This window comes from Streptomyces cellostaticus, from assembly GCF_023630175.1.
Taxonomy (GTDB): domain Bacteria; phylum Actinomycetota; class Actinomycetes; order Streptomycetales; family Streptomycetaceae; genus Streptomyces; species Streptomyces cellostaticus_A.
Map to the genome: position 1 here is coordinate 1 of NZ_JALLIN010000001.1, position 230,686 is coordinate 230,686.

Below are 230,686 nucleotides of genomic sequence, written 5' to 3' on the forward strand. Positions count from 1 at the left end.
GCATCCCGATCGTCACCCTGCTCGACGTGCCCGGCTTCCTCCCGGGCGTCGGGCAGGAGCACGGCGGCATCATCCGGCACGGCGCGAAGCTCCTGTACGCCTACTGCGACGCCACCGTGCCGCGGATCTCGCTGATCCTGCGCAAGGCGTACGGAGGTGCGTACATCGTCATGGACTCCCAGTCGATCGGCGCCGACCTCACCTACGCCTGGCCCACCAACGAGATCGCCGTGATGGGCGCCGAGGGCGCGGCGGGCGTCATCTTCCGCCGCCAGATCGCCGAGGCCGACGACCCGGAGGCCCGACGGGCGGAGCTGGTCAAGGAGTACAAGGCCGAGCTGATGCACCCCTACTACGCGGCCGAGCGCGGCCTGGTCGACGACGTGATCGACCCCGCCGACACCCGCCACGTCCTGATCGGCGCCCTGGCGATGCTGCGCACCAAGCACGCCGAGCGCCCCGCCCGCAAGCACGGCAACCCGCCCCAGTGACGCAGGTCCTCCGACTGCCGCCCCCCTTCCGCGGGAGGGGGGTTCGATCCCTCTCGCCCCGAGGGGCGGGTTTCCCGGAATGGAGATCAGATGAGCGCGTCGTCCCCCACTCCCCCCATCCGCGTCGAGAAGGGCCAGGCCACCGACGAGGAGCTGGCCGCCCTCGCGGTCCTGCTGCTCAGCCGCACCGCCCTGGCCGGGGCCGGCACCGAGCCGGGCTCCCCGGGCACCACCTCCTGGCGTCCGCACGCCTACCACGCGCCGCACAGTTGGCAGCGTGCCTGAGCCGGCGGCCACCTCGTCCCCCGGCGGCCCGGTGCGCCCGGGCCGCACGGGCGCGCTCAGTCCCTGACGAGCTCGATGTCCTGCTGCCGGACGGCGTGGAAGTGGGGCACCGGCAGCAGGCCCACGGGCCGCAGCTCCAGAAGGGTGGCCTCGACATGCGCCGGACCGGCCCGGAGCGGCTCGGCGCCGGCCTTGCGCGACGCCCTGCCCGCGTGGCCGGCCGCGCGGGACGTCCGCCCGGCCCCGGCCGGCTTCTTCCCGCCCTTCCCGGTCGCCGTCCCGGTCGCCTTCCCGGCCCTGGACGACGTCTTCGCCGCCTCGGCCGCCGTCTCCACGGCCGTGCGCGTCTCCCGGCCGCTCCCGAGCGCCCGCGGGCCGGCCTTGCCGCTGTTCGACCAGCGGTGGTCCGCGCCGTCGCAGACGGCACTGGTGCCGCCGACGGCGTACTTGACGCCGGGGTCGGTCCGGGTGACCGAGGAGCTGACGAACACCGGTCCGCTGCTGCCGACGCAGCGATAGGTGCCGGAGAGGGTGATGGTGCCGTCGGCGGCGATCCGGCCGACGGAGTCGACGGTGAGGCGCTCGGTCGGGTCGGCGCCGGCGGCCGGCGTGGCGACGGCGCACAGCAGCGCGGCGGCGCCGAGGCCGGCGCCGAGGGCGGGGCGTACGGGCACGGGTGTACCTCCCGGTCACGGGGTGTGGGGGCTCCACTCGTACCGGGCGCTCCGGGGACCAGCCATGATCGTCACCCCATCGGTGGCGCGTCCCCCGGCAGCACCGCGAACCCGTCCAGCTCGACCAGCGCCCGCTCGTCCCACAGCCGCACGACCTCGACGACCGCCATCGCCGGGTAGTCCCGGCCCGCCGACTCCCGCCAGATCCGGCCCAGTCGACGGGCGTGGGCGCGGTAGCCGGCGACATCCGTGGTGTAGACGGTGACACGGGCGAGGTCGCCCGGGGTGCCGCCGGCCGCGCGCAGGGCGGTGAGCAGATTGGCGAGCGCCCGCTCGAACTGCTCGACCAGCGTGTCGCCGGTGACCTCGCCGTCCCCGTCGAGAGCGGTCTGGCCGGCCAGGAACACCAGCCGGGTGCCGGTCGCGACGACGGCGTGCGAGAAGCCCGTGGGCGGGGACAACTCGGGCGGATTGACGCGCTCGGTGCTCACCGGGCCTCCCTCTCGGAGCGGTCGGCGTACAGTTCCTTGGCGATGATGCCCCGCTGCACCTCGCTGGCGCCCTCGTAGATCCGCGGCGCGCGCACCTCGCGGTAGAGGTGTTCCAGCAGGTGGCCGCGGCGCAGCGCGCGGGCGCCATGCAGTTGGACGGCGGTGTCGACGACGTACTGCGCGGTCTCGGTGGCCAGCAGTTTGGCCATCGCGGCCCGCCCCGGCACATCGGCGGCGCCCTCGTCGTACGCCGTCGCCGCCGCGTACACCATCAGCCGGGCGGCCTCGGTGCGCAGGGCCATCTCGGCGACCTGGTGGGAGACCGCCTGCAGGTCCCGCAGCCTGCCGCCGAAGGCCTCGCGTGCGGCGGTGTGTTCGAGCGTGGCGTCGAGCGCCGCCTGGGCCATGCCCACGGCGAAGGCGCCGACGCTGGGCCGGAAGAGGTTGAGGGTGCCCATGGCGACGGCGAAGCCTCGGTCGGGCTCGCCCAGCACGTCGTCCGCGGTGACGGGGACGGCGTCCAGGTGCAGGGCGCCGATCGGGTGCGGGGACAGCATCTCCAGCGCGGAACCGGTGAGGCCGGGCCGGTCGGCGGGGAGCAGGAAGGCGGTGACCCCGCGGGCTCTGGCGCCGGGCGTGGTGCGGGCGAAGACGGTGTAGAAGTCGGCCTCGGGGGCGTTGGAGATCCAGCACTTCTCACCGGTGAGCCGCCAGCCCGAGCCGCGGTCCGGTTCGGCCGTGAGGGCCAGGGCGGCCGCGTCGGAGCCGGCCCCGGGCTCGCTCAGCGCGAACGCGGCCACCACGCCGCCCTCGGCCACGCCGGGCAGCCAGCGCTCGCGCTGCGCGGCGGTGCCGTGGGCGTGCACCGGGTGGGCGCCCAGGCCCTGGAGGGCCAGGGCGGTCTCGGCCGCGGTGCAGGCCTGCGCCAGCGACTCGCGCATCAGGCACAGGTCCAGGGCGCCGGAGGTGAACAGGCGGGCGAGCAGGCCGAGTCGGCCGAGTTCGGCGAGGAGGGCCCGGTCGACCCGGCCCGGCACCCCCTTGCCGGCGATCGGGCGCAGCCGTTCGGCGGCCAGGGTGCGCAGCTCGGCGCGCCAGGCGGTCCGCTCCGGTCCGAGTGAGAATGCGGGCACTGCCGGTCCTCCCTCCGGGGCGGGCCGGCGATGACCCTCCCGTCTTCCCGTGACGGTATCGCGGACAGTTGACTGTCGTCACCAACACGATACGCTCCAGATGCGAGCGCAGTCAGGACGCCCGTCTCGAGGCCGTCAGGCAAGGGGGCGCACCGCCATGAACGTCTCCGCCCACGTCGACACCTTCACGCGCGACCGTCTTCCGCCGCCGGACGAGTGGCCCGAGCTGCGCTTCGACCTGGCGGAGCTGCGCTATCCCGAACGGCTCAACTGCGCCGCCGAACTGCTCGGCCGCGGCGCCCCGGACCGGCCGGTCTTCCACACCCCGGACGGCCCCCCGTGGACGTACGGCGCCCTGCGCGCCCGCGTCGACCGGATCGCCCATGTCCTCACCCGCGAACTGGGCGTCGTCCCCGGCAACCGGGTCCTGCTGCGCGGGCCGACCACGCCCTGGCTCGCCGCGTGCTGGCTCGCGGTGCTGAAGGCCGGCGCGGTGGCGGTCACGGTGCTGGCCCAGCAGCGGCCGCACGAGCTGGCCACGATGTGCGAGATCGCCCGGGTCCGGCATGCGCTGTGCGACATACGGTCCGTGGACGACCTGGTCAAGGCCGGCATACCGGACCTGCGCGTCCTCACCTACGGCGGCGAGGGGTCCGACGACCTGCTGCGCCGTCCGGCGCCGGACACGCCCTTCCCGGCGGTCGGCACCGCCGCCGACGACGTCGCCCTGATCGCCTTCACCTCGGGCACCACGGGCCGCCCGAAGGGGTGCATGCACTTCCACCGGGACGTACTGGCCGTCGCCGACACCTTCTCGGCGCATGTGCTGCGCCCGCGGCCCGACGACGTGTTCACCGGCAGTCCGCCGCTCGGATTCACGTTCGGGCTGGGCGGCCTGGTCATCTTCCCCATGCGGGCGGGCGCCAGCGCGCTGCTCCTCGAACAGGCGGGACCGCGCCAGTTGCTGCCGGCCATCGCCGGGCACCGGGTCTCGGTGCTGTTCACCGCGCCCACCGCGTACCGCGCGATGCTCGAGACACTGGACGGCCACGACGTCTCGTCGCTGCGGCGCTGCGTGTCGGCCGGCGAGAACCTGCCCGCGGCCACCTGGCGGGCGTGGCACGAGCGCACGGGGCTGCGCATCATCAACGGCATCGGCGCCACCGAGCTGCTGCACATCTTCGTCTCCGCCGCCGACGAGCGGATCAGACCCGGCACCACGGGGGTCCCGGTCCCGGGCTGGCAGGCGCGGGTCCAGGACGCGGACGGCGAGCCGGTGCCGGACGGCGAGCCGGGGCTGCTGGCCGTGCGCGGCCCGGTCGGCTGCCGCTATCTCGCGGACCCGCGGCAGCGGGAGTACGTGCGCGGCGGCTGGAACGTCACCGGCGACACCTACGTGCGCGAGAGCGACGGCTACTTCCGTTATGTGGCCCGCGCGGACGACATGATCATCTCGGCCGGGTACAACATCGCGGGCCCGGAGGTGGAGGACGCCCTGCTGCGCCACCCCGACGTGGTCGAGGCGGCGGTGGTCGGCCACCCCGACGAGGCGCGCGGCCAGGTGGCGGTCGCCTACACGGTGCTGCGGGACGGGGCGCCACGCGACCCCGAGCCGCTGCGCGCCTTCCTCAAGTCGGAGCTGGCACCGTACAAGTGCCCACGCGAGTTCGTCTTCCTCGACGCGCTCCCCCGCACGGCCACCGGCAAGCTGCAGCGGTTCCGGCTGCGCGACGCCGGTGACCGGTCGTGACGCCGACGACCTAAAATGATCAACGTGTCCGAGCAGCACGCACCCAGGTCCCTCATCGTCACGCTGTACGGCGCGTACGGCCGCTTCATGCCCGGCCCGGTGCCCGTCGCCGAGCTGATCCGGCTCCTGGCGGCGGTCGGGGTCGACGCGCCCGCCGTCCGTTCCTCGGTGTCCCGGCTCAAACGCCGCGGACTGCTGCTGCCCGCCCGCACCCGGGCCGGCGCGGCCGGGTACGAACTGTCGGCCGAGGCACGCCAGTTGCTGGAGGACGGGGACCGACGCATCTACGCGACCGCTCCCCCCGCGGACGAGGGCTGGGTCCTCGCGGTGTTCTCCGTGCCCGAGTCGGAGCGGCAGAAGCGGCACGTCCTGCGCTCCCGGCTGGCCGGACTGGGCTTCGGCACGGCGGCACCCGGGGTGTGGGTCGCCCCGGCCCGCCTGTACGAGGAGACCCGGCACACCCTGCGCCGCCTGGCCCTCGACCCGTACGTCGACCTCTTCCGCGGTGAGCACCTCGGTTTCGCCGCCACCCCGGAGGCCGTCACCCGCTGGTGGGACCTGACGGCGATCGCCAAGGCGCACGAGGGCTTCCTGGACGTCCACGCGCCCGTCCTGCACGCCTGGGAGCGGCGCACCGACACCCCGCCGCAGGAGGCCTACCGGGACTATCTGACGGCCCTGGACTCCTGGCGGCACCTGCCCTACACCGACCCGGGCCTGCCCGCCCGGCTGCTGCCCGCGGACTGGCCCGGGGTGCGCTCGGCGCAGGTCTTCCGGGGGCTGCACGAGCGGCTGCGCGACGCGGGGGCGGAGTTCGCCGGCCTGCCCGCCGGCCGCTGAGCCCCTGCCTCACCCCGCCCCGGCCCGCGGGCCCCCGCCCGGTGTGCCCGGTTCGGGGGTCCGTCAGCGTCCGCCGAGCGACAGCCGGGGTTTCGGCGCGTCCGTACGGCCGGTCCGCGGTCGCCTGCTGCCCGCCAGGTAGGGCTCGGGCCAGACCACGCCGGGCCCCTCGTACCCCTGCTCGGCGGCCGCGTGCAGCGTCCAGTGCGGGTCGTACAGATGCGGCCGGCCCAGCGCGCACAGGTCCGTGCGCCCCGCCAGGATCAGGGAGTTGACGTCGTCCCAGGAGGAGATCGCGCCGACCGCGATCACCGGGACCCGGGCCTCGTGCCGGATGCGGTCGGCGAACGGCGTCTGGTACGACCGGCCGAACTCCGGCCGCTCCTCGGCCACCACCTGCCCGGTGGAGACGTCGATCGCGTCGGCGCCGTGCGCCGCGAAGGCCCGGGCGATCCCGACCGCGTCCTCGGCGCCGGTGCCGCCCTCGGCCCAGTCGGTGGCGGAGATCCGCACGGTCATGGGCCGTTCGTCCGGCCACACCGCGCGCACGGCGTCGAAGACCTCCAGGGGGAACCTCAGCCGGTTCTCCGGCGAGCCGCCGTAGGCGTCGGTGCGGTGGTTGGTGAGCGGGGAGAGGAAGCCGGAGAGCAGATAGCCGTGGGCACAGTGCAGTTCGAGCAGGTCGAAGCCGGCCCGCGCGGCCCGCCCCGCGGCCGCGGCGAACTGCTCGCGGATGTCGGTGAGCTGGGCGCGGGTGAGGCCCCGCGGGGTCTGGCTGCCCGGCTTGTAGGGCAGCGGGGAGGCGGCCACCAGCGGCCAGTTTCCGTCGGGCAGCGGTTCGTCCATGCCCTCCCACATCAGCCGGGTGGAGCCCTTGCGGCCGCTGTGGCCGAGCTGGACGCCGATCGCGGTGCCCGGTGCCCGCTGGTGCACGAAGTCGGTGATCCGCCGCCACGCCTCGGCCTGCCGGCCGGTGTAGAGGCCGGCGCAGCCCGGGGTGATCCGGCCCCGCTCGCTCACGCACACCATCTCGGTCATCACCAGGCCGGCCCCGCCGAGCGCGCGGGCGCCCAGGTGGACCAGGTGGAAGTCGCCGGGCACGCCGTCGTCGGCCGAGTACATGTCCATGGGCGACACGACGACCCGGTTGCGCAGCGTCAGCCCGCGCAGCCGGAACGGGGTGAACATGGGGGGCGTGCCCGGCGGGCAGCCGAACTCGCGCTCGACGGCCCCGGTGAAGTGCGGGTCGCGCAGCCGGAGGTTGTCGTGGGTGACCCGGCGGCTGCGGGTGAGCAGGTCGAAGGCGAACTGGCGGGGCGGGCCGCCGACGTGGCGGTCCAGGTCCTCGAACCACTCCAGGCTGGCCCGGGCGGCCCGCTGGGTGGAGGCGACGACGGGTTTGCGCTCCTCCTCGTAGGCGGCCAGCGCGCTGGGCACGTCGGGCTGCTCCGCGACGCAGGCGGCCAGCGCCAGGGCGTCCTCCACGGCGAGCTTGGTGCCGGAACCGATGGAGAAGTGGGCGGTGTGGGCGGCGTCGCCGAGGAGGACGACGTTGCCGTCGGACCAGCGCTCGTTGACCACCGTGCGGAAGGTCGTCCACGCCGAGTCGTTGGAGCGCAGCGGCCTGCCGCCGAGGGCGTCGGCGAAGACCTTGGCACAGCGCTCGACGGACTCCGGCGGCTCGGCCTCGTCGAATCCGGCCGCCCGCCAGACCTCCTCGCGCATCTCGACGATCACCGTGGAGGCACCGGCCGCGTACGGGTAGGCGTGCAGTTGCATCACGCCGTGCTCGGTCTCGGCGATCTCGAAGCGGAAGGCGTCGAGGGCGAAGTCCGCCGCGAGCCAGATGTAGCGGCAGCGGTGGGCGGTCACCCGGGGCCGGAACACGTGGGCGGCGGCGTCACGGGTGGCGCTGTGGACTCCGTCGGCGGCGACGACCAGGTCGTACTCCCCGGCGAGCCGGGCGGCCGGCGGGGCCCCGGTGCGGAAGCGGAGGTCCACGCCCAGGGAGCGGCAGCGCCCGTGCAGGATCTCCAGCAGCCGCCGCCTGCCCAGCGCGGCGAAGCCGTGCCCGCCGGAGGTGTGGCGGACACCCCGGTGCACGATGTCGATGTCGTCCCAGCGGACGAAGTCGCGCCGCAGGGCCTCGTGGACCACCGGGTCGGCGTGCTCGATGCCGCCCAGGGTCTCGTCGGAGAGGACCACGCCGAAGCCGAAGGTCTCGTCGGGGGCGTTGCGCTCCCATACGGTGATCTCCCGCGCGGGATCGAGCCGTTTGAGCAGCGCGGCCGCGTACAGGCCCCCGGGGCCTCCACCGGTGATCGCCACGCGCAGGGGGCGGCCGGCCATCCCGGCTACCTCCCCCGCCACTTCGGCGGCCGCTTCTCCCGGAAGGCCGCGTGGAACTCCGCGTAGTCCTCGCCGTTCATCAGCAGGGCCTGGGTCGAGGCGTCCAGCTCGATCGACGCGGCCAGCGGCATGTCCAGCTCGGCCGTGAGCAGGGCCTTGGTCTGGGCGTACGCCAGGGCGGGGCCGTCGGCGAGGCGGCGGGCCAGGTCCAGCGCCGTCCGGTCCGTGTGGCCCTCCTCGGCCGGCACGCTGATCAGGCCGATCCGCTCCGCCTCCGCCGCGCGCACCGGCTCGCCGAGCATCAGCAGCCGGGTGGCGTGGCCGAGGCCGACGACGCGGGGCAGCAGATAGGCCGCGCCCATGTCGCCGCCGGAGAGGCCGACGCGGGTGAAGAGGAAGGCGAACCGGGCCGAGGGGTCCGCGACGCGGAAGTCGGCCGCCAGGGCGAGCACGGCGCCGGCACCCGCCGCCACGCCGTGCACGGCGGCGACCACCGGGAAGGGGCACTCCCGGATCGCCCGGACCACCTGCCCGGTCATCCGGTTGAAGTCCAGGAGCCGGGCGGTGTCCATGGACAGGGTGGCGCCGATGATCTCGTCCACGTCGCCGCCGGAGCAGAAGCCGCGGCCCTCGCCCGCCAGCACCAGGGCGCGGACCGACCGTTCCCGGGACAGCTCGGCGAGCAGGTCGCGCAGGTCCGCGTAGGCGCCGAAGGTGAGCGCGTTGAGCTTGTCGGGGCGGGCGAGGGTGACGGTGGCGACACCGTCGTCGAGCTGGACCCGCAGGTGCTCCCAGGTGGCGGTGCGGGCGGCGGAGCCGGTGAAGGGACTCATGACGTGCGGCCTCCTAGAGGGGGCGGTGCCTCACGCTGCTGCGGTGGTGCCTCACGATGCGGTCCCCACGAAGCTATCACCCGTTTGTGACTGTCGTCACGATGGCGCGACAAGATCTCCGGGTGACCCGGTCTCGTCACACCCGTCACCGGTCGTCCACAGCCGCGTAACAGTGGGCCCGGCGGGGCGAGGCGGGACGCCCCTGCGGGTAGGCCGCCGGTTGCGGGCGCAGCCGCGCCGCGCGGTGCCCGTCGACGGTCCTCGTGGCCGGGCCCGTACCATTTTCACGGTTGAAAGCAGGACAGCCTGCTCCATGAACGGACTCGCCTTGTACGAACGCCCCGCCGAATCGGCCTCCTGGCGCATCGCGCTGCCGCACACGACCGCGGCGGTGCCGGTGGCGCGTGCCCTGGTCCGGTCGGCCCTGGCGGAGGTGGAGCACACGGCCGACAGCGACACCGCCGAGCTGCTGACGGCGGAGCTGGTGGCCAACGCGGTGGAGCACACCGCCGGGCGCGGCCCGATCGAGCTGGTGGTGGAGCTGCGGCCGGGCGGCTGCCAGGTCGAGGTGCACGACCCGGACCCGGCGCCGCCCGGGCAGCTCACCCGTCCGGTGGTCGAGGAGCCCGACCTCTGGCAGGAGGGCGGGCGCGGCCTGCTGCTGATCCGCGCCCTCAGCTCGTCCTGCGGCCACCGCCCGACCGCTGCGGGCAAGGCGGTGTGGTTCAGACTGCCAGTGGTTCCCGCTCAGCGGCGTCCGGCATGACCTCGAAGGACCGGGCCGGCGCGGAGTGGCGGCGCCCGTAGGCGACGCAGACCGCGAGGAACACCGCGAACCGGATCCAGGTCCGCCGGCCGGTCCCGTACACCAGGGAAGTCGGCGCAGCGCCATCACCTGCGTGGACACCAGGACGCCCCGCTTCATGGCCGCCTTGACGACCACGAGCGCCACCCGTCGTGCTCCACGCCTTCGAAGTGGTGTCTCCGGCACGGGTTCCGCAGCGGTCGAACCGCGCTCGGAGTGTGGCGGTGCGGCGCGACGCGGCCCGGGACTGCCGGTCAGAACTCCGGACCGCGTCCCCGCGCGGGCCGGCTACCCGCATCCGGGCCCTGCCTCGACCACCTGAACGGGCGACCTCGCCTCCCGCCGGCCGCCGCTGCGGTGGGGCCGCCTCACCGCCACCGCCGTCCCGACACCGCCTCCCGCCTCGGTCCCTCCTTGTCCACGCCACAGGCGTGTGGGACGGTGGGCGCCATGACCAAGTACGTCGCACTGCTGCGCGGCATCAACGTCGGCGGCCACGCCAAGATCGCGATGAAGGATCTCCGCGAGCTGTTCGGCGAGATGGGGTTCGACGAGGTCCGGACGTACCTGCAGAGCGGGAACGTGGTGTTCGCCGACCCCGCGGGTGCCGCGCCCGGCGAACTGCGGGAGCGGATCGAGAAGCGCCTCTCCGACGGACTGGGCGTGCCGGCCGGCGTGCTGCTGCGCACCGGCGAGTCGCTGGCCCGGACGGTCGCCGCCAACCCGTACCGGGACCGCGAGGACGACCCGACCAAGCTGCACGTCACCTTCCTCGCCGAAAGGCCGACCGCCGAGCGGGCGGCCGCCCTGCAGACGCCCGCCGCAGAGACCGCCGAGTTCACCCTGGTCGGGGACGAGATCCACCTGCACGTGCCGGGCGGCTACGGGCGGACCAAGCTGAACAACGCGTTCATCGAGCGTCGGCTCGGCATGGCCGCCACGACCCGCAACTGGAAGTCCGTCAACGCCCTGCACGAGCTGGCGTCCTGAGGGGCGCCGAGGGAGACCGCGCGGCCCTGACTCGGCGTCACCATGGCGGACCGGTCCGCCGGAGGGTCAGCCCAGCAGGTTGATCGGGACGCTGTCGAAGCCCCGGTTACCCAGGCCCGGGTGGCGCACCGCCGGAGCGGTGGGCTCCACCTTCGGGAAGCGGGCCAGCAGCCGCCCGAACACCACCTCGGCCTGCAGGCGGGCCAAGTGCGCGCCCAGGCAGTGGTGGATGCCGGCCGCGAAGGAGAGGTGGCCGTTCTCCTTGCGCGCGACGTCGAAGGCGTCCGGGTCGTCGAAACGCTCCGGGTCATGGTTGGCGGCGCCGAGCATCATCATCACGCCCTGGCCGGGCTTGAGTTCGGTGCCCGCGAAGCTGTGCGGCTCCAGCACGGTGAACACGTCGAACTGGGACGGCGAGTCGAAGCGCAGCATCTCCTCGACCGCCGAGGGCAGCAGTCCGGGGTCCTCGGTGAGGCGCCGGCGTGACTCGGGGAAGCGGAACAGCGCGTCCAGCCCGTTGCCGATCAGGTTGGCGGTGGGCGTGTTGCCCGCGCCGAACAGCAGCAGCGCGGTGGCGATCATCTCGGTCCGGTCCAGCGCGTCGGCCGAGGTACTCGCGAGCCGGCTGAGCAGGTCATCCTGCGGGCGCTGCTGCTTCTCGGCGATGAGGCCGCCGAGGTAGGAAGCGAGGTGCGCCTGGGCGGCGACGCCGCGGTTGATCTCCGCGGGACCGGAGGCCGGTTCCATCAGCAGGCCCAACTCGTGGATGACCGGGACCAGTTCGGCTCGGTCGTCCTCCGGGATGCCGAGCAGGTCGCCGATGGTGCTGACAGGCAGCGGCATCGCCAGTTCGGTCATCAGGTCGGCGCCGGGCCGCGCCGCCAGCCGGTCGAGAAGGCCGTCGACGCGCCGGGTGACGCCGTCGCGCAGCGCCTCCACATGCCGGCCGGTGAAGGCAGAGCTGACGATCCGCCGCAGCCGGGTGTGCTGCGGCGGGTTGGTGAGGATCATGCTGTGCTGCATCAGCTCCATGACGCCGCGCAGGTCGTCCTTGGAGACGTCCTTGAGCTGGAGCTTCAGCCACTCGTCGCCCTTGCCGAGCGAGCGGTCGCGCAGCGCCGCGTTGCAGTCGACGTGCCGGCTGAGCACCAGGGTGCCGTCGCCGGTGAGCAGCGCGGGCGCGGTGTTGCGGAGCTGGTGGTAGAGGGGGTAGGGGTCCTCCACCGGCTGCATCATGATCGTGTAGAAGAGTTGTTCGGCTTCGGAGTCGGCGCGAGCAACGACGGGCTCCGCGGGGGGCCTGCCGGGCATGAGTTCTCCTTTCGCTGTTCCAGGGATGACGGATGCTCAGTTACTGGCGAGCTGTGCGCGCAGCTGGTGCTTGAGCACCTTCCCCATCACGCCGCGGGGCAGGGCGTCGACGAGCTGGAAGCGAGTCGGGATCTGGTGCGGTTCGAGCCGCTCGGCGAGCGCCGCCTGGACGGCGAGCAGGTCGCCGTCGGCGAGCACCAGGACGGCAGCCAGCTCGACCCGGTCGGCGCCGGCCACCGGCACGCCCAGCACGGCGGCCTGTTCGACGCCGGGGCACTCGTACAGCGCTGCCTCGGTGTGGATGGTGGAGACCAGCTTGCCGTCGACGGTGACGGCGTCGGCTGCCCGGTCGAACAGGTGGAGTTCGCCCTCGGCGTCCAGGTAGCCGAGGTCGCGGGTGCGGGTCCAGTCGTCGGTGAGTTGCTCGTCGCGCTCGGCGCCCTCCAGGAAGAGGCGCTTGGGCGCGCCGCAACGCAGCCAGATCTCGCCGATCTCACCGGTGGCGACGGGGTTGCCGTCGGCGTCGGCGACCAGCAGTTCGGAGCCCTCGCCGGGGCGGCCGACGCAGAACGGCCGGGACACGTCGAACGTGGCGGCGATCACCGCGGGCACCGCCTCGCGGGCCGCGTACACCGAGGTGACCTGGGCGTTGGGCATCATCCGCTTCAGCGCGGAGGCGATGGCCGGCGGCAGCGGGGCGGAAGCGGTGGCCAGCGTCTCGACGCAGGACAGGTCGTGGGTCTCGTGGATCTTCCCGGCGACCATCTGGATGCCGATCCACGGGGTGAACATGACCGAGACGATCTGGTGCTGCTCGATGAGTTCGCCCATGCGGTTGACGTCGTTGACCGGGCAGAGCACCAGGGTCGCCGGGTTGGTCAGCGCGATGGCCATGGTGGTGGCGCTGGAGGTGGTACCGAGCGGGATGGGGGCGAGCAGCGGCTTGGGCTTGCCGAGCTGCTTGAAGCCCTCGGGGCCGCGGCCGAAGGTCAGGTTGCCGTGCGGGGTGGCGATCGCCTTGGCCGGTCCGGTGGTCCCGGAGGTGTAGAGGATGTCGGCCAGGTCGTCGGGCCTCAGCTCGACCTTGATGGGGGTGGAGTCGCCGCTGTCGACCTCGTCGACGGTGGCGGCCCAGCCCTCGAAGCCCTCGGGCACCGTGACGTCATGGCCGCGGACCAGGCCGGTGACCTGGCACTGGGCGATCCGGCGGTTGAACTCGGCGGCGGAGATGTCCCTGTGCATGTGCACCGCGGTGGCTCCGGCGTTGACGATGCCGAGGTAGGCGATCGCGTAGTCGATCCAGTCGAGGCCGCCGAACAGCAGGGCGATCCGCTCGCCGCGGGTGGTGCCCCGGTCGAGCAGGCCACGCGCGACGGCGTTGGCCCTCTTGTACCACTCGCCGTAGCTGAGTGTCCGTTCGCCGTTGATGTTCACGACGATCTGGTCGGGATGGTTCTCTGCGCGCAGCCGGAGCAGGTCGGGAACAACCAGCGCGGGTGTGGCGACGGGCATGTGCATACCCCCAAGGCCCTGGGATTGTCGGCTGATCGACGCTACCCAGCGGGCCCGGCTGCCCGACGCACAGGATTGAGCAGCTGAGGGAATCGGTGGATCCGGCGGTGCGATGGTTCGGGGAACGCCGACACGGGCCCGCCGCGGCTGCGGCGGGCCCGTGGGCCGGGCGGGTCAGCCCTGGCTGATGCAGAACGGGTGGCCGGCCGGGTCCAGGAAGACCCGCCAGCGCTCGCCACCCGGCTGGGTCTCCGGCTTGGCGGCGCCGAGCTCCAGCACCCACTTCTCGGCGGCGTCCAGGTCCTCGGCGGAGAAGTCGAGGTGGAACTGCTGCGGAACGCTCTGGCCGGGCCACTGCGGAGCCTGGTAGTCGGCGACCTTCTGGAATCCCATGGCCGGGCCTCCGTTGCCGTCGAGGCCCGCGAAGTCGTCGGACTGGTAGGAGATCTTCAGACCCGTGAGCTCCGAGTAGAACTCGGCCAGCTCGGTCGGGCGAGAACAGTCGAGGGTGACACCGTAGTACTTGGTCAGTGCGGGCACGCCGTAACTCCTTCGGGGCGGGTACATGGAATCGGAGGTGGCCGAAAAACAGCGCACGACATCCGTCGACTCAGGTCGAGGACCGGCAAGTCGATAACGGCAGTATTTCAGAACCACCGTGGCCGCATAAGGAAATGTGCGAGACAAGCAATTCTCGCGTGGAAGGCTACTCGATGTGGTGCACTGCTGGGGCGACTCAGGACTCGGCGGTCCTCTCATTCGACTCGGCCGAAGCAGTTGAGGTGTGGCCCGCCGAAAGCCACGCGTGCTCTCCCGGCATCCGACCCGGGCTGCGCAGGTGCGACGACCGGTGGAGCGGTTCCCCCACAGCCAGGACGTCATGAAGGCCGGGACCCGGGTCACCCGAGCCGTCGCCCCACGGCGGCACTACCCCTGCAGCAGGGCCAGCAGTTCGGGGGTGTAGAGCTCGGAGACCGGGCGCACCCCGGCCACCGTGTCGAAGTACCGCTGGGTGAGGTCCTCGCTGGTGCCGACCGCTCGCAGCAGGGCCAGGCGCTTCTCGCGGGCGTCGGCCTGGGCGACCAGCAACGTGCCCTGGTACGGGGGGGTCAACTGCTGGAGCACTTCGGTGCCGTAGGCCTCCAGGGCGGCGGTCAGCCGGGCCTCGTCGTGCAGGCCGTCGGCGATCGCGTCGACGAGCAGCTCGGCCTGCAGGAAGGCATCGCCTATGCCGCGCGCGGTGATCGAGTCCTTGTGGTGGGCGGCGTCGCCGACCAGCGCCCAGCCGGGGCCCGACATCTCCCGGAAGTAGTTGCGCTGGTCGCCGGTGCCGCGCAGCCGTTCGGTCTGCTCGGCCCGCGCCATCTGCGCGAACAGAGCCGGGGCGTTGACCTTGACGCCCTCCCGGTAGGCGGCGAGGGCGTCGGTGCGGACCTCCTCGAAGCGGTCCTGCGGGAAGTACGCGGAGATCAGCACCGCGTCGTTGGTGGGGACGGCCGAGACCCAGCCGCGTTCGCCCTCGTACAGCTCGAAGTCGGTCTTCGGGCCGTCCCAGAAGGTGTAGTAGGCGCAGGTCAGCCGCGGGTGCTCGACGGTGGTGCGGGCGCCGGCCAGCTCGGCGACGGTGGAGCGCATGCCGTCGGCGCCGACCACCAGCCGGGCGCGTTCGACGGTGGGCCGACCGCCGGGGGTGGTGCAGCGCACGCCGACCACCCGGCCGCCCTCGACCAGCAGCTCGTTGACGCCGCAGCGGTCGCGGAACTCGACGCCGGCGGCCACCGCGCCCTCGACCAGGATCTCGTCCAGCAGGTGGCGGCGGGGGGCGTACGAGGCGTGCACCGTGCCGTTCGGGCCGGCGCAGCCGGCCAGGCGGACATCCTCGATCTCGTAGACGGTCCGGCCGAGCGGCGGGCAGCCCGTGGCCTTGACGGCGTCCAGCAGGCCCCAGCGCTCCAGGCGGGAGACGCCGGGCTGCTGGATGTACAGCGTGGAGAGGGTGTCGGTGCGGAACGGCGCACGGTCGAGCAGCAGGACTCGGTAGCCCTGCCGGGCGAAGAGCATGGCAGTCGGCCCCCCGGCACATCGCGCGCCCACCACGATCACGTCCCACTCCACGACGAGCCACCTCCCGCACCGGTCCGGGCACGCGCCGTCCGCGCTGCGCCCACTGCGGGTCCGACCGTACGCAGCCCGGGAGTTCGGGGCCGCCCACTTTTGAGCGTGCCCCGCGGCGACCGGTGGCTACGGGCGGATCAGCGGCAGGATCAGGTCGTCGACCACGGAGACCAGCAGTTCGTCGGGGACCGGCGAGGGATCACTCAGGAAACGCTGGACCAGCATGGCCGGGCCGATGCCGACCACCAGCGGGCTGATCGAGTCCTTGCGGACCTCGCCGCGTTCGGCGCCGCGTTCCAGGATCCGCCAGAACACGTCCTGGCGGGGGGCGACCACCCGGCCGATGACGATGCCCATGAACGGCCGGTCCCGGTCGATCTCGGCGAGCAGGCTCTGCACGGCGCGGCCGACCGGGGAGTTGAGCACCGTGGCCTTCTCCCGCATGAGCTCGATCAGGTCCTCGCGGACGCTGTCGCCCTCGGGGAGTTCGTCGGGTGACGGCAGCGTGTTGTCGAGGGCGTCGACCACCAGCTCGGCCTTGTTGGACCAGCGCCGGTAGATCGTGGCCTTGCCGGTGTGCGCGGTGGCGGCGACCGAGTCCATGGTCAGGCCCGCGTAGCCGACGTGGGCCAGGTGTTCGATCACGGCGGCGAAGATGGCTTGCTCGAGGGCCTTCCCCCGGCGCCGAATCGGCTTACCGGCGACCGCGGGTGACCGGGCGTCAGCTGCCATGGCTTCCCCCATCCGAGCGACGAGTGAACTCTTGCGTTCCCAATTTGTTGCACGGTAGGGTCCCAGTATAGAGAACTGCGTAGTACCTTATCGAAGATCGAGGGTGTCGATGACCGAGCTGGACACTTCCCCGCGGACGGCCTCAGCACCAAGGTCAGGGCACCTCATCGGCGTGGCTCTTGCCGTGATGGCCGTCGCGCAGCTCATGGCGGTGCTCGATGCGACCATCGTGGACGCCGTCCTGCCGCGGATCCAGAGCGCCGTCGGGTTTTCCACCGGGAACCTGTCCTGGGCGGTCGACGCCTGCACCCTCTCCTACGGCGGGCTGCTGCCGGCCGCGCGCGCCCTGCAGGGCTCCGGCGCCTCGGTGGACTCCCCCGCCGTGCTGTCTCTCGCCGGCGTGTCCGGCGCGGGGGCCGTGATCGGCCTGCTGGCCGGCAGTGTGCCGAGCCGGTACCTGAGCCGGCGCCGGATGTGCCGGCCTGTTCCTCTTCCTGACGGTCTTCACGCAGAGCGTGCTGCACCGCGGCCCGATCCAGGCCGGTCTCGCCTTCCTGCCGGTCGGAACGACCATCATGGTGACCGTCGGCGTGACCTCCAGGCCGATGGCCGGCCTGGGCCGGAGGATCCCGCCGGCGGCGGGCGTGGCGCTGGACGGCGCAGCGGTGGCCCGGCCGATGGTGCTGACGACCGGCACCGGGTACACCTCCGGGCCGCTCGGCCCGATGCCGGCGTCCGGCGTCGGCACCCGCATGTTGTCCATGCCGGTGACCATGCTCGGGGTCTCGGACGTCGACCCAGCCGAGCGCGGCGCCGCCTCCGGCATGCTCTGCGCGATGCGGCAGGTGGGCGGTCCGCTCGGCCGGTAGATCCTGGTCACGGTGTACGGCACGGCCACCCGCGACGCGAGCGGCGACCCGGCGCACGTGTCGGCCTCCGGCGTGTCGACGGCCTCCGGCACCGCCGTGCTCTTCGCCCCGGGCGCACTGATGGCCGCGGGTGCACTGGTCCGCAGCACCCCCGCGACGCCGGCCGCGCCCGAGGCGGACCTCGACGGGTCCGATCCCGTGGCCTGATCGGCAACGTCCTTCCGCTGCGATGAGCGCAATCGGAGCGGGACCCGGGGTGCCCGGCCGGCTACCGGTCGGCGAGTTCCTGGCGCAGGATCCGCTTGAGCACCTTTCCGGTGATGCCGCGCGGCAGCGACTCCCGCGCCTCGACCAGCACGGGCAGCTGGTGCGGCTCGAGCAGTTCGGCGAGGAAGGCGGGCAGTTCGCCGACGGCCGCCGGATCCTCCAGCACCACCACCGCGGCCGGGCCCGAGCCCGCGGCGACCACCGCCGCCTCGCGGACCGCCGGGTGCTCGTACAGCGCCGCTTCCACGGCCAGCGAGGAGACCCGCACCCCTGCGCCGCCGTCGAGCACATCGTCGCCGCGGTCGAACAGGTGCAGCCAACCCGCTTCGTCGAGGTGGCCGAGGTCGCCGGTGCGGATCCAGCCGTCGATCCGCACCTCGGCGTCACGCCGGGCGTCCAGGTAGTGGCGACCGGGCGCGGCGGAGCGCAGCTGAATCTCGCCGACCTCACCGAACGGCAGTCGGGCGCCCAGGGCGTCGGCGATCCGGACCCCGGTGCCGCGGGCGGCCCGGCCGAGGGTGCCGGGGCGGGCCGGGTCGAAGGTGTTGACGACGACCGCGGGGACGGCCTCGGACTGCGAGTACGCGGTGTTCAGCTCCGAGGCGGGGAAGAGTTTCAGCAGTCCGCGGCTGAGCGCGGGGGCCAGCGGGGCGGAGGCGATCGCCACCCGCTCGACGCAGCTGAGGTCGTAGCGTTCGCCGAGCCGGGCGGCCAGCATCCGCATCGCGATCCACGGGGTGATCATCACCGAGCCGATCCGGTGACGGCTGATCAGTTCGGCCATCCGCTCCACGTCGTCGACGGCGACCAGCACCAGCGCCGACGGCGAGGTGACCGCGATGATGGCCACCGTGGTGGCGCTGGAGGTGGTGCCCAGCGGCATCGGTGCGAGCAGCGGGGTCGGGTTCTCGAACTGCAGCAGGCCCTCGGGGCCGCGCCCGAAGGTGAGGTTGCCGTGCGGGTTGGTGAATGCCTTGGCCGGGCCGGTGGTGCCGGAGGTGTAGAGCACGTCGGCGATGTCCTCGGGGGCGAGCGGCACGTCGACCGGCGTCTCGTCGCCGCTGTCCAGTTCGGCGAGCTCGGCGGTCCAGCCCGAGAAGCTCGCGGGCGGGCGCAGCGGGCTGCTGTGGATCACCCCGGAGACCTGGCACTCCGCCAGTCGGCGTTCGATCTCGCGTTCGCCGAGCCGGTCGCTGAGGTGGACGGCGGTGGCGCCGACGCCGAGCACGGCGAGGTAGGCGATCGCGTAGCCGGTCCAGTCCATGCCGCCGTACAGCAGGCCGATCCGGCGGCCCTTGGTGACGCCGGCGGCGAGAAGGCCGTGGGCGGTGCGGTCGACCCGGCGCTGCCAGTCGCCGTAGTTCAGTGCGTCGGTTCCGTCGATGTTGAGTGCAATACGGTCCGGATACCGTTCGGCCCGCTGGCGCAGCAGATCGGTGACTCGGACCACGGTGCTCGCTCGTTCCATGTCGGCTCCTCGACCGCAGGGCTGGAAATCCCACGCTACGAAGCCGCTATCGCCTTATCTGCTCAGAATTGCGCGACTGCCGGGGTGCCTTGTGGCATATCGTCGAGAGGTTGGCGAACCAGTAGGAATTTTTTCGGACCGGCCGGAGAGAGCTGATCATGACTGAGATTGCTAATTCCGCGTGGGAGACTTCCTCATGGGAAGAATCCCACTATCTCGAGCCCGTCGACGGCCCGCCGCTTATCCGCGCCGATGTGAAGCGCGTCTTCCACGGCGATGTGGAGGGTACCGGCGAGGCGGTCCTGCTGTGCTGCCGCCCGGACGAGAAATCGGCCGGATACGTTTCCACCGAGCACATCGTCGCCACTGTGGCGGGACGTTCCGGCACCTTCGTGGTCCAGCACGGCGCGTCGATGGGCGACGACCGGCCGCAGACCCTCGGCTTCGTGGTCCCGAACTCCGGCACCGGCGGCCTGACCGGCCTCACCGGCACCTGTGTCTTCGGCCACGACGAGGAGGGGAAGGCGTACTTCCGCCTGGAGTACCGGCTGCCGTGAGACGACGCCGTCCCCGCACCGGCAGCGGCCGGTCCGGGGACGTTCCGCGTTCAGCGCGCGATGATCTCCAGGGCCACCGCCGGTCGGCCGCCGAACCGCCGGCCGACCAGCTCGGCGAAGGCCTTCATCGGCTCGGCGACACTGGTGACCGGCGGATTGAGGCCGCCCAGGTAGGCGCGGTGCGACTCCAGCGAGGTGATGCCCGCCTCCAGATGGTCGGTGACGTCGACGGCATGGGTGGGCTGCGGGGAGTTGGCCATCGCCACGTACTTGACGCCTCCCCAGGGCTCCTGGCCGAGGTCCTCGAAGATCCACCGGTTGCCGGCGTCGCCGACGGCGTCCAGTAGGGCGTGCGCGGTGTGCCGGTGGTCGGGAGTGTTCCACTTGCCGGTCGAGGTGGCCTCCCGGCCGTTGAAGCCGAGCACGAAGTCGGGGCGGTGGCGGCGGATCGCGGCGGCGATGTCCCGGCGCAGGCCGAGCCCGTATTCGATCTCGCCGTCGCGGTGGTCCAGGAACTCGACCTCGGAGACGCCGACGACCTTGGCGCCGGCCCGCTGCTCTGCCTCGCGTACCACCGCTGACTCGGCCGGGGTGAGGCCGTCGATGCCGGCCTGTCCCCTCGTCACCAGCAGATAGGAGACGCTCTTCCCGGCGGCCGTCCAGGCTGCCACGGCGCTTGAGGTCCCGAACTCGATGTCGTCCGGGTGGGCGACCACCGCGAGGGCGCGGTTCCAGTCGTCGGGCAGGCTCTGCAGATCTTCAACGGTCATCGTGACACTCCTGCGGTCGGCAGCTGACGGTTCGTCGGTGCGGTCGGCCGGAGGTCGAGGTCCGCCCGGATCTCGTCGAGCAGGCCGGCCGCATGGTCCTTGAGGTAGAAGTGGTCGCCGTCGAACTCGCGGACCCGGAAGGCGCCCGCGGTGACCTGCGCCCAGGCCGCCAGCTCGTCCGTGCCGGCCTCCGGGTCGTCCCGCCCGACGAACGCCGAGATCGGACAGTCCAGGCGGGGAGCGGGCAGCGGCGTGTAGGTGTCGTTCAGCTCGAAGTCGGCACGCAGCGTGGGCAGGAACAGCCGTACCAGTTCGGGCTGTTCCAGCAGGTCGGACGGGGTGCCGTTGAGCCGGGCCACCTCATCGAGGAAGGCCGCGTCGTCGAGCCGCGCGTAGGACGCGCGGCGTGCGGGCAGGTGCGGCGCGCGGCGGGCCGAGACGAACAGCCGCACCGGGGCGGGCAGGCCGAGCGCCACGAACCGCCGGGCCAGCTCGTAGCAGACGACGGCGCCCAGACTGTGCCCGAACAGGGCATAGGGCCGATCGAGTTGAGCGCCGACCAGTTCGGCCAGCGGGCCGATCGCCTGTTCCATCGTCACGTACGGCAGTTCGCGGATCCGGCTCTCCCGGCCGGGCAGCACCACCGGGCGGACCTCGATGCCGGGGGCGAGCGCGGCGCGCCAGGGGTGGAAGAACGCGCCGCCGCCGCCGGCGTGCGGCACGCAGAACAGCCGGAGCCCCGCCTCGGTCCCGCTCATGTCACAACCCCTCGTTGGCGAAGACCACGGCGGAGTGGAAGCCGCCGAAGCCGAAACTGTTGGACAGCGCGAATTCGGCGGCCAGCGGCACGGCGGCGGTACCGGCGAACCGCAGCCGGGGCTCCACCGGGTCGGACAGCCACGGGTTGGGGTGCGCGAAGCCGCCGGCCAGCTGAGCGACGGTGGCGACCGCCTCGACCGCCCCGGCCGCGCCCAGGCAGTGCCCGGTCAGCGCCTTGGTGGCGTTCACCAGCGCGGGGGCGTCCGGGCCGAGTACGCGCAGCAGGGCAGCGGCCTCGGTGCGGTCGCCGAGCGGCGAGGCGGTGCCATGCGTGTTGACGTAGCCGAGCTGCCGGGGGGTGACACCGGCCCGCTCCAGGGCGGTCCGCATCACCGCGGCCTCCACCTGCTCGCTGGGGTCGGCGAGGCTGGTACCGCTCAGCCGCAGCGCGTGCCCGGCCAGCCGGGCCAGCACCCGCGCGCCCCGGCGGCGGGCGCCCGCGGCGGTCTCCAGCACCACGGCGGCGCCGCCGACACCGTCGGTGAAGCCGCGGTGCGCCCGGTCGAACGGGCGGCAGGGCGGTTCGTGGTCGGTGGCGGCGCCGGTGGCGGCGGGTGTCATCGCGCCCAGCGCGCGGTAGGCCTGGCGTTCCAGCGGGGCGAGTTCGGTGGGCGCGCCGAGCACCAGGCAGGCGTCCACCGCACCCGCGTCGAGCAGCCGGGCGGCGGTGATCAGCGCGATGTTGCCGCTGGCGGAGGCGCCGCCCACGGTGCAGCCCTCGCCCTCGATGCCGAGGACCTCGCTGACCACGCCGACCTGATCGGTGTCCTGCATGTGCAGTGCGTACCGGCCGGGGACGGCGGCGGGACGGTCCCGGTAGCGGTCGGCGGCGCGGTGCGCGCCCGCTCCGGTGAGGTTGTTGCCGGCCACCACCAGGCCGAGCCGCTCGGGGGGCAGGGCCCCCTCGGCAAGTCCGGCACGCGCCCAGGCCTCCGCGGCGGTCAGCACGGAGACCTGCACGCCGAGCGGGGACCTGGCTGCCGTCCGGGCCGCCTTCTCCGGCACCCACCCACCGCGGGCCCGCCGCTCCGCGAGCAGGGCCGGGTAGTCGAAGGGCGGCAGCGGCGCGCCGGGGGAGTCGGCGTCCCGGTCAGCGGCGGGCAGCAGGGCGCTGCGGCCGGCCCGCAGCGCGTCGGTGAAGGCCTCCAGGCCCGCGCCGGCCGCGCAGTGCACGCCGAGGCCGGTGACCACGACGCCACCGGGGGTCACGCGGAGTGCCGGGCGAGGAGGGCGACCAGCGAGCGGATGTCCCGGGTCTGCTGGAACTCCATCACGGGCACGCTGATGCCCATGTCCTCCATGGTGAGGGTCACCACCTCGGCCCGGTCGATGCTGTTGCAGCCCAGGTCGGCGAGACTGTTGTCGAGGGTGACGGTGGTGGTGTCCAGGTCGTACACCACGACGCCCAGATTGCGCCGGACCGCCTCGAAGATGTCGCTGTGGTCCATCTCGTCGTCCTCCTAGACCCACTCGTAGGTGCGGTGGTAGCCCTCGGTGCCGCGGTACGCCAGCACCGGCTCCCGGCCGTCGGGGCGGGCGTCGAGGAAGCGCCGGTAGCGCTCGACCTCGATCTTGCGGTTCTCGATCGGGACCAGGCAGCGGCTGTTCTCGGCGAGCAGTTCGGTGTACTCGGCGAAGCTCAGCGGAATGCGGGCGTTCAGCCGGCCCGCGATGTCCAGCTCGGCGAGCGCGGCGCGCGAGCCCTCGTCGATGAGTCCGCTGAAGAACTCGGAGGCGCAGCCCGAACCGTACGAGAACAGGCCGACCCGGGCGGTGCCCCGGTACGGGGCGTTGTCGATGAGGCTGGCCAGGGCCAGGTAGACGGAGCCGGAACAGAGGTTGCCGACCTGGCTGGGGTAGACCAGCGAAGGCGACACCCGGGCGGCGAAGTCCGCTTCTACGGCGTCCGGGGTGGCTCGGGCCTGTTCCCGCATGAGTTTGCGGTGTGCGGCCTTGACCAGCCCGGCGAACGGGGTGTGCAGGGCGAGTTGGTCGAAGGTGGTCCGCAGGTCGACGTCGGATACCTTGCCGCAGTAGTCGGCGAAGCTGTTGGACAGGCAGTCCAGGTAGGCGAACAGCGAGCCGTCGACGTCGGCGATGTCGTGGTCCGGCATGGGCCGCGCCGAGTCCATGGTCTCGTAGGCGTGCGCGCCGAACGCGCCGAGGTCGAGGGCGAGGACCCGAGGGTCGTCACCGAGCAGCATGGCGGAGGCGCCGGTGCCGGTGGCGGGCTCCGCGTAGCCGGCCCGGGCGTCCACCATGGACACGTCGGTGGCGATCACCAGTGCCTTGGCTCCCGGGGAGACGCCGGAGGCCAGGTAGCCGGCGGCGATCTGCAAGGCGCCGGTGGCGGCGTAGCACGCCTGCTTGACCTCCATCACCCGGCACTTGCGGCTCAGGCCCATGAACTCGTGGACGTACGAGGTGATCGACTTGCTGAAGTCGACGCCGGACTCGCTGGAGGCGAGGATCAGTTCGATCCGCTCCTTGTCCTGCGGGGCGAGCCGGTTGACGATCGGAGCGGCCGCGTTGACGGCGTTGGTGATCGGGTCCTCGCAGGGCAGGGCGATCGAGCGGGCCCGCATCATCAGGTGGCCGATCCGCTCCCGGTCCAGGCCACGGCCCTCGAACAGCTCGGCGGTGGACAGTTGGGCGAAGCCGGCGTGGACGTTCAGCGCCTCGATGCCGATCCGGCCGGTCATCGCTGCTTCACCTCCACCAGGAAGTCGATCAGGGCGTCGATGTCGGGCACGGTGCTGAAGCCGGCCATCGGCTCGCGCACTCCGAGCGCGTCGATCAGCGCCATGATGATCTCCACCCGGTCCACCGAGTCCGCGCCGAGGTCCTTGAGGTGCTTGTCGCCGGTGATCTGCTCGGCGGGCACCTGGGGCAGGACGGCGGCGACGGTCTCGTGCACCAGGCGGGTCACTGCGGCGCGGTCGGTATCACTGCGCTGCGGCATTCGAGCCCTCCAGTCGTACGTGCAGGGTGCAGACCGCCAGGCAGCGGCCGCTCGCGGTGTCCTCGACCACCGCGTTCCAGCGTTCCTCGGCCGGGTCGTCGCGGCGCCGCCAGGAGCGCAGCCGGATCCGCAGCACCGAGTCGGCGTCGGCATTGCCGAGGTAGCAGAGCTGGTGATCCAGCACCGTTCGATCGAGGAATCTACGGTCGGCGCGTCCCTGGTTCCGCCACATTTTGAGCAGGGCGCCGTCGATGATGGAGAAGTACGAGGCGAAGTAGAGGAGTCCGACGCCGTTGATGTCGCGGGTGATGTCGATCGGGTACTCGACCTCGTCCGCGGTCACCAGCTCCTCCCACTGCGGGTCCTGCGGGTCGTGGAAGGTGTGCCGGACCCGGGCCGAGCCGTACGCGGCCCGCGGCGAGTGGGCGGCGGGCAGGTGCGGCAGGTGGGCGTGCCGGAAGTCGGCCGGCGCGGAGGTGATCAGTCCCTCGTTGCTGCCGACGTGACTACGGGTGACCCAGCGGTTGAAGTTCTGCACGTACAGGCAGTCGGGCTGCCGGGCTGCGAAGAACTCGTCGGGATCCAGGCCCTGTTCGGGCTTCGCCTCGGATCCGGGCGGCACCCGGCGGATCCGGTGCAGGGTCAGCACCGACTCGCTGCCGTAGCCGAACACCCGCGAGGTGGTCTCGATCCGGTCGCCGAAGGTCAGCGCGCCCGAGTGAAGCTGCCCGCCGGAGCGGACCCTGAAGTAGTAGAAGGAGAGGTAGGTGGGCTGGCCCCGGTCGTTGACCGCGTTGAACGCGTCGGTGCCGCAGACCTCGCTCACGGTCTCCCAGGTCCAGTCGCCCACCTGGCCGACGAACAGCGAGTTGTGCCCGCACATCCCGGGCTTGACGGTGACCAGCCGGCCGACCGACCCGTCGGCGGCGCGCCACACCTCCGGCCGCAGCAGCGATCCCTCGGTCCCGGCCATCGCTACGCCCCCTTCACCATGGTCGGTGGGTCGAGCTCGGTGTCGTGCTCGGTGTCGTGCTCGGTGTCGAGCTCGGAGAGGAACCCGGTGAGAACGGAGTTGAACACCTCCGGCCGGGTGAGCGCCGGGAAGTGGCCGGCCCCGTCGATCTCCGCGTACCGGGAGTCGGCAATCGCGCCGTGCAGCAGGTGTGCGGTCTTCTGCGGGATCACCGAGTCGTAGCGGCCCTGGACGATCAGCGTCGGCACCGCGATCAGGGGCAGCCGGGACAGCGTGTCCGGCTCGGTGGCGAACACGTCCAGGTAGCGCAGTCCGGTCTGCGGGTCCATGCTCTCGGAGCGCAGCAGCACTCCCTCCAACCGTCGGCGCCGCTGCTCGTCGGGAGCGCCCGCGCCGTCGGCGGCGACCCTGTCGAAGTCCTCCTTCAGCACCACGTCCAGGCGGTTGACCTCGCCGACCCGGTTGGCGCACTTGTAGGAGCTGCAGATCAGGGTCAGCGAAGCCACCTCGTCCGGGTGTTCCAGCGCGTAGATCTGCGCGGTCAGGCCGCCGAACGAGGCGCCCGCGAGGTGCACCGGCCCGGTCGCGCCGAGTTCGCGCAGCGCCGCCCGGTGCACCTCGGCGAGGCCGCGCAGGGTCAGGTCGGCGGAGGCGTTCGTACGGCCGACGCCCGGGGCATGCAACACCACCACCCGGTAGCGGTCGGACAGATCGGCGAACTGGTGGCGGAACACGCCCGCCCCGATGTTGAACGGGTGGATGAACAGCAGCGTCGGCCCGTTCCCCGCCGTGAACGCCTCCACCTCGCCGCCCTGCGGGACGCTGACGATGCGGTGTTCCACCGGCGCGCCGAAGTCGGTCAGCACGCCCAGGTTGTCGTCCTTCGCCCGGACGCCGTCACGCAGCGCATCCCTGATGTCCTCCGGCACCCCCGCCGCGGTGTGGTACGCCGCCTGCGCGGGGGGCGCGGCCGGGTCGACCGCGATCAGCTCGACCGGCGCGGGGCCGGAACGGTACAGCCGGGCCAGCCGCTTGCCGATCTCCCGGATGTCCGAGGTATCGGTGCCGACCGGGACCGCCAGCCGGATCAGCGGCGCCGCGTCCGCGCCGGTGGCCAGGTGCGGGCCGCCCCGGACGCCGGTGTGCTCGAAGATCCAGTCCAGGCAGGAGGGCACGGGGTGCTCGAAGTCCGCGAACTGCTTCATCGCGGCGGTGTCCAGCAGCACGCAGTGCCCGGCCGCCGGGCCGATCACGGGCAGGCCCGCCCGCGACAGCAGGTTCCACAGCATCTTCACCGCGGCCCGGCGCCGGCCCACCTGCTCGGCGACGCCGCCGGAGTCCGCCAGGGCCGCCGCGATCTGCCGCCGGCCCGCCAGGTTGACCTGGTGGCCACGGGTCGACACCTGCTCCCGCAGCTGCTCGACCAAGCCCGGGCGGGAGGTGGCGACCAGACCGCCGAAGTCGATGCCGAAGTCCTTCGACAGGCCCATCGTCACCGCGTCGGCGGTGGCCAGCAGATCGGCCGTCACCTTCCATATGCGCCGTCCCTGCTGGCCCTCCTCGTGCTCCACCACGAACGCCGCGTTCTCCAGTGCCCGGGTGGCGTCGAGCACCAGCGGGATCCCGGCCGCCAGCGCGATCCGGCGCACCTCGCGCAGGTTCGCCAGGGAGATCGGGTAGCCGCCCTGGGCGTTGTCGCTGAGTTCCAGGCAGATCATCGACACCCCGCCCGGCCGCTCCGTGAGGATCCGCTGCAGGGCCGTCAGGTCGACATCCCGGAAGGGGCCGGTCCTGGTGACGGGCCGGCAGTCGGACAGCGCGACCGGCTCGAAGCCGTTGTCGGCGAGGCTCATCAGCAGGGTCGGGAACAGCCCGTTGTGCACGACCGCCTGCCGGATCCCCGGCCACGAACGGCACAGCAACGCCTCCGCGGTCCGCCCCGACGGGGTCGGCACCACGTACTCGAAGTCCAGCCACGGCACCCGGGGCAGGCCCTCCGCCCCGAGCTCCACGCCCGCCGCCGCCTCGGTCAGCCGGGCCATCCGCCCGGTCACCGCCGGGGTGGCGAGCTCGGCCCACGAGTCGGTGATCAGGTCGAACCGCACCGCGGAGGTGGGCAGGGTGATCGGGTTGCGGCCGTACGCCGAGTCGCTGCCGACCGGCTGCGGAGCAGCGGCGCCGACGGGCTCCGGGCACTCCGGAGCGGGAGCCGGGGCCGGCTCGGGCTCGGCGGGCCGGACCGGGGCCCTGGAGTCGGAGTGGGAGTTGGACGTGGCCGGCACGTCGTCGAGGGCCTCCGGCGCGGTGGTGTCCAGGTCCGGGTTGGCGATCATCAGGATCACGTCGGCGACCGCGCTGCGCCGCTCGTCGTCCGGCTGGCACAGGTAGATCGTCGAGTTGGTCGGGCGGAACTTGTTCTTGAACTGGAAGTTGCCCTCGTCGAAGATGCCGACCGACCGCAGCTCGGACAGGCCGTTCTCCACCTCGGGCGAGGAGTTCGGGGACTCGCCCGCCCTGACGCCGAAGCTCGCGCCGAAGCTGAAGATCTCGACGCCCTCGGCCGCCAGCTTCTCGATGATCCGGACGATCGCGAACTCCAGGCCGCCGAGCGGCGCCTCCTTCGGGTAGAACTCCAGGTCGAGCAGCCAGCCGGACTCCGACGGAATCTTCGTCACGATGATCGCGCTGGCCAGCTCCCCGTCCACCCGGGTGAGGAACATCCGGTGACGCGGGGCGAGTTGGCCACGACCGATCTCCTCGCTGACCACCGCCACGTACGGGTTGACCATCTGCTTGGTCTCGCCCCAGCGGCTCATCATCGCCACGATCTCCTGGTCGACCGCGGGGTCGCTGCCCACCTGGTACTCCTCGGTGGTGCACTCCCCCGCCGCGGCGAACCGGTTCACCATGTAGCGCAGACGGCGCATCCGGCTGCCCTCCATGGTGAAGGCGCTCAGATCGTCCAGCCGCTGCACCGCGCCGAACGGCGTGGCGCTGAACGGCTGGCCGGCCACCGACTCGATGTGCTCCACCGAGAGGAAGTTGGGCTGCAGGCCGTGCCGGTCCGCGTAGGCGACGTACTGCTCGATCAGCTTCGGGAAGTACTCGCGCGAGCCGACATAGCTCCACGCGAACAGCACTCCGCCCTTCCGTGAGAAGTTGAAGTATCCCTCCCGCTCGGCGCCCAGGAACATCAGCGGCGCGATGTCGCGCCCCGCCAGGCCGCCCTCCTTCGCCCACCGCGTGTCGACCTCCGCGACCACCGCCGCCAGCTCCGCCCGCTGTGGCAACCGCCGCTTGCGCAGCACCGTCCAGCCGCCGGCCGGCTGCCCCGCCCGCACCGCGGTCGCCGTCGGGGCGGCGGGCTGCTCCGGACCGGCCGCCGTCGACGACAGGGCCTCGCGCAGGCCACCGGCCGTCGCCGGGCCGTACTCGGCGAGCAGGTGCTCGGCCAGGGCGGGCACCGTGGGGTGGTCGAACATCAGGGTCTTGCGCTGGGCACCGAAGCGCTTTTCCAGCGCGCTGACGGTGCGCAGCATGTCGAAGGACGTCAGGCCGTCGTCGGCGAAGGCGACACCCGGGGTCAGGGTGCGTCCCGAGATCATCGAGATCAGGTCGGCAAGCAGCTCCTGCGGGTCGATCGCCGACTCTACGGGCGGCGCGACGACGGGAACGGGGACGGGCTCCGACGCCGGTGCCGGTGCTGGTGGCGGTGCCGGCACCGTTTGCCGTCCGGGTGCCGGCTGATCCTCCATGGCGGCCACCACCGCCGCGGTCAACTGCCGGACGCTGTCGTAGTCGTAGAGCTCGGACGCCTTGAGGTCCAGGCCATAGCGGTCGTTGAGGACACGGACCAGTTCCATCCGGAAGATCGAGTCGAGGCCGAGCTCGACGAACGAACTGGTCATCAGGATCGTCGCCGGGTCCAGGCCGAGGATCTCGGCCAGCCGTGAGTGGATCAGGCCGGCGACCTCCTCCCGGTCCGCCGCCGGTACCTGGACGACGACTGGGGCGGGGGCCGCAACCGGGACCGGAGCCGGGACGGAGTCAGGAACCGGGACGGAGGCGACGGCAGGGGTCGGGGTCGGGTCGGGGGCGACCACCGCTGTATCCGACGACGGGGTCGTAGTCGTGGTTGCGGTCAGCTTGATCAGGCCGTCCGCGGTGCGGGCCGGGGCGGTGCCGGGCGTCGGGAGGGGCAGGGCGGTGCGGGCCGGGGACTCGACGGTGGCCGGGGCCTCCGGGGCAGGGGTGGCGGTGCGGGAGGTGAACCAGTGGCGCACGGGGTTGAGGGGGAAGCCGGGGAGCGGGAGGCGTCGCGGGCGGGTGGAGGGCCAGTGGGAAGCCCAGGCGGTCCGGCCGCTGTCGAGCCACTCGCGGGCGGCGGGGTCGGTGGGACCGTCGATCCGCTCGCCCTGTGCGACTGCGACGAGTCGGGCCAGCAGCGAGTCGCGGTCGGCGGCCGTGAGGACCACGCGTTCGGCGTGGGCGTCGCGTCCTGTCTGCAGGGTCCAGGCGACGCGGGCGGGCTCGGCGTCGGGGTCGGCCTCCAGGTGCCGAGCCAGTGCCGCCGCGTAGTCGCGCAGGGCGGCGGCGGTCGGCGCGGAGAGCGGGAAGAGCTGTGCGGCGGCCGGGAGTCCGGTGAGAGCCGGGGTCTCGTCGCGGTACTCCTCCAGCACCGCATGGGCGTTGGAGCCGCCGAAGCCGAAGGAGCTGACGCCCGCCCGGCGGACGGTCCGGCCGGTGCCGTCGTCGACACCGGCCCAGTGCACGGTGCGGTCGTTGATGTGGAAAGGAGTGCCGTCCAGGCGCAGGTACGGATTGATCTCGGTCAGGTGCAGGGTGGCCGGCAGTTGACGGTGCTTCATGCAGAGCAGGATCTTCAGCACCCCGGCGATGCCGGACCCGGCTTCCAGGTGGCCGATGTTGGTCTTCACCGCGCCGAGCGCGATGTGCGGGCGGCCGGCCGGCGGCAGGCCGGCTTCGGCGGACAGCTGGGCGAAGGCGCGCTTCAGGCCGTCGGTCTCCACCGGGTCGCCGAGCGAGGTGCCGGTGCCGTGCGCCTCGATGTAGCTGACGGTGTCCGGCGACAGCGCGGCCCGGTGGTATGCCTGGACCAGAACCTGGGCCTGTGCTTCGGGATTGGGGGCGGTGAGCGAGGTGGAGCGGCCGCCGTGATTGACGGCGGTGGCCCGGATCACGCCGTGGATGTGGTCGCCGTCGGCCTGTGCCCGGTCGAGCCGCTTGAGCACCACCGCGCCCGCGCCCTCGCCTCGCACGTAGCCGTCGGCGGCGGCGTCGAAGGTCTTGCACCGGCCGTCGGGGCTGAGCATCCCGGACTTGGTGAAGGCGGTGAACAGTCCCGGGCTGAGGGCCGCGTTGACGCCGCCGGCGATCGCGAGGTCGCAGTCGCCGTCCAGGATCGCCCGGGCCGCCCGGTGGATCGCCACCAGCGCGCTCGAGCACGCGGTGTCCACGGCCTCGCTGGGGCCCCGCAGGTCGAGCAGCCGGGAGACGCGGTTGGCGAGCACCGCGTGCGACAGGCCGGTGGCGGTGTGCGCCTGGACCGGGACGCCGTTGCTGCGCATCAGGTCGTCGTAGTCGGTGGTGGAAACCCCCGCGAACAGGCCGGTGGTGCTGCCCGCGAGTTCGGACGACCGGTAACCCGCGTTCTCCACGGCCCGCCACACGACCTCGAGGAACAGCCGCTGCTGCGGGTCCATCAGGCTCGCCTCGGTGGCGGAGATCCCGAAGAAGGCGGCGTCGAAGTCGGCGATGTTCTCGAGGAACCCGCCGCGCAGTTCCCGGGTCTCCGGGTGCCGGCGGAGGTCGGTGCGGTCGGCGGGGACGGGGCCGACGAGGTGGTCCCCGGCGGCAAGGTGCCGCCAGAACTCGTCGAGGTCGGCCGAGCCGGGCAGCCGGCCGGCCATGCCGACGACCGCGATGGGCGCCGGGCCGTACAACTGCCGCGGATCCGGGTCCGGGTCGACGACGGCGGCGGGTGCGGCCGGCCGGGGCGTCGCCACCGCCGCGGGCGCGACCGGCTCCGGCGACGGCTCGGCGGCGGGGGCGCCACTCCGACCGGCCGTCCGGGATATCTCGTCCGCGTGGTGGATCACCAGGTAGCGGGCGAAGTCGTCGAGGGTCGGGCACTCGAACAGGACGGTGGGCAGGAGGTCGAGACCGTAGGTCTCGTTGACGTCGACCGAGAGCTGGGTGAGCGTGATCGAGTCGAAGCCGGAGTCCAGGAGCTCCGCGTCCATGTCGACCTCGTGCTCGTCCACCAGCAGGAACCCCGCCGCGATCCGGCGCAGTTCGGCCCGCACCGCGAGACTCGGGTCGACCGCTGCCTGAACGGGCGCCGGGGCCGGGGTGGACACCTGCACGGGTGCGGGGGCGGCCTCGGGCGCCGCGGAGGCCGCGCCCTCGACGGCGACCAGCACCGGCTCCTCGCCGGCCAGGGCCTGGCAGAACACCCGCAGGCCGGTCTCGGTGGTCATCGGGAGCATGTCCCAGCGCCGTGCGTACAGCCGGAGGGTGGCCTCGTCGACCCGCATACCGCCGTCCCTCCACAGCGGCCAGGCGATGGCGACGGTGCGTCCGTTGCGCAGGCCTTGCGCGCGCAGGCGTTCCCGGGTCTCGGCGAAGCCGTTCAGGTAGGCGTTTGCGTAGGCGTAGTCGACCTGGCCGAGATTGCCGACCTCACCGGCCAGCGAGGAGAAGACGGCGAAGAAGTCGAGCGGCCGCTCGCCGATCGCGTCGTCGAGGTGGGCGACGGCCAGCTTCGGGGCGAGCACCGCCTCGACCTCGGCGCGCTCCTTGCCAACGGCGCGGCCGTCGTGCACGACCCCTGCGGCGTGGATGACACCGTGCAGTGCGCCGTAGAGGTCGATGGTCTCCTCGACCACCAGGCGGATCTGTTCGGAGTCGGTGACGTCGGCGCGCTCCCACTGCACGGTGACGCCGTTGCCGGCGAGTCTGTCGAGGCGGTCGCGGGCGTCGCGGCCGGGTCCGCCGCGGTTGACCAGGACCAGGTTGAGCGGGCGGCCGTGGACGGCCATGAACTCGGCGACCCGGACGCCGAGGGCTCCGGTGCCGCCGGTGATCAGGTACGTGCCGCCGGGGCGGAGGACGAGGTCGGCGGGCTCGCCGCCGGTGGCCGGGGTGAACTCGGCGAGTCGGCGCAGCAGCCGTGCCCCGTCCCGGTAGCCGGACTGGGCCACCGGGTCGTCCGCGACGGGCGCGGTGAGTTCGGCGAGGATCCGCCCGGCGGCGTCCCCCTCCGGGCCGACCGCGAGACAGCTGCCGGTGAAGCGGCTGTGCTCCATGGCGAGGCTGCGCAGTGCGGCGGCGACGGCGGTGTGCCCGGGCTGGGCGTCGAGCGGCGCTCCGCGGTGCGCGTAGACGGCGCGCAGCGGGGTGCCCGCGCGAGCGGTGGCCAGCAGGGCGGTGCAGGACCACAGCAGCGGGAGGAATCCGGTGTCCGGATCGGCCCCGTCGGCGCCGGCGGCGACGACCACCGCGTTCGGCAGCGCGCCGGTCTCGGCGAGCCGGGCGGCGAGCCGCCGCAGGTCCTCGCGGTCCCCGGTGGCCACGGTGTACCGGTGCTCCCCGGTGGCGGCGAAGCCGGCGCCGGGGAGCACCAGGACGGACCGGGTGCCGCGCCCGTCGAGTCGGCGGGCGAGTTCGGCGCCGAGTTCCTCGTCCACCGCGACGATCAGCACCGTCGACGGGAGCGGGGGGGTGGTGGAATCGAGTGGGGCGGGTTCCCAGACCGGGCGCAGGTAGCGACAGGCGGTGGCGGGCCCGGCCGGTGCGGCGGGCGCCGTGGTGGCGGGAAGCGGCTCGGCGGCGTGGTCGGGCAGCCAGTGGCGGCTGCGCTCGAACGGGTAGGGCGGCAGCTGGACCCGGCGGGGGTGCGGTGCGGGCCAGCAGACGTGCCAGTCGACGGGCACTCCGGCCGTCCAGAGCCGGGCCAGCTTGGGGAGTTGGCGCTTGGCCAGGATGGTGGCGACCAGCGCGGCCCCGTCCTCGTCGTCGAGCAGCGACCAGCCGCCGGAGTCCCCGCCGACGCTGCCCACGACCACCCCGGCGCTCCCCGTGCCGCCGACGAAGTCGCTCAGTTTGTGCGCGAGTTCGGAGGTCTCGGTGGCCAGTACCGCGAGTCGCTCGGCCATCTCGCGCCTCCCGATCTGGCTGGTGTGGGCCAGTGCGGCGAGCGGGAGCTCGGCGCCCTCGGGGGTGGAGAGCAGTTCGGCGACCCGCTCGGCGTAGCGGACCAGCTGGCCCCGGGTGCGCGCGCTGAGCAGGAAAAGCTGCTCGCCGCCGGGCAGTCGGGGCGTCGCGGGGGCGGTGCGGGGCCGGTACTCCTCCAGCACCACGTGGGCGTTCGCACCGCCCGCGCCGAAGGCGCTGACGCCGGCCCGGCGCGGGGAACCGTCGGCGGGGGCGGGCCAGGCGACGGTCTCGCGCGGCAGGTAGAACGGCGAACCGGCGAAGGGGATCTTCGGGTTGACGTTCTCCAGGTTGACGCACCGGGTGATCCGACCGTGCTGGAGCTGGAGCAGCGCCCGGGTGAGTCCGGCGATGCCGGCCGCGCCCTCCAGGTGGCCGATGGACGCCTTGACGGAGGAGACGGCGCAGCGGAACTCCTCAGGAGAGGCCCCCAGTTCCTCGAAGGCCCTGATGAGGGCGGCGATCTCGATCGGGTCGCCGAGGACGGTGCCGGTGCCGTGCGCCTCCAGGCTGCCGATGGTGCGCGGGTCGACGCCGGACCGGCGCACCGCCTCGGCGATCAGCGCAGCCTGCGCCTGCGGATTGGGGACCGTGTAGCCGCCGGTCTTGCCGCCGGCGTTGACGGTGCTGCCCTTGATCACCACGAGGATCTCGTCGCCGTCGCGCTCGGCGTCGGCGAGCGGCTTGAGCAGCACCGCGCCGACGCCCTCTCCCGGTACGAAGCCGTCGGCGCGCTCGTCGAAGACCTTGCAGGCGCCGTCCCCGGCGAGCATGTTGAGCGCGGACAGCGACACGTGGTGCGCGGGGTGCAGGATCAGGTTGACGCCGCCCGCGACGGCCATCCGGCACTCGCCACGACGCAGGCTCTCGACGGCGAGGTGGACCGCCGTCAGCGAGGAGGAGCAGGCTGAGTCGACGGCGAAGCTGGGGCCCTGGAAGTCAAAGTGGTAGGAGACCCGGTTGGCGACCGACCAGTACGCGGAGTGCGCACCGGAGAGCCTGCCGTGCGCCCAGCCGGTGGCGGCGAGCCGCCCGTATGAGCCGTACATGACGCCGGCGAACACCCCGGTCATCGTCTCGTGGGTGGAGCTGCCGAGGTAGCCGGCCCGGTCGAGCAGGTCCCAGCAGGTCTCCAGGAACAGGCGTTCCTGCGGGTCGATGTCGGCGGCGTCGCGCGGCAGGATGTTGAAGAAGGCGGGGTCGAACTTGTCGATGTCGTCGAGGAATCCGCCCCACCGGCTGTAGCTGCGGCCGCGCTTGGCGTCGAAGGTGAGCCGCCAGTCCCAGCGGTCGGCGGGGACCTCGGTGACGGCGTCGCGACCGTCCTCCAGGTTGCGCCAGAAGGTCTCCACATCCGGAGCGCCCGGGTAGCGTCCGCTGACGGCGATCACCGCGATATCGGCGGCCTCGTCATGCGCTGCCGGGTGGTGCCGGGCCGGCTCCGCGGCAGGCACGGGCGGCGTCGTCCGCACGACCGGGGCAGCCGGGGCGGGCGGACCCGGCGGCGCGGCCTCGACGGGCTGCGCAGCGGACCCGAGCAGCGCGGTCAGCTGCTCGGCGCGGTCGGTGCGCAGGTGGTTGGCGAGCTGATCGATGGTGAGTTGCTCGAACAGCAGGGTGGCGGGCAGCGCACCGAGGTCCTGCTCCATCCGGTACACGATGTTCTGGCCGATCAGCGAATCGATCCCGTACGTCTCGAAGGTCGCGTGGTCGTCGAGTTCGGCGGCACGGAACTTCAGCACCTCGGCGAAGACCTGCCGCACGTACCCGCGGACCTGGTCCGCGGTCAGCGCCGGTGTCTGCTCGGCTGTCACGTCCAACTCCCGTTCGCTCGTCACCAGGCACTGCTCGAGTTCGTCCTCGGGGGTGCCGGGGATGCCGCGCACCCCCGTCACCCGGAATCCCGCATCGGCTAGGGCGGCCCGCCACTGGGCGGGGCCCAGCAGCGCCGAGTCCGGGAGGCGGCGCTGCGGGTCCTCGAATCGCCACCAGCCTTCGGTGAGGCCGAAGGTGAGGGTGACGAACTCGGAGGAGCTGGTCACCTCGTTCGCGGCGAGCAGGCCGCCGGGCCGCAGCAGGGTTCGGACGTTGCCCAGGGTGCGGCCGATGTCCCGGGTGGCGTGCAGCACGTTGGTGGCCAGCACGATGTCGGCGCAGCCCGGGTCGAACCCCTGGGCGGTGGGGTCGCGCTCGATGTCCAGCAGCTGGTAACGCATGCCGGGTGCACCGTGGTTGGCCTCGCCGTGCCGCAGGAAGGCCGGCGAGATGTCGGTGTAGCGGTATGCGGTCGGCAGCCCGGCCGCCGCGCAGGCGGCCAGTACGTGGCGGGTGGCGGAGCCGGTGCCGGCACCGATCTCGACGATCCGCAGCGGCCGCTCGCCGCCGGTGAGGCGCTGCGCGGAGCCGACCACCTCGGCGGCCATCAGCCGGTGGAAGTGCTCGGCACCCGGCCCGTCGGCGTAGACGGGTTCGACCAGGGCGGGCGAGCCCTTCGGGAACAGGACCTCGGTGGCGGCCATCCGGCCGGACAGGATGCCGGGGATGCCGGCCACGCAGGTCTGGAGCAGCGTCAGGTGGGGTGCCATCGCGGGGTGGGCGGCGGTGAACTCGGCGACCGGTAGCCGCTCCGGGTCGAGCAGGGCGCGCCGGAAGGTCAGCGTGCCGTCGCCGTCCAGTGTGGCCGCGCCGGCCCGTTCCAGCACCCGCAGCACCGCGCGCAGCACGGAGCGGTCGCGGCCGTCGGCTCCGATCCGGTGGGTGAACTCGTCCAGCGTCGACGGCTCCTCCAACGGGGGCAGTTCCGGCAGTGCGGCGAACTCGGCGCGGAGCAGGTCGGCGGCCACCACGTCGAGTGCGGCGAAGCCGGCCCGGGCCCGGGCCAGCGGGTCGTCGGCCTCGGCGCGGACGCCGAGCCGGGCCAGTCCACGGGCGTCGGCCTTGACCACCACGGCCTGCGGCAGGCCGGCGGCGAGCACCCGGTCGAGCGCGGCGAGCCCCTCGGCGGGTTCGACCGAGCCGACGCCGAAGGCGGCCAGCCGCTCGCCGTAGCGCTCGTCGGCGACCACCCCGACACTTCCCCAGAAGCCCCAGTTGAGCACCTGCACGGGGTACGGGACCCGGGAGTCCAGCCACTGCGCGTAGGCGTCCTGGAAGGTGCTGGCCGCGGCGTAGGCGGCCTGGCCCGCCGAATCGGTGAAGGAGACCGCGGAGGAGAACACCGCCAGCAGGTCGAGCGAGTCCTCGCGCAACGCGTCGGCGAACGCGGCGGTACCTGCCACCTTGGGCGCGAGCACCTCGCGGAAGGTCTGCGGGTCGGCGTGCAGCAGCGTCCGGTCCCGCAGGTCGAGGGCGGTGTGCACGGCCCCGTGCAGAGTGCCGAAGCGGGCCCGGGCGGCGGCCACCGCACGGCCGAGCTGCGCCGGGTCGGCGGCGTCGGCCTGCAAGTAGACGCCCTCGCCGCCGAGTTCGGCGATCTCCGCGAGCGCCGCGTCGATCGCCGGGTCCTGGGCGCGGCGGCCGATCAGCGCCAGCCGGGCCCGGTGGGTCCGGGCGAGGTGGCGGCCGAGGGTGCGGCCGAGGCCGCCCGCTCCGCCGAGGATCACGTACGCGCCGCCCTCGCGCCAGGGCGGTTCGCCGCCGGTGGGCCGGGCGGCCCGCAGGGTGCGCCGCAGGCGCTGCCCGTCGCGCAGGGCGATCAGCCGGTCGGCGGCGGGTTCACGTGCGAGGAGCGCGGCCAGGTGCTCGGGGGCGGCACGGGTGGTCCCGGCGTCCACGCAGCCGACCGTCCAGCTCGGGTACTCGGCGGCGGCGGTGGCGCACAGGCCGAGCAGCCCGGCCGCGTGCGGCCGGAGCGGCTCGCCGCCGGTCACCGCTACCGCGCCGAACAGGACGGCGCGGACGGCGAGTCCGGTGTGAGCCGCGCCGAGGGCCAGCAGCCGCTGGACCAGCCGGAGCATCGCCGGCACGCTCCGGTCCTGCTCGGGCCGGTGGGCGGGCGCCGGGTCGGTGAGGAAGTAGACGAGGTCGGGGACCTCGGTCACCGCGTCGATGTCGTGGTGGCCCACGGTGCGGACGCGGCAGTTCCGGTGGACGTCCGTCAGTGCGGTGGTGAGCGCGCCGTCGGTCTCGGGGTGGCAGATCAGCACTGTGCCGCCACCCGCGGCCTCCGCCGGGGCCGGCCCGGCGCTCTCCCAGACCGGCCGGAAGATCCCCAGGCCCTCGGGCACCGCGGCGGCGGCAGCCGCCGGGCGGGGCGCCGCGCGCAGCGAGACGCCGTCGAACCGGACGCACAGCACGCCGGATCCGTCGGTCAGCGACACCGTGAACCGGTCCTTGCCGGTGCGCCGGGCGTGCGAGTACCGGGCGAGTTCGGGCGGGCGCAGCACCGTCACCCGGTCCACGGCGAAGGGCAGCAGCGCCTGCGGGCCGTCCGCCTCCAGCATCGGGGCGAGCACCTGCAGTCCGGCGTCCAGTACCGCTGCCCGCCCCTGCCACCCGGTGGGCCCGTCGGCGGGACGCAGCGTGCCCAGTGTCTCACCGCCGCCGACCCGCACCTGCTCGAGGCGGCGGAACGAGGGCCCGTACGCGAGGCCTGCGGCGCGGAACGCCCCGTACACGTCGTCGGCGCTCCGAACGTCCTGGCAGCCGTCTGCGGTCAGCCGGAGGTCGAGTGGCGGCTCGGCGGCGAACGCGGCCGCCTCCTGGGCGGTCAGCGCCGCGAACTCGGCCCGCACACAGGGACCTTCCACACCCTCCGCCTCGAGCAGGAACGACCGGCCCGCCGCCGACTCCTCCCCCGCCAGCCGCAGCCGACGCGGCTCCGACAGCTCGCACGGCCGCAGCCAGCGCACCGCGGACAGCCGGTACGGCGGCCCGGCGAGGTCGGCGGCCAGCGCGAGCGCCGCCGTGCCGGGCAGCATCGGACGGCCCGCCACCCGGTGGTCGGTGGCGACCGGGTCCTCGGGGCGCACCACCGTGGCGCCGTCGGCCCCGCCGCCCGGGCCCGCGGGCCGGACCGGCTCCTGGGGCGCGTGCCGCGTCGGAGCCGGGAGCCGGCGGTCGTCCGCCTTGCCGGGCGGCACCACGGGGTCGGCGGCGGCCGGACCGGTGGTCCAGTAGTGCTCCTGCGCGAAGCGGTACGTCGGTACCGCCACCCGCCGGCCGCCGACCGTGAGCGCCGCCCAGTCGGGGGTGCCCCCTCGAACGTACGCGGCGGCCGCCCGCGCCAGCGGGTCCTCCGAGCCGGCGGCCTCCTCCAGGTTCGCGCAGCCCGCGACGTAACAGCCGGGGGTGTCCTGGCCGGCCGTCAGCTTGCGCAGCTGCTCCAGGAGTTCCTCGCGGGATCCGGTGATCAGCGCGGCGCGGACCGGCAGGTGGGCGCGGCCCAGTGCGCGGGTGTAGGCGACGTCGGCGGGTTGCAGTGCGGGATCGCGCTCCAACGCCTCCGCGAGGTCAACGGCGACCTGGGTGAGGGCCTCGGGCGTACGGGCCGAGAGTGGGACCAGGCCGCGGGCCGCCGCCGGCCGGCGCTCCGGCGCGGGGCGGACCGGCGGTTCGGCGAGCACCACATGGCAGTTGGTGCCGCTGAAGCCGAAGCTGCTCACCGTGCCGACCCGGACACCCTTCGGGCCCGGCTTCCACGGCGTCAGTTCGCGAACCACCCGCAGGCGGCCGCCCGGCAGGTCGAGCTTGGGGTTGGCCTCGGTGAAGCCGGGCAGCGGGGGCAGCGCGCGGTGGCGCAACGCCAGCACGACCTTGAGCAGCCCGGCGATGCCGGCTGCCGTGGTGGTGTGGCCGATGTTGGCCTTCACCGAGCCGAGAGCGGTGAAGCCCGGCCCGTCGGCGGCGCCCAGCACCTGGTTGAGCGCCTTGACCTCGATCGGGTCGCCGAGGTTGGTGGCGGTGCCGTGCGCCTCCACGTACCCGATGTCGCCTGCCTCCACGCCGGCCCTGCGGTGTACCGCGCGCAGCAGTTCGGCCTGCGAGGTCGCGCTCGGCGCGGTGATGCCGTTGGTGCGGCCGTCGCCGTTGACTCCGCTCGCCTTGATCACCGCGTGGATCCGGTCGCCGTCGGCGAGCGCCGCCCGCAGGCTTTTCAGCACCACCGCGCCGACCCCCTCGCCGAGCACGATGCCGTCCGCGTCGGCGTCGAAGGGGACGGACCGGCCGGTCGGCGAGAGCATCCCGACCCGGCTGCTCCAGACCTGCATCTGCGACGTCGTCATGACCGCGACGCCGCCGGCGACCGCCAGCTCGCAGTCGCCGCCGCGGATCGCCTCGCAGGCCAGGTGAACGGCCGTCAGCGAGGAGGAGCACGCCGTGTCGACCGTCATCGTCGGGCCGCTGAGGTCGAGCAGGTAGGCGACCCGGGCCGCCAGGATCGCCATGTTGTTGCCGAGGAACGCCTGCCCGGTGTCCGCCTGGCCGGCCGCCCGCAGCAGGTGGTGGTAGTCACCGCCGCTGGCCCCCACGTACACCCCGCACCGGAGTCGCTCCCCCGGGCCCGCGTAGCCCGCGTCCTCCAGCGCCGTCCACGCCTGCAGCAGGAACTGGCGCTGCTGCGGGTCCATCGCCTCCGCCTCCATCGGAGACAGCTGGAAGAACCGCGGGTCGAAGCCGCCGAGGTCCGGCAGCAGTGCCGCCCACCTGCTGTACGAACGGTCCGGGACGCGCCGGTCCGGGTCGAACCAGCCGGTGCCCCAACGGGTCTCCGGCACCGGGGAGATGCTGGTCCGGCCGGCGGCCAGGTTCGCCCAGAACGCGTCGAGGTCCTCCGCGTCCGGGAAGCGGCCGGCCACACCGATGATCGCGATGCCGTCGGTGTCGTGCGCCGGCGGCCGCGACGGCTCCGCTGCCTCGGTCCGGGGCGCGAGTGGCGCGAGCTGAACGGACGGGGCGGGCTGCACGGGCTGGGGCTGTACGGGCTGGACAGGAGTGCCGCGCAGCGGCCGGAGGCTCACCTGTCCGGGGGTGGCAGGGGCGGCCGGGGCGACGGGCGCGGCAGGGGCCGGCGGCGCGGGCTGCACCGGCGGTGCGGGCGGTTCGGTCGACCGCGGTGGCTCCGGCGCGGCAGACACCGGCGCGGGCGCGGGCGCCGAGGCGGGCGCCGAGGCGAGCGCCGGTGCGGGCGCGGGCGCCGAGGCGAGCGCCGAACGGTGCAGGGCGCGGGCCTGCTCCGCGGTCTCCAGGACGTGCGCCGTCAACCGGGCCACCGTGGGGTGGTCGTAGACGGCGACCGAGTCGATTTCCAGGCCGAAGCGCTGGTTGAGGCTCCGCACGATCTCCACCGCGCCGATCGAGTCCAGGCCCAACTCGCTGAAGCTGAGCTGACGGTCGATCTCCTCCTCGGTGGCGTAGACGATTGCGCAGAGCGTGGCGACCACCAGCCGCTCCACCTCTGAAGGGTCGGGCAGCGCGGCCTCGGCGGCGTCGACCGGCCGCGCCGCCACCGGCACCTCGACGGAGGCGGCAGGCGTGAGGACCGGCATCGCATCGGTTACGGCGGCCGGCGGAGCGACCGGTGCCTCGACCGCAGCGGCAGCGGTGACCGTCGCGCCGTAGTCGCGGACCTTCCGGAAGTGCTCCCGGACCAGTTCCAACGAGCGTCCCCCGAGCACCCGTTCGTGCATCCGGACCTCGCGCTCGACGATCTCCGGCAGCCGGGCGAGCAGCCGCGCGGCGAGTTCCGCCTTGAGCTCGGCGACCGCCTCGACGGGCTTGGCGGCGATCGATCGGGCCAGGTCGAGCGCCGTCGACAGCACGGCCGCCGCCGGGACGACGGTCACCGAGGCTCCGCGACGGGCGAGTTCCTCGCCGCGGTAGCTGCGGCCGGTGAGGAACATTTCGGTGGCCAGGGTGCAGCCGAGGCGCTGTTCGAGCACCAGGGTGGCGCCCATGCCGGGCGTGAAGCCGTACTTGAGGAAGTTCGCCCCGTAGGAACCGTCGTCGGCGAGCACCACCAGATCGGCGTAGAGGCCGAAGGCGAGTCCCCCGCCGGAGGCCTGGCCGCGCATCGCGGAGACCACGGGGCGGCGGCAGCGCAGCAGGCCCTCGTAGACGAACGGGGTGTCGGTGAACCGGGTCTGCTTCTCGGCCAGATCTTCCAGCGCCTTCGGGGTCGCACCGAGGTTGAAGACGGTCTCGGTGCCGGTGAGCACCACGGCACGGATGTCCTCGCGGGTGTCGATCTCCGCGAAGGCCGCTTCCAGACCGTGCGTCAGTCCGGCGGTGAACATGTTGCGGTGGGCGTGGTCACACATGGTGACCAGCGCGATCCCGTGCTCCAGGACCCGCAGTTCGACCTCGTCGCCGTGGTACGGCTCGACCGCCCGGGGAGCGGCCGGCGCGGCGGTCGCCGCCGGTGCGGGGACGACCGCTTCACCGTTGCGGCGCTGCCAGTCGCCCAGCCAGTGCGGTTCCTCGCGCAGCGGCGGGACCGGCAGCGATACCCGGCGCGGGACCGGGCCGGTCGGCGCGCAGTCCGCCCACGGTACGTCGGCCCCGGCGCTCCATGCCGCCGCTACCTCCTCCAGCCGTCCGGCGCGGACCAGTTCGGCGAGTTCGGGGCGCGGCTCGGCGACGCCGGCCCTCTCCTGTCCCCAGTACTGGCCGGTCTCGGGGGCGGCGCCGCTCAGGTAGCGGTCGAGGGCGGCGAGCAGCTGCGCGTGATCGGCGGCGAGGACGGCGAGCCGGCTGCTCAGCTGGTCGCGGCCGACACGCAGGGTGTGGGCGAGGGCGGCGAGCGGGACGGCCGGCCGCGGCCCGGTGTCGAGCTGCCCGGCGAGCTGGTCGATCGATCGGTCGCCCTCGGCCGGCAGCTGTCCGCCGAGGCCGGGCCGGTGCTCGTCCAGGACCTTGCGGACCAGTGCCAGGCCGGTGCGTTCGACACCGAGGTCGACCAGCGGCTCGGCGGGGTCGACCGCGTCGGCCGGGACGCCGAGAACCTGGGCGACGGCACCGGTGAGCACCCGGCGCAGCTCCGCGGCCCCGGCCGGCGACGGCTCCGCCGACGCGAGCAGCAGAGCCCGGATCCGCTCGGCGTACACGCGCAGGGCGTCCGCGTCGCGCGCCGACAGCACGATCAGCTCCCGTCCGCCGCGGGCAGGCTGATCGGCGGGGACGCGGTACTCCTCCAGCACCAGGTGCGCGTTGGAGCCGCCCGCGCCGAAGGCGCTGACGCCGGCCCGGCGCGGTGAGCCGTCGGCGGGGGCGGGCCAGGCGGTGAGCCGCCGCTGCAGGCGGAACGGAGTGGCGGCGAGGTCTATGGCCGGGTTGACCACCTCCGCGTGCAGCGAGGGTACGAGTTGATGGTGCTTCAGCTGGAGCAGCGTCTTGGTGACGCCGGCGATTCCCGCGGCGCTCTCCAGGTGGCCGATGTTGGACTTCACCGACCCGATCGCGCAGCCGTCCGACCCGGTGTCGGCTGCGGCGAAGGCCTTGCGCAGGCCGTCGATCTCGATCGGGTCGCCGAGCGCGGTGCCGGTGCCGTGCGCCTCCAGGTACCCGATCCCGGACGGCGGCAGGCCGGCGGCGTCCAGGGCCTCGCGGATCAGCGCGGCCTGCGAGGTGGGGCTGGGAACGGTGAAGCCGCTGGTCCGTCCGGTGTGGTTGAGCCGGGTGGCCCGGATCACCCCGTAGATGTGGTCACCGTCGGCCTCGGCCTTCGCGAGGGGCTTGAGCAGGACCGCGCCGACCCCCTCGCCGGGCACGTAGCCGGTGCCGCCCGCGCCGAAGCTGCGGCAGCGGCCGTCGTCGGAGAGGAAGCGGCCCTGGGCGAGCTGCAGGTACTTCTGCGGGTGGGCTGCGACGTTCACCCCGCCGGCCAGCGCCATCTCGCACTCCCCGCGGCGCAGGCTCTCCGCGGCGAGGTGGATGGCCGTCAGCGACGAGGAGCAGGCGGTGTCGACGGCCATGCTGGGGCCGGCCAGGTTCAGCGTGTACGAGACCCGGTTCGCGACGGCGGCGTGCATCGCGGTCGGCTGGACGCCGTCCTCGGCGCCCTGCACCAGCTGGTAGTGGTTCCACATCACGCCGGCGAACACACCGACGGAGGAGGCGGTGGTCCGGGACACCGGGTGGCCGGCATCCTGCAGGGTCTGCCAGCAGGTGGTGAGGAACAGGCGCTCCTGCGGGTCCATCCGTTCGGCGTCGCGGCGGGAGATGCCGAAGAACGCCGGGTCGAAGCGGTCCATGCCGTCCAGGAACCCGCCCCAGCGGCCGTAGGTGCGGCCGGGTCGGCCGTGCTCCGGGTCGTGGATCGCCGCGTGGTCCCAGCGCTCCTTCGGTACCTCGGTGATGCAGTCGCGGCCTTCGGCGAGCAGCCGCCAGAACGCGTCGACGTCGGCGGCCTGCGGATACTGTCCGGCCATGCCGATCACCGCGATGGCGTCCGGTCCGTGCCCGCCCGGCTCGGCGGCGTGCGGCCCGGCGAGGTCGCCGTCGGTGAGCGGCAGGCGGTCGTCGGACCGGGCGGGGTCGGCGTGGGTGACGACCAGCCGGCTGTCGTCGGCGGCCAGCGCCCGTTCGAACAGCTCGATGCCGGTGCTGGTCGGCAGCGGGCTGGCGCCGTGGGTGCGGGCGGCCCGCTCGGTGACCTCGGCGTCGACCCGCATGCCGCCCTCGGCCCACAGCGGCCAGTCGACGGAGACTCCCCGGCCGGGCCGGGCGGCCAGGTAGTGGTCGACGTAGGCGTTGGCGTAGGCGTAGTCGCTCTGGCCGGGGTTGCCGATGGCGGCGGACAGCGAGGAGTAGGCGGCAAGGAAGTCCGGTCGGTCGGCGCGGGTCGCCTCGTCGAGGTGGCGGATGCCCAAGACCTTCGGGGCCAGCACCTCGCGGATCTGCTCGGGCCGCTTCGCCAGAAAGATGCCGTCCCGGACCACCCCTGCGCAGTGCACGACGCCGTCGATCCGGCCGTACACCTCGTGTGCGAGGGCGACCAGTTCGCGAACCTGGGCGGGATCGGTGACATCGGCGGTCCGGTACCGCGCGTCCGCGCCGTACCGCTGCCACTCCCGCATCCGCCCGAGCAGCGCCTCGCTGGGCGCGGAGCGGCCGGACAGCAGGATGCGGGCGCGGCGGGTACGGGCGAGGTGCTCGGCCAGCAGCGGACCGAGGCCGCCGCCCCCACCGGTGATCAGATAGACGCCGCGCTCGCGCAGCACCGCTGCCCCGGCCGGCGCGGGACTGGCCACCACCTGGAAGCGCCGGGCCCAGCGCTCCCCGCCCGCGTGCCGGACCTCGCTCTCCGCCGACGGGTCGGCGGCCTCGGCGAGCAGCAGCGCGGCGAGCTCGGCGGGGCCGGCGGGGCCGGCGGCGGCCACCTCGACGGCGCGGACCGCCAGCGCGGGCAGCTCGGCCGTCACGGTGCGGCCGAGCGCGGCGACCGCCGCGTACTCCGGCTGCTGCCGGTGCGCGAACAGCACCGCACGCATCCGGGTGGGCCGCCGTTCGCCCGCCGCCGCGCAGGCCGCCCACGCGGCGATCGCGACGTCGGCCGGGTCGGCGGCGGACCCGCCGAGTCCCGTGGCGTCCAGCAGCGTCCAGGCCCGGCCGTGACGCTCCGTCAGCGCCTCGAGCTGCACGCCGAGCAGCGCTCGATCGCCGGGGTCGACCTCGACGACCAGCGCGCCCGTGGCGGCGGCCCGTTCGGTCAGCGCGGCGAGCAGCGCAGGGTCGGCGCCGAGCACGGCGAGGTCGGTGGGCACGGTCCGTGCGGACTGCGCGACCCGCTGCCAGACCGGGCGCAGCAGTCGCGCCCGGTGCGGGCGGGCGGGCTCGGCGGGTGCGGACGCCCGCGGTGCCGGTACGGCGGGTGCGGACGCCCGCGGTGCCGGTACGGCGGGTGCGGACGCCCGCGGAACAGCCAGGGCGGGTGCGCCGTAGGTCTCCTCCAGATGGCGGACCAACCCGTCCACCGTGGTGTGTTCGAACAGCAGCGTCGGGTAGAGCGCGGAGCCGACGACCTCCTCGAGGTCGTCGCTGATCCGCAGCATGTCGACGGAGGTGAGGCCCATGTCGTAGAAGCCGAGCCCGTCGTCGACGGTGTCGGCGCTCCGGTCGAGCATCCGGGCGATCCGCCCGCGCAGCCAGTGCCGGTAGTCGGCGGTGGGGGCCTGCGGGCCGGCGGCGACGGGCTGCTGCACGCCGGTGGTCTCCAGCAGCAGGTCCCGGATCGACTCGGGGCGCCGGATCCGCTTGCAGGTGAGGCGGTCGAACTCGGCGACGGCGCGCCCCTGCTGGTCGTGCAGCGAGAAGGTGCTGCGGAACAGCTCGCCGGACGGGGTGAGCTCCTCGGGCCGCGGCACGTGCACCAGGAACGCGCCGTGCAGCGGGCCGTGCGCGCGGAACCGGTCGATGAACATCGGGATGAACGGCTCGGCGGCGGTGATCTCGCGCTGCCCGTACGCGACGATGGTCGCGGCGTCCATCTTCGCGGGGTGCAGCAGGAACGCGCGGTCCTCGGCGGTCTCCGGCAGGACCAGCGAGAGTTCGGCCAGCAGGTGGTCGGCGCCGAGGTGCATCGGGCCGGCGCACTGCATGGCGGCGCCGTGCACGATCTCCCGGGAGCGGGTGTGCGCGTACATGTCCGCCATCGACCGGGTGCCGACCGCGCCCGCCACCAGTGCGGCGACGTCCAGGTCCGGGACGGCGGACGGGCCGGCCGGATGCAGTTCGGCGCGGATGTTCTCCCGCCATTCGCCGTACGGTTCGTCACCGCGCAGCCGGCGACTGGTGCCGGTGACCGGGCGGATGCCGTTCACCGGCTCGCCGATCACCACCCGGATCTCACGGTCGTCACCCTCCGCGGTGGCGATGGCCTCGGCGAAGACGATGCCGCGCAGTTCGACGGTGGTCGGGTCCAGGCCCCGGGCCGCGAGGACCCGCAGGACGATGTCGAGGAAGGTGACTCCCGGCATCACCGACACCCCGTGGACCCGGTGGTTCTGCATGATGAAGTCGCCGTGCCGCAGCCTGAGTCGACAGTCGATGGTGGGGTCGCTCATCGGTGGGTCCTCTCCGGGATGCCGAGGACGGCCCCTGCGGCGGGATTCGGTTCGAAGTGCAGGTCGAGGATCGAGGCGGCGCGGACCGGCCCGGCGGACGCGGCGGGTGCGGGCGCCGGGTGCGCCGGTCCGTGCGCGGCCGGCGCCTCCAGCCAGAGTCGGCGGCGCTCGAAGACCGGCCGGGGCAGCGGGCGGCGGATCGGCGGGCGCTCGGCGGGCGCCGGCTCGCTGACGATCAGGTGGGCGTTGGTGCCGCCGAGCCCGAAGGCGCTGACGGCGGCGACCCTGGGACGGCCGGGGTCGGGCCAGTCCCGCAGGGTGGTGTTCGGGTAGAACGGGGAGTCGGCGAAGTCGAAGCGCGGGTTGGGGTTCTCGCAGTGCAGGGTCGGCGGGAGCTGACGGTTCCTCAGCGCCAGGACCGCCTTGACCAGGCCCGCCGCGCCGGCCGCGCTGAGCAGGTGTCCGATGTTGGACTTGACGCTGCCGATCGCGCAGAAGCCGCGTGCGTCGGTGGTCTCCCGGTAGACGTCGGTGAGCGCCCGCAACTCGATCGGGTCGCCGATCATCGTGCCGGTGCCGTGCGCCTCGACCATGCCGACCCGTTCCGCGGACATCCCGGCGGTGGCCAGGGCGCGGCGGATCACCTTGGCCTGGGCGACCGGGTTCGGGGTGGTGAGGCCCATGGTGCGGCCGTCGTTGTTGAGGGCCACCGCGTCGACCACCGCGAGCACCCGGTCGCCGTCGGCGAGCGCCCGGGCGAGCGGCTTGAGCAGCACCAGGCCGCAGCCCTCGCCGGGCACGAAGCCGTCGGCGTCCCGGTCGAAGGTGGCGCACCGGCCGGTCGGCGAGAGAGCCCGCACGGCGCTGAACTCCAGGTAGGGGCGCTCGTCCAGCAGGATGTCCACGCCGCCGGCGATCGCAAGCTCGGACTCGCCCTCCAGCAGGCTGCGGCAGGCAAGCCGGACGGCGGCGAGGGCGGAGGAGCAGGCGCTGTCGACGACCAGGTTCGGGCCGTGCAGGTCGAAGTGATGGGCGACCCGGGCGGCGACGAAGTTCTGGTCACCGCCGAGCGCGGCCGGGCCGGAGCGCAGACCGATCCGCCGGCCGTAGTCGCCGAGGCGGGCGCCGATGAACACCCCGACCTCGCGGCCCTGCAGCTCCTCGGTCCGGTAACCGGCGTCGGCGCAGCAGTTGACGGTGCCTTCGAGGACCAGCCGGACTGCCGGGTCGAGGCAGCGGGCCTCCTCCTCGGTCATCCCGAACCACTCCGGGTCGAAGTCCTCGATGCCGTCGACGAACCCGCCCCACCGGCTGACGCTGCTGCCGATCCGGTGCTCGGGCCGGTACAGCGCCAGGTGGTCCCAGCGGCTCGGCGGGATCTCGGTGATGCTGTCGCGGCCCGCCGCCAGGGCGGCCCAGAAGGCGTCCGGGTCGGGGGCGCCGGGGAACCGGCAGTCCAGGCCGATGATCGCGACGCGGCGGCCGACGGGCTCCTGCGCTGCGACCGGGGGCCTGACCGGGGCCGGCTGCGGCTGAGCGCTCGACACCGGCACGGCGCTGGGCACGGGTTCGGGGGGCGACGGCGCGTCGACGGCCGCCCGGTCCAGTCCGGTCCTCCGCAAGTACTCGGCTAGCCGTTCGAGGGTCTGGTGCTCCAGCAGCACGGCCGGTTCCAGGCTGCTGCCGATCCGCTGCTCGATCAGTTCGACGAGTTCGCCCAGCATCACCGACTCCACGCCCAGGTCGGCGAACGGGGCGGTGGCGTCCAGGTCGGGCAACGGGATCTCCAGCGCCTCGGAGAAGAGCGCGAGCAGCCAGTCCGGCGGCGCATCGCGGAGCGTCGGGGCAGCCGTGACCGCTGTGGCCGCCGCTGTGGCCGCTGTGGCCGCTGTGGCCGCCGGCGCGTCGACGGGCGCTGCCACCGCACGGTTCGCGTGCAGGAGGGTCTCCTGGTCGAAGCGCCCGGGCAGCGGGACGGCGGGCAGCAGCTGGGCGGGCAGCGTGCCGGTGAGGACGGCCTCGAGTACCCGCAGCCCCTCCTCGACGGTGATCGCGTCCAGCCCGGCGGGCGCGCAGCCGTCCGGCTGGTCGGCGCCCATGCCGGTGCCGCGCCAGGTCGGCCAGTGCACGCTGTGGAAGCGAGTGCGGCCGGTGCGGGTCCGGTCGGCGAGGTACTCCAGGTGGGCGTTGGCGGCGGCGTAGTCGATGACGCCCGCACCGAGGCGGGGCAGCAGGGTGCTCGCGGAGGACATCATGACGAAGAACGCGGGCTGGTCGGCGGCGCACAGCCGTTCCAGCTGATCGGCACCCGCCGTCTTGGGCTCGAACACCTCGGCGATGTCCGCGACCGCCTTGCGGACGAAGGAGGGCCGCCCCCGGCTGGGCAGTCCGGCGCAGTGCACCACGCCGCCGATCGGGCCGAGCGAGCCGCGCACCCTGGAGAGGAACGCGCCGAGGCCGGCCTCGGTGGAGGGGGCCTCGCCGTGCAGCATCACCTGCGCCCCGGCCCGCTCCAGTGCCTGCACGTTGCGCACCGCGACGGCCTCCCGGTCCGACAGCTCGGCCGCTGCCCAGCGGTGTCGCGGTGGCAGCCGGTGGGCGGCGGTGAGGGCGAGGCGGCGGGCGCCTCGTTCGACCAGGCGGCGGGCGACCTCCGCGCCGATGCCCCGGGTGCCGCCGGTGACCAGGTAGACCTTGGCCGGGTCGGCCAGGAACTTGGCCGGGGCCGGGGCCTGCACCGGTTCCAGCACCGGGGTGAGCCGCTCGCCGCCGCAGTGCCTGACCTCGGCGGTGGGCTCGCCGCCCGCCCATTCGGCGAGCAGCTGCCGGGCCAGTTCGGCGGGCCCGGCGTCACTCTCGACGACGGTGGCGCGGACGGTGCGGTACTCCGCGCCGAGCAGCCGCACCACGCCCGCCAAGCGACGGCCGTCCGCGCCGCCGCGGTCGCGCACCGCGTGCACGATGCGCAGCGGGGTGCCGGGGCGGCGGGCCAGCAGGCGCTGCAGGGCGGCTAGTCGGGCCGTCCACGGGCCGGGGTCGGCGGCGGGGCGGTCGAGTTCGCTCAGGTCGAGCCAGCCGGTCAGGCCGGGGTGCCGGTCAGCGAGATCGTCCAGCAGTGCGATCGCGTCCCGCTCACCGGTGAACCCGGCGTCGCCGTCAGCGGGTCCGCCCTCGCGGACCGGGATCACCCGGTCGCGTCCGAAGGCCTCGGCGACCTGCCGGGCCGCCTCCCGGGAGCGGTCGGTGTACAGGCAGACGATCCGTCCGGTCACCGGCTCGGGCCGGGGCTGCTCGGTCCTGCGCCACCTCTTGGTGAAGAACAGCGGCTGCCGCCCATCGGGCTCCTGCACGGGTGCGGCCTCCACGGTCCTGGCGGGCTCGGGCCAGTAGCGGCCGCGGGCGAACGGGTAGCTGGGGGCGGCGGCCCACCGGGGCCGGTCGCCGGTGGGCAGGCGGGACCAGTCGACCCGGCCCCCGGCCGTCCAGTGCCGGGCGAGCGAGAGCAGGTCGCCGTACGCGCCGTCGGCGGGGAGCGGTCCGGCGGGGGCGTCGGCCCCCGGCGTGCGGCCGCGGACCACGCCGCCGCTGTCGCCGTCCAGGAAGCGCAGCAGTCCCGCGCGCAGCTCGGCCGGGTCGGCGGCGATGACGGCGAGGCGTTCGCGCAGCGGTTCGCGACCGGACTGCGCGGTGTGCGCGATGTCTGCGAACGGCGGCAGCTCCGGACGCGCCAGGAACTCGGCCCAGCGGCCGACGAGTTCCTTGAGCCGCTGCTCGTCGCGGGCGGACAGCGCGAACAGCTGCGGGCCGGCCGGGTGGATGGGTTGGCGGGCCTGCTCCGGCAGGTACTCCTCTATCACGAGGTGGGCGTTGGCCCCGCCCGCGCCGAACGCGCTCAGTCCGGCGCGGCGCGGAGCCGGGGTGCCGTCGGCGGTGCGGCGTGCGGGCCACGGCGCGGCCTCGTGCTGGACGGCGAACGGGCTGCGCGCCCAGTCGATGTCGGGGTTCAGCTGCTCGGCGTGCAGCGAGGGCACGAGCCTGCGATGCCGCAGTTGCAGCAGCACCTTGGTGAGTCCGGCCAGTCCGGCGGCTGCCTCCAGGTGGCCGATGTTGGACTTCACCGAACCGATCGGGCACGTCCCCGCCTCGACCCCGGCGAACGCCCGGGCCAGGCCGCTGATCTCCACGGGATCGCCGAGCGCGGTGCCGGTGCCGTGCGCCTCCAGGTAGCCGATACTGTCCGGCTCGACACCCGCGTCGCGCAGCGCCGCGGCCACCAACTCGCCCTGTGCGACCGGGTTCGGCACCATGTAGCCGCTGGTGCGGCCGCCGTGGTTGACGGCGGTGCCGCGGATCACGCCGTGGATCCGGTCGCCGTCGGCGATCGCCCGGGCCAGCGGCTTCAGCAGCACCACGCCGACGCCCTCGCCGGGCGTGAAGCCGTCGCCGCCCGCGCCGAAGCTGCGGCAGCGGTGGTCGGTGGACGCCATCCGCAGGCGGTGCTGCTGGCGGAACTTGTGCGGGTGCGTGGACAGGTTGACGCCGCCGACCAGCGCGGCCTCGCACTCGCCCTGGCGCAGCGCGCGGACGGCCAGGTGAATGGCCGTCAGGGAGGCCGAGCACATGGTGTCGACGGTCAGGCTGGGGCCGTTCAGGTCCAGGAAGTACGAGACCCGGTTGGCGATGCCCGCGAGCGCGGAGCCGGTGTCGGCGGCCGGGCCGACGAGCGACTGCTCGACGCCGAGGAACGGATGCTCGTTGTACATCGCGCCCGCGAACACGCCGACCCGTCCGCCGTGCTGTTCGCGCAGCCGGGCCCGGGTGTAGCCGGCGTCCTCCAGCGCCTCCCAGGCGACTTCGAGGAAGAGGCGTTCCTGCGGGTCCATCAGCGCCGCGTCGCGCGGCGAGATGGCGAAGAACAGCGGGTCGAACCTGTCGATGCCGTCCAGGAACGCGCCCCACATCAGGTCCACCGGCCAGCCCGGCCGGTGCCGTTCGGGGGGCAGCGGCCCGATCGCGTCGTAGCCCTGCTCCAGCAGGTGCCAGAACCGGTCCAGGTCCGCGGCCTGCGGGTAGCGGCCGGCCAGGCCCACGACGGCGACGGCCGTCCCCCGGGGCCGGTTCTCGGCAGGCCCGGGCCGGCCACCGGGTGCCTGTGCCCTGACGGGCTGCCAGGGGCCGTCGGCGCGGGCGGCGAGTTCGGCGGCGATGCCGGCCAGGTCCTGGTGCTCGAAGAACAGGGTGCTGGGGACGGGCTCGGTGAAGTCCTCGGCGAGGCGGGCGTTCAGCTGGCCGACCACGTACGAGGTGAGGCCGTAGTGCTCCAGCGGCACCCGCGGGTCGAGCCGCTCGACCGGGATGCCGGACGCCTCGGCGTAGACGGCGAGCACGTAGCCCTGGGCGGCCTCGGCCACCTCGGCAGCGGGCGCGGCCACGGGCGCGGGACGCGCGGGCGCGCTCAGGCGGTACTCCTCCCCCGCGAACACGGTGCCCGGCAGCGGCACCCGACGCAGGCCGGGCGACCACAGGGCGTGCCAGGCGACGTGGGCTCCGCGCAGCCACCCGGCGGCCGCGGCGTCGGCGTCCGCCGGGACGAGCTCGGCGACCGGACGGCCGGGCTCCACCACCGAGTCCGCCGTCGCCGAGTGGGTCCGTCCGGCAGCGAACTCCGCCAGTGCGGTGCGTACTTCGACAAGGTCGGAGGTCACCACGGCAAGGCGGTGCGGCATCGGGACGCGGCCGTCCTGCAGGGTGAACGCCAGGTCGGCGAGAGCCGGCGACGCGCCGCTCCCCAGGTGCGCGGCGAGCCGGCCGGCGGCGAGCCGCAGGCCGTCGGCGGAGCCTGCGGACAGCACCACCGCCTGCCGACCGGGCGCGCGCCCGTCGGCAGCGGCGCCGGAGGGGGGCCCGCCGTCGGCGGCGGACGCCGGGGCCCGCAGCACCGCGTGGGCGTAGGCACCCGAGGCGGCGACCGCGTTGACCACGGCGCGGCGGGCGGTCGCGGCCGACGGCCATGCGACGAGGTGCTCGGGGACCCGCAGCGGCAGGTCGTCCCAGTCGACGAGGTCGCTGCGCCGCTCGGCGGTGAGCGTCGGGGCGATTCGGCCGTGCTCGAACTGGAGGAGCACTTTGAGCAGCTGGGACAGACCCGAGGCGGACTCCAGGTGGCCGATGTTCGGCTTCACCGTACCGGCCAGCACAGGTCTGCCTGCGAACACTGCCGCGAGTGCCTCGAGTTCGGCGGCGTCGGCCACTCCCGCTCCGGCCACGGCGAGTTCCACGTAGTCGACCTGGGCGGGAGTGACCCCGGCCCGGTCCAGGGCCGCGCCGACCGAGCCCGCCAGCGCCTCCGGGTCGGGCACGCCGAAGCGTCCACCGCCGCCGGCGTGGCCGATCCGGGTGGCTTCCAGCACGCCCCGTACGGTGTCGCCGTCCCGGTCGGCGTCCGCTGCCGGGCGCAGCAGGACGGCGGCCACGCCCTCGCCGGGGCACCAGCCGGAGCTGTCGGCGGCGAAGGCCCGGACCGGTCCGCCCTCGGCGAGCAGTCCTGCCTCGGCGAGCAGGGCGAGGTGGTACGGGTGGGCGACCAGGTTGACCGCGCCGACCACGGCGGCGTCGCACTCGCCGCTCCGCAGGGCTTCGTCGGCGAGGTGGAGGGCCGTCAGGGAGGAGGAGCAGGCGGTGTCGACGGCGACGCTCGGGCCGTCGAAGCCGAAGTAGTGCGAGATCCGGCCGGGCATGTCACCAGCCAGGGCCGCGACCCGGGCGGCGGCGTCCGCGTCCCAGGTCTCCTTGCCGCTGTGCTGGTGGTCGTGCCACATGGCGGCCGTGAACACGCCGACCCGGGGCGCGGCGGCGCGCAGCGACCCGGGGGTGTGGCCGGCGTCCTCGAGGCAGGTCCAGACGGTCTGCAGCAGCAGCCGCAGCTGCGGGTCGAGCGCGGCGGCCTCGACCGGGGCGACCCGGAAGTGCAGGCTGTCGAAGCCGTCGATGTCGGCGAGGAATCCGCCGTGCAGTCCGCCGGGCAGCCGGCCGTCCTCGGCGACGCCTCTCCCGGCGGGCAGCGGGCCGACGGCGCACTGACCGGTGCTGAGCTGCCGCCAGTACTCCCCCAGGTCCTCGGCGCCGGGGAAACGCCCGGCCATACCGACCACCGCGACCTCGGCGGCCTTCGGTGCCTCGTCGGCCGCGGCCCGTGCGGGCCGCTCGGCGAACGGCGGCCGCAGTTCGGCGGTACCGGTCCGGTCGACGCCGCCGCCCATGAAGGAGTGCAGGAAGACGTGGCCGTCGTCGAGGGCGAACTGGTCGCGGATGTCGTCGAAGGTCAGCGTGCCGACCGGGCAGAGTCCGATGCCGCATGCGGCCTGACCGGTCATGAGTAGCTGGCCGATGTACCCGGCCTCCAGCATCAGGAAGCGCTCGGCGACCTCCTGGTAGAGCGGGGTGATGCCGCGGGTCTGGCCGATCAGGAAGATCCCGAACGCGGACCGGTCGAACACCGGCCGGTTGTAGTAGAAGTGCACGGCGCGGTCGATCCGCGGCTCGGCGTTGACCAGTTCCAGCGCGTGCCCGCGCGGGTCGTAGTAGTAGATGCCGCCGGCCAGCCCGTCGACGGCGTCCGCCTTGACGTACACGTACGCCTGCACCGAGTAGGTGTCCCCGGCCGACGGGTACAGGCGGCGGGTGCCGCCCTCCACGGGGGCCTCCCGCAGCAGGCCGAGCAGCCGGGTGAGCGCATCGGCGGGCAACGGGGTGTCGCGGTAGTCGCGGCGGCTGCCGCGCCAGTCGTAGTACGCGGGATGGACCGTCGTCTCCGGCAGCGCGACGCGCTGTGCGCCGGGCGCGGGACGGCGCAGGTTCCAGGCGGCGGCCTTGAACGCGTCCCGCTCCTGCGGCGAGAACATGTCCACGGTGCCGGGGCCCGCCTGAGGTTCCGGCGCGGCGGGAGCGGCGGCCGGTTCGGGCCGGCCCTGGAGGCCGAGGCGGCCGGCGAGGATCCGGGCGATGCCGGCAGCGGTCGGCTCGGAGATCAGCGCCGAGACCGGCACCCGCTGCCGGTACCGCTTCCGCAGCCCGGCCGAGACCTGGACCATGGTGAAGGAGGTGGCGCCCTGCTCCCAGAGGTCCTGCGCCGGGTCGACGGTGTCCACGCCGAGGTGCCGGGCGAACATCGCCGCGATCTCCTCGGCGAGCCCGGCCGGACTCGTGGCCGAGGGACCGGGGGCGGGTGCGGGTCGCGGCGTTGACGGGGTCTCAGTGCCCTGGTCGGTGGCAGCAGTCGACGGCTCCGCGGGCTCGGCGGCCGGTGCGGCGTCCAGCGGCCAGGGCAGCGCCTCGCGGTCCAACTTGCCGTTGGCGGTGGCCGGGAAGGACGGCAGCAGCGCCACGAAGTTCGGCACCATGTACCCGGGCAGGGCCTCGGCGGTGTGCGCGCGCAGCTCGGCGGCGGTGACGGCGGGGGCCGCCGGGTCGGTGACGGCGTAGGCGACGAGTTTGCCGTCGCCGCTCGACGCTTCGTCGTCGCGCAGCACGGCGACGGCCTCCTGCACGGCGGGGTGGGCGCGCAGGCGGTGCTCGACCTCGCCGAGTTCGACCCGGTGGCCGCGGATCTTCACCTGGCGGTCGCCGCGTCCGGCGATCTGCAGATTGCCGTCGGGAAGCCAGAGCGCCCTGTCACCGGTGCGGTACATCCGCTCGCCGGGGCTGTCCACGAAGGGGTCGGGCAGGAACAGGCGGGCCGTCAGTTCCGGCTGGTCGCGGAAACCGACGGCCAGGCACTCGCCACCGGTGTACAGGTCGCCCTCGACGCCGATCGGGCAGGGTTCGAGGTGTTCGTCGAGCACGTAGTGCCGGGTGTTGTCGATCGGCTTGCCGTAGGGGATGCTGCGCCAGCCGGGGTCGACGGTGGTGACCCGGTAGACGTTCGACCAGACGGTGGTCTCGGTGGGCCCGCCCATGGCGATGGTCTCGGCGTTCGGGAACGCCTCGCGGATCGCCCCGGGCAGTGACAGCGGGATGAAGTCGCCTGCCAGCGCGACGATCCGCAGGTGCGCGGCGGCGGGGTCGCCGGTGTCCGGGGTGAGCAGCGGGGTGAGCTGGTGCAGGGTGGTGGGCGCCGAGTTCCAGAGCGTGATCGGCTCGGTGAGCAGGATGTCGAGCAGCAGTTCCGGGTCGCGCTGCTGGGTCTCGTCGGCGAGGTAGGCTCCCGCGCCGCCGCCGAGCAGGCCGAGCATGTCGAAGACGGAGAGGTCGAAGCTGAGCGAGGTGACGGCGAGTCCGAGGTCGGACGGGCGCAGCTCGAAGGTGCGATGGCAGAAGTTCAGCAGGTTGCGGACCGAGCGGTGGGCGACCTGGACGCCCTTGGGGGTGCCGGTGGAGCCGGAGGTGAAGATGACGTAGGCGGTGTCGTCCCGGGTGCTGCGGGTCTCCGGGTCGTCCTCGCGGGCGGCGGGCCCGGAGATCGCCGGGTCGGTGTCGGTCTCGACGGTGGTGACCCCGGCGGGCAGCGGCGCGGCGGCGGTGTCGGAGGTGGTCAGCACGGTGGCGGCCCGGCCGAGTTCGAGCATCGCGGCGACCCGGGTGCCGGGCAGCGCGGGGTCGATCGGCAGGTAGCCGGCGCCGGCTTTGAGGATGCCGTAGACGGCGGCGACCATCTCGGGACCGCGCCGGATCCGCACCCCGACCAGTTGCTGGGGGCCGACACCGGCGGCGATCAGACGGTGGGCGATCCGGTTGGCACGGCGGTTGAGTTCGCCGTAGGTCATGGTGCCGCCGCGCCAGCGCAGGGCCACCGCCTCGGGCGCGCTCGCGGCCTGGCGCTGGAACAGCAGATGCACGGGGCCGTCGTCGGGCACCGGGACGGTGGTTTCGTTCCAGGTGTACAGCACGGTGTGCCGCTCCTGCGCCGTAAGCCCGCCGGAGGGGGTGTCGGCCCAGGTGGCGTCCTCGGCGAGCAGCCGCAGGTCGTTCTCGAAGGCGGCGAACATCTGCTCGGCGAGGCCGGCCGGGAAGTCGGCGGGGACGATGTCCCAGCAGTAGCGCAGTTCGTCACCCTCGGCGACGGCGACGCTGTCCAGGGCGCAGCCGGGGGTACTGGTCAGCCATTCGCCCTGGCGGACGCCGGCCGGCAGCGGCCGGTCGGTGAGGTCGACTAGGGCGGTGTAGACCACGGGGTAGGCGGCCTCGCTGCCGCGGAGCACTCGGCGGCGCATCTCGCCGAGGCCGCCGGTGCCGCCCTCGGCGAGGTCGGCGTCGAGGACGCGGCGGTACTGGGCGGCGGCGGCGGTGAGCGGGAGTTCGGCGGGCGCGGCGGTGACCCAGGTCATGAAGGAGTGCTCGCCCGGGCGGGCGGCCTCGGCGGTCTCCGGCCAGAGCACCACGGGCAGCGCGTAGGGCTGTTCGGTGCTGCCGGAGACGGCCCGGGTGAGCGCGGCGAGCAGCAGGTCGTCGGGGCTCAGGCCGTACTCGGCGGCGCGGCGCGCCAGCCGGCGGTAGCCGCCGGTCCGGCCGGTCAGGCGGGTGCGGCCGCGGCCGACCTGGGCGGGCTCGCCGGGCCGGCCCAGGTCCGGTCCGGCGGGGAGTTCGGCGAGCCGCTCGCGCCAGTAGCGGGCCTGCTCGGCGGCGGCGCTCTCGGGGACCGGGGCGGGCCCGGCCGGTACCGGCCGGGCGGCCGGGTCGGCGTACAGCAGCCACAGGTCGCGGTACAGGCGGTGGATGCTCAGACCGTCGGCGACCAGCAGGTCGAAGGCGCAGTGCACGACGGAGAACCCGCTGTCGTCGCGGGTCACCCGCAGGTCGAACAGCGGCCAACTGCCAAGCGGGAAGGGCCGATTGGTCATCTCCTCGCGGATCAGTACGCGCAGCGCCGGATGCGCGGCCGGGTCGCCGGCCTCGATCACCGGGATCCGCCACTGCCGGGGACCGTGCTGACGGCTCGTCACTCCGTCGGCGGTGAAGGCGGCGCGCAGCACCGCGTGGCCGTCGACCAGGCGGCGCAGCGCGTCGGCGAGCGCCTCGAGGTCGAGGGCGTCGACCTCGAAACTCTGGTAGCACTGGCAGCCCTCTGCGGACCCGTCGCCGGCGGCCGTACGGGCGACCATGTACGCCTCCTGGAGGGCGCGGGTCGGCCGCGGGTCCCCGGAGGGTTCGGTGCAGGCGGCGGCGAGGGCGTTGCCGAAGGCCGTGAAGGCGGTCTCGACGGCGCCGGGGGCGAACCGGGTGGGGTCGATGTCCCAGCGGTAGCGCAGGGCGCCGTCCTGCTCCCACATCTGGTGGTCGAGGGCGACGTCGGTGGTCTGGCTGACTCCGTACTCGATGGCCGCGCCGAAGCCGCCGGCGACGCCGGGGGGCGGGCCGACGTCGAGCAGACTGGTGAAGACGACGGCGGGCGCGGGCCGGCCGGTGCGCTGTTCGCGGAGAGCCTCGATGCCGGAGACCAGGCCGTGCCGCAGGTGTTCGCCGAGGCGGGCGTGCACCGCGGCCGCCTGCTCGTCGAGGGTCTCGCCGGCCTCGCGTTCCAGGACCAGGACGGCGGTCGAGGTGAACGGGCCGACCACGTACGGGGTCGCGGCGGCCAGGTACGGGCGGCTGCTGGTGGTGACCACCAGGGCGGTGCGCGCTTGCGGAGCCCGGCGGTCCAGCGCCTCGGCGAACAGGGCGAGCACCAGGGCGGTCGGCGAGACGTCGAGCCGGACGGCCCGCGCGGTCAGCGCCTGCCACTGGTCGGCGGGCAGTTCGGCGTCCAGCGGGCGGCGTTCGCGGCAGCCGCCGGCGGGGGCGGGCGCGCAGACCGGGGCGACCAGCCCGGGCCAGGCGGGCAGCTCGGCCAACTCGGCGTTCCAGTGGACGAGATCGGCGCGGTGGGCGCTCGAGCCGCGTTCGGCCAGCAGGGCGGGCACCAGTTCGGCGACGGACGGTCCGGCGGCGGGCAGCGACTGCTCCGGGTGGTGGTAGCGCTGGTGCCACTGCTGGAGCAGCACCGCGTACCCGTGGCCGTCGGTGATCAGAGTGTCCAGGCTGAGGTGGACGATGTCGGGGCCGGTTCCGGTGCGGGTGACCTCGATGGCGAACAGCGGCCATGCGCCGGGCCGGTAACAGCGGTGCGAGAGGCGGGCGCGGACGGTGTCGCGGTCCTCGGCCCCGCCGGGTCCGTGCACGGGCATCCGCCAGTCGTCGGCCACCGGACGGATGTGCTGCAGGCCGTCGTCGTCGACGACGGCGCGAAGCATGCCGTGCTGGTCGATCAGGTCCTGCCAGGCCTGACGCAGCCGGCCGGGGTCGAGGTCGGGCACGGCGAACTCGCGGTACAGGTGGCAGCCGACCGCCTCGCCGCCCAGGTCACTGCCTTTGGCGACCAGGTAGGCCTGCTGGAGGTCGGTGACCGGGAACGGCTCCCGCTCGTCGGTGCGGACCACGACGGCCGGCCGCGGGACGGTGCCGGCGGTCTTGGCCGCCACCATCGCGGTCAGCTCGTCGAGGGTGGCGGCCGCGAGCCGGGCCGGCGGCAGGTCGAGGCCGAACTCGCGCCGCATGCCGGCCCACAGCCGGGTCAGTGCCAGCGAGGTGAGGCCCCAGTCGGCCAGTCCGCCCGGCGGCAGCGGTTCCGCTCCGTCCGGGCGCACCTCGGCCAGCAGCCGGTGCAGGATCCGAACAGCCGTCGGCCCGGTGTCGTTGCTCGTTTCCACGTGAGTCCCGTCTCAGCGCGGGGCGGCCTGGCCGCCGGGGTGCTCGCGCAGGAAACTCAGCGCGAGTTCGCCCAGTCGGCCGCCCAACTTGAAGAGTGAGATGTGATTGCCGGTCGGCTCGACGCTGAGCGTCGCGTTGGGCAGCCTCCGGGCCACCTCGGCCGATCCGAGCGGATTGGCCGTGGTGTCGTCCTCGCTGGTGACCACCAGCGTGGGGTGGTCGACGCCGACCAGCAGCGGGTTGACGTCGATGTCGGTGATCGCGCCGTTCAAACGGCAGTAGCGGTAGAACAGTTCGGGTGTGGCGAAGGGGTAGAGCACCAGGTGCGCGAGGTCGGGCGGGGTGCCGCCGAGCATGGTGCCGAGGAACACCGCGTGCACGGCCGTGGCGGTGTCGCGGTCCTCGGCGGCCATCGCCATCAGCGCCTGGATGTTCCGGTGGTGGTCCAGCTTCGGCGAGTCCGGCCCGAGTTCGTACGCACCGTGCCAGAGGCTGAGCGAGTCGATCCGCTCCGGGCTGCGGTTGGCCGCGGCCAGCGCGATCACGCTGCCGCCGCAGAAGCCCAGCAGGTGGGCCGTGCGGATGCCGAGGTGGTCCATGACCGCGAAGACGTCCTCGGCCTGCGCCTCGGTGTCCCATTCGAGTTTGTCGAAGTCGGGTTCGTCGGTGAACAGACCGCGGGTCTCCCAGGTGACGATCCGGTACTCACCGCGGAGCAACTCCAGCCAGCGGGAGCACAGTTCGGCGGGCATCCCGCAGGCGGAGGCGATCAGGACCGCGGGCGCGGCCGGGTCGCCGGCCGTGTAGACGGGCAGCCGGGCGCCGTCCGGGGCGACGGCGTCGAGGGCGGTACGGAACCTGTCGAAGGAGGCGGCGGCCACCCGGTCGGCGATCCCGGTGATCTCGGCGGGACCGTCCGGGAGGTCGTCCAGCCCCAGCCGGCCGAGGGCCAGGCCGAGCCGTTCGCCGATGATCCGTTCGAAGACGCCGCTCTCTCCGTCCGCGGCGGCCGGCCCGATGGCCAGCGGGACGCGGAGCCGCTCGGCCAGCGCTGCCAGCAGCTCGGCGCGCGGGCCGGCCGGCACGGCCACCCGGGCGGGCGGGTCGAGGCGCGCGGCCAGCGCCCGCAGGCCGTGCAGCGCCTCGGCGAGTGCGGTCGCGGCGGCCTGGTGCTCGGTCATCGGCTCGTACGCCTTCCGGTCGGTTTCGGTCGGTGTCACCGGGTGGCGAACGGGTGGCCGAGGGTGGTCCGGGTGGCCATCCGGTTGTGGACGTACCGGTTCTCGCCGCCGACCAGGACGGCGCCGTAGCGCTCCAGCGAGACGGTGCCGCCGTACTCCTCGATCCGCTCGGTGTCGGGGTAGACCCGCACCGAGGTCGGCACGTACCGGCCGGCGAAGCCCAGGCGCATCTCGTCGGTCTTGCCACTGTGCGGCCAGGAGGCGTGCATCAGGGTCGACCAGAACATGATCGCCTCGCCCGGGCGCATCACCATCGACACCGCCTGCGACTCGTCGGGCTTGAAGTCGGCGTCGACCTGCAGCTCGCGGTAGTCGTAGCCGAAGAAGCCGCGGCGGACGCCGCCCTTGTCCACCTGGTTGATGGAGTCCGGGCTGTAGTGCATCTTCCTGGTCTCGTCGTAGTTCATCCGGGTGTGGGTGCCGGGGATGAACTGCAGGCAGCCGTTGTCCTCGTTGGCCTCGGTGAACGCCGTCCACACCGTGATGGTGCCGCCGAACTCCCTGTGCTCGTCGGGCCACAGGATCTGCGGCACGCCGGAGGCGTTGGCGAAGGTGTCGGCCTGGTGCCAGTCGGTGCCCTCGTCGCCCGGGTACTTCGGGAAGAACTCGCTGCGCCAGCACAGCACGTCGGGCCCGAGCACGCCGGCCACCCGGTCGACGATCTCCGGCCGGCAGATGTGGTCCGCGAGGAACTCCGAGTCCAGGTGCCGGTCGTAGTTGGAGATGTTGGTGTTGCCGGACTGCGCCGCCTCGTCCTGGTAGACCGCGTTGCTGCGGTCCATCAGCCGCAGCCGCTCGACCCGCCAGCGGCGCTGCATCTCCTCGATCTCGTACACCTTGAACGGGCCGAAGTAGCCGCGCTCGTGGAAGCTCGCGCGCTCCTCGGGCGTCAGCGTGAAGCCGCCGGTCACGTCGGGCACAGTGGTGCTCCTCTCTTCACTCACTTCGAGTCCTGCGCGTCCACGCAGGCGGACAGGTGGCGGACGGTCGCCGCGTAGAGTTCCGCACCGGTCAGCGACAGCTTCCAGCGCCGGTTGACGGAGGCGACCACCCGCATGAACGCCAGGGACGTGGCGCCGTTCTCGAACAGGTCGTCGTCCAGGCCGATGCCCGGCCGGGCCAGCACCTCGGTGACGATCGCGCCGACCTGCTGCTGCGTGGGCGTCAGCTCCGCACCGCCGCCCGCCGGTCCGGCCGGAGCCTGCCGGTGCGGCAGGGAGGGCAGCGCCGAGCGGTCCACCTTGCCCTGCGCGGTGGTCGGCACCTCGGTGATCAGCCGGTATGCGGAGGGCCGCATGTGCTCGGGCAGCGCGCCCGCGGCCCGGGCGAACACCTCGGCGACCAGCCGGCCGAGCGCCTCGTCGTCGATCTCGGCGTCGGGCGGCGGCACCAGGTAGGCCGTCAGGCGGACGTCGCCCTCACCGTGGTCCTGCGGGACGACGATCGCCGAGGCCAGCCGCGGGTCGTCGGCGAGCAGCGCCTCGATCTCGCCGGGCTCGATCCGGAAACCGCGGATCTTGATCTGGTCGTCGGCTCGGCCGACGTACAGGTACTCGCCGCCGGCGGTGCGCACCGCGCGGTCGCCCGAGCGGTACAGGCGCACCGTGTCCGTGCCGGTGCCGACGGTGCGGAAGCGCTCGGCGGTCAGTTCGGGGCGGCGGTGGTAGCCGCGGGCCACGCCGGTACCGCCGACGTAGAGCTCACCGGGGGTGCCGTCAGCGACCGGGCTGCCGTCCTCGTCGAGCAGGTGCAGGGTGACCTCGGGCAGCGGGCGCCCGATCGGGCTGACACCGGGCTCGTCGAGGTCGGCCCGCGTGATCGCACGGGCCGTCACATGGACCGTGGTCTCGGTGATGCCGTACATGTTGACCAGCGCGGGCCGCTCGTCGCCGTAGCGGGCGAACCAGGGCTCCAGCAGCTTCACGTCCAGGCGCTCGCCGCCGAACACCACCAGGCGCAGCGCGGGCAGCGCCGCGGTGGAGGCGCCCGCCAGGCGGCGGAAGGCGGACGGGGTCTGGTTGAGCACCGTGACGCCCTCGTCCGCGAGCAGCTTGTGCAGCAGCTCCGGGGAGCGGACGGTCTCGGTGCCGGCCACCACCAGGCGGCCGCCGTGCAGCAGCGCGCCCCACAGCTCCCAGACCGAGAAGTCGAAGCTGATCGAGTGGAACAGCGTCCACACGTCGTCGGCGCGGTACCCGACCAGCTCGGCGGTCTGCTCGAACAGCCTGACCACGTTCCGGTGTTCGACCAGCACGCCCTTCGGGACGCCGGTCGACCCGGAGGTATAGATGACGTACGCGAGGTCGCTCTCCCGGGACTCCTCGACCGTGGCGGGCGCGGTCGGCGCGGTCGGCGCCTCCGTCTCGCGGTCGAGCCAGACCACCGGGGCCGCGCAGTCCGCGAGGCACTCGGCGACCCGGGACACCGAGACCACCGCGGAGACCTGGCTGTCGTCGAGCAGGAAGGCGACCCGGTCGGCAGGGTAGGCCGGGTCGACGGGCACGTACGCGGCCCCCGCCTTGAGGATGCCGAGCAGGCCGACCACAAGGTCGGCACTGCGGTCGACGCACAGGCCGACCAGCCGGTCGGGGCCGGCGCCGCCCGCCCGCAGCCGGGCGGCCACCGCGTCGGCCTCGGCGTTCAGCTCGCGGTAGGTGAGGGCGCGGTCGGCCCCGCTCACCGCCACGCGGTCCGGCATCCTGGCGGCCTGGACTTCGAAGAGCTGGTGCAGCGTCTTGCCGGAAACCATGGCGGATCTCCCATCCGGTACGGGTTCGCGGGGCGGGCGGCCGAGAGCCCGCTGGGACGGTCAGCCCTGGGCGGCGGTCCTGGTGGCGTACATGCCCCAGTGCTGCGGGGTCAGGGCAAGGTCCTGCAGGCTGCTCTGGACGAACATCCGCTCCCAGCCGCCGCCGCCCTTCTCCACCGGGATCCACTGCTTGGTGAACACCTCGCGCGCGGCCGGCATGGTGCGCGCCCGAAGGCCCATCAGGTTGTAGTAGGAGCTCAGCTTGCGCAGGTGGATGAACCAGTGGATCCGGTCCGACAGGCCGAACGCCTCCTCGTAGAGGAAGATGGTCGCCTCGCCGCCCAGCGAGGCGTTCCAGCTCTCGGTCAGCGCGCGGGCGAACTCCCGCCCCTCGGCCCGGAACTCGTACTTCAGCTCACCGGTGCGGTGCATGATGATGCCGGAGTTCGCGGAGTGCAGCAGCTCATCGGGCTTCTGCGAGGTCTGGTGCTCCGCGGTCGGCACCACGAAGCGGTCCACGCCACCGTCGTCGACCACCGAGGACGGCTCGGTGTCGGCCGTGCCGTACATCCCGAAGCTCTGCGGGATCAGCACCGTCTCCTTCAGGCCGCCGTCCAGGAACATCCGGTCCCAGGAGCCTCCGCCGCGCTCCTCCGGGATGCGGTTGCGGAACATCACCTCGCGCCAGCCCTCGTCCTGGGAACCCATCCTGACGAGGGTCTCGTACGCCTCCAGGGAGCGCATGTGCAGAAGCCAGTGCAGGGTGTCCTTGGTCCCGAAGGTCTCCTCGTAGACGAAGGTGGTCGCCACGCCGACGTACCGGGTGTTCAGGTACTCGGAGAGCTCACGGGCGAACTGCCGCCCCTCTGATCGGAATTCGGCCCGCAACTGCCCGACGCGCTCGACCACGACACCGGCGTTCGCCGAGTGCAGGATATCCGCGACCGGAAGGGACGTCTGCTGCTGCGCGACCGGGGTGGAGAATTCGGAATCTGCCTTCTCGGTCATGAAAGGACTCCTCGGTGAATGGTTCGAATTTCTGCTGCAGCACAATTTGGTCATTTCTCCGGAGAACGGCGCAGCTCACTATTGAGCAGGGCCGGGAATCTACCGGCCCAGCGAGGAGAAACGGTCTCGGAGGACCTGGGCCGCGCCGGCCATCAATGCCTCGGCGACGGCGTCGACATGGCGGTTGCGCCAGTCGGCGAGCGCGGTCCCGGCGGCGAAGCGGTTGAACGCGCCGATCGCCGGGCCGGTGTGGATCTGGTAGTTGACGCGCTCGGCCGGGTCGCCGCGCATCGCCATCCGGGTGCTGTGCACGAAGTACCAGCGGAACACCAGCGCCATCCGGTGCCTGGGGTCCTGCTCGGCCCGCTCGACCTCCTGCGGGCGGCCGGCCCGCAGGTAGTACTCGCGGGTCTCCTTCCAGACCTGCTCGAGGTCGCGGCGGAACCAGCCGTCCTCGATCGTCCGCCGCAGCTTGGCGTCGATCGCCTCCAGGCCGTCGTACTGGCGGTACGCCTGGTACAGCTTGTTGGCGCGCGCCGCGAACAGCGTCCCGCGCCGCAGCACCTGCGCCCGCGCCCCGATCTCGAACATGTCGCCGGCCGGCGCGTACCCGGTGTCCTGGACGTCGGCCTGCGCCAGCAGGTCCTTCACCGCGTCGGACGTCCCGGCCTGCGGGGTGCACTGGTTGACCGATCCGGTGACCACGAAGTCCGCGCCCAGCACGAACGCCGCCGCCAGGCTCTCCGGCGCCCCCAGGCCGCCGGCCGCGCCGACCCGGATGCCGCCCGGGTAGCCGCGCTCGGCCACGATCCGGTCCCGCAGGCCCGTCATCGCGGGCATCAGGGTGTAGGCCACCGCGGCGTCGGTGTGCCCGCCCGAGTCGGCCTCCGCGCACACCTCCCCCGCCAGCGGCAGCGCGCGGCCCGCCTCGGCCTCCGCGGCGGTCACCAGCCCGTCGGCGAGCAGTCCCCGTACCAGCGCCTCCGGCGCCGGCTCCATGAACGCCGCCGCCACCTCCGGCCGGGACGCCTTGGCCAGCAGCCGGTTGCGCGCCACCGCCCGGCCCGCGCCGTCCCGGTGCGCCCCGCTCAGCCGGTACAGCACCAGCGCCCGGGTCGGCTGGGTGAAGCCCGCCGCCTCGACGAACCGCACCCCGTGCCGCAGGAACAGCCGCACGGTGGCCTCCTCCAGCGCCGGGTCGTGCAGTGCGTGCAGCAGGTTCATCCCGAAGCTGCCGTCCGGGCCCAGCTCGGCGCGGAGCGTGGCGATGGCCGCCTCGATCCGCTCGGTCCGCAGCCCGCCGGTCCCGAAGTACCCGAGCAGTCCGGCCCGCGCCATCCGGGCCACCAGCTCGGTGGAGGCGATGCCCTTGTACATCGATCCGGCCAGGTACGCGTAGCGCACCCCGTAGTCGGCCCGGAACGCCGCCGAGCCCAGCCGCTCCGGGGTCAGTGTGGTCATGCCGTCAGCGCAGGTCCCGGAGGAAGGAGTTGCCGGGCCTCCGGCCGCGCCGGCTCGGGGCGGGGACGGCGCCGGGTCGGCGGCCGGGGCCGAAGCGGGCGCGGCAGGTGCCGTCCGCCCGGCGGCGGATGCCCCGTCAGCACTTCCTCCGACTGCCGCAGGTGCCCAGGCACCGCCCGCGGCGGGCCGCGCCTCCGGCGCCGGCCCGTTCGCCGCGTCCTTCACCGCCGCGTCCCACAGCCCCGTCAGCACCCGGCCCGTGCCCTGCTCGGCGATCCGGTCGACGCCCTGCGCCAGTAGATGGCGCATGCTCTCGGACCAGCGGACCGCGCTGTGCACCTGGGCGGCCAGCAGCCGGCCGACCTCGCCGGGGCGGTAGGGCCGGGCGGTGACGTTGGCGATCACCGGGATACGGGGGTCGCGCAGCTCGAAGCCGTCCAGGAAGGCGGCGAACTCGCGGGCGGCGTCGGCCATGTAACGGGAGTGGAAGGCGGCGCTGACCCGCAGCGGGACGCAGCGGCCCGCGCCCGCGGCGGTGACGGCCCCGGCGGCGCGGCGCAGCGACTCGGCGGGACCGGAGAGCACCACCTGCTCGGTGGAGTTGAGGTTGGCGAGGTCGATGTCGTCGAGGCCGGCCTCCGCGAGCAGGTCGGCGATCCGGGCGGCGCCGGGGCCGACCACGGCGGTCATCGCGCCGCCGGTGGCCCGGCCCATCAGCTCGCCGCGGCGGGCCACCAGGGCGAGTCCGGTCTCGAAGTCGAAGGCGTCGGCGGCGAGCAGCGCGTTGTACTCGCCGAGGCTGTGCCCGGCCAGGTAGTCGGGGGCGGGTTCGCGGGCCGCGTACGCGCGCCGGGTCAGCTCGTTGACGACGAACAGCGCGGGCTGCAGGTAGCGGGTGTCGGTGAGCCGTTCGGCGGCGTCGCCGAGGCAGAGTTCACGCACCGAGAAGCCGAGGATCCGGTCGGCGGCGGTCATCGCGTCCGGGTAGCGGTCGAACAGGTCGCGGCCCATGCCGCGGCGCTGCGCGCCCTGCCCGGGGAAGAGCCACGCGGTCCGATGCATCACGAGCCGCCCTCCCACGGGAAGCGCTGTCGTTCGGCGAAGTCGGCGATCCGGCGGCCGACACCGTCGGAGGACATCAGCCGGGCGAACTCGTCGACCGCGGTGCGCTCGACCTCCGGAGTGATGATCCACATCTTGGCGAAGTACCGCTTCAGGTCGCCGACCGTGGCGCCCTCCACCTTGGTGACCCGGAAGGCGAGTCTGCGCAGCGCCGGCTGGAGCTGGTCGACCAGCTGGTCGACCAGGCCGGACAGCAGTGCCTGATCGGCCGTCACCGGCAGGGTGCTCAGGCTCATCGCGTAGGCCTTCTGGAAGCCGGTGCGGCGGATCAGGAACGGGGCGACGCTGCACGGCAGCAGGCCCCACAACGCCTCGGGCAGACTGAACGTGGAACGGGGCGTGGCGAGCACGAGGTCGCTGGCGGAGACCAGGCCGACGCCGCCGCCGGCCACCCGGCCGTCGACGGTGGCGACCACCACCCGCGGGGTGAGCGTGAGACGTTTCAGCAGGCCGAGGAACTCGGCGCCGCCCTGCGCCGCCCGCTCCCGGTCGGGGCGGCCCTCGGCGGCCGCCCCGAGCAGGTCCATGCCGCTGCAGAACACACCGTCGCCGCCGGTCAGCACCACCAACCGGCAGTCCGGGTCGGCCTCGGCCGTGTCGAGCGCCGTGTGCAGTTCCCGGATCATGGCGGTGTCGATGCTGTTCTGCGCGTCCGGGCGGTCGAGGGCGACGGTGAGGACGCCCGGCGTGCCGGAGAGTCGGATCGTGCGGTGATCCGTGCCCAGGTCCATCTGCTCAGCTCCATCGGTAGCGCCGGTGGAAGTTCTCGATCCGGTCCAGCACCAGTTGCTCCCTGCCGTGCAGCGCCGGGCCGTAGACGTCCGCGTACCGCGACACGTCGAGGACCGCGTCCTGCACGCCTGGGGCGCCTTCGGCGGTGTGCTTCGCCAGCCGGTCGTGGTCGGCGACGGTCAGCCGGTGCCGGGCGTCCAGCCGCTCGGCGGTCCGGTACTGGGCCAGCAGGGCGGGCGCCCCGGCGCCGACCACCCCGCTGTAGAACTCCGAGGCGCAGCCGGACCCGTACGAGAACAGGCCGACCCGGCGCGGCTCGCCGAAGTCGCCGTGCTCGATCAGCGAGAGCAGGGCGACGAACAGGCCGGCCGCGTAGGTGTTGCCGATCCGGGCCGGGTTGACCAGCGAGGCGGCCATCCGGGTCCGGAAGTCCGCCTCGATGGCGTCCGAGGGCATCCGCTTGACCCGGCGCATCAGGTGTCGGTGGGCGCCCTTGACCATCCCGCCGAACGGGGTGTGGAAGGCCAGGTGGTCGAAGGAGTCGACGATGTCGGCCCCTGCGACCACCTCTCGGTAGTCGGCGAAGGAGTGCTCCAGGCACTCCAGGTAGGCCAGCAGCGAGAGGTCGGAGTCGCCGGCCGCCAGGTCGGGGCGCGGGCGGCAGGTGTCCATCACCTCGTAGCTGTAGAGGCCGGCCGCGCCAGGGTCGAGGTCGAGCACCTCGGGTTCGGGGCCGAGCAGCAGCGCAGCCGCGCCGGCGCCGTGGGACGGCTCCCAGTACGGCATGCCGACCACCGAGCCACCGGCGTCGGCGGCGATCACCAGCGCACGGGCCCGCGGGCGGGGACTGCCCGCCAGCAGGCCGAGCGCGGTACGGAGTGCCGCGGTGCCGCCGTAGCAGGCGTGCTTGACCTCGAAGGAGCGGCAGCGCCTGCCGAGGCCGAGGTAGTGGTGCACGTAGGTGCTGATCGGCTTGCCGAAGTCCAGGCCGGACTCGGTGCCGACGATCACCGCCTCGATGCTGTCGCGCTGCTCCCCGGTGAGCCGGTCGAGGATCGGCTTGGCCGCGTTCACGGCGTTGGTGACCGGGTCCTCGCACGGCAGGTTGACCGACTTCTGCACCATCATCAGGTTGTCGAAGCGGCCGAGGTCCAGTCCGCGGGCGCGGAACAGCTCCATGACGTCCAGGGCGGCCCGCCCGACATAGGCGTTGGCCGCCTCAACTCCGACGGCCATGCAGCGGCGCCCAGAGGGTGTCGGTCATCGTGCCGTCGAGCACCGTTCGGTGCCAGCCGCCGCCGCCCTTGCTGTCGGCGACGACCTGGGAGGCCATCAGGCGGCGCAGCTCCGGGTCGCTCTTCTGCAGGGCCATCAGCTCGTGGTAGGCGTCCGGGGAGGCGAGGTGGATCAGCAGGTGCAGGCGGTCCTGCTGGCCCCACATCTCCTCGTAGAGGAAGGCGCTGGCTCGGCCGACCATCGCCTCGGAGACGTGTCCGGCCCAGTCGAACCAGAACTTCCGGGCCTCATCGCGCAGGGCGTACCGGACCTGGAGACGGCGGTGCACGGTGAGCGGGGCGTTCACGGAGTGCAGCAACTGCTCGGGAGCGAGCCGGGACTGGTAGCGGGCCGGCGGCTGGAAGGTGTCCAGCGGGTGGTCGTCGTCCTCGTCGTGGTGGCTCAGGCCGTGCTGCGGGCAGATGATCGTCTCGGTCATCGAGCCCTCGACGAACATCCGCTCCCAGTTTCCGCCGCCCTTGGTGGGCAGCCGGTCGTCGGTGGACACCTCGGCCCACTTCTGCGAATGGTCGACCATGTCGAGCATCCGGCGGTAGTCGCTGGGCTCCTTCAGGTGCAGCAGCCAGTGCAGCCGGCTCTGCGTCCCGAACAGCTCCTCGAAGGCGAAAATCGAGACGTAGCCGACCTGGGCGTTGTTGATCAGGTCGACCAGGTCCGCGGAGAAGGACATGCCTTCCTCGCGGAACTCGTTCTTCAGCTGCCCGACCCGATGGATCAGGAATCCCGCGTCGGCAGAATTCAGTAGTTTGTCCAACGGTACCGTGGTCTGGTGGAACGCCGGCCTGATCCTTTGTTGCGTGCTGAAATCCTCTGCGGCCGTCACGTTGCGCGCCTCCTTTTCCACGGAAATTGACGGGTCATCTCCGACAATCACTACCGGATTACGTTAGGAGCCCGCAGCGGATTCCTGCTGCTCAATTCTGCGCAGGGTCGGTAGGCACGGAGGCGCGGTCCGACCAGGCGGCGAGTTCGATGGCCCGCGAGTGCTCTTCGGCGCGGTGATCGACCCTCGCCATGGTCCAGCGCAGGGCGGGCGCGGCCATCACCGAGGTGAGCACGGCGACCAGCACGACGATCGAGTACATGGCGGGGCTGAGCACGCCGAGCCGCAGGCCGATGGTCGCCACCACCACCTCGACCGCCCCGCGGGCGTTCAGCCCGGCGCCGAGCGCCAGGCCCTCCCAGTGCGTCAGGCGGCCCAGCCGGGCGCCCAGGTAGGCGCCGGCGAACTTGCCGCCGACGGCGAGCGACAGCACCACCGCGGCGGCGGCCGACGTCCCGGGATCGCCCAGTACCGACAGGTCGACCCTCAGGCCCGCTCCGGCCAGAAAGATCGGGGCGAACACGGAGAGCGTGACGGTCCGCAGCGAGGCCAGCCGCACCGTCGTCTCCCGGGACGGCGAGCTGAGCAGGCAGCCGACCGCGAACGCGCCGAGTGCCGACTCCAGGCCCAGCGACTGGCTGCCGGCTGAGGCGGCCAGGATCGCCACCACGGTGATCGCGATCACCGGCCCGGAGCCCTCGGCCTTCTCGGCCCGCCCCAGCGCCCCGCGCAGCAGCGGCCGGGCGGCGATCACCACGGCCAGGAACAGCAGCAGGTGCCCCACGCTGGAGACGATGTGACCGACCTTCAGGGCACCCGCCGTCATCGCGGTGACGAGCGACAGGACGATCCAGGCGACCACGTCCTCTCCGGCCGCCGCGGCCAGGGTCAACTGCCCGACGTCGCTGTGCAGCATGCCCAGGTCGGTCAGCGTCTTGGCGATCACCGGGATCGCGCTGACGCCCATCACCACACCGATCAGCAGTGCGAACGAGGAGCGGTCGGCGTGCGAGCCGAGCAGCCGGCCGGGCAGCAGCAGACCGGTGGCCACGCCCAGGCCGAACGGCAGCACCAGTGCCGCGGTGCTGACCGAGAGCACGGTGCGCGGGCGGCGGCGCATCATCCGCAGGTCCAGGTGCGCGCTGGACATCCCGATGAACAGCAGTACGCCGAACGTGCTTACCGCGTCCAGCAGTTGGGGCTGAGAATTGTCAGGCGGCCACATCCAGGCGAACGTCGCGGGCGAGAGGTGTCGGAGCACCGTCGGACCGAGCACCACACCGCTGAGCAGTTCGCCCACCACGCCCGGCAGACCCACCCGGCGGGCCAGGTGGCTCATGCTGGTGCCGACAAGCAGCAGGGCCGTCAACTGCATCAGAAACAACAGGGTCTGATGCTCGCTCATGTTCGACCTTCTCCCCTGGGGCCGCCTTCCAGAGCCCCAAGGGTTGGCATCGCGACGAATGCCCAGCTACTCAGAAGTGAGCATCGACCTGCAGCCGGCCCTCGATGTAGTCGCCGAGCCGCTGGTCGTCGACGACCAGCGAGCCCTGCACCACGCCGACCAGCCCGGTCTCCCGGAAACGCTTGAGGAACAGCCCGACCCGGGAGCGGGTGGTGCCGACCATCTCGGCGAGCTCCTCCTGGGTGATCCGGGCCCGAATCACCACCAGTCGGCCGCGGCGCCGGCCTATCTGCTGGGAGAGCAGCAGTAACCGGGCCGCCAGGCGGCGCTCACACTCCAGCGTCACCATGTCGACGATGATCTTCTGCTGTTCGATCACCCGCTCACCGAGGTGCCGCACGTACGCCGGCAGCAGACCCTCCTCGGCAAGCACCGAGAGGAACCGGTCGCCCGGGATCTGACGCAGCGTCGCCGGCTCCAGCGCGATGGCGGTGTCGGAGCGTTCGCTTCCGAGCAGCCCCAGCTCACCCAGAACGTCGCCCGCCCCGGAGATGTAGAGCAGACATCGCTTGCCGCTCCCGGTGATCATCAGCGTTTTGACCTGGCCGGTCTCGATCACATACATGTGCCGGTCCTGGCCGCCGTCCGTGTACACGTGCCCCCGCCGGGGCACCGTCAGGGTCGGGGTGTCGTGCAGCCGCGTGGCGCACAGCGCGCGCAGCTTGGTGCGGAAGCGGGCCGAGTCGGTGTCGGCCGGCTCGACGGCACGTCGTACGGGGACCGCGGTGGCAGTCGGACGGGTCCGGTGGTGCTCCAGTGTTGCCCTCATCTTCAACCTCGAATCGCCTGGAAAACGGCACAGGAGCGTCGTCCTGACCCGGGCAGGCCGGCCCGGCGGACGCGTCGGGATGTGGCTGAGATCGCCCTGATGTGCGGATCGGCGAGGTGCGGGGGCAAGCATAGGAAAAGTTTCGGCCGACACCAATGCCCACGCGCCCCCATTCCACGCGGGCATGCCACCGGCCGCGGCGGGGCCCCCGCCGACTTCACGCGATGCTCAATCCAGCGCAGAAACGCCCGGTTCGGCCGGTCTAGGTTCGGGACGCTCGGGCGTACCCGCCGGAACGAGCCGACCTGCCGAGGAACGGAGACTGCACCGTGAATGACCGGTCATCACAGCCCGGCGCACCGTCCGGTTCCGAGGACCCGAAGGTCCTGCCGACCGGACCGCGGGTCGACCCCTACGCGCTGTACTCCGACATGCGTGCCGAGGGCGTCGTCCACACCATCCGCGAACCCAACGGCCTCCACCGCCGGCTCGTGCTGCGCTACGCCGAGTCCCGCGACGTCATGAACGACTCCCGCTTCGCCAAGGACCCGGGCCTGGCCTGGGACCAGCTGCGCGACGCCGGCTACGTCAAGGGCGAGCGCGACAACCGCGCCGACTACCTCTACCACCTGGTCAACACCGACCCACCGGACCACACCCGGCTGCGCAGGCTGATCAGCAAGGCGTTCACCAACCGCCGGATGGAGGCGATGCGCCCGCGCGTGCGGGAGATCGCCGAGCAACTGCTCGACGGCCTCGCCGGGCAGCGGACCGTCGACCTGATCGAGGGCTACGCGCACCCGCTGGCCACCACAGTCATCTGCGAGATCCTCGGCGTGCCGAACGCCGACCGGGAGAACTTCCGGATCTGGGCCACCGCCATGCTCACCGCCCCGGACGCGGTGGTCGAAGGCGCGCTCACTCCGCAAGAGGGCTACGCGGCGATGCAGTCCTTCTTCACCGAGCTGCTGGCCCGCCGCCGCGAGGAACTCAAGGACCTCGCGGAGACCGACGTGGACACCAGCGCCCAGCAGCCCGATGTGATCACCGGCTTGATCGTCGCCCGCGACGAGGGCAACCGGCTCACCGAGATCGAGATGGTCTCCACCGCGATGCTGCTGCTCAGCGCCGGCCAGGAGCCGACCGTCAACCTGATCGCCAACGGCACCCTGGCGCTGTTCGACAACCCGGAGCAGTTCGCCCTGCTGCGGGCCAAACCCGACCTGATCGCCACGGCCGTGGAGGAGTTCCTCCGCTACGACCCGCCGGTGGAGCTGTCCACCATGCGGGTCTCCACCGAGGACGTCGAGGTGGCCGGCACCGTGATCCCGGCCGGCAGCGTGGTCACGGTCTCCATCGCCTCGACCAGCCGCGACGAGCGGCAGTTCGAGAACCCCGACCGGCTGGACATCACCCGCACCGACAACCCGCACCTGGCTTTCGGATTCGGCCTGCACCACTGCATCGGTGCCCCGCTCGCCCGGATCGAGGGTCAGGAGGCGATCGCGGCACTGGTCGACCGCTACCCGAACATCTCGCTCTCCGGCACCCGGGACGACCTGCGCTGGCGCCCCACCCGGATCATGCGCGGCCTGGTCGAGCTGCAGGTCGAGCTCGGCCCGCGAGCCTGAACCGCGCCGGATGGCAGAGCGAGGGCTCCTGCCCGGCACGCGCGAGGCCCACGTATGGGCCGCGCGCGTGCCCGACTCGGACCGCGACGCCGCGGTCCGGGCGGGGCTGGCACTGCTCACGCCCGCCGAGCACGACCGGCTGGCCCACTTCCGCTTCGCCCGCGACCGCGCCCAGTACGCGGTGGCGCACACCCTGCTGCGGACCGCGCTGACCCGGTGTCATCCTGAAATCCCGCCGCGGCAGTGGGAATTCCGCACCACCTGGCACGGCCGTCCGGAACTCACCGGCCGCACCGCGGGGACCGGGCTGAGGTTCAACCTCTCCCACACCCCCGGCGCGGCCGTCTGCGTGGTCACCCTCGGGACCGACTGCGGCATCGACGTCGAGGAGACCGCTCCGCACCGCACCCGCCGACTGCCCGGAGTGCTCGCCCCCGCCGAGGCCGCCGCGCTCGCCGGGCTGCCCGCCGGCGGGCGGGCCGACGCCCTCCTCCGGTACTGGACCCTGAAGGAGGCCTACACCAAGGCCCTCGGCCTCGGCCTCGCCCACCCGTTCAGCCGCTGCGACTTCGGCGCGCTGCCCGACACCGGGACGATCACGCTGGCCGCCGACGCCGAGGGGAAGTGGCAGTTCCACCAGTGGCGGCCGGGACCCGGCCACATCGCCGCGCTCGCCCTGCGCCGCGGCGCGGGCGCCGCCGGGCTGGTGGTGGTCCACCACGGCGACGCCCCCGCCGGCTCCGCTCAGACTCTCGCCACGTAACGCTCCAGCCGGGTCTCGTGCACTGTCAGTTGGGCCGAACCACTGTGCACCAGCAGCCCGTCGTCGGAGAACCGCTTCAGGAAGAACCCCACCCGGGAACGCGTGGTCCCCACCATTTCAGAGAGTTCCTCGTGCGTTATCCGCCGTTCCATTCTCAGCTCGGCCCCCTGCCGCCGACCGACCTTCCGAGCGAGATCGAGAAGTGTGACAGCGAGCCTCTGCTCGCAGTTCATGGTCACCATATTGGCGATCAACCGCTGCTGCCAGGACAGCTGCCCCATCAAATGCAGGGCGAACTCCTCAGCGTTCTCCAGATCCTGCAGAACCGCTGCCACATGCGCCGCCGACAATTTCCGCAGGACACTCCGCTTCATCGCCGTCGCGGTCTCCGTACGCATTCCCTGGAGAATTCCCAGCTCACCGAAGAACTCTCCCTCCACGCATATGGAGAGCAGACATCGCTTACCATCCGGAGAGCCTGAAACGATCTTGACCTGACCCTCCTCGACCAGGTACAGACCGTTGTCGCACTGCCCGGTGGAATATACGTTCTCGCCGCGCACCAGCCGCACCACTGGGGCGGATCCCCCACTCCCCACCATTCTGTCTCGCAGCGTTTCCCACAGCGACATGGACGTGGAGACGAACATGTACTTCCCCCCTAGTATGCGGTGGCCGCGACCATGAATCAAGCCGGGTTCGGGTCAATAATGAAGTCGAAGACCCGTTCCACCCTCCCCCAAACGAATTTGCCCCCTGCACCCCGGCCAAAAACCTTGCCGCGGATACCTCCGGCCACCCGCCCGACTCGGCCCGATCATCGAAAAGGAGCCGTATCCGACCACCGTGCACGACAACACCCTGCTCCGGGCGCCGCGGCGCCGCCCGGCAGGCGGCGCACCCGACACCCGACCGTCAGAACATGGCACTGCCGCCCTGAGGTGCGCCAGGCACGCGGCGCACCTCAGGGCAGCGACTCCCGTCCGACACGCCTACCGCCTCATGCCGCGGGCGCAACCCAACCGGCGCACCGGCACCGCCAGGGCGTGAGCGCGGGCCGCATCGGTCCTGGAGACACCGGAGCGCCCCCACCAACTCGCCACCGCGCACGGTCCGCTGGGCGGCTGCCCCGCTCGCGCGCCGTGGTGGAGCGCGCCGGCTGCTGCGACGGGACCATGCGGCGGCCCGATCGCCGGGAACCGGGCCACTGACCGCCGAGCCGGCGGCCACTGCCACTCGGCACGCTGTCGACCTGGGCCGGGGGCGGCACCCCCGACCGGGGCGGGCGACCCCGCAGGGTCCACGCCCGGGGGATCGCTGCCGCGTGTGGGTCCGACGCCCCGCCACCCCGGGCGCGCCCTTCTGCTCGCCCTCACCGCGGCCGCCCGGCTCGGCCCGGCGCTCCACACCCGGCGGCGCCTTCCCGAGGGCGTCGCCCTTCGAGGGCGGCGTCGAGGAGTTGGAGCCGTTGCGCGAGCGCAGCGACTGAAGCTTCGTCAGTTCCCGTAGCCTTCCGCGCGGACCGCGGCCATGGACGGCAACTCGGCTACTTGATGGACACGTTCGAGGGCACACCCTCACGAACCGTCACGTCGCAGCAAGACCGTCACGCTCCGGTTACCCGCTCAATGGTTGCGTCCAGATGTCTGCCGCTGCGGATCAGCGAGGTCCCGGGCCATCCCGATGAGCACCGTGGGCTGGACCTGGGTGCCGCCGCCCGCACCGCGCCGGCGGGGCCTCGGTGACCGGAGCACGGATCGGGCAGGGGCGGTTCCTCGCCGGGGCGCCGGCTATGCCTTGGCCTCCGGTACCGGGTGCACGGTCATCGGGAGTGCGCTGGCCCCCATGATGCCCTTGCACACCTCCCGGACCGGGGGGCCGGGTACCGGCCGGAGTTCGAAGCGGGGCAGCACGGTGGCCAGCGCGAAGGTCATCGTCAAGTTGGCCATCGACTCTCCCGCGCACAGGCGGGTGCCCGCGCCGAAGGGCATGAAGTGCTCACGGCGGGGCGGCTGGGGGTGCCCCGGCGCCCAGCGATCGGGGTCGAAGGTCGTGGGATCGGGGAAGACGACCGGGTCGCGGTGCAGGGCGGTGAGGCTGGCCAGCAGTTCGGCCTCGGCGGGGAACGCGAAGCCGCCGACCTGTACGGGGCGGGTGGTGCGCCGCATGTCCATCCAGCCGGGGCTGCGCAGCCGCAGGGTCTCGTTGACGACCTGGCGGGTGTACACCAGCCGGTTCAGGTCGCCCATGGTGGGGTCCCGCCCGTCCAGCACCTGGGCGAACTCCTCGCGCAGTCGCTGGGCGGCCGTAGGGTGCTGCGCGATTTCGTGGAAGGCCCAGCCCAGGGCGTGTCCGGTGCTGTCGCCGCCGGCGATCAGCATGGACAGCACCTCATCGCGCAATTCCCCCGGGCTCATGGGTTGGCCGTCCGCGTCCCGGGCGGCGACCATGCTGGACAGGATGTCGCCGTGGCCGTGCGGGTCGGTCAGGTATCGGTTGATGATCGAGGTCAGCGCCGCTTCGAGCCGGTCCCGCGCCCGGATGAAGCGCCGATTGGCAGGGGTGGGCAGCTTGTCCACCAGGTCGCTGGGGACCACGCTACGGATGCCGACGCCGGCTATGAAGTCGGCGATGGTGTCCCGGATGGTGTCGGCGTCGCCGGCTACCTTGTCCGAGGAGAACAGCGCGGTGTTGATCAGCGCGTTGGCCAGGGTGTCCATCTCGCGGGCCATGTCCAGGACGGTACCGGGCCGCCAGGCGTCGACCTGCGCTTTGATGCCGGCCAGCAGCACGGCCACGTCGTACCCGGGGTGGTCGTGGCTGAACGCCTGCTGGACCATCCGGCGCTGGCGCAGGTGGAAGGCGCCGTCGGAGCTGCCGAGCCCGTTGCCGACCAGCGGGCGCACCTTGCTGAAGAACCGCCCCCGGGCGAATGTGTCACCGCCGTCGCCGAGTATTTCGCGGACCATGGCGTGGTCGTTGATGAGGAAGGTGGGAGTACGGCCCATGCGCAGCCGCAGCACGGGGCCCTCGGCACGGACCCGCTCGAAGAAGGCCAGCCTCTGGGCCGCCACGGCCGGCCTGTGCCCGGCAAGCGGGACGCTGCCGGATGCGACTGGCGCAGAACCAACAACCTGATCCGTCCGACCCGACATCAGCTCGCTCCCGTCGTCTCTTCCCAGTAGAACAGGAGGTACTCACCCGGCCTCTCGCCTCAACTGCGGTTCGTCCGAGTGCGTTTCGACGCTAGCCCGGCCCGGTGACCGTCCGGCGCTCAGAAGTGAGCAGTGGGACCGGAATCCGGCGGCTGCGCGCGCAGGTCCGGCCGGACCGGGTGGCGACCGGCGCCGAGGGCGCCGAAGGCCTGGCCTGCGCCCGGTGGCAGCGCCGGGCCACCTCCGTCCCTGCTGCGGGACGCCCCGGCCGGGCCGCTTCGGCGCCCGGGAAGCCGGCGACGCGCTGGAAGCAGACGGCCGGGCCCTCGCCCCGCGGGTCGGCGTAATCGTCGCTGCTGCAAGGGATTTTCATTCCGGTCGGCTGCCCGGAGAACTCGGCCAGGCGGGTGAGGTCCGGACCGTCGAGGGTGATTCCGCAAAAGCTGGTCAGTGCCGTCGTCGCGCGATTGCACCCTGTTTCCAGCCGATGCCGGCCGCCTCCGCCGGCACCCGAGGTCCGCCTCCTCGGGCCGGCATCCTGTGCTTGACTGACACCATGGCGCGAGACGAAGAGACCATCGCATTCGCATCGGCGGCTGAGCTGCAGGATTGGCTCTCCCGCAATTATGCCGCATCCCGCGGTTTCTGGCTGAAGCTCAAGAACAACGCCGCGGGCGAAGACGCCCTGACGTACGCCCAGGCCCTCGACGTGGCATTGTGCTACGGGTGGATCGACGGCCAGAAGGGCAAGCTCGACGACGCCCACTGGCTCCAGCGGTTCACGCCCCGGTCGGCCCGCAGCCGGTGGTCCAAGGTCAACCGGGAGAAGGTCGCCGCCCTCATCGAGCAGGGACGGATGCAACCGCCGGGGATCGCCGAGGTCGAGCGGGCCAAGAAGGACGGGCGCTGGGAAGCGGCCTACGCGGGGGCGAAGTCCGCCACCGTTCCGGACGACCTGGCGCGGGCGCTGGAGGCCAACCCGGCCGCCGCGGAGTTCTTCAAGACCCTCGACAGCCAGAATCGCTACTCCATCCTCTACCGGGTGCAGGACGCCAAGAAGCCCGAGACCAGGGCCCGGCGCATCGAGAAGTACGTCGGCATGCTGGCCAACCACGAGAAGATCCACTCGTGAGCGCGCGGCGGCGTCCTCTCGCCCGGCCGGCCCGGGTGCCCCATCCCCCTTCGGCGAGGAGGGCCTGGAGCTCGGCGGCGTAGAGCTCGGAGACCGGCCGCGCCCCCGCCGCCGTGTCGAAGTAGCGCTGCTTGAGGTCCTGGCTGGTGCTGACGGCCCGCAACAGCAACCGGCGCTGCTCGCGGGCGCCGGTGCCGGCCCCGGGCAGCGCGGACCGGCGGCCGTCGGCCGGCGGCGCGTCCCCCTCCTCGCCGTGCGCCGTGAGCGCGGTGCCGAGCCGGTCTCGTCCCGCAGGTCCGCTCCCACCGTGGCGACCAGCAACTCGGCCTGCCGGAGAGCGTCTCCGATGCCGCGGGCGGTGATCGCGTCCTCGTGGTGGGCGGCGTCGCCGACCGGCGCCCGGCCTGGCCGCCTGGCGGAGGAAGTTCTGCTGGTGGCCGGTACCGCGCAGCCGCTCGGCCTGCTCGATCGAGGTGGGCGTGCGGGGCGGGGTCGGTCCGGCGGACGCAGTGGCGGTAACGCCCGTAGGCACCGGCGCGCACCGTGTCGAAGCGCTCCTGCGGGAAGCGGGCCGAGACGGGGACCGCGTCCTTGGTCGGGCCGGGCGATACCCAACCGCCGTCTCCCCAGGGGCTGTTACGCCCTCGGTGCAGTTCCAAGGCCGCTTCCGCACCTCGCCGGAGCGTGTGGCGCCCCGAGTTCCACGGCGGCCGAGCGCATGCCGTCGGCGCCGGCGACCAGTCGCACCGCTCGGTCCTCGCCGTGCCGCCGGGGGGGGAGTGAAGGTGACGCCGGCGACGCGCCCGTCCTCTTCGAGCAGGCCCTCGCGGAACTCGGCTCCGGCGGCCACCCCGTCGGCCGCATCCGACTGCCTGCGATCGCTCAATACTGCGCTGCCGGGCCGGGGCCGGGTGCGTACGGTCAAGGCCATCGGCCGCGCGCGTCCGGGCGCGGTCGCCCCGACCGGCGCGACCGCGCCCTGTGTGAGGTGACCATTGAGGAGTTCGGTGTCATCGTCGCGGGCGCGCGCTGCGCTGGTTCCTCCACGGTCATGCGCTTCGCCCAGGCCGGGTACCGCGTCCTGCTGCCGGACCGGGCCGGCTTCCCCGCTGACACCAGGCGCAGGTCAGCGGCCCGCTCTCGGCGGCCCCGGGGCCTGTCCACCCGCTGCGTCCAGCCGCCGGGCGCGCACCGGTCGCGCCACCGGGGCCCGGTCGACGCCACCGGTTGACCGCCGCTCGCCCGCGTCGTCCACGTGTTCGGCGACGTGCGCACCGAGGGCTGCCGCCACGCGATCGAGGACGCATCGGCGGCCTGCGCCCCCCTGCGGCTCCTGCTCGTCCGGGCGGCTACGGGCGGATGATGGGCATGATCAGCTCGTCCACCACGGCCACCAGGTAGTCGTCGGGAACCGGGGCCGAGTCGCCGAGGAAGCGCTGCACCAGCATGGCGGGCCCGAGTTCAGCGACCAGCGGGCTGAGCGGGCCGGGACGGATCTCGCCGCGCCGCCCCCCGCGCTCCAGGATCAGCTGGAAGACGTTCTGCCGGGGCTGGAAGACGCGCTCCTGCACCAGGCGGACCAGCGGTTCATCCCGGTCGATCTCGGCCAGCAGGCTCTGCACCGCGCGGCCGACCGGGGAGTTGAGGACCTCCGCCTTCTGCCGCATGTGCTCGACCAGGTCGTCGCGGACGTTGCCCTTGTCGGGCGCGTCCTCGGGCGCGGGCAGGGCGTAGTCGAGCGTGTCGACCACGAGGTCGGCCTTGCTGGGCCAGCGCCGGTAGAGCGCCGCCTTGCCCGTCCGGGCGTCGGCCGCCACCCGATCCATGGTCAGCCTGGCATAGCCGACGGCCTCGAGCTGGGTGATCACCGCCGAGTAGATGGCGCGCTCCAGGTCCTTGCCCCGCCGGCGGCTTGCCACCGCCTTCCTGGGCGGGCTCTGGTCGCCGACCGCGGTGTCGGCAGCCGATCCGGCTCCGGACACGGCATCCCCACTTCCCGGACGGCTCCCAGCCGACCGCATGGTGAACGATTGCGTTCCTTACTTGCCACTGCTAGAGTGCCAAACAGTGAACGATTCCGTTCCTTAACGTCCCGACATCCTTCCTGATAAGGGTACCAAATGGCTGTTAGCACCCCCGCAATCGCAGCCCCGGCGAACCCGCCCCGGCTAGCGCATCGCACTGGCCTCATGCTGGTGGTCATCGCGATCGCCCAGCTGATGGTAATCCTCGACGCCACCATCGTGAACGTGGCGCTCCCCAGCGTGCAGACGTCCCTGGGGTTCTCCACGCAGAACCTGTCGTGGGTGGTCAACGCCTACGCCCTCGCGTTCGGCGGGCTGCTGCTGCTCGGCGGCCGGGTCGGTGACCTCCTCGGCCGCCGCCCGGCCTTCATGGGCGGGGTCTTGCTGTTCACGCTGGGGTCCCTGCTCGGCGGCCTCGCCCAGAACTCGGGATGGCTGCTGGGCATGCGGGTCATTCAGGGTGCCGGGGCCGCCATCGTCGCCCCGACGGTGCTGTCCCTGATCGCCACCGGCTTCCCGACCGAGAGGGAGCGCAACCGGGCGTTCGCGGTGTTCGCCGGCGTGTCGGGGGCGGGCGGCGCGATCGGCCTGGTGGCAGGCGGGTTGCTCACCGAGTGGGCCTCCTGGCGCTGGGTCCTGCTGGTCAACGTGCCCATCGGCATCGCCCTGACCCTGGTCGCGCCCCTGTTCATCGGCAAGTCGGCGCGGAGCGAGGGCCGGTTCGACTTCGGCGGCGCGATCACTTCCACCGGGGGTGTGGCCCTGCTCGTGTACGGCTTCATCCACGCCTCCCAGAGCGGCTGGCGGGATGCCACCACGGTCGGCTCGTTCGTCGGGGCCGTGGTCCTGCTGGCGGCCTTCCTCTTCATCGAGAGCCGCACCCCGCAGCCGATCATCCCGTTGCGCCTGTTCGCCAGCCGCAACCGCTCGGGCATCTACGCGCTCGGGGTGGCGATGATGGGTTCCCTGATCGGGATGTTCTTCTTCCTCACCCTCTACTTCCAGAACGTGCTGGCCTACAGCCCGCTCAAGACCGGCCTGGCCTTCCTGCCGCTCAGCGTGTCGATCATCGTCGTCTCCGGCGTGATGATGCAGCTCATCCCCAAGATCGGGCAGCGCCTGCCGCTGGTGGCGGGGACGCTCTTGATCACGGGCGCGCTCATCTGGCTGTCGTCCATCTCCGCCGACAGCGCCTACCTCGGCGACCTGCTCGGTCCCATGCTGCTGTACGGGATCGGGGCGGGCATGGTGTTCATGCCGATGACCATGGTCGGCGTGTCCGGGGTGGAGATGCAGGACACGGGGGCCGCCTCGGGCCTGCTCAACGCGACGCAGCAGATGGGCGGCTCGCTGAGCCTGGCGGTGATCATCACCGTGTACGGCGCGGCGACGAGCGGGGCGACGGGCGACACGGCGCACGTCCTGGCCAAGGGCGCCTCGGCGGGCTTCCTGGTCGCGGTAGCGATCACGGTCGTCGCGCTCGCCCTGGTGGTCCTCCTCATCCGGCCCGCCGCGGACGCGCCGATGCCGGGGATGATGCCCGGTATGGACGCCGGCGCGGCTGCGGAGCCCGAGCTCCCGGCGGACGGCTCGCCGTCGGCCCCGCTGACCGAGAACCTGGAGTAGCCGCCGCCGAGAGCGGTGCTGAGGGGGCGGGTCCGCGGACCCGCCCCCTCAGCTTGCGAAGGCGAGCGTTCTGCCGCCCGGCTCGCGACCGGGGCGCTCCCCCGGCCCGACGCGGAGACGGGAGCCGGCCGGCTCCCGTCTCCGCGTCGACCGACGGACCGACGTCCGGCTCTCCGCCCCGAAGCGCGGGTCGAAGACCGCCGGGCCCGGCATCGCCGAGCCGAAGAAGGCGATGAAGGCCCGCGGCACGAAGTCCCCGGACCGGGCCGACGCCGCTCTACTGACCGACTACGAGCCGCAGCCGCTGAACCGGTCGCACCGGCGCGGCCTGCTGGGGCACTCCAGCCGTACTTCTGCATTTCTCCTGGTCAAGGGCCTGGCGGCGGGGAGTGCAGCGGGGGCTGGGCATGCGTGGGACGGTCTTGGAGAGGCTGTGGACCGGGGTCCGCGTCAGTCAGGTCGCCGCAGGTCAGACCGTCTGCGGGGCCCTCTCGGGCGCGGCGTCCGGCACGGCCTCGGCGGACCGGGCCAGCGTGGAGTGCCGGCGCCCGTAGGCGACGTAGACGAGCGCTCCGACCGCGAGGAACACCGCGAACTGGATCCAGGTCCGCCAGCCGGTCTCGTACATCAGGTACAGGCAGAAGCCGACGCCGAGCAGCGGGCCGGCCGGGTAGAGCGGCACCCGGAAGCCGCGGCTCAGCCCCGGCTCGCGGCGGCGCAGGGCGATCACCGCGATGTTGACGACGGCCATGATCGCGAGGGTGCCGATGGTGCACAGGTTGAGCACGGCGTCCAGGGAGGCGAAGGCCGCCGGGACCGCGAAGACGACCGCGACGATCAGGGTGCCGGCCACCGGGGTGGAGGTGCGCGGCGAGACCTTCTCGAAGACGCGCGGAATCAGGCCGTCCCGGGACATCGACATCAGGATGCGGGTCTGGCCGTACATCACGGCGAGCACCACGGAGGCGATGGCGACGACCGCGCCGAAGGCGATGACACCGCCGCCGAGGGCGGAGCCGGTGACCTCGTTGACGACGTACGACAGCGCGGCGGGCCGGCCGGCCACCCGCTTGCCGCCGATGGCGCCGATCGCGGCGAGCGCGACCGCGCAGTAGAGCAGGGTGACCAGGCCCATGCAGACGAGGATGGCGACGGGGATGTCCCGGCGCGGGTTCTTCGCCTCCTCACCGGCCGTGGTGATCGCGTCGAAGCCGATGTAGGAGAAGAAGGCCGCGGTGGTGCCCGCGCCGATGCCGCCGAGGCCGGCCGGGGAGAACGGGGTCAGGTTGCCGTGCTGGAAGGCGCTGTAGCCGACGGCGCAGAAGGCCAGCAGGACGACGAGCTTCACGGCCGCCATCACGGCGGTGGCGCGGGCGCTCTCCCGCACGCCGCGCACCAGCAGCACGGACGCCATGGCGATGACGATCACGGCGGGCAGGTTCACGATCCCGCCGTCGCCCGGCCCCGCGGACAGCGCGGCCGGGAGCTGCAGGCCGGTGAGGCTGTGCAGGAGCTCGTTGACGTACTCGCTCCAGCCGACGGCGACCGCCGAGATCGAGACGCCGTATTCCAGCAGCAGGCACCAGCCGACCAGGAAGGCGGTGGACTCGCCGAGGCCCGCGTAGGCGAACGAGTACGAGGAACCGGAGACCGGGATCGCGCCGCCCAGCTCGGCGAAGGAGAGCGCGGTGAAGACGCAGGTGATCGCGGCGAGGACGAAGGAGATCACGACGGCGGGGCCGGCCTGGGCGACGGAGTCGGAGAGACCGACGAAGATGCCGGTGCCGACGATGGCGCCGACGCCGAAGCAGATGAGCTGGAACAGGCCCATCGTGCGCTTGAGGCCGTGGCCCTCGCGGTCGGCGCCGGACTCGGCGACCAGCAGTTGGGGGGACTTGATGCGGAGAGCGGGCATGCGGGGTGGTGCTCGTTTCTGGCGGTGCGGGGGCGCCCCGGTGGGGCGCGGCGGCGGCCGGGAGGGGGTGGTCCGGGCCGCCGTTCAGGATAAGGCCTGGTGAAGCGGGTGGGACGCGCGTCCGCCCGCGGCGGTCAGGCGAGGGTCGCGACCAGGATGGCCTTGATGCTGTGCAGCCGGTTCTCCGCCTCGTCGAAGACGACCGAGTGGGCGGACTCGAACACCTCGTCGGTGACCTCCAGTGAGGTCAGACCGTGGGTCTCGAAGATCTCCTGGCCGACCTTGGTGCCCAGGTCGTGGAAGGCGGGCAGGCAGTGCAGGAACTTCACGTGCGGGTCGCCGGTGGCGCGCAGGACGTCCATGGTCACGGCGTAGGGGCCAAGGGCGGCGATCCGCTCGCCCCAGACCTCCTTGGGCTCGCCCATGGAGACCCACACGTCGGTGGCGACGAAGCCGGCGCCCGCGACGCCCTCGGCGATCTCCTCGGTGAGGGTGATCCGGGCACCGCTGGACCCGGCCAGCTCGCGGGCGCGGTCGACGACCTCCTGGGCGGGCCAGTAGGACTTCGGGGCGACGATCCGTACGTCCATGCCGAGCAGGGCGCCGGTGACCAGGTAGGAGTTGCCCATGTTGAAGCGGGCGTCGCCGAGGTAGGCGAAGGCGGTCTCCGACAGCGGCCGGGGGCTGTGCTCGGCCATGGTGAGCACGTCCGCCAGCATCTGGGTGGGGTGCCAGTCGTCGGTGAGCCCGTTGTAGACGGGCACGCCGGCGTGCACGGCCAGTTCCTCGACCTTGTCCTGGCTGTCGCCCCGGTACTCGATCGCGTCGAACATCCGGCCGAGCACCCGGGCGGTGTCCTTGACGGACTCCTTGTGGCCGATCTGCGAGCCGGTCGGGTCGAGGTACGTCGTGGTGGCACCCTGGTCGGCGGCGGCGACCTCGAACGCGCAGCGGGTGCGCGTCGAGGTCTTCTCGAAGATCAGCGCGATGTTGCGGCCGCGCAGGTACGGGGTCTCGGTCCCGGCCTTCTTCGCCGCCTTCAGTTCCGCGGCCAGCTCGACCAGGCCGCGGAACTCGGCCTGAGTGAAGTCCAGCTCCTTGAGGAAGTGGCGGCCGGCGAGGGCGGTCGGGACAGTCGCCATGGGGGCGCTCCAGGGGTACGGGTACTCGGGACTGCTGGAAGTCTATACGACAGTCCACATTTCTATACAGGCGCCCTCTCCACCGGGCAGCTCATGCACCGCGGCCCGCCCCGGCCGCGCCCCAGCTCGCTGCCCGGGATCTCGATCACCTCGATGCCCTGCTTGCGCAGGTGGGTGTTGGTGGTGGAGTTGCGTTCGTAGGCGATGACGACGCCCGGTTCGACGGCCAGCACGTTGCAGCCGTCGTCCCACTGCTCGCGCTCGGCGGCGTGCACGTCCTGGGTGGCGGTGAGCACCCGGATCTCGCCGAGCCCCAGCGCGGCGGCGATGGCGCGGTGCATGTGCTCGGGCGGGTGGTCGGTGACCTTGAGCTCCCGCTCCCCGTCGCCCGGCTGGATGGTGTAGGAGCGCAGCATGCCGAGCCCGGCGTACTGGGTGAAGGTGTCGCCGTCGACCATGGTCATCACGGTGTCCAGGTGCATGAAGGCGCGCCGCTTGGGCATGTCGAGCGCGACGATGGTGTGCGCGGAGCCCGCGGCGAACAGCTTGTGCGCCAGCATCTCCACCGCCTGCGGGGTGGTGCGCTCGCTCATGCCGATCAGGACGGCACCGTTGCCGATCACCAGGACGTCGCCCCCCTCGATGGTCGAGGGGTAGTCGGCCTGCCCCCGGGACCACACGCGGAACGTTTCGTCACGGAACAGCGGGTGGTGCCGGTAGATCGCCTCGAAGTGCACGGTCTCGCGCTGCCGGGCCGGCCGGCGCATGGCGTTGATGGAGACGCCGTCGTAGATCCAGGCCGAGGTGTCCCGGGTGAAGAGGTGGTTGGGCAGCGGGCGGAGCAGGAAGTCGTCCAGGTCCATGACGTGGAAGCGGACGGAGGTGGGCTCCGCGTGCCCCTCCAGGAACTCCCGCTTGGTCATGCCGCCGACCAGCGCCTCGGCCAGCTCGCCGGAGGCCATCCGGTCGAACGCGGCACGCAGGTGGCCGGTGGCGAGGGGACCGTACTCCTTCTCGTCGAAGACGCGGTCCAGGACGAGGGCGCGGGCCTCCGGGACCTGAAGGGTCTCGGTGAGCAGATCGCCGAAGAGGTGGACGGCGACCCCCCGGTCGCGCAGGACGTCCGCGAATCCGTCGTGCTCGGCGCGCGCCCGGCGCACCCACAGCACGTCGTCGAAGAGCAGGGCGTCCTTGTTGCTGGGGGTGAGCCTCTTGAGCTCGAGGTCGGGCCGGTGCAGGATCACCCGGTGAAGCCGCCCGGCCTCGGAGTGGACATGGTATGCCATGACTCCATCCTGGCCACCGGCGCCCGCCTTCACGCTCCGATCGGCCGTTTCCGCCTCCCCCTGTTTTCGTCGCCTGGACGAGAAGAGGGGCCGGGGCGCTCAGATCACGGTGCGGGGCACCGGCCGGCGGCCGACGCGCGGGGGCAGGGCCACCGCGTGGTCGCCGTCGACCCGCACCGGTCCCTCGGCGGCGAGCAGGTCGACGGCCGTCCGCCGGGCGGGATCCGGCGCGGCCGGTGGCGTGCGCTCCGCGCGGAGGTCGAAGGCGGCGAGGAGGTCGGGGTGGTCGAGGGTGAGCCGGACCGCCCGGCCTGGCGCCCTGCGGTCCATGACGGTGACGAAGCCGGGGCCGCGCCGGTGGCAGAAGGCTCCGGCGGCGGTGTCCGCCGGCCCGGTGACCGCGCCGGACTCGGACACCCGGGCCGGCTCGCTGAGCCGTGGAACGCGGTGCCCTCGTCGGCCGGGCGGGTCCGCCGCACCAGCCGGTTCAGCAGGCCCAGTCGTGGTGAGGGAAGGTCCAGCGGATGCCGGGGCACCGCGACCAGGTGGACGCGCGTGCTCAGCGGGTCGGCCGCTGCTCCAGGACGGCCGGCCGGCGTTCGGTGCTCCGGTCCGCACGGACCACGACCTTCCTGATCTCCACGTCGCCTGCTCCTAAGCGTCCCTGCGCGGCGCGAACACCCCGGTGCCGCACGGCCATCCACCATATGGACAGTTGTGTGTGCGGCACAAGGGCCTTCCGTGACAGCCCGTGCCCCCTCGCTTCACAGCCGCGGGTCGACCGGCTCCGGCTCCAGGGCGAGCACCCCGAACACCGCCTCGTGCACCCGCCACAGCGGCTCGCCGTCCGCGAGCCGGTCCAGCGCCTCCAGGCCGAGGGCGTACTCCCGGATCGCCAGCGACCGCTTGTGGCCCAGGAAACGGGCGCGCAGGCGGGCGAGGTTGTCCGGGCGCGTGTACTCCGGGCCGTAGATGATCCGCAGGTACTCGCGGCCCCGGCATTTGATGCCGGGCTGCACCAGCCGGCCCCCGCCGTCGCGCACCAGGGCACCGAGCGGCTTGACGACCATGCCCTCGCCGCCGCGGCCGGTCATCTCCAGCCACCAGTCGACACCGGCGCGGACCGAGTCGGGGTCGCCCGTGTCGACGTACAGCCGCCGGGTGGTCTGCAGCAGTCCGGTGCCGTCGTGCTCCACCATCCGGTCGATCAGCGCCAGTTGCTCGTCGTGCGGAAGCCCGGCGAGGCTGCGGCCCCGGACCGCCAGGATCTGGAACGGGGCGAGACGGACCCCGTCCAGGCCGTCGGTGGTCCAGCAGTAGCGGCGGTAGGCATCGGTGAACGCGGCGGCGTCCGCGGCCCGCTCCCGCTGGCGCTCCAGCAGCCCGCCCACGTCGGTGCCGCGGGCCGCGGCCGCCTCCAGCGCGGCGAGGGCGTCCGGGAACACCGCGCCGGACGCGGCGCCGACCGCCGCGTACTGGCTGCGCAGCAGACCCGAGGCCTTCAGCGACCACGGCATCAGCTCGGCGTCCAGCAGCAGCCAGTCGGTGTCGAGTCCGTCCCACAGGCCGGCCGCCGCGACGGCCGAACGCAGCCGGCCGAGGATCTCCTCGGTCACCTCCGCGTCGTCGAAGAACGGCCGTCCGGTACGGGTGTAGAGGGACCCCGCGGGCCCGTCGGCTCCGAACCTCGCGCGCGCCGCCTCCGCGTCCCGGCAGACCAGCGCCACCGCGCGCGAGCCCATGTGCTTCTCCTCGCAGACCACCCGCCCGACGCCGTCCGACGCGTACTGGGCGAACGCCTCGGCCGGGTGCTCCAGATAGCCGTCGACGTGCGAGGTGGCCGTCGGCGCCATGGTCGGCGGCAGGTACGGCAGCAGGCGCGGGTCGACCGCGAAGCGGCTCATGACCTCCAGTGCCGCGGCGGCGTTCTCCTCACGGACCGCGACCCGGCCCGAGTGCCGGGTCTCCACCACCCTGCGGCCGTGCACGTCCGCCAGGTCGAGCGGCCGGCCGTCCTGCCCGCCGGGCGCCTCGCTGCGCAGCGGCCTCGCGGGCTCGTACCAGACCCGCTCGGCCGGTACGTCGACCAGCTCGCGCTCGGGCCAGCGCAGCGCGGTCAGCTTGCCGCCGAACACCGCGCCGGTGTCCAGGCAGATGGTGTTGTTCAGCCAGGTCGCCTCCGGCACCGGGGTGTGGCCGTAGACCACGGCGGCGCGGCCGCGGTAGTCCTCCGCCCACGGGTAGCGCACGGGCAGCCCGAACTCGTCGGTCTCGCCGGTGGTCTCGCCGTACAGGGCGTGCGAGCGCACCCGCCCCGAGGTGCGGCCGTGGTACTTCTCGGGCAGGCCGGCGTGGCAGACGACCAGCCGCCCGCCGTCCAGGACGTAGTGGCTGACCAGGCCGTCCAGGAAGCGCCCTACCTCCGCCTTGAACTCCTCGCTCTCGTCCGCCATCTGCTCGACCGTCTCGGCGAGCCCGTGGGTGTGCCGGACGTTGCGGCCCTTGAGGTGACGGCCGTACTTGTTCTCGTGGTTGCCCGGCACGCACAGCGCGTCGCCGGAGGCGGTCATCGACATCACCCGGCGCAGCACGCCCGGGGTGTCCGGGCCGCGATCGACCAGGTCGCCGACGAACACGGCGGTACGGCCCTCGGGGTGCACGCCGTCGGAGTAGCCCAGCTTGGCGAGCAGGGCCTCGAGTTCGGCCGCGCAGCCGTGGACGTCGCCGACGATGTCGAAGGGGCCGGTGAGGTGGGTGAGGTCGTTGAACCGCTTCTCGGTGACGACGGTGGCGCTCTCGACCTCCTCGGCCCCGCGCAGGACGTGCACCTTGCGGAAGCCCTCGCGCTCCAGGTGCCGCAGCGAGCGGCGCAGCTCGCGGGTGTGACGCTGGATGACGCGGCGGGGCATGTCGGCGCGGTCGGTGCGGGACGCGTTGCGCTCGGCGCACACGTCCTCCGGCACGTCCAGCACGATGGCGATGGGCAGCACGTCGTGCCTCCTGGCCAGTTCGATCAACTGGCGGCGGCTGTCCTGCTGCACGCTGGTGGCGTCGACGACGGTGCGGCGGCCGGCGGCGAGCCGCTTGCCGGCGATGTAGTGCAGCACGTCGAAGGCGTCCCGGCTCGCGCTCTGGTCGTTCTCGTCGTCGGAGACGAGGCCGCGGCAGAAGTCCGAGGAGATGACCTCGGTCGGCTTGAAGTGCCGCCGGGCGAAGGTGGACTTGCCGGAGCCGGAGGCGCCGACGAGGACGACCAGGGAGAGGTCGGTGACGGGGAGGACCCGTCCCGTGGATGTGTCGGTCATGCCGCCCTCGCCTCCTTCTCGCCCTTCCCGGCGCTCTCGTTCCCTGCGTTCTTCTCGGCCTTCTCGGCCTTCTCGGCCTTCTCGGCCTTCTCGGACTTCTGCGTCCCCAGGTGGAAGACGGCCATCTGGGTGGGCGGCCCGACCTCGGGGTCGTCCGGCCCGACGGGCACGAACCCGACCTCGTACCCGTGCCGTCCGGCCACGGCCGCCGCCCAGGCGCGGAACTCCTCGCGGGTCCATTCGAAGCGGTGGTCGCCGTGCCGGACGTGTCCGGCGGGCAGCGTCTCCCAGCGGACGTTGTACTCGACGTTCGGGGTGGTCACGACGACCGTGCGCGGGCGGGCGTGCCCGAACACGGCGTACTCGAGGGCGGGCAGCCGGGGCAGGTCGAGGTGCTCGATCACCTCGCTGAGCACGGCCGCGTCGTAGCCCTTGAGCCGCCTGTCGGTGTAGGCGAGCGAGCCCTGGAGGAGACTGACCCGGGCCGCCTGCCGCTCCCCCATGCGGTCCAGCTTGAGCCGGCGCGAGGCGATGGTCAGGGCCCGTACCGAGACGTCGACACCGACGATCTCGGTGAACCGCGCGTCCCTGAGCAGTTCCTGCACCAACTGGCCCTGACCGCAGCCCAGGTCGAGGACGCGGGCGGCGCCGGCCTCGCGCAGGGCGGCGAGAATCGCCCCGCGCCGCAGCACGGCGAGCGGAGTCGGCCTGTCCTCGTCCTCGGCCCCGGTGTCCGCCGGGACCGCGTTGTCGATCGCCTCGACCTCGCTGTCGTCGGCCTCGGCCAGCCGCACCAGCTCCAGCCGCTCCATGGCCTGCCGGGTCAGCGACCAGCGGCGGGAGAGGTAGCGGCTGGTGATCAGCCTCTGCTCCGGGTGCGCGGGCAGCCAGCCCTCACCGGCGCGCAGCAGCTTGTCGACCTCGTCCGGGGCGACCCAGTAGTGCTTCGCGTCGTCGAGCACGGGCAGCAGGACGTACAGGTGGCGCAGCGCCTCGGCGAGGGTCAGCGCCCGCGACTCCAGGGTGAGCCGGACGTACCGCGAGTCGCCCCACTCCGGGAACCCGGTGTCGAGGGCGACGGGGTCGGCGGTCACCGTCCAGCCCAGCGGCTCGAACAGCTTCCGTACGAGGCCGGGACCGCCGCGGGCGGGCAGCGCGGGCACCTCGACGCGCAGCGGCAGTGGCGCCGCGGCCAGCTCCGGGCGGGCCCTGCACACGCCCCGGAGGGCGCTGGAGAAGACGCCGCTCAACGCGACGGCGAGCAGCGAGGAGGCCGCGTAGGGGCGGTCGTTGACGTACTGCGCGAGTGCCGCGTCGGGCGCCGCGCCGCGGCCCCGGCCCTTGCTCCGCCGCGCCAGCGCCACCGCGTCGACCTCCAGCATCAGCGCGGCCGTGCAGCACTCGGCGTCCGCCCGCGGGTAGAAGACGTGCGCGGTGCCGTGGGCGGTGGAGAAGGTCTGCGCCTTGTCGGGATGCTTGTGCAGCAGGTACCCGAGGTCGGTGGCCGGGTGGGCGGCGTCGCCGCGCGTGGAGATCGTCAGAAACACAGGTCCGAGTCTCCCCGCTGCCGCACGCCGTCGACCAGTGGTTTTCCAGGACGCAACGGCCCCTGCGCCCGGTTCGGCGCGGAGAGGCCGGACCGGGCGGGGGCGGTGCGGCAGCGGGCCCGGGTCAGGAGAGCTGGGTCTGGACCCGGGAGGAGATCAGTTCCAGGTGGTCCAGGTCGTGCAGGTCGAGGATCTGGAGGTAGACGCGGGTGGAGCCGGTCTCGGCGTAGCGGCCGATCCGGTCGACCACCTCGGCCGGGGTGCCGGCCAGGCCGTTCGCCTTCAGCTCGTCCACCTCGCGGCCGATCGCGGCGGCCCGGCGGGCGACCTCCTGGTCGTCCCGGCCGACGCACGCCACCAGCGCGTTCGAGTAGGTCAGGGCGTCGGCCGCGCGGCCCGCCCGCTCGGCGGCGGCGCGCACCCGGCCGAACTGCCGCTCGCTGTCCTCGACGGAGGCGAACGGGATGTTGAACTCGTCGGCGTAGCGGGCGGCGAGGCGCGGGGTGCGGGTGGCTCCGTGGCCGCCGATGAGCACCGGGATCCTCGGCTGGGCGGGCTTGGGCAGCGCGGGTGACTCGGTGAGGTCGTAGTAGGCACCGTGGAAGTCGAAGGTCTCGCCGGTCCCGGTGGCCCACAGCCCGGTGACGATCTCGAGCTGTTCCTCCAGGCGCGCGAACCTCTCCTTGGGGAACGGGATGCCGTAGGCCTTGTGCTCCTCCTCGAACCAGCCTGCGCCGAGGCCGAGTTCGACTCTGCCGCCGGACATCTGGTCGACCTGGGCGACCTGGATGGCGAGCACGCCCGGAAGGCGGAAGGTGCCGGCCGTCATCAGGGTGCCCAGGCGGATGCGCTTGGTCTCGCGGGCCAGGCCGGCCAGCGTGATCCAGGCGTCCGTGGGGCCGGGCAGGCCGTCCGCGTTGCCCATCCGGAGGTAGTGGTCGGAGCGGAAGAACGCGTCGAAGCCAAGATCCTCGGTGGCCTTCGCCACGGTGAGCAAGGTGTCGTACGTGGCCCCCTGCTGGGGCTCGGTGAAGATTCGAAGGTCCATACACCCATCCTGCACGGCCCCGGCGCCACCGGCCCCACCGGTACCGCCGGGCACGACCGTCCCGATCAGGTGAATCCCGTGGTCACGGGCGCGGAGTCGGTACGGTCCGGCCGGTCACACACCCGACGGGCTGTCCTCCGCGCCCTCGGGTAACGCCGCCACGCGAGCGGCCAGTTTGCGCAGCATCTCCAGCACCCGGTCCCGGGACTCGTCCGCCGCGTCGATGGCCTCCATGCACTGCCAGTAGGCCGTCTCGTCGGCGGCGGAGCTGGCCATGCCGACCAGCGCCATGCCGACCTCGCCCAGCAGGCCGTCCAGGCACAGCAGGGTCAGCCGGGCGTCGTCCAGCTCGGTGAGCTGGGCGGCACGCAGGTCGCCGGGGTCGAGTTCCGGGGCGTCCAGGACGCCGCAGCCCCGGCCCGCCAGTTCGGTCAGTCCCAGCGCCTCGCCCCGCAGCTCCGGCGGGCCGGACACCGCGAGGCGGCTGCCGATCGCCTGGGCCAGGGCCTGCGCCTGCCACACCTCGGCCATGATCTCGGACCGGTCGGTGCCCTGGGCCAGGGCCCGCCTGCTCGTCCCGATCAGTCGCACCGCTTCCATGCGCTGCCCCCGTTCAGTCCGCCGTGCGTCCTCACGCGCCCGCGTGAACTCTCCTGTTCACTACCCAGAGTGAGGGCACCTGAGACGTAAAGCCAGAGATGGGCGGGAAATTGTGGACAACAATTCGGATTCGGGACTCGTCATGACTCCAGAGAGTGATAGCGGAGGATGGCGCTCCGTCAGCCGGAGGCGTCCGGCCGCGGCGCCGGGAAACGCTCCTCGTTGCGGTCGATCTTGGCGGACAGGGCGGCCAGCGGGTCGACGCCGAGGACCTCGCAGAGCTGGAGGAGGTAGGCGAGGACGTCGGCGACCTCGTCCCGGACCCGGTGCGCGGTGCCCGGGTCGTCCATCACCCGGGCCGACTCCTCGGGCGTCAGCCACTGGAAGATCTCGACCAGTTCGGAGGCCTCCACGCTGAGCGCGGCCACCAGGTTCTTGGGGGTGTGGTACGGCTGCCAGGCGCGCGCCGCGGCGAACTCGGCCAGTCTGCGCTGGAGTCCGGCCAGGTCGGGGTGTTCCGTCACGGCCTCAGGTGTACTACGGTGACCCCCTCGGTCCCCAGCGCCCAGGTGGCGTCGCTGACGGCGCCGACGCAGCGGATGTGACCGCGTTCGCCCATCCGGGCCGCCGTGGCCAGCAGCGCGCGCCGCTGGGCCGGGTCGAGGCCGCGGTCGAAGCCGTCGGTGAGCACGGTGAGGGTGCGCAGCGCGTCGGGCACCTCGCCGGGTGTGTCCACGGCCAGCACGCCGGGCCCGGTCAGCAGCACCAGCGCCAGTGCCACGTAGCGCAGTTCGCCGTCGCCGAGCCGGGCCAGCTCGGTGCGCAGGCCGTCACCCCGGTCGAGCAGTGCCCGGACGGTGCCGTCGGCCAGCGGCTCCGGGACCAGGTCGGACACCGGACCCGCACAGCCGCCGCGCAGTGCCTCGACGAGCAGGGCGTGCCGGCGGCCGCACTCGGACCGGGTGCGCCACAGTACGTCGGCCAGGTTGTCGCAGCCGGTCAGGAGCCGTCCCGATCCGGTGGGGACGGGGGCGCGCATGCGCTCGGGGCGCGGGTCGCAGGGGAAGACCGAGCGCAGGGCGACGACCATCTGCTCGGTGGCGGCGAGCACCCGCCGCTGCCCGTCGGTCTTGCCCGCCACCCGCAGCGGCAGCAGCGGGGTGCCGAGCCGGTCGTCGGGCAGCGGGGCGCGGGTCACCGGGGAGGCGCCCGCGGTGTGCCACGCGGCCTGGACGGCCCGGCGGCCCGGATCGCGCAGGGCGGTCTCCAGCAGGACCACCCCGTCCGCCGTCAGCCGTTCGCCCACGATCCGCAACTCCGGCTCGGCCTGCACGGCGACGTCGAGCCGGACCGGCCCCTCGGCGCCGTCGGCCGTGCAGCCGATCCGGAACCCGCGGCGCCGCTGCGCGTCGGGCCGTGCCCGCTCCGGCACCCAGGCCACCGGATCCGGGAACACCTCGGCCAGCTGCGCCCCGCCGCCGAGCCGGGCGAGCGCCTCGTACGCGGCGAGCGCGGTCGACTTGCCCGATCCGCTGGGCCCGGCGAACAGGGTGACGGCGCCCAGCGGGAACGCGGCCCGCCGGTGCCCGGCGAAGGCGGACAGCCGCAACTCGGTGACGCGGGCGCGTACGTCGGGCGGTACGGGGGACCGCTCCCCCGTACCGCCCGCGAACGGCCCGCCCGGTCCCGGCACCCGCGAGGCCCGTCCCGCGGCGGCGGACGGTGGGCCGAGGGGACCGGAGGGCGGTTCGAGGGGCCCGGAGGCAGACGGGGAACCGGTGGGCACAGAGGGGACGGCCATATGCGGACGGTAGGCCTCCGCCGGGACGGCGAACCGTTTTCCCCGCCCCGCCTTCCTACGATCGGGGGACCGCCCGCGTCCCGCGCGGCGACGGCGTCAGCCGCCGGCGATCCCCGCGCCCTCCATCAGCCCGCTGACCTCGGTGCCGGGCGGCGTCAGCAGGAACACGTTGCGGTCGACCCGGTGCATCCCGCTGCCCAGGCCGAAGACGACACCCGTACTGAAGTCGAGGACGCGCTTGGCGACATCGCCCTCCGAGCCGGACAGGTCCAGCAGCACCGGCACCCCGGCCATCAGGGTCTCGGCGACCTCCCGGGCGTCCGCGAACACGTTGACCCGCAGGACGACGAACCGGCGGCGCGTCTCGGTCTCGGCATCCGGCAGCGAGCGGTGGCCCACCGCCGACGGCCAGGCGTCCCGGCCCCGCAGCGGCACGACCTGGGCGAGCCCCTCCCACTGTTCATCGGTGACGTCGTAACGGCTCACCGGCTCCACCTGACCTGACTCGCACCCAATGCCTGCACCAGCCAATTCTTACGCCAAGTCACCCGTTCAGCCCAACAGCGACACACTGCGCGACCGCTCACGCGTCCTGTTCCATCCGGCACATGTGCGAATAAACCCCCCTCTTACCGCCGTCACACCGGTCTCTTCATGTCGTTCCCGGCCGCGCTCACCGTCCGCCACTAGCGTCCGGTGCCGTGCACTTGGCAGAAACACAGCAGGTGGCAACCGGGCGGTGGACACGTCCAGCGATGTCCACCGCCCCGGGACGCCCCACCGACGAACCCCACGGCCCCGCGCAGTGGCACCGGGTCCTGACCCTGCTCGCCGACGTGAGCCTGTTCATCGGGACCCGGTCGCTGTGGTCGCAGGCGGCGACCCACAACCTCTTCCTCGTGGCGGTCGTCTCGCTCTGCTACGTCTCGATCCTGACCGGCGGCGTCCTCGCCCTGACGGTCCGCCGGACGCGCTCGCTGGCCCGCCTGGACCTCATGGTGCTGCTGACGGCCCTCGTGCTCGCCGCCTGCGCCTGGTGGCTGAACCACGCCGGCGGCGACGAGGCGGTGCTCACCGCCCAGGCCGCGCGGGAACTCGTCGCCGGGCACCCGGTGTACGGGCAGCCGTGGCCCTGGCTGTTCCACGGCCCGAAGGTCGCACTGACGCCGACGATGGCCGGGGGCTACGACTTCACGTACGGCTATCCCCCGCTCGCCCCGCTGCTGGCCGCGCCCCTGCTGTGGGTGGGCGGCGGCGGCGCTCCGGCGACGGCCGCGGCGACGATCGCACTGCTCACCGGCGCGGTGCTGCTGTGGCGGCTGCTGCCGGTGCCCTGGCGCTCGGCGGCGACGATGGCGTGCCTGGGCTTCGGCTTCCTGCCGGGGTACGCCCGTTCGGGCTATCCGGCCATCCCGGCCATGGTCCTGCTGATCCCGGTGGTGGTCGGCTGGCCGCGCATCGGCAGGGGCGGCCGGCTCGGCGCGCCGGGGATCGCGCGGGCCGTGTGCCTGGGCGCCGCGTGCGCGACCCAGCAACTGCCGTGGTTCGTGTCACCGTTCCTGCTGGCCGGCCTGTACGCGGTGCGCCGCGGTGAACTGGGCGGGCGCGCCGCCACCGCGGTCTGCGCACGGGTCCTCGGCACCGCCGCGACGACATGGCTGCTGGTCAACACGTACTTCATCGTGCGCGAGCCGGGACCCTGGCTCGACGGCATCGCGCTGCCCCTGACCCAGGGCGCGGTGCTGCACGGGCAGGGCCTGGTGGACGTCTCGCTGTACTTCACGCACGGCAGCGACCGCCTCGACTGGTACGGCCGCGCCAGTGCGCTGCTCGCCGTCGCGCTGCTGGCGCTGTACGCGCTGTTCGTACGGCGGCTGGGCCCGGCGGCGACGGTGCTGCCCTGGTGCGCCTTCTACGTGGCGACCCGGTCCCAGGACGGCTACTACCTGATGATGACCCCGCTGTGGCTCGCGGCCGCGGTCACCGTGCCCCTGTCGGACTTCGCGCACGCCTGGCAGCCACGCCCCCGCTGGTTCAGGGGCCCGCGCCGCCGGCCGGCGCTGGCCGGCGCGGCCGCCCTCCTGGTGGTGCCCGCGCTGGTGAGCGCGGCTCTCGCGGCCACGGGCCGGCCGCCGCTGCGGATGGACGTGACGTCGGCGCGGCGGGCCACGGCGCAGTCGCTGTCCACGCTGAGCCTGCGGGTGACCAATACCGGTGACACCGCGCTCACCCCGCACTACATGCTCACCACCAGCCACGGGATGAGCAGATACTGGTCCCTGACGCGCGGTCCGGCCACGATCGCCGCGCACACCACGGCGTCCGTCGAACTGCGTGCGCCGTCCGGCAGGTTCACGCTGCCGGCCGCGGCGGACGCCAAGCTCCGTCTGCGCGCCTTCACCGGTGACCCGCAGACGCTCTCCACCCGGGACCTGCGCGCGGCCGGACTCGGCCGGAGGGAGCCACCCGAACGGTAGGAAACCGGACGGCCGGGGCCCGGCGAGGTGCAGGTCACAGCCGCAGAGAGGGAAACGTCACAGCCCCCGCTCTGCTGCCGTACGAGCACCCTGCCCTAGCATCCGAGCATGACGGTCCTGCCTGACGACGGGCTCCCACTGGCCGCCGAGTTCCCTGACGCGACACACGAGCAGTGGCACCGCCTGGTCGAGGGTGTGCTGCGCAAGTCGGGCAAGGAAGTCTCGGGCGCGGCAGTCGAGGACGCCCTGTCCACGACGCTCGAGGACGGGCTGCGCACCCGGCCCCTGTACACCGCGCGCGACGGCGCACCCGACCCCGGCCTGCCCGGCTTCGCCCCGTACGTGCGCGGCGGCCGCCCCGAGGGCAACACGGCCGGCGGCTGGGACGTACGGCAGCGGCACGCGGCGCTGGGCGGCGGCGCGGACGGCGCTGTGCTGGCCGACCTGGAGAACGGCGTCACCTCGCTGTGGCTGGTGCTCGGCGAGGGCGGCATCCCGGTCGCCGAGCTGGGCCGGGCGCTCGACGGGGTGTTCCTCGACCTGGCGCCGGTCGCCCTGGACGCCGGGCGCGACACCGAGGCGGCCGCCGCGGCGCTGCTGCGGCTGTACGAGGAGAGGGGCGTCGCCCCCGAGACGGTGCGCGGCAGCCTGGGCGGCGACCCGCTCGGCCACGAGGCCCGCACCGGCATCGCGCTGGACCCGGCCCCCTTCGCCGCCCTCGCCCGGCGCTGCGCGGAGACCCACCCCGGCCTGCGCGCCCTGACCGTGGACGCGCTGCCGTACCACGAGGCGGGCGGCTCGGCCGCGCAGGAGCTGGGCGCCTCCCTGGCCACCGCGGTGGCCTACCTGCGGGCGATGACGGAGGCCGGGCTGTCCGTCGAGGCGGCCTGCGGCCGGCTGGAGTTCCGCTACGCGGCCACCGCCGACCAGTTCCTGACCATCGCCAAGCTGCGCGCGGCGCGCCGGCTGTGGGCGCGGGTCGCCGAGGTGGCCGGGGCACCGGACGCGGGCGCGCAGGTCCAGCACGCGGTGACCTCCCCGGTGATGCTGACCCGCCGCGACCCGTGGGTGAACATGCTGCGCGCGACGGTGGCGACACTGGCCGCCGGGGTCGGCGGCGCCGACTCGGTGACCGTGCTGCCGTTCGACCACGCGCTGGGCCTGCCCGACGCGTTCGCCCGCCGTATCGCGCGCAACACCTCCACGATCCTGCTGGAGGAGTCGCACCTGGCCCGGGTCATCGACCCGGCGGGCGGCTCCTGGTACGTGGAGCGGCTGACCGAGGAACTGGCCCAGGCCGCCTGGGCGTACTTCCGGTCGATCGAGCGGGACGGCGGCCAGGCCGCGTGCCTGCGCTCCGGCCGGATCCGCACGGACCTGGCGACGACCTGGGCGGAGCGCTCCAAGAAGCTCGCCAAGCGGCGCGAACCCATCACGGGCGTCAGCGAGTTCCCGCTGCTGGGCGAGAAGCCGGTGGAGCGCGATCCGGCTCCCGAGCCGCCGTCCGGCGGCCTGCCCCGGGTGCGTCGCGACGAGGCGTTCGAGGCCCTGCGGGCCCGTTCCGACGCCCACCTGGCGGCGACCGGCTCCCGGCCGAGGATCTTCCTCGCCGCGCTCGGTTCGCCCGCCGAGTACACCGCGCGCTCGACGTTCGCCGCCAACCTGTTCCAGGCGGGCGGCATCGAGCCGGTCACCGAGGGCGCCTTCGAGGACAGCGGCGCCACCGAGGCCGTGCTGTGCTCCAGCGACGCGCTCTACGCCGAACGGGCCGGGCAGGCCGCCGAGTCGCTGCGCGCGGCCGGCGCCCGGCACGTGTTCCTGGCGGGCCGCCCGGCCGAGCACCCGGGCGTCGACTCGTACGTCTTCGCGGGCTGCGACGCCATCGACGTGCTGTCCGCGACCCTCGACCGCATGGGAGTGTCCTGATGGGAATCCCCGACTTCGCCGGCATCGAGCTGGGGACGCCGGCCGTCGACGGCGGCGCCGAGGAGTGGCGCGCGGCTCTCAAGCGGGCGACCGGGAGCGAGGAGCCGCTGTGGGAGACCCCGGAGGGCATCGGGGTCAAACCGCTGTACACCGGCCGTGACCTGGAGGGCCTGGACTTCCTCGGCACGTTCCCGGGGATCGCGCCGTACCTGCGCGGCCCGTACCCGACGATGTACGTCAACCAGCCCTGGACGATCCGCCAGTACGCGGGCTTCTCCACCGCGGAGGAGTCCAACGCGTTCTACCGGCGCAACCTGGCGGCCGGCCAGAAGGGCCTCTCGGTCGCCTTCGACCTGCCCACGCACCGGGGTTACGACAGCGACCACCCGCGGGTGACGGGCGACGTCGGCATGGCGGGCGTCGCGATCGACTCCATCTACGACATGCGGCAGCTCTTCGACGGCATCCCGCTGGACCGGATGACCGTGTCGATGACCATGAACGGCGCGGTGCTGCCGGTCCTGGCGCTGTACATCGTGGCGGCGGAGGAGCAGGGCGTACCGCCCGAGAAGCTGGCCGGAACCATTCAGAACGACATTCTGAAGGAGTTCATGGTCCGCAACACCTACATCTACCCGCCGAAGCCGTCGATGCGGATCATCTCCGACATCTTCGCGTACACCTCGCAGCGGATGCCCCGCTACAACTCCATCTCCATCTCCGGGTACCACATCCAGGAGGCGGGTGCGACGGCCGACCTGGAGCTGGCGTACACCCTCGCGGACGGCGTGGAGTACATCCGCGCGGGGCGTGCGGCCGGTCTGGACGTGGACGCGTTCGCGCCCCGGCTGTCGTTCTTCTGGGCGATCGGCATGAACTTCTTCATGGAGGTCGCGAAGCTCAGGGCGGCCCGGCTGCTGTGGGCCAAGCTGGTCTCGCAGTTCGAGCCGGGGAACAGCAAGTCGCTGTCGCTGCGCACCCACTCGCAGACCTCGGGCTGGTCGCTGACCGCGCAGGACGTGTTCAACAACGTCACGCGCACCTGCGTGGAGGCGATGGCCGCGACGCAGGGCCACACCCAGTCGCTGCACACCAACGCCCTTGACGAGGCGCTGGCGCTGCCCACCGACTTCTCGGCGCGCATCGCCCGCAACACCCAGCTCCTCATCCAGCAGGAGTCGGGCACCACCCGGGTCATCGACCCGTGGGGCGGCAGCGCGTACGTCGAGCGGCTGACGTACGACCTCGCCCGCAAGGCCTGGGCCCACATCCAGGAGGTGGAGCAGGCGGGCGGCATGGCGCAGGCCATCGACGCCGGCATCCCCAAGCTGCGGGTCGAGGAGGCGGCGGCCCGCACGCAGGCCCGCATCGACTCCGGCCGCCAGCCGGTGATCGGCGTCAACAAGTACCGGGTGGACAGCGACGAGCAGATCGAGGTCCTGAAGGTCGACAACTCCTCGGTGCGCGCCCAGCAGGTCGAGAAGCTGCGGCGGCTGCGCGCGGAGCGGGACGAGCAGGCCTGCCGGGACGCGCTGGACGCGCTCACCCGGGCCGCGGACGGCACCGGCAACCTGCTGGAGCTGGCCGTGCGCGCGGCCCGCGCCAAGGCCACCGTCGGCGAGATCTCCGACGCCCTGGAGAAGGTGTACGGCCGGCACGCGAGCCAGATCCGTACCATCTCCGGGGTGTACCGCAACGAAGCAGGCGAGTCGCCGTCCGTGGACCGCACCCGTGCCCTGGTGGACGCCTTCGAGGAGGCCGAGGGGCGGCGGCCGCGCATCCTGGTCGCCAAGATGGGCCAGGACGGCCACGACCGCGGCCAGAAGGTGATCGCCACCGCCTTCGCCGACCTCGGCTTCGACGTGGACGTCGGCCCGCTGTTCCAGACGCCGGAGGAGGTCGCCCGGCAGGCGGTGGAGGCGGACGTGCACGTGGTCGGGGTGTCCTCGCTGGCCGCCGGTCACCTCACGCTCGTACCGGCGCTGCGGGAACGGCTCGCCGAGGAGGGCCGCGGGGACATCATGATCGTGGTCGGCGGGGTCATCCCGCCGCAGGACGTGCCGACCCTGCTGGAGATGGGCGCCACGGCCGTGTTCCCGCCCGGGACGGTGATCCCGGACGCGGCGTACGACCTGGTGGAGCGGCTGTCGGCCGACCTCGGCCACGAGCGGTAGCCGCGTATGGCAGCGATCGATCTCGACACCTATGTGAAGGGTGTGCTCGACGGCAGGCGGGCCCTGGTGGCCCGCGCCATCACGCTGGTCGAGTCCACCCGCCCGCAGCACCGGGTGCTGGCGCAGGAGCTGCTCACCGAGCTGCTCCCGCACAGCGGCCGGGCGCGGCGGATCGGCATCAGCGGCGTGCCGGGCGTCGGAAAGTCGACGTTCATCGACGCGTTCGGCACGTCGCTGACCTCGCTGGGGCACCGGGTGGCCGTTCTCGCGGTGGACCCGTCCTCCACTCGGACCGGCGGCTCGATCCTCGGTGACAAGACCCGGATGGAGCGCCTCGCGGTCGATCCCGACGCGTTCGTGCGGCCCTCCCCCAGCGCGGGCACGCTGGGCGGGGTCGCGAAGGCCACCCGGGAGTCGATGGTGGTGATGGAGGCCGCCGGGTACGACGTGATCCTGGTGGAGACCGTCGGCGTCGGCCAGTCGGAGACGGCGGTCGCCGACATGGTGGACTCCTTCCTGCTGCTCACCCTGGCCCGCACCGGGGACCAGCTCCAGGGCATCAAGAAGGGTGTCCTGGAACTGGCCGACGTGATCGCGGTCAACAAGGCGGACGGCCCGCACGAGCGGGACGCGCGGGCGGCGGCCCGCGAACTGGCCGGTGCGCTTCGGCTGATGCACGGCAAGGACGCGTTCTGGACCCCGCCGGTGCTGAGCTGCAGCGCCCGGGAGTCGACCGGCCTGGACGTGGTCTGGGAGCGGCTGGAGCAGCACCGGACGCTGCTGGACTCCACCGGCCGGCTCGCCGCCAAGCGGCGGGACCAGCAGGTCGACTGGACCTGGTCGATGGTCCGGGACGAGCTGCTGGGCCGGCTGCACGCGGATCCGGCCGTGCGCGCGGCCGCCCCCGCCCTGGAACAGCAGGTCAGGGAGGGCACGTTGACGGCGACCCTGGCGGCGGAGGGCATCCTGCGGGCCTTCGGGGAACGGCGGGACCCGGCGCCGGGGCGGTGAGCCCCGGCCGATCAGGCGTGTCCGGCCCGGTCGTCACCGCCCCGGGCCGGGCCGCGCGGGCGAGCGCCACGCCGATCGCCCCGGCGCGGCCGGGCGCCGCGCCCCTTGTACGACGGTGCGAGGGGTCGTACCCGGGGCGCCCGGCGGCCTCACGGCACGCGGAAGCCGCGGAAGGTCACGTGCTCGCGGGACGTGAACCCCAGTCGCTCGTAGAGCGCGATCGCGCCGGTGTTGGCCTCCGCCACGTGCAGGAAGGGACGTTCCCCGCGTTTCACGACGCGGGCGACGAGCGCGCCGATCAGCCGGAGGGCGTGGCCGCGCCCGCGGGCCTCGGGAGCGGTGCAGACGGCGCTGATCTCGGTCCAGCCCGGGGGCCGCAGCCGTTCCCCGGCCATCGCCACCAGCCGGCCGCCGTCGCGGATGCCGAGGTAGGTGCCCAGTTCGGGAGTGCGCGGCCGGAACGGTCCCGGGCGGGTCCGCTCGACGAGGGCGAGCATCTCGGGCACGCTCTCCGGGCCCAGCTCGACGACCCCGGCGTCGGTGCGCGCGTCCGGGATCGCGGCCGGGCCGGTGCCGGACCAGGTCATCCGGCGGCCTTGGAGGGTGAACACCGGCTCCCAGTCCGGCGGCGGGGTGACCGGCCGGCTGAACAGGTCGGCGAGTTCACCGGAACCGAGCAGCCGGGCCAGGTCCGCCCATTCGGCCGGGTCCGGGTCCGCGGACACCGCGCAGAACGTCGCCACGTCCGGCAGGTAGCCGGCCGCCCGGCCGAACCGGCGGGCGAGACGGGCGTGGTGGCCGCGGAGCGACTCGCCCACCGGGTCGTCGAGCGCCACGGCCTCGCGGTTCACCATCGTGTCGTCCCTCTCGTCCGGCGCGCGCGGGTCGGTCGCCACGGGCAGCGATCATAGGCAGGCGCCGTCCCGGCGGGCCGGACGGGGTGCGCGGCGGCCCCGCCCGGCCCGCCGGGTCAGCCGGCCCGGTGGAAGGCGCCCAGCCGGGCGGTGAGGTGACCGGCCGCGCCCTCCATCAGGGTGTCGGCGATCGTCTCCACCGTGCGGGCGGACCAGTGCTGCAGAGGGGTGCCCTCGACCACCTGGTTGAAGGCGCCCATCGCCGGTCCGCAGTGCACCAGGTAGTCCACCCGGTGCCGGTCGTCGCCGGTCACCGCGAGCCGGAAGCCGCGGGTGAAGTAGGCCCGGAAGAACTCCGCCAGTTCCTGCTTGGGGTCCGTGCCGTGGGCGCTGGGCGCCGGGTGCGCGCCGCCGAGGTAGCGGTCGAGGACCTGGGTCATGGTCTCGTCGTCCAGCTCGGCCGCCGAGGCGTGCCGGCGCCACAGCTCGTGCAGCCGGGACGCCCGCGCCGGGAAGAACAGACCCCGCTTGAGGTAGCGGGCCCGCGTGCCGAACTCGAACAGCTCGCCCCACGGCGCGGTGTCCACGTCGTACTCCCGTGCCGCCTGCAGGACGTCCTTCACCTGGGCGCTGGTGGCGGCCTCGGCGGAGCACTGGTTGACGGAGCCGGTCAGCACGAACTCGGCGCCGAGCAGGAACGCCGCCGCCACCGCCTCGGGGGTGCCGAGGCCGCCCGCGCAGCCGACGTGCACCCGGTGCCCGGAGGCGGTGGCGGCGGCGTCGCGCAGCCGCAGCACGGCGGGGAGCAGGGTCATCAGGTCGGCGGTGCTGGTCAGCCAGCCGCCGTCGGCCTCCACGCACACATCGTCCGCCATGGGCCGGCCGGCCGCCGCGCGCGCCTCCTCGGCGGTGACCTCGCCGCTCTCCACCAGCCGGGCGACCAGCCGCTCGGGCGGCGGGGCCAGGAACTCCGCGGCGACGTCGGTACGGCTGACCTTGGCGATGATCCGGCCGCCCTTGAGCCGGAACCGCACCAGGGCCGGGGTGATCAGCGGGAAGCCGGAGGCCTCCACCAGGTCGATGCCGTGCCGCAGCAGCAGGTCCACCAGCGCCGACTCCTCCTGCGGGGCGCCGTGCCGGTAGAGCAGGTTGACGCCGAAGGCGCCGCCGAGGCCCAGGTCGCCGGCGAGTTCCCGGAGCCTTGCGTCGACCTCCTCCAGGGCCAGGCCGCCGGTGCCGAGGAAGCCGAGCAGGCCGGCCTTCGCGGCCGCGCCCAGCATCTCGCGGCCGGAGATCCCGCCGTACAGCGAGCCCAGCAGGTAGGCGCGGCGCAGGCCGTAGCGCTCCCGGAACGTGGTGGCGCCCAGGGTGTCGGCGGTCACCGCGGCGGCCGTCGGCGCGGTGACCGGCGACTCGGCGGCGGGTGCGGCCGGGGACGCGGGCCGGGTGGGCCGCTCCGGCACGGGAGTGACGGGGACGGGGCGCGGGGTGGGGGCGGGCAGCGGCTCCGCGGTCTTCCTGATCTTGGCGACCAGGTTGGTCAGCACCCGGCCGGGCCCGATCTCCACGAAGTCGAACGCGCCGTGGCCCATCAGCCGGCGCACCGTGTCGGTCCACCGGACCGGCGAGACGATCTGCGCGGTCAGCGTCTCCTTGATCGCGGCGGGGTCGTACGGCTGCCCGTCCACGTTGGCCAGCACGGGCACACTCGGCGCCCGCAGGGTGAACCCGTCGAGGAAGCGGGCGAACTCCTCCGCCGTGCCGCGCATGTAGCGCGAGTGGAAGGGCGCGCTGACGTTGAGCCGCACCGCGCGGGCACCCGCGGCCTCCGCGGCGGCGCAGGCCGTCTCGACGGACGCGCGCGGACCGGAGAGCACGAGCTGGTCGGGGGCGTTGTGGTTGGCGATGTCGACGTCCTCGATGCCCGCCTCGGCCAGGACCCGCGGCAGGGCCGCCTCGTCCAGACCGACCACGGCGGCCATGCCGCCGCCACCGGCCTCGGCCATCAGCGCGCCGCGCCGCTGCACCAGACGCAGCCCGGTCTCGAAGTCGAAGACACCGGCGGCGAACAGCGCCACGTACTCGCCGAGGCTGTGGCCGATCAGGTAGTCGGCGGGCGCGGGGTCCTCGGCCTGCCGCTCCAGATGGCCCAGGGCGCTCACGGCGTAGAGCGCGGGCTGCGTGAACTGCGTTTGTCCCAGGCGCCGTTCGGGGTCGTCGACGCACAGCTCGGCGAGGGAGTAGCCGAGTACGCGGTCGGCGGTCGCGGTGTGCTCCGGGTACTTCTCGAAGAGCTGCCGGCCCATGCCCCGTGTCTGAGACCCCTGGCCGGGGAAACCGTAGACCTTCATGCGATGTGCCTTCCTTGGTGTCTTCGGTCGGTTCCGTGTCGCCGGGGCGGCCAGTTCGCGGGCCCTGTCCAGCAGGCCCGGGTCGTGGCCGAACGGGCTGAGAAGGGCGAGCGACCTCGATCGCGTGCCCGCCGGGAGGTTGCCTCGGACGAAGTTGTGCAGGGTGCCCGAGGGTCCGAGATCCAGGTAGAGGAAGTCGCCGCGGGCGCGCATCCGGTCCATGGTCCGCTGGAACTCGATGGGTCTGCGGGCCACCTGCCAGAAGTGCTCGGCGCTCGGCCGCTCGACCGGTTCCCCGTCCACGCAGGACACCCAGGGCAGGTGCGGCGGGGCGAACTCGACCTCGTCCAGTGAGGCCCGGCACGCGCCGAGCACCTCGTCCATCAGGCGGGAGTGGTAGGCGTACTCGACGGGCACGCGCTGGTGCAGCACGTCGGCGCGGCGCAGCGCGGCCTCGGCCCGGTCCAGGTCGTCGTCCGCGCCGGCGACGACGAAGTGGCCCGGATAGTTGCGGGCGGCTATCTCGCAGGCCCGCAGCGCGGGCACCCGGTCCAGCACCCCGGGCTCGGCGAGCACGGCGAGCATGCCGCCGCGCGGGCCGGCCCCGAGCCCCTCGGCCTGGCGCACCAGCAGCCGCAGGCAGATGTCGGGCGCGATGCTGCCGGACACGGCGGCCGCGGCGTACTCGCCCAGGCTGGAGCCCAGCAGGTGGTCGGGCTCCACCCCGGCCGAGCGCAGGGTCTCGGCCAGGGCGAGTTCGATCATGACGATCGCCGGGTGGGTGAGCCGGGTGTCGGTGAAGGGGTCGTTGCGGCGCCGGTCCGGGGCGAACAGCCGGTCGAGCACCGACTCGCCCAGCTCCTCGGCCACGACGGCGTCGTGGCGGCGCAGGGCGGCGCGGAACACCTCGTTCTCGGCGAAGAGTTCCCGGCCCATCCCGTAGTACTGCGAGCCCTGCCCGGAGAACATGAAGACCACGGGCAGGGCCCCCGGGGCGGTGCCGCTCATCGGTAGGTGTCCCAGAACAGGCCCGCCGGGGCGGGCTCGGCCACCGGGGCGGTCTCGACGGATACCGCGGGCTCGACGGCTGCCGCGGGCTCTGCGGGAGCCTCGGACCGGCCGCCGGCGCCCCGTACCACGACCCTGCGGTCGAGCGGGGGCTCGGGGAGCGGGGCGCGGGTGGCGCGGTGGTCCGCCGGGGCGGGCGCCAGCAGCAGGTGCGCGTTGGTGCCGCCGTCGGCGAAGCAGTTGAGCGCGGCGGCTTCGGCGGTGGCCGGCCAGGGCGCCGCCGCGCGCGGGAAGTACAGCGCGGAGGCGTCCAGGTCGAAGTGCGGCAGCGGCTCCTGCCCCGAGCGGAACGGCACCTGGGTGCGGTGCTGGAGCATCAGCACCACCTTGATGAACGCGGCGATGCCCTCGGCGGCCAGCGGGTGGCCGATGTTCGGTTTGACGGAGCCCAGGGCGACCGGGGCCGATCGGGCCGCGGCGCTGCCGTAGACGCCGTCGACCGCCTTCAGTTCGAGCAGGTCGGTGACGGCGGCCCCGGTGGCGTTGGTCTCCACCCAGCCGATGTCCCCCGGCGCGAGGCCGCTGCGGGCCAGCGCCTCGGTCATCACGGCCTTCTGCGCCTGGAGGTTGGGGGTGGCCGGTCCCGCCGTACGGCCGTCGTTGTTGACGGCGATGCCGCGGAGCACCGCGAGCACCCGGTCCCCGGCGGCGCGGGCGGCCGCCAGCGGCTTGAGGACGACGACGCCGACGCCCTCGCCGAGCACGAGTCCGGCGGCCCTGCGGTCGAAGACGTGGAACTCCGGCCCCGGGTTGAGCAGTCCGCGCCGGCCGAAGACCTGGTGCGCCCGGTCGTCGGCGAGCAGGCTCACCCCGGCGACGACGGCGGCCTCCACCGAGCCGGACCGCAGTGCCTGCGCGGCGGTGTCCATCGCGACCAGCGCCGAGGAACAGGCGGTGTCCACGACCAGGCTCGGGCCCTGGAAGTCGAAGAACTGGGAGACGTTCGCCGCCAGGTAGTTCTGCCCGGTCACCACCACCGGGTTCCTGGACCGCTCCAGCGCGCCCGGGTCGGGGGTGTGGGTGGCGCGGCCACCGACGTACACGCCGATCCGGCGGCCCTTGAGGTCGGCGGGCCGGTAACCGGCGTGATGCACCGCGCTGTTGACCTCCTCGAGCAGCAGCAGCGCCTGCGGGTCCATGGCGGCCACGTCCGCCTCGGACAGCAGGAACGCCTCCGGGTCGAACCGCAGGACACCCGGCAGCAGGCCGGCGTGGTGGCCGAGCGGGCGGCCGAAACGTTCCTCGGGGACCGGGCGCAGCGCCGAACGGCCCTCGCGCAGCAGCTCCCAGTAGGCGTCGGCGGAACCGGCGTCGGGGAAGCGGCAGGACAGGCCCACGACCGCGATGTCCGACGCCGTCGGCACGGCGGGCGGGGTGGGGGTCGGTGCGGAGGGTGCCGGGGCGGCCACCGGGGCGGTGCCCCCGCCGCGCGGCGAGCCGTTCGCCGGGGTGCCGCCCGGGAGGGGGCCCGGTGCCGGGGCGGACCCGGGCGCGGTGTCCGGCACCGGGGCGCCGAAGACGGCCAGGAGTTCGCTGCGGTGCGCCTCGGCCAGGTGCCCGGCGAAGGCGTCGACGGTCGGGTGCTCGAGCAGCGCCGACGGGTCGACGGAGACGTCCAGGCGCTTGGCGACGGACTGGACGAGCTGGGAGACCATGATCGAGTCCATGCCGAAGTCCTGGACCGGGACGTCACCGGAGAGCCGGGCGCGGTCGAAGCGCAGCTCCTCGGCGAGCCGGTCGAGCAGCCAGGAGGCCGCCGCGTCGACCGCCGCCCGCACCTGGGCGTCCTCCTCCGGCCCCTGGGCCCCCTGGGCGGGCGCCGTGGGCGCGGGCACGCCGGATGCCACGGCAGCGGCCGGTGCCGCGGTCTCGGCCGGTGCCGGATCCAGGCGGCGGGCGGTCAGACGTCCGGGGTCGAAGCCGGCGTCCGGTCGCGGCAGGACCGGCATGACGACCCTGGCGCCGCTGCCCAGCGCCCGCTCCAGCAGGGCGAGTCCCTGTTCGTCGGAGAGCGCCGCCAGCCCGGAGGCCTGGTAGGCGGCACTGCGCGCCTCGCCCATGCCGGTGTCCTTCCAGCTCGGCCACTCCACGCTGACCAGCGGAATCCCGTACGGGCGATGCCGGGCGACCGCGTCCAGGTAGGCGTTGGCCATGGCGTAGTCGCTCTGGCCGACCGCGAGGGCGGGGACGGCGGCGGCGATGGAGGAGTACACGACGAACAGGCTCAGCGGCTCGTCCCGGAACACCTCCAGCAGGGCGTCCAGGCCGAAGACCTTCGGGCCGAGGACACGGGCCACGCCGGACTGCGGCTTGCGCACGAACGCCGGGTTCTCGAAGTCGGTGACGCCCGCGCTGTGCACCACCCCGCCGACCGGGCCGAGCCGCCCGCGGACGTCGGCGAGCGCCTTGGCCAGCGCCTCCCGCTCCTCCAGCGGCACCGCCAGGACCTCCAGTTCCACGCCCTGGCCGGCCAGTTCGGCCAGCGGGCGGAGCTTGCGGCCCAGGGGGCCGTCCTGGGCGATGTGCGTGGCCCACTGCGAACGCGGCGGCAGTTCCTCGCGTCCGGTGAGGACCAGCTTGCGTACCCCGTGCGCGGCGACGAAGTGGCGTGCGGTCAGCAGTCCGATGCCGCGCGTGCCTCCGGTGACCCAGAGCACGTGGCCGGCCGGGAAGCGCGGCGCGGCGCCCGCCCCGCCGGGCTCCTCCGTGAGCCGGGCCAGGTGCCGGACCCCGTCTCGGTAGGCGACCTCGGCGGGCTCGTCGTCGTGGCACAGCTCGTCGGCCACCCAGCGGCACAGCAGCTCGTCGCCGGCCGCGGCGTCGATCTCCAGGTGGCGGGAGCGGACGTGCCGGTACTCGCTCTGCAGCATCCGGTACAACCCGATGCGGGCCGCGCCGCCGAGAGCCGGGGCGCCCTCGGGGCCGACGCGGGTGACCAGCAGCGCGCGCAGGTCGCGGCCGCCGCGGTCGACCAGGTGCTGGAGCCAGCGCAGCCAGGTGGGCAGCGCGGTGTGGTCGGGGGCCGCGGCGGTGCCGGCGCAGCCCGCCAGGTCGACGACGGCGTCGAAACGGTCCCAGCGGGTGCCGTCCGCGTCGAGTTCGGCGTCCAGCCGGTCGGCGGTCAGCACTTCGGCGGCGGGCAGGAGGGCGGCGAGCCGGGCGGCCAGTGCCTCGGTGCCGGGTGCGGCCAGGACGGCGGTCAGGCCCGGCTGGGCCCTGCGGGCGACGGGCGGCGCGGGTGTCCACCCCCGGGTGAGGAGTACTCCCCCGTCCGCCGGCGCGCCGGTGAGGGCGGCCAGTTCGGCGTCGGCGGCGGCCAGCCAGACCCGGTCCCCGCCGAAGGGGTAGCCCGGCAGCGCCACCCGGCCCGGGGTGCCCGCGCGGTGCAGGTCCGTCCAGTCGGTGTGCTGCCCCTGGGTCCATGCGGCGGCCAGGGCGGCCGGGTCGGCGGGCAGCGGTGTGCCGGGGGCGGGGCGGCGCGGGTCCACCACGCCGGTCCAGCTTCCGGCGGGACTGCCGCCGGCCGCGAACTCCTCCAGACGTGCCACGAGTTCGGGCAGGTCCCCGAAGAGGACGGCGAGCCGGTGGGCCATGGCCTCGCGCCCGGTCTGCAGGGTCCAGGCGACCTGCTGGGGCGTCGCCGCGCCGGTCTCCGCGCGCAGGTGGGCGGCCAGGCGCCGGGCCTGCGCGAGCAGCCGGTCGGCGCTCCGGGCGGAGAGGACCGCGAGCTGCGGCCCGGCCGGGGCGGCCGGGGCGGCCGCGTCCGGGCCGAGGTGCTCCTGGAGGATGATGTGGGCGTTGGTGCCGCCCGCGCCGAAGGAGCTGACCCCCGCGGTCCGCGGCCGGACGGCGCCGTCCGCGCCCACCCGGCGCGGCCAGGGCGCCCGCTCGCGCTGGACCTCGAACGGGGTCGACGTGAAGTCGATGTTCGGGTTGAGGCGGTCGGCGTGCAGCGACGGGGCCAGTTCGCCGTGCCGCATCTGCAGCAGCACCTTGGTGATGGCGGCGATGCCGGCGGCCGACTCGGCGTGCCCGATGTTGGACTTGACCGAGCCGATGGGCAGCCGCTCGGGCAGCTCGCCCTCGAAGGCCCGCAGCATGCCGTTGACCTCGACCGGGTCGCCGAGCGCGGTCCCGGTGCCGTGCGCCTCGAGGTAGTCGAGGTCGGCGGGGCGCAGTCCGGCGCGGTGCAGCGCCGCCCGCACCAGGTCGCCCTGTGCCCGGGGGTTGGGGACGCTGTAACCGGCTCCCGCGCCGCCGTGGTTGACGGCGGACGCCTTGACCACGGCGAGCACGCGGTCGCCGTCGGCGAGGGCCGCGTCCAGGCGTTTCAGCAGCACGGCGCCGGAGCCCTCGGCCGGGACGTAGCCGGTGCCGCCCTCGCCGAAGCTGCGGCAGCGGCCGTCCTCCGCGAGGAAGCCGCGCTGGGCGAGCTGGAGGAACTTCACCGGGTGGCTGGAGATGTTGACCCCGCCCGCCACCGCGACGTCGCAGTCGCCGTTGCGGATGGCCAGGCAGGCCTGGTGGATGGTGACCAGGGACGAGGAGCACATGGTGTCGAGGGCGACGCTGGGGCCGGTGAAGTCGAAGAAGTACGACACCCGGTTCGCGACGGAGGCGTACGAGGAGGAGGTGGCGAAGCCCTCGCCGCGCAGCGCGTCGCGCACGCCGTAGAGCTGGTAGTGGCCGTACATCATGCCGACGAACACGCCGGTGCGTCCCCCGCGCAGTTGCTCGCGGGTGTAGCCGGCGTCCTCCAGCAGGTGCCAGACCGTCTCCAGGAACACCCGCTCCTGCGGGTCGGTGTGCTCGGCCTCGATCTGCGACATCCGGAAGAACAGCGGGTCGAAGCGGTCGGCGCCGGGCACGAAACCGCCCCACTTGCCGTAGGTCCTGCCGGTGGCCGACTTGTCCGGGTCGAAGAAGACCCCGTGGTCCCAGCGGTCGCCCGGGATCTCCTCGACGCTGTCGCGGCCGTCGCGCAGGTTGCGCCAGAACTCGGAGACGTCACCGGCCTGGGGGTAGCGCCCGGCGACGCCGATGACGGCGATGTCGGCGTCGTGCGGGCCCGCGCCGGGCACGGCGGGGGCGGTCGCGGCCGCCGGGGCGGGCCCCGCGGCAGCGGCGGCGGACGGCCCGGTGCCGGGGACGGCGGGTCCGCTCCGGGCGGTCGCCGGTTCCGGTTCCGGAGCCGGAGCCGGAGCCGGAGCCGGAGCGGCGGCGAAGGCGCCGGGGTGGGCGGCGGCGAGGTGGGCGGCCAGGTCCCGGACGGTCACGTGCTCGAAGAGCAGGGTCTTCGACAGCGGTCCGGTGTGCTGTTCCAGGCCCCGGATGAGACTCATGGTGATCAGGGAGTCCACCCCGTACCGGTCGAAGGGCTCGGTGACGGTGATGTCCGCCTCCGGCGTCCTCAGCTCCTGGGCCAATAGCCGCAGGACCAGCCGCTCGGCCTCCTCGCGCGGTCCGGCGCCGGCGGCCGGACCCGGTGCGGCCTCGGCGCCGGTCCGTGGCGCGGCCGGCGGGACGGGCGGCGCGGCCGCGGCGCCGGACAGGGCGGCGAGGATGCGGGCCGGGTCGCCGGGGGCGAGCAGCAGGGCGGGCGCGGTGCCGGCGAGGGCCCGCTCCAGCGCGTCCAGCGCGGGGCGGGTGGCCAGCGGGCGCATGCCGAGCACGCGGTCCATGTACTCCTCGGCACCGGCGTCGATGCGCATCCCGCCCTCGGACCACACCGGCCAGGCGGCCGAGAGCGTACGGCCCCGGCGGGTGCCCGCCCGGCGCCGTTCCTCGCGCAGCTCGGCGAAGCGGTCGAGGAAGCCGGCCGCGAAGGCGTAGTCGGTCTGGCCGGCGTTGCCGAACGCGGCCGCGGCGGAGGAGTAGACGACGAAGTAGTCCAGCGGTTCCCCGGCGGTGGCCTCGTCCAGCAGGGTGGTCCCGCGCACCTTCGCGGCCAGCACGGCGTCCGCGTCGGCGCGCTCCTTGCCGCGCAGGAGCCCGTCGCGCAGTACTCCGGCGGCGTGCAGCACCCCGCTGACGTGACCGTACGCGCCGCGGGCCGCGGCGATCAGCGCGCGCACGTCCCGCGGGTCGGCGACGTCGGCGAGCACGACGCGTGCGCCGAGGGCGTCGGCGCGGGCCCGCGTCACGGCGTCGGGTGCGGTGCGGGCGGTGAGGACGATGCCGCCGCCGGTCACCCCGGCCGCGCGGCGGGCGGCGGCGATGTGCTCGGCGGCGAGCAGGCCGAGCGCGCCCGTGCCGCCGGTGACGATGTGCGCGCCCGCGCCGGTGAACACCGGGCCGGGGACGGCCGGCAGCGTGGTCCGGTGCCAGGAGCGCCGCTGGGGTCCGTCGGGCGTCAGCCGTGCCTCGGTCTCCGGGCCGCCCTCGGCCAGGAGTTCGTCGACGACGTCGCGGGCCGGGGTGCCGGACGCCACCGCGAGCGCGCCGAAGGCGATCGCCGGGTGCTCCAGGCGGACCGAGCGCGCGAAGGCGGCCAGGGCCAGGTCGGCGGGCGACGCGGCCGGCTCCGGGTGGACGTGGAGATAGGTCAGCGCGTCGTGCCGTTCGAGCTGCCAGGCACGCAGGAAGGCCAGCGCGGTGTGGAAGCCGGACTCCACGGCCGCATCGCAGTCCGGCTCGCCGGCCGACAGGTGCAGGACGCGGATCGGGCCGGCCCCCGCGGCGCGGACGGCCGCGGCGGCGTCGAAGTCCGGGCCCAGCGGGAGACGGCGCACCTCGGCCCCGGCCGCGCGCAGCGCGGCGCCGAGAGCGGCCTCGTCGGGCGTGGCGGCGGTGCCGTCGGCGGGCGCCAGCAGCAGGACCGTGCCGGCCGGGCCCGGCCGGCGCCGGGGCGCGGGCTGCCACCCGGGCTCGAAGGCGGCCACGGATCCGGTCGCGGGCAGGGCCCGCAGGGTGAAGGACTCCAGGGTGGCGACGGCCGTGCCGTGTTCGTCGAGCAGGGCCACGTCGAAGGAGAGCGATCCCTCGGGGGCCGGGCGCGCGGCCGGCCTGGCGTGGGCGAACACCCGCCGGGGCAGCGGGGCGTGGAGCCGGGCCGCGCCGAGCGAGAACGGCAGGTATGGTGCCGGGCCCGCGGGGTCGCTCGCGCCCGGCACCAGGCGGCCCGCCGTCTGCAGGGCGGCGTCGAGCAGCGCCGGGTGGAAGGCGTACGCCCCGGCGTCGGCGTGCAGCGCCTCGGGCAGCACCAGGGTGGCCAGCACCTCGTCGGGGCCCTCGGCGATCTCCTCGATCACCCGGAAGGCGGGGCCGTAGGCGAAGCCCAGCCGGGTGAAGCCCGCGTAGCAGTCCTCGCCGGTGGCGACGCGGGGGCTGCGGGCGCGGACGCCGGCCAGGTCGACCCGGGCGGGCCGGGGGCCCGGTGCGCCGAGGCGGAGGGTGCCGGCGGCGTGCACCGGCGCGCCCGCGCCGTCGCCGCACACCTCGAAGGAGCGGTGCGCACCGTCGCCGGTGACCCGGACGGTCAGCCGGTGTTCGGCCCGGCCCGCCGGGAGCCGCACCGGCGTGGCCCACACCAGGTCGTCCACACCGTGCACGGGGGTGCCGTCGGCGAGTTCACCGGCCAGGCGGCCCATCTCCAGATAGGCCACGCCGGGCAGGACGCGCTCGCCGCCGACGACGTGGTCGCGCAGGAAGAACTCGTCCCCGGTCAGTGTCTTGGCGTACACGTGCTCGCCGGAGGAGGAGACGTCGGCGTCCAGGAGGGTGGCGTGCAGACGGGCGGGGGCGCCCGGGCCGGCGGCCGCCTGCGCGGCGCCGGGGGCCGCCCAGTGGCGGGGCCCGGCGAACGGGTAGGCCGGCAGGTGGACCCGGCGGCGGGGAGCGCCCCGGTGCAGGGCGGACCAGTCGACGCCGGCGCCGCGCAGCCAGTCGGCGGCGAGGCCCCACAGGTCACCGGCGCCGGCGCCGGCGGCCGGGGAGCCGGTGTTGCCCGCGTCGGCCGCCCGGCCGGTGCGCACCGCCGAGGGCCGTCCGGCCAGGTGCGCCAGGAGTTCGGCGCGCAGCCCGGCGGCGCCGTCCGCGACGACGGCGAGCCGGTGTGTCATGGGCTCGCGGCCCGTCTGCAGGGTGTGGGCCAGGTCGGCGGCCGGGACGTCGTGCCGCCCGAGGTGGTCGGCGAGCCGCTGGGCGGAGCGGCGCAGCGCCTCGCCGTCGCGGGCGGACAGCACGAAGAGCTGCTCGGCCGCGCTGTCGTCGCGGTCATCCGGCATGGGTGGTTCCTCCAGGACGATGTGCGCGTTGGCCCCGCCGAAGCCGAAGGAGCTGACGCCGCCGCGGCGCGGCTGCTCCGTTCCGGCGGCGTCCCGCGGACGCGGCCAGGGCCGGGCGGTGGCGGCCACCTCGAACGGGCCGCCGTCGAGCTCCAGGTAGGGGTTCTGCTCGCGGAAGTGCAGGCTGGCCGGGATCGTGCCGTGCCGCAGGGAGAGGACCACCTTGAACAGGCCGGCGATGCCGGCGGCGGCCTCCAGGTGGCCGATGTTGGTCTTCACCGAGCCGACGGCGCAGGGCCGCGTGGCCCGCGCGAGCCCCTGTTCGGCCCGGATCCGCCGGAACGCGGTGCTCAGGCCGGTGGTCTCGATGGGGTCGCCGAGCGCGGTGCCGGTGCCGTGCGCCTCGATGTAGCCGACGGTGTCCAGCGGCACCCCGGCGCCCCGGTAGGCGTCGACGAGCAGGTCGGCCTGGGCGTCGGGGTTGGGGGCGGTGAGCGAGGTGGTCCGGCCGCCGTGGTTGACGGCGACGGCCCTGATCACGGCGTGCACGGCGTCGCCGTCCCGCTGGGCCAGTTCGTGCGACTTGAGCAGGACCACGCCGGCGCCCTCGCCGCGCACATAGCCGTCGGCGCGGCTGTCGAACGCCTTGCAGCGGCCGTCGGGGCTGAGCATCTCGCCCTGGCTGAGCGCCTCGTACACGCCGGGGGCCAGGATGAGGCTCACACCGCCCGCGATGGCCAGGTCGCAGGTGCCGTCGCGCAGGGCGGCGCAGGCCTGGTGGACGGCCGTGAGCGAGCCGGAGCAGGCGGTGTCGACGGCGATGCTGGGGCCGCGCAGGTCCAGCAGGTACGACACCCGGTTGGGGATGACGGACAGGGCGGCGCCGGTGAGGGTGTGGCCCTCGGTGCCGCGTCCCGCCGCCCGCTGCACCTCCAGGTAGTCGGAGTTGGTGACGGCGACGAACACGCCGACGCGCTTCCCGGCCAGTTCGGACGGCCGGTATCCGGCGTCCTCGACGGCCGACCACACCGTCTCCAGCATCAACCGCTGCTGCGGGTCCATGAGTTCGGCCTCGCGGGGCGAGATGCCGAAGAACGCCGCGTCGAACCGGTCGACGCCGGGCGCGAAGCCGCCCCAGCGGGAACGGGAGCGCGGGTGGTCGCGCCAGTCCCAGCGGTCGGCGGGGATCTCGCCGACCAGGTCGTCCCCGGCGGCCAGATGCGCCCAGAACTCCTCCAGGTCGGCGGAGCCGGGCAGCCGGCCGGCCATGCCGATGACGGCGACGTCCGCGCCGGGCGGGGCGGGCCGCTCGTCGCCGGCGGTGCTCCGCGCCCGCGTGCCGTAGGCGTTCCCGTCCCGGAGCGCGGCCTCGTGCGCCCCGGCGTCGCCCGGGCCCGCGGCCACGCCCCCGGTGTCCGCCGCGCCGAGGCGGGCCGGCAGTTCGTCCGCGTGCTCCCGCCACAGGTGCTCGGCGAGGGCGTGCAGGGTGCCCCGGCGGTAGAAGAGGGTCGGGTAGACGGTGATGCCGTACGCCTTGCGCAGCTCGGCGCTGAGCGCGGTGAAGCTCACCGAGTTCATGCCCGTCTCGCCCAGCGGGGTGTGCGTGCCGATGTCCTCGGGGCGCAGCCCGGTCAGAGCGGCGACCATGGCGGCGAGGTCGGCCTCGAGCACCGTCCGGCCGCCCTCGGCGGCGACCGGTGCGGCGGCCGCCGGATCCCGCCGGGCGGGTCCGGCGCCGAAGCGGGCGCGCAGTTCGGGCAGCGGCAGGGCGGCGAGGGTGCCCCGGTCCACCTTCTCGTTGAGGGTGCGCGGGAACCCGGTGACGCGCAGCAGGGCCTCCGGGACCATGTGGTCGGGCAGCCAGGCGCCGAGCCGCTCACGGGTGGGTTCGGCCGCGCCGTCGTCGAGGACGTAGCAGGCGAGCAGGGTGTGCGAGCCCGCAGCGGCACCCCGGGCCACCACCACCGCCTCGCGGACGCCGTCGACGCGGCGCAGGGTCGCCTCGATCTCCTCCAGCTCCACCCGGAAGCCGCGCACCTTGACCTGGGAGTCGATCCGGCCGAGGTACTCGATCCGGCCGTCCGCCAGGCGGCGCACCAGGTCGCCCGTGCGGTACACGCGGGCGTCGGGTCCGGTGCCGGACGGGTCGGGCAGGAAGCGCTCGGCGGTCAGTTCGGGCCGGCCGAGGTAGCCGTCGGCGACACCGTGGCCGCCGATGTACAGCTCACCCGCCACACCGGTGGGAACGGGCCTGCGGGCTCCGTCCAGGACGTGCAGGACGGTGTTGGCGATGGGGGTGCCGATGGTGACGCGCTCCCCGGGCGCGAGGCGGCGGGCCGCGGACCAGATGGTCGTCTCGGTGGGCCCGTAGAGGTTCCACACCTCCTGGTTCCCGGCGAGCAGGGCCTCGGCGGTGTCGGCGGGCAGCGCCTCGCCGCCGCACAGCACCCTCAGCCGGGCGTCGCCCCGCCAGCCGGCGGCGAGCAGCATGCTCCAGGTGGCCGGGGTGGCCTGGACGACGGTGGCGGCGCTCGCCTCCAGCGCCTCACGCAGCCGCAGGCCGTCCCTGGCGTCCTCGGCCGGGAGGATCTCGACCGTGGCGCCGGTGATCAGCGGCAGGTACAGCTCGAGACCGGAGATGTCGAAGCAGACGGTGGTCAGGGCGAGCAGGGTGTCGCCCGGTCCGCAGCCGGGTTCCCGGGCCATCGACCACAGGAAGTTGGTCAGGGCGCGGTGCGGGACGCACACGCCCTTGGGGCGGCCGGTCGATCCGGAGGTGTAGATGACGTACGCGGTGTCGGAGGGGCCGGCCGGGCCGGGTGAGGGCAGGGCGGGCGGCTGCTCGGCGGTGTCGGTGACGAGCCGTGGCACACCGCCCGGGGCGCCGGTCACCGAGGAGTGGGTGAGCATCAGGTGCAGCTTCGCGTCCTCGGCCATGTAGGCGAGCCGGTCGCGCGGGTAGGACGGGTCGAGCGGCACGTAGGTGCCGCCGGCCGCCTGGACCGCGAGCAGCGCGACGGGGAGGCCGGCGTCGCGCGGCAGCAGGACGCCCACGGTGCGGCCGCGCCCGACGCCGGCCGCGGTGAGCCGGGCGGCGAGCGCGTCGACGCGTTCGGTGAGTTCGCGGTAGGTCAGCCCGGTGTCGCGGTGGCGGACGGCGATGGCGTCGGGCCGGGCCTCGGCCTGGCGCCGTACGAGCTGCCAGACGAGGGTGTCCTCGGGGTAGTCGACGGGCTCGGGCGCGGCGAGCAGGGCACGTTCGGGGGCGGTGAGCAGGTCCAGTCCACCGACGGTGGTGGCGGGCCGGTCCACGGCGGCGGCCAGCAGGGTGGCGAAGTGCTCGCCGAGCCGCGCCACGGTGGGTCCGTCGAACAGGTCGGGGTCGTACTTCAGGGTGTAGCGGCAGCCCTCGGCCTGCTCGACCACCTCCAGGGTGAGGTCGAACTCGCCCTCCTGGTGGACGCCTTCGACCGGGCCGAGGACGAGGGTGTCCGAGGTGCCGGCGGTCCGGACGGCCCGGGTCCAGTTCTGGAAGTAGAAGGCGACGTTGAACGGGGCGCCGGTCTCGGGGTCGGCGCGGCGCAGGTCCTCGGCGAGGGTGATCAGCGGGTAGGCGCTGTGCTCCAGGGCGTCCAGCACCGTCCGGTGGACACGGCCGAGCAGGCCGCGGAACTCCTCGCCCCCGTCGACGCGTTCGGCCAGCACGACCATGTTCATGAAGTAGCCGAGCACGTCGTCGTAGCCGCTCGGCGGCCGCCCGGCCGTGGGGGTGCCCACGGCGATGTCGTCCTGGTCGGCGTAGCGGTGCAGCAGCGCGAACCAGGCCGCGAGGACCACGCCGAACAGCGAGGTCTGCTCCGCCGACGCCAGCGCGCGGGCCCGGTCCGTGACGTCCGCCGGGATGTGCCCGTCCAGGCTCGCCCCGCGGTGGCTGGGAACGGCCGGGCGGGGCCGGTCCAGCGGCAGCGGGACGGCGGTGCGGCGGCCGCGCAGCCGTTCGGTCCAGTAGCCGCGCAGCCGGGCGCCCTCGTCGCCGGCGAGCAGGTCGCGCTGCCAGGCCGCGAAGTCGGCGTAGCCGCGGGCGGGCCGCTCGGGGTCCGGGGTCCGGCCGGCGCGGACCGCGCGGTAGCCGCGCTCCAGTTCTTGCAGCAGCAGGGCGATGGAGACACCGTCGAAGACGGCGTGGTGGAAGGTGAGCAGCAGCGCGTTGCGGCCGTCGCCGAGGGTGTAGAGCGTGGCCCGTACCAGCGGTCCGGTGGACAGCTCGAAGGGGCGGCGGAGGTCGGCGGACATCCGCTCGCGCAGGTCGTCGTCGGTGACGGAGGTCAGGAAGACCTGCTGGAAGGGCAGTTCGGGCTCGGCCGCGACCCGGACGTACGGCGTGCCGTCGTCGCCGGTGCGGACGGTCGCGCGCAGTGCGTCGTGCCGGTCGACGATGTCCTGCAGCACGGTCCGCAGCGCGAGGACGTCGAGGTCGCGGTCGAGCCGGAGGGCGAGGGGCAGGTTGTACGCGTAGGTGCCGGGGGCGATCTGCTCGATCACCCACAGCGCGCGCTGGCCCTCGCTCAGGGGGTGGACGCACTGCTCGGCGTCGGTCCTCGGGCGCAGGACGAGTTCGGCGGCCGCGGCGGCGCCCGGAGCGGGGTCCGGGCGGCGCCGGGCGGTCGGCGCGGCCGCGGACCCGGGCCGCGCCGGTTCCGCGTCGGCCCGGGCCGCTCCGGCGCCGTCCGGGGCCGGCTCCGGGGTGGCCGCGCCGGCCAGCCGGCCGGCGGTGAGGTGGGCGGTCAGCTCGCGCAGGGTGGGGCGTTCGAAGAAGTCGCCGAGCGGCACGGCGACGCCGAACGTCTCGTCCACGGCGGCGACGATCTTCATGCCGCTGAGCGAGTCGAAGCCGTAGTCGGCCAGTGGCCGGTCGGCGTCGATCCGCTCGTCCAGCTTCAGTACGCCTTCGACGAGTTCCCGCAGCCGCTCCCCGACGCCGCCGGCGCCGCCGGGGGCCGGAGCCCGGCCGGCCGTCGGTTCGACGGCGCGGTTCCGGGCCGGGGCACCGGCGGGGGCGGCCGGGTCCGAGGTGAGCACGACGCCGTCGCTCTCGGCGACCAGCACGGTCTGTCCCAGGGCCGGGTCGCCGGCGCCGAGGGCGGTGACGGGGCCGTAGCCCTCCTCGTGCAGCAGCCGCGTCCAGCCCTCGGGGGAGGCCAGCGGCGAGTCCGGCAGCCGCAGTTCGCCGTCGCCGAACGCCCACCAGCCCTCCAGGACACCGCCGCCGATGGTGAGCAGGGGCCGTACGGAGGTCAGCTCGTTGAGCACCAGCCAGCCGCCCGGGCGCAGCAGGGCCTTGGCCTTGCGCAGGGTGGCCCGCAGGTCGCTGGTGGCGTGCACGACGTTGGTGGCGAGCACCAGGTCGGCACCGGCGGGGGTGAAGTCCTGCTCCGTCAGGCCGCGTTCGAGGTTGAGCACCTGGAAGCGGGCGAAGGGGTACTGCTCGGCGAAGCGTTCCCGGCCGTGTTCCAGGAAGCGGGGCGAGATGTCGGTGAAGGTGTAGCCGACCCGGTCGGCGTGCCGGGCCAGGGCGGGCAGGACCCGTTCACTGGTGGCGCCGGTGCCGGCGCCGAGCTCGACCACCTCGATGCGGTGCCCGGCGGGGAGCTGCGGCAGCCGGGCGTCGAGGAAGTGCCGGACGGTGTCGCGGACGAGGACGTTGAAGGAGTCGGTGAGCGGGTTGCCCTTGTAGAAGTTCTGCACCAGCTTCATGGAGGAGCCGGGGAACATGATCTCGGTGGCGCCGACCTCGCCGCGCAGGATGCGCGGGTAGGCGTCGAGGAAGAGCCGGTTGAGGGTGACGGTGGGCTCGATGTCGGGGTGGGCCGCGGCGATCCGGTCGAACTCCGCCTCCCAGCGCCCGGCCGCCTCGGCCTGGTCCACGGTGTCGACCGCCGCGGTGGTGGTGATCCGGTCGCCGTCGCGGGTGAGGTAGCCGGCGCCCGTCAGGATGTTGAGCAGGGCCTCGTGCAGGCGGGCGAACCGGTCGAGGATGCCGAGCCGGGTGCGCAGCTCCCCGGCGCCGTGCCGTTCGCCGGAGCGCCGCAGGACGCCCATCCGCTGGTAGACGCCGAGCAGCATGGGCGCGGAGACGGCCTCCAGTTCCTCGTACCCGGTGAGGACGCGGCGGGCGGCGGGATCCGGGCCCGGGTCGGCCGACAGGTCCGCGGCGGCCCCGGCGAGGGTGGCGGGGTGGCCGCCGGGCGCCAGTTCGCCGTCCAGGGCCGGGTCGTGGCCCATGGCCTCCAGGGCGCGTCGTCCGGCACGGATCGGCATCACCTGGGGCAGCCCGCTGCCGAGGACGCGGCGCACGGCGGCGATGCCCTCGGCGGGGCCGAAGTCGCGGATGCCGAGGCCGGCGAAGATCTCGGCGAGGCCCGGCCGGGCACCGGAGCCGACCTGCCCCCAGTACCCCTGGTTGACGACGGTGACGGGGTGGGGCAGCCGGTCGCGCAGGAACAGGGCGTAGGCGTCCTCGGTGGCCGAGGCGCAGATGTAGGCGCCGTTGCCGGCGAAGCTGCCGAAGGAACCGGCCGAGGAGAAGTAGGCGAGGAAGTCCAGCGCCCGGCCGGCCACGGCGGCCGCGAGGGCGGCGGCGCCGACGGTCTTGACCTGGATGGCGGCGGTGAAGGCGGCCTCGTCCAGCTCGGCCAGAGGGTGGTTGTCGAAGGCCATGGCGGCGTGCACGACGCCGTGCAGGGCGCCGTACCGGCGGTGGGCCTCGTCGACGGCGGCGCTCAGGTCGGCCACGGAGCAGGCGTCGCCGGGGACGTGGGTGACGTCGCCGCCGAGGGCGCGGATCTCGTCGGCGACGGCGCGCTGCGCGGAGCCCGGCGCGTTGCGGCTGAACCAGACCAGGCGGGCCCGGTGGTGCCGGGCGAGGTGGCGGCTGAGTTCCTGGGCTATGCCCCCGGTGCCGCCGACGAGCAGGTAGACGCCGCGGTCACGGAAGACGGGGCCGGGTTCGGGCAGGGTGACCCGGCCGAGGCGGCGGACGTAGCGGACCCCGCCGCGCAGGGCGACGGTGCGTCCCGCGGGGTCGGCGGGGGCGGCCAGCACGGCGTCCACGAGGGCCTCGGTGGCCCGGTCGCCGTCGAGGTCGTCACCGGCGTAGTCCAGGGCGGCGACTCCGAGGTCGGGCCGTTCCTTGGCGACGACCTGGAGCAGCCCGTGCAGCCCGGCGGCGAACGGGTTGGCGGCGGTGCCGCCCGCGACCGCGTGCACGTCGCTGGTGACGACGACGAGACGGGTGGGGCCGAGGGTGCGGGCCAGGTGGAACAGGGACAGCGGGCCGTGCCGCAGGTGCTCGCGGGCCTGGTCGAGTCCGACGGCGTCGGTGACGGCGGCTCCCGCGCCGCCGAGGTGGATCACCAGGTCGGCGCCCTCGGTGGCCCCGAGCCAGGCGTCCGGGGGTTGCTCGTCGAGCGCGACGAGCTCGACGCGGGCGCGCGGGTCGCGGGCCGCGACCGCCTCGCCGAGCCGCCGTGAGGCAGCGGTCACCAGGACCACGGTCCGGTCGGCGCGGGGCGCCGCCGGGGTGGTGGGGGCGGCCTCGCGCACCCACACCGGACGGTAGAGGTCGGGGAGTTCCACGACGGGTTCGGGGACCGGCGGCGCGGGGGCCGCGGGCGGCTGGGGTATCCAGTACCGCTTGCGGGCGAACGGGTAGGAGGGCAGCTCGGTGCGCCCGGCCGTGGCGGGGGTGACGCGGGACCAGTCGACGTCGGCGCCCGCGACCCACCGTTCGGCGACCGCCGTCAGGTCCTTGCGGTCCAGGGCGATCTCCAGCGCCTCGGCCTCCGCGCCGGTGAGGACGACCCGGGCGCGGGTGGCGCGGCCGGTGGTGATCCGCGCGTCGCTGTCCCCGGCCGCGTACGCCTCCAGCGCGGCGGCCGCCTCGGAGAGCCGGCGGGCGGGCAGGGCGAGGCGGAACTCGTACGCGGTGCGGCCCGCCTGGAGGGTGTGGGCGATGTCGGCGAGCCGCGGCGCGCCGGGCGCCGGGGCGGGGGCGGGGGCGGGTCGCCGCGCGGCCGCCACCGCGCCCGCGACGGCGCCGATGGTGGCCGCCGCGCCGAGGGCGGCGGGGGGTTCGCCGCCCAGTTCGGCGGCGAGCAGTTCGTGGTAGCGGGCGAGTTCGGTGACGGAGAACCCGCACTCGGCGAGGTCGGTGCCCAGGTCGAGGTGTTCGGCGGGCACGCCGATGGTGCGCGCGGCGAGGTCGAGGCACAGGCGCTGCGCGTCGGCGAGCGCCGTGTCGGGGTCCGCGGCCGGCGCGGGTTCGCCGGCCCGGCGCAGGTGGGCGGCCAGGTCCGCGGCGGCGGCACGCAGCCGGTCCTCGCTCTTGGCGGACAGCACCAGCAGTTGTTCGCCGTCCGGTGCGGCGGGCGCCCGCTCGGCGGTGTCCGGCCGGTGCTCCTCCACCAGGAGGCAGGCGTTGGCGCCGCCGCCGCCGAAGGAGCTGACCAGGGCGCGCAGCGGGGTGTCCGGCGCCGCGGGCGTCCAGGGCGCGAGCGCCTGCTGGATCTCGAAGGGTGTGCCGGAGAAGTCGATGCCGGGATTGCGGCGTGCGGAGTTCAGCGACGGGGCCAGCGCGCGGTGCCGCAACTGGAGCAGCACCTTGGTCAGGCCGGCGATGCCGGCCGCGGACTCCAGGTGCCCGATGTTGGACTTCACCGAGCCCACCGCGACGGCCGGCCGCTCGGCGTCGGACCGGCCGCCGAACGCCTCGGTGAGGCCCGCGATCTCGATGGGGTCGCCGAGCGGGGTGCCGGTGCCGTGGGCCTCCACGTAGCCGACCGTGGCCGGCTCCACCCGGGCGCGGCGCAGCGCGCCGCGGATCACCTCGGCCTGCGCGGCGGCGCTGGGCACGGTGTAACCGCCGGTCTTGCCGCCGGCGTTGATCGCGGAGCCGCGGATGACGCCGAGCACGCGGTCGCCGTCGGCGACCGCGTCGGCCAGGGGCCGCAGCAGCACGGCGCCGACGCCCTCGCCGTCCACGAACCCGTCGGCGCCCGCACCGAAGCTCTTCAGCCGGTCGTCGTGGGAGATCATCCCGCGGTCCGCCAGCATGCGCAGGTGCATGGGGTGCAGGATCAGGTTGACCCCGCCGGCCACGGCGGCCCGGCACTCCCCCGCCCGGATGCTCTCGCAGGCCAGATGGACGGCGGTGAGCGAGGCGGAGCAGGCGGTGTCGACGGCGAGGCTGGGGCCGGTGAAGTCGAAGGTGTAGGAGACCCGGTTGGCGATCGACCAGTGGTTGGAGTGGGCGTCGGTGGGTACGCCGCGCGCGTTCGCCTCGCCGCCCATCCACTCGTAGTTGTTGTTCATGACGCCGACGAAGACGCCGACCGGTCCGCGCGCGGCGAGCCGGGCGGCCGGGTGGCCGGCGTCGTCCAGGACGGCGGCGGCGGTCTGCAGGAAGAGGCGTTCCTGCGGGTCCATGGCCTCGGCGTCGGCGGGCGAGATCTGGAAGAAGAGCGGATCGAACTTGTCGACGTCGTCGATGAACCCCGCCCACTTGCTGTAGCTGCCGTGGGTCCCCGCGGGGTCGTAGTGGGTGTCGGCGTCCCAGCGGTCGGCGGGCACCTCGCGGATGCAGTGCCGGCCCGTCCGCAGGTTCTCCCACAGCTCGCCGACGGTGCCGGCCAGCGGGTAGCGGCCGGAGACTCCGACGATCGCGACGCCGTCGCCGGCCGCCGGGCTCTGGCCGGGGTCGCGGGCGGCCAGCAGGCTCAGCAGCAGCTTGCGCTTGTCGTCCACAGTTGCTCTCTCTCAGGTCTTCGATCGGCCGCCGCGGGCCGGGAGTTCGCCGCCGGGAGGCGGGCCGGCCGGGGCCGTGTCCGGCCCCGGTCGGGTGAGGTGGCGGCCGGTGCGGGACGTCCGGGGCCGCCGGGGGTCAGGCCGGGTCCGTGGCGCGTGCCGCGGCCCGCTGGGCGCGCCGGGAGATCCGGGCGGGTTCGGCCGGCGCGGCCGGTCCGCCGCCGGGCACCGGAGCCAGGCCCATCAGTTCGGCGAGGTTGCCGACGAAGGAGCGGATGGTGGGGAACTCGACGAAGGCCGTGGCCGGGACCTCGAAGTCGAGCTGCTCGCCGAGCTTGGCGACGACCTCGATCAGGACCAGGGAGTCCAGGCCGAGGTCGAAGAGGTTGGTGTCGAGGGCGGCGCGGTCGCGGCCGCCGAGCACCTTGCCGATCTCCCCGGTGAGGTAGTCGGTGACGAGCCGGACGTTGTGCTCGGGGTCGGCCGGGTCCAACCGGTGCAGCAGCCGGTCGTCGTCCCGGCCGGCCGGGACGGCGGCTTCGTGGCTGCCGGGCTCCACCCAGTGGCGGCGCCGTTCGAAGGGCTGGGTGGGCAGCGGTACGCGGTGGACGTCCCGGTCGCCGTGGACGGCCGCGAGGTCGAGGGCGGCACCGCACGCCCACGCCTGGGCGGCGACGGTGAGCAGATGGGCGTGGCCGGCCGGGGCGCCGTCCCGCGGGGTGAGCGGGAGGGCGAAGTCACCGGAGTCCGCGAGCAGCGCGTCCAGGGCGTCCAGGGACGCCGGGCCGCTCCAGCTCGCCGGGTCGAGGGCCTCGTCCTCGGTCATCCAGCGGCCGGTGCGCGGGCTGAGCACGGGCAGCCGGGGCGCCCGCGGGCGCTCCGGCGGGGTGCCGGTGGCGAGGGCGAGGGCGGCGGTGAGCGGGAGCGCCCCGGAAAGGGCCGCGGCGGTGGCCGTCCCGGTGCCGGTCGCGGCGAGGCCGGCCGGGGTGAGGCCCCACGCGGTGAGGGCGGTGACGAGGGCGTACTCGTGGATGAAGGCGGCGTGCGGGTCGTCGCCGGCGAGGAGGTCCGCGGTGCGGCCGGTCCGGCCGAGGGCGGCGGCGCAGGCGTCGGCGGCGTCCCGGTAGGCGGGCACCGCGCCGTACAGCTCCGCGGTGTCCGCCGCGGCGGCGCCGGTTCCGGTGAGGACCGGCACGGCGCCGGTCCCGCCGGGTCCGGCGACGCCCTGCCGGGTGCGTGCCTCGTCGCCGAGGGCGAGGGCCATGGCGGCCTCGCGGGTCCCGCGGGCGACCACGGCGAGCCGGTGCGGGTGGGCGCGGCGGCCGAGCCCGAGGGTCTGGGCGACGGCCGTGAGGTCGAGGCCGGGGCGGGCCCGCAGGTGGCGGGCGAGCGCTCCGGCGGACTGCTTCAGGGAGTCCGAGGAACGGGCGGAGAGCACCAGCAGCTCCGGGGCGCGGCCCGGTTCCGCCTCGGTGCGGGCCGGTGGCTCCTCCAGGACGACGTGGGCGTTGGTGCCGCCGATGCCGAAGGAGCTGACGCCCGCCCGCAGCGGGTGGTCGCCCTCGGCCTTCCAGTCGGTGGTGCCGGTGTTGACGTAGAAGGGGCTCGTCGCGAAGTCGATCTCGGGGTTGGGCCGGGTGTAGTGCAGGCTCGGCACCAGTGTGCGGTGTTCCAGCATCAGCGCGGCCTTGATCAGGCCCGCCATCCCGGCCGCGGTGTCGAGATGGCCGATGTTGGTCTTGACCGAGCCGAGCGCGCAGTACCCGCTGCCCTCCGCGCCGCCCTGCCGGAACGCCTCGGTGAGCGCGGCGACCTCGATCGGGTCGCCGAGCGGGGTGCCGGTGCCGTGCGCCTCGACGTAGCCGACGCTGTCGGGGTCGACGTCGGCCACGTCCTGGGCGTCGGCGATGACCTCGGCCTGCCCGGCGATGCTGGGCGCGGTGTAACCGGTCTTCCCGGAACCGTCGTTGTTGACCGCGGAGCCCTTCACGACGGCGTGGATCCAGTCGCCGTCGGCGAGCGCCTCGGAGAGCCGCTTGAGGACGACGACGCCCGCGCCGCTGCCGATGACGGTGCCCCGGGCCTCCGCGTCGAAGGCACGGCAGTGGCCGTCGGGCGAGAAGATCATGCCGTCCTGGTACTGGTAGCCCTGGCGCGGCGGGGCCAGGTGGACGGCGCCGACCAGGGCCATGTCGCACTCGCCGCCGAGCAGCGCGAGGCAGGCGGTGTGCACGGCCACCAGGGAGGTGGAGCAGGCGGTGTTGACGCTCATGCTGGGGCCGCGCAGGTCGAGCTTGTAGGACACCCGGGTGGCCAGGAAGTCCTTGTCGTTGGCGAGCATCAGCCGGTAGTGGTCGACGGTGGACGCGGCCCGGTAGCGCTCGCCGAGGTTGTGCAGCAGATAGGTGTTGAGGCCGGCGCCCGCGTAGACGCCGATGTGCCCGTCGGTGCGCCCGGGGTCGTATCCGGCCCGCTGCAGGGCCTCCAGGGCGCACTCCAGGAAGACGCGGTGCTGCGGGTCGAGGATCTCGGCCTCGTCGTGGGTGAACTGGAACAGCTCGGAGTCGAACAGGTCCGTGCCGTCGATGGTCTGGGCGGCCCGGACGTACCGGGGGTCGGCCAGCCGTTCGGCGGGGACGCCGGCGGCGAGCAGCTCCTCGTCGGTGTAGCGGGTCAGGGTCTCGCGGCCCTCGCTGAGCACGTCCCAGAACCGCTCGACGGAGTCCGCGCCCGGGAACCGGCAGGCCATGCCGACGATGGCGATGTCGGAGTCGGAAGGGGTCATGGTGGTTGTCTCCTGTTGCTGCCGGCTTCTCAGCCGAGCCGTATGCCGAGGTCCGCGGCGACGGACCGCATGTCGAGGAAGCTCCGGGCGACGAAGCGGGCGGCGTCCTCACCGGCGTCCATGCGCCGGAACAGGTCGATCAGGACGCGCTCGTGCTCGTCGCGGTCGCCCTCACCGGCGGCGATCTCCCGGACCACCGCGCCGAGCCGTTCCTCGACGTCCGCGAGGTCCAGCGAGCGGGGGAACTTGATGCTGAAGGTGTTGCGGTCGTAGGACGCGTTGCGCTTGACCGACCGGACGTGGCTCGCCGCGTTGAGCTTGTAGAACATGCAGTCGAAGTTCTTGAACGAGTAGTAGTTCAGGAGCGGGAAGAGGGTGCAGTGGGTCTCCATCGGCGAGGACGCGTACAGGCCCTTGGCGCGCAGTTCCTCGACGATGCGGTCGGGGTCGTACTCGTGGCGCATCGCGATGAACGGGAAGACGATCTTCGGCAGGTTCTCGTCGTCGTCGAAGAGCAGTTCCTCGAGCTGCCCGCCGAAGAGGGTGTCGGTGAGCCGCTCGCCGAAGGTCTTGTAGAAGCCGCGGACGATCTCGCGGACGTTGGACTCCATGGTGAGGATCTGCTGCGGGTCGGCGCACAGCGCGATGTAGGGGATCTTCTGCCGGTAGGCCATGAGGATGGCCCGGAGCACGAAGAACGTGCGGCAGGAGACGCAGGGCAGCTTCTCGTCGAGGTAGTTGCCGGGCTTCTTCGGCGCGGGGCGGTTGAACACCTCGCGCATCATCAGCTTGATGTTGTCGTCGTCGGCGTCGAGGACGAACGTCGCCGGGATCCTCTCCCGGGCCAGGGCGATGTTCTGCGCGGCGTGCACGCTCTCGAAGGGCACGTCGAAGGTGAAGGCCAGCACCCGCTTGCCGTACTCGTTGGCGAACTTGTCCAGCATGTACGTGCTGTCCTTGCCGCCGCTGTACATGAACAGGCAGTCGTACTCGCCCGGTCCGGCCTTCGCCTGCTGGAACTCGGTGAAGACGTCGCTGGTGTACCGGTAGTTGACGAGGAGGTCGGAGGCGAAGTCCAGGTTGCACAGGTTGCACACCCCCCGGTCGTCGAGCACCACCCCCGGGTGGTCGGCCTTGAGCGAGCAGACGGTGCAACTGGACACGGAACCCCCTGTGGAACCCGTCGGATACGGCTGTGCGGTGTGTGTGGTCGGTGCGGTGCGGTGGCCGGTCGTCATGGGCGCTGCCTCCGGTCGCGGCGCCGGGCCAGCGCGCCGGCGTCGCGGGAGCGCCGGGGCCGGCGCGCGGTGGCCCCGGTGTCGTCGCCGGCGTGCGCGGCCATGGCCCGTACGGTCGGGTGGCCGAACATGTCGAGGCGGGTGACCCGCAGGCCGAGCCGCTCCCGCAGGGCGGCGACCACGGAGGTCAGGCGCAAGGAGTCGCCGCCGGCGTCGAAGAAGTTGTCCTCCGCGCCGACCTCCTCCAGGCCCAGCACCTCGCACCAGATGCCGGCGATGCGGCGTTCCAGATCGGTGCGGGCGGCCTCGCCTCCCCCGGCGACGCGGGTGCCGCCCGGCCGGGGCAGCGCGCCGCGGTCCACCTTGCCGTTCGGGGTGAGGGGCAGTTCGGGCAGGGCGACGACGGCGGCCGGGACCATGTAGCCGGGCAGGACCTCGCGCAGGCCGGCGCGCAGCGCGTCCGGGACACCGGACCCGGTGACGTAGGCGACCAGGCGGCGTTCGCCCGGCCGGTCCTCGCGCACGACGGCGACGGCCGCGGTGACGCCGCATGCGCGCCGCAGCGCGGACTCCACCTCGCCGAGTTCGACGCGGTAGCCGTTGAGCTTGACCTGGCCGTCGATGCGTTCGAGGTACTCCAGGCGGCCGTCGGGCAGGTGCCGCACCAGGTCGCCGGTGCGGTAGGCCCGGCCGGCGCCGCCCCCGGGCACGGTCACGAAGCGTTCGGCGGTCAGCTCCGGGCGGCCGAGGTAGCCGTCGGCGACGCCGTCACCGGACAGGTACAGCTCGCCGGGGACACCGGGCGGGACCGGCACGCCCCGCTCGTCCAGGACGTGGCAGCGGGTGTTGCCGATGGGGCGGCCGATGGTGACCGGCTCGCCGGGGCGCACCCGGTCGACCGTGGACCAGATGGTGGTCTCGGTCGGCCCGTACATGTTGTACAGGGCGCCGACGAGCGGGGCGAGCCGGTCGGCGAGTTCGCCGGGCAGCGGCTCGCCGCCGCACAGGGCGCGCAGGGCCGGGTCGCCCGGCCAGCCCGCGGTCAGCAGCATCTGCCAGGTGGTCGGGGTGGCCTGCAGGACGGTGGGCGCCGCCCGCTGCACGCGCTCGCGCAGGGCGAAGCCGTCGGCGGCGACCGCGGCGGACAGCACCTCCACGGTGCCGCCGCGTACCAGCGGCAGGTACAGCTCCAGGCCGGCGATGTCGAAGCAGACGGTGGTCAGGGCGAGCAGCGAGTCGGTGGAACCGAAGCCGGGGGTGCGGGCCATGGTCCACAGGAAGTTGACCAGCGCCCGGTGCCCGACCTGGACGCCCTTGGGTACCCCGGTGGAACCGGAGGTGTAGATGACGTAGGCGGGCGCGCCCGCCTCGGACCGGTCGAACGGCCCGGTCCCGTCCGCCGCCGGAGCGGGACCGGCCAGGACCTCCGGTACCACGACGGGGGTGGCGGGGAAGCCGGTGAGGGAGCCGCGCAGGGCCTCGTCGGTGAGGACGAGGCCGGCCCCCGAGTCGGTCAGCATGTGGCCGATGCGGGCGGCCGGGTAGATGGGGTCGATCGGGACGTACGCGGCCCCGCTGCGCATCACCGCGAGCAGGCTGACCAGCAGCTCCGCCGAGCGCTCCAGGAGCACGCCGACCACGGCCCCGGGTCCGGCGCCCAGCCCGGCCAGGTGCCGGGCCAGCCGGTCGGCCGCGTCGTCCAGGTCCGCGTAGGTCAGCTCGCGGTCCTCGAAGCGTACGGCGGTGACGTCCGGGGCGGCACAGGCGAGGTCGCCCACGAGCCGGCTGACGGTGCGCTCGCGCGGGTAGTCGGCGGCGGTGTCGTTCCACCGCCCCAGCACCAGCTCCCGCTCCTCGGCGCCGAGGAGTCCGACAGCGCCCAGCGGGCCCGCGGGTCCGGCCGCGACCCCGTCCAGGAAGAGCGCGAAGTGCGCGGCCAGCCAGCCTTCCTGAGAGCGCGTCACTTCCGTGCCGCCGAAGCGCACCGAGCCGTCGGCGTCGATCCGGACGGTCAGCGGGTGGCGGTCGGGCCCGCCCGGTCCGTCGGAGAGGATCACGGCGACGGGCAGCCCCAGGCGGGCGGCCCCGGCCAGTTCGGGGTGGCGCAGCGCCACGTCGCGACGGTACGGCGCGCGGGCCCGGATCCGGTCCAGTGCGACGCCGACCCGGCCGGTGAGGTCGCCGAGGGTGTCCTCCAGCAGGCCCTGCGGCGCGCGCAGCGGCACCTCGGCGGCCAGCAGCCCGGCCGCCGCGCCGTCGGCGGGCGGGACGGACACCGCGACGTCCTGTTCGCCGCCGCGGGAGAGGCGGGCGAGGAAGGCCAGGACGGCGGCGAGCGCGATCCGCTCGGGCGCGGCACCGTCACGGGTGAGGGCCCCGGGCAGCGCAACGGGACCGGACGGGCGGACCTGGTCGGCCAGGCCGCCGAACCGGGGCGGCAGCATGGGCTCCAGCGACCGGAGCAGCCGCAGCCAGTGCCGCTCCTGGCGGTGCGCGGCACGGGCGGCCTCGGCCAGCCCGGCGGCCTCCGCGTCGGTGAGGTGCGGGAAGCGGCCGTCGTGGGCGTCGGCCAGGCGCCCGGCGAGCGCGACGGGATCGAGCCGTTCGCCGGACAGGCCGGCGAGCCCGGTCAGGCGCACGTCCCGGTCGCCGGTGGCGACGGTGAGGGCGTCGGGACCGGAGCCGACGACCGTGCCGGGTGCGGCGGTGGAGGCCCGGCCGGTGACCTCCGCGCCGCGTACGGCGACCAGTTCACCGCCGAGGGCGAGCAGCGCGCTGCCGAAGTCGTTGCGGCGGTGCCCGAACGAGGTCGCCCGTACCAGCGCGTCCAGTTCGGCGGCCGGCTGGTGCCAGTCGAAGACACCGGCGCGCGGCAGTCCGTCGTAGCGGCCGTGGTAGGTCCGCAGACCGAGGTCCTGCGGGGTGCGGGTGACCGTGCCGGCGGCGAGTTCGTCGACCAGTTCGGCGAAGGACTCGACGCCCGCCTCGAAGCAGGCGACGTCCAGGTCGTGCGCGGTGGCGTCCTGGCCGATGGACAGCGCGCGCCGCTTGAGCACGTCGCCGGTGTCCGCCTCACGGTCCATCACGTGCCAGGTCACGCCGTGCTGCTTGTCGCCCTCGAGGATCGCCCAGCTCGTGGCGAACAGACCGGCGTGCCGGGGCAGCGGGCCGTCGTGGAAGTTCACCGCCAGCCCGGCCGGCAGCGCCAGCACCTCCTCGGGCAGCATCCGCAGGTTGGCGATGCTGAACAGGTGGTCGAAGCGCAGCGGCGCCAGCCGCTCGGCGAGGTCCGGGCCGAGGCGCACGGCGGGCAGGCCCTCGCCCTCGGCCCAGGCGAGCAGCTCGGGCGACGGGGACACCACGGCGGCCACCGTGTGCCCGCGGGCCAGGAGCAGTCTCGTGCACTCGACGAGGAGGGTCTCCTCGCCGATCACGACGCAAGCGAACGGCTCGGCAGTCATCGTCCGTCTCCTTCGAACTTCCCGCGCTCCGCGAGCAGTACGGCCAGCAGTTCGTCCACGGCCGCGTCGGACAGGCCCTCGATCAGCCGCCCGGCGTCGGCGTCCGGGCCGGGGCCCGCCGGGCCGGTGGCGGGCCCGGGCGCTGCGACGGGACCGGGGGTGGTCACGGGCCCAGGGATGGTCACGGGCCCAGGGGGCGCCGGGACCCGGAGGGCCCCGGCCGCAGCCTCGGGAGCCGGCGCGGCGCCCCGCTCCGGGGCCGGTTCACCGGAGGGGTCCGGGGCCGGTCCCGTGGCCGTCGCCGCCAGGGAGTGGAAGTGCTCGGCCAGGCGCCGGACCGTGATGCGCTCGAACAGCAGCGTCGCCGGCTGGGGGCCGTACACGCCCTCCAGGGCCCGGGTCAGTTCCAGCACGACCAGCGAGTCCACGCCGTAGTTCTCGAAGGTGAGGTCCGGGTCGAGCTGGTCCGGGGCGAGTTCCAGGACCCGGGCGAACACCTCGGTCACCGTGCGCAGTTCGTCGTCGACGGCGGTGGGAGCGGCCGGGTCGACGGCCGCGCGGGCGGCCGGGACGCCGTCGGTCCGGGGAGCGGCCGGGACGGCCGCGGTCCGGGGAGCGGGGACCAGGCCGTCGCTCACGGCGGCGATGACGCTCTGGAAGGCCGGGCCGGCCTCCGTGGCCGGTGCCGCCGCGCCGATGTGGGTGAACCCGCAGACGGCCAGCGCGTCCCGCCACTGGCGCTCGCTCGCCAGCGGCGAGCGGGGCAGCCGCTGCTCGGGGTCGGCGAACAGCCACCAGCCGGGGGTGAGTCCGAAGACGAGCGCGAGCTGGTCCCGGGGCCGGGTGCCCTCGACCAGCAGCAGGGTGCCGCCCCGCCGCAGCAGCGCCTTGGCCCGCAGCAGGGTGCCGGTCAGACGCTGTGTGGCGTGGAAGACGTTGGTGCCGAGCACCACGTCGTATGCGCCGGGCTCGACGCCCTGGCCCGCCGCGTCCGCCTCGATGTCCAGCACCTCGAAGCGGGCGAAGGGGTGACCGGCGGCGAACCGGGTCCGGGCCTTGCGGACGAAGGCCGGGGAGACGTCGGTGAAGACGTACTCGACGGAACCGGCGTACGGCGCCAGCGCGGCCAGCACCGTCGCGGTGGTCCCGCCCGTGCCGGCGCCGACCTCCAGGATCCGTACCGTTCGGCCGGGCTCGGCCGCGAGGCCGGCCCGTACCCGCTCGGTCACCAGCCGCGCCACCTCGGTGTTGCAGCGGTCGGTGACCGGGTCGCCCCGGTACACGGCGGCCACGCGCTCGGCGGAGCCGTCGGGGAACAGGACGTCCATCGCGGAACGGCGGCCGGTGAGCACGTCGGGCAGCGCGGCCAGGCAGTCCCGCAGCAGCGTGCCGATGGGGGCGAGCGCCGGGTGCCGGTCCGTCAGGTCGCCGAGGGCGGCCACCAGGGTGGCCTCGTCCTCCGCGGCGCCGTCCGCCGGGCGCAGCCCGCCGTCGTCGTCGGCGCGCAGCAGACCCGCGGTCACCAGGATGGCGAGCTGGGCCTCGAACAGCGCCCGGTGTTCCGGTACGACGCCCAGCCGGGCGGCGAGCTCCTCGGGGCCGGGGGCGTGGGCGCCGGGTGCGAACTGCTCGAACAGACCTGCCCGGCGGAGCGCCGGGGCCAGCAGCCGGTGCGCGAGATCCTCCAGGGCGTCGACCGCGCGCTGGTGACCGGCCAGTTCGCCGTCGCCGGACACGGACCGGCCGGTGAAGGGGACCTCGGGCAGCGGGCCGGGGGCACCGCCGGGCAGCACGGTCAGGGTGCGGTCCGGGTCGATGCCCAGGTTGTCCAAGATGTGCCGCTCGGCGTCCAGCGCGAACACCTGCGGCAGACCCGCCGCCAGCGCCCGCTCCACCACGGCCATCCCGCGCTCGGCGGTCAGCGGCCGGATGCCGGCGGCCTCGAACCGGCGCAGCACCCGCTCGCGTCCGGCGTCGCCGCCCGCGTGCCAGTAGCCGAGGTTCAGCACCCGCACCGGGAAGGGCAGGGTCCGCCCGGCGTGCGCGGCGTAGGCGTCGGCGAAGGCGCAGCCGGCCGCGTAGCCCGCCTGGCCGTGGTTCGCCTCGAAGGCCACGCCGGAGGAGTAGAAGAGCACGAAGTCCAGCGGCTCCCCGCGCACGGCGTCCAGCACCGCGAAGGCGGTGTCCGTCTTCGACTCCACGGCGCGGCGCAGCCCCGCTTCGGACAGCTCGCGCAACTCCCGGTTGACCAGCACCATCGCCGCGTTGAACACGCCGTGCAGGGCGCCGAACTCCTGCCGGGCCAGCCGGACGGCCCCGGCGAGCGCGGCCGGGTCGCCGGCGTCCAGGGCGAGGTGGCGCACCTCGGCCCCGTCCTTCTCCAGTTCGGCGATCACGCGCCGGCCCGTCTCGTCCAGCGGGGAGCGGCCCACCACGACCAGCTTCGCGCCGTAGGCGCGGGCGAGGTGCCGGCAGGTGTCCCGGCCGACGGCGCCGAGACCGCCGACGACGAGGTAGACGCCGCCCTGCCGGAACGGGGGCGTGGCGGCAACCGGCAGTTCGACGCGTTCCAGGGTGCGGACCCGGCGTACACCGGCCCGGACCGAGACCGGGGCCGGGCGGACCGGGAACGGCTCGGCCACGATCGCCCGGACGGTCCGGGCGGCCTCCGCGGAGCGCACGTCGACCAGCGCGACGCGCAGGTTCGGGTACTCCTTGGCCGCCACCGACGCCAGTCCCGCGAGCCCGGCGGCCCACGGCGCGGAGGCGTCGGCCGCCTCCAGCGGGTGCACGTCGGTGGTGACGACCTTCAGCCGCAGCGGCCGGTCGAGGACGCCGTGCCGGTCCAGGGCCCGCACCAGGCGGTGCAGGGCGAGCACCGAGCGGTCCGTCAGGGCGCGGAGTCCGGGCCGGTCGGCGGGCTCCCGCCCGGGACCGGCGTCCGTCCCCGTCCCCGTCCCCGCCCCGGTTCCGGTTCCGGTTCCGAGGAAGTAGACCAGGTCCGGCGCGGTCCCGGTCAGGGCGCGGTCCAGGCCGGCGTCGCTCAGACCGACGGCGTCGATCCGCAGCGTCCGTACGTCCGCCCCGGGGTGGGCGGCGGCCAGGTCCGCGGCGAGGCCGGTGTCCGGCCGCTCGGCGACCAGCAGCACGGTCCGGGCGGGTTCGGCCCGCCCGTCGGCGGGCCGGGCGCGCCACACGGGCCGGTGGACGACCACCGCCTGCTCCTTGGCCTGCCGGTAGGTCAGGCCGGTGAAGCGGACGCGGGCGGCGCCGCCGTCGTCGCAGAGCAGGACGTCGTAGCGGTCGGTGCCGGTCCGGCGGACGTACGACCAGCCGGTGACCGGAACCGGGCCGAGGACGTCGACGCGGTCGGCCGCGAAGGGCAGCATGGGCCTGCCCGGGCCGGGACGGTGCCGTGCCATCAGGGCGGCCACGGTGTGCAGGGCGGCGTCCAGGACGCCCGGGTGCAGGGCGTGGCCCGCGTCGCCGTCCACGGCGCCGATCCGGCCCAGTACCTCCTCGTCGCCGGTCCACACCTCGCGGACCCGGCGGAAGAACGGGCCGTACGGCAGGCCCCGGTCCGTCAGCAGACGGTAGAAGGCCTCCCCGTCCGGGCCCGGCTCGAGGCGGGCGCGCAGCCCCGCCGCGTCGAGCGCGGCCGGGGCGTCCAGGGCGTCGGCGACCCGCCCGCGGGAACGGACGGTGCCGTCGGGGCCGCGCACCTCGTAGCCGTCCCCGTCCAGGGCCACGGACACCTCGTCACCGGGACCGGACAGGGCCAGCGGGGCCACCCAGCGCACGTCGGTCAGGGCGCGGCCGGTCAGGGCGCCGTGCGCCTCGGCGACGAGGTCGAGATGGCCGGTGCCCGGCAGGATGGGCCGGCCGCCGACGACGTGGTCGCGCAGCACGGGCTCGTCCGCCGCGAGCCGCCGCCGCCACTCGCGGGACCCGGTGGCGGGTGCCGGTGCGGCCGGTGCCGTGTGCGCGGGCACCCGCGGGGCCGGGAGGCGCGGCGCGGGCACCTGAGCGCGGTCGGGGTCCGCCGAGGCGGGCCGGGGTGCTGCGGCCGGGGTGGCGGCGCCGGTGTCCAGCCAGTGCCGTACCCGCTCGAACGGGTAGGCCGGCAGCGGCACCCGGCGGGGGGTGCCGGGGCGCATCCGGTCGACCAGGTCCCAGTCGACGGTGACACCGGACACCCACAGCCGGGCCAGCAGGTCGTCTCCCCCGGCGCTGATCTGGGCGGCCAGGAAGTCACCGCCGCCGACGGCCTCGGTCAGCAGGCCGGCCAGCGCCGGATGCTGCTCGACCCGGCCGCGGTGCACCCTCCGGTCGTCCTCGCCGCGCCCGAAGGCGGTGAGCGCGGCCGCCGCGTCGGCGAGGTCGGTCGCGACGAACGCCAGCCGCTCGGCGAGTGGTTCGCGGCCCGTGCGCAGGGTGTGCGAGACGTCCGCGAGCCGGGGCGTGGCCGCGCCGGGCCGCGCGGTGCCGCCGAGGGCGCGGCCCATCTCGGCCGCGTAGACCCGCAGCCGGGTCTCGTCGCGGGCGGAGAGCACGATCAGCCCCGGCGTGTCGGGTCCGGGGTCGGCGGGCTCGGGTGCCAGGTACTCCTCGACGACGACATGGGCGTTGGTGCCGCCCGCCCCGAAGGAGCTGACGGCGGCGCGGCGCGGCAGCGGGCGGCCGTCGGCGTCGTGCGGCCGGGGCCAGGGCCGTGTGTCGCGCTGCACGGTGAACGGCGAGCGGGTGAAGTCGATGACGGGGTTGGTCCGCTCGGCGTGCAGCGTGGGCAGCAGGGTGCCGTTGCGGAGCTGGAGCACGGCCTTGGTGAGTCCGGCGATGCCCGCGGCCCCCTCCAGGTGGCCGATGGCGGACTTCACCGAGCCGAGCGCGCAGAAGCCGGTGTCGGCGGTGTCCCGGGCGAAGGCCTGCGCGAGCGCGGTGTGCTCGATGGGGTCGCCGAGGGCGGTGCCGGTGCCGTGGGCCTCGACGCAGCCGATGGTGCGCGCGTCGATGCCTGCGGCGGCCAGGGCCTGTTCGATCAGGGCCTGCTGGGCCTGCGGGTTGGGGACGGTGAAGCCGCTGGTGCGGCCGCCGTGGTTGACGGCGGTGGCGCGGATCACGGCGTGCACGGTGTCGCCGTCGCGCACGGCGTCCGACAGCCGCTTGAGCAGCACCGCGCCGACTCCCTCGCCGGGTACGTAGCCGCTGCCGCCGTCCCCGAAGGCACGGCACCGGCCGTCGGTGGACAGCATCGTCCGGTGACTGAGGTGAACGTACTTGTCGGGATGGACGGAGACGTTCACCCCGCCCGCGAGGGCGTACGAGCACTCGCCGCGGCGGATGCTCTCGCAGGCCTGGTGGACGGCGACGAGCGACGCCGAGCAGGCGGTGTCCACGACCACGCTCGGTCCGCGGAAGTCGCCGAAGTAGGAGACCTGGTTGGCGACCGAGGCGCGGTTGGCGAGGACCACCTGGTGGTTGCCGCGCGCCGACTCGGTGGCGGCGAGGACGGCGTAGTCGTCCCACATCACGCCGACGAACACGCCGACGTCGTGGCCCTGGCCGCCGAAGCGGGGCGCGGGGATGCGGGAGGGCGGGTAGCCGGCGTTCTCCAGCGCGGACCAGGCCGTCTCCAGGAACAGCCGTTCCTGCGGGTCCATGGTGCGGGCCTGCTTGGGCGAGATCCGGAAGAACAGCGAGTCGAAGCTGTCGACGTCGTCCAGGAAGCCGCCCCAGCGGCCGTAGCTGCGGCCCGGTGCCGCCGGGTCCGGGTCGAACAGGGCGTCGGCGTCCCAGCGGTCGGCCGGCACCTCGGTGACGCAGTCGCGTGCCTCGGCGAGGTTGCGCCAGAACTCGTCGAGGTCGCGGGCCCCGGGGTAGCGGCCGCTGATGCCGATCACGGCGATCGGCTCGTCCTCGGCCGGTACCGGCCGGGGCGGCTCCGGCCGGGCCGCCGGCGCCGGGGCGGGCGCGGTGCCGGGCGGCTCGGCCGCGGTGCCGGCCGGGCCGGCCGGGAAGAGGCGGGTCACGGCGTCGGCGTGTTCGGCCAGCACGTGGTCGGCCAGCTCGTCGACGGTGCGGCACTCGAAGAACACGGTGCCGCGCAGACCGGGGAAGTCCCTGCCCAGCAGGGAGTTGGACTCCATGACGAGCACCGAGTCCAGGCCGTAGTCGTCGAGCGGGATCCGGCTGTCGAGCCGTCCCACCGGCAGCTTCAGCACACCGGCCAGGGCGGTGCGCAGATGCTCCACCAGCCGGGCGCGCACGCGGTCGTCCGCGGCGGGGCGGTCCGGTGCGGCCCGGCCCGCCGGTGCGGCGGGTGTGCCGGCGGCGGGTGCGGCGGCCGGGTTCGCCGCGGGGGCGGCACCGGCCGGGGACACCGCGGGCGTGCCGGTGAGGGCCGCGTCGACGGCGGCCGCCTCGCCCCAGGCGGGGACCAGCCACGCGGCTCCGGCGCGCAGGGCGCCGTCGAGCAGGGCGACGCCCTGCGCGGTGTCGAGCGGCCGCATGCCGGTGCGGCGGGTGTAGGCGGCCAGTTCCTGGTCCCGGACCAGGCCGTCGACCCCGCCGACGGCCCACAGCGGCCAGGCCAGGGACAGGCTGCGGCCGTGCCGCAGACCCTGCCGCGCCCAGCCGTCGCGCCGGGCCGTGTACAGGTCGGCGAAGCGGTTGGCGGTGGCGTAGCTGGCCGCGCCGAAGTCGCCGATGACGGAGGAGACGGAGGAGAACACCACGAAGCAGTCGAGCTCGTCGTCGCGGGTGAGCCGGTCGAGATTCACCAGTCCGTGGGTCTTGGCCGCGAGCACCCGGGTGAACCGCTCCCGGTCTCCGGGGTCGGCCCGGCCCTCGTCGGCGACGCCGGCCAGGTGGAACACCCCGTGCAGGGCACCGAAGCGGTCGCGGGCGGCGGCCAGGGCGGCGGCCAGTTCGTCCTGGCGGGCCACGTCGGCGCGCAGCGCGAGCACCTCGGCGCCGAGACCGGTGAGGGCGCGGTGCCAGTCACGCGCGGTGTCGTCCGGCTCGGAGCGGCCGATCAGCACCAGTCCGGCCGCGCCGGTGCGGGCCAGGTGCTCGGCGAGGACCCGGCCGATGGCTCCGCCGCCGCCGGTGACGACGTGGACGCCGCCGTCGCGCAGCGGTGACGCGGTGGCGGCGGACGGCCGCACCGGCCGCAGGGCGCGGATCTCCCGGGTGCCGTTCGCCGCGCGGCGCGCCTCCAGGCCGGCCGCGCGGGGCACGGCGCGCAGCTCGGCGGCCACGGCCTCGGCGGTCGCGTCGGCGGCGAGGGCCGGATCGACGCCCAGGGTGAGCAGTTCCAGTCGGGGCGCGGTCGGCGCCGTGGACCGGGCGAAGCCGGCCAGTGCGGCCCACTCCGGCCGGTCGTGGCCGTCCCGCTGGGCGTGGAGGACGAGCAGGCGCACCCGGCCGGGCAGGTCGTCGGACCGGGCGGCTCCCAGGACCTGGAGCACCGTGCCGCAGACCCGGTCGAGCGGCCCGGCCGCGTCCCCGGTGTCGATCGCCGGGGCGGGGGCGGTCAGGCCGCCCACGACGGCGAGGTCGAGGCCGCCGGGGTGCGCGAGCCCGGCGAGGGCGTCGGCGAGGCCGCCGGGCTCCTCGGGGACGTTCACCACACGGCGCCACACCCCGGTGGCGGCGAGGGCCGCCTCCAGTTCCGGGTGCCGGCCGAGGACGGCGAGGGTGTCGGCGGCGTTCCCCTGCGCGGGTTCGCCGGCGGCCTGCCAGCAGGGCTCGTAGAGGCGTGCCGCACCGGCGGCGTGGGCGGTGGTGTCCGGGGCGGGCGCCGCCCCGGCCCCGGGCCTCGCCGCAGCGGACGCGGTGGCGGGCCCGGGGGTGCGGCCGGCGAAGTCACGGACTTCGGCGAGGACGCGGCCCTCCTCGTCGTAGACGGTCAAGTCGAAGCGGCGGACTCCGGCGGTCCCGCCCGTGCTGCGGGCGTGGGCGAGGCAGACCGGCGGCAGCGGGGCGTGCACGTCGAGCGCGCCGAGGCTGAAGGGCACCGCGAGTTCGCCCGCGCGGGGCGCGGCGGTGCGGCCGGCCCAGTGGCAGGCCCGCAGGGCGCCGTCGAGCAGGGCCGGGGGCACCTCGGTGGCCGGGCCGCCGTCACCGGCGTCGAGCCGGACCAGGGCCTCGCCGGAGCCGGCGCGGATCTCGTCGATGACCTGGAAGGAGGGGCCGTAGCCGAACCCGGCGGCCGTGTAGTCGGCGTAGGCGCCGGCCCGGTCGCGCAGGACGGGCAGCCGGGCGCGCAGCGCGTCGAGGTCCTCCGGTGCGGCGGCCGCGGCCGCCGGGGCCGGGACCGCGCGGCCCCGGGCGTGGGTGGTGCGTTCGCCGCCGGTGTCGCCGTACACCTCGAAGAGCAGGTCGTCGCCGTCCCGGTGGAAGGACACGTACACCGTCCGCTCGCCGTCGGCGACCTCCACCGCGCGGCCCCACACCACCTCGCGCAGGGCGTGCCGGACGCCGGGCCGGGCGAGCGCGGCGGCGGCGCGGACGAACTCCAGCGTCGCGGCGCCGGCCAGCATGCGCCGGCCCTCGATGACGTGGTCGCGCAGCAGCGGGTCGCCGCAGCGCAGGGTCTTGGCGAAGCGGATCTCGTCGACGGTCGACTCGTTGGCGTCGACCAGCGGGTGCGGCGCGGACGTGCCGAGGTCCGGGTCGAGCGGGATCCAGTGGCGCTCGGGGGCGAACGGGTACAGCGGTGCGCGGGTCCGGCGCGGGGCGGGACCGGGACGGCCGGCGTGCCAGGCCCGCCAGTCGACGTCGGCGCCGGTCAGCCAGCGGCGCGCCAGCTCGCCGAGCGGACCGTCGTCGGTGATCGCGGGCTGGGGTTCTCCGTCGGCGCAGCGGCGCAGCGCGGCGGCGACGGCGGCACCGTCGGTGGCGACGACGGCGAAGCGGGCGTCCATGGCCTCACGGCCGGTCTGGCTGGTGAAGCACAGGTCGGCGAGCGGTACCCGCTCGGTCTCCAGGAACCGGGCGGCGCGTTCGGCGTGGGCGCGCAGCCGCTCACCGTCCCGGGCGGACAGGACGAAGGCCACCGGCTCGTCGGTGTGCTGCCGCGCGGCGGGGACGTCGGTGGCCGGCTCGGGACGCGGTGACTCCTCCAGGACCAGGTGGGCGTTGGACCCGCCGGCGCCGAAGGAGCTGAGGCCGGCCCGGCGCGGGGTGTCCCCGCCGGGCCAGTCGGCCAGGTCGCGCTGGACGCGGAACGGGGAGCGGTCGAAGTCGATGTTCGGGTTCAGCTCCTCGGCGTGCAGCGAGGGCACCAGGGTGCGGTGGGTGAACTGGAGCAGCACCTTGGTGAGTCCGGCCATGCCGGCGGCGGACTCCAGGTGGCCCACGTTGGACTTGACCGAGCCGATCGGCCAGGTGCCGGGGGCGGCCCCGGCGGTGCGGTACGCCTGGCCGAGTCCGGTCAGCTCGATCGGGTCGCCGAGCGCGGTGCCGGTGCCGTGGGCCTCGACGTAGCCGATGGCGTCCGGGGAGACGCCCGCCCGCTCCATGGCCGCGGTGACGGCGCGCTGCTGGGCGTGCGGGCTGGGCACGGTGTAGCCGTTGGTCCGGGCCCCGTGGTTGACGGCACTGCCGAGGATCAGGCCGAGGACGCGGTCGCCGTCCGCCAGGGCGCGCCGGTACGGCTTGAGCAGGACGGCGCCGACGCCCTCACCGGGCACGTAGCCGTCTCCGCCGGCGCCGAAGGCGCGGCAGCGGCCGTCGGAGGACAGGAAGCGGCCCTGGCTGAGGAAGGCGTACTTGTAGGGGTGGACGGAGACGTTGACGCCGCCGGCCAGGGCCAGTTCGCTCTCGCCGCGGCGCAGGCTCTCGCAGGCCAGGTGGATCGCGGTCAGCGAGGAGGAGCACATGGTGTCCAGCGCCATGCTCGGCCCGGAGAGGTTCAGGGCGTGGCTGACCCGGTTGGCGATGGTGGCGAAGGACGATCCGGTCAGCGGGCGGCCGCCGCGCAGCGCGTCGAGGGCACCGTGGAACTGGTACTCGCCGTACATCACGCCGACGTACACGCCGACCGCACGGCCCGCCAGGTCGGCGCGGCGGTAGCCGGCGTCCTCCATGACGTGCCAGGCGTTCTGCAGGAACAGCCGTTCCTGCGGGTCCATCAGTTCCGCCTGCCGCGGGGAGATGCCGAAGAACAGCGGGTCGAAGCGGTCGACGTCGCGCAGGAACCCGCCCCAGCGGGTGTGCGCGCGGCCGGGGGCGGCGGGGTCCGGGTCGTACCAGCGGGTGTGGTCCCAGCGGTCGGCGGGGATCTCGGTCACGCAGTCGCGGGCCCGCGTCAGGTTGGTCCAGAACTCCGCGAGGTCGTCCGCCTGGGGGTAGCGGCCGGCGATGCCGATGACCGCGACGGCGTCGTCGTGGTCCTCCGCCGGTTCGGGCGCGGCGGCCCGGTCGCCCGGTGCGGTGCGGCCGGCACGGGCCGTGCGGGAGGGGCGGGAGCGGCGCGGCCCCGCGGTGGCCGGGGAGGCGGCCGGCGACGGCGCGGACGGGACCCGGCCGGTCTCCTCGGGCGCGGCGGTGCCGCGCAGTTCGGCGGTGTGGTGTTCGGCGAAGTATCCGGCGAGCTCGCCGAGGGTCGCGTACTCGAAGAAGAGGGTCTTGGACAGCCGCTCGAAGTGCCCGTCGAGTTCGCGGTTGAGCCGGGTGATCATCAGTGAGTCGATGCCGTGGCGCTCGAACGGGTCGTCCTCACCCAGTTCGGCCGGGTCCAGGCCCGTCTCGGCGGCGATCAGGGTCCGCAGCAGCGCCACGGCCAGGGCGCGCGGCTCCGCGCCGTCCGGGGCGGCGGCCGCCCCGGACGCGGCGGGGACACGGCCGGCCGGGGCGCGTCCCGACAGCGTGCCGTCGATCCTCGCCAGGTCGCCGTGGGCCGCGACGAACGCGCCGGGCACGCCGAGGACCCGCTCGAACAGGTCGAGGCCCGTGTCGGTGGGCAGGACGCCGAAGCCGGTGCGGGCGGCGATGTCCGCGGCGGCCTCGGCGGTCTGCCGCATGCCGCCGTCGGCCCACATGGGCCAGGCGACCGAGGTGATCCGCGGGTGGCGCTCGGCGTAGGCGTCCAGGTAGGCGTTGGCGTACGCGTAGTCGCTCTGGCCCGCGCTGCCGATGTGGGCGGCGATCGAGGAGAAGGCGACGAAGAAGTCCAGCGGGTCGTCGGCGGTGGCGGCGGCGAGTGCGCGCACTCCGGCGGCCTTGGGCGCGAGGACGGCGGCGAGGTCGTCGGCGGACTTGGTCAGGGCGAAGCCGTCACGCAGCACACCGGCCGCGTGGACGACACCGTTGATGGGGCCGCGCTCCGCGCGGACCGCGGCCAGCACGCCTTCCACCGCCGCGGGGTCCGAGACGTCCGCCGTGCGGTAGGACAGGCGTCCGTCGAGCGCGGCGGGCGGCCGCTCACCGCGTCCGAGCAGCACCACGTGTGCGTCGGCCCGGCCGACGATCCGCTCCGCGACGGCACGGCCGAGTCCGCCCGCGCCACCGGAGACGACGTACACGCCGCCGTCGCGGACGGCGACGGGCTCGGCGGCCGGGGCGGGCGCGGGCCGGGGCACCCGGCGTCCGCCGGCGGTGTGGGCGACCTCCGGATCACGGCCGTCACCCGCCAATTCGGCGGCGAGCGCGGCGGCCTCGTCCACGCCTTCGGCGAGTCCGACGGCCTGGACGGCGAGCAGCGGGTTCTCGGCCCGTACGGTGCGGGCGAAGGCGCCCAGCGCGGCGCGCTCGGGCCGGGCGCCGTCCGCCTCGTGACGGTGCAGCAGCACCACGCGCACGGGTGCGGTGGGCCGGGCCCGCAGCAGTCGCTGGACCAGTACCAGCGCCTGCTCGGGGGCCGGTTCGTCCGCCAGCAGCACCTCCGGCACGGTGCCGTCCTCCAGGGCGGTCGCGGCGTCCGGCGCGCTCACCTCGCCGACGCCGCAGCCGGTCAGGGCGGCGGTGAGCCGGTCACGGCGGTCGGCGGTGGCGGCGACGACCACGCCGGTGGCGGCGGCCGGGGTGCCGCCGGGCTCGGCGGGCGCGTCGGTCCAGCGGCGCACCAGCAGGGCCGGCCCGCCCCTCTCGCCGGATCCGGGTGCGGGCGCTTCGCCGGTCCCCGCCAGCACCCTCACGGCCAGGTCGGTCAGCCGGGCGAGGACGGTGCCGTGCTCGTCGGTCAGGGTCAGGTCGGCGCGGGCCGACCGCTCGCCCAGCCGGCGGGTGGTGACCAGCGCCCGGCAGGCCCCGGCGACCGGGGCGTGCACGGTCAGCTCCGCGAGGGCCAGCGGCAGGAACCCCTCGGCGGTGTCGCCGTAGGCGCGGGTGAGCAGCAGCACCAGGGCGTGCAGGGCACCGTCGAGGAGCGCGGGGTTGAGGACCGCGCCGTCGAGCGCGGCGCCGTCGGGCAGTTCGAGGGTGGCGAGGGCCTCGCCCTCACCCAGCCGGACCTCGGTGAGGGCGCGCATCCGGGGGCCGTAGTCGAGGCCGAGGCGGCGCAGCGTGTCGTAGCAGTCGGGCCGCCGCAGCGTCTCGGTGCAGCGGGCGGCCGCGGCCGCGAGGTCGGCCGGGGCGGGCCGTTCCGCCGGACCCGGCCCGATGGCGCCGGCCGCGTACACGGTGTCGTCGCCGGTGATCTCGAATCCGGCACCGTCGTCCTCGCGCCACAGCGAGATCAGCGAGGTGCGTGGCCCGGCGGCGTGGCTCAGCAGGCGCTCGAAGGAGACGTCGTGCAGGGAGACGGCCGTACCGAGCGACAACTCGGCCGCCGCGCGGGCGAGTTCCAGATGTGCGGCGGCGGGCATGACGGGGTCGCCCTGGACCCGGTGGTCGGCGAGGTAGAACTCCTCGCCGGTGCGGGTGGTGCGGTAGGCGAGGGTGTCGAGGGTGGAGACGTTCTCGTCGAGCAGGGGGTGCGGGCCGGGTGCGGCGAGCTGCGGGGCGGCGGCCCGGTCCGGTCCGGTCAGCCAGCAGCGGCGGCCCTCGAACGGGTAGGTGGGCAGCGGCACCCGGCCGCGCTCCTCGCCCGCGAACCAGCCGGCCCAGTCGACCTCGGCGCCGGCCTGCCAGGCGCGGGCCACCCCGCCCCACGGCCCGTCGGCGACGCCCAGGGCGGCTCCGCGCACCTCGTCCGCCGCGCCGCGCAGGGCGATGCGGTCGCGGGCCGGGGCGGGACGGGGCGCACCGGTGCCGGGGCGGCCGAGCGCGGCCACCGCCTCGGCGGGTGTCAGCGCGCCGGTGACGCACGCGGCGACGTGCGCGGCGAGTCCGTCGCCGTGGACGGCGACGGGCCGCAGCCCCAGGTCCAGCCACAGTCTGCCGAGCGCGTACTGCACGGCGAAGGCGGCGCCGGGGGCGCCGTGTTCGAGCGCGCCGGCGGCCACGGCCGCCGCGTGGTGCCCGGCGAAGGCGGGCTCCGCGGCGCTCCACCGCTCGGCCAGCCCGGCCGCGTCCGGCACCTCCTCGGCGAAGACGAAGGACAGCTCGCCCGTGGCGGGCCGGTCGGGCACCTCGGCGCGGCGCAGCGCCTCGGCGAGGGCGGCGCGGTCGGCGCCGGTGACGGCGAGCCGGTACTCGTGGGTGCGGCGCCCGACCGCCAGGGTGTAGGCGATGTCGGCGAGCGCGGCGGGGCCGTCGGTCCCGAGGTGGCCGGCCAGGTCGCCGGCCGCGGTGCGCAGCGCGCTCGGGGTGCGGGCGGAGACCACCAGGACGTGCTGGGGGCGGGAGTCGCCGGCGGCGGGCGCGGGCGGCGCCTCCTCGAGTACGGCGTGCGCGTTGGTGCCACCGATGCCGAAGGAGCTGACGCCCGCGCGCAGCGGCCCGTCCCCGGTCCACGGGGTGGTGGCGGTGCTGACCTTGAAGGGGCTGGTGGCGAAGTCGACGGCCGGGTTGGGCGAGTGGTGGTTGATGGTCGGCACCAGGGTGCGGTGCTTCATCATGAGGGCCGTCTTGATGACGCCCGCGACGCCGGCGGCGGCGTCGAGGTGGCCGACGTTGGACTTCACCGACCCGATGGCGCAGAAACCGGTGTCGGCGGTGGCCTCGCGGAAGGCCCGGGTGAGGGCGGAGACCTCGACGGGGTCGCCGAGCCGGGTCGCGGTGCCGTGGGCCTCGACGTGGCCGATGGAGCGCGGGTCGACGCCGGAGACGGTGTGCGCCTCCCGGATGACGGCGCACTGACCGGCGGCGCCGGGGGCGGCGAAGCTGACCTTGCCGCTGCCGTCGTTGTTGGTGGCGGTGCCCTTGATGACGGCGTGGATGGTGTCCCGGTCGGCGAGCGCGTCCCGCAGCGGCTTGAGGACGACGACGCCCACGCCGTTGCCCAGGACGGTGCCGCCGGCGTCCGCGTCGAAGGCGCGCACGTGCCCGTCCGGGGACAGGATGGCGCCTTCCTCGTACAGGTAGCCCTTGACCTGGGGAAGTTTGACGGTGACGCCGCCGGCCAGGGCCATGTCGCACTCGCCGTTGATCAGGCCCTGGCAGGCCAGGTGCAGGGCGACCAGGGACGTGGAGCAGGCGGTCTGGACGGTGTAGCTCGGTCCCTTGAGGTCGAGCTTGTACGACAGCCGGGTGGCCAGGTAGTCCTTGTCGTTGCCGACCATCACCGCGAAGTGGTTGGAGGTGGTGGTCTGGTCGACGTGCGGCAGGACGTGCTGCTGGAGGTAGGTGTTGATGGCGGCACCGGCGTAGACGCTGATCAGGCCGTCGAAGCGGGCCGGGTCGTAGCCGGCGTGCTCCAGGGCCGCGTGTCCGGTCTGCAGCATGATGCGGTGCTGCGGGTCGGTCATGGCGGCCTCGGCCGGGGTGAACTCGAAGTACCCGGTGTCGAAGAGGTCGACGTCGGGGAGGACTCCGTGCGCCGGGACGTAGGCGGGGTCCGTCAGCAGCCGGGAGGGCACGCCCGCCGCCGCCAGTTCCTCGGGGCTGAACCGGGTGATGCCCTCGCGGCCGTCGCGCAGGAGGTGCCAGAAGGAGTCCAGGTCGTCGGCGCCGGGGAAACGCCCGGCCATGCCGATGATCGCCACATCCGTCTCGGCCGCCTGGACCTCGGGGCTGCTCACTGGGCCAACTCTTCCTTCGCGTAGGGCTGTCCGGGTACGGACGGCCGGTTGCCGGCGGTGCTGTGCTGGGGGCGGGTGCCCGTCGGGGGTGCCGGGGCCGGGCACCGCGGCGGCCGGCTCCGGCGGGGGCGGTTCACCGTCCGCTCCGGCGCCGTGCGGGGCGCCGGCCGCCCTTGGGCTGGGTCCTGGCGGCGCCGGGGCGCGGGGCGGACGGCCGGTCCCCGCCGGGTGCCGGGGCGCGCAGTCCGGCGAGCGAGCCGCCGGGGTCACCGGCGATCCGGGCGAGGAGGTGCTCGTAGGCCCGGGCGAGGCGCTCGGCCGTGGCCGGGGTGTACAGGTCGGTGCTGTACTCCAGGTAGCCGGCCAGTCCCGCGCCGGTCTCCTGGACCACCAGGCTCAGGTCGTACCGGGACGTGCCGGCGTCGGTGCGCAGCCGGGTCACCGCCGGGGCGCCGGCGTCGTCGTCGGACGGCACGTCCCAGGTCGGCAGCAGGTTGAACGTGGCCTGGAACAGCGGGGACCGGGCCGGATCCCGGTGCGGCACCAGGGCGGCGGCGAGGTCCGCGCAGGGCACGTCCTTGTGGGCGTGGGCCTCGCCGGTGGCGTCCTTGGCCTGGGCCAGCAGCTCGGTGAAGGCGCGCCCCGGGTCGGCGTCGAGACGCATCGGCAGCATGTTGACGAAGTAGCCGACCACGCCCTCCAGTTCGGCTTCGGGCCGGTTGGCGACCGGGGTGCCGATGACCAGGTCGGGGTCGTCGCTCTCACCGCCGAGCAGGGCGGCGAACGCCGCCAGCAGCGTCATGTAGAGGGTGGCGCCGTGGTCCTGGCCGAGCCGCCTCAGGCGGGCGGCCACGTCGCCGGGGGCGCTCAGCTCGACCTGGGCGCCCTGGTACGTCTTGACCGGGCACCGCTCGTAGTCGGTGCGGGTCGACGGGGACACGGGGGCGCCGTCGAGCCGGCGCCGCCAGTGGTCCCGCTGGCGGTCGAGCTCCTCGGCGGTGACGGCCGCGGTCTGCCGGCGCGCGAAGTCGGCGTAGGTCGTCGGCAGCGGCGCGAGCGCCGGCTCCTCGTCCCGCGCGAACGCCCGGTACAGGGCCTGCTGCTCGGTCAGGACGATGTTCACCGACCAGCCGTCGAAGACGCCCCACGGGCGGGTCAGTACGGCGACGTGCCGGTCGTCGGCGAGCGTGAGCAGGTGGGAGCGCAGCGCGTACGGCCCCTCGGGGTCGAAGGGCCGGGCCCGTTCGGCGCGCAGCCAGGCGGCGAGGCCCGCCTCGTCGCACGGTGCGGGCGCGACCGTCACCGCGAAGCCGGCGGCGTCGTGCACGCGCTGGCTGAGGCCGCCGCCGGGGTGGCGGTGGTAACCGGTGCGCAGCACGGGGTGCCGCTCCACGAGGGCGCGCACGCTGCGGACGAAGGCGTCCCGGTCGAGCGGCCCGTCGAGCCGGAAGGCGAGCTGCACGTTGTCGTGCGCGGCGGCGAGGTGCCCGGGCCGGTCGCGGAACCACAGGTCCCGCTGCTGCAGGGACAGCGGCGCGGTGTCCTCGACCGGCACGCCGGCCGGTACCGCGCTCCCCGGGCCGCCCGGCGCCGGGACGACGCCGCCGGCGGCGGCAGCGGCGGCAGCAGCGGCCTCCGCCGCGTCCTCCCGCGGGGCGGGGACGGTGCCGTCGGCCGGCACGAGGGGCGAACCGGCGTCCGCCGGGGCTCCCCGCCCGTCGGGCGAGTCGCCGCGCGGTCCCGGCGCCGGGGCGGTGTCCGGGGCCGGTGCCGCGGCCGAACCGGCTCGTGCCCCGGCCGGCCGGCCGGCGTCGAGCAGGTCGTCCACCGCGGCGGCCATCTCGGCCATGCCGGAGGCGGTGAACACCACCTGGAGCGGAAGGTCCGCGCCCATCTCCTTCTTCACCCGCAGCGAGAGCCGGGTGGCCAGCAGGGAGTGCCCGCCGAGGTCGAAGAAGCTGTCGCCGAGGCCGACGCGGGCGACCCCCAGCACCTCCGACACGATGCGGCACAGCTCGCGCTGGGTGGGCGTGTGCGGGGCGACGTACTCCTCGCGGGCCAGGTCGGCCTCGGTCGGCTCGGGCAGGGCGCCGCGGTCGACCTTGCCGTTGCGGTTGACCGGCAGGTCGTCGAGGACGACGAAGGCGGTGGGCACCATGTAGTCGGGCAGCCGCGCGGCCAGGTGCTCCTTGAGCCGCCGGGCGAGCGGTACGTCCGGTGCGGCGTCCTCGCGCGGGTGCCGCACCGGGCCGACGTAGGCGACGAGGGAGCGGGCGGCGCCGCTGCCACGCGGCAGGACGACGGCCCGGTGCACGGCGGGGTGCCCGTGCAGGGCGTTCTCGATCTCGCCCGGCTCGACCCGGAAGCCGCGGATCTTGACCTGGTCGTCGACCCGGCCGAGGTGCTCGATCAGCCCGTCGGAACGCCACCGCACCAGGTCGCCGGTGCGGTACATGCGGGTGCCGGGGGTGAACGGGTTGGCGACGAACCGCTCCGCGGTCAGCCCCGCACGGCCGAGGAAGCCACGGGCGAGCTGGTCGCCGGCGATGTACAGCTCTCCGGCGACGCCGGCCGGCAGCGGCCGCAGCGCGCCGTCGAGGACGTAGGCCTGCGTGTTGTACACGGGCGCGCCGATGGGCACGCGGGTGGCGCCGGCCTCGGGGGTGTACGGGTCGTACAGGCCCAGGGCGCCGCCCACCTCGGTGGGGCCGCACAGGTTGAACAGCAGGGTGCCGGGCAGGGCGCGCGCCACCCGCTCGGCCAGTTCCACGGAGAGCGGCTCGCCGGTGGCCTCCAGCCGGACCAGCCCGGTGCACTCTGCGGCGGCGGGCTCGGAGAGGAACTCGGCGAGCATGGAGGGTACGAAGTCGATGTCGGTGATGCCGTGTTCCCGTACGGCCGAGGCCAGGTACTCGGGGTCCTTCTGGCCGCCGGGGCGGGCGATCACGATCGTCGCGCCGACCTGGAGCGGCCAGAACAGCTCCTTGACGGAGACGTCGAAGCCGATGGAGGTCTTGAACAGGATCCGGTCGCCCGCTCCGCCCCGGTAGACGCCCTGGTCCCAGGCCAGCCAGTTCATGCTCGCGCGGTGGGTGACGACGACACCCTTGGGCCGGCCGGTGGTGCCGGAGGTGTACAGCACGTAGGCGGGGTGGTCCGGGCGGACCTCTGCGCCGGGGTCGGTGTCCGCCGTGCCGGAGGTGTCGGGCAGTTCGTCGAGGACGAGCAGCGGGCGGGCGTCGCAGACCATCGTCTCGCGGCGCTCGTCGGGCAGGTCGGGGTCGAGCGGCAGGTAGGCGGCGCCGGACTTGAGGATGCCGTAGATCGCGACGAGCAGGTCGACGGAGCGTGCCATGCCGACGCCGACGATCCGCTCGGGGCCGGCGCCCCGCTCGATCAGCCAGTGCGCGAGCCGGTTGGCGCGGGCGTCGAACTCCGCGTACGTCAGGGCCTGGTCCTCGTGCACGAGCGCCGTCGCGTCGGGCGTGCGGGCGGCCTGGGCGGCGAAGGCCGCGGTGAGGGTGGGCGCCGGCATCGGGGTGCCGGTGTCGTTCCACTCGGTCAGCAGGCGCCGCCGCTCGGCGCCGGGCAGCACGTCGAGGTCGAGGGCGCGGGTGCCGGTGCCGTCGTCGGCGGCGAGGGCCTCGGTCAGGCCGGTGAGGGCGGTGACGAGGTAGCCGGCGACCGCGTCGGCGGACAGCGAGTCGTCGACCTGGAGGTCGAGGGAGAGTTCGGTGCCGAAGTCGTCGACGGACACCGACACCGGGTAGTTGATCCCGTCGGCGGCGGCGACGAACCGCACGCCGGCGTCGTCGATGCGCGGGACCTCGGCCGCGCCGTGCCCGGGTTCGAAGTGCCGGAAGTTGGCGACGGCGCTGAACAGCGGGGCGTCGCCGTCCATGCCGCTGCACCGCTGGGCCAGGCCCAGCGGGGTGTGCTCCCGGGCGACCAGGCCGCGCAGCGCGACGTCGACGTCGTCGACCAGTTCGCGGACGGTGCGGCCGGCCAGCCGGACCCGCAGCGGGAGGGTGTTGATGAAGTTGCCCAGCATCCGCTCCACGCCGGGCACGCCCTGGAGCCGTCCGGACATCACCGAGCCGAAGACGACGTCGTCGCGGTTGCTGCACGCGGCCACGACCCGCGCCCAGGCGGCGTGGAACAGGCAGGCGGGGCTGAGCCGCAGCCGCCTGGCCTGGGCGCGCAGCTCGCCGGTGAGTTCCGCGGGCAGCGCCCGGCGCAGTTGCGTGACCCGGCGGGCGTCGCCGTGCACGTCCGCCAGGCCGAAGGGGAACGTCGGTTCGGTGACGTCGCCGAGGGCGAGGCGGAAGTGCTCCTCCGCCTCGTCCCCGGCCTGCCGGCTCAGGGTGTGGGCGACGAAGTCGCGGTACGGCGGCGCGGACGGCAGCAGGTCGGTGCGGCCGGCCATGTGCAGGGCCAGCTCCCCGAGGGTGAGGCGCAGCGAGGTGGCGTCCTCGATGAGGTGATGGGCGGTCAGCAGCAGGTACCGGCGCTCGGAGTCCGGGTCCTCGGCGACCGTCAGTCGCAGCAGCGGCGCGCCGTCGAGACTCATCCGCTCGGGGGCGGCGAGCAGGGCGCGGGCCTGTCGCTCGGCGTCCCCGCCGGGTCGGAGGCGGACCCGGGTCAGCGGCAGCCGGGCCGTGCGGTGCACGATCTGCACCGGCTCGGGCAGTCCGGTGGTGAGGACGGCGGTGCGCATCACGTCGTGGCGGTCCACCACCGCCTGGAGGGCCGCGGTGAACCGGGCGCACGCCGCTTCGTCGTCGGCCGCGTAGAGGGTGGAGACGAGGTAGGGGTCGTGGTCCGGGTCCATCAGGTGGTGGAAGAGGATGCCCTCCTGCGTCGACAGCAGCGGGTAGACGTCCTGCACGTTGGGCGCGCCGCCGGGCACGGCCGCGGTGATCGCGTCGAGCTGGTCCTGGGTGAGGTCGATCAGGGGCAGCAGTTCCGGGGTGAGCCGGGTGCAGCCGTCCGGGATCAGGTTGGGCGGGGCGCTGTAGCCGTCCGCCTCGGGGGCGTCGTCGATCCGGGCGGCGAGGGCCGCGAGGCCGGGCTCGGCGAACACGTCCTGCACGGCCACGTGCAGGCCGTGCTCCTTGAGCCGGGCCACCAGCACGGTGATCATCAGGGAGTGGCCGCCGAGGGCGAAGAAGTTGTCCTCGGCGCTGATCCGTTCGGCGTCGAACCCGGTCAGCTCGGCCCATGTCCGGGCGAGCAGCCGTTCGGTGCGGGTGCCGGGGGCGACGTAGGCGCGCTGGGCGAAGGCGTCGATGCCGGGGGCGGGCAGGGCCGCCCGGTCGAGCTTGCCGTGGGCCGTGACGGGCAGGGTGTCCAGGACGACGAAGGCGCTGGGCACCATGTAGTCGGGCAGGGTGCCCGCCAGGTGCCGGGTCAGCTCGGCACGGTGGTCGTCGCACGGGTGACCGGGGTCCAGCACGGTGTAGGCGGTGAGACGGGGGCTGCCCGGCTGGTCCTCGCGGACGAGGACGGCGCAGGCCCGCACGGCCGGGTGCTCGGCGAGGCGGTGCTCGATCTCGCCCGGCTCGATGCGGAAGCCGCGCAGTTTGACCTGGCCGTCGGCGCGGCCGAGGAACTCCAGGGTGCCGTCGGGCAGCCACCGTGCCAGGTCGCCGGTGCGGTACATGCGCGAACCGGGCGCGCCGAACGGGTCGGGCACGAACCGTTCCCGGGTCAGCTCGGGCTGGTGGAGATAGCCGCGGGCGAGTCCGGCGCCGGCGATGTACAGCTCGCCGGCGCAGCCGATGCCCTGGGGTGCGCGGGCCTCGTTCAGGACGTACAGCCGGATGTTCTGGATGGGCCGGCCGATGGGCACCGTGCGCGGGGCGGGCCCGGCGGGGCAGGTCCAGTGGCTGACGTCGACGGCGGCCTCGGTGGGGCCGTAGAGGTTGTGCAGGGGCGCCGGGTGCCGCTCGTGGTGGCGGGCGCACAGGTCGGGGGGAAGGGCCTCGCCGCTGCAGAAGACCCGGCGGACGGTGGTGCACTCGCTCCAGCCCGGCTCCTCGACGATCGTGCGCAGCATGGAGGGCACGAAGTGCAGGGTGGTCACGCCGAACCGGCGGACGGCGGAGACCAGGTAGGCGGGGTCGCGGTGGCCGCCGGGCTCGGCGACGGCGAGCCGGGCGCCGAAGAGCAGCGGCCAGAAGAACTCCCACACCGACACGTCGAAGCTGTAGGGGGTCTTCTGCAGGACGACGTCGTCCGCGCCGAGGCGGTACTCGTTCTGCATCCACTCGATGCGGTTGACCGCCGCCCGGTGCTCGATCATGACGCCCTTGGGGCGGCCGGTGGAGCCGGAGGTGTGGATGACGTAGGCGAGGTGCTCGCCGGTCAGGCCGATCTCGGCGGCGGGCAGGTCGTCCTCGCGGCCGCCACCGGCGTCCTGCCCGGTGCGGTCGCGCAGGGTGCCGTCGCGGTGCAGGCCGAGCAGGTGGGCGGCGCCGCGCAGGGGTTCGGTGTCCAGGTCCGGCTGGGTGAGGACCACCTGGAGGCCGGTGGACTCGACGAGGGCGGCACGCCGGGCGTCGGGGTGGGTCGGCTCGATGGGCAGGTAGGCGCCGCCGGCCTTCAGGGTGCCGAGGATGCCGGCGACCATCTCGGCGGAGCGGTGCGCGTGCAGGCCGACGAGGGTGTCCGGTCCGACGCCGTGCCCGCGCAGGCCGTGTGCGACGCGGTTGGCCCAGGCGTTGAGTTCGCCGTACGTCCAGGAGCGGTCCGCGTCGACGAGCGCGGTGCGCTCCGGGTGGCGGCCCACCGCGTCCTCGAACAGCTCGTGCAGACAGCGGTCCGCGGAGAACGGCCGCTCGGTGTCGTTCCACACCTCGACCACCTGGCGGCGCTCCTCCGCGTCCACCATGTCCAGCCCGGACAGGGGCCGGGACGGGTCGTCCGCGACGGCCTCCAGCAGCCGCGTGTAGTGGCCGACGAAGCGCCGGACGGTCTCCCGGTCGTACAGGTCGGTGTTGTACTCGACGGTGCCGACGAGCCCGTCCGGGGTCTCCCGCAGGTCGACGGTGAGGTCGAACTTGGTGAAGCTCAGCTCGACGTCGACCGGGCTCACGTCGAGGTCGCCGAGGGTCGCGGTGCGCCCGGTCTGCGCCTCCTGGAGGACGAACAGGGTCTGGAAGACGGGCGCGTGGGCGAGGCTGCGCTCGGTGTCGAGCGCGTCCACCACGGCCTCGAAGGGCACGTCCTGGTGGTCGTAGGCCTCCAGCGCGGTCCTCCTGACGCGCGCGAGGAGTTCCGGGAAGGCGGGGTCGCCGGACAGGTCGGTGCGCATCACCAGGGTGTTGGCGAAGAAGCCGACCAGGTCCTCCGCCTCGCGCCGGTTGCGGCCGGCGACCACGGTGCCGACAGCGACGTCGCTCTGGTGCGTGTAGCGGCTGAGGACGACGTCGTAGGCCGCCAGCAGGGTCATGTAGAGGGTGGCGTCGTGGCACTTGGCCACCTCGCGCAGCGCGCCGAGCAGTTCGGCCGGGCAGCGGAAGGTCTCACTGGCACCCGCGTACGTCTTCACCCGGGGACGTTCCCGGTCGGTGGGCAGGGTGAGCCGGGGATCGACGCCCGCCAACTGGCGCTTCCAGTAACCGACCTGGCGGTCCTGCACCTCGTCGGCGAGCCACTGCCGCTGCCAGTGCGCCCAGTCGGCGTACTGGACGGGCAGGGGTTCGAGCGGTGCGGGCCGGCCCGCTCCGAACGCCTCGTAGCAGGTCACCAGATCACGGAAGAACACCCCGACCGACCAGCCGTCGCAGACGCTGTGGTGGGTGGTGACGAGCAGGTGGTGCTCCTGTTCGGACCGCCGCAGCAGCCGGGCCCTGATGAGCGGCCCGCGGGCCAGGTCGAACGGGGCGGCGGCCTCCTCCCGGCAGATCCCGGGCAGGTGCGCCGGGTCGGTGAGTTCCTCCTGTGTGACGGTGAAGTCGGAGCCGTCGCCGACGATCTGCCCCGGCACGCCCTCGTGCTCGGCGAACCGGGTGCGCAGCACCTCGTGCCGCTGGACGACCGCGGCCAGGGCCCGCAGCAGCGCGGGACGGTCGAGGCGGCCGCTGAGCCGCATCGCCACCGGGATGTTGTAGGCGGCGCCGGTGCCGCCCAGCTTCTCCAGGAACCACAGGCGTTGCTGGGTGAACGACAGCGGCAGCGGCTCGCCGGGGTCACGCGGCAGGCGTGGCACGGAGCGCAGCGCGGACAGGTCGACGCCCTGCTTGCGCAGCAGCGCGATCACGGCGCGCTGCCGCTTGGCGGGCAGGGAGCGGATCCTCCGGACGAGGTCCAGTCCGCTGTCCTGACTGGTGGTGTCCATCGTCATCCTCTGCCTCAGCTCTCGATGTCCAGGGCGTCCAGCTCCTCGTCGCTCATGTGCTCGACGAGGGCGATGCTTTCGAGGATCAGGTCCACGTCGAGCGTGCCCGTGTCCGTCGTGCCGGCGGCGCGCCGCCCGAGCTCCAGGGCCATGTCGGCGAGCCGGGGCGCGCCGAAGACCGCTTCCACCGGCAGCTCCACCCCGGCCCGTTCGGTCAGCCGGTTGATGAGGCGGGTGGCGAGCAGTGAGTTGCCGCCGAGGGCGAAGAAGTCGCTGCGGCCGTCCAGCCGCTCCGGGGCGATGCCCAGGACGTCGGCCCAGGCGAGCGTCATCGTGCGCAGGGACTCGGCGGGGGTGCCGGGCTCGGTGGGCGTGTCCGGTGCGGGCGCCTCGGGTGCGGTCCGCCGGGTGGTGGCGGGCTGCTCGGGGGCGCTGCCGACCCAGTAGCGGCCCGTCTCGAAGGCCGTCGGCGGCAGCGGTGCCATGGGGCGGGGCCCGTCGTGCAGACCCGCCCAGGGCACCCGGACGCCGCGCACCCAGAGTTCGGCGAGCTGGTCCAGGGCGCGGTCCTGGACCAGCCCGTCCAGGAACGCCTCGCCCCGGGTGCCGGTCAGGACCGCGGCGAGCGGTCCGGCGTCCTCCTCGGCGTTGCCGCGGTGCACACTCGCCCCGGCCGCTCGCGTGGCCGGACCCTCGGCGAGTTCGGCGGCGAGCGCGTCGCGGAGCTGCCCGCGGTCGGCGGCGACCACGGCGATCCGCTCGGCCTGGGGTTCCCGGCCGAGCTGCGAGGTGTGGGCGAGGTCGGCGAGGCTCGGCGTGGCGTCGCTGTCGCTGTCGCTGTCGCTGTCGCTGTCGAGGAAGGCGTGCAGGCGGCCCACGGCCGTGCGCAGCAGCTCGGGGGTGCGGGCGGAGACCAGGACGACCTGCGGCGCCGGGTCCTCCGCCACCGTGCGGACGGGAGCGGGGGGAGCCTCGACGACGATGCTGACGTGACTGCCGCCGGCGGCGACGGAGTTGATGAGGGCGCGGCGGGGCACCTCGCCGCGCGGCTCCCAGCCGGCCGGCTCGTCGGCCAGCCGGAGCGCCGAACCCTCCAGGTCCAGACGGGGGTTGGGGGTGCCGGTGGCGACGAGCGGCGCGATCAGGCCGTGCCGCAACTGCAGGACGACCTTGGTGAGCTGGGCGATGCCGGAGGCGGCCTCGGGGTGCCCGAGGTTCGACTTCACGGTGCCCACCGGCACCGGTTCGCCGACGCCGGCGAACACCTCGCGCAGCGCGCGCACCTCGACCTCGTCGGAGAAGGCGGTGCCGTTGGCGGCGGCCTCGACGCAGCCGATGTCGGCGGGCGCGGTGCCGGCCCGTTCCAGGGCCCGTCGCATGGTGGCGACCTGGGTGCGGTGGCTGGGTGTCATGAAGCCGTTGGAGCGGCCGGCGTGCAGGGAGGCGGTGCTCCGGATGACGGCGTGCACGGTGTCGCCGTCGCGCAGGGCGGCGTCCAGCGGCTTGAGCAGGACCGCGCCGACCGCCTCGGCGGGCAGGTAGCCGTCGCCGTCGCGGAAGCTGCGCGCGCCGGCATGCGTGCCGAGCAGCCCCATCTCGCCGAGGGCCAGGTACTTGTCGGGGTGGACGTTGAGGTTGACGCCGCCGGCGACGGCCAGCTCGCACTCGCCGCGCAGCAGGTCGGCGCAGGCGAGGTGCACGGCCATCGCGGAGGAGGTGCACATGCTGTCCACGGCCAGGCTCGGGCCCTCGAGGCCGAAGAAGTGCGAGACGCGGTTGGCGATGAGGTTGTACGAGGCGGAGGCGGTCAGCGCCGCCAGGGCCGGGTCGGCCGCCTCGTCCGCCCGGTACATCTGGTACGCGGCTCCGACGTAGACGCCCACCCGCCGGTCGTGGCGCCGTTCGACGACCTCCTGGGTGAGGCCGCCCTGCTCCAGCAGGTGCCACACCGTCTCCAGGAACAGCCGCTGCTGCGGGTCCATGGCGGCGGCCTCGCTCGGCGCGATGCCGAAGTGCAGCGGGTCGAAGCGGTCGACGCCGTCGAGGAACGCGCCCCACTCGGGCCGGCCACCGCTGTCCCAGCGGTCCCCCGGCACCCCGGTGACGCAGTCCCGGCCGTCGCGCAGCGCCGCCCAGAACTGCTCCAGGTCGTCGGCGTGCGGATAGCGGCCGCTGATCCCGATGATCGCGATGCCGTCCGTGCCCCGCTCGCTCTCGCGGCGGGCCGGTGCGGGCGCCTGCGGGAGCCGCGGCGCGGCGGGAGCGGCGGGGGCCGCCGCGGCGGGAGCGGCGGCGGGAGCGGGCTCGCCGACCAGGGTGCGCAGGGCCTCGGGGTGGCCGGCGGCGAGGTGCCGGGCGAGGCCGCGCACGGTCCGCACCTCGAACAGCAGCGTCCGCGACAGCGGGCCGAAGGTCTCCTCCAGCGGCTGGAGCATGGTCACGGCGAGCACGGAGTCCATGCCGTACCGCTCCAGCGGTGTGTCGGGGTCCAGCCGTTCGGGCCCCAGCTTCAGCGCCGCCGCGAGGACCCGCCGCAGGTGGGCGACGGCCCGCTCCTCGACGGCCGGCACGGCGGTGACGGTGCCGGTGGCGGCCTCGATGTCGGCGCCGCGGTCGGCGGCGGACGTCGCCGGGGCCGGCGGGGCCAGGGCCGGGGCCGGGGCCGGGGCCGGGGCCGGGGCCGGCGGGGCACCCTGCGTCAGCTTCGACAGCAGGGCCGCGCGGTCGCCCGCGACGACCAGCAGCCCGCCGTCCTCGCGTACGTCCTCGTCGGCCAGGGCGTGGCGCAGTGCGGCGAGTCCGCGCGGGGTGTCGAGCGGGGCGAGTCCGGCGGCGCGCAGTTGCTCCCGGACGGCGGGGTCGGCTCCCATGCCGCCCTCGTCCCACAGCGGCCATCCGACGGACACGGTGCGGCCGTTGCGCCGGCCCGCGAGGACGAGCCGGTCGCGGTGGGCGGCGTAGGCGTCCATGAAGGCGTTGGCGGCGGCGTAGTCGGCCTGTCCCGGGTTGCCGAAGGCACCGGCGATCGAGGAGAAGCAGACGAACAGCTCCAGCGGCTGCGCGCGGGTCAGCTCGTCGAGGTGGACCAGCCCGGCCACCTTGGGGGCCAGGACCCGCTGCAGTTCCTCGGCGCTCTTGCGGACGAGGAAGTTGTCGTGGACGACCCCGGCGCAGTGCAGCACACCGGTCAACGGCCCGTGCTCCGCGGCGACACGGGTCAGCAGCGCGGCGAGGGCGTCACGGTCGGCGACGTCGGCGCGCCGGTGGTCGACGGTCAGACCGGCTGCGCGCAGGTCGTCCAGCTCGGCGCGCTGGGCGTCGGTCAGCGGGGAGCGCCCGGTGAGGACGACGGTGGCCGTGCCGACGGAGGCGGCGATGTCCCGGGCCACGATGAGGCCCAGTCCGCCGACTCCGCCGGTCACGAGGTAGACGCCGCCCTCGCGCCAGGGCGTGGGCGCCGGCCGCGGCGGTGCCTCGACGGGGCGGCGGACCAGGCGGCGGCCGCCCCGGTGGCGTACCTCCGGCTCGGGGCCGCCGGCCGCCTCGGCGGCCAGCCGGGCGGCGACGGTGACGGGCGAAGCGCCGTCCAGGCACTCCACGTACTGGGTGCGAAGGTGCGCGTTCTCCAGGTGGGCGGTGCGCAGCAGACCGGTCAGACCGCCGAGGCAGGCGGCCTCGTCGTCCCCGGCCATGCCCACGGCGGCGACCTGCAACAGGGTGGGCCGGCGGACACCGCGCGACAGCAGGTCGCGGGTCAGGGCGAACACCTGGCCCACCGCTTCGGTGTACCGCTGGTCCACGGGGCCGTCGGCCGGTTCGACGACGGTGCAGTGCGTGCCGGTGGGCAGCGCGGCGACCAGGGCGTCCCGGTCGGCGGCGCTGATCCGGCCGACGAGGACGACGTGCCGTTCGGCGAACGCCTCGCCGGGCGCGGCGGTCCCGGGGGCCGGCTGGTCGGTCCAGCGGGGCCGCAGCAGCACGAGCCCGCCGTCGTCCCCTCCGGCGGGGCGCCGGGGCGCGCCCTCGGTGTCGATGTCGAACCAGCAGCGCTCACGGGCGAAGGGGTAGCCGGGCAGGCTGATCCGGCGCACGGGGGCGTCGGTGCGCCGGGCGTGCTCCCACGGCACGTCGCCGCCCTCGGCCCAGAGCGTCAGCAGGCCTTCGTGCCGGCCCTGTTCGCGCCAGGCGGTCACGGCGGCACCGGCGGCGTCGCCGTTCGCCGGGCGGTCGGGGCGCACGGTGCCACGCGTCCAGGGTCCGGGCGCGGACGGGTCGGCGGCGAAGGCGGTGAGCCGGTCGCGGGCCTCGGTGAGGGAACCCACGGCGAGCGCGAGGCGCTCCTCCAGGGCCATACGACCGGTCTGCAGGGTCCAGGCCACCGCCGGGAGGTCGGCGTCGGACAGCTCGCCCAGCCGGACGTGCAGGCGGCGGGCCTGCTCGACGAGCCGGTCCTCGCTCCGCGCGGACAGCACGAGCAGGAACGGCCCGGCAGCGGCCGTCCGCGGGCGCGCCGGCGCCGGGTACTCCTCGATGACGACGTGGGCGTTGGAGCCGCCGCCGCCGAAGCTGGAGACGCCCGCCAGCCGGGGAAGCGCACGCCGCTCGCCGTCGCGGTCCACGACGGGCCGCCGCCAGGGCTCCAGGGTCCGCTGGACGCGCAGCGGAGTACGGTCGAAGTCGATGTGCGGGTTCAACGTCGCGGCGTGCAGGCTCGGCGCGAGCTCACCGTGCCGCATCTGCAGCAGCACCTTGGTGACACCGGCGATACCCGCCGCGCTCTCGCAGTGCCCGATGTTGGACTTCACCGATCCGATCGCGAGCCGCTCCGGAGCACCGCCCGCCCGGCGGAAGGCCCGCTGCAGACCGGCCACCTCGATCGGATCGCCCAGGGACGTACCCGTGCCGTGCGCCTCCAGGTAGCTCAGCTCGCCCGGATCGACACCCGCGGCGGTGAGCGCCTCGGCGATCACCTCACCCTGCGCCACCGGAGTCGGTACCGAGTAACCCGAGGTGCGTCCGCCGTGGTTGACGGCGGTGGCCCTGATGACACCGTGGATCTGGTCGCCGTCGGCGACGGCCCGCGCCAGCGGCTTCAGCAGCACCGCCCCGACGCCCTCACCGGGCACGTAGCCGTCGCCACCCGCACCGAAACTGCGGCACCGGCCGTCACTGGAGAGGAAGTCACGCCGCCCCAGCACCAGGTACTTGTTGGGATGCGGAGTGAGGTTGACACCGCCCGCCAGCGCGCTGTCGCACTGACCGCTGCGAATCGCCTCGCACGCCAGGTGGATCGAGGTCAGCGACGACGAGCACATCGTGTCCACCGCCAGACTCGGCCCACGGAAGTCGTAGAAGTACGACACCCGGTTGGCGACCGTGGAGGCGCTTCCCCACAACGCGTCGGACGCGCCCCGCTCCTGCGCCTGCGCCCCCAGGAGCTGGTACTCCTGGTACATCACCCCCACGTACACGCCCACCCGGCCGTCCCGGGACAGACGCTCGGCGGTGTAGCCGGCGTCCTCCAGCGTGTGCTGGGCGCACTGCAGGAACAACCGCTCCTGCGGATCGAGATGATCCGCCTCCAGCAGCGATATCTGGAAGAACAACGGGTCGAACCGGTCGATGTCGTCCAGGAAGCCGCCCCAGGAGCCGGCCCCGGCCGCCGCGTACCGCTGCCGGTCCCAACGCTCGGCCGGGACCTCACGCACACAGTCCCGGCCCGAACGCAGGTTCTGCCAGAACTCGTCGAGATCGGCGGCCTGCGGGTATCGGCCGCCGACCCCGATGACCGCGATGTCGCCGTCGCGCACCGGTCCCGCCACCGGGCCGGTCACCGCCCCGCCGTCCACCACGTGCCCGGCCGCCGGGCCCGGCAGCAGACGGGTCGACAGGCCGGACAGCTCCACGCACACCCCGCCGTCCCCGTCCAGCACGGTGACGTCGAGCCGGACCGTGCCGTCCCCGGTACCCGAACCGGGCCGGTGCCGGATCCACGCGTACCCGACGGAACCGGTGGCGGCCACCGGTTCGGCACGGTCCAGCGCGAACGGCAGCGCCAGCCCGGCCGTCCGGCCGCCCGTCCCCTGCCCCAGCCACAGGCCGATCGTCGCCTGCAGAGCGCCGTCCACCATGCTCGGGTGCATCAACGCACCGGCTCCCAGCGACTCGGCCTCGGCCGGCAACCGCAACTCGGCCAGCACCTGGGGGCGCCCCTCGGCATCGGTACCGACGAACACACCGGCCACCGACCGCTGAGAGGGGCCGTAGACCATCCCCATGCCGTCGAAGAGACCGTAGACGTCCTCACCGGTGTGCACGGCCTCGCCGCAGGCCGCGCGCAGGTCGTCGAGGAGCGGCGGCCCGCCGGTGGTGTCCGGGCCGACCACGGCGGCGCGGCCCTGGCCGCAGAGCGTGCTCCCGCCGTCGCCGCCGACGCTCTCGATCTCGTAGGCGCAGCCGCCCGCCGCGGCGGCCCGTACACGCACCCGCAGGACGAGGCCGTCGGGACCGCAGACGGCGGGCCGCAGCCACACCACGTCGGTCAGCCGGACGGTGGCGGCGTCGTCCTGTCCCAGCGCCCGGGCCACCGCGACCCGAGCCATCTCCAGGTGGGCGACACCGGGCAGGATGAGGTCCCCGTGCACCCGATGGTCCCGCAGGAACGGTTCGTTGCCGGTGAAGCGGGTCTCGAACGTCGTCAGGTCCCCCTCGGCCTCGCCGACGGTCCGGTGGAGGAGCGCGTGCGGCACCGGTCCCGCCATGGCCGCGCCCGGGGCGCGGTGGCCGGGCGTCAGGTGCGCCGCGAGGGAGTTCAGGGTGCGGTGCTCGCGGAGGGCCGCCGGGTCGAGCGTGATCCCCAGGCGGGCGCCGACACGGTCGGCCAGGCGGGCGAGTGCGGTGACGTCCAGCCCGAACTCGGCCAGCTCGGTGTCGGCGTGCAGATCGGTGGCGTCGACGCCGAGGAGCGCGGCCACCTCGTCGGTGAGGGCGGCCCGCACTCCATCGGGAGTGCCGTGTGCCACGGCGGGGGGCGGCACGGCCGGGGCGGCCGGCAGGTCGTGCACGACGGGCGCTGCCGTTCCCGCCGGGGCGGCGACCGGAGCGGCGGCGGCCGACGTGGGAGAGGCCGGCGCCGGAGAGATCGTCGCGGCGGTGAACGGCATGGGAGTGACCGGTGCGGGAGGCTTCGGCGGAAGAGGAGCCGCCGGGACGGCCGCGGCGGCCGGAACACCCGCGGGAACCTGCGTCCCCAGCCACTCCGCCAGCTCCGCGATCGTCCGGTACTCGAACATCACCGTCGGCGACAACTCCACCGACAGCCGCTCCTCCAACTCCGCCACCAACGACAGCAGATCCGCCGACGCCAACCCCAACTCGTAATAGCCGGAACCCACATCGACCCCGTCGACAGCAACCCCCAGACGAGCCGCCACCGCCCCCCGCACCACATCCACCAGACCACCCGGCGACCCGGCGGCGGCCGGTGCCGCGGGAACCGGGGCGGGCTCCGCCGGGACGGCCGCGGCGGCCGGAACACCCGCGGGAACCTGCGTCCCCAGCCACTCCGCCAGCTCCGCGATCGTCCGGTACTCGAACATCACCGTCGGCGACAACTCCACCGACAGCCGCTCCTCCAACTCCGCCACCAACGACAGCAGATCCGCCGACGCCAACCCCAACTCGTAATAGCCGGAACCCACATCGACCCCGTCGACAGCAACCCCCAGACGAGCCGCCACCGCCCCCCGCACCACATCCACCAGACCACCCGGCGACCCGGCGGCGGCCGGTGCCGCGGGAACCGGGGCGGCCGGCGCGGAGGTGTCACCGCGGACGTCCAGGGCGGCCGCGGCGTGGATCCGCTTGGCGACGAACCGGCCGACCTCGGCCACCTTCGCGCCCTCGGTGTCGTAGAACTCCACGACCAGCCGGATCAGTTCGTCGTCCCGGCGTACGGAGTCGGCGGGAACGCGGACGTAGCAGCGGCCGCCGAGCGGTCCGGCGGCACGGAACCGCTCGAACATCAGCGGCAGGTACAGGCCGGGGCCGTCGTTGTCGCCGTGCAGCATGCCGAGCGCGACGCCACCGCCCAGCAGGCCGGCCTCGAAGAGCGCGGGGTGGAAGAGGAACCCGGCCACGGATCCCTGGTGCTCGGGGGCGAGTTCGAGTTCGGCGACCCAGTCGCCGGTACGGTGGTGGACCACTCCGCGGAGCTTCATCAGTCCCGAGTGGTGCAGGTCGTACTCGCGGCACCAGGTGTAGATCTCGTCGAGCGTGGTGCGCCGGGTGGCGCCCTCGACGGGCAGTGTCAGCCGTTCGTCGAAGGTGACGCGCGGCCGGAGCCGCACGTTCGCGACGGCGTGCAGGACCTCGGCGGTGTCCTCGGGGCGGCGGCTGCGCACCTCGACCCGCCATCCCCCGTTCGCCGCGGGGCGCCCCTCGACCGTGGTCAGCACCCGTTCCCCGGGGCCGGCGACCAGCGGGGCGAGGATGGCGAGATCGCGCAACTCCACTTCCGGCATGGGGTGCCCGTGCCGGGCCAGGACCTGCAGGACCAGATCCACGTAGCCGACGCCGGGCAGCAGGCTGCGGCCGTACACGACGTGGCCGTGCAGCAGCGGGTTGTCGGCGGTGACGGCGAAGGTCTCGGTGAAGGTGGTCGTTTCGATCATCGGTGTCCGTCCAGGAGGAGCGTCAGGCCGGCGGGGCGGCCCGGCGGGGCCCAGCCGTCGCGAGGCAGCCGGAGTTGCACGAGCAGGAATGTCCGAGTGCCGTCTCCGGCGGACCGGGGCGCGGCCGGGGGCGGACCGGGACCCGTGGGCCCCGGTCCCCTCGGGCCTGTCCGGCGGATCGGGCCGCCGGCACGGGGCGTGGTGGTGCACCGTCGCCGGGAGCCGGCCCGATCCGCCGGACAGGCCCCCGCGGCGTCCGTGCCGGTGTGCTCAGCACAGGGCCACGGCGGTCAGCAGCAGCCCGTCACGGCCCAGCCACCGCCCGGTCACCCGGTGGACGGCCCGGCCGGCGGCCGTCGGCGGAGGCACCAGGAAGCGTGCGCCGAACCGGCCCCCGCCGCCGATGTCCACCCGTACCGCGTCGAACCCGATCATGCGCCGGGCGAGTGGGAAGAAGACCTTGTACACGGCCTCCTTGCAGCTGAACAGCAACCGGTCCCAGGAGGTGGCCGGTTGCCGTGCGGCGAGCCGGTCGACCATGGCCCGCTCCTCGGGCAGCCCGATCATCTCCAGGACGCCCTCGGGCAGTGGCTCGTCCCGTTCGGCGTCGATGCCCACGGAGTGCACGCGGCTGGTCCGTGCGACGGCCGCGGCGCGATAGCCGGCGCAGTGCGTCATGCTGCCCACGACTCCGGCCGGCCAGCGTGGTGCGCGCTGTGCGCCGGGAGGCAGGGGGAAGGCCGGGATTCCGAGGTCGCCGAGGGCGGCACGTGCGCAGTGGCGTACCGTGGTGAATTCCCGGCGCCGGGCCGGAACGGCCCCCGCCACGGCTGCTTCCTCTTCACTGAAGAGACGGCCGTCCCGGTCGTCCTCGAATGCTTCCGCGGAGGCCACTTCCGGCGGAAGTATCTCCTCGATCACTTTCTCCCCCAGTTATTTCCGCCCACCCCTGCACAGCACAATGGCTCCCCTGTGTCACCAGGCGGTGAGCGAGAACCTCTCTCCGAGATCGCGGGCGCCGATCGCGAAATCCCTGATCCGTTCGGCCTTCTCGACCATCTTGTCGTCGCCGGCCTTCTTGGAGATGGCGATGAGCCAGTCGTAGGTCTCGCCGGGGTGCACGTCGTAGGTGAAGTGGACCTTGGAGAGCAGGAAGAGGACGTCCCGGAAATTCTCCCGCTCGATGACACCGGCCAGTGACCGGATCCGTTCCGCGTGTTCGCCGGTGAAGGGCTTGCGGTCCGGGAGTTCGGGAGTCTCGCCGGGAGCGTAGACGGAGGCGTCGGCGAAGGCCTCCTTCTCGTCGAAGGAGGCGTTGAAGGCGAGGTCGACGCAGAGGGACTGCCGGCTGATGTCGGAGAAGTTGACGGCGGAGTGGACGGCCGCCGCGTCCAGGAACCAGATCTCGCCGGGCCGCATGTGGATGACGGTGTCGTCGTCCGAGTGGAAGGCCAGCGGGCTGTCCTCGAGGACCATGAAGGTGCGGAAGTACAGGTCGACCTGACGGTCGAGCTCGACGAAGTCCCGGTGCGGGATCACGACGGCGTTCTTCAGGTTCCGGGTGCGCGCCATCTGCAGCCGGTCCTGGTCGTAGACCGTGGTGATGATCTCGTGGAGGTAGGGGACGCGCTCGGCGTGCCGGGTGGGCCGGGCGGGCGCGCCCTCCAGGTCCCGGTAGAGCTGGTCCTCGCTGCCTCCGCTGGCGTTGTACAACGGGATGTTCTTCCAGAACCCGTTGCTGAACTCGTCGTACTCCTCCTCCACAGTGGGGACCGCGGCGAGGTAGTCGAGGTCCTTTCTCAGCCGCTCCTGGTCGAGTTCGATGCGGCCGAGTATGTGGGAGCGCATGCGTCGTCCTCCGTCGTGGCAAGGTAACCGTGCGGACCGGCTCAAGCGTGCTGCGGGCAAGGTGAATTCAACATTCATCTGTTCTTGATGAACGGGCGGAGAGCAGCGGATGCCGCGGCTTTCCCGGGCAGCAACCAACGCCAGGTGTCAGAAGTTGAATAGTGAGTGAACGGCGCGATGGCACGCCTCGCTCTACGTCGCTCTCGCGCCCACGAAATCCCCCGTTGCCCCTGCTATCACGGTCGACTCGCTCAGGAGAGGATCGGAACCGTGATCGAATTGAGTTCGAGCTTAGAACAGCCTCTTCTGAGCCGTCAACCGTTCCTTGACCATCCAAAAAAGGACTCCGCCGGCCCCTTATACGGCATGGAAACAAGTCGGCCGTCGAATTCACGCCACGCCTCGAACGGACCCGAACGGCCCCCGGACGGGGGTGATCCCGCCACGCGCACCCCGGGCGGATCACGCGCCGGACCTTCACCGCGGTCCGGCGCCCCCGCGCCCGCGGCAGCGGCGACGGCGGCCGCCGGGACCACGCCCCCGGTGGCGCGGCGCCCGGGAAGACCGGCGCGGGCGGCCCGCACCTGAATGCGGGCACCGGGTCCGGGCGTCGCGACGAGCGCCTCTCGCCGCCCGGACCCGGTGCCGGCATCACTTCGGTACCGGGTGGGGAAGCGTGTACGAAACACCGGTTGCGATCCTGTTCCCCGGGTACAGCGATGCAGTATGGGTTGCCCCACACCACCCGCATGTGACTGAAAGTGATTTGTTCGTGACTCTTCCCGGCGGCGACGACGACCGCGCCAGGAGCTCGGGTGACGATCCGAGCGCCGACGCGCAGGCGATCGCCGATGCCGTGGAGCGTCTCGCGAACCTCTGGTCCGTCGCCGCCCAGGAGGCGGCCGTGCGGCTCTCACTCCACCAGTTGCGGGCCCTGCGGGTGCTGGAGCGGGCGCCGGAGTGCAATCTCACCGGCCTCGCGGAGCGCCTCGACATCGGGCTGCCCACCGCCAGCCGGCTCTGCGACCGGCTGGAGGCGGCCGGCCTGCTGGAGCGCGAGCTGCACCCGCACCGGCGCCGCGAGGTGCAGCTCAGGCTCACCGTCCAGGGCCGCCGGGTCCTGGCGGACGTGGCCCGCCGGCGCACCCAGGCCCTGGCCGACGTGCTGGCGGCCATGGCGCCCGCCGAGCGGGCCGCCCTGGTCCGCGGCATGCGGGCGTTCCTCGGCGCGCGGAGCGAGACCTCCTGAGGGCTGTCGCGCGATCCCCGGTGGGTCGGCGCACGGCGTCGGATGCGGTGCGTCGCCAGGCGGAGGGTCGTCCTCGTACGGGGCGTGTCCGGGCGATCCGCCGACGCGGCGAGGTGCCGCAGCCGTCGTCGTGCGCCCGCCGGGGACTACGGGACAGCCCTTGCCGGCCACCGCGGGAGCCGTAGCTCCAGTGGCCGGGCCCGAGCCGTGGCTCAGTGGCCGGACCGCGCAGCCCCGGACCGGCGTCCCGTCCAGTCGAGGCAGACGACGGCGGCGTCGGCGAGGAGTCCCTCACCGCCGACGTGCTCGATCAGTCCGGCGACCACCGCCCGCGCCGCCTCGTGGGGCTGCGTCTGCCGGGTCGCGCCCAGGATCTGGCGGAGCACGCCCTCCCCGAACACCTCCCCGGACGCCGACCGGGTGCCGTGCACACCGGTGCTGATGGCGACCAGGCGGTCGCCCGGCTCGACGTGGAAGGTCTGCTCCTCGTACAGGGTCTCCTCGAACATCCCGAGCGGTAGCTGGGCCTCCAGCTCCACGCGTTCGACGGCCGCTCCGCGCAGCCGGTAGAGCTGGGGCGACCCGGCGTCCACGGCCCGCACCGTGCCGGTGTCCAGGTCGAAGCGGAGCAGCAGGGTGGAGGCGTACGCCTTGCCGCCGTACTGGGAGAAGAGCGCCTGGTCGGCCAGGCAGGCCTGGTCCGCGAGGCCGATGCCGGCGCGGCGGGCGTTGCGCAGCGCGCTCACGGCGAGGTTCGTGAGCAGGGAGGCCTCTATGCCCTCCCCCATGCCGTCGGTGACGGTGAGCGTGAGGTGGTCGGCGCCGGTGGACCAGTCGAAGTTGTCGCCGCCGATGGCGTAGGCCGGCTCCAGGTGGGCGCCGATGACGTACTCCTCGCGGGCGCACCCGCGGCCCGGCAGGAGTTGCCACTGCATCTCGGCGGCGAGGGTGAGGCGGCGGGTGCGGCGGGCCTGGAGGTACAGGTCGGTGTCCCGGCCGGCCGTGGTGACCTCGTGGCCGAGGGCGGTGGCGAAGTCACCGAGCCGCAGTACCGTGCCCGGGTCGGCTCCCGAGCCGGGCACGCGGACGGAGAGCACGCCCAGCCGGTCGCCGCGCACGGTGATGGGCAGGTGGACCCGTTGGGACGCCGGGTCGGCGGTGACCTCCACCACCGGGTTCTGGGTGGTGAAGGCGGTGCCGGCGGGGCCGTCGTGGGCGGAGACCGGTTCGCCCGTCAGCGGCAGGTGGGTCACGGGCTGCAGGACCGTCAGGCCGTAGTCGGCGAGCAGGAGCGTCACGTCCCGGGCACCGAAGAGCTCGGCCAGCAGCCGGTCGGCGGTGGCCACCAGGGCGTGCGGCGGTGCCGAGCGCAACTGGGCTTCCGCGGACGGGACCGGTTCGGCGGCATTCACGGCGTCTCCATCCTCTTCCCCTGAGACCTCCACGCTATCGCTCCCGAGCGGGGAGCGGCCTCCCGATGTCAGGACGGGGCGGTGCGGCACAGCAGGATACAGACGTCGTCGTCGCGTTCGCAGTCGTGCACCAGGGGCTTGAGCAGCGACTCCGCGCACCCGTCGAGGTCCTCCAGCTCCGGCTCGTCCAGGGCGGCCAGGGTCCGGCCGAGCAGTTCGATGCCCGGGTCGATGCCCTGGGACCGGCGCTCCACCAGGCCGTCGGTGTACAGGACGAGTGTCGAGCCGGGCGGCAGTCGGGCCGTGTGGTCCTCGTACGCGAACGGCAGGGGCACTCCCAGCATGACGCCGGGTCTGGTGTCCAGCACGCGCACGGCGCCACCCGGCGCGCGGACCAGGGCCGGGGGGTGTCCGGCGGCGGCCCACACGACGTGGGGATCGCCGGGCCGGAACCGGGCGATCACGGCGGTGGCGTAGAGGTTGGGCTGCTGGTGGCGCAGCATCCGGTGCAGGCGGGTGAGGATGCGGGCGGGGCTGTCGTCCTCGAGCGCGTAGGCCCGCAGGGCGGTGCGCAGTTGGCCCATGATGACGGCGGCGCGCAGCCCGTGTCCGGTGACGTCGCCGACGACGGTGAGCAGGCTGCCGTCGGGGTGCGGGAAGGCGTCGTACCAGTCGCCGCCTATGTTGAGTCCCCGGGTGGCGGGGAGGTAGCGGGCCGCCAGTCGCAGCCCCTCGGCGTGGGGCAGGTCGGTGAGCTGGGCGCGCTGCAGGGCTTCGGCGGTGTCCCGGTGCTGTTCGTAGCGGCGGGCGTTGTCCAGGGCGATGGCGGTGCGACGGGCCAGCTCGACCAGCATCACGCTGGTGTCCGGGTCGAACCCGTCGCCGGGCGCGGTGAGGGTGAGCACGCCCGAGGTGCGGCGCACGGTGAGCGGGATGCTCAGCAGCGGCCGGTCCGGGGACAGCGCCGAGGGCGGCAGGTCGTCGATGCCGGGGAGCGCGCCGGGGCGCGGTCCGGCGTGCTGGGGGCGGTCGTGCCGGGCGGCCGCGACCGCCGCGGCGGAGCGGGCGCCGTCCGGGCCCGCCGGTTCGTCGAAGAGCCACACGTCGACCCCGCTCGCGTACTCGGGTACGAGCAGCTCCGGGAGGCAGCGCAGGATGTCCTCCTGGTCGAGGGAGGCGGTCACGGCCGCGCTGGCGTCGGCCAGGAAGGTCAGCAGCCGCCGTGCCTTCTCGGCCTCGCCGCGCGCGGCCCGTTCGGCGTCGAGCAGCTCCCGCTGGGTGCGCGCGGCGGCGTCGAGTTCGGCGTGCAGGGCCAGCACGCCCTGGTTGGTCTGGTGCAGTTCCTCGCGGTGCAGGCGGAGCTGCCGCTCCGTCTCGTCCAGCCGGCGCAGGATCGCCGCGGTCTCGGCGTCGGCCGCCAGGACCGCCTCCGCGCGCGGGGTGCGGTCGGGGTCCGCCGGGTGGGCGTCCGGGGCGGTCACGGCCGGCCGGCCGGGCGGTCGCGGGCCAGGACGGCCACACAGGTGTCGTCGCGTACGGGGCTGGCGGCGCTGCTGGCGTCCCGCAGGACGGTCGCCGCGACCACGGCCGGGTCGTGGCCGAGGAGGCAACGGTCCTCGGGCGGCACCCACCGGCTGGGCAGTCCGTCGCTGTGCAGCACCAGCAGGCTGCCCGGCCGCCAGGGCGGACGGTGCACGGGCACGGTCGCCGGGAACTGGGCGCCGACGATGCCGGGGTGGGAGACGAGGTGCTCCCACGAGCCGTCGGTGTACAGCCGGGCGCCTATGTTGCCGACGCCGGCGAACGCCAGTTCCCCGGTGTCCGTGTCCAGTTGGGCCACGGCGACCGCGGCCCCGCGGGTGGGCCGCAGGGCGGGGTGCAGGTGCCGCAGGATCCCGTCGGGCGGCAGGTGCGCGGCGCCGTGCAGGGCGTCGACCGCCACGTCGGAGGCGTGGGCGGCCCTCGCCCCGTGGCCGAGGCCGTCGGCGAGCATCAGGGTCGTGCGGGAGCCCGACCGGGCGCAGCTCCAGGCGTCCCCGGAGTGCTCGGCCCGGGCGAGCGGGATGTTGATCCCGCCGGCGGCGCAGGTCTCGCCGGACTGCCGGGGCCCGGGGTTCTGGTGCACCCGGGCCACCGCGACGGTGCCCCGGCGGGTGCTGTACAGGTCGAACACGTCGGCGATGCGCCGGCAGGTGCCCAGGCCGGCGCCGAGCGAGGCCTCGCTGGTGGTGTGGCCGTCCCGCAGGGCGGCGGCGACGTCCGGGATGCCGGGGCCGTGGTCCAGGGCGGCGAGCTGCACCGCCGGGCCGCGGGCGCCCGCCGTCGCACGGTCGACGAGGTTGATCAGCACGGTGCCGCCGCCGGCGTGCTTGAGCAGGTTGGTCGCCAGCTCGGTGGCCACCAGGGCCGCGACCGCGGTGCGGTGGGCGTCGAGGCGGGCGTGGGAGCCCGCCTCCTCGGTCGCCACCCGGACGTCCCGTACGCGGGTGGAGTCGTGCACCGGGACGGTCCAGACCCGCGTCATCCGGACCCCGGCCGGACGGCGGACCCGCCGCTGACCCAGGCGACGAGGGTGACGACGGTGCCCGCACCGGGCGTGGTGTCGATGCTGAACTCGTCCACCAGCCGCCTGGCTCCGCTGAGGCCGAGTCCGAGGCCGCCGCCGGTGGTGTAGCCGTCGGTCGTGGCCAGCTCGACGTCGTGGATGCCGGGGCCGGTGTCGATGAAGGACAGCCGCAGTCCGTGCGCCGAGGCGTTGGTCACCGGGGTGATCCGCGCCTCGCCGCCACCGCCGTGGATCAGGGTGTTCCGGGCCAGTTCGCTGGCCGCGGTGACGAGTTTGGTCTGCTGCACGAGTCCGAACCCGAGTTCGGCCGCGAACCGCCGCACCTGGTGGCGGACCCATGCCAGGTCCGCGTCCGAGCCGATCGGCAGGCTCGTCGCGGTGGCGGGGTCGGGGGCCGGCGTCATGTGCGCCCCGCGGATCCGTCCGGCCCGTGCGCGCAGGCGTCCCGCCGGAGCAGCTCGAGGGCACGGTCGACGTCGAGGGCGGTCGCCACGCCGGGCAGGGTCAGGCCCAGCTCGACCAGGGTGATCGCCACCGCGGGCCCCATCCCGCACAGGACCGTACGAGCGGCCAGCAGGCGGGCGTTGGCGGCGATCTCCGCGATGACCCGGCCGAGGAAGGAGTCGACGATGTCGACGCCGGAGACGTCGATGACCACGCCGGTCGCCTCGCTGTGGGCCACCCGGTGGGCGATGTCCTGCTGGAGCTGCTCGGCCACGCCGTCGTGCAGCTCCCCCTGGAGGGAGACCAGCAGGGTGTCCCCCAGCGCCAGGACCGGCACCGCGGCCTCGTTGCCCGGGAGGGGGGCGGGGAAGGTCATCGCGGGCTCACACCGGCCGCGCGGTGGGAGACCTCGATGCCCTGCCGGGTGAGGGCGTAGGCCAGGGCGTCGGCCAGCGAGCTGCGGGTGACGACCGAGCCCAGGTCGATGCCGAGGTGCACGATGGTCTGCGCGATGGCCGGACGGATGCCGGAGACGACGCACTCGGCTCCCATCAGGCGGGCCGCGGCGACCGTCTTCATCAGGTGCTGCGCGACGAGCGAGTCGACGGTGGGCACGCCGGTGATGTCGAGGATCGCGAACCGGGCCCGCTGCTCGACGATGGCCTGGAGCAGCGACTCCATGACCACCTGGCTGCGGGCGCTGTCCAGGGTGCCGATCAGCGGCACCGCGACGATGCCGTCCCACAGGCTGATCACGGGGGTGGCCACCTCGAGCAGTTGCTGGCGCTGCCGCGCGATCAGTTCCTCGCCCGCGTTGATCGTCGTCTCCATGATCACCAGACGAAGGGTGCCCATCAGGACGGTGAGCGCCAGCAGGACATCCCGCTTCCCGTCGCCGGACCGGGTCTCGCCACCGGACGGGCCCTGGACGTCGCCGCGCAGCAGTTCGGTGACCGCCGTCCGCAGGGCGGCGGCCTCGTCCGCGATCTGGGCGGGGCTGTGTCCGCTGCGGGCCCGGGAGGCGGCCATGCGGCCGAGCTGCTCACGCACCGAGTCGAAGCCGGGGGCCGCGACGTCCTCCGCCCTGCCGGTCGCGGCCACGTCCGCCAGGGCGTCCACCACGGCCTTGCAGGCCTCCACGGCCTCGTCGCGGGAGACGGTGAAGACCGTCCTGAAGAGCGGGGTGTCGGCCCAGCGCTGGGCGATCTGCTCGCGACGGCGCTCCAGGAACGCTCCCAGCTCCCGCGCCGCCGACCCCGCCGCCGCCCGCTCCGACACTCGCATCATCTCCCATTGGAACAGGCCGTCGCGCCCGGACCGGCACAACTCCGCCAAATATTGCCTCATGACAAGCATTACCACCGCACGTGCCCCGGAAGCGACACAGCATCGCCACATTCATGGTCGCGCTCCTGGCGGCACGCGCTTCCGGCCGGTCAGCGTCCGCGCCAGTCCAGGCAGACGACCAGGGCGTCGTCCTCCGGGGCGGGCTGCCCGCGGTGACCGGTCAGCTCCCTCAGGATCGCACGCGGCACCTCGGCGGCCGACAGCAGGCGGGTGGACGTGACCGCCCGGGCCAGCGCGGCGTCCCCGTAGGCCTCCCCCAGGGGTGAGGCGACCTCGTAGACCCCGTCGCTGACGAAGACCAGCCGGTCCCCGGGCTCCACCTGGAACTCCTGGGGAACGTAGTCGGTCTCCTCGAACATGCCCAGCGGGAGCTGCGCCTCGAAGCCGATGTGCTCGACCACGCCGTCCCGCAGCCGCAGCAGCCGCGGGGACCCCGCGTCCACCACCTTGGCCCGCCCCGTGGCGAGTTCGAAGTCGAACATCAGCACGGAGAGATAGCTGCGCCCCCGGTAGTGGGCGTACACCGCCTGGTCGGCCAGCGCGGCCTGGTCGGCCAGGTCGATGCCGGCCCGCCGGGCGTTGCGCAGGGCGTTGATGGCGAGGTTCGTGAGCAGCGAGGCCTCTATGCCCTCCCCCATGCCGTTGGTGACGTAGAGCATGAGGCGCTCCGCCGTTGCGGACCAGTCGAAGTTGTCGCCGAAGATCGCGTAGGCGGGCTCGAGCTGCGCGCCGAGTTCGAACTCGGGCCGGGAGCAGGAGCGGCCGGGCAGGAGCTGCCACTGCATCTCGGCGGCCAGCGTCAGCCGGTCCTTGCGCCTCGCCCGCAGGTACACGTCCGTGTCGCGTTCCGCCACGACCACCTCGTGCCCGAGCACCTCGGCGATGTCCGCCAGCTCCCCCAGCACCTCGGGCACGGCGTCGCCGTCCGGCAGGACGACCGTCAGCACGCCCAGCCGGTCCCCGCGCACGGTGACCGGGAGGTGGACGTGCGCGGAGCCGTCCTCGGCCCTCGCCACGAACGGCTCCTGGGCGCCGAAGGCACGGCCGGCCGTACTGCTGTGGATCGACACGGGCTCCGCGGTGTGCGGCAGCTCCGAGACCGGTTGCAGCACGGTGAGACCGTAGTCGGCCAGGAGCAGCTCGACGGGACCCGCCGCGTACTCCTCGGCCAGTACCCGGCGCACCGCGTCGAGCAACTCGTCCGGGGCCGCCGTGCGCAGGGCGCGCTCAGCGGTCACAAATCTGTTCACGATCCTAAGCACACCCATCTTTCGGCGGACACACACGAGTTCCGCCCGGGCCGGGCCACGCCGGCCGTCCGAACCATCTGTTGCCACCACGGGCACCTAGTACGCTGACAACCGTCCCAGGTGCCTGCGAGAGTGTGACGGTGACTGTCTTCCGCCCCCGCCCAGAGCCTGTCGAGGTTGCGCACGTGACCTTGACGGCCGTGGAGTTGCTGGAAGTCCTGTGGGGCCGGGCGTCGACCGCGCCGGCCTCCCCGTCCCAGATGCGCGTCCTGCTGATGCTCGAGCACCAGGACGGCATCAATCTGCGCACACTCGCCGATTCTCTCGCCTCCACGCCACCGTCCACCAGCCGGCTCTGCGACCGGCTGGTGGCCGCCGGCTTCGTCGAGCGCGCGATCAGCCCCGCCGACCGGCGCGAGGTACGGCTGCATCTCAGCAGCCGCGGCCGCGCCTTCCTCGACGATCTGCGTGCGCGCCGGGAGAAGGAGTTGCGGGCGGTGCTGGAGCAGATGCCCGCCACCAAGCGGACCGCCCTCCTGGAAGGACTGGAGGCGTTCTGCGCCACGGCTGCGGCGCAGATACACGACGTCGCCCCGCGCGCGGACGACCGGACGGCCTGACCCCGGGACCCGGCCACCGGTCGCTCCGGCAGGACAGGGCTCGGGCGACCGGCACACGGAGCTATCTCCGCCCACCGGAACATTGCGGATCCTTCCCCGTGCGCTACGACTGGCCTACTTTGTTGCCTCACGGCCATAGTTGTCAAACGGCAACTGTTGGGCAGTGGCGAGCGACCGCCCGTGACGGGCGGGGAGAGCGAGCGGGCGGAGCGCGACGACGTGACCCGCCGGCCGTCGGGCCGGCGGGTCACGGACGTCAGACGGTGCTGAGCATGCCCTCGCGCAGCCGGCCCAGGAGACGGGAGATCAGCCGGGAGACGTGCATCTGGGAGACGCCGAGCCGCTCGCCGATCTGGGCCTGGGTGAGCTCCTCGACGAAGCGCCAGTGGATGATCTTGCGGTCGCGCTCGTCGAGCTCGGCGATGAGCGGGGCGAGGGAGTGGAAGTCCTCGATCAGGCCGAGAGCGGCGTCCTCGTTGCCGATGAAGTCCGCGAGCGCGGCCTCGCCGTCCTCGCTGCCGCCGATCGTCGCGTCCAGGGACGCCGAGGTGTAGCCGTTCGAGGCGAGCTGCGCCTCGACGACCTCGCGCTCCGGCAGGCTCATGAGCTGGGACAGCTCCTTGGTGGTCGGCGTCCGGCCCAGGCGGCTGCGCAGTTCCTCGTTGGCGCGGGCGAGCTGGACCCGGGCCTCCTGCAGCCGGCGCGGGACGTGCACGGCCCAGGAGGTGTCGCGGAAGAACCGCTTGATCTCACCCACGATGTACGGGACGGCGAACGAGGTGAACTCGACCTCGCGGGACAGCTCGAACCGGTCGATGGCCTTGATCAGGCCGATCATGCCGACCTGGACGATGTCCTCCATCTCCTCCGCGCCCCGGCTGCGGAACCGGCCGGCCGCGTAGCGGACGAGGGACATGTTCATCTCTATCAGCGTGTTGCGCGCGTACTGGTACTCGGGCGTACCCTCCTCCAGCACCGTGAGCCGGTCGAAGAACCGCTTCGACAGCTCACGCGCGTCCTTCGGTGCGATCCTGGAAGGGTCCGCGATCTCCGGAACGTCCACCGTCTGCTCAGCGGTCCGTACGGCCGTCGTCACCATCCTGCGCCCCTCCCTGTTCCTCATGCCTGTCTGCGCCGGTGCGTCGTCCGGCATGCACCCGGGTACCCCGGCCTTCGGCGGGCATTCCTCGAACTTTCCGCACTCGCGCCCGGCCCTTTCGGGTCCGTCACCCCCGCGCCCCGGGGCACCGCTGATCGGGACCGGCGACGAGCGCCGACGCGATCAGGGCGACGGCGTGGTCGTCGTCGCCGGCCAGCCGGCGCAGGACCTCACGCGCGGGGGTCCCCGGCAGTTCGACGAGCGCCTGGGTCAGGCGTATCCGCGTCGCGGAGTCCGCCGTGGGCGCCGCGAGTTCGTCGACCAGCGCGGTCAGGATCCGGTCCCCGCACCCGGGGTCCCGGGACAGTGCGCCCAGGGTCTCCGCGGCGTCGACGTCGTGCGCGCCCTCGACCACCATGCCGACGAGCACCGGCACGGCCGCGGCCGCGCCCCGCCCGCCCAGGGCCAGGGCGGCGTGCCGGCGCACCGTCGCGTCCGGGTCCCCGAGCGCGTCCACGAGCAGGGTCTCCGCGCCCGGTGCCCCGGGCGTCTCGGCGATCGCCGACACCGCGCGCCGCCGGATGCCGGGGTCGTCCGAGCGCGCGCCGGTGGCCAGCGCCGCCACGCAGTCGCCGCCCGACCGGGCGAGCGCCCAGCGCAGCGCGCCCGCCACGTTGGGGTCGGATTCGGCCAGGAACGCCCGGGCCAGCAGTTCGGCGGGGACGGGGGCGCTCTCCCGCGGGCCCAGGACGGCCTGTTGCCGGCGTGCGGCGCTGGCCGAGTCCAGTCCCTGCATGAGTGCGACGATGCGCAGCACGTCCTGCCACCGGGCGGGCGCCGAGGCGTCGACTGCACGGAGCCGTTCGAGCAGTTCCCGGTCCCGCTCCAGGCGGTCTTCCGTCCACCGGATGAGGTCACCGACCAGGGCGGACGGCGTGAACGCGGGATCCTCCAGAGCGCGTCCGATCTGCTTGAGCGAGAGGCCGAGGGACCGCAGGCTCTCCACGTGGAAGATCCTGCGGACGTCCTCGGCGGAGTACTCGCGGTAGCCGCCGACGGTGCGGCCGGTCGGCCGGACCAGCCCCAGGGCGTCGTAGTGCCGGAGCATCCGAGTGCTCACCCCCGAACGACGTGCGACCTCCCCGATCAGCATCCCGTGGTCTCCACGGTCTCCGTCATCTCCACGGTCTCCGTCATCTCCACGGTCTCCACGGTCTCCGCGGTCTCCGCGTTCTCCGCGTTCTCCGTGCTCGTCGCCGGCTCCGCGCCTTCCCCGGCCGCGACCGCCGCCGCTCGTGCCGGGCCGAGCGCGACGACTCGTGCCGCCTCCTCGACGGCCGCGTCGAAACCGCTCTCCGGATTCCGCCGGAGCAGTTCGGTGGCGCGGGCATGGGTGGCCACCGCCGGATCGGGGTGGGCCGCGGCCTTCGCCAGGACGGGCGCGGTCACCTCTCCGAGGTCGGCCAGGGCGCGGCTCAGGCTCAGCCGCACCTCGCGGTCACCGCGGCCGAGCTGCGTCGCCAGCACGACGGCCAGGCCCTCCCCCTCGTCCTCGGGCACGAGGGCCACCGCGACGCGCCAAGCGGTCCGCGCGACCTCGTCGTCGGTGTCGCACAGCATGTCGCGGGTGATCCAGGCCCACGCCCTCCGGTCGCCGATCTTGGACAGCGTGTGCAGCGCCTGGCTGCGGGCCCGGGTGCGCCCGGAGCCGAGCTCCCGGCGCGTGCGGGGCAGGGTGATCTCGGGCGGGAGCCGGGTCATCGCCCAGGACAGCATGTCCCGCACGAAGAGGTCCGGCTCGACCGCGCACCGTTCGACGAGCGTCTCCAGGATGCCGGGGTCGGGGTTCGTACCGGCCGCCAGGGCCGCCCGCAGCCGGGCCGACGGGTCCTCGGCGCTCAGCGCACCGGCCACGCGTGCCCGCCACCGGGTTCGTTCCGTCGGGTCGATCGGGACCACCTCCTGCCCCCAGGGGACACCTTGTCACGATGTCAGGGTCAACCCCGTGACAGCCATGACCGGTGGTCCGCGCGGCCGGTGACGCGTGCGGGTCGCGGCGCCCCGGAGCCGTCCGGGGCGGCCACCGGTGTGCCGGCGTCGTCCCGGGGCCGACGGTGTGCCGCCCGGGCCGCGTCAGCCGGTGGCCGGGGCGGCGGCGTACTCCTCGTCGGTGACAGGGTCAGCCGGTGGACGACGTCGCGGTCGGCGTCGCCCTCGTCGACGGCCGGGTGGACCACCGGCCGGTTCGGCGCGCCGCCGTGCCGGTGCTCCTCGTCGGCCTCCGACAGCACACGGTCGCCGGCCCGGACGACCTCGGCCGGCCCGCTCCGGCACCGGCTCCGGCTCCGGCTCCGGCACGGGCCGACGCCTTCGGTGACGGTGACGGCCCGCGCGCACCGTGTGACGGCCCGGGGGTCAGGGCCTCAGGAGGGCCTTGGCGGCGCGGCGCTCGTCCATGGCCCGGTAGCCCTCGGCGACCCGCGCCAGGCGCCCCGTAGCCGGCGGCGGGGCGGGCCCGTCAGCCGCCGTCCGGCTCCGGCGCGTCGGCGGTGATGACCAGAGCCGCCTGGTCGTCGTCCACGTCCCGGCCCTTCATGAAGCTCCGGACGTCCTCCGCCACGCTCCGCACGACATCGGTCGCGCTCGGCCGGGTCGGAGCGGAGGCCAGGGCCCGGGCCAGCCGCACTTCGCCGTACTGGTCGGTGCCGGCGGCCCGGCACTCGGTGATGCCGTCGGTGTACAGGAACAGGCTCTCGGACGGGCGCAGCGTGAAGCGGCGCGCGGCGAGCCTGGTCGGGATGCCGATGCCGAGCAGCCCACCGGGCGCCTCCACCGTGCCCACCACGTGGTCGGAGTCCAGCAGGAGGGGCGCGGTGTGCCCGGCCCGGACGAGATGGACGGCGAGTCCGTCGGCCACCGGCGCGAGATGGCCGTAGACAAGCGTGACGAAGCCGTTGTTCTGGTGCGTGTGACGGTCGTTCAGCGCCTTGTCGACGGCCTGGACGACGGCGACGGGATCGTCCAGCAGCGGGGCGACGGCGCGCGCGGTGTGGCGAACCAGGGCGGTCGTGGTGGCGGCCATGGCGCCGCGGCCGCAGACGTCGCCGAGGATGAAGGCCCAGCTTCCGTCGCCGCGGTCGAAGACGTCGTAGAAGTCACCGCCGATCTCCAGCCCCTCACCGGCCGGGTGGTAGAAGGCTGCGAGCCGGGCGCCGGGTACCTCGGGCAGGTCGGGCAGGAGCAGGCCGGTCTGCAGGTCGCGGGCGAGTGCCGCGCGCTGGGCGTACTGGCGCGCGCTGCGGGTCGCCGAGGCGGCGCGGCGGGCCAGTTCCTCCGCGAGGGCGACCCGGTGGCCGTCGAAGCTGTGCCCGTCCGTGGAGAGCAGGGTCAGCGCGCCGAAGGGGCGCCCGCGGTCCACGAGGGGCACGCACACGTGGCCGGTGACACCCAGATCGCGCCAGGGTCCGGGGCCGGTCGGGGTACGGCGGGCCACCTCGGTCAGGCCGGAGGCCAGGACCCGGGTGACGGCGTCGTCCTCGGCGGCGCGGGCCGGGGCGTGGGCGGCGAGCAGGGTGCGCGCCTCGGCGGTCGGGGCGGCCGTGACCACCCGGCGCACGCGTCCGCTCTCCACGAGGTCCACGGCGGCCAGGGGTGCCAGGGCCGGGCTGGCCAGGGTGACCAGCCGCTGCAGGGTCTGCTGCTCGTCCAGTCCGCCGGACAGCGCGGTGCTCGCGGTCAGCAGGAAGGCGAGGTCGTCCCGGGCCGCCTGCTCCCGCGCGTCCGCCGCCCGCCGGGCCTGTTCGATGTGGTGCCGCTCGATGGCGAGGGCGGCGGTGTCGGCGAAGGTGCGGGCGAGCGCCAGGTCGGTGCCGCGGGGTGCGCGGGGTGTGCGGTGGTACATCGCGAAGGTGCCCAGCAGCCGGCCGTCACCGGCCAGGATCGGCGTCGACCAGCAGGCGGCGAGCCCCGCCCGGCCGGCGAGGGCCCGGAAGTCGGCCCACAGCGGGTCGGTGGCGATGTCGCGCACGATCACGGCCCGGCGCCGGTGGGCGGCGGTGCCGCAGGAGCCGACTCCCTCGCCGGCCGCGATGCCGTCGATGGCCTGGTTGTAGTGGTCGGGCAGGCTGGGGGCCGCGCCGTGGCGGAGGTGGCGGCCGTCCGCGTCGGCCAGCAGGACCGAGACGATCACGTCGGGGCAGAGTTCCTCGATCGTCCTGCACATGCCTTCCAGCACGTCGTGCAGCGGCGCCTCGCGCGCGATCTGCTCCAGCAGCGCACGCTGCTCGGCGGCCAGCCGCCTGGCGTGTTTGGCCTGGGTGGTCTCCACTCCGATCATCCGTACGCCGATGACGTTGCCGCCGGTGTCGCGACGGGCCTCGTAGGTGAAGTCGAAGTACGCCTCGTCGGCCTGGTCGCCGGCGCCGATGACGACACGGGCGTCGCGGCCGACGTGCCGCTCGCCCGACCGGTACACCTGGTCCAGGAGCTCGATGAACCCCTGCGAGGCCGGCTCGGGCACGAGCTCCGCCAGCGGCACACCGACGCGTTCGCGCCGCCCGCCGCCGACGGCCGCGAAGAAGGCCGGGTTCGCCGCCTCCAGTACGTGCGCGGGCCCTGCCATGGACGCGAACAGCGCGGTGGACGTTCCGAACAGCGGCGACAGGTCGCCGTCCATGTCGCGCGCGGCCTGGGACCGGCGGATTCCGCTGGTCGGCCGCCGCTCACGCTCAGCCGTCATCTCGCCTCCCCTCGCCGGGCGTCCGACCCGATCTTCCGCGGGCCATCGTCTCCCACGCATCGGTGGATGCCTCACTCAGGGTCGTATGCGCCGAACGGCCGGGTCCAAGCATGCCCGGGGCGGACCGGGTGCCGTGTGCCGCGGCCGAGCGGCCCGCGGCCCGTCGGCGGCGAGGGCGCCGGTGTCAGCCGCCGGCACCGGCGCCCTCGCCGGCGCGCCCCGGTGCGTTGTCGGCGGTCCCGCCGGCCAGGGCGTCGGCGACCGTGGGGTGGATGGGCATGAGCTCGGAGATGCCGGTCATGGTCACCATGCGGGTGAGGCGGTCGGGGACGTCGGCGAGCCTGAGCGAACCGCCGGCCTGCTGGGTGGTGTGCAGGAGGCCGATGAAGGCGCTGAGGCCGGTCGAGTCGACGAAGTCCACCCCGGCCAGGTCCAGGACGAGGTTCGGCACGCCCTCGTTCACGACGGCCAGGGCATGCGCGCGCAGGGTGGCGGCGGTGTGCAGGTCCACGTCTCCGGAGACATGGACGACGGCGGTGCTGTCGCCCGCGTACCGGACGGTCACGTCCAGGGTCTCGGTCACTTCGGTCATCACTCCTGGCCGTAGGTCTCGGGCACGGTGGTGGCGTGCCCGGTGGGGTTCGTGCCGCGGTTGGCGGCCGGGACGGGCCGCCCGGTTCCGCGCGTCGTACCGGTCACGGCCTCGGCCCGTCGTCCCCGGGGCCGCGGACGGTGACGAGGCCGGAGAGGCCCGAGACGGTGAGGACGGGCTCCAGCAGCGGTGTGACGACGAGCTCCAGGCGGTCGGCGTGGGCGAAGAGCACGCTCAGCCCCGCGCTGTCGAGGTACTCCACCGCGGTCAGGTCCAGGACGAGGGGGCCCGAACCCCGGTCCAGGGCCTCGGCCAGCGAGCCGACGTTGCTCATGTCGATCTCGCCGCCGACCGCGAGCCGGGGAGTACCGTCCGCGCGTCTGCCGGGGGTGAGCGTGAGGGGGCTGGTCATCTGGGGATCCTCATCTGCATGTCAACGGTTGTGCCGGACGGACCGGGGGTGATGCTGACGTCCTGCATCAGGGCGCGCATGAGGGCCACGCCCCGGCCGCGGTGGGCGTTGGGGTCGGGCCTGGGGACCTTCCACCGGCCGCTGTCGGCCACCGTCAGCAGCAGGTTGTCCACGAGGGCTTCCGCACGCAGTCGCACGGCGTCCCCCGGAGCGTGCCGGTGGCCGTGCTCGATCGCGTTGGCACACGCCTCCCCGGCGGCGACGAGCACGTTCTGCACCGTGTTCGCCGGCAGGTCGCACTGGGCGAGCCAACCGCGCAGCGCCTTGCGGACCGGCGCGAGCTGTGACGACTCGGCCGGGAAGGAGATGTCCAGCGGCGCCGGATGGCGGTAGAGGAGCAGCGCGACGTCGTCGTCGTACCCGCCGACGGGCGCGAGCCTCGACATGACCTCGGTGGCGAGATCGTCGATGGGCACGTCACGGCCGTCCTGCACGGCGTCGCCGGCCTGATCGATCCCGGTGTTCAGCGGACGCCGGCGACGCTCCACGAGCCCGTCGGTGTACAGCAGCAGCGTGGACCGTGCGGGCAGGGTGCAGGTGGCCTCCGGGCGCTGTCTGCCCGGTCGTACCGCCAGCGGCAGGGAGCGCCCCTCCTCCAGCAACCGGGTGGTGCCGTCCGGGAGGGCGAGGATGCCCGGCGGATGCCCGGCGCTGGAGTACGTCAGCTCCCCCGTGGCCGGATCGAGCACACCGCAGAAGACGGTCGTGCACAGCGCGCCGGGGACGCTCGCGGCGAACTGGTCGAGGGCCATCAGCGTCCGGGACGGGCCGGCGTACTGCAGCATCAGCGCGCGGCAGGCGCTGCGAAGCTGGCCCATGACGCTGGCCGCTTCCAGGCCGCGCCCGACGCAGTCGCCCACCACGATGCCGATCCGCCCGTCCGGCAGCGCGACGGTGTCGTACCAGTCACCCCCGACCTCCAGCGGACGCGTGGCGGGCTCGTAGCGCACGGCGAAGCCGTCCGGGAGCCGGGCCGGGCCGAGGATGGCGCGTTGCAGCGCGATCGCGGTCTCCCGCTGCTGGTCGATCTGCTGCGCCCGCACCAGCCCCTGCGCGAGGTGCCCGGCCAGCAGGGAGAGCAGGAGCTGGTCCTCGGCGGTGAAGGGCCGGTACGCGCCGAGATCGATCCACAGGACCAGTGGCCCGTCGGGATGTTCGAGCGGTACTCCGGCACCGCCGTCCTCGGTCACCGGGGTGAGCGAGGGCTGACCGCGCAGCGCGGTCAGTGCCTCCCGCCGCGCCGCGGGCAGGTCCTCCCAGCTCCGGGACTCCCCGTTCCGGGGCTCCTCCGTGGTGGTGAGGACCGGTGTGTCACCACCCCCGAAGAGGGCGGCCACCACGCTCCGCGCCCCCCACAGGGTCTTGAGCCCGCCCAGGGCCCCGGCGAGCGCCTCGGACAGGCTCGCGGCCGTGGACAGGGCCGTGCTCAGGGCGGCCAGTGCCGTCTCGCGCCGGACGGCGTAGTGCTCGGCGGTGACGTCGCGGAGGGTGCCGACCGTGACCTGGCGTCCGGTGTCGGGGTCCTCGGCCTTGCTGTAGGTGACGGTGATCCACAGCCGGTGGCCGTCGCGGTGGGTGACCGGGACGGTGTACGAACCCTGGTCGCGCTCCGGCAGGCCGGAGAAGGCGTCCCCGACCCGGCGGTGCGCCTCGGGGTCGGTGGCGGCCCGCGGCCACCACGGCTGGACGGGCGCGTAGGGCAGGTTCTCCGGCCCGTACCCGAGGATGTCGGTGAACGCGGCGTTGATCTCCACCACGGCCCCGGACTCGTCGCAGACGAAGAAGGCCTCCTGCAGGGAGTCGATCAGCGCGGTCCGCCAGCGGACGTGGTGACCGCGCAACCGGGCCAGTTCGACGTTCGCGCGCACCCGGGCCAGCAGCTCCGCGGCGGCGAAGGGCTTCACCAGATAGTCGTCGGCGCCCGCCCGCAGCCCCTCGATCGACGCCTCCTGCCCGGCCCTCGCCGACAGCAGCAGCACGGGCACCGAGGCGGTGCGGGTGTCCCCGCGCAGCCTGGCCACCAGTTCCAGCCCGTCCAGCCGGGGCATCATCACGTCGCTGACGACGAGGTCGGGGATGTCACGGCGGGCGGTGGCCAGCGCTTCGGCCCCGTCGTCGACGGCGGTGACCTGGTATCCCGCCCCGTCCAGGATCCGCGTCAGGTACTCGCGCATGTCGCTGTTGTCGTCGGCCAGCAGGACCCGGGCGCCCGTTCCCCGTGCCGGGCCGGTGCCGGCGGTGCTCGCACCGGCCCGCCCGACCGGGTCGTCGGCCGCCCCGGCGGGATCGCCGCCCGGAAGCCAGTGCAGGGCCTCCAGGACGTAGGGGTCGGCGGTGGCGGACGCCACGGTGTCCCCCGCTTCCGGCGCCACGGCGCCGGGAGGCAGGTGGGCCGTGCCGAACGGCAACCGGATGGTGAAGGCGGTGCCCTCGCCCTCGCCGCTCTCGACGCCGATCGTGCCGCCGTGCAGACCGACGAGTTCCTGCACCAGGGCCAGCCCGATGCCGCTGCCCTCGTTGGAGCGGGAGCGGGTGTTCTCGATGCGGTGGAAGCGCTCGAACACCCGGGGCAGCTCCGCCTCCGGCACCCCGACACCGGTGTCGGTGACGGTGACCACGGCGTGCTCGCCCGCGGTGCCGACCACGACGCGGACCGCGCCGTGGAAGGTGAACTTCAGCGCGTTGCTCAGCAGGTTGAGGACCACCTTCTCCCACATGCCGCGATCGACGTACACCGGCTCGTCCAGCGGCGGGCAGTCGACGTCGAAGGCGAGTCCGGCCCGCTCCATCGCGGAGCGGAAGACGCTGGCCAGTTCGGCGGTCACCCCGGCCAGGTCGACCGGTTCGTACCGGGCCTGCATACGGCCGGCCTCGATCCGGGAGAAGTCGAGCAGGGTGTTGACCAGCTTGCCGAGCCGCAGCCCGTTGCGGCGGATGACGTCGAGCTCCTGGAGTACCGGGCCCTCCGCGCCGGCGAGCCGGTCGCGGAGCTCCTCCACCGGGCCCATGATCAGGCTGAGCGGGGTCCGGAACTCATGGCTGATGTTGGAGAAGAAGGTGGTCTTGGCCCGGTCCAGTTCGGACAGTTCCTCGGCACGCCGCTGCTGCGCCTGGTAGCCGCGGGCACTGCCGATACCGGAGGCGATGTGACCCGCGGCCAGCTCGACGAACCCCCGGTAGCCCTCGTCCAGCACGCGGTACCGGTTGAGTGCCGCCACGAAGAAGCCGTAGGGGGCGCCGCCCTGCCGCAGGAGCGGGACCACGAGCGCCTGGAGCGGGGGCTCGGACCAGTCCCCCGTGGGCAGGCCGGCGAAGGCGTCCCCGGTCAGGGGGACCAGGACGGCCTCGCCACCGGCCGGGACCGCGGCCGGCCACACACCGCCGCTCGCGCCCGCCGCCAGGGTGGCCGGCGCGACCGGGTGGCCGGCGCCGATGCCGCTCGCCCCGGCCAGGCGGGCGGTGTCGCCGTCGAACAGGTAGGTCAGGGTGAAGGGCAGGTCCTTGCGGTTGTGCCCGAGCTGCCCGTCCGCGAAGGCCAGCACCTCCTGCTCGGTGCGGATCAGGCTCGGGTCCGAGCCCAGGTCACGCAGCGTGGCCATGCGCCGCTGGCCGATCACCCGGTCGGTGTCCTCGGTCACCACGCACAGCATGCCCACGACGTCGCCGACGTCGTCCCGCAGCGGGCTGTAGGAGAACGTGTGGTAGGTCTCCTCGCTGTAGCCGGAACGCTCAAGGAGCAGCAGCAGCCCCTCGTCCCAGGTGGCCTCGCCCGTGGTGAGCACGGTCTCGATGCGCGGGCCGGCGTCGTCCCAGACCTCCGCCCACACCTCGTTCGCCGGCCGCCCCAGAGCCCACGGGTACTTGCGGCCCAGCGTGTCCCGCCGGTAGGCGGCGTTGCAGAAGAAGGTGAGCTGCTCGCCCCAGGCCATCCACATGGGGAAGCGCGAGGACAACAGGATGCTGACGGCCGTCCGCAGACTCTGCGGCCACTCCCCCGGGGGGCCCAGGGGCGTGCCGGCCCAGTCCACCTCGGCCAGGTCCCGGCCCACCTCGCGGTCGGCGGCGAACACACCGCCCTCCCCCGCGGGACGCGGTCCGTGCCCAGCCTCGCCCGAACGCCCCACGCGACACCCGTCCCCTCATGGCGGCCCCGTGGGGCCCTGTTCATGATTCATGCCGAACGCACGCGCGAGACTCCGACCGCGCGCCTACGGCCTGTCTGCCCCGTGATCGCCGCGCCACCCCGCCGGATCTCTCCGCCGGCTCCCCGGAGCGACGACTCCTCCGCCTCGGCGGGCATTCTCTCAGACACCCGCGAGGCCCGGCGCTCGGGGAAGGCCTGCGACCCACCGGGCGGATCGGCCGGGCTCCGGGCGGATGATCCGGGCGAATCGGGAAACCTGTTCCGGTAGCGCACGGCCGTGGACGCGCACGGGGTCCTCGGAGGCACGCTCCCCGGCGCGGCGGGGCGGCCGGTCCGCATAGGACCGCCGGGACCGCGGTCCGCCGCCCCGGCGCGGCGCTCACCGCACAGGAGGCCTGGTGAACGAGACGGAGGGAGCCCTCTCCATCAGCACGCGACCCAGCCCGTCGGGGCCCGTGGTCGTGTGCCTGGCGGGAGAGCTGGACCACTACACGGGCCCCGGGCTCCGTACGGCCATGGCGGACGTGCTGCGCAGCCCCGGCGCGGGCGTCATCGCCGACCTGTCGGCCCTCGACTACTGCGACTCCACGGGGATGACCGAGATCATCACCGCCTACCACCGCACCCGGGCCGTGGGCGCCTCGTTCTCGGTCGCGGGGCTCAGCCCGGCCATGGCCCAGCTCTTCCGGGTGGCGGGCCTCGACCAGCTCCTCGCGCTGTACCCCAGCGTCGAGGAGGCGGTCGACGCGCTCGGAGCGGCCTGAGGTCCGGCGGTGACGTCCCCGCGCCCCGCCCGGACCGGGGGCGCCGGTCAGCGGGCCGGCGGGCCGGGCTCCGGTTCGGGTTCACCGAGTTCGGGCTCCAGTCCCCGGCTCACCGGGGTGCGGCGCCGCCCGGCGTCGGCGCGCCAGGCCTCGAAGGCCCATGCGGTGAGGGAGACGACGGCCACACCCAGCAGCCAGCCGCCCAGCACGTCGCTGAACCAGTGCACGCCGAGGGCGACTCGGGTGAAACCGACCCCGAGGACGCAGAACACGGCGACGCACCAGCAGGCGACCCGCCAGGCCCGTGGCACCAGGGGAGCCAGGACCAGCATGAAGACGGCGAAGGACGTGGTCGCCGTCATCGCGTGGCCGGAGGGGAAGGAGTAGCCCGCGGCGTGCGCCACCGGATCGTGCAGAGCGGGCCGGGCGCGCTCCACCACGATCTTCGCCAGCAGTCCGATCAGCCCCCCGGCCACGGCGGTGACCGCCGCCCAGGCCGCCAGCCGCCAGGCCCGGCGGTACAGCAGCCACCCGGTGAGCACCGCGACGGCCGCGCGCAGCGTCGACGGATCCCAGATCCGGTCGGACAGCAGGTGCAGCACGTCCGTCCACCCCGGATGGCGCAGGGCGTACGCGTGCAGGTCACGCGCCGCGGAGGTGTCCAGGTGCCGCAGGGGCCGCCACTGGCCCTCGACCAGGGTCAGCAGCAGCCCGAAGGCGACCGCGGCCACCGCGGCGAGGGCGGCGCCGCCGAGCAGCCGGGCGCCGTACCTGCGGTCGGCCCGCATACGTCGGTCTCGAAGGGTGCGCGGTGCGGTCGGTCCGGGCATTCAGACTCCCGGGTCGGCTTGGACCGGGCCCGGACGACGGCCTCGCGCCGCTTCCAGTTGCGCGGCGAACGTGAGCCCGAGGAAGAGGGCGACGGAGGTCAGGTAGGCCCACAGCAGCAGGGACATGAAGGCGCTCAGGGGGCCGTAGACGGTGTCGAAGGAGCCGCTGAGGTCCAGGTAGAGGCTCAGCAGCCAGGTCAGCGTCATCCACAGCACCAGGTAGACGGCCGCGCCGAAGGCCAGCCAGGTGTAGCCGGGCTGCCTGCGGCGCGGTGAGCGGCGGAAGACGACGCACGCGGAGAGGAGCGCGAGCAGCAGCCCGAAGGGCCAGCGCAGGACGTCCCAGGCCGCCCGGGTGCTGGAGTCCAGGTGGTACACGGTCACCGCAGCCGAGGCGAGGTCGTCGCCGGCGACCATCACGACGAACCCGAGGCCGAGCGGGAGGCCCGCGCCGACGGACATCAGCAGTCCGCGCAGGTACTTGAGGTGGAAGGGGCGGTCGCGTTCGTTGCCGTAGATCCGGTTGGCGCCCCGCTCGATCTGGCACATCGCGGTGGTGACGTTGACCAGGGAGAAGAGCGCGCCGAACCAGAGGGCGACGGCGGCGCCGTCACCCGCGGTCCGCCGGCCGCGGTCGAGGGCGTCGTCCACGACATGGGCGCTGGGGCCCTGGGCGATCCGGTGGATCGTCAGTTCGGCCAGCTTGCCGACGTTCTCGGTGTGCAGGCTGGTCGAGAGCCCGACGAAGGCGATGCTCAGGGGCACGAGGGCGAGCACCGTCTGCAGGGCGAGGGCCCGGGAGTGGGTGAAGCCGTCGGCGTACCGGAAGCGGACGAACACGTCCCGCAGCAGCGACCAGCCGCCGTAGCGGCGCAGCGCCGCCCATGCCTCGTCGCCGGAGAGTTCCTCTCCGCTCATGTCCCGTGTCTCGGGAACCTTCGTGGCGGTGCCCATCACTTCTCCCGCGTCGGCAGCAGCATGGTCAGGGCCCCCGGCACGGCCTCCACGGTCAGGCGCCGGCCGCAGGCCACCGGGTCGCCGTCCAGTTCGCGTGGCTGCGGGGCGTCGAAGGCGAACTCCGCGCGCCGGAAGGTGCGGAACTCCACGGGCGCGCCGCCCGCGTCCTCGTGCCGGTCCCGGCCGGACGCCGTCCCGCCGGGACGCAGCAGCGTCCGCAGGGCGCGCAGCCAGCCGGCGATGCCGCGCGGGTCCAGGATGAGAAGGTCCAGCCGTCCGTCGTCGGGCCGGGCGGCCGGCAGCAGGGTCACACCGCCCTGGACGCTGCCGACGTTGCCGACCAGCACCATGCGGGCGGTGCGGCGCAGCGCGGGCGCGCCGTCGAGACGGATGGTGACGCCCATGCGCGGGCCGCGCAGTTCGCGGAGCACGGCGAGCGCGTAGGTGGGCCAGCCGAGGAGGGACTTGGCGCGGTCGTTGGCGTTGGCCCGCCGCATCGTCGCGGCGTCGAGTCCGGCGCCGGCCATGGCGGCGAAGTGCGCGGGGGCCAGACCGTCGCCCTCGATGCGTCCGAGGTCCACACGGCGGGTCGTGCCGCGCAGTGCGGCGTCGAGGGCGTCGGCCGGTGCCGACGGCAGGCCGAGGTTGCGGGCCAGGAGGTTGCCGGTCCCGCAGGGCACCAGGGCGAGCGGCACGTCACTGCCCGCCAGGGCCTCGGCGGCCGCGCGGAGCGTGCCGTCGCCGCCGCACACCACCACGAGTGTCGCGCCGTCGCGCAGCGCGCCGGCCGTCTGGCCGCCTCCCGGGTCGTCGGCGGTCGTCTCCACGAACACCGGCGCCCGGTGGCCGTGCTGTTCCAGGACCCGGCGCAGCGTCTCGCGCCCGGCCCGGTCGGTGACCGTGGGATTGAAGATCACGGCGGTGCTGCCGGGGATCGGCAGGGCGGCGCCGGCCGCGGGCGCGGGCTCGGTCGGGTCGGCGGGGGGAGCGGACACCCGCCCGTCGGCGAGCAGGGCGCGCCCCACGATCAGCAGCGACAGACTTCCGTTGACGAGGCCGCCCACGACATCGGTGGGATGGTGCATGCCCCGGTAGAGGCGGGCGAGTCCGACCAGCAGCGGGACGGCGCAGAGCAGGCAGGCCGCCGCCGTCCGCCACGGTCCGCGCAGCCGGGTCAGCGCCAGCACCGCCAGGCCGCCCCAGACGGCGGTGGCCGCGCCGGTGTGGCCGGAGGTGTAACTGGAGGTGGGCAGTGAGCCGTCGAGCCGGTGCACCTCGGGGCGGTGACGGTCCACCGCGGTCGTGATGACCAGGAAGACCGCCGACTGCAGGGCCACGGCGAGGGCGAGGAACGAGGCCTGCCGCCACATCGGCAGCCGGGGTACCAGGATCAGGCCCAGGCAGGTCGCCAGGGTGACGGCGATGACCGTCATGGTGTTGCCGGCCTCGGAGGCGATGGAGGACAGGGTGGTCAGGGTGGCCGTACGCGCCCGCGCGAGGGACTCGTCGACCCGGTCCTCGGCCGCCAGCGGCCAGAGGTGACGGGCCGGGCCGGTGATCAGCAGCCCGAGGCCCACCATGAGGGCGGTCTGGCAGACGGTCAGCGCGCCGATCGACCTGATGGACCGGCCGATCCCACGCGGCATCCGGGGGCGGACCACGCCGGCGGCGCCGGTTCCCCCGCCGGCCCCCTCCCCGGAAAGCCCGGCGGGTCTACCGGGCGCGGCAGTCGACATGAGAGCCCCTCTCGTTCGGCGCTTGGCGACGGAGTTCACCGGACGCTGGTCCGGCTCAACGCCGTATGCCCGCTCCGTGAACGACCAGACCACCGACCGGGCGGACGGCACCGGCGGGTCGTCGCCCCCTCCTGTGGTGACCGGCCCCCGGAGGGGCGGGCGGGTGGGCGCCGTCCTTCGCGGGAGGACCGGCGCCGCATCCGGGTACCGGCCCGGGGCGAAGAGCCCGCGCGCCGCGGACGTGCCGCCGGCGCGCCACCTCGAGGGCATCGGAGGCGGCGGGCGCACGTGCGTCCCGGTGCTCCTGTGCGGGCCGGGCCGGAGCCGCCTCGCCGACTCCACGGCGGGAATGCCGCTGCCGGACGGCCTGCGCGAGGCGGTGGCCGCGCTGACGGCCGCCGGGGCGCCGCACGAGCGGGACGCGGAGGGCGGCCGGACCGGAGGCGACCCCCCGTGAGGCGGTCCCGGAGCGCTTTCCCGGATCCGGAAGGGCGGGCGTTTGTGCCGCGCCCGATGCGGGCCGATCCTTGAGAGAGCGGGCGGGCCCGCCCGGCAGCCGGGGGTCGAAGGACTGAACATGCGATGACCACCTCATCGAGTGGTTACGAGGCCGTGGGCCTCGGCGACGCGCGGAGGAGTGCCGGGTACGCCGCTGTCGTGCTGGACGGCCGGGGTCTGGTGACCGGCTGGAGTGCGGAGGCCGAGCGGCTGCTCGGATACCGCGCGCACGACGTGCTCGGGCTCTCGATCGACGCGCTGACGGAACGGGCCGAGGGGCAGCGGCCCGGAGCGTGGCTCACCCGGTGGCCCGGCTCCGGGCGCCGGCACGAGGTCGCCTTCCGCCATGTCTCCGGACGTCCGCTGCGGGTCGCGGTGACCGGTCGGCGGTCCGTCGACACGGCGGAGGGTCCGGCCCTCCTGCTGCTCCTCACGGACGCCGAGGACTTCGCGGCCGGGCAGATGCCGCAGGCCATGCTGCAGGGCATCACGACGCAGTCCCCGGTCGCCATGACGATCTACGGCCCCGATCTGCGTGTGGCCTGGGCGAACGCAGCGGCCCGGCAGGAACTTCCCGGACCGTTCGCCCAGTACGTGGGCCGCAGGGAGGACGAGCTGTATCCGGGCAGCCAGGTGCTGTCCGCGCATCACCCCGCGACGGTCACCCAGCTCATGGGCACGGTGCTCGACACCGGGCAGACCGTCGTGGGCCTGCACTACCGGGGCCGCCCCCCGTCCGATCCCGACCATGAACATGTCTGGTCGCTGTCCTACTACCGGCTGCAGGACGACGAGGGCCGATCGCTCGGTGTCTGCGAGGAGTCGGTGGACGTCACGGACCTTCACCTCGCCCAACGGCGCCTGGCCCTGCTGAACGAGGCCAGCGTCCTGATCGGCAGCACGCTCGACCTCGACCGCACCGTCGGGGAACTGGCCGAGGTCCTGGTGCCGCAGGTCACCGACTTCGTCGCCGTCGATCTGCTCGCGGACGTGCTGGACGGCCGGGAACCCGACGCGCGGTCCGCCGGCCGGCACGGCGACATGCGAAGGGCCGTCCACGTCTCCGTGCGCGAGGACCTGCCCGAAGCGGTGGTCACACCCGGGGAACCGGTCGCCTACCCGGAGGGAACCCCGCAGTGGCACTGCCTCGCCGTCGGCCTTCCCGTGCTCAACGCCGTCCTGGACCCGTCCAGCCCGTGGCTGCTCCGGGACGCCGAGCGCAGCTCCCGCATGCGCACCCTCGGCATCCACTCGCACCTGGTGGTTCCGCTGCGCGCGCGAGGCATCACCATGGGAGTGGCCACCCTCATGCGCTGGCGCACCCCGGAACCCTTCGCCGAGGACGACATGCTGCTCGTCGAGGAACTCGCCGCCCGGGCCGCCGTGTGCATCGACAACGCGCGCCGCTACACCCGCGAGCACCAGTCCGCGCTCACCCTGCAGCGCAGCCTCCTCCCGCACGAGCTGCACGCGCACACGGCCGTCGAGGCCGCGTACCGCTACCTGCCCGCCGACACCGAGGCGGGGGTCGGCGGCGACTGGTTCGACGTGCTGCCCCTGGCCTGTGCCCGGGTGGGACTGGTCGTCGGAGACGTCATCGGCCACGGCATCCACGCGGCGGCCACCATGGGGCGGCTCCGCACCGCCGTCCACACGCTCGCGGACATCGACCTGCCACCCGACGAAATGCTCGCCCATCTCGACGACCTCGTCCAGCGCCTGGCCCAGGAGGCCGACGCGGCCCACCCGACCGGGGTCCAGGGCGTGGTCGGCGCCACGTGCCTCTACGGCATCTACGACCCGGTCACGCGCCGGGCCACCTTCGCCCGCGCCGGCCACCCGCCGCCCGCCCTCGCCCACCCGGAGAAGGCGGTGGAGTTCCCCGACATCCCCGTGGGCCCCCCGCTGGGCGTCGGCGGGATGCCGTTCGAGTCTGCCGAGGTGGACGTTCCGGACGGCTGCGTCCTCGCCCTCTACACCGACGGGCTGTTCACCGCCTCCGACGGGGACGCGGACACCGGGCTGGAGCGCATCAGCTTCGCTCTCGCCCACCCGGACCGGCCGCTGGAGGAGATCTGCGACATCATCGAGCAGGCACTGCTGCCGGAACACCCGCCGGACGACGTCGCCTTCCTCGTCGCCCGGCCCCGCCCGATCGCGGCCGAGAACGTCGCCACCCTCAGCCTGCCCTTCGAGCCCGCCTCGGTGGGCCGGGCACGGAAACTGACCGGCGACCGCCTGGCGCAGTGGCGGCTCGATGAACTGTCGTTCTCCGCCGAGCTGATCGTCAGTGAACTGGTCACCAACGCCGTCCGGCACGCCCAGCCCCCCATCTCGCTCCGGCTGATCCGGACCGAGAGCAAACTGATCTGCGCCGTCTCCGACCACAGCAGTACCTCTCCGCACCTGCGACGGGCCAGGCTGGGGGACGAGGGGGGCCGAGGACTGTTCCTCGTCGCCCAGTTCGGCCTGCGCTGGGGCACCCGCTCCACCGAGAACGGCAAGGTCATCTGGGCGGAACTGCCCATCCCCCGGCCGGGCACGGGCCCGCCCGCCCCCTGACACCGGTGTCGTGAGGGTGGCTCCGCGGCCGGTGGGCGAGGCCGGAACCACCGAACAGGCAGGGGCCCTGGAGTCGGTCCTGGTGGCCCCGCGGGGTGGCTGAATCCGCACAGCCGGAATTGCGGGAAAAGCGGGAGGGGCGGGAAGGGGAAACCCTACGATGATTCCATGAGTGTGCTGGTCTTCCTCTTGTCGCTCGGCACCGTATGTCGCGTCACGCGATTCCTCACGAAAGACGCCCTCGCGGCGGGATTCCGCTCCCGGGTCGCCGACCGTTTCGGCGACGAATCCCGGCCGGCGTACCTGGTCAGCTGTGGATGGTGCGTCAGCGTCTGGGTCGCCGGCGCCGTCACCGCACTCGCCTACTGGGCGGGCGGCGAGACGTGGTACCAGATGGGCGCCACGGCACTGACTCTTTCCTATCTGACCGGCCTGGCGAGCAACTGGCTCGACTGATTCGGCCGCACATATTCGCCATCGCCGGTCATTTCATATGAACAGATGGCGGGGAGTGTCGCCGTACCCGCGTCCGGGAATAGAGGGTACGGGACGAACTCCCCTGCGGTGTAACGCAATTGTCCCCGGATTCCTTGATCGGCCGCTCACGTGGCCGGCGGAAGGAGGAAGACCATGGCACCCTGCAACTGCGGACGCGTCGGCCGTTCCGTGATCGTCTACCGACTGGTCCTCCCCAACGGGGTCACGCGCGAGTACCCCACCCGGCGGGAGGCCGACGCCGCCAACGAAAGGTCAGGTGGCCACGGGTCCATCACCGCGGTCCGCCGATAGAGCGCAAACGGGGCGCCACGAACGCGTAAGGGCCCCATCCCGCGCAGGACGCCCCCACCTCAGCCCGCCGGTACACCAGTTGTGTGGTGTACCGGCGGGCTGCTGCATGGCGCGGCAGGCCGCGAATCCCGGGTGATCGCGTGGGAATACCGCGCCGCGTCCGGCGCGAAATACACTTCCGGGCCCACTGCCGCCCTGCCCGCGGTTCGCCGGGCTGGACGGCCGAGCAGAAGACCCCTTCTCCCACCCGGGCCGTCGCACGGGGTCACACAAATGCGCCGCACGGAAGGGGTTTTACACCTCCCGCACTCCGAAGTGCGCTACGCCGAACGAGTGGCATTTGCGTCACCCTCCTAGCCCAATGCACTCACCGAAGCGCCTACTGCTCCTATCGACGGGTGACGCCTCCAACTCCGTTCGGAACAGGGGCCATTACCGGACCGATGTGTCCACGCGCATGCCCGTATTCCGGCCACGCACCGTACCCCGCGAAATGGCGATCACCTGCTCTCGTACGCCATCCGAAAGGAGCCAGAGCATGGCCACTTCGACCACCAACCTGACATCCGCGCCCGACCCGTCGGTCGCCGGTCAGCCGGTCACCTTCACCGCCGTCGTACAGCCGGAATTAGTCGACGGCCCCGTCCCTACCGGCACCGTCGAGTTCCTCGTCGACGCCGTGGCCGTCGCGACGGTACCGCTCGACGCGAGCGGCCAGGCCCAGTACACGACCGGCGACCTCGCCGCCGGTCTCCACGCGGTGGAGGCCGACTACGGAGGGGACGAGGCGAACGACCCGTCCGCGGGCTCGGACACCCAGGAGGTCTCCCTCGCGCAGACCACCACCACGCTGACCTTCGACCCCGAACCCTCGCAGTGCGGCGAGACGGTGACCTTCACGGCTCAGGTCACGCCCGTCCCCCCGGCCACGGGGACCCCCACCGGTCTGGTGTCCTTCATCGTCAGCGACGACGGCCCGGTGCTGACCGCCCCGGTGGACGGCGACGGGCAGGCGCAGGTCACCATCGGCGACCTGGACGTCGGCTTCCACCAGGCGGCCGCCTTCTACACCGGTGACGAGAACTTCGACGCGTCGAACTCTCCCCTGACGCTGCACGTGGTGGAGGAGGCACCCGTCTCGGTCGTCGTCTCGGCGGACCCCGACCCGTCCGTGTGCGGCCAGTCGGTGGCGCTCTGCGCCACCGTCTCGCCGGTCTCCTCGAGCGTCGGCACCCCGTCGGGCTCGGTGACCTTCACCGGCCCCGGCGGACTCGACGAGACGGTGCCACTGGACGCCGGCGGCCAGGCGTGCGTCACCACGAGCACTCTCCAGACCGGCACCGTCACCGCCACGTACGGCGGTGACGGTTGTTACGCGAGCGGGACGGGCACGACGGACGTGACGGTCGAGCCGGCCATGAGCGCGGTGTCGGTGGTGGTCGATCCGGACCCCTCGGTGTGCGGCCAGCCCGTCACCGTGTGCGCGACGGTCACCGCCGTCGCACCCGGCAGCGGCACCCCGTCGGGCTCGGTGACCTTCATCGGCCCCGGCGGACTCGACGAGAGGGTGGCACTGGACGCCGACGGCACCGCGTGCGTCACCACCATCGCACTCGAGAGCGGCACCGTGACCGCCGTCTACGGCGGCGACACGTGCTTCACCGGCTCGGCCGAGAGCGTCGACATGACCGTCGGTCAGGCCTCCAGCGCTGTGGCGGTGTCGGTGAACCCCGACCCGTCCGTGTGCGGCGAGACGGTCACCGTGTGCGCCACCGTCACCGCCGTCGCACCCGGCACCGGCACCCCCTCGGGCTCGGTGACCTTCACGGGTCTCGGCGGACCCGACGAGACCGTGCCACTCGACGCCGACGGCACCGCCTGCGTCACCACCGCCACCCTCCAGACCGGCACCGTCACCGCCGTCTACAACGGCGACGACTGCTTCACCACCTCCACGGGCACGGCGGACGTGGGCGTCAGCCAGGCCGCGAGCACCACCACCGTCACGGTCGACCCCAACCCGTCCGTCTGCGGCCAGTCCGTGACCGTGTGCGCCACGGTCACCGCCGTCGCACCCGGCAGCGGCACCCCCTCGGGCTCGGTGACCTTCACCGGCCTCGGCGGACCCGACGAGACCGTGCCACTCGACGCCGACGGCACCGCCTGCGTCACCACCGCCACCCTCCAGACCGGCACCGTCACCGCCGTCTACAACGGCGACGACTGCTTCACCACCTCCACGGGCACCACACCCGTCACCGTCAACCAAGCCGCCAGCACCACCACCGTCACCGTCGACCCCAACCCCTCCGTCTGCGGCCAACCCGTCACCGTGTGCGCCACCGTCACCGCCGTCGCACCCGGCACCGGCACCCCCTCGGGCTCGGTGACCTTCACCGCACCCGGCGGACCCGACGAGACCGTGCCACTCGACGCCGACGGCACCGCCTGCGTCACCACCGCCACCCTCCAGACCGGCACCGTCACCGCCGTCTACAACGGCGACGACTGCTTCACCACCTCCACGGGCACCACACCCGTCACCGTCAACCAAGCCGCCAGCACCACCACCGTCACCGTCGACCCCAACCCCTCCGTCTGCGGCCAACCCGTCACCGCCATCGTCACCGTCACCGCCGCCGCCCCCAGCACCGGCACCCCCACGGGCTCGGTGACCCTGACCGCACCCGGCGTGAACAGGACACTCACGCTGGACCAGGACGGGACGGCGCACCTGCCCCTGCCCAGCCCCGGCGGTGTCACCGGTGCAACGGTCACCGCCGTCTACAACGGCGACGGCTGCTTCACCACCTCCACGGGCACCACGTCCATGACCGTCAACCAGGCCGACAGCACCACGACGGTCACGGTCGACCCCACCCCCTCCGTCTGCGGCCAACCCGTCACCGTGTGCGCCACCGTCACCGCCGTCGCACCCGGCAGCGGCAGGCCCACCGGAACCGTCACCTTCACCGCACCCGGCGGACTCAACACCACCGTCCGGCTGGACGTCAATCGCACGGCCTGCGTGACCACCAGCAGCCTCACCAGTGGAACGATCAAGGCCGTCTACAACGGCGACGGCTGCTTCACCACCTCCACGGGCACCACACCCGTCACCGTCAGCCAGGCCGCCAGCACCACCACCGTCACCGTCGACCCCACCCCCTCCGTCTGCGGCCAGCCCGTCACCGTGTGCGCCACCGTCACCGCCGTCGCACCCGGCACCGGCACCCCCTCGGGCTCGGTGACCTTCACCGCACCCGGCGGACTCAACACCACCGTCCCGCTGAACGCCGACGGCACCGCCTGCGTGACCAACACGACGCTGGGAACCGGCACCGTCACCGCCGTCTACAACGGCGACGACTGCTTCACCACCTCCACGGGCACCACACCCGTCACCGTCGACCAGGCCGCCAGCACCACCACCGTCACGGTCAACCCCAACCCCTCCGTCTGCGGCCAACCCGTCACCGTGTGCGCCACCGTCACCGCCGTCGCGCCCGGCACCGGCACCCCCTCGGGCTCGGTGACCTTCACCGCACCCGGCGGACTCAACACCACCGTCCCGCTGAACGCCAGTGGCACGGCCTGCGCCACCACCAGCAGCCTCACCGGTGGAACGGTCACGGCCGTCTACAACGGCGACGGCTGCTTCACCACGTCGACCGGGACCACGGGCGTGGTGGTGAACAACGCTCCGACCATGACCGTGCTCACGGTCAGTCCCAACCCCGTGGTCTGCGGCCGGCCGGTGACGTACTGCGCCACGGTCACCGCCGTCGCACCCGGCACCGGTACCCCCACCGGAACCGTCACCTTCACCGGCCCAGGCGGGTTCGTCCAGACCGTCGCGCTCAGCGCCGGTAGTGCCTGCGTCACCACCACCGCGGGCGGCAGTGGGACGGTGACCGCCGTCTACAACGGAAACTCCTGCAACAGTCCCTCCGCCGCTACGGCGAACGTGACCGTGAACCCGGCTCCCACCACGCTGACGGCGGCCTCGGCCCAGATCCGCGTGCGGGCGAACGGCACGTTCGTCATCCCGTCGATGAGCGCCACCCTCAAGGTCACCTCCAGCGCCGCTCCGCTCGCCGGGCAACTGGTCACCTTCCGCGCGAACACGCCGCTCGCGCCGACGGTCCTGGGGACCGCGCTCACCGACGCCAGCGGGGTGGCGACACTGGCCCCGCCGGCACTGCCGGTCTCCAGCACGCTGATCACGGCGACGAGCTACACCGCGTCCTTCGCGGGGACGAGTTGCTACGCCCCGTCCTCCGCGACCGCACCGCTGACGTTCGTCTCCTTCCCCGTCCTTCCCTGACCGGGCGCCGGTGACCGCGCGGGACAACCGCGGGAACCGGGCCACAGACCGAACCGGGGCGGCGTCCGCGCCCCGGTTCGGTCTCGTTCACGGCCCCGTCGCAACGAGGGCGGTCGGAGCCGCCGCCGACCCGAGGCGGCCCGGCATGCTCGCCGAGTACCGGGCGACGGGCGGTCGCCGAGTCCAGGAACCCGCCGGTCCCGAACGCCCCCACGCCCACCCCACACCCACCCCTCGCCCGCGGCGCCGTCGTACGGAACCGCGGCACCGGCAGGGGTGTTGGGACGTTCGGGGTATTTTCGACCTCATGATCATGACGGGGCGCCGATCGGAACGAGCCGAGCTGGACCGCCTGCTCGATGACGTCCGGACCGGGATGAGCGGTGTCCTCGTGCTCCGCGGCGACGCCGGGATCGGCAAGACGGCGCTGCTGGACCACGCGGTCGCCTCGGCCTCGCCCATGCGCGTGACCCGGCTCGACGGCGTGGAGTCCGAACAGGAGCTCGGCTTCGCCGCCCTGCACCGCATCGTGCTGCCGTTCCTGGACCTGCGCCTGGAACTTCCCGCCCCGCAGCTCGCCGCCCTGGAGACGGCGTTCGGCATGGCGGCCGGGAGTGCTCCCGACCGCTTTCTGGTGGGGCTGGCCGTCCTCACTCTCATGGCCGGTGCCGCCCGGCGGCAACCGCTTCTCGTGGTGTGCGACGACGCCCAGTGGGTGGACCAGGAGTCCCTGGACGTATTGGCGTTCGTGGGGCGCCGTCTGCACGCCGACGGCATGGGCATGCTGTTCGCACTGCGCGACGAGCACGCTTCCGGCGCCGTGCTGGCGGGCCTGCCCGAGCTGCGGATACACGGGTTGCCGGAGTCCGACGCCCGGGCCCTGCTGACCGAACACCTCGACCCCACGACCGCCCCGGCCCTCCAGGAACGGATCATCGCCGAGTCCGCGGGGAACCCGCTGGCACTCCGCGAACTGGCCCGCAGCGCCCGCACCCTGCAGGCGGGTGCGATCGCCACGCCGCTGCCGGTCAGCCGCAGCCTGGAGGCCCGGTTCCTGCAACGCTTCCGGCAACTCACGGCACTGAGCCGGAGCACGGTGCTGATGGTCGCGGCCGACGCCACCGGCGACCGGGACCTGGTCCGCCGCGCGCTGGACCGTCAGACCCCGTCGGCCTCCGGCGAGATCGACGCCGCCTTCGAGGAGGCCGAGCGCGCCGACGTGCTCGCCGTGCACACCGGGCCCGCCGGCTCTCCGTTCCGGCACCCCCTGATCCGTTCCGCCGTGTACACGGGGGCGAGCAGGGCGGAACGCCGCGCCGCCCATGCCGCTCTGGCCGCCGTCACCGACCCGCTGACCGATCCGGACCGGCGTGCCTGGCACCTGGCCTCCGCCGCCGAGGGGCCCGACGAAGGCGTGGCGGCGGAACTCCAGGTACGCGCCGAACGCGCCAAGGACAACGGCGGATACCTCGCCCGCGCCGCCTTCCTCCACCGCGCGGCGGAACTCACCGGGGACGCCGTCTCACGCTCCACCCGTCTGCTGGAGGCCTGTGCCGCGACCCTCATGGCCGGGTCCCCCCACCGGGGCGAGGAACTGCTCGCGCTCCTGGGGCCCGGCCCCGGCCTCCCGGTCCTGCGGGCCCATGCCGACCGCCTGCGGGGCCTGGTGCACGTGATGGTCGGCAAGGAGGGCGCCGTCGCCCTGCTGCACCAGGCCGCTCTGGCCCTGTCGGACCGCGACCCGCACGGCTGCCGCGACGCCCTGCTCGAAGCCGTCGACGCGGCGATCGTCGTCCCCCGGCTCGGCCCGGGCGCGAGCATCACCCGGGTCGCCCGCACCGCGTTGGCGGTCCGCGGCAGCCGGAGCGGCCCCCTGGGGGACTCCCAGGACCCCGCCGACCTCCTGCTGGACGGTCACGCGCGGCTCGTGGCGCTCGGCCACGCCGAGGCGGCCCACGTGCTGAAGGCCGCGCTCACGGCCATGAGGGCGCCGGGCGCCGAACACGGCGGGGCGGTCCGCTGGAGCCTGCTCGGCATGCTCGCGGCGATCGAGACCTGGGACATCGACGCGCTGTCGGAGTGCGGACGGCGCTACGCCGACGCGGCCCGCGCGCACGGCGCCCTGCGGATGCTCCAGATCGCCGCGCACGCCAATGCCACGGCGGAGGTGTTCCGCGGCGACCTGGCCACCGCTCAGCTCCACTTCGCCGAGTTCAAGGACGTGGCCGACGCGACCGGTGCCGATCCCCGCTTCTCGCACCCCACGGACGCCATGCTGCACGGCTGGCGCGGCGACGAGGCGGCCACCCTGGCAGCGGTACGGGCCCAGCGGGACCTCTATCCCGAACAGCCCGGCGGCATCGCGGTGCAACTGGTCAGAGCCGCCACCGTCGTACTCGGGCTCGGCCAGGGCCGCTATCCCGACGCCGAGGCGGCGGCGCGCCCGGTCCTCGACGACCCGCCTCCGCACGGCGCGGGCCTCGTACTGCCCGGGCTCGTCGAGGCGGCGGCCCGCATCCACGACACCGGCCTGGCCGAACGGGCCCTGGACGAGCTCGCCGAGCGGGCCGAGGCCGCCGGCACCCCTTGGGCGCTCGGGCTGCTCGCCCGCAGTCGTGCCCTCCTGGCGACCGGCGCCGCCGCCGAGGACTTCTTCCGTGACGCGCTCGCCCACCTCGGCCCGACCCCACTGGGCACGGAGAAGGCCCACACCCGTCTGCTCTACGGGGAGTGGCTGCGACGGCGACGGCGCCCTACGGAGGCGCGGGCGCATCTGCGGGCGGCCCACGAGGCGTTCGCCCGGATGGGCGCGGCCGCCTTCGCGGAACGGGCCCGGCTGGAACTGCGGGCCACGGGCGAGCGGCCGCGACGACATGGCACCGGAGCGCCCGGCCACCTCACCCCGCAGGAGACCCGGATCGCGCGGATGGCCGCGGACGGAGCCACCAACCAGGAGATCGCCACACACCTGTTCCTCAGCGCGAGCACCGTCGAGTACCACCTGGGCAAGGTCTTCCGGAAGCTCGGCATCACGTCTCGCAGGCACCTGCGCACCGCCCTTCCCGGGTGACCCCGGACGGGCGCGGCCGGCAGTGGCGGGTCACACACCCGCCCCGGTCGCCGTCCCGGCCGGCCTCGACCCTCCGGTTCCATGCGCATCGCGTCGCCGCCGTTCGTGCGCGAGGCTCCCGGGGTCATGAGCTCGCCCGGTCTCCCGGTCTCCCGGTCTCCCGCGGGATCTTCTCGGCCATTGTCCGGCATGGGTGAACTCCTTCTCGGCCGGGAGGTTGTGTCCTACAGGGATGTCGTGAAGAGTTCGCGCACGGTTCCCGGGACCCGGTCACAGCAGTCGATCTCCCGGGGCCCGTCAGGAACCCGCTCGGCGCCCGCGAACGGACCGGGCGCCAACCAGACGATGGGAGAACGACCAACCATGTCCCTTCAGTTACGGAACAGAGGCCGGACGGCCGCCCTGGCGATCTGGGCCGTCACAGCCCTCGCCTTCGGCACGACCGGAGCCGCGGCGGCCCCTGCTCCCGCTCCCGCTCCCGCCAAGCAGGGTCCGACCTCGGTGGCCTACGTCGAGGTGAACAGCAACAGCATGCTCAACGTCGGCAAGTACACGCTCGCCGACGGCGGCGGCAACGCCTTCGACGTCGCCCTGATCTTCGCGGCGAACATCAACTACGACACGACCACGAAGGCGGCGTGTCTGTACTTCAACGAGAACGTGCAGCGCGTCCTCGACAACGCCGCCACGGAGATACGGCCGTTGCAGCGGCAGGGCATCAAGGTCGTGCTCTCGGTGCTCGGCAACCACCAGGGCGCGGGATTCGCCAACTTCACCTCGCAGGAGGCTGCTTCGGCGTTCGCGCAGGAGATGTCCGAGGCCGTGGCCACGTACGGTCTCGACGGCATCGACTTCGACGACGAATACGCCGAGTACGGCAACAACGGCACGAGTCAGCCCAACGCCAGCTCGTTCGTGAACCTGGTGACGGCCCTGCGGGCGGACATGCCGGACAAGATCATCAGCCTCTACAACATCGGCCCGGCGGCGTCGCGGCTGTCCTACGGCGGCGTCGACATCTCCTCCACGTTCGACTACGCCTGGAACCCGTACTACGGCACCTGGCAGGTCCCCGGCGTCGCACTGCCCAAGTCACGGCTGTCACCGGCGGCCGTCGAGATCGGCCGCACCTCACGGAGCACGGTCGCCGGCCTCGCCCGCCGCACCGTCAGCGAGGGATACGGGGTCTATCTGACGTACAACCTGGACGGCACCGATCGAAGCGCCGACGTCTCCGCGTTCACCAGGGAGTTGTACGGCAGTGACGCCGTCTACACGCCGTAGGGCACCCGCACGCTCCGCCCGGACGCCCGGCGCCACGAACACCGCCGGACCGGTGACGTGATCCACCCGCACTCGGCGAGCCCGCCTCGTCCCACTGCATCACGATCCATGGGGCCACGCGCCGACAACGATGTCAGCGCGTGACTCGCACGTCCGCCTGCCGCCCCGCGACGGGGCGGCAGGCGCCCCCTTCCTCACGTCTCGACCGCCGGTGGATCCCCGCGCGGACCAGCAGCCGGTGCCGCGCCGGGCGGCCACCGGGGCGGCGAACGTCGTGATCCTGGCCCCGCGGACAAGCCGGCCGGCCACTCCCGCCCCCTCCCCGGCGGCCGCCGCCGTCAGTGGGACCGGCCCTCCCCCGCCGGGGCCGGCAGGCCGGCGCGGCCGCTCCTCGTGGCGGGCCGCCCGCCGTCCGCGGGGCGCAGCGCGTCGGAGTAGAGAGCGAACAGACGAAGGGCGGGAGTGCCGTCCGCGCGGGGGCCCTGCCGCAGCCGCTTCCAGCAGTCGGCGGCCAGGCTGCGGGCGCGGGCCCCGGGCCACGGTTGCGGCAGCAGTTCCGGGGGCAGGAGGGGGTCGGGTCGCATCGCGGCGGAGAAGTGGGCGGCGAGTTCGACGGCAGCGGTGAGCCGCCCGGCGTCCGACGGGCCCGGCGCCTCGGCGAGCCGGGCCAGGCAGCCTTCGGCGTAGGCGGCCAGGTGGCCGTACCGCCCGGCGATCTCGGTGAGCGGCCACAGTGCGGCGGCCAGGGCCCGCGGATCGGTGACCTCGCCGATGCGCAGGTCGGTGCTGGTGAAGTGGGTGAGGCTGTCCAGGACACCGAGGTGCCGCGCCAGCGGGTCGACGAGCTCGGTGACGGGGTTGGCGGTGACGTACAGACCGCTTTGGACGGGTGCGGCGCCGAGGTGGAGGAGGTGCTCGCGCAGGGCGTCGCGGGCGGTGCGGCGCGACTCGGGAACGGCGAAGGCGAACAGGTGCCACGCGCCGTCCCACGGGGCGAGTCCGGCGTCCTGCCGGTAGGCGTGACGGACGTAGGCGGCGTCGGGCGCCAGGGAGCCGGTCACGTCGGTCACCGCGTGCAGCGTGGCCCTGCGGCCGCGGCCCTCCTGCGTGAACCGGCCTTCCGCGACCAGACGTTTGACGCAGAGCCTGATCTGCTGGTGGCTCATGCCGAGCAGGTCGGCGACGTCGTAGAGCTCGCCGGCGTCGACGGTGCCGTCCTCGCGGACCAGGGCGTGGACGACCAGCCGGGTGGGGATCTCGGGCCGATCGGCCCCGCCGGTGGCACGGGCGGCGGCAGGGGTGCTCATCGCGCCTCCCGCCCGCTCGTCGCGTCCGCGTCCGCGTGCGTGTCGGTGACGGGGCGGTGCATGGTGGTGACCGCCCCGAAGCCCATCAGACCGCGCAACCAGGGGGTCCGCTCGGTGCGGTGGGCGGTGAAGCCGTGCCGCTCGTACAAGGCCCTGGCGCGGGGGTTGGTGTCGACGACGTCCAGGCGGACGCGCCGGCAGCCGTGGTCGGCGGCGACGGCGGCGACCTCCCGCAGGAGGAGGCTCCCGATGCCCCGGCCGCGGTGCGCCGCGTCGACCGCGATGCCGTCCATGACCAGTTCGCCCGCCGCGGGCGTGCGTTCCAGCAGGGCGAGGAGCACGAGCCGGGGAAGGCCGCGGCAGGAACCGTAGGCGGACAGAACGTCCTTGACGCCCCCGCCGGTCAGCGCCCTGCCATCGAGCCGGTAGCCGGCCACACCGACCACCCGGCCGGCGGCGAGCGCGGTGACGCCCCGGTCACGGTGGAGGTGGGTCGCGATGAACGCGCGCCCCTTGCCGGGCGGGTTGAGCGCCGGGGCGATTTTGCGGCCGAACGCCTCCCAGTACAGCGCGGCCACCCGCTCCTCACCGCCCTCGGGCACACCCCTGCGCACCACCGGGCGGTCGTCCGCGCCCCGAGCCCCGCTCACCGTTGCCTCCACGCCACTCCCTCGTCCGGCGACGAATCACCTTGCACTATCAACCATAATACGCTCATTATCGATACGACCGTTTGTGAAGCGATAGTTTCAGGGGGGCTGTTGTGTTCCGGACACGGGGCAAGCCGACGTGGCGACGGTGGGTGGTGTGGGCCGTTGTGGGACCGCTGCTGGCGGCGGGCGGGCTCACCGGGGTGGCGGCGTGGCAGAACACCTACGCCCTGCGCGAGGAGAAGGTGTCGCTGCGGCACGACGGAAAGCTGCTCGAAGGGGTGCTGGCCCGGCCGGCACGGGGCGAGGGACCCTTCGGCCTGGCCGTGTTCGTCCATGGCGACGGGCCGATCGACGCGACGCACGAGACGTTCTACCGGCCGCTGTGGGAGTCCTTCGCCCGCGCCGGGTACGCCTCGCTGTCCTTCAGCAAGCCCGGAATCGGTGGATCGCAGGGCAATTGGCTGGACCAGAGCATGAAGGACCGGGCCGACGAGACGCTGGCCGCCGTGGCCTGGGCACGCGACCGCCCCGACATCGACGGCCGCCGCATCGGCCTGTGGGGAGCGAGCCAGGCCGGCTGGGTCCTGCCCGAGGTCGCCGCCCGGGACCGGCGGTTGCAGTTCGTCATCGCCGTCTCCCCGGCCGTCAACTGGCTCCGGCAGGGCCGCTACAACCTCCTCGCCGAGCTGGACCGGGACGGCGCGACCACCCGGGAGCGGGATGCCGCGCTGCGTCGGCGGCAGACCACCCTGCGCCTGCTGGAGCGGGGGGCGTCCTTCGGGGAGTACCGGGCCGTGGTCGGTGACGTGGACGGCATGACAGCGGCCCGATGGAGGTTCATCGCCAGGAACCACCGCTCGGACGCGACCGCCGGTCTGCGCGCGATGCGCGGCACGCCGCTCCTGCTGGTGCTGGCCGGCCATGACGTCAACGTGGACGTCGAGGAGACCGAAGCCGTCTACCGGGCGCTCCTTCCCCCGGCCTCCCTGAGCGTCGCCCACTACCCCGACGCCACCCACTCCCTGGTCGATCACGACGTCGAGGGCTCGGACTGGCGCCTGACCATGACCGCGGTCTTCGCGCCCCGGCGGCTCTTCGCCAAGGGATTCCTCACGGACCAGGCCCGCTTCCTCGAGCGGCTCGACCCCCGCACGGGGGTCCGGTGACCGTCGGCGGAGGGACGGCGAACGCGACCTCCCGCCGGCCGTGGCCGGCGGCCACCCGCTCCCGCGTCCAGCGCCTCGCCCGCCTGGTCGATGAGCCCCGGTGGCGGCACCCGGCGCCCCGCTCGTACGCGGCGAGGGTGGAGACCGAACAGCGCGGGCGCCCCGGCCCGGTGGTGGGGGACGGCCCCCAGGGACTGGGGTGTTTCCAGGATTCGGAGACCGTTCCCCACCCTGCACGCTGCGAGCATGCCTTGGACAACAGAAGCACCGGTACGGACCGCGGGCGGCGGCCCTTCTCGCCCGGACCGGAACCGGGGGCCGGTCGTCCGCCCCGCCACGGCACCCGTGGTGTTCCGGACCCGGGACGTCCCGGGTCCGGATCGCGCCGGCCTCTGGTCCGACGCGGTGCGCGATGCCATGGGCCCGGTGACGGTCCTCCCGCGGGATCACCGTTCCTTCTCCGGGCAGTTGACGTCGAGCGAGCACGGCTGCCTCCGGGTGGTGGCGCTCGACGCGGACGCGCACCTCATCCGCCGTGAGGCCGCTTCGGACGGCGAGTCACCGGGCACCACCCCCGGCTCCGTCACCGTCGTGGTGCAGACCTCGGGCAGCAGTGTCCTGATCCAGCGCGACCGCAGGACGAGGCTGGCCCCGGCGGACGTGGCCCTTCTGCTCACCGACCGCGCCTTCAGCCTGGAGCTCCCCGACCGGGCCGGACTGCGGCTGTTCCGGATGCCTCGCGGGTCTCTTCCCCTGCGGGACGAGCAGGTCCTGTCCGGTTCGACCGACGCGGCCGGCCGGGCGGTCGCACCGCTCCTGACCGGCCTGGCCGAGACCATGACGCGGCTGCGGCCCGAGGCCGGGGCCCGGGTCGCGGGATCCCTCGTGGAGGCACTGGCTCTCCAGGTCGCCCCGGAGCCACCGGCCCGGTCCGCCGAGGTCGCCGACCTGATGTCCCGGATCCGTGCCCACATCGAGGACCGGCTGGCGGATCCAGGGCTCTCCCCGGCGTCGATCGCGGCCGCCCACCACATCTCGGTCCGCTACGTGCACCGGCTCTTCGCCCAGGAGGGCACCACGGTCGGCACGTGGATCCGGCATCGCCGCCTGGAGGCGTCCCGCCGCGAACTCACCCGCCGCGAAAGCAAACCGCCGACGATCGCCGCCGTCGGACACCGGTGCGGGTTCGTCAGCGCCAGCCATTTCGGCCGTGCGTTCCGCCAGACCTACGGCATGACTCCGCATGCGTGGCGGAGGCTGCACGCGCCGTCCCGTTCGGCGGGTTGAGCCGCCGGCGTGGGGATGACGGACCGACTGCGCCGGGCCGGCCGCCCGTCACGCGGTGGGGCCGACGAACCGCCCGACGGAGGCGAACGCGGTGTCGGCGACCTCGCGCCGGCCGTGGTCGATCGCGAGGGTGTGACCGCGGCCGGGTGATCCCGGTGCCGGCGTGCTCGTTCCGCGCCCGCCCGGCCGCGCGGCCCGCTCAGTCGCCGGCGAGGGCCCGCCGGAGGGTCCCGACGGCGAGGTCGATCGCGGACTGGGCGGCGTGGGTGCCGCGCAGGGCGTTCAGCATCACGAAATCGTGGATGATGCCCTGGTAGCGGACCGCGGTGACCGGCACCCCGGCCGCGCGGAGCTTGTTGGCGTACGCCTCTCCCTCGTCGCGCAGGACGTCGGCCTCGGCGGTGATGACCAGGGCCGGGGGCAGGCCGGTGAGCTGTTCGGTGGTGGCGCGCAGCGGGGAGGCGGTGATCTCGGCCCGCTCTCGCTCGTCGGTCGTGTACTGGTCCCAGAACCACCGCATGCCGTCGCGGCGCAGGAAGTAGCCCTCGGCGAACTGGTGGTAGGAGCCGGTGTCGAAGGAGGCGTCCGTGACCGGGTAGAAGAGCACCTGCGCGCGCAGGTCCAGGCCGCCGCGCTCCTTGGCCATCAGGGTCAGGGCGGCGGACATGTTGCCGCCGACCGAGTCGCCGGCGACCGCGATCCGGGAGGCGTCCAGGCCGTGGCCGGCGCCGTCGGTGGTGATCCAGCGGGCCACCGTCCAGTTCTGCTCGACGGCCACCGGGTAGCGGTGCTCGGGCGACAGGGCGTACTCGGGGAAGACCACGGCGGCCCCGGTGCCGACGGCGAGTTCGCGCACGAGGCGGTCGTGGGTGTGGGCGTTGCCGAACACCCAGCCGGCGCCGTGGATGTAGACGACGACCGGGAGCCGGCCCGAAGCCCCCGCAGGCCGCACCACCCGGGCCCTGACCTCGCCCGTGGGGCCGCCGGTGACGGTCACCCACTCCTCGTCGACGGCGGGCGGGTTCGACGGGCCGGACTGGACCTCGTCGACGGCCTTGCGCCCCTCGGCCGGCGGAATCTGGAACAGGAACGGCGGCTGCGCCGTCGCCTGGGCGAACTCGGCCGCGGCCGGCTCCAGAACGGGTGTGACGGGCGTGAACGGGGAGCGGTCGGTCATGTTCTGGCCTCTCACTGGGGCGGGCACGGTGCGGCGGCGGCGCATGTCCCCGCGCACGGCTGCGGGGGGACGTCCGAAAGATAGGCGTGCTCGAGCGACCCGGGTGGTCCGTGCGCGCACGGGTTCTGCCCCTGCGCGCAGGGTCGTCCGCGAAGGGGGCGACGGATGCCGGACAACCACGCCGGGTCCGGCGTCCCGGACCCGGCGTGGCGCCCGCCGCCGGAGCCAACGCCGGTCAGCCGCCGAGGAGCCCGTCGAGCGCCGGCGCCGGCTCGTGGGCCGGCGGGCCGGCGGGCCACCAGGCCCCGGACCGCTCCTGGTACGGGTACCAGCGGCCGTCTCGCCCGTAGCGCAGCTGTACTCCCCGGCCGGCCGGCGTCCAGTGGTTGCCGCGCACGACCAGCTCGGGCAGCTCGTCCTCCTCCCAGCCCGCCGTGAGCGCCGCGCGCGCCCGCGCGACGTCGGCCGCCGGGGGCTCCCAGCGCCGTTCGAGGACTTCGAGTCCGGCGCCGCCGCCGGTCCGCCAGGCCTCCACCGCCCGGTCCAGCTCGTCCGGCCGTCCGCAGGCGTCCCGCAGCCGGCCCGGGACCCGCGGGTCGGGGTGGGTGGCGGCGATCCGCACGGTGTCCTGCCACAGATCGAGCGGCCTGGGCGGCTCGGCGGCCAGCCCCAGGGTGTAGGCCAGCAGGTGGCGGGCGCGCACGGCCGCGTCGGCGACCAGCCGGTCCAGGGGATCGGCCTCGATGCCGGTGACGGGCTCACCGGTCCGCTCCGGGGGTTCGGGCAGGTCCGGGATCGCCGGCAGGGGGGCGACGGGCCGGGCGTACGCCTCGGCGACCGAGATTCCGTGCGGCGCCCCCGCGGCCTCGGCGGCGGGCCGGCGCGCGCCCGGGCCGCTGTCCTCGTCCGCCGTGTCGTGGGCGCCGTCGGTGTCCTCGGCGCCGGCGCCCTCGGCGGTGTTCTCGGTGTCCTCGGCTGCGGTGTCCTCGGCAGCGCCGGTCATGGCCCGCACGAGGACGACCGACTTCAGCTCCTCCAGGGCCTCGGCCCACTCCCGGCCGCGGACCAGCAGCAGGATCTGCGGTTCCTCGTCGAGCAGCCAGGAGAACTGGTAGCCCAGCGCGATGGCGTGCGGGCAGGGGTGACCGGGCTCGTCGCAGCCGCAGTCCGGCTCGAGCTCGCCGTAGCCGGGCAGGATGCCCAGGCGGGCGTCCTCGGCGGCCTCCAGCAGGTCCGGGGGCAGCTCCCCGGCGAGCAGCGCCGCGGTCTCCGCCGGCCGGTCCGCGGTCCGCTCCCACAGCGCGTCCCACTGGTCGTCGTCCAGCTCCGCGAGCTCCAGGCCGACGGTGTGGGGCTCGTCCTCACCGCCGTACACCAGCGCCGCGACGCGGCCCGGGCTGACCGTGACCGGGCCGATCCGCCCGGAGCGCGCGAAGGCCCGCCCCTGCTTCAGCGGCTCCTGCTCGGGCCAGGTGTGCTCCATCGACTCGGTCCATGCCCTGCCCCACCAGGACTGCCCGCGGGCGCGGCCCCCCTTGCGGGCCGGGAAGGCGGCGAAGCCGCGGGCCCTGCGGTCGTGTCCGTCGCTCACTGCGCGCTCCTCAGCTCGACCAGGTTCGCCAACTCGTCGTTCCCGAGCCGGCCCAGCGCCTGCTCACCGCTGCCGAGCACGGCGTCCGCCAGCTCCTGCTTGGCCTCCAGCAGCGTCGCGACACGGTCCTCGACCGTGCCCTCCGCGATCATCCGGTGCACCTGCACCGGCCGGGTCTGCCCGATGCGGTGGGCCCGGTCGGTGGCCTGCGCCTCGACGGCGGGGTTCCACCAGCGGTCGTAGTGCACGACATGGTCGGCCCGGGTCAGGTTGAGACCGGTGCCGGCCGCCTTCAACGACAGGAGGAAGACGGGCACCTCCCCGTCCTGGAAGCGGCGTACCATCTCCTCGCGCCGGGCCACCGGTGTCCCGCCGTGCAGTAGCTGGGTGGGGATGCCCCGGTCCCCGAGGTGGCGCTCCAGCAGCCTCGCCATGGCGACGTACTGGGTGAAGACGAGCGCCGCGCCGTCCTCCGTGAGGATCGTGTCCAGCAGCTCGTCGAGAAGGGCCAGCTTGCCGGAGCGGCCGGACAGCTTCGCGCCCTCCTCCTTGAGGAACTGCGCGGGGTGGTTGCAGATCTGCTTCAGGCCGGTGAGCAGCTTCAGTACCAGGCCGCTTCGGGCGATCCCCGCGGTCGACCTGATCTCGGCCATGACGGTCCGTACCTGCTCCTCGTAGAGGGCGGCCTGCTCGGCGGTGAGCGCGACCGGGTGGTCCGTCTCGGTCTTGGGCGGCAGTTCGGGCGCCACGCCCGGGTCGGACTTGCGGCGGCGCAGCAGGAAGGGCCGGACCAGGCCGGCCAGGCGCGCCGCGGTGCCGGAGCGGGGTTCCGCGCCGGTGCCCACCCGCTCCGCTTCGATCGGGGCGATCCAGCGGCGGCGGAACCGGGCGTGGCTGCCGAGCAGTCCGGGAGTGGTCCAGTCGAGTACGGCCCACAGCTCGGACAGGCTGTTCTCGACGGGCGTGCCGGTGAGCGCGATCCTGGCGTCGGCGGGGATCTGCCGCAGCGCCTTCGCGGTGGCGGAGGAGGCGTTCTTCACGTGCTGTGCCTCGTCCGCGACGACCATGCCCCAGTGGTGCCCGCCGAGCCGTTCGGCGTCCAGGCGCATCGTGCCGTAGGTCGTCAGGACGAACCCGCGGTCCGCGGCCGCGAGCGTGCGGCCGGGGCCGTGGAAGCGGCGTACGGCCGTGCCGGGGGCGAACCTGCGGACTCCCCGCTCCCAGTTGCCGAGCAGCGACGCCGGGCACACCACGAGGGTGGGGCCGTGGCCCGCGTCGTGCTGCTGCCGGTGCAGATGGAGCGCGATGAGCTGGATCGTCTTGCCCAGCCCCATGTCGTCGGCGAGACAGCCGCCGAGGCCCAGCGAGGTCATCCGGGCCAGCCAGCCCAGGCCGCGGAGCTGGTAGTCGCGCAGGGTCGCGGCGAGCGCCGCCGGCGGTTCGACGGCCGGGTCCGCGTCGGTGCCGGCGAGCAGGGCGCGCAGGGCTTCCAGCCAGGGCCCGTCGGCGACCGGTACCTGCTCGCCGTCGGCCTCCGCGAACCCGGTCAGCGCCACCGCCAGCGTCTCGATGGCGGTGAGCCGGCCGAGCAGGCGCCGGCGTACCTTCCGGGCGAGTGCGGGGCCGACGAACACCCGGCGGTCGCGGATCCGCACCACCGGCCGGTTCGCCGCGGCGACGGCCGCCGTCTCCTCCTCGGTGAGCGGGTCGCCGTCGAAGCGCAGTTGCCAGGTCAGGTCGACGGTGCCGTCGCCGCCGAGGACGCAGCGCAGGTCGGTGGGCGGGGTGCGGTCGGCGCCGACCACCGCCCGCGCGGTCAGCAGGTGTGCCGCCTCGTCCGGCCACCGCACGTCGATGCCGTGCGCCCGCAGCCGGGACGCTCCGTCGCCGAGCAGGTCGCCGAACTCCTGGTCGTCGAGGTCGAGTGCGCGCGGCACCGGCAACAGGCGGGACAGCGGGTGCCACACGCCGGCGGCGCGGCGGACGGCGCGCACCGTCTCGGCCTGGGCGCGCGGACCCAGCGCGTGCGGTGCGCCGTCGAAGAGCTCCGCGGCGGTCAGCTCGACGGTCGGGTCGGCGAGGTCGGAGACGAGCGGCACGATCCGGCCGCCCGGCTCGCCGTCCTTCCCGTGGACGAGCCGCACGGCCAGGCAGACCCGCACGCCCGCGTCGACACCGACGGCGATCTCCTCCGCCCAGGCCCGCAACTGCGGTACGTGCTGGGGCTCCACGGCGGCGAACGCGGCGCGTCCGGTGGCCGACTCGGCGGCAGCGGTGCGGGGCAGGGTGTCGGCGACGGCGTCGAGGAAGGCGCGCACCGCGCGGAACGGCTCGGGCAGCACGGTGCGGCCGGGCACGGGTACGGCCAGCGCCTCGGGTGGCGCGGCGGCGGCCAGTTCCCCCAGCCGCAGCACGTCCTCGGGGTCGAGCGGGCCGGCCCGCCAGGCGTCGTACCCGCAGGCCGAGACACCGGGCAACAGCCTTTCGCGGGCGGCCAGATGCAGGGCGAGGGCGGTGGCGGCCCCCCAGAACGCGGCCGACGGGTGGACGGCGCCGTCGGTCCGGCCGTCGTGCTGACGCCGGGCCATGGCCAGGACCGGCAGCGCGTCGGCGACCGGCAGCCACCGCACCATGAGGGTGCGCAAGCCGTCGGCGGTGGCGAGCCGGGCGTCCTCCGTCACGCCGCAGGGGACGTCCGGTGGACCGGCACCGTCGGGGTCCCAGAAGGCCAGCCGTCCGGTACGAGCCGGATCGCCCGGTTGGAAGGCGACCGCACAGCGTGCCAGCAGTCGGGCGTCCTCACACGCAATCCACACCATTGCTCCCGCTTCCTCGGTTCTGGTACGCGGCCCATCCGCGTTCCACGGCTTCTCCAGTGCTGGGACCGGAAAGGTGTGCCGGAAGGCTCGCGGCGTCCGGTGCGGTGCATCGCAAGGCGGAGCATCGTCCGCGTACCGGACGTACTCGGGTGATGCGACGACGCGGCGAGGTGCCGTGCCGGACGCCGCGAGCCGGTGAACCCTTCCGGTCGCAGCACTGGCGCCGTGTGCGACGGTGACCGCTGTCCCCCGGGGCACCTCCCCCGTCCCACCGTCCGCGAACGCCCGGCCCGTGCTGAGCGGAGGGGGTTCGCGCCGCTACTTGCTCAGTGCCCCGAACCGCCGCAGTGCCAGCGGGAAGAACACCGCGAGCAGAGCGAGCGGCCAGATCACGGCGGCCCAGGGATGGCCCGCTCCGGCACCGTGGCCACCGAACAGCTCACGCACCGCCGTCGCGGTCCGGGACATGGGGTTCCATTCGACGACCGTGCCCAGCCAGTCCGGCATGGACTCGGGGGTCGCGATGGCGTTGGAGAGGAAGCCGACCGGCCAGACCAGGATCTGCACGGCCTGCACCATCTCGGGCTTCCCCGCGACCAGCGCGAGCTGGATGCCGATCCACAGCATCGCGAACCGGAACAGCATCAGCAGCCCCAAGGCGGCCAGGAACTCGCCCGCCGAGGCGTGCGCCCGCCATCCGATCGCGTACCCGACGCCGGTCATCACGGCGAGCCCGACCGCCGACTGCAGCATGTCCGCGACCGAACGGCCCACCAGCACGGCGCCGTTGGCCATCGGCATGGAACGGAACCGGTCGATCACGCCCTTGTTGAGGTCCTGGGTGACGGCGATCATCGTGCTCTCCAGACCGAAGGCCATGGTGAGCGCGAGCGTGCCGGGCACGAGGTAGTCGATGTACTTGCCCTCGACCTCCCGGCCGCCGCCGATCAGATAGCCGAACATCAGCAGGATCATCACGGGGAAGACCAGGCCGACGGCCACCTGCACCGGCTGCCGCGCCCAGTGGGCGAGCTCCCGGCGCGTCATCGTCCAGGAGTCGCTCAGGGCGAGCGAGACCCTGCCGCCTCGCTCCTCCCGCGCCGTCTCCACGGCGCCGACCGCGCTCATACGGCCTCCCCGGCTCGCACAGCGTCGGCCCCCGCGTCCTCGGAGCGCCCCGTCAGATGCAGGAACGCCTCGTCCAGCGTCGGCCTGCGCAGCGCGATGTCCTCCGCCTCGATACCCGCCTCCTGCAAGGCCCGCACGACCTGGGTGAGCGCCCCCATCCGGTCGGCGACCGGGGCGCTGAACAGGCGGCGGTCGGCGTCCACCGAGACCTCGCCGACGTCGATCGGCAGCAGGGCCAGCGCCGCGCCCAACTGCCCGGCGTCGCGCAGGACGACGTCGACGCGGTCACCGCCGGTGCGGGCCTTCAGCTCGTCGGCGGTGCCGTCGGCGATGACCCGGCCCTGGTCCACCACCGAGATCCGGTCGGCCAGTTGGTCGGCCTCCTCCAGGTACTGCGTGGTGAGCAGCACGGTCGTGCCGCCGCCGACCAGGGAGCGCACCGAGGCCCACACCTCGGCCCGGCTGCGCGGGTCGAGTCCGGTGGTCGGCTCGTCGAGGAACAGCACCTGCGGCTCGGTGATCAGTGAGGCGGCGAGGTCGAGCCGGCGCCGCATGCCACCGCTGTACTGCTTGACCGCCTTGGTGCCGGTGTCGGCGAGGCCGAAGCGCTCCAGCAGTTCGTCCGCCCGGGTCCGGGCGCGCCGGGCACCCAGGTGGTAGAGGCGCCCGAACATCTCCAGGTTCTGCCGGCCGCCCAGTTCCTCGTCCAGCGCGGCGTGCTGGCCGAGCAGACCGATACGGCGGCGCACCTGGTCGGCCTGCCGCACGACGTCGTACCCTCCCACCGTCGCGCGTCCGGCGTCCGGCCGCAGCAGGGTGGTCAGCACCCGCACGCCGGTGGTCTTGCCCGCACCGTTCGGCCCCAGCAGGCCATGGACGGTGCCGTGTCCGACCGTCAGGTGCAGATCGTCCAGGGCGGCCTTCTCCCCGTATCGCTTGCGTACGCCGTCGGCGACGATCGCGTCGGTCATGCGTCTCCTCCGGATCATGTAGTCAAGATTGACTACTGCTCGCCCGGACAAAGTAGCGCCCGCCGAGCGGATTGGTCAAACTTGATTAGTATGGGAGAAGGGGACCGTACCAAGCCGATCCGCGGGGAAGCGGGCCGGGACGGCTACCGGTCGTCCCCCGGATGCCGCTCCCCCGTCGCGTAGGGGTTGCTCTGCCCCTCTGCGAGCACCGCCTGGACGCCGCGGAAGGGCTCGCCCTCACCCGCGAAGGTGTAGGCACCGCCCTCGATGCGCTCGATGAGCCCGCGGGTCCATGCCTCTCCGGCGTCGGCCGAGTGGACCCACAGATTCATGATCTCGCCGATGTGCCCGAGCCGGCCCGGGCCGCCCTCCGGCGTGTAGTACTCGGTGACCGACCTGCGCCACTCCTGGATGGAGTGCACCCGGTCGCGCAGCAGCTCCAGAGCCTCCTCGCGCTCCAGGTCGACGATGAAGCCGAGCGCCGAGGCGAGTACGTCCGGCTTCTGGTCGTACGACGTCAACGCCTCGCGCACCAGCCTGAGGTACTCCTCGGCGCCCTCTTCGGTGATCTCGTACTCCGTGCGCGGCGGCCCGCCGGCCGTGGACGGCTCGGTCTCGTGGGCCAGCAGCAGCCCCTGCTTCGCCATCTGCTTGAGCGCGTGGTAGATCGAGCCGGGCTTGGCGTTGGACCACTCGTGCGCGCCCCAGTACTCCAGGTCGTTCCGCACCTGGTACCCATGGGCTCGCCCGTGCTGACGCACCGCGCCGAGCACGAGGAGTCGGATCACAGACATGGGCTCCAGCCTAGTGGAGGGCCTCCGCGGGCCTCGCCGTACGGAGGACGGGCCCGTCCGGACCCGCCCCGGCGATCCGCCGGCCGCCCGGCGTCTGCGCCGAGCCGGCCCGGAGGGGCGCGGCACCGGCCCACTCGCCCGCGGGCACCGGTGCACGCGGCCCCGGCCGGCGTACACGGCGGCCGCTCCCCCCGCGCCCCGCAGGCGTTCGGTAACGGTTTCGCACGGTGGCGGGAGGGTGCGGAGACGGGAGCGTCGGTCGTCGTGAACGCCCTCACGGAGAGAAGGACGGGGAAGCCTTCGAGTGCGGGAGCGGCCCGCTGCCCCAGTGGTCCGGCCGGAGGGGGAGAGACTCCCGGCGAGCCGTGCGCGCGGCCGTCACGAACGCGGCCGCGGCCGGTCGGCACCCTGCCGGCCGCCGACGGCCAGTGCCTTCACCAGTTCGGGGACGACCTGTCCCGCGGCCCTCAGGTACGACGCGGTGACATGGTTCTTGCGCTGGCCGAAGGCGGCCCGGGAGGTGTACGGCGTATCCGCGAGGTCATCCGGCCAGGGCCAGGGCGCGACTTCGCGGAGCGTGGACATGGGCCGTCCGTCCTCGGTGCGGGCCTCGACGAGCGCCCTGCGCAGACGGTTGAGGGTGTGCCGGGCCTCCGGGGGCTCGGCGCCGTCCCGTTGTCCAGGATGACGTTGGCGGGCTTGACATCGAGATGTGCCACCGGGGCGGCGTGTACCTCCACGAGCGCCCGGAGCAGTCCGGTGATCGTGTCACGGGCCTCGGCGCCGGACAGCGGACCGCTCCGGACCACCAGGTCCTCCAGGGACGGCCCGTCGAGGAACTCGAACACCAGGAAGGGCCGTTCGGCCTCGGCGCGGGCGTCACGCAGCCGTACGACGCCGGGATGGTCGATGCGGGCGGCCAGTTCGGCCTCCCTGCGGATGCGGGACCGCAGGGCCGTCGGGTCGGCTCCGAGCGACTCCCAGAACTTGAACGCCACGCGGGTGCCGTCCGGCGCCGCGGCCTCCCACACCTGCGCGGCACCTCCGCGTCCCAGGGGCCTGATCTGCTCGTAGTCGTCGAAGTCCGCGCTCATGGCCGCGTCACCTCCCCGCCCGCGCGGAGCGCGCCGGGCCGACCGCCCCGCGGCGCGCGGGCCGGTCCTGAGCCGTGCACGGCCGGGTGCCCGCTCGGGTGCGCGAGCGTCGCCGGGCGATGGCCGGCTTCCGGATGGACGGGCGTTGATTCCGTTCGGGACGCCGCGCTGGGAGCGTCGGCGGGGCCGGGCTCCGCTCCCGGCGGCGCCGCTCGCCGGCGCGCGGACGGCCCCGGTGGGGCCACTGCAGAGGAGGTCGCTCGTCGTGTCACTTGGTTCCGTCCTGCTGGGAGTCGTCTGCGTGTCGGTGGCGCTGGTGTCGAGCGCGATGGTGGGCCTGGTCGCCGGGTGGCTGGCTCGTCTGGACCGGGCCTCGTGGCCCGGGGCCGTCGCCCGCGCCGGTGTCGCCTTCGGCGCCACCCTGACGCTGATCGGCGTGGTGGTCACGACCGTCGCCTCGGTCATCGCCCTGGGATGAGCGCGGGCCCGCCGGGGGCCGGAGCGCGGCCGGCCCCCGGTCGGCCGGCCGCGTCCGCCGTTTCCGCGGGCGGTGGGATCAACGGCCGTCGCGCCACCCGGGGTCGAGGGCGTACAGGGCCGCGTCCTGGTCGCCCGTCAGCCAGTCCCGCACGTGGAGGGCGCCTGCCGTGTCCAGCGCCCACGCCACGACGGTCGCGCGCCGGCCATGGCTCCGAGTGCGTGCGTCCTCCATCCAGGCGAGGCAGGCAGCCACCAGACACCGGTAGTTGGTACGCGCCGCGTTGTCCGACTCCAGGTCCGTGCCGTAACCGGGGCCCTGCTCACGGGCGAGCGCGACCCACGGTTCGATCACCCACAGAGCCGTGTCCGGGTCGCCGCTGCGCAACGAACCCCGCACGAGTGCGAGGCGATAGGAGCCCTCCGTGAAACAGCCGTCCTCCCGGCTCGCCTTGCGCAGCCTCTCGTCGGTGTCCTGCAGCGACGTCAGAGCGTCCCTGCGGTAGCCCCGCATGAGACAGTCCTCGTACTCCCAGGTCAGAAGGTGGAAGTCGACCAACGTCCGGAGGACGGCGTCGCCCTCCCGCCCGGCCTGGTCCGACAGGGCCTTCAGCTCGGCCCGCCGCGCACCGTGCCACCACGGCCAGGCGGGTACGGAGTACGTGCCGCTCCCGCAACTCGTGCAGCGACGCGGAATCCCGGGCTGGGGCGGATCGAAGAACTCGCCCCCGCCGCAGTCCGCGTCGTCGCACGTCCAGCCGTCGGCGAGCGCGCCGGTCGGCGCCTGGTAGCCGTCCTTGGTGGGCGGCAGCCGCCTGGGCTGCAGGAGCCTGCGCAGTATGTCCATTGCTTCCCCTGGGCGTCCGGGTGTCCGGGGCCGGCCTCAGCCGACCTTCGCGTGGTGGTCATCCGTCGAATTCGGGCACACGTAACCGGTGTTGCCGCAACGTCGGCAGGTCGTGTGCGGGCCGACCCTGCCGTCGCAGCGCGGACAGCGGACCGCCCGCACCCGCTTGCCGCAGCGCCGGTCGCCGCAGTGGACGTACTTGTCCCCGGTGTAGCGCATGCTGACCTCGATTCCTCGTGCCGTTCGCGTTCGTTCGTGCCATGCCGTTCGCTCCGGAGAGCGGCCTGCCGTCCGCGCCGGAAGGCTGGTGCGGCGGTGGGCGGAGCGCCGGATCCGTGCGCGGCGGGCTCACCGCCCGGGCATCCGCTGCCCATCCGCCTCGCGCGCGGCACGATCCCGCGCGGCACGTTCGGCCGGTGACAGCCGTACGATGCGCCCGGAGCGGCTGTCCGCTCGCACACCCCACGGCGAGGTCGGCTGTCCGCGCACCAGCCAGACGGCGAGCGTGATCTCCCAGACGAAGGCCTTGCCGAAACTGACCAGGGTCCACTCCGGGCTGATCAGCATCAGCCGCGGCGGAATCCCGTGCCAGAACGAGCCGCCCGCCCGCGCGTTGAACGTCCACACGGCGATCGCCAGTCCGGCCAGATGCCCCAGCCCAAGAACCGTCCCCATCACTCCCCCTTCGTCGATGCGGCCCTCGACTCACTCGTTCGAAGAACCTGTTCGTCGTTCGTACCGCCTGAGCGCCGTCCTGCACGGCCGCGTTGCAGACCCGCCCGCGCGCTGCAACGCGGCGCCCCGGGAGACCTGAATTCGGCTATGTACTTGCGGTTTGTCGTTCTTGCCATGTCGTCGACCGGCTCGTGCCACACTGACCCGGTGAACGGGGATGCGGCGCACACCGCCGGTTCGCGTCTCGGGCGAAGAGCCCGCGTCGCATGGCTGTTACGGTCCAACCGTCTGATGGCGCAGGAGAGTTCGTTCCGGCTGCTGCCCGCCTTCGCGGCGGCCTTCCGCGGCGGCTCCTGGGACCGTGAGGTGAGTGTCAGCACGGTCTCACGCTGGGAGACGGCACGCACACCCGTCCCTTGGCGGGCGATGCGCCGCTACGAGGAGCTGATCGGCCTCCCCCGCAACCAGCTGACCGCCACCGCGCGCACCGTGTGGCGCTACTGGGCTCCCGGCCCGGTCCTGGACGTCGAGACCGTGGCCGACTCCCCGACACCGCTTGAGGACTTGCTCGACCAGACCGTGTCCGACGCGATGATGACCGGCGACGACTGGGACCGGCTGGTGGACGGTCTGTGCGCGCGCCCCGACGTCGTGTTGATGCCCACCGGAACCTGGGAGTACGTCGCCGAACGGCTCGTCGAGGAGATGGTGATCGCGGACGACGTGCCGTGGATGCTCCGCTTCGAGTCGCTCAACCGGCTCCTCAATCATCCGCGCGGCGGGCGGACGGTGATCGCCGTCTGCGCGGCGATGGCCTCCGGCCGCGCCCGGCCGACAGCCACCGAGATCGTCTGCGCCCTGGACAACTGCGCCCACCCGGACGCGTCCGAGCGGGTTCTGCGCGAACTGCGCAGCCCCAGTGGGCCGCTGGCGCATCGCGGAGCCGTCATGGCCAGCTTCCGGAAGGTGGACTACCGCCATTTCGACGAGCGGCAACTGGAGACGCTGGCCCGCTCGGTGCGGGCCTCCGCCGGGACCGGCCCGTTCGGCGATCAGGTCGAGCCACTGCGCCGGCACCTCGCCGCGGCGCACCCGGAGTACGCCCGGGCGCTCCTCGGCGGCGCCACGTACGCGTCCCACGGCGCCGGCGCGCGGCACCGCACGACGGCGCACCGTACCCCGGTGGACATGGCTGCGGCCGTGCAGCGCGTCGTGACGCGTCTGAGCACGGTCGCCCCGGAACGCGTCCGTGACTTCGCCGTACCGACGGCTCTGGTGTCGGAGACGCTGACCAGCCCGCTGTTCGATGTCCGGCTGTACGCCGCCTTCCTGCTGGCGGCTTCGCCCTACCGGGTGGCGGCCGCCGACGCACTCGCCGCCGAGCTGACCCGGCCGTCGGCAGTCCAGCGCGAGGAGATCGCGGTGCCGCTGCTGGAGGGGCTGCGCGTTCTGGGGGACGATCGCCACCGCGGTCTCCTGCAACGGCTGGCGGTGACTCCCGGCGTGCCCCGCTTCGCCTCCTACGCGGCGGTGCGCGGTCTCGGGCACGTCGGCGCGGAGCCGGGCGCCGGCGACTTCCTTCGCAACGCCGTCGCACACCACGAGGCGGCGTGGCAGGACAGCCGGGATCCGGTGACCGCCGCGACACTGGAGAGCCTGGTCTACGCGGTCGGCATGGCGGCACGCGACGACCTGCTCGCCGCCGTCCTCACGGACGACCGGTCCCTGCCCGCCGCACGCGCCGCGGCGGCCTGGTGGCTCGGCATCGCGGGCCATCGACGAGCCAGCGCGCTGGTGTGACGGCTCGCGGACCGGACGGCGGACGTCCGACGCGGAGGTCCGGACCGCTCCCAAGCGCGGAGTCCATGCGCGGACGCCACGACGCCGCCGCGCCCCGGCCCGCGCCTTCCGGCCGCCGGGGCCCGGCCCCGGACGGGGGCACCGCCCGGGCCCGAGGCGGTGACGGGGTCAGGGGCGGAGGGCGGTGAGGGCGCGGGCGAGGCGCGCTATGCCCTCGGTGAGGGTGGCCTCGTCGGCGCTCAGGCTGAGGCGGAAGCAGCGCGTCGCGTGGGAGGCGACGCCGAAGGTCTCCAGCGGGTCCACGAAGAAATGGCGGCCCGGCACGACGAAGACGCGGTGCTCCTTCAGTCTCGTGTAGAGGGCGACGTCGTCGAACCAGTCGTGGTCCACCCACAGCCAGCAGAACATGCCGCCCTCGCCGGAGTGGAGCCGCCAGTCCACGTCCGACGGCATCCGCTCCGCGAGGAGCTTCTCGGCGAACCGCCGCTTCTCCTGGTAGTGCGGGGTGATCGCGTCGCGGACCACGCCGTCGAGGCGGCCGTCGGCGAGGACGCGGGCGAAGGCCGCCTGGGCGAGCTTCGGGGCGTGCAGGACCGAGTTGGACATGAACGAGGCGAGCGGGGCGATGTGGCGGGGCGCTCCGACGGCGAAGCCGATCCGCTCGCCGGGCAGTCCGGCCTTGGACGCGGAGAAGCAGTGCACCACGTTGTCGTCGAGCACCGGCTCCCCGTGGACCTCGCCGATGCGGGGGAACGGGGCGCCGTACGCCTGGTCGAGGAAGAGCGGCACGTCGCGTTCGGCCGCCAGGCCGGTGAGGGCGCGCAGCTCCGCCGGGTCCAGCGCGCGGCCGGTGGGGTTGCCCGGACTGGAGACGAGCATCATGCCGATGTCCGTCCGGCGGCTCAGCGCCTCCGTGTCGAGGACGTACCGGAAGCGGTGGTCGCCCTCCCGCTCCACGCGGGGCGGCACGCCGGCGATGCCGCCCCGGTGGAGGCACAGCCCCTGGTAGCCGGTGTAGTCGGGGACCAGGGGCAGCACGACCCGGCGGGTGCCCCCGGCGGACGGCCCGGCGAAGAGCGCGGCGGCGGCGAAGCAGACCATCTGACTGCCCGGGCCGACCGCGATGTTCTCCGGGCCGATCCGCCAGCCGTACGTCCGGTGGAAGTACGACGCGATGGCCTCGACCAGGACGTGGCTGCCCCGGCTGGGGCCGTAGCTGCCGCTCGTCCCGCCGAAGTCCTCCTCCAGGACCTCCGCGAGGGCGGTCCGCCACATGTCTCGCGCCTCGGGGATGAGGGCGGGGTTGCCGACGCTCAGATTGAGCCACTCCCCCGCCGACTCCCCGGCGGTGCACGCGGCGACGTCCTCCATGATGCTGCGCAGACCGGACAGCCCGGCCATCTTCGTGCCGATGGTGGACAACTGCATGATGTCTCCTCGTGCGGGGAGGGAATCGGTGGCGGGTGCGGGCGGGGCGGGCGTCAGCGGGTGAGAGCCGCCACCGCGTCGGCGTACTCGGTGACCTCCGACGCCTCGAACACCAGGTGCATCGGCACCTCGATGCCGGTGCGCTCCTCCAGTTCCCGGACGGCGCGGACGGCGCGGAACGAGTCGCCGCCGAGGGCGAAGAAGTCGTCGTCCGGACCGACTGCCGGGACGCCGAGGACCGCCGCCCAGATCTCCGCGACGACGGCCGCCAGGTCCGCTTCCCCGGCCGGGGTGCCCGTGCCGGGGGCGGCGGGCGCGGAGACGGGAACGGCGGCCCCGGGGGCGGCGGGCGCCGGTGCGGATCCGGCCGCGGTGGGCAGGGCCCCGACGGCGCGGGCGGTCAGTTCGGCGTGGTCGAGCTTGCCGTTCGGGGTCAGCGGGAACCGCTCCAGGAGGACCACGGCGGCCGGCACCATGTGCGCGGGGAGCCGGTCGGCGAGGGCGGCCCGTACGCGTTCCGCCCCGCCCCGCGCGGCACCGTCGGGCGCCGGGCCGCCCGGGGCGCCGTCCAGGACCAGGAAGCAGACCAGGCGCGTCTCGTGTCCCGTGCCGTCGGCGACCACGGCCGCCTGACGCACCCCGGGCACGCCCAGCGCGGTGCCCTCGATCTCGCCCGGCTCGACGCGGAAGCCGCGGATCTTGACCTGCCGGTCGACCCGGCCCAGGTACTCCAGCCGCCCCGGCGCGACCTCCCGCACCAGGTCCCCGGAGCGGTACAGGACGCCTGCGGACGGGTCGACGGGGTCGGGGACGAAGCGTTCGGCGGTGAGCTCGGGTCGGTCGTGGTAGCCGAGGGACACGCCCACACCGCCGATGTACAGCTCGCCCGGCTCGCCCTGCGGCACGGGCCGGCCCCGCTCGTCGAGGATCCGCAGCGTCGTGTCCTCGATGGCCGAGCCGATCAGGACGGTCTCCGGGTCCGGGTCGCGCGGGCACACCCAGGCGGTGCAGTACATGGTGCACTCGCTCGGCCCGTACAGGTTGCTGAGGGTGGCGCGGGAGCGGCTGTGGAACCGGCGTACGAGCTCCGGGCTCAGCGCCTCGCCGCCGGTGAGGACCTGCCGCAGCCCGTCGACGCGCTCTCCGGGGCCCAGCGCCAGCAGGAACAGCTCCAGCAGCGACACGACCCACCACACCGTCGTGACGCGCTGGTCGCGGATGAGCCGGGCCAGGTGCTCCGGGTCGCGGTGGCGGCCCGGAGCGACGATCACGACGGCCGCGCCGTGCAGCAGCGGCCAGTACACCTCCACCAGGAACATGTCGAAGGTGCAGGCCGTGTGGTGCAGCACCCGGTCGTCCGCGTCGATGGGGTGGCTGCCCTGGAGGGACCGCAGGCGGGCGGTCACCCCGCGGTGGCTGAGCAGGGAGCCCTTGGGACGGCCTGTCGAGCCGGAGGTGTAGATGACCACGGCGGGGCGGTCGGCGAGGGCGTCCGCCGGGGCGAAGCCGTCCGGGGCGGGGGCCTCGGCGCACTCCTCCACGGTCAGGACGCGGGTGCCGAGCCCGTCGGGCAGCCCGGAACGCAGCGCGTCGGAGGTGAGGACGAGGCGGGGCGTGCTGTCCTCCAGCAGGAAGTGCACGCGCTCGCGGGGGTTGGCCATGTCGATGGCCACGTGGGCGCCGCCGGCGAGGACGACGGCCGCCACCGCGATCACGAAGTCGGCGGAGCGCTCCAGCAGGACCGCGACCCGGTCGCCGGGGCGGACGCCGCGCTCCCGCAGGAGCGCCGCGGTGCGCACGGCACGGTCCCTGACCTCCCCGGCGAGGACGACGTCGCCGCCGTCGATGATCGCGGGGAGGTCGGGGTGGGCGTCCCAGCGGGCGAGCAGGGCCGTGTCGAGGCGGTGGGCGGCGTCAGCGGGCGTTTCCATGGCGGGGGGACCTTTCTGGGTCAGTTCTCGTCGGCCGTGGCGCGGGCGGCGCCGAAGTCTCCGTCGCCCGTGATGCGGGCGATGCCGGCAGCCAGTTCGCGCACCGTCGAGTAGTCGAAGAGCAGCTCGACGTCGAAGTCGGAGCCCAGCTCGGTCTGGAGGCGGCCTGCCAGGCGCATGGCGCGCAGCGAGTCGCCGCCCAGGTCGAAGAAGTCGTCGTCGGGCCCGACCCCGGGGAGGGCGAGGACCTCCCGGAACAGGCGGGCGACGAGCTCCTCCAGGTCCCCCGCGGCGGCCCCTTCGGGACGGGCGGCGGAGGCGGGGTGCTCGTCGGGGACGGTGAGCGCGAGGAGGTCCGTCTTGCCGGCCGGGGTCAGCGGCAGGGCGTCCAGCGCGACGAGGACCTCGGGGATCATGTACGAGGGGAGGCGGTGGCGGAGCCGTTCGCGCAGCCGGTCGGGGGTGGCCGGGGCGGTCCGGTCGGCCGGCGCGGTCCACGCCACGAGCCGGTCGCCGCGTACGGCCACGGCGGCCGCGGCCACCTCGGGTACCTCCAGGAGGACTTGCTCGATCTCGCCGGGTTCGATGCGGTAGCCGCGCAGCTTCAACTGGCGGTCCATCCGACCGAGCACCTCCACCCGGCCGTCGAGGAGGACCCGCGCGTGGTCGCCGGTGCGGAACATGCGGGTGCGGCCCTCGTCGTACGGGTCGGGCACGAACCGCTCGGCGCTGAGCTCCGGCAGGTTCCAGTAGCCCTCGGCGACGCCGTGGCCGCCGATGCACAGCTCGCCCACGCAGCCGAGCGGCACCAGCTCGCCGTGCGGGTCGAGGACGCGCAGGGCCGTGTGGGAGATCGGGCGGCCCACGGTGACGCGGGTGGTGCCGGCGTGGATCTCCTCGACGCTGGAGTACACGGTCGTCTCGGTCGGGCCGTACATGTTCCACACCGACCGGCCGCGCTTGGCCAACGGTTCGGCGAGGTCCGGCGGGAACGCCTCGCCGCAGCTGTACAGGCGCAGTCCGTCGCCGCCCTGCCAGCCGGAGTCGAGGAGGGCTCGGTACCGGGACGGGGTGGCCTGGAGGGCAGTGATGCCGTGCCGGGCGGTGTACGCGTCGACTTCACGGCCGCTCAGGCCGAGCGTGCCGCCGCCCACGTGGACGGTGGCGCCGGCGGCGAGCGGCACGAGCAGTTCGGCGAGGGACGTGTCGAACGTGAGGGTGGTCAGGGCGAGGAACCGGTCGTCGCCGCTCAGTCCGGGGTGGCGCAGGGCGAGGCTGTCGACCAGGTTGGCGAGCGCCCGGTGGCCGATGGCGACGCCCTTGGGCCGGCCGGTGGAGCCGGAGGTGTAGATGACGTAGGCGAGGCCGTCCGCGGTCGCACCGGGGAGGGACCCGGTCGGGGTGGCGGCGGCGTCGCGGGCGGCCGGGGCGGTGGGAGGGAGCGGCTCGCGGGTGAGGTCGAGGACGGGGCCGTCCCAGCCGTCCGCGGGGAGGGCGGCCGGGGCGTCGGTGAGGAGCAGCGCCGGGGACGCGTCCCGCAGGACGTACGCCGTGCGGTCGGCGGGGTGCGCCGGGTCCAGCGGCACGAACGCGGCGCCCGCGCGGGCCGTGGCGAGGAGGGCGGTGACCAGGTCGGTGCCGCGGCCCAGGCAGACGCCGACCCGGTCGCCGGTGCCGACGCCGTGCGCGGCCAGCCGGTGTGCCAGGGCGGTGGCCCGGTCGTCCAGTTCGCGGTAGGTGTACGCCGCGCCGTCCGCGACGACCGCCGGGTGGCCGGGGCGGGTGCGGACCGCATCGGCGATCAGGTCGGGGAGGAGGGCGCGCGGCGGTGTCCGGTCGACGTCCGTGCCGTTCCACCGGTCCAGCAGCAGGGCGCGGGTGTCGCCGGGCACGGCGAGGACGTTCCGCAGGGGCGCGCCGGGATGGTCGGCGAGGCGGGTCAGGACGGTGGTGACGTGCCGGACCAGCGCGTCCGCCTCGGCCGCGTCGAACGCGTCGGCGTCCAGCACGAGTTGGAGGCGCAGCTCGCCCGCGGCGCGGACGACGAGGGTGGCGCGGTAGTTGGTGCGGGTCTCGTAGTGGACGTCCGTGGTGCGCAGGGCGCCGCCCGCGAGGGCGGTCTCGGAGGCGTCCGGGTAGTTCTCGAACACCACGACGGTGTCGAAGAGTTGCGCGCCACGCTCGACGCCCGCCCACCGCTGCACGTCGGTCAGCGGGGTGTGCTGGTGCTCCAGGACGGGGTGGCGGGAGGCCGCGTACCCGGCGATCCACTCCTCGGCGGGCAGGTCGTGGTCGACGCGGGCCCGTACGGGGACGGTGTTGATGAACATGCCGATCATCGCCTCGGCGCGGGGCAGCGGCGGGCGGCCGGAGACGGTGACGCCGAAGACGACGTCGTCGCGGCCCGAGTAGCGGGCGACGGTGCCCGCCCAGGCGGCCTCGACCAGGCTGCCGAGGGTGGTGGACCGGGCCCCCGCGAGGGCGCGCAGCCGTGCGGTGGCGTCGGCGGGCAGCGTCGCCCGTACGGTGCGGAACCGGCCCGACGGCTTGGCTCCCGGGCGGACGCCGGGCAGGGTGAACACGGCCGGTTCCTCGTAGCCGTCGAGGTACGCGGTCCAGAACGCGCGGTCGCGCTGCGGGTCCTGACGGCGCAGCCAGGCGATGTGGTCGCGGAACGGGGGCGGCGGGACGGTGCCGGCGCCGCCGGGGCGGGCCAGTTCGGCCGTGACGTCCGCCATGAGCAGGGCGGCCGACCAGCCGTCCAGGATCATGTGGTGGTACGTCCACACCATCAGGTGCTCGTCGGGGCTCAGCCGCAGGGCGAGCAGCCGCATCAGCGGCGGCCGGGTGAGGTCGAACGGCTCGGCGCGGCGGCGGGCGATCTCCGCCGCCACCTCCTCGTCGCGGGCGGCGGCGTCCAGGCCGGTGAGGTCCCGCACGTCGACGCGGACCTCGGCGGTCGGGAGGACCACCTGGTGGGGGGCGCTGATGCGTTCGTGGACGAAGGCGGTGCGCAGCACCGGGTGGCGGGCGACGACGGCCTGCCAGGCGGCCGTCAGGGCGTCCACGTCGAGCGGGCCGGTGAGGCGGAACGTCGTCGTCTCGACGTAGAGGCCCTGCTCCGGAGAGGTGGTGGCGTGGTACAGCATCCCTTCCTGGACCGGGGAAAGGGGGTAGATGTCCTCGATGTCGTTCACGGGGTGTCCTCTCCGGACCGGAACAGGTGCATGACCTGGGCCAGGTCCTCGGTGCTGAGGTCCGCCTCGGGGAAGTGCCCAGGTGCGTCGGCGGACGGACTGGCGCCGGGGGCGTGGCTCGGGGCGGGTGCGGCGGGTGTCGCGGATGCGTCTGGTGCGGCAGGCGGGGTGGCGGCGTCGGCCCCGGGTACGGGGCCGGCCGCGGTCTCAGCCCGCGCCTCGGCGATCCTGCGGGCGAGGGCGCCGGGGGTGGGGTGGGCGAAGATGTCGCCGGGTGACACGGGCAGTCCGGCGCCGCGCATCTGGGCGGCGATCTGCACGATGACCAGCGAGTCGGCGCCCAGTTCGAACAGGTTGGCGTCGCTCGCCACGGCGGGCAGCCCGAGCATGGCGGCCCAGATGCGGGCGATGCGGGACGGGACGCCCTCCGGCGCCTCGCCGTCCTGTCCCGCCTCGGGCCCGGCGTCTGCCGCCGAGGGCGCCCGCCCGGGGTGCGGCGCCGTCCCGGCGCGGGGGGTGACCAGGACGTGGGCGAGGTGCGGGTTGGCGAGGACGCGTGCGAGGGCGCGCAGCCCCTCCGCCGTAGGGATGCCGTCGGTGTGCGCGGCGGAGGCGTCCTGCGGGGCGGGGTCGTTCCGTACGGCCGTCCCGGCGGGCACCGGGCGCAGCACGAAGCCCTCCACGGTGACCACGGGGTCGCCTTCGCGGTCGGTGAGGACGACGTCCGCGACGAGGGTCGCGTCCTCGGCGGCCGGGTCGCCGGAGCGCAGCGTCACCAGGGCATGCCCCTCGTCCGGTATCTCCTGATATGCCGTCAGCTTTCCGTAGGCGACGGGGAGGTGGCTCCCGGTGGCCTGGGCGACGGCGCCCGTGGCCGCGTCGAGCAGCGCCGGGTGCAGCGGGTGGGCCGCGGTGTCGGCGCGGTACTCCTCCGGGAGGCGCAGCGTCAGCAGCAGGTGCCGCTCGCCGTCCCGGCCGGGCCGCGCGGGCCGGCCGGTGCGGGTGACGCAGGCCCAGCGGGGCCCCGTCTCGAGCAGCCCGCGCCGCGCGGCCTTCGGCGCTTCGGCGCCCGTTCCCCCGGGCCCGTCGGACACGGTGCCGTCGGACACGGCGGCGGACGCGAGGGAGACGCGGGCGGGGCGGGGCCCGCCATGGGGCCGGATGCGGCCCTGGGCGTGGGGCCGGACGGTGGCGGTCGAACGCACCTCCCAGTCGTGGCCGCCGTCCGCGTGGGGCCGCAGCCGTACGGCGACGACGGGGGCGTCCTCCTGCGGTATCCGGACCGGCGCGGTGAAGACGGCGTCCAGTTCGACGGCGCCCCCGGCCGCCCGACGGGCGTCGCCGTCGCCGTCCGGGTGCGCGAGCGCGCGGCGGGCGGCCACGGCGAGGTCGAGCAGGGCGGTGCCGGGCAGCACCGGCTCACCGGCCATGCGGTGCTCGCGGGACAGCCACGACGTGTGCGGGCCGTCGCGGAGGACGAGTTCGGTCCAGCCGCCGGGCGCCGCGCGGCGGGCCGCGAACAGCGGGTGGTCCAGCGGCTCGTCGGCGTCCGTCGTGCGGGCCGGGGCGGTGGCGGCCACCGCCATGCCCGTCTGCGACCAGCGGTCCCAGCCGATGGACACGGCCGTGTCGGTCGTGTGGGCGAAGCTGTCGAGGAAGGCGTTGGCCGCCGCGTAGTCGGCCTGCCCGGCCGCACCGGCCACGGCGAGCACCGAGGAGCACAGCACCATGAGGGGCTGGTCCGCCTCGGTGAGCCGGTGCAGGAGCACGGTGCCGCGGACCTTCGGCTCCAGTACGCGGGCGATGTCGTCGGGCGCGCGCAGCGCCAGCACCCCACCGCCGGGCAGCCCGGCGGCGTGGACGACGCCGGCGATCCGGCCGTACCGCTCACGGACCTCGTCCAGCGCGGCCGTCAGGGCCCGCTCGTCGGACACGTCGCACTGGACGACGCACACCTCGGCGCCCTTCCCGGCGAGCCGGTCCAGGGCGTCCGCCAGGGCGGGCGGGCACTGCGGGGCCGGTTCGGCGCCCTCGGGCCGGATGACGTGCCGGGCCGGGCCGTCCGCCACGGGGCGGCGGGTGACCAGGACCAGGATGCGGCCGGGTGCGGCGAGCCGCTCCGCGACGGCGCCGCCGATGCCGCCGAGGCCGCCGGTGACCAGCCAGGTCCCGTCGGGCAGCGGGCCCGGGCCCCGGCCGGGCGGGGTCAGTGCGGGCGGCGCCGGGACCGGGACGAGCCGTGAGCGGCCCCGGACGGCGACGACCGGCTCCGCGGCGCCCGCCCCGTCCGCGCCGGGGGGTGTGCCGGCGGCGCCGCACGGGGCCGCGAGCGTGGCGAGTTCGGTGACGACCGCGCGGGCCGCGCGGGCGGGCCCGGAGCCCGTACGGGGGAAGCGCTCCAGGTCGAGGACGCGCACCGCGCAGTCCGGCAGCTCGTGGGGCAGTACGCGGGCCGGGCCGGTGGCGGCGGCGGCGTGCGGGGCGCCGGGGCGCCGCCCGGCCACGGCGAGGGCGTCCTCGGTGACCAGCAGCAGGCGCAGCGGCCGGTCGGGGAAGCGGTCGCCGAGGGCCCGGCAGAGCGCGGCCGGGACGGTGACGGCGCGCAGCGCGCACCGGGCGACGGTGTCGGCGGAGGCGTCGTCCAGGGCGGGGTCGTCGGCGGCCCAGCAGGACACGACGGCGTCCGGAGCCTGGCCGCGGGCGGCCAGTTCGGCGGCGAGCGCGGCGAACGCGCCGGGGTGGTCGGGGTCCAGCAGGTGGCCGTCCCGGTCGCCGTCGCCGCCGTCGGCCGCGAGGCCGTCCGGCAGGCCGGGGCCGCCGACGCGCACCCGGTGAACGCGCGCGCCCTGCCCGGCCAGGCGGTCCGCGACCGCGTCGGAGAGGCCGCCCTCGTCGGCCAGGAGCAGGACGCTGCCCGGTGCGGCGGCGGCCGTCGCGGAAGGCAGGGAGGGCACCCAGTCGAGGACGCGCAGCCACCCGTCGAGCGGGGCGCCGTCCCCCGCCGCGGTGCCATCGTCCGTCGTGGCCGTGCGGCCGGAGGAACCGGCCGGGGACGCGGCGGGAGAAACGGCCGGGGACGCGGGAGAGGAGCCCGCGAGCGCCTCGGCGGGAGCGGCGGCGGCCTCCTGGGCGGCCGCCGCGGCGGGCCGGAACCAGTGGCTGGTCCGGGCGAACGGGTACGTCGGCAGCGCGACCTTGCGCCGCCCGGCCCGCTCCCCCAGCGCCGTCCAGTCGATGTCGGCGCCGCGCTCCCACAGCCGGGCCACCGCGGTGAGCCGTGCCGGGGGCTCGTCACCGCCGCGGGGCGCGCCGAGCACCGGCAGCGCGGTCCGGCCGGTGCCGAGCGTGCGGCGGGCGAACCCGGTGAGCGCCGTTCCCGGCCCGGCCTCCAGCAGGGTGACGCCGTCGGGCAGGGCGCGCAGCGCGTCGGCGAACCGCACGGGCTGCCGCAGCTGCCGCGCCCAGTACGCGGGCGACGCGGCCTCCTCGGCGGTGAGTGGCCGTCCGGTCAGGGAGGAGATCACCGGCACGGAGGGCGCGCGCACCGGAGTGGCGGCGACGAGCGCGGCGAAGTCGTCGAGGAGCCCGTCCGCGTGGCGGGTGTGGAAGGCGTGCCGCACGGCCAGCCGGCGGGCCGGTACGCCCCGGGCCTCCAGAAGTTCCGCGAGGCGGGCCACCGCACCGGGCGGGCCTGCGACGACGGTCCGGTCGGGCGCGTTGACGGCGGCGATCTCCGGCGTGCC

At 74.3% G+C, this 230,686-nt stretch carries 120 protein-coding genes and 1 pseudogene (1 of these 121 cut by a window edge); 33 read left to right on the top strand and 88 right to left on the bottom strand.

Features of this window, described 5'->3' with window-relative positions; genetic code table 11:
• Together MXD57_RS00005 and MXD57_RS00010 are read left to right on the top strand one after the other, a co-directional pair.
• A partial coding sequence (locus tag MXD57_RS00005; protein WP_284504881.1) for a carboxyl transferase domain-containing protein occupies window positions 1–491 on the top strand: 491 nt, incomplete at its 5' end.
• Between the two features lie 90 nt (window positions 492–581).
• A complete protein-coding gene (locus MXD57_RS00010) occupies window positions 582–776 on the top strand; it encodes an acyl-CoA carboxylase epsilon subunit (RefSeq protein ID WP_250399128.1) in 195 nt (64 codons plus the stop codon).
• Between the two features lie 56 nt (window positions 777–832).
• Here the strand turns inward: MXD57_RS00010 and MXD57_RS31690 are convergent, their stop codons facing one another.
• The 3 genes from MXD57_RS31690 to MXD57_RS00030 form a co-directional block, all read right to left on the bottom strand.
• Window positions 833–1,450: a DUF6299 family protein gene (locus MXD57_RS31690; RefSeq protein WP_308290634.1), complete on the bottom strand. Its 618-nt coding sequence runs from the start codon at window positions 1,448–1,450 to the stop codon at window positions 833–835.
• Between the two features lie 71 nt (window positions 1,451–1,521).
• Window positions 1,522–1,941, bottom strand: coding sequence for a RidA family protein (locus tag MXD57_RS00025; RefSeq protein WP_250399129.1), 420 nt, complete (start codon window positions 1,939–1,941; stop codon window positions 1,522–1,524).
• On the bottom strand, window positions 1,938–3,074 hold the full coding sequence (locus tag MXD57_RS00030) for an acyl-CoA dehydrogenase family protein (protein ID WP_250399130.1): 1,137 nt from the start codon (window positions 3,072–3,074) through the stop codon (window positions 1,938–1,940). The genes MXD57_RS00025 and MXD57_RS00030 overlap by 4 nt, the downstream gene beginning before the upstream one ends.
• A gap of 157 nt (window positions 3,075–3,231) precedes the next feature.
• Between MXD57_RS00030 and MXD57_RS00035 the strand changes: the two genes are divergently transcribed.
• Complete coding sequence (locus MXD57_RS00035; protein ID WP_250399131.1) at window positions 3,232–4,824, top strand: AMP-binding protein; 1,593 nt, start codon at window positions 3,232–3,234, stop codon at window positions 4,822–4,824.
• Window positions 4,825–4,839: 15 nt separating this feature from the next.
• Entirely contained in the window at window positions 4,840–5,664 is an 825-nt protein-coding gene (locus tag MXD57_RS00040; protein ID WP_250399132.1) for a PaaX family transcriptional regulator, read from the top strand.
• 63 nt (window positions 5,665–5,727) lie between these two features.
• Here MXD57_RS00040 and MXD57_RS00045 read toward each other — a convergent pair whose 3' ends face one another.
• Window positions 5,728–8,013 (bottom strand): bifunctional salicylyl-CoA 5-hydroxylase/oxidoreductase, encoded by a 2,286-nt coding sequence (locus tag MXD57_RS00045; protein ID WP_250399133.1) that lies wholly within the window; start codon window positions 8,011–8,013, stop codon window positions 5,728–5,730.
• A 5-nt stretch (window positions 8,014–8,018) separates the two neighbouring features.
• Entirely contained in the window at window positions 8,019–8,846 is an 828-nt protein-coding gene (locus tag MXD57_RS00050) for an enoyl-CoA hydratase family protein (RefSeq protein WP_250399134.1), read from the bottom strand.
• A gap of 313 nt (window positions 8,847–9,159) precedes the next feature.
• Here MXD57_RS00050 and MXD57_RS00055 point away from each other — a divergent pair, with 313 nt between their 5' ends.
• Together MXD57_RS00055 and MXD57_RS00060 are read left to right on the top strand one after the other, a co-directional pair.
• Entirely contained in the window at window positions 9,160–9,612 is a 453-nt protein-coding gene (locus MXD57_RS00055; RefSeq protein ID WP_250399135.1) for an ATP-binding protein, read from the top strand.
• A 489-nt stretch (window positions 9,613–10,101) separates the two neighbouring features.
• Window positions 10,102–10,641: a DUF1697 domain-containing protein gene (locus MXD57_RS00060; protein WP_250399136.1), complete on the top strand. Its 540-nt coding sequence runs from the start codon at window positions 10,102–10,104 to the stop codon at window positions 10,639–10,641.
• Between the two features lie 66 nt (window positions 10,642–10,707).
• Here the strand turns inward: MXD57_RS00060 and MXD57_RS00065 are convergent, their stop codons facing one another.
• The 5 genes from MXD57_RS00065 to MXD57_RS00085 all read right to left on the bottom strand — a co-directional run bounded on the left by MXD57_RS00065 (window position 10,708) and on the right by MXD57_RS00085 (window position 16,224).
• Window positions 10,708–11,952, bottom strand: coding sequence for a cytochrome P450 (locus tag MXD57_RS00065; RefSeq protein ID WP_250399137.1), 1,245 nt, complete (start codon window positions 11,950–11,952; stop codon window positions 10,708–10,710).
• Between the two features lie 36 nt (window positions 11,953–11,988).
• Complete coding sequence (locus MXD57_RS00070) at window positions 11,989–13,464, bottom strand: class I adenylate-forming enzyme family protein (protein ID WP_250399138.1); 1,476 nt, start codon at window positions 13,462–13,464, stop codon at window positions 11,989–11,991.
• A gap of 174 nt (window positions 13,465–13,638) precedes the next feature.
• On the bottom strand, window positions 13,639–14,031 hold the full coding sequence (locus MXD57_RS00075; protein ID WP_374114631.1) for a VOC family protein: 393 nt from the start codon (window positions 14,029–14,031) through the stop codon (window positions 13,639–13,641).
• A 360-nt stretch (window positions 14,032–14,391) separates the two neighbouring features.
• The gene (locus tag MXD57_RS00080) at window positions 14,392–15,579 is read right to left on the bottom strand and encodes an NAD(P)/FAD-dependent oxidoreductase (protein WP_250399140.1); all 1,188 of its coding nucleotides are present in this window, start codon (window positions 15,577–15,579) and stop codon (window positions 14,392–14,394) included.
• A gap of 126 nt (window positions 15,580–15,705) precedes the next feature.
• Window positions 15,706–16,224: a TetR/AcrR family transcriptional regulator gene (locus MXD57_RS00085; protein ID WP_250399141.1), complete on the bottom strand. Its 519-nt coding sequence runs from the start codon at window positions 16,222–16,224 to the stop codon at window positions 15,706–15,708.
• A 602-nt stretch (window positions 16,225–16,826) separates the two neighbouring features.
• Between MXD57_RS00085 and MXD57_RS00090 the strand changes: the two genes are divergently transcribed.
• A complete protein-coding gene (locus MXD57_RS00090; RefSeq protein WP_250399142.1) occupies window positions 16,827–17,180 on the top strand; it encodes a hypothetical protein in 354 nt (117 codons plus the stop codon).
• Between the two features lie 12 nt (window positions 17,181–17,192).
• Window positions 17,193–17,387 carry a hypothetical protein gene (locus MXD57_RS00095; protein ID WP_250399143.1) on the top strand — a complete coding sequence of 65 codons (195 nt, stop codon included), beginning with the start codon at window positions 17,193–17,195 and terminating at the stop codon, window positions 17,385–17,387.
• Window positions 17,388–17,448: 61 nt separating this feature from the next.
• On the opposite strand, the gene MXD57_RS00100 is transcribed toward MXD57_RS00095, so the two are convergent.
• Window positions 17,449–18,915, bottom strand: a complete 1,467-nt coding sequence (locus MXD57_RS00100; protein WP_250399144.1) for a class I adenylate-forming enzyme family protein — start codon at window positions 18,913–18,915, stop codon at window positions 17,449–17,451.
• A 158-nt stretch (window positions 18,916–19,073) separates the two neighbouring features.
• Between MXD57_RS00100 and MXD57_RS00105 the strand changes: the two genes are divergently transcribed.
• Entirely contained in the window at window positions 19,074–19,472 is a 399-nt protein-coding gene (locus tag MXD57_RS00105) for a DUF3224 domain-containing protein (RefSeq protein WP_250399145.1), read from the top strand.
• A gap of 50 nt (window positions 19,473–19,522) precedes the next feature.
• Here the strand turns inward: MXD57_RS00105 and MXD57_RS00110 are convergent, their stop codons facing one another.
• The 19 genes from MXD57_RS00110 to MXD57_RS00215 form a co-directional block, all read right to left on the bottom strand.
• Window positions 19,523–20,242 (bottom strand): PIG-L deacetylase family protein, encoded by a 720-nt coding sequence (locus tag MXD57_RS00110; RefSeq protein ID WP_250399146.1) that lies wholly within the window; start codon window positions 20,240–20,242, stop codon window positions 19,523–19,525.
• Complete coding sequence (locus MXD57_RS00115) at window positions 20,239–21,000, bottom strand: thioesterase II family protein (protein WP_250399147.1); 762 nt, start codon at window positions 20,998–21,000, stop codon at window positions 20,239–20,241. Before MXD57_RS00115 ends, MXD57_RS00110 begins: the two co-directional genes overlap by 4 nt.
• A 1-nt stretch (window position 21,001) precedes the next feature.
• Entirely contained in the window at window positions 21,002–22,270 is a 1,269-nt protein-coding gene (locus MXD57_RS31695) for a beta-ketoacyl synthase N-terminal-like domain-containing protein (protein WP_250399148.1), read from the bottom strand.
• A complete protein-coding gene (locus tag MXD57_RS00125) occupies window positions 22,267–22,509 on the bottom strand; it encodes a phosphopantetheine-binding protein (protein WP_250399149.1) in 243 nt (80 codons plus the stop codon). Before MXD57_RS00125 ends, MXD57_RS31695 begins: the two co-directional genes overlap by 4 nt.
• Before the next feature lie 12 nt (window positions 22,510–22,521).
• Window positions 22,522–23,763, bottom strand: coding sequence for a hydroxymethylglutaryl-CoA synthase family protein (locus MXD57_RS00130; RefSeq protein ID WP_250399150.1), 1,242 nt, complete (start codon window positions 23,761–23,763; stop codon window positions 22,522–22,524).
• Window positions 23,760–24,023 (bottom strand): acyl carrier protein, encoded by a 264-nt coding sequence (locus MXD57_RS00135; protein WP_250399151.1) that lies wholly within the window; start codon window positions 24,021–24,023, stop codon window positions 23,760–23,762. Before MXD57_RS00135 ends, MXD57_RS00130 begins: the two co-directional genes overlap by 4 nt.
• A complete protein-coding gene (locus MXD57_RS00140) occupies window positions 24,007–24,996 on the bottom strand; it encodes an LnmK family bifunctional acyltransferase/decarboxylase (RefSeq protein ID WP_250399152.1) in 990 nt (329 codons plus the stop codon). The genes MXD57_RS00135 and MXD57_RS00140 overlap by 17 nt, the downstream gene beginning before the upstream one ends.
• A gap of 2 nt (window positions 24,997–24,998) precedes the next feature.
• Window positions 24,999–46,232 carry an SDR family NAD(P)-dependent oxidoreductase gene (locus MXD57_RS00160; protein WP_284504883.1) on the bottom strand — a complete coding sequence of 7,078 codons (21,234 nt, stop codon included), beginning with the start codon at window positions 46,230–46,232 and terminating at the stop codon, window positions 24,999–25,001.
• Window positions 46,229–58,912: a non-ribosomal peptide synthetase gene (locus MXD57_RS00165; RefSeq protein ID WP_250399153.1), complete on the bottom strand. Its 12,684-nt coding sequence runs from the start codon at window positions 58,910–58,912 to the stop codon at window positions 46,229–46,231. The genes MXD57_RS00160 and MXD57_RS00165 overlap by 4 nt, the downstream gene beginning before the upstream one ends.
• A gap of 12 nt (window positions 58,913–58,924) precedes the next feature.
• Window positions 58,925–60,094, bottom strand: coding sequence for an alpha/beta fold hydrolase (locus tag MXD57_RS00170; RefSeq protein WP_250399154.1), 1,170 nt, complete (start codon window positions 60,092–60,094; stop codon window positions 58,925–58,927).
• 35 nt (window positions 60,095–60,129) lie between these two features.
• The gene (locus MXD57_RS00175) at window positions 60,130–61,074 is read right to left on the bottom strand and encodes a chlorinating enzyme (RefSeq protein WP_250399155.1); all 945 of its coding nucleotides are present in this window, start codon (window positions 61,072–61,074) and stop codon (window positions 60,130–60,132) included.
• Between the two features lie 20 nt (window positions 61,075–61,094).
• A complete protein-coding gene (locus MXD57_RS00180; RefSeq protein WP_250399156.1) occupies window positions 61,095–62,903 on the bottom strand; it encodes an amino acid adenylation domain-containing protein in 1,809 nt (602 codons plus the stop codon).
• Window positions 62,904–62,963: 60 nt separating this feature from the next.
• Window positions 62,964–63,911, bottom strand: coding sequence for a DUF6039 family protein (locus tag MXD57_RS00185; RefSeq protein ID WP_250399157.1), 948 nt, complete (start codon window positions 63,909–63,911; stop codon window positions 62,964–62,966).
• 99 nt (window positions 63,912–64,010) lie between these two features.
• Entirely contained in the window at window positions 64,011–66,434 is a 2,424-nt protein-coding gene (gene fabD, locus MXD57_RS00190) for an ACP S-malonyltransferase (protein ID WP_250399158.1), read from the bottom strand.
• The gene (locus MXD57_RS00195) at window positions 66,434–67,225 is read right to left on the bottom strand and encodes an enoyl-CoA hydratase-related protein (RefSeq protein ID WP_250399159.1); all 792 of its coding nucleotides are present in this window, start codon (window positions 67,223–67,225) and stop codon (window positions 66,434–66,436) included. The genes fabD (MXD57_RS00190) and MXD57_RS00195 overlap by 1 nt, the downstream gene beginning before the upstream one ends.
• A 4-nt stretch (window positions 67,226–67,229) precedes the next feature.
• Complete coding sequence (locus tag MXD57_RS00200; protein ID WP_250399160.1) at window positions 67,230–68,462, bottom strand: hydroxymethylglutaryl-CoA synthase family protein; 1,233 nt, start codon at window positions 68,460–68,462, stop codon at window positions 67,230–67,232.
• Window positions 68,446–69,276: a DUF6039 family protein gene (locus tag MXD57_RS00205; protein ID WP_250399161.1), complete on the bottom strand. Its 831-nt coding sequence runs from the start codon at window positions 69,274–69,276 to the stop codon at window positions 68,446–68,448. The genes MXD57_RS00200 and MXD57_RS00205 overlap by 17 nt, the downstream gene beginning before the upstream one ends.
• Before the next feature lie 160 nt (window positions 69,277–69,436).
• Window positions 69,437–70,750: a cation:proton antiporter gene (locus MXD57_RS00210; protein WP_250399162.1), complete on the bottom strand. Its 1,314-nt coding sequence runs from the start codon at window positions 70,748–70,750 to the stop codon at window positions 69,437–69,439.
• A 70-nt stretch (window positions 70,751–70,820) separates the two neighbouring features.
• Entirely contained in the window at window positions 70,821–71,579 is a 759-nt protein-coding gene (locus MXD57_RS00215; RefSeq protein ID WP_250399163.1) for a Crp/Fnr family transcriptional regulator, read from the bottom strand.
• Window positions 71,580–71,908: 329 nt separating this feature from the next.
• Between MXD57_RS00215 and MXD57_RS00220 the strand changes: the two genes are divergently transcribed.
• Together MXD57_RS00220 and MXD57_RS00225 are read left to right on the top strand one after the other, a co-directional pair.
• Complete coding sequence (locus MXD57_RS00220) at window positions 71,909–73,210, top strand: cytochrome P450 family protein (protein WP_250399164.1); 1,302 nt, start codon at window positions 71,909–71,911, stop codon at window positions 73,208–73,210.
• Window positions 73,211–73,220: 10 nt separating this feature from the next.
• Window positions 73,221–73,973: a 4'-phosphopantetheinyl transferase family protein gene (locus tag MXD57_RS00225; RefSeq protein ID WP_250399165.1), complete on the top strand. Its 753-nt coding sequence runs from the start codon at window positions 73,221–73,223 to the stop codon at window positions 73,971–73,973.
• On the opposite strand, the gene MXD57_RS00230 is transcribed toward MXD57_RS00225, so the two are convergent.
• Window positions 73,955–74,623: a Crp/Fnr family transcriptional regulator gene (locus MXD57_RS00230; RefSeq protein WP_250399166.1), complete on the bottom strand. Its 669-nt coding sequence runs from the start codon at window positions 74,621–74,623 to the stop codon at window positions 73,955–73,957. The two genes, MXD57_RS00225 and MXD57_RS00230, sit on opposite strands and share 19 nt — an antisense overlap.
• 674 nt (window positions 74,624–75,297) lie before the next feature.
• Here MXD57_RS00230 and MXD57_RS00235 point away from each other — a divergent pair.
• Window positions 75,298–75,462 carry a hypothetical protein gene (locus MXD57_RS00235; protein WP_250399167.1) on the top strand — a complete coding sequence of 55 codons (165 nt, stop codon included), beginning with the start codon at window positions 75,298–75,300 and terminating at the stop codon, window positions 75,460–75,462.
• 301 nt (window positions 75,463–75,763) lie between these two features.
• Here the strand turns inward: MXD57_RS00235 and MXD57_RS00240 are convergent, their stop codons facing one another.
• Complete coding sequence (locus MXD57_RS00240; RefSeq protein WP_284504884.1) at window positions 75,764–77,128, bottom strand: cytochrome P450; 1,365 nt, start codon at window positions 77,126–77,128, stop codon at window positions 75,764–75,766.
• Between the two features lie 556 nt (window positions 77,129–77,684).
• Between MXD57_RS00240 and MXD57_RS00245 the strand changes: the two genes are divergently transcribed.
• Both MXD57_RS00245 and MXD57_RS00250 read left to right on the top strand, forming a co-directional pair.
• The gene (locus tag MXD57_RS00245) at window positions 77,685–78,260 is read left to right on the top strand and encodes a YdeI/OmpD-associated family protein (protein WP_250399169.1); all 576 of its coding nucleotides are present in this window, start codon (window positions 77,685–77,687) and stop codon (window positions 78,258–78,260) included.
• A 988-nt stretch (window positions 78,261–79,248) separates the two neighbouring features.
• Window positions 79,249–79,491 carry a hypothetical protein gene (locus MXD57_RS00250; protein WP_250399170.1) on the top strand — a complete coding sequence of 81 codons (243 nt, stop codon included), beginning with the start codon at window positions 79,249–79,251 and terminating at the stop codon, window positions 79,489–79,491.
• A 118-nt stretch (window positions 79,492–79,609) separates the two neighbouring features.
• On the opposite strand, the gene MXD57_RS00255 is transcribed toward MXD57_RS00250, so the two are convergent.
• Window positions 79,610–80,242, bottom strand: a complete 633-nt coding sequence (locus MXD57_RS00255) for a TetR/AcrR family transcriptional regulator (RefSeq protein ID WP_250399171.1) — start codon at window positions 80,240–80,242, stop codon at window positions 79,610–79,612.
• A gap of 207 nt (window positions 80,243–80,449) precedes the next feature.
• Here MXD57_RS00255 and MXD57_RS00260 point away from each other — a divergent pair, with 207 nt between their 5' ends.
• Entirely contained in the window at window positions 80,450–81,910 is a 1,461-nt protein-coding gene (locus tag MXD57_RS00260) for an MFS transporter (protein WP_250399172.1), read from the top strand.
• 469 nt (window positions 81,911–82,379) lie between these two features.
• On the opposite strand, the gene MXD57_RS00265 is transcribed toward MXD57_RS00260, so the two are convergent.
• The 11 genes from MXD57_RS00265 to MXD57_RS00315 all read right to left on the bottom strand — a co-directional run bounded on the left by MXD57_RS00265 (window position 82,380) and on the right by MXD57_RS00315 (window position 95,040).
• On the bottom strand, window positions 82,380–83,825 hold the full coding sequence (locus MXD57_RS00265; RefSeq protein WP_250399173.1) for an amino acid permease: 1,446 nt from the start codon (window positions 83,823–83,825) through the stop codon (window positions 82,380–82,382).
• A 134-nt stretch (window positions 83,826–83,959) separates the two neighbouring features.
• On the bottom strand, window positions 83,960–84,967 hold the full coding sequence (gene argF, locus MXD57_RS00270) for an ornithine carbamoyltransferase (protein WP_250399174.1): 1,008 nt from the start codon (window positions 84,965–84,967) through the stop codon (window positions 83,960–83,962).
• Between the two features lie 62 nt (window positions 84,968–85,029).
• Window positions 85,030–86,253, bottom strand: coding sequence for an arginine deiminase (locus MXD57_RS00275; protein WP_250399175.1), 1,224 nt, complete (start codon window positions 86,251–86,253; stop codon window positions 85,030–85,032).
• 99 nt (window positions 86,254–86,352) lie between these two features.
• A complete protein-coding gene (locus MXD57_RS00280) occupies window positions 86,353–86,670 on the bottom strand; it encodes a DUF5825 family protein (RefSeq protein WP_250399176.1) in 318 nt (105 codons plus the stop codon).
• A 347-nt stretch (window positions 86,671–87,017) separates the two neighbouring features.
• A complete protein-coding gene (locus MXD57_RS00285) occupies window positions 87,018–89,558 on the bottom strand; it encodes a polynucleotide kinase-phosphatase (protein WP_250399177.1) in 2,541 nt (846 codons plus the stop codon).
• Entirely contained in the window at window positions 89,555–91,105 is a 1,551-nt protein-coding gene (locus MXD57_RS00290; RefSeq protein WP_250399178.1) for a 3' terminal RNA ribose 2'-O-methyltransferase Hen1, read from the bottom strand. The genes MXD57_RS00285 and MXD57_RS00290 overlap by 4 nt, the downstream gene beginning before the upstream one ends.
• A 124-nt stretch (window positions 91,106–91,229) precedes the next feature.
• The gene (locus MXD57_RS00295) at window positions 91,230–92,153 is read right to left on the bottom strand and encodes an LLM class F420-dependent oxidoreductase (RefSeq protein WP_250399179.1); all 924 of its coding nucleotides are present in this window, start codon (window positions 92,151–92,153) and stop codon (window positions 91,230–91,232) included.
• A 114-nt stretch (window positions 92,154–92,267) separates the two neighbouring features.
• Complete coding sequence (locus MXD57_RS00300) at window positions 92,268–92,753, bottom strand: DUF6099 family protein (RefSeq protein WP_250399180.1); 486 nt, start codon at window positions 92,751–92,753, stop codon at window positions 92,268–92,270.
• Window positions 92,754–92,932: 179 nt separating this feature from the next.
• Complete coding sequence (locus tag MXD57_RS00305; protein ID WP_250399181.1) at window positions 92,933–93,277, bottom strand: nucleotide pyrophosphohydrolase; 345 nt, start codon at window positions 93,275–93,277, stop codon at window positions 92,933–92,935.
• Window positions 93,274–94,554, bottom strand: a complete 1,281-nt coding sequence (locus MXD57_RS00310; RefSeq protein ID WP_250399182.1) for an AAA family ATPase — start codon at window positions 94,552–94,554, stop codon at window positions 93,274–93,276. The genes MXD57_RS00305 and MXD57_RS00310 overlap by 4 nt, the downstream gene beginning before the upstream one ends.
• A 96-nt stretch (window positions 94,555–94,650) precedes the next feature.
• Window positions 94,651–95,040, bottom strand: coding sequence for a cell division protein SepF (locus MXD57_RS00315; RefSeq protein ID WP_250399183.1), 390 nt, complete (start codon window positions 95,038–95,040; stop codon window positions 94,651–94,653).
• A 269-nt stretch (window positions 95,041–95,309) separates the two neighbouring features.
• On the opposite strand from MXD57_RS00315, the gene MXD57_RS00320 reads away from it, so the two are divergent.
• From MXD57_RS00320 to meaB, 4 genes are all read left to right on the top strand, one after another.
• Window positions 95,310–97,031 carry a hypothetical protein gene (locus MXD57_RS00320; protein WP_250399184.1) on the top strand — a complete coding sequence of 574 codons (1,722 nt, stop codon included), beginning with the start codon at window positions 95,310–95,312 and terminating at the stop codon, window positions 97,029–97,031.
• 108 nt (window positions 97,032–97,139) lie between these two features.
• Window positions 97,140–98,957 (top strand): methylmalonyl-CoA mutase family protein, encoded by a 1,818-nt coding sequence (locus tag MXD57_RS00325; RefSeq protein WP_250399185.1) that lies wholly within the window; start codon window positions 97,140–97,142, stop codon window positions 98,955–98,957.
• Complete coding sequence (scpA, locus tag MXD57_RS00330) at window positions 98,957–101,131, top strand: methylmalonyl-CoA mutase (protein ID WP_250399186.1); 2,175 nt, start codon at window positions 98,957–98,959, stop codon at window positions 101,129–101,131. Before MXD57_RS00325 ends, scpA begins: the two co-directional genes overlap by 1 nt.
• Window positions 101,132–101,137: 6 nt before the next feature.
• Window positions 101,138–102,142: a methylmalonyl Co-A mutase-associated GTPase MeaB gene (meaB, locus tag MXD57_RS00335; RefSeq protein ID WP_250399187.1), complete on the top strand. Its 1,005-nt coding sequence runs from the start codon at window positions 101,138–101,140 to the stop codon at window positions 102,140–102,142.
• Window positions 102,143–102,291: 149 nt separating this feature from the next.
• On the opposite strand, the gene MXD57_RS00340 is transcribed toward meaB, so the two are convergent.
• The 11 genes from MXD57_RS00340 to MXD57_RS00395 all read right to left on the bottom strand — a co-directional run bounded on the left by MXD57_RS00340 (window position 102,292) and on the right by MXD57_RS00395 (window position 165,851).
• Entirely contained in the window at window positions 102,292–102,996 is a 705-nt protein-coding gene (locus MXD57_RS00340; protein ID WP_250399327.1) for a GNAT family N-acetyltransferase, read from the bottom strand.
• Between the two features lie 116 nt (window positions 102,997–103,112).
• On the bottom strand, window positions 103,113–106,355 hold the full coding sequence (gene fabD / locus MXD57_RS00345) for an ACP S-malonyltransferase (protein ID WP_250399188.1): 3,243 nt from the start codon (window positions 106,353–106,355) through the stop codon (window positions 103,113–103,115).
• Complete coding sequence (locus MXD57_RS00350) at window positions 106,352–124,441, bottom strand: non-ribosomal peptide synthetase (protein WP_250399189.1); 18,090 nt, start codon at window positions 124,439–124,441, stop codon at window positions 106,352–106,354. Before MXD57_RS00350 ends, fabD (MXD57_RS00345) begins: the two co-directional genes overlap by 4 nt.
• 136 nt (window positions 124,442–124,577) lie before the next feature.
• Window positions 124,578–127,226 (bottom strand): beta-ketoacyl synthase N-terminal-like domain-containing protein, encoded by a 2,649-nt coding sequence (locus tag MXD57_RS00355; RefSeq protein WP_250399190.1) that lies wholly within the window; start codon window positions 127,224–127,226, stop codon window positions 124,578–124,580.
• Between the two features lie 29 nt (window positions 127,227–127,255).
• On the bottom strand, window positions 127,256–128,389 hold the full coding sequence (locus MXD57_RS00360; protein ID WP_250399191.1) for an OzmP: 1,134 nt from the start codon (window positions 128,387–128,389) through the stop codon (window positions 127,256–127,258).
• 71 nt (window positions 128,390–128,460) lie between these two features.
• Complete coding sequence (locus MXD57_RS00365; protein ID WP_250399192.1) at window positions 128,461–131,925, bottom strand: amino acid adenylation domain-containing protein; 3,465 nt, start codon at window positions 131,923–131,925, stop codon at window positions 128,461–128,463.
• The gene (locus MXD57_RS00375; RefSeq protein WP_308290635.1) at window positions 131,922–146,990 is read right to left on the bottom strand and encodes an SDR family NAD(P)-dependent oxidoreductase; all 15,069 of its coding nucleotides are present in this window, start codon (window positions 146,988–146,990) and stop codon (window positions 131,922–131,924) included. The genes MXD57_RS00365 and MXD57_RS00375 overlap by 4 nt, the downstream gene beginning before the upstream one ends.
• A gap of 133 nt (window positions 146,991–147,123) precedes the next feature.
• Window positions 147,124–155,331, bottom strand: coding sequence for a non-ribosomal peptide synthetase (locus MXD57_RS00380; RefSeq protein ID WP_250399193.1), 8,208 nt, complete (start codon window positions 155,329–155,331; stop codon window positions 147,124–147,126).
• Window positions 155,332–155,345: 14 nt separating this feature from the next.
• Entirely contained in the window at window positions 155,346–164,003 is an 8,658-nt protein-coding gene (locus MXD57_RS00385) for an SDR family NAD(P)-dependent oxidoreductase (RefSeq protein WP_250399194.1), read from the bottom strand.
• 270 nt (window positions 164,004–164,273) lie between these two features.
• Complete coding sequence (locus MXD57_RS00390) at window positions 164,274–164,924, bottom strand: 4'-phosphopantetheinyl transferase family protein (protein WP_250399195.1); 651 nt, start codon at window positions 164,922–164,924, stop codon at window positions 164,274–164,276.
• A 54-nt stretch (window positions 164,925–164,978) separates the two neighbouring features.
• Complete coding sequence (locus MXD57_RS00395) at window positions 164,979–165,851, bottom strand: aspartyl/asparaginyl beta-hydroxylase domain-containing protein (protein ID WP_250399196.1); 873 nt, start codon at window positions 165,849–165,851, stop codon at window positions 164,979–164,981.
• A 766-nt stretch (window positions 165,852–166,617) separates the two neighbouring features.
• On the opposite strand from MXD57_RS00395, the gene MXD57_RS00400 reads away from it, so the two are divergent.
• Window positions 166,618–167,100, top strand: a complete 483-nt coding sequence (locus tag MXD57_RS00400; protein ID WP_250399329.1) for a MarR family winged helix-turn-helix transcriptional regulator — start codon at window positions 166,618–166,620, stop codon at window positions 167,098–167,100.
• A gap of 212 nt (window positions 167,101–167,312) precedes the next feature.
• Here the strand turns inward: MXD57_RS00400 and MXD57_RS00405 are convergent, their stop codons facing one another.
• The 7 genes and pseudogenes from MXD57_RS00405 to MXD57_RS00435 all read right to left on the bottom strand — a co-directional run bounded on the left by MXD57_RS00405 (window position 167,313) and on the right by MXD57_RS00435 (window position 174,137).
• Window positions 167,313–168,512: a PP2C family protein-serine/threonine phosphatase gene (locus MXD57_RS00405; protein WP_250399197.1), complete on the bottom strand. Its 1,200-nt coding sequence runs from the start codon at window positions 168,510–168,512 to the stop codon at window positions 167,313–167,315.
• Between the two features lie 68 nt (window positions 168,513–168,580).
• A pseudogene (locus MXD57_RS00410) lies at window positions 168,581–170,011 on the bottom strand (PP2C family protein-serine/threonine phosphatase); the annotation flags it as partial.
• The gene (locus MXD57_RS00415; protein WP_250399199.1) at window positions 169,990–171,036 is read right to left on the bottom strand and encodes a SpoIIE family protein phosphatase; all 1,047 of its coding nucleotides are present in this window, start codon (window positions 171,034–171,036) and stop codon (window positions 169,990–169,992) included. The pseudogene MXD57_RS00410 and the gene MXD57_RS00415, both read right to left, overlap by 22 nt.
• Window positions 171,033–171,482 (bottom strand): ATP-binding protein, encoded by a 450-nt coding sequence (locus MXD57_RS00420; RefSeq protein ID WP_250399200.1) that lies wholly within the window; start codon window positions 171,480–171,482, stop codon window positions 171,033–171,035. Before MXD57_RS00420 ends, MXD57_RS00415 begins: the two co-directional genes overlap by 4 nt.
• On the bottom strand, window positions 171,479–171,898 hold the full coding sequence (locus MXD57_RS00425) for an STAS domain-containing protein (protein ID WP_250399201.1): 420 nt from the start codon (window positions 171,896–171,898) through the stop codon (window positions 171,479–171,481). Before MXD57_RS00425 ends, MXD57_RS00420 begins: the two co-directional genes overlap by 4 nt.
• Window positions 171,895–172,806, bottom strand: coding sequence for an STAS domain-containing protein (locus tag MXD57_RS00430; protein ID WP_250399330.1), 912 nt, complete (start codon window positions 172,804–172,806; stop codon window positions 171,895–171,897). The genes MXD57_RS00425 and MXD57_RS00430 overlap by 4 nt, the downstream gene beginning before the upstream one ends.
• A gap of 152 nt (window positions 172,807–172,958) precedes the next feature.
• A complete protein-coding gene (locus tag MXD57_RS00435; RefSeq protein ID WP_250399202.1) occupies window positions 172,959–174,137 on the bottom strand; it encodes a PP2C family protein-serine/threonine phosphatase in 1,179 nt (392 codons plus the stop codon).
• A gap of 167 nt (window positions 174,138–174,304) precedes the next feature.
• Between MXD57_RS00435 and MXD57_RS00440 the strand changes: the two genes are divergently transcribed.
• On the top strand, window positions 174,305–174,739 hold the full coding sequence (locus MXD57_RS00440; protein ID WP_250399203.1) for a MarR family winged helix-turn-helix transcriptional regulator: 435 nt from the start codon (window positions 174,305–174,307) through the stop codon (window positions 174,737–174,739).
• A 256-nt stretch (window positions 174,740–174,995) separates the two neighbouring features.
• On the opposite strand, the gene MXD57_RS00445 is transcribed toward MXD57_RS00440, so the two are convergent.
• The 7 genes from MXD57_RS00445 to MXD57_RS00475 all read right to left on the bottom strand — a co-directional run bounded on the left by MXD57_RS00445 (window position 174,996) and on the right by MXD57_RS00475 (window position 185,710).
• On the bottom strand, window positions 174,996–175,838 hold the full coding sequence (locus MXD57_RS00445) for an RNA polymerase sigma factor SigF (protein ID WP_250399204.1): 843 nt from the start codon (window positions 175,836–175,838) through the stop codon (window positions 174,996–174,998).
• 127 nt (window positions 175,839–175,965) lie between these two features.
• Window positions 175,966–176,991: a MerR family transcriptional regulator gene (locus tag MXD57_RS00450; protein WP_250399205.1), complete on the bottom strand. Its 1,026-nt coding sequence runs from the start codon at window positions 176,989–176,991 to the stop codon at window positions 175,966–175,968.
• The gene (locus tag MXD57_RS00455; protein ID WP_250399206.1) at window positions 176,985–177,752 is read right to left on the bottom strand and encodes a HEAT repeat domain-containing protein; all 768 of its coding nucleotides are present in this window, start codon (window positions 177,750–177,752) and stop codon (window positions 176,985–176,987) included. The genes MXD57_RS00450 and MXD57_RS00455 overlap by 7 nt, the downstream gene beginning before the upstream one ends.
• Before the next feature lie 604 nt (window positions 177,753–178,356).
• Window positions 178,357–180,576: a SpoIIE family protein phosphatase gene (locus tag MXD57_RS00460; RefSeq protein WP_250399207.1), complete on the bottom strand. Its 2,220-nt coding sequence runs from the start codon at window positions 180,574–180,576 to the stop codon at window positions 178,357–178,359.
• A gap of 184 nt (window positions 180,577–180,760) precedes the next feature.
• On the bottom strand, window positions 180,761–181,168 hold the full coding sequence (locus tag MXD57_RS00465; protein ID WP_250399208.1) for an STAS domain-containing protein: 408 nt from the start codon (window positions 181,166–181,168) through the stop codon (window positions 180,761–180,763).
• Window positions 181,169–181,271: 103 nt separating this feature from the next.
• On the bottom strand, window positions 181,272–181,580 hold the full coding sequence (locus MXD57_RS00470) for an STAS domain-containing protein (protein ID WP_250399209.1): 309 nt from the start codon (window positions 181,578–181,580) through the stop codon (window positions 181,272–181,274).
• Window positions 181,577–185,710, bottom strand: a complete 4,134-nt coding sequence (locus MXD57_RS00475; protein ID WP_250399210.1) for a SpoIIE family protein phosphatase — start codon at window positions 185,708–185,710, stop codon at window positions 181,577–181,579. The genes MXD57_RS00470 and MXD57_RS00475 overlap by 4 nt, the downstream gene beginning before the upstream one ends.
• Window positions 185,711–186,182: 472 nt before the next feature.
• On the opposite strand from MXD57_RS00475, the gene MXD57_RS00480 reads away from it, so the two are divergent.
• Window positions 186,183–186,548, top strand: coding sequence for an STAS domain-containing protein (locus MXD57_RS00480; RefSeq protein ID WP_250399211.1), 366 nt, complete (start codon window positions 186,183–186,185; stop codon window positions 186,546–186,548).
• A 47-nt stretch (window positions 186,549–186,595) separates the two neighbouring features.
• On the opposite strand, the gene MXD57_RS00485 is transcribed toward MXD57_RS00480, so the two are convergent.
• The 3 genes from MXD57_RS00485 to MXD57_RS00495 are packed head-to-tail and all read right to left on the bottom strand — an operon-like array spanning window position 186,596 to window position 190,071.
• Entirely contained in the window at window positions 186,596–187,378 is a 783-nt protein-coding gene (locus tag MXD57_RS00485; protein ID WP_250399212.1) for a phosphatase PAP2 family protein, read from the bottom strand.
• Window positions 187,379–188,332: a YihY/virulence factor BrkB family protein gene (locus MXD57_RS00490; protein ID WP_250399213.1), complete on the bottom strand. Its 954-nt coding sequence runs from the start codon at window positions 188,330–188,332 to the stop codon at window positions 187,379–187,381.
• Window positions 188,332–190,071, bottom strand: coding sequence for a diacylglycerol kinase family protein (locus MXD57_RS00495; protein WP_374114632.1), 1,740 nt, complete (start codon window positions 190,069–190,071; stop codon window positions 188,332–188,334). Before MXD57_RS00495 ends, MXD57_RS00490 begins: the two co-directional genes overlap by 1 nt.
• 76 nt (window positions 190,072–190,147) lie before the next feature.
• Here MXD57_RS00495 and MXD57_RS00500 point away from each other — a divergent pair, with 76 nt between their 5' ends.
• The 7 genes from MXD57_RS00500 (at window position 190,148) to MXD57_RS00540 (ending at window position 202,601) form a co-directional block, all read left to right on the top strand.
• Window positions 190,148–190,528, top strand: coding sequence for a hypothetical protein (locus MXD57_RS00500; RefSeq protein ID WP_250399215.1), 381 nt, complete (start codon window positions 190,148–190,150; stop codon window positions 190,526–190,528).
• Between the two features lie 125 nt (window positions 190,529–190,653).
• Window positions 190,654–193,131, top strand: coding sequence for a SpoIIE family protein phosphatase (locus tag MXD57_RS00505; protein ID WP_250399216.1), 2,478 nt, complete (start codon window positions 190,654–190,656; stop codon window positions 193,129–193,131).
• 168 nt (window positions 193,132–193,299) lie between these two features.
• Window positions 193,300–193,587, top strand: coding sequence for a DUF1360 domain-containing protein (locus MXD57_RS00510; RefSeq protein WP_250399217.1), 288 nt, complete (start codon window positions 193,300–193,302; stop codon window positions 193,585–193,587).
• Window positions 193,588–193,761: 174 nt separating this feature from the next.
• The gene (locus tag MXD57_RS00515; RefSeq protein ID WP_250399218.1) at window positions 193,762–193,920 is read left to right on the top strand and encodes a DUF7196 family protein; all 159 of its coding nucleotides are present in this window, start codon (window positions 193,762–193,764) and stop codon (window positions 193,918–193,920) included.
• 538 nt (window positions 193,921–194,458) lie between these two features.
• Window positions 194,459–198,247: an Ig-like domain-containing protein gene (locus MXD57_RS00520; protein WP_284504887.1), complete on the top strand. Its 3,789-nt coding sequence runs from the start codon at window positions 194,459–194,461 to the stop codon at window positions 198,245–198,247.
• 307 nt (window positions 198,248–198,554) lie between these two features.
• Window positions 198,555–201,317 carry a helix-turn-helix transcriptional regulator gene (locus MXD57_RS00535; RefSeq protein ID WP_250399219.1) on the top strand — a complete coding sequence of 921 codons (2,763 nt, stop codon included), beginning with the start codon at window positions 198,555–198,557 and terminating at the stop codon, window positions 201,315–201,317.
• A 363-nt stretch (window positions 201,318–201,680) separates the two neighbouring features.
• On the top strand, window positions 201,681–202,601 hold the full coding sequence (locus MXD57_RS00540; protein WP_250399220.1) for an endo-beta-N-acetylglucosaminidase H: 921 nt from the start codon (window positions 201,681–201,683) through the stop codon (window positions 202,599–202,601).
• A 338-nt stretch (window positions 202,602–202,939) separates the two neighbouring features.
• On the opposite strand, the gene MXD57_RS00545 is transcribed toward MXD57_RS00540, so the two are convergent.
• Window positions 202,940–203,908 carry a PaaX family transcriptional regulator C-terminal domain-containing protein gene (locus tag MXD57_RS00545; protein WP_250399221.1) on the bottom strand — a complete coding sequence of 323 codons (969 nt, stop codon included), beginning with the start codon at window positions 203,906–203,908 and terminating at the stop codon, window positions 202,940–202,942.
• Window positions 203,905–204,558: a GNAT family N-acetyltransferase gene (locus MXD57_RS00550; RefSeq protein WP_250399222.1), complete on the bottom strand. Its 654-nt coding sequence runs from the start codon at window positions 204,556–204,558 to the stop codon at window positions 203,905–203,907. The genes MXD57_RS00545 and MXD57_RS00550 overlap by 4 nt, the downstream gene beginning before the upstream one ends.
• 167 nt (window positions 204,559–204,725) lie before the next feature.
• On the opposite strand from MXD57_RS00550, the gene MXD57_RS00555 reads away from it, so the two are divergent.
• Together MXD57_RS00555 and MXD57_RS00560 are read left to right on the top strand one after the other, a co-directional pair.
• Window positions 204,726–205,727: an alpha/beta hydrolase family protein gene (locus tag MXD57_RS00555; RefSeq protein ID WP_250399223.1), complete on the top strand. Its 1,002-nt coding sequence runs from the start codon at window positions 204,726–204,728 to the stop codon at window positions 205,725–205,727.
• Between the two features lie 246 nt (window positions 205,728–205,973).
• Complete coding sequence (locus MXD57_RS00560) at window positions 205,974–207,014, top strand: helix-turn-helix domain-containing protein (RefSeq protein ID WP_284504888.1); 1,041 nt, start codon at window positions 205,974–205,976, stop codon at window positions 207,012–207,014.
• Window positions 207,015–207,213: 199 nt separating this feature from the next.
• Here the strand turns inward: MXD57_RS00560 and MXD57_RS00565 are convergent, their stop codons facing one another.
• The 7 genes from MXD57_RS00565 to MXD57_RS00595 form a co-directional block, all read right to left on the bottom strand.
• Window positions 207,214–208,191: an alpha/beta hydrolase gene (locus MXD57_RS00565; protein WP_250399225.1), complete on the bottom strand. Its 978-nt coding sequence runs from the start codon at window positions 208,189–208,191 to the stop codon at window positions 207,214–207,216.
• A 235-nt stretch (window positions 208,192–208,426) separates the two neighbouring features.
• Window positions 208,427–209,782: a hypothetical protein gene (locus MXD57_RS00570; protein WP_250399226.1), complete on the bottom strand. Its 1,356-nt coding sequence runs from the start codon at window positions 209,780–209,782 to the stop codon at window positions 208,427–208,429.
• Window positions 209,779–212,601, bottom strand: coding sequence for a DEAD/DEAH box helicase (locus tag MXD57_RS00575; protein ID WP_250399227.1), 2,823 nt, complete (start codon window positions 212,599–212,601; stop codon window positions 209,779–209,781). The genes MXD57_RS00570 and MXD57_RS00575 overlap by 4 nt, the downstream gene beginning before the upstream one ends.
• 318 nt (window positions 212,602–212,919) lie before the next feature.
• Window positions 212,920–213,729, bottom strand: coding sequence for an ABC transporter permease (locus MXD57_RS00580; RefSeq protein ID WP_374114633.1), 810 nt, complete (start codon window positions 213,727–213,729; stop codon window positions 212,920–212,922).
• The gene (locus tag MXD57_RS00585) at window positions 213,726–214,700 is read right to left on the bottom strand and encodes an ATP-binding cassette domain-containing protein (protein ID WP_250399228.1); all 975 of its coding nucleotides are present in this window, start codon (window positions 214,698–214,700) and stop codon (window positions 213,726–213,728) included. Before MXD57_RS00585 ends, MXD57_RS00580 begins: the two co-directional genes overlap by 4 nt.
• Before the next feature lie 143 nt (window positions 214,701–214,843).
• Window positions 214,844–215,494, bottom strand: coding sequence for a PadR family transcriptional regulator (locus tag MXD57_RS00590; protein WP_250399229.1), 651 nt, complete (start codon window positions 215,492–215,494; stop codon window positions 214,844–214,846).
• A gap of 467 nt (window positions 215,495–215,961) precedes the next feature.
• Complete coding sequence (locus MXD57_RS00595) at window positions 215,962–216,588, bottom strand: protein kinase domain-containing protein (protein WP_250399230.1); 627 nt, start codon at window positions 216,586–216,588, stop codon at window positions 215,962–215,964.
• A 265-nt stretch (window positions 216,589–216,853) separates the two neighbouring features.
• On the opposite strand from MXD57_RS00595, the gene MXD57_RS00600 reads away from it, so the two are divergent.
• Window positions 216,854–217,066, top strand: coding sequence for a hypothetical protein (locus MXD57_RS00600; RefSeq protein WP_250399231.1), 213 nt, complete (start codon window positions 216,854–216,856; stop codon window positions 217,064–217,066).
• 78 nt (window positions 217,067–217,144) lie between these two features.
• Here the strand turns inward: MXD57_RS00600 and MXD57_RS00605 are convergent, their stop codons facing one another.
• From MXD57_RS00605 to MXD57_RS00615, 3 genes are all read right to left on the bottom strand, one after another.
• On the bottom strand, window positions 217,145–217,912 hold the full coding sequence (locus MXD57_RS00605) for a hypothetical protein (RefSeq protein ID WP_250399232.1): 768 nt from the start codon (window positions 217,910–217,912) through the stop codon (window positions 217,145–217,147).
• A 36-nt stretch (window positions 217,913–217,948) separates the two neighbouring features.
• Window positions 217,949–218,131, bottom strand: coding sequence for a hypothetical protein (locus MXD57_RS00610; protein WP_250399233.1), 183 nt, complete (start codon window positions 218,129–218,131; stop codon window positions 217,949–217,951).
• Window positions 218,132–218,260: 129 nt separating this feature from the next.
• Complete coding sequence (locus MXD57_RS00615; RefSeq protein WP_250399234.1) at window positions 218,261–218,587, bottom strand: hypothetical protein; 327 nt, start codon at window positions 218,585–218,587, stop codon at window positions 218,261–218,263.
• 291 nt (window positions 218,588–218,878) lie between these two features.
• On the opposite strand from MXD57_RS00615, the gene MXD57_RS00620 reads away from it, so the two are divergent.
• Window positions 218,879–220,387, top strand: a complete 1,509-nt coding sequence (locus MXD57_RS00620) for an XRE family transcriptional regulator (RefSeq protein ID WP_250399235.1) — start codon at window positions 218,879–218,881, stop codon at window positions 220,385–220,387.
• Between the two features lie 168 nt (window positions 220,388–220,555).
• On the opposite strand, the gene MXD57_RS00625 is transcribed toward MXD57_RS00620, so the two are convergent.
• The 4 genes in view from MXD57_RS00625 to MXD57_RS00640 are tightly spaced (at most 53 nt apart) and all read right to left on the bottom strand, a layout consistent with a single transcriptional unit that may run on beyond the window.
• On the bottom strand, window positions 220,556–221,815 hold the full coding sequence (locus MXD57_RS00625) for a valine--pyruvate transaminase (RefSeq protein WP_250399236.1): 1,260 nt from the start codon (window positions 221,813–221,815) through the stop codon (window positions 220,556–220,558).
• Window positions 221,816–221,868: 53 nt separating this feature from the next.
• Window positions 221,869–223,746 (bottom strand): non-ribosomal peptide synthetase, encoded by a 1,878-nt coding sequence (locus MXD57_RS00630; RefSeq protein WP_250399237.1) that lies wholly within the window; start codon window positions 223,744–223,746, stop codon window positions 221,869–221,871.
• Window positions 223,747–223,766: 20 nt separating this feature from the next.
• A complete protein-coding gene (locus MXD57_RS31700; RefSeq protein ID WP_250399238.1) occupies window positions 223,767–226,943 on the bottom strand; it encodes a non-ribosomal peptide synthetase in 3,177 nt (1,058 codons plus the stop codon).
• On the bottom strand, window positions 226,940–230,686 hold the 3' portion of the coding sequence (locus MXD57_RS00640; RefSeq protein ID WP_250399239.1) for a type I polyketide synthase. 2,115 nt of this gene lie beyond the right edge of the window; the window shows 3,747 of its 5,862 coding nt (coding positions 2,116–5,862); its start codon lies off the right edge, out of view; the stop codon is at window positions 226,940–226,942. The genes MXD57_RS31700 and MXD57_RS00640 overlap by 4 nt, the downstream gene beginning before the upstream one ends.

What these genes read in the sequence shown, in the direction of transcription:
- MXD57_RS00010 (WP_250399128.1), top strand. Translation starts at nt 582, where the DNA reads ATGAGCGCGTCGTCCCCCACTCCCCCCATCCGCGTCGAGAAGGGCCAG.
- MXD57_RS00035 (WP_250399131.1), top strand. Translation starts at nt 3,232, where the DNA reads ATGAACGTCTCCGCCCACGTCGACACCTTCACGCGCGACCGTCTTCCG.
- MXD57_RS00040 (WP_250399132.1), top strand. Translation starts at nt 4,840, where the DNA reads ATGATCAACGTGTCCGAGCAGCACGCACCCAGGTCCCTCATCGTCACG.
- MXD57_RS00045 (WP_250399133.1), bottom strand. Translation starts at nt 8,013, where the DNA reads ATGGCCGGCCGCCCCCTGCGCGTGGCGATCACCGGTGGAGGCCCCGGG.
- MXD57_RS00050 (WP_250399134.1), bottom strand. Translation starts at nt 8,846, where the DNA reads ATGAGTCCCTTCACCGGCTCCGCCGCCCGCACCGCCACCTGGGAGCAC.
- MXD57_RS00055 (WP_250399135.1), top strand. Translation starts at nt 9,160, where the DNA reads ATGAACGGACTCGCCTTGTACGAACGCCCCGCCGAATCGGCCTCCTGG.
- MXD57_RS00060 (WP_250399136.1), top strand. Translation starts at nt 10,102, where the DNA reads ATGACCAAGTACGTCGCACTGCTGCGCGGCATCAACGTCGGCGGCCAC.
- MXD57_RS00065 (WP_250399137.1), bottom strand. Translation starts at nt 11,952, where the DNA reads ATGCCCGGCAGGCCCCCCGCGGAGCCCGTCGTTGCTCGCGCCGACTCC.
- MXD57_RS00070 (WP_250399138.1), bottom strand. Translation starts at nt 13,464, where the DNA reads ATGCCCGTCGCCACACCCGCGCTGGTTGTTCCCGACCTGCTCCGGCTG.
- MXD57_RS00075 (WP_374114631.1), bottom strand. Translation starts at nt 14,031, where the DNA reads ATGTACCCGCCCCGAAGGAGTTACGGCGTGCCCGCACTGACCAAGTAC.
- MXD57_RS00100 (WP_250399144.1), bottom strand. Translation starts at nt 18,915, where the DNA reads ATGGAACGAGCGAGCACCGTGGTCCGAGTCACCGATCTGCTGCGCCAG.
- MXD57_RS00105 (WP_250399145.1), top strand. Translation starts at nt 19,074, where the DNA reads ATGACTGAGATTGCTAATTCCGCGTGGGAGACTTCCTCATGGGAAGAA.
- MXD57_RS00110 (WP_250399146.1), bottom strand. Translation starts at nt 20,242, where the DNA reads ATGACCGTTGAAGATCTGCAGAGCCTGCCCGACGACTGGAACCGCGCC.
- MXD57_RS00115 (WP_250399147.1), bottom strand. Translation starts at nt 21,000, where the DNA reads ATGAGCGGGACCGAGGCGGGGCTCCGGCTGTTCTGCGTGCCGCACGCC.
- MXD57_RS00125 (WP_250399149.1), bottom strand. Translation starts at nt 22,509, where the DNA reads ATGGACCACAGCGACATCTTCGAGGCGGTCCGGCGCAATCTGGGCGTC.
- MXD57_RS00130 (WP_250399150.1), bottom strand. Translation starts at nt 23,763, where the DNA reads ATGACCGGCCGGATCGGCATCGAGGCGCTGAACGTCCACGCCGGCTTC.
- MXD57_RS00135 (WP_250399151.1), bottom strand. Translation starts at nt 24,023, where the DNA reads ATGCCGCAGCGCAGTGATACCGACCGCGCCGCAGTGACCCGCCTGGTG.
- MXD57_RS00140 (WP_250399152.1), bottom strand. Translation starts at nt 24,996, where the DNA reads ATGGCCGGGACCGAGGGATCGCTGCTGCGGCCGGAGGTGTGGCGCGCC.
- MXD57_RS00160 (WP_284504883.1), bottom strand. Translation starts at nt 46,232, where the DNA reads ATGAGCGACCCCACCATCGACTGTCGACTCAGGCTGCGGCACGGCGAC.
- MXD57_RS00170 (WP_250399154.1), bottom strand. Translation starts at nt 60,094, where the DNA reads ATGACCGAGCACCAGGCCGCCGCGACCGCACTCGCCGAGGCGCTGCAC.
- MXD57_RS00180 (WP_250399156.1), bottom strand. Translation starts at nt 62,903, where the DNA reads ATGGTTTCCGGCAAGACGCTGCACCAGCTCTTCGAAGTCCAGGCCGCC.
- MXD57_RS00185 (WP_250399157.1), bottom strand. Translation starts at nt 63,911, where the DNA reads ATGACCGAGAAGGCAGATTCCGAATTCTCCACCCCGGTCGCGCAGCAG.
- fabD (WP_250399158.1), bottom strand. Translation starts at nt 66,434, where the DNA reads ATGCATCGGACCGCGTGGCTCTTCCCCGGGCAGGGCGCGCAGCGCCGC.
- MXD57_RS00195 (WP_250399159.1), bottom strand. Translation starts at nt 67,225, where the DNA reads ATGGACCTGGGCACGGATCACCGCACGATCCGACTCTCCGGCACGCCG.
- MXD57_RS00200 (WP_250399160.1), bottom strand. Translation starts at nt 68,462, where the DNA reads ATGGCCGTCGGAGTTGAGGCGGCCAACGCCTATGTCGGGCGGGCCGCC.
- MXD57_RS00210 (WP_250399162.1), bottom strand. Translation starts at nt 70,750, where the DNA reads ATGAGCGAGCATCAGACCCTGTTGTTTCTGATGCAGTTGACGGCCCTG.
- MXD57_RS00215 (WP_250399163.1), bottom strand. Translation starts at nt 71,579, where the DNA reads ATGAGGGCAACACTGGAGCACCACCGGACCCGTCCGACTGCCACCGCG.
- MXD57_RS00225 (WP_250399165.1), top strand. Translation starts at nt 73,221, where the DNA reads ATGGCAGAGCGAGGGCTCCTGCCCGGCACGCGCGAGGCCCACGTATGG.
- MXD57_RS00230 (WP_250399166.1), bottom strand. Translation starts at nt 74,623, where the DNA reads ATGTTCGTCTCCACGTCCATGTCGCTGTGGGAAACGCTGCGAGACAGA.
- MXD57_RS00240 (WP_284504884.1), bottom strand. Translation starts at nt 77,128, where the DNA reads ATGTCGGGTCGGACGGATCAGGTTGTTGGTTCTGCGCCAGTCGCATCC.
- MXD57_RS00245 (WP_250399169.1), top strand. Translation starts at nt 77,685, where the DNA reads ATGGCGCGAGACGAAGAGACCATCGCATTCGCATCGGCGGCTGAGCTG.
- MXD57_RS00260 (WP_250399172.1), top strand. Translation starts at nt 80,450, where the DNA reads ATGCTGGTGGTCATCGCGATCGCCCAGCTGATGGTAATCCTCGACGCC.
- MXD57_RS00265 (WP_250399173.1), bottom strand. Translation starts at nt 83,825, where the DNA reads ATGCCCGCTCTCCGCATCAAGTCCCCCCAACTGCTGGTCGCCGAGTCC.
- argF (WP_250399174.1), bottom strand. Translation starts at nt 84,967, where the DNA reads ATGGCGACTGTCCCGACCGCCCTCGCCGGCCGCCACTTCCTCAAGGAG.
- MXD57_RS00275 (WP_250399175.1), bottom strand. Translation starts at nt 86,253, where the DNA reads ATGGCATACCATGTCCACTCCGAGGCCGGGCGGCTTCACCGGGTGATC.
- MXD57_RS00285 (WP_250399177.1), bottom strand. Translation starts at nt 89,558, where the DNA reads ATGACCGACACATCCACGGGACGGGTCCTCCCCGTCACCGACCTCTCC.
- MXD57_RS00295 (WP_250399179.1), bottom strand. Translation starts at nt 92,153, where the DNA reads ATGGACCTTCGAATCTTCACCGAGCCCCAGCAGGGGGCCACGTACGAC.
- MXD57_RS00300 (WP_250399180.1), bottom strand. Translation starts at nt 92,753, where the DNA reads ATGGAAGCGGTGCGACTGATCGGGACGAGCAGGCGGGCCCTGGCCCAG.
- MXD57_RS00310 (WP_250399182.1), bottom strand. Translation starts at nt 94,554, where the DNA reads ATGGCCGTCCCCTCTGTGCCCACCGGTTCCCCGTCTGCCTCCGGGCCC.
- MXD57_RS00320 (WP_250399184.1), top strand. Translation starts at nt 95,310, where the DNA reads ATGTCCACCGCCCCGGGACGCCCCACCGACGAACCCCACGGCCCCGCG.
- MXD57_RS00325 (WP_250399185.1), top strand. Translation starts at nt 97,140, where the DNA reads ATGACGGTCCTGCCTGACGACGGGCTCCCACTGGCCGCCGAGTTCCCT.
- scpA (WP_250399186.1), top strand. Translation starts at nt 98,957, where the DNA reads ATGGGAATCCCCGACTTCGCCGGCATCGAGCTGGGGACGCCGGCCGTC.
- meaB (WP_250399187.1), top strand. Translation starts at nt 101,138, where the DNA reads ATGGCAGCGATCGATCTCGACACCTATGTGAAGGGTGTGCTCGACGGC.
- MXD57_RS00340 (WP_250399327.1), bottom strand. Translation starts at nt 102,996, where the DNA reads ATGGTGAACCGCGAGGCCGTGGCGCTCGACGACCCGGTGGGCGAGTCG.
- fabD (WP_250399188.1), bottom strand. Translation starts at nt 106,355, where the DNA reads ATGAGCGGCACCGCCCCGGGGGCCCTGCCCGTGGTCTTCATGTTCTCC.
- MXD57_RS00355 (WP_250399190.1), bottom strand. Translation starts at nt 127,226, where the DNA reads ATGACCCCTTCCGACTCCGACATCGCCATCGTCGGCATGGCCTGCCGG.
- MXD57_RS00365 (WP_250399192.1), bottom strand. Translation starts at nt 131,925, where the DNA reads ATGACTGCCGAGCCGTTCGCTTGCGTCGTGATCGGCGAGGAGACCCTC.
- MXD57_RS00380 (WP_250399193.1), bottom strand. Translation starts at nt 155,331, where the DNA reads ATGGACACCACCAGTCAGGACAGCGGACTGGACCTCGTCCGGAGGATC.
- MXD57_RS00385 (WP_250399194.1), bottom strand. Translation starts at nt 164,003, where the DNA reads ATGATCGAAACGACCACCTTCACCGAGACCTTCGCCGTCACCGCCGAC.
- MXD57_RS00395 (WP_250399196.1), bottom strand. Translation starts at nt 165,851, where the DNA reads ATGCGCTCCCACATACTCGGCCGCATCGAACTCGACCAGGAGCGGCTG.
- MXD57_RS00415 (WP_250399199.1), bottom strand. Translation starts at nt 171,036, where the DNA reads ATGACGCGGGTCTGGACCGTCCCGGTGCACGACTCCACCCGCGTACGG.
- MXD57_RS00420 (WP_250399200.1), bottom strand. Translation starts at nt 171,482, where the DNA reads ATGACGCCGGCCCCCGACCCCGCCACCGCGACGAGCCTGCCGATCGGC.
- MXD57_RS00425 (WP_250399201.1), bottom strand. Translation starts at nt 171,898, where the DNA reads ATGACCTTCCCCGCCCCCCTCCCGGGCAACGAGGCCGCGGTGCCGGTC.
- MXD57_RS00430 (WP_250399330.1), bottom strand. Translation starts at nt 172,806, where the DNA reads ATGCGAGTGTCGGAGCGGGCGGCGGCGGGGTCGGCGGCGCGGGAGCTG.
- MXD57_RS00435 (WP_250399202.1), bottom strand. Translation starts at nt 174,137, where the DNA reads ATGGGTGTGCTTAGGATCGTGAACAGATTTGTGACCGCTGAGCGCGCC.
- MXD57_RS00445 (WP_250399204.1), bottom strand. Translation starts at nt 175,838, where the DNA reads ATGGTGACGACGGCCGTACGGACCGCTGAGCAGACGGTGGACGTTCCG.
- MXD57_RS00450 (WP_250399205.1), bottom strand. Translation starts at nt 176,991, where the DNA reads ATGCTGATCGGGGAGGTCGCACGTCGTTCGGGGGTGAGCACTCGGATG.
- MXD57_RS00460 (WP_250399207.1), bottom strand. Translation starts at nt 180,576, where the DNA reads ATGACGGCTGAGCGTGAGCGGCGGCCGACCAGCGGAATCCGCCGGTCC.
- MXD57_RS00465 (WP_250399208.1), bottom strand. Translation starts at nt 181,168, where the DNA reads ATGACCGAAGTGACCGAGACCCTGGACGTGACCGTCCGGTACGCGGGC.
- MXD57_RS00470 (WP_250399209.1), bottom strand. Translation starts at nt 181,580, where the DNA reads ATGACCAGCCCCCTCACGCTCACCCCCGGCAGACGCGCGGACGGTACT.
- MXD57_RS00485 (WP_250399212.1), bottom strand. Translation starts at nt 187,378, where the DNA reads ATGCCCGGACCGACCGCACCGCGCACCCTTCGAGACCGACGTATGCGG.
- MXD57_RS00490 (WP_250399213.1), bottom strand. Translation starts at nt 188,332, where the DNA reads ATGGGCACCGCCACGAAGGTTCCCGAGACACGGGACATGAGCGGAGAG.
- MXD57_RS00495 (WP_374114632.1), bottom strand. Translation starts at nt 190,071, where the DNA reads ATGTCGACTGCCGCGCCCGGTAGACCCGCCGGGCTTTCCGGGGAGGGG.
- MXD57_RS00505 (WP_250399216.1), top strand. Translation starts at nt 190,654, where the DNA reads ATGACCACCTCATCGAGTGGTTACGAGGCCGTGGGCCTCGGCGACGCG.
- MXD57_RS00510 (WP_250399217.1), top strand. Translation starts at nt 193,300, where the DNA reads ATGAGTGTGCTGGTCTTCCTCTTGTCGCTCGGCACCGTATGTCGCGTC.
- MXD57_RS00515 (WP_250399218.1), top strand. Translation starts at nt 193,762, where the DNA reads ATGGCACCCTGCAACTGCGGACGCGTCGGCCGTTCCGTGATCGTCTAC.
- MXD57_RS00520 (WP_284504887.1), top strand. Translation starts at nt 194,459, where the DNA reads ATGGCCACTTCGACCACCAACCTGACATCCGCGCCCGACCCGTCGGTC.
- MXD57_RS00535 (WP_250399219.1), top strand. Translation starts at nt 198,555, where the DNA reads ATGATCATGACGGGGCGCCGATCGGAACGAGCCGAGCTGGACCGCCTG.
- MXD57_RS00540 (WP_250399220.1), top strand. Translation starts at nt 201,681, where the DNA reads ATGTCCCTTCAGTTACGGAACAGAGGCCGGACGGCCGCCCTGGCGATC.
- MXD57_RS00545 (WP_250399221.1), bottom strand. Translation starts at nt 203,908, where the DNA reads ATGAGCACCCCTGCCGCCGCCCGTGCCACCGGCGGGGCCGATCGGCCC.
- MXD57_RS00560 (WP_284504888.1), top strand. Translation starts at nt 205,974, where the DNA reads ATGCCTTGGACAACAGAAGCACCGGTACGGACCGCGGGCGGCGGCCCT.
- MXD57_RS00565 (WP_250399225.1), bottom strand. Translation starts at nt 208,191, where the DNA reads ATGACCGACCGCTCCCCGTTCACGCCCGTCACACCCGTTCTGGAGCCG.
- MXD57_RS00575 (WP_250399227.1), bottom strand. Translation starts at nt 212,601, where the DNA reads ATGGTGTGGATTGCGTGTGAGGACGCCCGACTGCTGGCACGCTGTGCG.
- MXD57_RS00580 (WP_374114633.1), bottom strand. Translation starts at nt 213,729, where the DNA reads ATGAGCGCGGTCGGCGCCGTGGAGACGGCGCGGGAGGAGCGAGGCGGC.
- MXD57_RS00585 (WP_250399228.1), bottom strand. Translation starts at nt 214,700, where the DNA reads ATGACCGACGCGATCGTCGCCGACGGCGTACGCAAGCGATACGGGGAG.
- MXD57_RS00590 (WP_250399229.1), bottom strand. Translation starts at nt 215,494, where the DNA reads ATGTCTGTGATCCGACTCCTCGTGCTCGGCGCGGTGCGTCAGCACGGG.
- MXD57_RS00595 (WP_250399230.1), bottom strand. Translation starts at nt 216,588, where the DNA reads ATGAGCGCGGACTTCGACGACTACGAGCAGATCAGGCCCCTGGGACGC.
- MXD57_RS00605 (WP_250399232.1), bottom strand. Translation starts at nt 217,912, where the DNA reads ATGGACATACTGCGCAGGCTCCTGCAGCCCAGGCGGCTGCCGCCCACC.
- MXD57_RS00610 (WP_250399233.1), bottom strand. Translation starts at nt 218,131, where the DNA reads ATGCGCTACACCGGGGACAAGTACGTCCACTGCGGCGACCGGCGCTGC.
- MXD57_RS00615 (WP_250399234.1), bottom strand. Translation starts at nt 218,587, where the DNA reads ATGGGGACGGTTCTTGGGCTGGGGCATCTGGCCGGACTGGCGATCGCC.
- MXD57_RS00620 (WP_250399235.1), top strand. Translation starts at nt 218,879, where the DNA reads ATGGCGCAGGAGAGTTCGTTCCGGCTGCTGCCCGCCTTCGCGGCGGCC.
- MXD57_RS00625 (WP_250399236.1), bottom strand. Translation starts at nt 221,815, where the DNA reads ATGCAGTTGTCCACCATCGGCACGAAGATGGCCGGGCTGTCCGGTCTG.
- MXD57_RS00630 (WP_250399237.1), bottom strand. Translation starts at nt 223,746, where the DNA reads ATGGAAACGCCCGCTGACGCCGCCCACCGCCTCGACACGGCCCTGCTC.